This is a genomic window from Rhodococcus sp. 4CII (assembly GCF_014256275.1).
Lineage (GTDB): Bacteria > Actinomycetota > Actinomycetes > Mycobacteriales > Mycobacteriaceae > Rhodococcus_F > Rhodococcus_F wratislaviensis_A.
In genome coordinates this window covers 5,032,464-5,260,211 of sequence record NZ_JACCFE010000002.1, presented here as the reverse complement: position 1 = coordinate 5,260,211, position 227,748 = coordinate 5,032,464, and the positions used below count along the sequence as shown (strand labels likewise).

209 protein-coding genes, 4 tRNA genes, 2 pseudogenes and 2 riboswitches (2 of these 217 running past the window's edge) are annotated in these 227,748 nt (G+C 68.1%); of the genes and pseudogenes, 89 read left to right on the top strand and 126 right to left on the bottom strand.

Translation table 11 applies throughout. The features are described 5' to 3' along the window. Nucleotides 1–1,547, top strand: the 3' portion of a protein-coding gene (locus H0B43_RS25060) for a multicopper oxidase family protein (protein WP_185725477.1). 1,627 nt of this gene lie to the left of the window's left edge; 1,547 of the gene's 3,174 nt are visible here — the last part of the coding sequence; its start codon lies off the left edge, out of view; it ends in the stop codon at nt 1,545–1,547. Nucleotides 1,548–1,727: 180 nt separating this feature from the next. On the opposite strand, the gene H0B43_RS25050 is transcribed toward H0B43_RS25060, so the two are convergent. The 3 genes from H0B43_RS25050 to H0B43_RS25040 are packed head-to-tail and all read right to left on the bottom strand — an operon-like array spanning nt 1,728 to nt 6,270. Further along, nucleotides 1,728–2,711, bottom strand: coding sequence for an antibiotic biosynthesis monooxygenase (locus H0B43_RS25050; protein ID WP_185725478.1), 984 nt, complete (start codon nt 2,709–2,711; stop codon nt 1,728–1,730). A 17-nt stretch (nt 2,712–2,728) separates the two neighbouring features. Then, complete coding sequence (locus H0B43_RS25045) at nt 2,729–5,446, bottom strand: molybdopterin-dependent oxidoreductase (RefSeq protein WP_185725479.1); 2,718 nt, start codon at nt 5,444–5,446, stop codon at nt 2,729–2,731. After that, nucleotides 5,443–6,270 (bottom strand): FAD binding domain-containing protein, encoded by an 828-nt coding sequence (locus H0B43_RS25040; RefSeq protein ID WP_185725480.1) that lies wholly within the window; start codon nt 6,268–6,270, stop codon nt 5,443–5,445. Before H0B43_RS25040 ends, H0B43_RS25045 begins: the two co-directional genes overlap by 4 nt. Before the next feature lie 247 nt (nt 6,271–6,517). On the opposite strand from H0B43_RS25040, the gene H0B43_RS25035 reads away from it, so the two are divergent. Continuing rightward, nucleotides 6,518–8,011, top strand: coding sequence for a carboxyl transferase domain-containing protein (locus H0B43_RS25035; protein WP_185725481.1), 1,494 nt, complete (start codon nt 6,518–6,520; stop codon nt 8,009–8,011). A 118-nt stretch (nt 8,012–8,129) separates the two neighbouring features. Here H0B43_RS25035 and H0B43_RS43240 read toward each other — a convergent pair. From H0B43_RS43240 to H0B43_RS25020, 3 genes and pseudogenes are all read right to left on the bottom strand, one after another. After that, nucleotides 8,130–8,659 (bottom strand): annotated as a pseudogene (locus H0B43_RS43240) (asparagine synthase-related protein); the annotation flags it as partial. Nucleotides 8,660–8,742: 83 nt separating this feature from the next. Further along, nucleotides 8,743–9,735 (bottom strand): HNH endonuclease signature motif containing protein, encoded by a 993-nt coding sequence (locus H0B43_RS25025; RefSeq protein ID WP_185725482.1) that lies wholly within the window; start codon nt 9,733–9,735, stop codon nt 8,743–8,745. 67 nt (nt 9,736–9,802) lie between these two features. Then, entirely contained in the window at nt 9,803–10,477 is a 675-nt protein-coding gene (locus H0B43_RS25020) for a GPP34 family phosphoprotein (RefSeq protein WP_185725483.1), read from the bottom strand. 145 nt (nt 10,478–10,622) lie between these two features. Here H0B43_RS25020 and H0B43_RS25015 point away from each other — a divergent pair, with 145 nt between their 5' ends. Both H0B43_RS25015 and H0B43_RS25010 read left to right on the top strand, forming a co-directional pair. Continuing rightward, nucleotides 10,623–11,714 carry an alpha/beta hydrolase family protein gene (locus H0B43_RS25015; protein WP_185725484.1) on the top strand — a complete coding sequence of 364 codons (1,092 nt, stop codon included), beginning with the start codon at nt 10,623–10,625 and terminating at the stop codon, nt 11,712–11,714. Between the two features lie 140 nt (nt 11,715–11,854). Further along, nucleotides 11,855–13,774, top strand: a complete 1,920-nt coding sequence (locus H0B43_RS25010) for a propionyl-CoA synthetase (RefSeq protein WP_185725485.1) — start codon at nt 11,855–11,857, stop codon at nt 13,772–13,774. 4 nt (nt 13,775–13,778) lie between these two features. On the opposite strand, the gene H0B43_RS25005 is transcribed toward H0B43_RS25010, so the two are convergent. Beyond that, a complete protein-coding gene (locus H0B43_RS25005) occupies nt 13,779–14,345 on the bottom strand; it encodes a TetR/AcrR family transcriptional regulator (RefSeq protein ID WP_185725486.1) in 567 nt (188 codons plus the stop codon). A 98-nt stretch (nt 14,346–14,443) separates the two neighbouring features. On the opposite strand from H0B43_RS25005, the gene H0B43_RS25000 reads away from it, so the two are divergent. After that, nucleotides 14,444–15,652: an MFS transporter gene (locus H0B43_RS25000; RefSeq protein WP_185725487.1), complete on the top strand. Its 1,209-nt coding sequence runs from the start codon at nt 14,444–14,446 to the stop codon at nt 15,650–15,652. 21 nt (nt 15,653–15,673) lie between these two features. Here H0B43_RS25000 and H0B43_RS24995 read toward each other — a convergent pair whose 3' ends face one another. Together H0B43_RS24995 and H0B43_RS24990 are read right to left on the bottom strand one after the other, a co-directional pair. Then, nucleotides 15,674–17,014 carry a deoxyribodipyrimidine photo-lyase gene (locus tag H0B43_RS24995; protein ID WP_185725488.1) on the bottom strand — a complete coding sequence of 447 codons (1,341 nt, stop codon included), beginning with the start codon at nt 17,012–17,014 and terminating at the stop codon, nt 15,674–15,676. Between the two features lie 29 nt (nt 17,015–17,043). Next, nucleotides 17,044–17,961 (bottom strand): mechanosensitive ion channel family protein, encoded by a 918-nt coding sequence (locus H0B43_RS24990; protein WP_185725489.1) that lies wholly within the window; start codon nt 17,959–17,961, stop codon nt 17,044–17,046. Between the two features lie 82 nt (nt 17,962–18,043). Here H0B43_RS24990 and H0B43_RS24985 point away from each other — a divergent pair, with 82 nt between their 5' ends. Beyond that, a complete protein-coding gene (locus H0B43_RS24985; RefSeq protein ID WP_185725490.1) occupies nt 18,044–18,760 on the top strand; it encodes a response regulator transcription factor in 717 nt (238 codons plus the stop codon). Then, nucleotides 18,757–20,106 carry a HAMP domain-containing sensor histidine kinase gene (locus tag H0B43_RS24980; RefSeq protein WP_185725491.1) on the top strand — a complete coding sequence of 450 codons (1,350 nt, stop codon included), beginning with the start codon at nt 18,757–18,759 and terminating at the stop codon, nt 20,104–20,106. Before H0B43_RS24985 ends, H0B43_RS24980 begins: the two co-directional genes overlap by 4 nt. 30 nt (nt 20,107–20,136) lie before the next feature. On the opposite strand, the gene H0B43_RS24975 is transcribed toward H0B43_RS24980, so the two are convergent. The 5 genes from H0B43_RS24975 to pdxH all read right to left on the bottom strand — a co-directional run bounded on the left by H0B43_RS24975 (nt 20,137) and on the right by pdxH (nt 25,291). Continuing rightward, nucleotides 20,137–20,499: an FKBP-type peptidyl-prolyl cis-trans isomerase gene (locus H0B43_RS24975; protein WP_185725492.1), complete on the bottom strand. Its 363-nt coding sequence runs from the start codon at nt 20,497–20,499 to the stop codon at nt 20,137–20,139. 48 nt (nt 20,500–20,547) lie between these two features. Continuing rightward, nucleotides 20,548–21,843 (bottom strand): citrate synthase, encoded by a 1,296-nt coding sequence (locus tag H0B43_RS24970; RefSeq protein ID WP_185725493.1) that lies wholly within the window; start codon nt 21,841–21,843, stop codon nt 20,548–20,550. 429 nt (nt 21,844–22,272) lie between these two features. Beyond that, entirely contained in the window at nt 22,273–23,235 is a 963-nt protein-coding gene (locus H0B43_RS24965; RefSeq protein WP_185725494.1) for an aldose 1-epimerase family protein, read from the bottom strand. A gap of 52 nt (nt 23,236–23,287) precedes the next feature. Continuing rightward, nucleotides 23,288–24,577, bottom strand: a complete 1,290-nt coding sequence (locus tag H0B43_RS24960; protein WP_185725495.1) for an MFS transporter — start codon at nt 24,575–24,577, stop codon at nt 23,288–23,290. Between the two features lie 42 nt (nt 24,578–24,619). After that, nucleotides 24,620–25,291: a pyridoxamine 5'-phosphate oxidase gene (gene pdxH / locus H0B43_RS24955; protein WP_312034002.1), complete on the bottom strand. Its 672-nt coding sequence runs from the start codon at nt 25,289–25,291 to the stop codon at nt 24,620–24,622. A gap of 270 nt (nt 25,292–25,561) precedes the next feature. On the opposite strand from pdxH, the gene H0B43_RS24950 reads away from it, so the two are divergent. Next, nucleotides 25,562–26,692, top strand: coding sequence for a citrate synthase 2 (locus H0B43_RS24950; RefSeq protein ID WP_185725496.1), 1,131 nt, complete (start codon nt 25,562–25,564; stop codon nt 26,690–26,692). Nucleotides 26,693–26,733: 41 nt separating this feature from the next. Continuing rightward, complete coding sequence (gene serC / locus H0B43_RS24945; protein WP_185725497.1) at nt 26,734–27,855, top strand: phosphoserine transaminase; 1,122 nt, start codon at nt 26,734–26,736, stop codon at nt 27,853–27,855. Between the two features lie 64 nt (nt 27,856–27,919). Here serC and H0B43_RS24940 read toward each other — a convergent pair whose 3' ends face one another. After that, nucleotides 27,920–28,405 carry a nucleoside deaminase gene (locus H0B43_RS24940; RefSeq protein WP_185725498.1) on the bottom strand — a complete coding sequence of 162 codons (486 nt, stop codon included), beginning with the start codon at nt 28,403–28,405 and terminating at the stop codon, nt 27,920–27,922. Nucleotides 28,406–28,628: 223 nt separating this feature from the next. On the opposite strand from H0B43_RS24940, the gene sepH reads away from it, so the two are divergent. Continuing rightward, complete coding sequence (sepH, locus tag H0B43_RS24935) at nt 28,629–29,486, top strand: septation protein SepH (RefSeq protein ID WP_185725499.1); 858 nt, start codon at nt 28,629–28,631, stop codon at nt 29,484–29,486. A 72-nt stretch (nt 29,487–29,558) separates the two neighbouring features. Further along, nucleotides 29,559–30,329: a DUF6928 family protein gene (locus H0B43_RS24930; protein ID WP_185725500.1), complete on the top strand. Its 771-nt coding sequence runs from the start codon at nt 29,559–29,561 to the stop codon at nt 30,327–30,329. A gap of 13 nt (nt 30,330–30,342) precedes the next feature. Here H0B43_RS24930 and H0B43_RS24925 read toward each other — a convergent pair whose 3' ends face one another. Both H0B43_RS24925 and H0B43_RS24920 read right to left on the bottom strand, forming a co-directional pair. After that, nucleotides 30,343–30,639: a DUF2537 domain-containing protein gene (locus H0B43_RS24925; protein ID WP_185725501.1), complete on the bottom strand. Its 297-nt coding sequence runs from the start codon at nt 30,637–30,639 to the stop codon at nt 30,343–30,345. Beyond that, nucleotides 30,636–31,442, bottom strand: coding sequence for an RNA methyltransferase (locus tag H0B43_RS24920; protein ID WP_185725502.1), 807 nt, complete (start codon nt 31,440–31,442; stop codon nt 30,636–30,638). Before H0B43_RS24920 ends, H0B43_RS24925 begins: the two co-directional genes overlap by 4 nt. A 96-nt stretch (nt 31,443–31,538) precedes the next feature. Between H0B43_RS24920 and H0B43_RS24915 the strand changes: the two genes are divergently transcribed. The 6 genes from H0B43_RS24915 (at nt 31,539) to H0B43_RS24890 (ending at nt 38,287) form a co-directional block, all read left to right on the top strand. Further along, nucleotides 31,539–32,378 carry an SDR family oxidoreductase gene (locus H0B43_RS24915; RefSeq protein WP_185725503.1) on the top strand — a complete coding sequence of 280 codons (840 nt, stop codon included), beginning with the start codon at nt 31,539–31,541 and terminating at the stop codon, nt 32,376–32,378. A 45-nt stretch (nt 32,379–32,423) separates the two neighbouring features. Further along, nucleotides 32,424–33,317: a MoxR family ATPase gene (locus H0B43_RS24910; RefSeq protein ID WP_185725504.1), complete on the top strand. Its 894-nt coding sequence runs from the start codon at nt 32,424–32,426 to the stop codon at nt 33,315–33,317. A gap of 6 nt (nt 33,318–33,323) precedes the next feature. Beyond that, entirely contained in the window at nt 33,324–34,439 is a 1,116-nt protein-coding gene (locus H0B43_RS24905) for a VWA domain-containing protein (RefSeq protein ID WP_185725505.1), read from the top strand. Between the two features lie 94 nt (nt 34,440–34,533). Beyond that, nucleotides 34,534–35,064 (top strand): (2Fe-2S)-binding protein, encoded by a 531-nt coding sequence (locus H0B43_RS24900; RefSeq protein WP_185725506.1) that lies wholly within the window; start codon nt 34,534–34,536, stop codon nt 35,062–35,064. After that, complete coding sequence (locus H0B43_RS24895) at nt 35,061–37,436, top strand: xanthine dehydrogenase family protein molybdopterin-binding subunit (RefSeq protein ID WP_185725507.1); 2,376 nt, start codon at nt 35,061–35,063, stop codon at nt 37,434–37,436. Before H0B43_RS24900 ends, H0B43_RS24895 begins: the two co-directional genes overlap by 4 nt. After that, a complete protein-coding gene (locus H0B43_RS24890; protein WP_185725508.1) occupies nt 37,433–38,287 on the top strand; it encodes a xanthine dehydrogenase family protein subunit M in 855 nt (284 codons plus the stop codon). The genes H0B43_RS24895 and H0B43_RS24890 overlap by 4 nt, the downstream gene beginning before the upstream one ends. 15 nt (nt 38,288–38,302) lie before the next feature. Here the strand turns inward: H0B43_RS24890 and H0B43_RS24885 are convergent, their stop codons facing one another. The 3 genes from H0B43_RS24885 to H0B43_RS24875 all read right to left on the bottom strand — a co-directional run bounded on the left by H0B43_RS24885 (nt 38,303) and on the right by H0B43_RS24875 (nt 41,783). Beyond that, nucleotides 38,303–39,631 carry an MFS transporter gene (locus tag H0B43_RS24885; protein WP_185729805.1) on the bottom strand — a complete coding sequence of 443 codons (1,329 nt, stop codon included), beginning with the start codon at nt 39,629–39,631 and terminating at the stop codon, nt 38,303–38,305. 235 nt (nt 39,632–39,866) lie between these two features. Continuing rightward, on the bottom strand, nt 39,867–40,298 hold the full coding sequence (locus H0B43_RS24880) for a MarR family winged helix-turn-helix transcriptional regulator (RefSeq protein WP_185725509.1): 432 nt from the start codon (nt 40,296–40,298) through the stop codon (nt 39,867–39,869). 33 nt (nt 40,299–40,331) lie between these two features. Then, on the bottom strand, nt 40,332–41,783 hold the full coding sequence (locus H0B43_RS24875) for an NCS2 family permease (RefSeq protein WP_185725510.1): 1,452 nt from the start codon (nt 41,781–41,783) through the stop codon (nt 40,332–40,334). Between the two features lie 78 nt (nt 41,784–41,861). Here H0B43_RS24875 and H0B43_RS24870 point away from each other — a divergent pair, with 78 nt between their 5' ends. Then, nucleotides 41,862–42,110: a DUF2530 domain-containing protein gene (locus tag H0B43_RS24870; protein ID WP_185725511.1), complete on the top strand. Its 249-nt coding sequence runs from the start codon at nt 41,862–41,864 to the stop codon at nt 42,108–42,110. Between the two features lie 19 nt (nt 42,111–42,129). Here the strand turns inward: H0B43_RS24870 and H0B43_RS24865 are convergent, their stop codons facing one another. After that, the gene (locus H0B43_RS24865; protein ID WP_185725512.1) at nt 42,130–42,678 is read right to left on the bottom strand and encodes a phosphatase PAP2 family protein; all 549 of its coding nucleotides are present in this window, start codon (nt 42,676–42,678) and stop codon (nt 42,130–42,132) included. Beyond that, nucleotides 42,668–45,229, bottom strand: coding sequence for an ATP-binding protein (locus H0B43_RS24860; protein WP_185725513.1), 2,562 nt, complete (start codon nt 45,227–45,229; stop codon nt 42,668–42,670). Before H0B43_RS24860 ends, H0B43_RS24865 begins: the two co-directional genes overlap by 11 nt. Here H0B43_RS24860 and H0B43_RS24855 point away from each other — a divergent pair. Beyond that, nucleotides 45,206–45,409 (top strand): hypothetical protein, encoded by a 204-nt coding sequence (locus tag H0B43_RS24855; RefSeq protein WP_185725514.1) that lies wholly within the window; start codon nt 45,206–45,208, stop codon nt 45,407–45,409. The genes H0B43_RS24860 and H0B43_RS24855 overlap by 24 nt on opposite strands. On the opposite strand, the gene H0B43_RS24850 is transcribed toward H0B43_RS24855, so the two are convergent. Further along, complete coding sequence (locus H0B43_RS24850; protein WP_185725515.1) at nt 45,406–46,263, bottom strand: DUF3027 domain-containing protein; 858 nt, start codon at nt 46,261–46,263, stop codon at nt 45,406–45,408. The genes H0B43_RS24855 and H0B43_RS24850 overlap by 4 nt on opposite strands. A 38-nt stretch (nt 46,264–46,301) precedes the next feature. On the opposite strand from H0B43_RS24850, the gene H0B43_RS24845 reads away from it, so the two are divergent. The 3 genes from H0B43_RS24845 (at nt 46,302) to H0B43_RS24835 (ending at nt 49,321) form a co-directional block, all read left to right on the top strand. Next, on the top strand, nt 46,302–47,087 hold the full coding sequence (locus H0B43_RS24845; RefSeq protein ID WP_185725516.1) for a glutaminyl-peptide cyclotransferase: 786 nt from the start codon (nt 46,302–46,304) through the stop codon (nt 47,085–47,087). Nucleotides 47,088–47,158: 71 nt separating this feature from the next. Next, nucleotides 47,159–48,829: an MFS transporter gene (locus tag H0B43_RS24840; protein ID WP_185725517.1), complete on the top strand. Its 1,671-nt coding sequence runs from the start codon at nt 47,159–47,161 to the stop codon at nt 48,827–48,829. Between the two features lie 6 nt (nt 48,830–48,835). Next, nucleotides 48,836–49,321: a DUF2771 domain-containing protein gene (locus H0B43_RS24835; RefSeq protein ID WP_185729806.1), complete on the top strand. Its 486-nt coding sequence runs from the start codon at nt 48,836–48,838 to the stop codon at nt 49,319–49,321. Nucleotides 49,322–49,395: 74 nt separating this feature from the next. On the opposite strand, the gene H0B43_RS24830 is transcribed toward H0B43_RS24835, so the two are convergent. After that, a complete protein-coding gene (locus H0B43_RS24830; protein WP_185729807.1) occupies nt 49,396–49,806 on the bottom strand; it encodes a cold-shock protein in 411 nt (136 codons plus the stop codon). 153 nt (nt 49,807–49,959) lie between these two features. Here H0B43_RS24830 and H0B43_RS24825 point away from each other — a divergent pair, with 153 nt between their 5' ends. The 3 genes from H0B43_RS24825 to H0B43_RS24815 all read left to right on the top strand — a co-directional run bounded on the left by H0B43_RS24825 (nt 49,960) and on the right by H0B43_RS24815 (nt 51,646). Beyond that, complete coding sequence (locus H0B43_RS24825) at nt 49,960–50,199, top strand: hypothetical protein (RefSeq protein WP_185725518.1); 240 nt, start codon at nt 49,960–49,962, stop codon at nt 50,197–50,199. Between the two features lie 30 nt (nt 50,200–50,229). After that, nucleotides 50,230–50,604, top strand: a complete 375-nt coding sequence (locus H0B43_RS24820; protein ID WP_185725519.1) for a YccF domain-containing protein — start codon at nt 50,230–50,232, stop codon at nt 50,602–50,604. 237 nt (nt 50,605–50,841) lie between these two features. Further along, nucleotides 50,842–51,056: riboswitch (cyclic di-AMP (ydaO/yuaA leader) on the top strand. A gap of 8 nt (nt 51,057–51,064) precedes the next feature. Beyond that, nucleotides 51,065–51,646 (top strand): transglycosylase family protein, encoded by a 582-nt coding sequence (locus H0B43_RS24815; protein WP_185725520.1) that lies wholly within the window; start codon nt 51,065–51,067, stop codon nt 51,644–51,646. Between the two features lie 66 nt (nt 51,647–51,712). Here the strand turns inward: H0B43_RS24815 and H0B43_RS24810 are convergent, their stop codons facing one another. Continuing rightward, nucleotides 51,713–51,901 (bottom strand): hypothetical protein, encoded by a 189-nt coding sequence (locus H0B43_RS24810; protein WP_015888783.1) that lies wholly within the window; start codon nt 51,899–51,901, stop codon nt 51,713–51,715. Nucleotides 51,902–51,961: 60 nt separating this feature from the next. On the opposite strand from H0B43_RS24810, the gene H0B43_RS24805 reads away from it, so the two are divergent. Together H0B43_RS24805 and H0B43_RS24800 are read left to right on the top strand one after the other, a co-directional pair. Then, complete coding sequence (locus tag H0B43_RS24805) at nt 51,962–54,277, top strand: helicase-associated domain-containing protein (RefSeq protein ID WP_185725521.1); 2,316 nt, start codon at nt 51,962–51,964, stop codon at nt 54,275–54,277. 147 nt (nt 54,278–54,424) lie between these two features. Next, a complete protein-coding gene (locus H0B43_RS24800) occupies nt 54,425–55,408 on the top strand; it encodes an alpha/beta hydrolase family protein (RefSeq protein WP_185725522.1) in 984 nt (327 codons plus the stop codon). Between the two features lie 41 nt (nt 55,409–55,449). Here the strand turns inward: H0B43_RS24800 and H0B43_RS24795 are convergent, their stop codons facing one another. The 7 genes from H0B43_RS24795 to H0B43_RS24765 form a co-directional block, all read right to left on the bottom strand. Next, a complete protein-coding gene (locus H0B43_RS24795; RefSeq protein WP_185725523.1) occupies nt 55,450–59,208 on the bottom strand; it encodes an ABC transporter ATP-binding protein in 3,759 nt (1,252 codons plus the stop codon). After that, the gene (locus tag H0B43_RS24790; protein WP_185725524.1) at nt 59,205–60,566 is read right to left on the bottom strand and encodes an LLM class flavin-dependent oxidoreductase; all 1,362 of its coding nucleotides are present in this window, start codon (nt 60,564–60,566) and stop codon (nt 59,205–59,207) included. Before H0B43_RS24790 ends, H0B43_RS24795 begins: the two co-directional genes overlap by 4 nt. A 12-nt stretch (nt 60,567–60,578) precedes the next feature. After that, a complete protein-coding gene (locus H0B43_RS24785; RefSeq protein ID WP_185725525.1) occupies nt 60,579–61,313 on the bottom strand; it encodes an ABC transporter ATP-binding protein in 735 nt (244 codons plus the stop codon). Then, nucleotides 61,289–62,146, bottom strand: a complete 858-nt coding sequence (locus tag H0B43_RS24780) for an ABC transporter permease (RefSeq protein WP_185725526.1) — start codon at nt 62,144–62,146, stop codon at nt 61,289–61,291. The genes H0B43_RS24785 and H0B43_RS24780 overlap by 25 nt, the downstream gene beginning before the upstream one ends. Continuing rightward, nucleotides 62,143–63,210 (bottom strand): PhnD/SsuA/transferrin family substrate-binding protein, encoded by a 1,068-nt coding sequence (locus H0B43_RS24775; protein ID WP_185725527.1) that lies wholly within the window; start codon nt 63,208–63,210, stop codon nt 62,143–62,145. Before H0B43_RS24775 ends, H0B43_RS24780 begins: the two co-directional genes overlap by 4 nt. A gap of 294 nt (nt 63,211–63,504) precedes the next feature. Next, entirely contained in the window at nt 63,505–64,713 is a 1,209-nt protein-coding gene (locus H0B43_RS24770; RefSeq protein WP_185725528.1) for an ROK family transcriptional regulator, read from the bottom strand. A 107-nt stretch (nt 64,714–64,820) separates the two neighbouring features. After that, on the bottom strand, nt 64,821–65,561 hold the full coding sequence (locus tag H0B43_RS24765) for a hypothetical protein (RefSeq protein WP_185725529.1): 741 nt from the start codon (nt 65,559–65,561) through the stop codon (nt 64,821–64,823). Between the two features lie 176 nt (nt 65,562–65,737). Here H0B43_RS24765 and H0B43_RS24760 point away from each other — a divergent pair, with 176 nt between their 5' ends. Together H0B43_RS24760 and H0B43_RS24755 are read left to right on the top strand one after the other, a co-directional pair. Then, a complete protein-coding gene (locus H0B43_RS24760; RefSeq protein WP_185725530.1) occupies nt 65,738–67,417 on the top strand; it encodes a DNA repair helicase XPB in 1,680 nt (559 codons plus the stop codon). A 38-nt stretch (nt 67,418–67,455) separates the two neighbouring features. Then, on the top strand, nt 67,456–68,124 hold the full coding sequence (locus tag H0B43_RS24755; protein WP_185725531.1) for a DUF3239 domain-containing protein: 669 nt from the start codon (nt 67,456–67,458) through the stop codon (nt 68,122–68,124). A 7-nt stretch (nt 68,125–68,131) separates the two neighbouring features. Here H0B43_RS24755 and H0B43_RS24750 read toward each other — a convergent pair whose 3' ends face one another. The 7 genes from H0B43_RS24750 to H0B43_RS24720 all read right to left on the bottom strand — a co-directional run bounded on the left by H0B43_RS24750 (nt 68,132) and on the right by H0B43_RS24720 (nt 75,194). Then, nucleotides 68,132–68,695 (bottom strand): GNAT family N-acetyltransferase, encoded by a 564-nt coding sequence (locus H0B43_RS24750; RefSeq protein WP_185725532.1) that lies wholly within the window; start codon nt 68,693–68,695, stop codon nt 68,132–68,134. Nucleotides 68,696–68,784: 89 nt separating this feature from the next. Continuing rightward, on the bottom strand, nt 68,785–69,774 hold the full coding sequence (locus H0B43_RS24745) for an LLM class F420-dependent oxidoreductase (protein ID WP_185725533.1): 990 nt from the start codon (nt 69,772–69,774) through the stop codon (nt 68,785–68,787). A gap of 13 nt (nt 69,775–69,787) precedes the next feature. Then, a complete protein-coding gene (locus H0B43_RS24740) occupies nt 69,788–71,011 on the bottom strand; it encodes an MFS transporter (protein ID WP_185725534.1) in 1,224 nt (407 codons plus the stop codon). Then, nucleotides 71,008–72,351, bottom strand: a complete 1,344-nt coding sequence (locus H0B43_RS24735; protein ID WP_185725535.1) for an LLM class flavin-dependent oxidoreductase — start codon at nt 72,349–72,351, stop codon at nt 71,008–71,010. The genes H0B43_RS24740 and H0B43_RS24735 overlap by 4 nt, the downstream gene beginning before the upstream one ends. Nucleotides 72,352–72,378: 27 nt before the next feature. Beyond that, nucleotides 72,379–73,248, bottom strand: coding sequence for an ABC transporter permease (locus tag H0B43_RS24730; RefSeq protein WP_185725536.1), 870 nt, complete (start codon nt 73,246–73,248; stop codon nt 72,379–72,381). Next, nucleotides 73,241–74,077 carry an ABC transporter ATP-binding protein gene (locus H0B43_RS24725; protein WP_185725537.1) on the bottom strand — a complete coding sequence of 279 codons (837 nt, stop codon included), beginning with the start codon at nt 74,075–74,077 and terminating at the stop codon, nt 73,241–73,243. The genes H0B43_RS24730 and H0B43_RS24725 overlap by 8 nt, the downstream gene beginning before the upstream one ends. Nucleotides 74,078–74,123: 46 nt before the next feature. After that, the gene (locus H0B43_RS24720; RefSeq protein ID WP_185725538.1) at nt 74,124–75,194 is read right to left on the bottom strand and encodes an ABC transporter substrate-binding protein; all 1,071 of its coding nucleotides are present in this window, start codon (nt 75,192–75,194) and stop codon (nt 74,124–74,126) included. A 277-nt stretch (nt 75,195–75,471) separates the two neighbouring features. Here H0B43_RS24720 and H0B43_RS24715 point away from each other — a divergent pair, with 277 nt between their 5' ends. Next, complete coding sequence (locus tag H0B43_RS24715) at nt 75,472–76,392, top strand: sigma-70 family RNA polymerase sigma factor (RefSeq protein WP_185725539.1); 921 nt, start codon at nt 75,472–75,474, stop codon at nt 76,390–76,392. Here H0B43_RS24715 and H0B43_RS24710 read toward each other — a convergent pair. Continuing rightward, a complete protein-coding gene (locus H0B43_RS24710; RefSeq protein WP_185725540.1) occupies nt 76,367–76,966 on the bottom strand; it encodes a carboxymuconolactone decarboxylase family protein in 600 nt (199 codons plus the stop codon). The genes H0B43_RS24715 and H0B43_RS24710 overlap by 26 nt on opposite strands. 120 nt (nt 76,967–77,086) lie before the next feature. Between H0B43_RS24710 and H0B43_RS24705 the strand changes: the two genes are divergently transcribed. After that, nucleotides 77,087–78,274, top strand: coding sequence for a pyridoxal phosphate-dependent aminotransferase (locus H0B43_RS24705; RefSeq protein ID WP_185725541.1), 1,188 nt, complete (start codon nt 77,087–77,089; stop codon nt 78,272–78,274). After that, nucleotides 78,271–79,302, top strand: a complete 1,032-nt coding sequence (locus tag H0B43_RS24700) for an AraC family transcriptional regulator (RefSeq protein WP_185725542.1) — start codon at nt 78,271–78,273, stop codon at nt 79,300–79,302. Before H0B43_RS24705 ends, H0B43_RS24700 begins: the two co-directional genes overlap by 4 nt. A 25-nt stretch (nt 79,303–79,327) precedes the next feature. On the opposite strand, the gene H0B43_RS24695 is transcribed toward H0B43_RS24700, so the two are convergent. The 3 genes from H0B43_RS24695 to H0B43_RS24685 form a co-directional block, all read right to left on the bottom strand. Continuing rightward, nucleotides 79,328–79,753, bottom strand: a complete 426-nt coding sequence (locus tag H0B43_RS24695) for a VOC family protein (RefSeq protein WP_185725543.1) — start codon at nt 79,751–79,753, stop codon at nt 79,328–79,330. Nucleotides 79,754–79,820: 67 nt separating this feature from the next. Next, a complete protein-coding gene (locus H0B43_RS24690; RefSeq protein ID WP_185725544.1) occupies nt 79,821–80,864 on the bottom strand; it encodes a zinc-binding dehydrogenase in 1,044 nt (347 codons plus the stop codon). 80 nt (nt 80,865–80,944) lie between these two features. Continuing rightward, nucleotides 80,945–81,592, bottom strand: coding sequence for a LysE family translocator (locus tag H0B43_RS24685; protein WP_185725545.1), 648 nt, complete (start codon nt 81,590–81,592; stop codon nt 80,945–80,947). A 144-nt stretch (nt 81,593–81,736) separates the two neighbouring features. Between H0B43_RS24685 and thpD the strand changes: the two genes are divergently transcribed. From thpD to H0B43_RS24670, 3 genes are all read left to right on the top strand, one after another. After that, nucleotides 81,737–82,648 carry an ectoine hydroxylase gene (thpD, locus tag H0B43_RS24680; protein ID WP_185725546.1) on the top strand — a complete coding sequence of 304 codons (912 nt, stop codon included), beginning with the start codon at nt 81,737–81,739 and terminating at the stop codon, nt 82,646–82,648. A gap of 171 nt (nt 82,649–82,819) precedes the next feature. Continuing rightward, nucleotides 82,820–84,970: an MMPL family transporter gene (locus H0B43_RS24675; RefSeq protein WP_185729808.1), complete on the top strand. Its 2,151-nt coding sequence runs from the start codon at nt 82,820–82,822 to the stop codon at nt 84,968–84,970. 150 nt (nt 84,971–85,120) lie between these two features. Next, on the top strand, nt 85,121–85,768 hold the full coding sequence (locus H0B43_RS24670) for an alpha-ketoglutarate-dependent dioxygenase AlkB (protein WP_185725547.1): 648 nt from the start codon (nt 85,121–85,123) through the stop codon (nt 85,766–85,768). On the opposite strand, the gene H0B43_RS24665 is transcribed toward H0B43_RS24670, so the two are convergent. Continuing rightward, the gene (locus H0B43_RS24665) at nt 85,769–86,854 is read right to left on the bottom strand and encodes a 3-deoxy-7-phosphoheptulonate synthase (RefSeq protein ID WP_185725548.1); all 1,086 of its coding nucleotides are present in this window, start codon (nt 86,852–86,854) and stop codon (nt 85,769–85,771) included. 312 nt (nt 86,855–87,166) lie between these two features. Here H0B43_RS24665 and H0B43_RS41770 point away from each other — a divergent pair. From H0B43_RS41770 to H0B43_RS24640, 5 genes and pseudogenes are all read left to right on the top strand, one after another. Beyond that, nucleotides 87,167–87,277: pseudogene (locus H0B43_RS41770) on the top strand (DNA-binding response regulator); the annotation flags it as partial. A gap of 159 nt (nt 87,278–87,436) precedes the next feature. Continuing rightward, the gene (locus tag H0B43_RS24655; RefSeq protein WP_185725549.1) at nt 87,437–88,867 is read left to right on the top strand and encodes a GntP family permease; all 1,431 of its coding nucleotides are present in this window, start codon (nt 87,437–87,439) and stop codon (nt 88,865–88,867) included. A gap of 25 nt (nt 88,868–88,892) precedes the next feature. Further along, entirely contained in the window at nt 88,893–90,146 is a 1,254-nt protein-coding gene (locus H0B43_RS24650; RefSeq protein WP_185725550.1) for a CaiB/BaiF CoA-transferase family protein, read from the top strand. After that, entirely contained in the window at nt 90,143–91,081 is a 939-nt protein-coding gene (locus H0B43_RS24645) for a hydroxymethylglutaryl-CoA lyase (RefSeq protein WP_185725551.1), read from the top strand. Before H0B43_RS24650 ends, H0B43_RS24645 begins: the two co-directional genes overlap by 4 nt. Next, nucleotides 91,078–92,073, top strand: a complete 996-nt coding sequence (locus H0B43_RS24640) for a D-glycerate dehydrogenase (protein WP_185725552.1) — start codon at nt 91,078–91,080, stop codon at nt 92,071–92,073. The genes H0B43_RS24645 and H0B43_RS24640 overlap by 4 nt, the downstream gene beginning before the upstream one ends. Here H0B43_RS24640 and H0B43_RS24635 read toward each other — a convergent pair. Further along, entirely contained in the window at nt 92,068–92,853 is a 786-nt protein-coding gene (locus tag H0B43_RS24635; protein ID WP_185725553.1) for an IclR family transcriptional regulator, read from the bottom strand. The genes H0B43_RS24640 and H0B43_RS24635 overlap by 6 nt on opposite strands. A gap of 306 nt (nt 92,854–93,159) precedes the next feature. On the opposite strand from H0B43_RS24635, the gene H0B43_RS24630 reads away from it, so the two are divergent. Next, on the top strand, nt 93,160–93,627 hold the full coding sequence (locus tag H0B43_RS24630; RefSeq protein ID WP_185725554.1) for a DIP1984 family protein: 468 nt from the start codon (nt 93,160–93,162) through the stop codon (nt 93,625–93,627). Nucleotides 93,628–93,892: 265 nt separating this feature from the next. On the opposite strand, the gene H0B43_RS24625 is transcribed toward H0B43_RS24630, so the two are convergent. Continuing rightward, complete coding sequence (locus H0B43_RS24625; RefSeq protein WP_185725555.1) at nt 93,893–96,313, bottom strand: ATP-dependent Clp protease ATP-binding subunit; 2,421 nt, start codon at nt 96,311–96,313, stop codon at nt 93,893–93,895. 164 nt (nt 96,314–96,477) lie between these two features. Then, the gene (locus H0B43_RS24620) at nt 96,478–97,482 is read right to left on the bottom strand and encodes an Lrp/AsnC family transcriptional regulator (RefSeq protein WP_185725556.1); all 1,005 of its coding nucleotides are present in this window, start codon (nt 97,480–97,482) and stop codon (nt 96,478–96,480) included. A 141-nt stretch (nt 97,483–97,623) separates the two neighbouring features. Between H0B43_RS24620 and H0B43_RS24615 the strand changes: the two genes are divergently transcribed. Continuing rightward, a complete protein-coding gene (locus H0B43_RS24615) occupies nt 97,624–99,096 on the top strand; it encodes an MFS transporter (protein ID WP_185725557.1) in 1,473 nt (490 codons plus the stop codon). A 29-nt stretch (nt 99,097–99,125) separates the two neighbouring features. After that, on the top strand, nt 99,126–100,391 hold the full coding sequence (locus tag H0B43_RS24610) for an amidohydrolase (RefSeq protein WP_185725558.1): 1,266 nt from the start codon (nt 99,126–99,128) through the stop codon (nt 100,389–100,391). Nucleotides 100,392–100,444: 53 nt separating this feature from the next. Here the strand turns inward: H0B43_RS24610 and H0B43_RS24605 are convergent, their stop codons facing one another. After that, a complete protein-coding gene (locus H0B43_RS24605; protein ID WP_252189713.1) occupies nt 100,445–101,110 on the bottom strand; it encodes an anti-sigma factor in 666 nt (221 codons plus the stop codon). Continuing rightward, a complete protein-coding gene (locus H0B43_RS24600) occupies nt 101,100–101,645 on the bottom strand; it encodes a sigma-70 family RNA polymerase sigma factor (RefSeq protein WP_185725559.1) in 546 nt (181 codons plus the stop codon). Before H0B43_RS24600 ends, H0B43_RS24605 begins: the two co-directional genes overlap by 11 nt. Nucleotides 101,646–101,879: 234 nt before the next feature. Here H0B43_RS24600 and H0B43_RS24595 point away from each other — a divergent pair, with 234 nt between their 5' ends. The 4 genes from H0B43_RS24595 (at nt 101,880) to H0B43_RS24580 (ending at nt 106,426) form a co-directional block, all read left to right on the top strand. Continuing rightward, entirely contained in the window at nt 101,880–102,368 is a 489-nt protein-coding gene (locus tag H0B43_RS24595; RefSeq protein ID WP_185725560.1) for a hypothetical protein, read from the top strand. Beyond that, nucleotides 102,361–103,443, top strand: coding sequence for a catalase family peroxidase (locus H0B43_RS24590; RefSeq protein ID WP_185725561.1), 1,083 nt, complete (start codon nt 102,361–102,363; stop codon nt 103,441–103,443). The genes H0B43_RS24595 and H0B43_RS24590 overlap by 8 nt, the downstream gene beginning before the upstream one ends. Next, the gene (locus tag H0B43_RS24585) at nt 103,433–104,011 is read left to right on the top strand and encodes a cytochrome b (protein ID WP_185725562.1); all 579 of its coding nucleotides are present in this window, start codon (nt 103,433–103,435) and stop codon (nt 104,009–104,011) included. Before H0B43_RS24590 ends, H0B43_RS24585 begins: the two co-directional genes overlap by 11 nt. 390 nt (nt 104,012–104,401) lie before the next feature. Further along, nucleotides 104,402–106,426 carry an APC family permease gene (locus H0B43_RS24580; protein ID WP_185725563.1) on the top strand — a complete coding sequence of 675 codons (2,025 nt, stop codon included), beginning with the start codon at nt 104,402–104,404 and terminating at the stop codon, nt 106,424–106,426. Here H0B43_RS24580 and H0B43_RS24575 read toward each other — a convergent pair. The 11 genes from H0B43_RS24575 to H0B43_RS24525 form a co-directional block, all read right to left on the bottom strand. Beyond that, complete coding sequence (locus H0B43_RS24575) at nt 106,395–108,011, bottom strand: FAD-dependent monooxygenase (RefSeq protein WP_185725564.1); 1,617 nt, start codon at nt 108,009–108,011, stop codon at nt 106,395–106,397. The genes H0B43_RS24580 and H0B43_RS24575 overlap by 32 nt on opposite strands. Before the next feature lie 114 nt (nt 108,012–108,125). Beyond that, nucleotides 108,126–108,890 (bottom strand): ABC transporter permease, encoded by a 765-nt coding sequence (locus H0B43_RS24570; protein ID WP_185725565.1) that lies wholly within the window; start codon nt 108,888–108,890, stop codon nt 108,126–108,128. Nucleotides 108,891–108,968: 78 nt separating this feature from the next. After that, entirely contained in the window at nt 108,969–109,808 is an 840-nt protein-coding gene (locus H0B43_RS24565; RefSeq protein WP_185725566.1) for a metallophosphoesterase, read from the bottom strand. Nucleotides 109,809–109,840: 32 nt separating this feature from the next. Then, entirely contained in the window at nt 109,841–110,731 is an 891-nt protein-coding gene (locus tag H0B43_RS24560) for a carbohydrate ABC transporter permease (protein ID WP_185725567.1), read from the bottom strand. 8 nt (nt 110,732–110,739) lie between these two features. Beyond that, on the bottom strand, nt 110,740–111,693 hold the full coding sequence (locus H0B43_RS24555; protein ID WP_185725568.1) for a carbohydrate ABC transporter permease: 954 nt from the start codon (nt 111,691–111,693) through the stop codon (nt 110,740–110,742). Then, nucleotides 111,693–112,556: a phosphodiesterase gene (locus H0B43_RS24550; protein ID WP_185725569.1), complete on the bottom strand. Its 864-nt coding sequence runs from the start codon at nt 112,554–112,556 to the stop codon at nt 111,693–111,695. The genes H0B43_RS24555 and H0B43_RS24550 overlap by 1 nt, the downstream gene beginning before the upstream one ends. 26 nt (nt 112,557–112,582) lie before the next feature. Next, the gene (locus H0B43_RS24545) at nt 112,583–113,332 is read right to left on the bottom strand and encodes a tyrosine-protein phosphatase (protein WP_185725570.1); all 750 of its coding nucleotides are present in this window, start codon (nt 113,330–113,332) and stop codon (nt 112,583–112,585) included. Nucleotides 113,333–113,363: 31 nt separating this feature from the next. Next, nucleotides 113,364–114,725 carry an ABC transporter substrate-binding protein gene (locus H0B43_RS24540; protein WP_185725571.1) on the bottom strand — a complete coding sequence of 454 codons (1,362 nt, stop codon included), beginning with the start codon at nt 114,723–114,725 and terminating at the stop codon, nt 113,364–113,366. Beyond that, nucleotides 114,725–115,894, bottom strand: a complete 1,170-nt coding sequence (locus tag H0B43_RS24535; RefSeq protein ID WP_185725572.1) for an ABC transporter ATP-binding protein — start codon at nt 115,892–115,894, stop codon at nt 114,725–114,727. Before H0B43_RS24535 ends, H0B43_RS24540 begins: the two co-directional genes overlap by 1 nt. Nucleotides 115,895–116,058: 164 nt before the next feature. Next, nucleotides 116,059–116,928, bottom strand: a complete 870-nt coding sequence (locus H0B43_RS24530; RefSeq protein ID WP_185725573.1) for a MurR/RpiR family transcriptional regulator — start codon at nt 116,926–116,928, stop codon at nt 116,059–116,061. Between the two features lie 54 nt (nt 116,929–116,982). Beyond that, nucleotides 116,983–117,204, bottom strand: a complete 222-nt coding sequence (locus H0B43_RS24525; protein WP_185725574.1) for a hypothetical protein — start codon at nt 117,202–117,204, stop codon at nt 116,983–116,985. Nucleotides 117,205–117,485: 281 nt separating this feature from the next. On the opposite strand from H0B43_RS24525, the gene H0B43_RS24520 reads away from it, so the two are divergent. After that, on the top strand, nt 117,486–117,890 hold the full coding sequence (locus tag H0B43_RS24520) for a C40 family peptidase (RefSeq protein ID WP_185725575.1): 405 nt from the start codon (nt 117,486–117,488) through the stop codon (nt 117,888–117,890). 58 nt (nt 117,891–117,948) lie between these two features. Here the strand turns inward: H0B43_RS24520 and H0B43_RS24515 are convergent, their stop codons facing one another. Then, nucleotides 117,949–118,290, bottom strand: coding sequence for an Lsr2 family protein (locus H0B43_RS24515; RefSeq protein ID WP_185725576.1), 342 nt, complete (start codon nt 118,288–118,290; stop codon nt 117,949–117,951). A gap of 117 nt (nt 118,291–118,407) precedes the next feature. Here H0B43_RS24515 and H0B43_RS24510 point away from each other — a divergent pair, with 117 nt between their 5' ends. Beyond that, nucleotides 118,408–118,593 carry a hypothetical protein gene (locus H0B43_RS24510; RefSeq protein ID WP_185725577.1) on the top strand — a complete coding sequence of 62 codons (186 nt, stop codon included), beginning with the start codon at nt 118,408–118,410 and terminating at the stop codon, nt 118,591–118,593. A gap of 1 nt (nt 118,594) precedes the next feature. Here the strand turns inward: H0B43_RS24510 and H0B43_RS24505 are convergent, their stop codons facing one another. From H0B43_RS24505 to H0B43_RS24495, 3 genes are all read right to left on the bottom strand, one after another. Then, a complete protein-coding gene (locus H0B43_RS24505) occupies nt 118,595–120,022 on the bottom strand; it encodes a CitMHS family transporter (protein ID WP_397517508.1) in 1,428 nt (475 codons plus the stop codon). Between the two features lie 84 nt (nt 120,023–120,106). Further along, complete coding sequence (locus H0B43_RS24500) at nt 120,107–121,402, bottom strand: LLM class flavin-dependent oxidoreductase (RefSeq protein WP_185725579.1); 1,296 nt, start codon at nt 121,400–121,402, stop codon at nt 120,107–120,109. 1 nt (nt 121,403) lies between these two features. Beyond that, nucleotides 121,404–122,168, bottom strand: a complete 765-nt coding sequence (locus tag H0B43_RS24495; RefSeq protein WP_185725580.1) for a 3-oxoacyl-ACP reductase — start codon at nt 122,166–122,168, stop codon at nt 121,404–121,406. Between the two features lie 49 nt (nt 122,169–122,217). Further along, nucleotides 122,218–122,321: riboswitch (TPP riboswitch) on the bottom strand. 73 nt (nt 122,322–122,394) lie between these two features. Here H0B43_RS24495 and H0B43_RS24490 point away from each other — a divergent pair. Continuing rightward, entirely contained in the window at nt 122,395–122,847 is a 453-nt protein-coding gene (locus tag H0B43_RS24490; RefSeq protein WP_185950080.1) for a MarR family winged helix-turn-helix transcriptional regulator, read from the top strand. A gap of 2 nt (nt 122,848–122,849) precedes the next feature. Next, nucleotides 122,850–123,272: an organic hydroperoxide resistance protein gene (locus H0B43_RS24485; RefSeq protein ID WP_185725581.1), complete on the top strand. Its 423-nt coding sequence runs from the start codon at nt 122,850–122,852 to the stop codon at nt 123,270–123,272. A 19-nt stretch (nt 123,273–123,291) separates the two neighbouring features. Here H0B43_RS24485 and H0B43_RS24480 read toward each other — a convergent pair whose 3' ends face one another. Continuing rightward, nucleotides 123,292–124,170 carry an oxidoreductase gene (locus H0B43_RS24480; protein WP_185725582.1) on the bottom strand — a complete coding sequence of 293 codons (879 nt, stop codon included), beginning with the start codon at nt 124,168–124,170 and terminating at the stop codon, nt 123,292–123,294. Nucleotides 124,171–124,210: 40 nt separating this feature from the next. Further along, nucleotides 124,211–126,199: a CocE/NonD family hydrolase gene (locus tag H0B43_RS24475; protein WP_185729810.1), complete on the bottom strand. Its 1,989-nt coding sequence runs from the start codon at nt 126,197–126,199 to the stop codon at nt 124,211–124,213. Nucleotides 126,200–126,395: 196 nt separating this feature from the next. Between H0B43_RS24475 and H0B43_RS24470 the strand changes: the two genes are divergently transcribed. From H0B43_RS24470 to H0B43_RS24460, 3 genes are read left to right on the top strand one after another with little or no spacing between them, the layout of a single operon-like run. Beyond that, nucleotides 126,396–127,295, top strand: coding sequence for a pseudouridine synthase (locus tag H0B43_RS24470; RefSeq protein ID WP_185725583.1), 900 nt, complete (start codon nt 126,396–126,398; stop codon nt 127,293–127,295). Nucleotides 127,296–127,340: 45 nt separating this feature from the next. Continuing rightward, nucleotides 127,341–128,876, top strand: coding sequence for a CYTH and CHAD domain-containing protein (locus tag H0B43_RS24465; protein WP_185725584.1), 1,536 nt, complete (start codon nt 127,341–127,343; stop codon nt 128,874–128,876). Nucleotides 128,877–128,921: 45 nt separating this feature from the next. Beyond that, complete coding sequence (locus H0B43_RS24460; protein WP_185725585.1) at nt 128,922–129,806, top strand: universal stress protein; 885 nt, start codon at nt 128,922–128,924, stop codon at nt 129,804–129,806. A gap of 13 nt (nt 129,807–129,819) precedes the next feature. Here H0B43_RS24460 and H0B43_RS24455 read toward each other — a convergent pair whose 3' ends face one another. Beyond that, nucleotides 129,820–130,557, bottom strand: coding sequence for a VIT family protein (locus H0B43_RS24455; RefSeq protein WP_185725586.1), 738 nt, complete (start codon nt 130,555–130,557; stop codon nt 129,820–129,822). A 136-nt stretch (nt 130,558–130,693) separates the two neighbouring features. Between H0B43_RS24455 and H0B43_RS24450 the strand changes: the two genes are divergently transcribed. The 7 genes from H0B43_RS24450 (at nt 130,694) to H0B43_RS24420 (ending at nt 138,217) form a co-directional block, all read left to right on the top strand. Further along, the gene (locus H0B43_RS24450) at nt 130,694–131,476 is read left to right on the top strand and encodes an SDR family NAD(P)-dependent oxidoreductase (protein ID WP_185725587.1); all 783 of its coding nucleotides are present in this window, start codon (nt 130,694–130,696) and stop codon (nt 131,474–131,476) included. Between the two features lie 26 nt (nt 131,477–131,502). Continuing rightward, on the top strand, nt 131,503–132,561 hold the full coding sequence (locus H0B43_RS24445) for a YbhN family protein (RefSeq protein WP_185725588.1): 1,059 nt from the start codon (nt 131,503–131,505) through the stop codon (nt 132,559–132,561). 62 nt (nt 132,562–132,623) lie between these two features. Continuing rightward, a complete protein-coding gene (locus H0B43_RS24440) occupies nt 132,624–133,451 on the top strand; it encodes an SDR family NAD(P)-dependent oxidoreductase (protein ID WP_185725589.1) in 828 nt (275 codons plus the stop codon). 115 nt (nt 133,452–133,566) lie between these two features. Then, nucleotides 133,567–134,781, top strand: coding sequence for an ABC transporter substrate-binding protein (locus tag H0B43_RS24435; protein ID WP_185725590.1), 1,215 nt, complete (start codon nt 133,567–133,569; stop codon nt 134,779–134,781). 23 nt (nt 134,782–134,804) lie between these two features. Beyond that, nucleotides 134,805–135,662, top strand: a complete 858-nt coding sequence (locus H0B43_RS24430) for a branched-chain amino acid ABC transporter permease (protein ID WP_185725591.1) — start codon at nt 134,805–134,807, stop codon at nt 135,660–135,662. A 3-nt stretch (nt 135,663–135,665) separates the two neighbouring features. After that, nucleotides 135,666–137,477, top strand: coding sequence for an ABC transporter permease subunit (locus tag H0B43_RS24425; protein ID WP_185725592.1), 1,812 nt, complete (start codon nt 135,666–135,668; stop codon nt 137,475–137,477). After that, the gene (locus H0B43_RS24420) at nt 137,477–138,217 is read left to right on the top strand and encodes an ABC transporter ATP-binding protein (protein WP_185725593.1); all 741 of its coding nucleotides are present in this window, start codon (nt 137,477–137,479) and stop codon (nt 138,215–138,217) included. Before H0B43_RS24425 ends, H0B43_RS24420 begins: the two co-directional genes overlap by 1 nt. A 4-nt stretch (nt 138,218–138,221) precedes the next feature. Here H0B43_RS24420 and H0B43_RS24415 read toward each other — a convergent pair whose 3' ends face one another. The 5 genes from H0B43_RS24415 to H0B43_RS24395 all read right to left on the bottom strand — a co-directional run bounded on the left by H0B43_RS24415 (nt 138,222) and on the right by H0B43_RS24395 (nt 140,178). Further along, the gene (locus tag H0B43_RS24415; protein ID WP_128970053.1) at nt 138,222–138,875 is read right to left on the bottom strand and encodes a TetR family transcriptional regulator; all 654 of its coding nucleotides are present in this window, start codon (nt 138,873–138,875) and stop codon (nt 138,222–138,224) included. Between the two features lie 161 nt (nt 138,876–139,036). Continuing rightward, nucleotides 139,037–139,113: transfer RNA gene (locus H0B43_RS24410), tRNA-Phe, on the bottom strand. Nucleotides 139,114–139,179: 66 nt separating this feature from the next. Continuing rightward, nucleotides 139,180–139,253 (bottom strand) — tRNA-Asp (locus tag H0B43_RS24405). Between the two features lie 96 nt (nt 139,254–139,349). Further along, a tRNA-Glu gene (locus H0B43_RS24400) sits at nt 139,350–139,422 on the bottom strand. 99 nt (nt 139,423–139,521) lie between these two features. Continuing rightward, nucleotides 139,522–140,178: a TetR/AcrR family transcriptional regulator gene (locus H0B43_RS24395; RefSeq protein WP_185725594.1), complete on the bottom strand. Its 657-nt coding sequence runs from the start codon at nt 140,176–140,178 to the stop codon at nt 139,522–139,524. Nucleotides 140,179–140,506: 328 nt separating this feature from the next. Between H0B43_RS24395 and H0B43_RS24390 the strand changes: the two genes are divergently transcribed. After that, a tRNA-Lys gene (locus H0B43_RS24390) sits at nt 140,507–140,579 on the top strand. Nucleotides 140,580–140,627: 48 nt separating this feature from the next. Here the strand turns inward: H0B43_RS24390 and H0B43_RS24385 are convergent. Next, on the bottom strand, nt 140,628–141,218 hold the full coding sequence (locus H0B43_RS24385; RefSeq protein WP_185725595.1) for a TetR/AcrR family transcriptional regulator: 591 nt from the start codon (nt 141,216–141,218) through the stop codon (nt 140,628–140,630). A 126-nt stretch (nt 141,219–141,344) separates the two neighbouring features. On the opposite strand from H0B43_RS24385, the gene H0B43_RS24380 reads away from it, so the two are divergent. Beyond that, nucleotides 141,345–141,818 (top strand): DUF4334 domain-containing protein, encoded by a 474-nt coding sequence (locus H0B43_RS24380; protein WP_185725596.1) that lies wholly within the window; start codon nt 141,345–141,347, stop codon nt 141,816–141,818. A gap of 49 nt (nt 141,819–141,867) precedes the next feature. Then, on the top strand, nt 141,868–142,956 hold the full coding sequence (locus H0B43_RS24375) for an NAD(P)-dependent alcohol dehydrogenase (RefSeq protein WP_185725597.1): 1,089 nt from the start codon (nt 141,868–141,870) through the stop codon (nt 142,954–142,956). 6 nt (nt 142,957–142,962) lie between these two features. Here the strand turns inward: H0B43_RS24375 and H0B43_RS24370 are convergent, their stop codons facing one another. The 3 genes from H0B43_RS24370 to H0B43_RS24360 are packed head-to-tail and all read right to left on the bottom strand — an operon-like array spanning nt 142,963 to nt 145,297. After that, nucleotides 142,963–143,568 (bottom strand): hypothetical protein, encoded by a 606-nt coding sequence (locus H0B43_RS24370; RefSeq protein WP_185725598.1) that lies wholly within the window; start codon nt 143,566–143,568, stop codon nt 142,963–142,965. Continuing rightward, complete coding sequence (locus H0B43_RS24365) at nt 143,565–144,005, bottom strand: MmcQ/YjbR family DNA-binding protein (protein WP_185725599.1); 441 nt, start codon at nt 144,003–144,005, stop codon at nt 143,565–143,567. The genes H0B43_RS24370 and H0B43_RS24365 overlap by 4 nt, the downstream gene beginning before the upstream one ends. A gap of 50 nt (nt 144,006–144,055) precedes the next feature. Next, entirely contained in the window at nt 144,056–145,297 is a 1,242-nt protein-coding gene (locus tag H0B43_RS24360; protein WP_185725600.1) for an MFS transporter, read from the bottom strand. A 427-nt stretch (nt 145,298–145,724) separates the two neighbouring features. On the opposite strand from H0B43_RS24360, the gene H0B43_RS24355 reads away from it, so the two are divergent. From H0B43_RS24355 to phoU, 4 genes are all read left to right on the top strand, one after another. Next, nucleotides 145,725–146,681 carry an acyl-ACP desaturase gene (locus tag H0B43_RS24355; RefSeq protein WP_185725601.1) on the top strand — a complete coding sequence of 319 codons (957 nt, stop codon included), beginning with the start codon at nt 145,725–145,727 and terminating at the stop codon, nt 146,679–146,681. Nucleotides 146,682–146,762: 81 nt separating this feature from the next. Continuing rightward, a complete protein-coding gene (dusB, locus tag H0B43_RS24350) occupies nt 146,763–147,905 on the top strand; it encodes a tRNA dihydrouridine synthase DusB (RefSeq protein WP_185725602.1) in 1,143 nt (380 codons plus the stop codon). A gap of 119 nt (nt 147,906–148,024) precedes the next feature. Next, complete coding sequence (locus H0B43_RS24345) at nt 148,025–150,070, top strand: LCP family protein (RefSeq protein WP_185725603.1); 2,046 nt, start codon at nt 148,025–148,027, stop codon at nt 150,068–150,070. An 82-nt stretch (nt 150,071–150,152) separates the two neighbouring features. Beyond that, nucleotides 150,153–150,851 carry a phosphate signaling complex protein PhoU gene (gene phoU, locus H0B43_RS24340; RefSeq protein ID WP_185725604.1) on the top strand — a complete coding sequence of 233 codons (699 nt, stop codon included), beginning with the start codon at nt 150,153–150,155 and terminating at the stop codon, nt 150,849–150,851. Between the two features lie 142 nt (nt 150,852–150,993). On the opposite strand, the gene pstB is transcribed toward phoU, so the two are convergent. The 6 genes from pstB to H0B43_RS24310 all read right to left on the bottom strand — a co-directional run bounded on the left by pstB (nt 150,994) and on the right by H0B43_RS24310 (nt 156,874). Then, nucleotides 150,994–151,770 (bottom strand): phosphate ABC transporter ATP-binding protein PstB, encoded by a 777-nt coding sequence (gene pstB, locus H0B43_RS24335; RefSeq protein WP_015888703.1) that lies wholly within the window; start codon nt 151,768–151,770, stop codon nt 150,994–150,996. Nucleotides 151,771–151,813: 43 nt separating this feature from the next. Further along, entirely contained in the window at nt 151,814–152,722 is a 909-nt protein-coding gene (pstA, locus tag H0B43_RS24330) for a phosphate ABC transporter permease PstA (protein WP_185725605.1), read from the bottom strand. A gap of 3 nt (nt 152,723–152,725) precedes the next feature. Continuing rightward, the gene (gene pstC / locus H0B43_RS24325; RefSeq protein ID WP_185725606.1) at nt 152,726–153,799 is read right to left on the bottom strand and encodes a phosphate ABC transporter permease subunit PstC; all 1,074 of its coding nucleotides are present in this window, start codon (nt 153,797–153,799) and stop codon (nt 152,726–152,728) included. A 68-nt stretch (nt 153,800–153,867) separates the two neighbouring features. Further along, on the bottom strand, nt 153,868–154,986 hold the full coding sequence (pstS, locus tag H0B43_RS24320) for a phosphate ABC transporter substrate-binding protein PstS (protein ID WP_185725607.1): 1,119 nt from the start codon (nt 154,984–154,986) through the stop codon (nt 153,868–153,870). Between the two features lie 215 nt (nt 154,987–155,201). Further along, nucleotides 155,202–156,119 carry a mycothiol synthase gene (gene mshD, locus H0B43_RS24315; protein ID WP_185725608.1) on the bottom strand — a complete coding sequence of 306 codons (918 nt, stop codon included), beginning with the start codon at nt 156,117–156,119 and terminating at the stop codon, nt 155,202–155,204. Beyond that, a complete protein-coding gene (locus tag H0B43_RS24310) occupies nt 156,116–156,874 on the bottom strand; it encodes a response regulator transcription factor (RefSeq protein WP_185725609.1) in 759 nt (252 codons plus the stop codon). The genes mshD and H0B43_RS24310 overlap by 4 nt, the downstream gene beginning before the upstream one ends. A 206-nt stretch (nt 156,875–157,080) precedes the next feature. Between H0B43_RS24310 and H0B43_RS24305 the strand changes: the two genes are divergently transcribed. From H0B43_RS24305 to H0B43_RS24285, 5 genes are all read left to right on the top strand, one after another. Next, nucleotides 157,081–157,860, top strand: coding sequence for an LmeA family phospholipid-binding protein (locus H0B43_RS24305; protein ID WP_185725610.1), 780 nt, complete (start codon nt 157,081–157,083; stop codon nt 157,858–157,860). Continuing rightward, nucleotides 157,857–158,333 (top strand): co-chaperone YbbN, encoded by a 477-nt coding sequence (locus H0B43_RS24300; RefSeq protein ID WP_185725611.1) that lies wholly within the window; start codon nt 157,857–157,859, stop codon nt 158,331–158,333. Before H0B43_RS24305 ends, H0B43_RS24300 begins: the two co-directional genes overlap by 4 nt. A 236-nt stretch (nt 158,334–158,569) precedes the next feature. Next, the gene (locus H0B43_RS24295) at nt 158,570–159,019 is read left to right on the top strand and encodes a DUF4395 domain-containing protein (protein WP_185725612.1); all 450 of its coding nucleotides are present in this window, start codon (nt 158,570–158,572) and stop codon (nt 159,017–159,019) included. Between the two features lie 59 nt (nt 159,020–159,078). Beyond that, a complete protein-coding gene (locus H0B43_RS24290) occupies nt 159,079–159,915 on the top strand; it encodes a sulfurtransferase (RefSeq protein ID WP_185725613.1) in 837 nt (278 codons plus the stop codon). Nucleotides 159,916–159,918: 3 nt separating this feature from the next. Then, the gene (locus H0B43_RS24285) at nt 159,919–160,224 is read left to right on the top strand and encodes a DUF1416 domain-containing protein (RefSeq protein WP_072943045.1); all 306 of its coding nucleotides are present in this window, start codon (nt 159,919–159,921) and stop codon (nt 160,222–160,224) included. Nucleotides 160,225–160,292: 68 nt separating this feature from the next. Here the strand turns inward: H0B43_RS24285 and H0B43_RS24280 are convergent, their stop codons facing one another. Continuing rightward, nucleotides 160,293–161,564 (bottom strand): cutinase family protein, encoded by a 1,272-nt coding sequence (locus H0B43_RS24280; RefSeq protein ID WP_185725614.1) that lies wholly within the window; start codon nt 161,562–161,564, stop codon nt 160,293–160,295. A 242-nt stretch (nt 161,565–161,806) separates the two neighbouring features. Here H0B43_RS24280 and H0B43_RS24275 point away from each other — a divergent pair, with 242 nt between their 5' ends. Beyond that, a complete protein-coding gene (locus tag H0B43_RS24275) occupies nt 161,807–162,529 on the top strand; it encodes an FABP family protein (RefSeq protein ID WP_397517449.1) in 723 nt (240 codons plus the stop codon). A gap of 107 nt (nt 162,530–162,636) precedes the next feature. Next, nucleotides 162,637–163,200, top strand: coding sequence for a type IV toxin-antitoxin system AbiEi family antitoxin domain-containing protein (locus H0B43_RS41765; RefSeq protein ID WP_252189715.1), 564 nt, complete (start codon nt 162,637–162,639; stop codon nt 163,198–163,200). An 88-nt stretch (nt 163,201–163,288) separates the two neighbouring features. Here the strand turns inward: H0B43_RS41765 and cydC are convergent, their stop codons facing one another. The 5 genes from cydC to H0B43_RS24245 form a co-directional block, all read right to left on the bottom strand. Beyond that, a complete protein-coding gene (gene cydC, locus H0B43_RS24265) occupies nt 163,289–164,968 on the bottom strand; it encodes a thiol reductant ABC exporter subunit CydC (protein WP_185725615.1) in 1,680 nt (559 codons plus the stop codon). Continuing rightward, nucleotides 164,958–166,646 (bottom strand): thiol reductant ABC exporter subunit CydD, encoded by a 1,689-nt coding sequence (cydD, locus tag H0B43_RS24260; RefSeq protein ID WP_185725616.1) that lies wholly within the window; start codon nt 166,644–166,646, stop codon nt 164,958–164,960. Before cydD ends, cydC begins: the two co-directional genes overlap by 11 nt. Next, nucleotides 166,643–167,680 (bottom strand): cytochrome d ubiquinol oxidase subunit II, encoded by a 1,038-nt coding sequence (gene cydB, locus H0B43_RS24255; RefSeq protein WP_185725617.1) that lies wholly within the window; start codon nt 167,678–167,680, stop codon nt 166,643–166,645. The genes cydD and cydB overlap by 4 nt, the downstream gene beginning before the upstream one ends. 11 nt (nt 167,681–167,691) lie before the next feature. Then, nucleotides 167,692–169,188 carry a cytochrome ubiquinol oxidase subunit I gene (locus H0B43_RS24250; protein ID WP_185725618.1) on the bottom strand — a complete coding sequence of 499 codons (1,497 nt, stop codon included), beginning with the start codon at nt 169,186–169,188 and terminating at the stop codon, nt 167,692–167,694. Between the two features lie 133 nt (nt 169,189–169,321). After that, entirely contained in the window at nt 169,322–170,194 is an 873-nt protein-coding gene (locus H0B43_RS24245) for an aminodeoxychorismate lyase (RefSeq protein WP_185725619.1), read from the bottom strand. A 62-nt stretch (nt 170,195–170,256) separates the two neighbouring features. On the opposite strand from H0B43_RS24245, the gene H0B43_RS24240 reads away from it, so the two are divergent. From H0B43_RS24240 to H0B43_RS24225, 4 genes are all read left to right on the top strand, one after another. Then, on the top strand, nt 170,257–171,378 hold the full coding sequence (locus tag H0B43_RS24240; protein WP_185725620.1) for a folate-binding protein YgfZ: 1,122 nt from the start codon (nt 170,257–170,259) through the stop codon (nt 171,376–171,378). Then, nucleotides 171,375–172,043, top strand: coding sequence for an MOSC domain-containing protein (locus H0B43_RS24235; protein ID WP_185725621.1), 669 nt, complete (start codon nt 171,375–171,377; stop codon nt 172,041–172,043). The genes H0B43_RS24240 and H0B43_RS24235 overlap by 4 nt, the downstream gene beginning before the upstream one ends. Next, nucleotides 172,040–172,993, top strand: a complete 954-nt coding sequence (locus H0B43_RS24230) for an asparaginase (protein ID WP_185725622.1) — start codon at nt 172,040–172,042, stop codon at nt 172,991–172,993. Before H0B43_RS24235 ends, H0B43_RS24230 begins: the two co-directional genes overlap by 4 nt. A 180-nt stretch (nt 172,994–173,173) precedes the next feature. Continuing rightward, a complete protein-coding gene (locus H0B43_RS24225) occupies nt 173,174–173,374 on the top strand; it encodes a DUF3073 domain-containing protein (RefSeq protein WP_185725623.1) in 201 nt (66 codons plus the stop codon). A gap of 111 nt (nt 173,375–173,485) precedes the next feature. Here H0B43_RS24225 and purM read toward each other — a convergent pair whose 3' ends face one another. After that, entirely contained in the window at nt 173,486–174,565 is a 1,080-nt protein-coding gene (gene purM / locus H0B43_RS24220) for a phosphoribosylformylglycinamidine cyclo-ligase (RefSeq protein WP_073367164.1), read from the bottom strand. Between the two features lie 120 nt (nt 174,566–174,685). After that, nucleotides 174,686–176,269: an amidophosphoribosyltransferase gene (purF, locus tag H0B43_RS24215; protein WP_185725624.1), complete on the bottom strand. Its 1,584-nt coding sequence runs from the start codon at nt 176,267–176,269 to the stop codon at nt 174,686–174,688. A gap of 173 nt (nt 176,270–176,442) precedes the next feature. Here purF and H0B43_RS24210 point away from each other — a divergent pair, with 173 nt between their 5' ends. Further along, nucleotides 176,443–177,762 (top strand): cyclopropane-fatty-acyl-phospholipid synthase family protein, encoded by a 1,320-nt coding sequence (locus H0B43_RS24210; RefSeq protein ID WP_185725625.1) that lies wholly within the window; start codon nt 176,443–176,445, stop codon nt 177,760–177,762. A 13-nt stretch (nt 177,763–177,775) separates the two neighbouring features. On the opposite strand, the gene H0B43_RS24205 is transcribed toward H0B43_RS24210, so the two are convergent. From H0B43_RS24205 to malQ, 8 genes are all read right to left on the bottom strand, one after another. After that, on the bottom strand, nt 177,776–178,162 hold the full coding sequence (locus H0B43_RS24205; RefSeq protein ID WP_185725626.1) for a sterol carrier family protein: 387 nt from the start codon (nt 178,160–178,162) through the stop codon (nt 177,776–177,778). Nucleotides 178,163–178,166: 4 nt separating this feature from the next. Then, nucleotides 178,167–178,811: a CPBP family intramembrane glutamic endopeptidase gene (locus H0B43_RS24200; protein ID WP_185725627.1), complete on the bottom strand. Its 645-nt coding sequence runs from the start codon at nt 178,809–178,811 to the stop codon at nt 178,167–178,169. Further along, a complete protein-coding gene (locus H0B43_RS24195; RefSeq protein ID WP_185725628.1) occupies nt 178,808–180,577 on the bottom strand; it encodes an alpha/beta-hydrolase family protein in 1,770 nt (589 codons plus the stop codon). Before H0B43_RS24195 ends, H0B43_RS24200 begins: the two co-directional genes overlap by 4 nt. 3 nt (nt 180,578–180,580) lie before the next feature. Continuing rightward, nucleotides 180,581–182,866: a phosphoribosylformylglycinamidine synthase subunit PurL gene (gene purL, locus H0B43_RS24190; protein WP_185725629.1), complete on the bottom strand. Its 2,286-nt coding sequence runs from the start codon at nt 182,864–182,866 to the stop codon at nt 180,581–180,583. Nucleotides 182,867–183,007: 141 nt separating this feature from the next. Continuing rightward, the gene (locus tag H0B43_RS24185; protein WP_185725630.1) at nt 183,008–184,291 is read right to left on the bottom strand and encodes a M18 family aminopeptidase; all 1,284 of its coding nucleotides are present in this window, start codon (nt 184,289–184,291) and stop codon (nt 183,008–183,010) included. 25 nt (nt 184,292–184,316) lie between these two features. After that, nucleotides 184,317–184,670, bottom strand: coding sequence for a VOC family protein (locus H0B43_RS24180; protein WP_185725631.1), 354 nt, complete (start codon nt 184,668–184,670; stop codon nt 184,317–184,319). A 40-nt stretch (nt 184,671–184,710) separates the two neighbouring features. Continuing rightward, the gene (locus tag H0B43_RS24175; protein ID WP_252189716.1) at nt 184,711–184,866 is read right to left on the bottom strand and encodes a hypothetical protein; all 156 of its coding nucleotides are present in this window, start codon (nt 184,864–184,866) and stop codon (nt 184,711–184,713) included. Nucleotides 184,867–184,931: 65 nt separating this feature from the next. Next, nucleotides 184,932–187,037: a 4-alpha-glucanotransferase gene (gene malQ, locus H0B43_RS24170; protein WP_185729812.1), complete on the bottom strand. Its 2,106-nt coding sequence runs from the start codon at nt 187,035–187,037 to the stop codon at nt 184,932–184,934. Nucleotides 187,038–187,233: 196 nt separating this feature from the next. Here malQ and H0B43_RS24165 point away from each other — a divergent pair, with 196 nt between their 5' ends. Next, nucleotides 187,234–187,881 (top strand): HemK2/MTQ2 family protein methyltransferase, encoded by a 648-nt coding sequence (locus H0B43_RS24165; protein ID WP_185725632.1) that lies wholly within the window; start codon nt 187,234–187,236, stop codon nt 187,879–187,881. A 52-nt stretch (nt 187,882–187,933) separates the two neighbouring features. Here H0B43_RS24165 and purQ read toward each other — a convergent pair whose 3' ends face one another. Beyond that, entirely contained in the window at nt 187,934–188,611 is a 678-nt protein-coding gene (gene purQ, locus H0B43_RS24160; protein WP_185725633.1) for a phosphoribosylformylglycinamidine synthase subunit PurQ, read from the bottom strand. Further along, entirely contained in the window at nt 188,608–188,847 is a 240-nt protein-coding gene (purS, locus tag H0B43_RS24155; RefSeq protein WP_005244409.1) for a phosphoribosylformylglycinamidine synthase subunit PurS, read from the bottom strand. Before purS ends, purQ begins: the two co-directional genes overlap by 4 nt. A gap of 131 nt (nt 188,848–188,978) precedes the next feature. Here purS and H0B43_RS24150 point away from each other — a divergent pair, with 131 nt between their 5' ends. Further along, nucleotides 188,979–189,626: an MBL fold metallo-hydrolase gene (locus H0B43_RS24150; RefSeq protein WP_185725634.1), complete on the top strand. Its 648-nt coding sequence runs from the start codon at nt 188,979–188,981 to the stop codon at nt 189,624–189,626. 50 nt (nt 189,627–189,676) lie between these two features. Here the strand turns inward: H0B43_RS24150 and H0B43_RS24145 are convergent, their stop codons facing one another. The 3 genes from H0B43_RS24145 to H0B43_RS24135 all read right to left on the bottom strand — a co-directional run bounded on the left by H0B43_RS24145 (nt 189,677) and on the right by H0B43_RS24135 (nt 192,568). Further along, nucleotides 189,677–190,381, bottom strand: coding sequence for a DUF2334 domain-containing protein (locus tag H0B43_RS24145; RefSeq protein ID WP_185725635.1), 705 nt, complete (start codon nt 190,379–190,381; stop codon nt 189,677–189,679). 236 nt (nt 190,382–190,617) lie between these two features. Beyond that, nucleotides 190,618–191,112, bottom strand: a complete 495-nt coding sequence (locus H0B43_RS24140; RefSeq protein WP_185725636.1) for a glutathione peroxidase — start codon at nt 191,110–191,112, stop codon at nt 190,618–190,620. Nucleotides 191,113–191,194: 82 nt separating this feature from the next. After that, nucleotides 191,195–192,568: a cation:dicarboxylate symporter family transporter gene (locus tag H0B43_RS24135; RefSeq protein ID WP_185950079.1), complete on the bottom strand. Its 1,374-nt coding sequence runs from the start codon at nt 192,566–192,568 to the stop codon at nt 191,195–191,197. A 160-nt stretch (nt 192,569–192,728) separates the two neighbouring features. On the opposite strand from H0B43_RS24135, the gene H0B43_RS24130 reads away from it, so the two are divergent. From H0B43_RS24130 to H0B43_RS24120, 3 genes are all read left to right on the top strand, one after another. After that, a complete protein-coding gene (locus H0B43_RS24130) occupies nt 192,729–194,294 on the top strand; it encodes a sensor histidine kinase (protein WP_185725637.1) in 1,566 nt (521 codons plus the stop codon). Next, the gene (locus H0B43_RS24125) at nt 194,291–194,980 is read left to right on the top strand and encodes a response regulator (RefSeq protein ID WP_185725638.1); all 690 of its coding nucleotides are present in this window, start codon (nt 194,291–194,293) and stop codon (nt 194,978–194,980) included. The genes H0B43_RS24130 and H0B43_RS24125 overlap by 4 nt, the downstream gene beginning before the upstream one ends. A gap of 112 nt (nt 194,981–195,092) precedes the next feature. Then, a complete protein-coding gene (locus tag H0B43_RS24120; protein WP_185725639.1) occupies nt 195,093–195,272 on the top strand; it encodes a hypothetical protein in 180 nt (59 codons plus the stop codon). A 102-nt stretch (nt 195,273–195,374) separates the two neighbouring features. On the opposite strand, the gene H0B43_RS24115 is transcribed toward H0B43_RS24120, so the two are convergent. Both H0B43_RS24115 and H0B43_RS24110 read right to left on the bottom strand, forming a co-directional pair. Further along, entirely contained in the window at nt 195,375–197,504 is a 2,130-nt protein-coding gene (locus H0B43_RS24115) for a S9 family peptidase (protein ID WP_185725640.1), read from the bottom strand. A 3-nt stretch (nt 197,505–197,507) separates the two neighbouring features. Continuing rightward, nucleotides 197,508–198,392, bottom strand: coding sequence for a phosphoribosylaminoimidazolesuccinocarboxamide synthase (locus H0B43_RS24110; protein WP_185725641.1), 885 nt, complete (start codon nt 198,390–198,392; stop codon nt 197,508–197,510). Between the two features lie 133 nt (nt 198,393–198,525). Between H0B43_RS24110 and H0B43_RS24105 the strand changes: the two genes are divergently transcribed. Next, a complete protein-coding gene (locus H0B43_RS24105) occupies nt 198,526–199,971 on the top strand; it encodes an MDR family MFS transporter (RefSeq protein WP_185725642.1) in 1,446 nt (481 codons plus the stop codon). A 131-nt stretch (nt 199,972–200,102) separates the two neighbouring features. Here H0B43_RS24105 and katG read toward each other — a convergent pair whose 3' ends face one another. The 20 genes from katG to H0B43_RS24005 form a co-directional block, all read right to left on the bottom strand. After that, nucleotides 200,103–202,358 carry a catalase/peroxidase HPI gene (gene katG, locus H0B43_RS24100; RefSeq protein WP_185729813.1) on the bottom strand — a complete coding sequence of 752 codons (2,256 nt, stop codon included), beginning with the start codon at nt 202,356–202,358 and terminating at the stop codon, nt 200,103–200,105. Nucleotides 202,359–202,942: 584 nt separating this feature from the next. Next, nucleotides 202,943–203,188 carry a hypothetical protein gene (locus tag H0B43_RS24095; protein WP_185725643.1) on the bottom strand — a complete coding sequence of 82 codons (246 nt, stop codon included), beginning with the start codon at nt 203,186–203,188 and terminating at the stop codon, nt 202,943–202,945. Between the two features lie 253 nt (nt 203,189–203,441). Then, on the bottom strand, nt 203,442–205,190 hold the full coding sequence (locus H0B43_RS24090) for a sigma-54-dependent Fis family transcriptional regulator (RefSeq protein WP_185725644.1): 1,749 nt from the start codon (nt 205,188–205,190) through the stop codon (nt 203,442–203,444). A 110-nt stretch (nt 205,191–205,300) separates the two neighbouring features. After that, nucleotides 205,301–205,831 (bottom strand): hypothetical protein, encoded by a 531-nt coding sequence (locus H0B43_RS24085; RefSeq protein WP_185725645.1) that lies wholly within the window; start codon nt 205,829–205,831, stop codon nt 205,301–205,303. Further along, nucleotides 205,828–207,198, bottom strand: coding sequence for an FAD-binding oxidoreductase (locus H0B43_RS24080; RefSeq protein ID WP_185725646.1), 1,371 nt, complete (start codon nt 207,196–207,198; stop codon nt 205,828–205,830). Before H0B43_RS24080 ends, H0B43_RS24085 begins: the two co-directional genes overlap by 4 nt. Further along, nucleotides 207,195–207,530 (bottom strand): putative quinol monooxygenase, encoded by a 336-nt coding sequence (locus tag H0B43_RS24075; RefSeq protein WP_185725647.1) that lies wholly within the window; start codon nt 207,528–207,530, stop codon nt 207,195–207,197. The genes H0B43_RS24080 and H0B43_RS24075 overlap by 4 nt, the downstream gene beginning before the upstream one ends. Nucleotides 207,531–207,600: 70 nt before the next feature. Then, nucleotides 207,601–209,250: a chaperonin GroEL gene (groL, locus tag H0B43_RS24070; RefSeq protein ID WP_185725648.1), complete on the bottom strand. Its 1,650-nt coding sequence runs from the start codon at nt 209,248–209,250 to the stop codon at nt 207,601–207,603. A 46-nt stretch (nt 209,251–209,296) separates the two neighbouring features. Continuing rightward, a complete protein-coding gene (locus H0B43_RS24065) occupies nt 209,297–210,322 on the bottom strand; it encodes an NAD(P)-dependent alcohol dehydrogenase (RefSeq protein WP_185725649.1) in 1,026 nt (341 codons plus the stop codon). Then, nucleotides 210,319–211,065, bottom strand: a complete 747-nt coding sequence (locus H0B43_RS24060) for an iron-sulfur cluster assembly protein (protein ID WP_185725650.1) — start codon at nt 211,063–211,065, stop codon at nt 210,319–210,321. Before H0B43_RS24060 ends, H0B43_RS24065 begins: the two co-directional genes overlap by 4 nt. Next, entirely contained in the window at nt 211,062–212,114 is a 1,053-nt protein-coding gene (locus H0B43_RS24055) for an amidohydrolase family protein (RefSeq protein WP_185725651.1), read from the bottom strand. The genes H0B43_RS24060 and H0B43_RS24055 overlap by 4 nt, the downstream gene beginning before the upstream one ends. A gap of 66 nt (nt 212,115–212,180) precedes the next feature. Continuing rightward, a complete protein-coding gene (locus tag H0B43_RS24050; protein ID WP_185725652.1) occupies nt 212,181–213,227 on the bottom strand; it encodes a zinc-binding dehydrogenase in 1,047 nt (348 codons plus the stop codon). 120 nt (nt 213,228–213,347) lie between these two features. Then, the gene (mimD, locus tag H0B43_RS24045) at nt 213,348–213,689 is read right to left on the bottom strand and encodes a propane 2-monooxygenase effector subunit MimD (protein ID WP_185725653.1); all 342 of its coding nucleotides are present in this window, start codon (nt 213,687–213,689) and stop codon (nt 213,348–213,350) included. Continuing rightward, nucleotides 213,686–214,801, bottom strand: a complete 1,116-nt coding sequence (locus H0B43_RS24040; protein WP_185725654.1) for an aromatic/alkene monooxygenase hydroxylase subunit beta — start codon at nt 214,799–214,801, stop codon at nt 213,686–213,688. Before H0B43_RS24040 ends, mimD begins: the two co-directional genes overlap by 4 nt. Nucleotides 214,802–214,853: 52 nt before the next feature. Beyond that, complete coding sequence (locus tag H0B43_RS24035; RefSeq protein WP_185725655.1) at nt 214,854–215,897, bottom strand: FAD-binding oxidoreductase; 1,044 nt, start codon at nt 215,895–215,897, stop codon at nt 214,854–214,856. 85 nt (nt 215,898–215,982) lie between these two features. Continuing rightward, entirely contained in the window at nt 215,983–217,614 is a 1,632-nt protein-coding gene (locus tag H0B43_RS24030) for a methane monooxygenase (protein ID WP_185725656.1), read from the bottom strand. Nucleotides 217,615–218,005: 391 nt separating this feature from the next. Beyond that, nucleotides 218,006–219,358: a diacylglycerol kinase family protein gene (locus H0B43_RS24025; protein WP_185729814.1), complete on the bottom strand. Its 1,353-nt coding sequence runs from the start codon at nt 219,356–219,358 to the stop codon at nt 218,006–218,008. Nucleotides 219,359–219,492: 134 nt separating this feature from the next. Continuing rightward, nucleotides 219,493–220,920, bottom strand: coding sequence for an amidase family protein (locus tag H0B43_RS24020; protein ID WP_185725657.1), 1,428 nt, complete (start codon nt 220,918–220,920; stop codon nt 219,493–219,495). Then, entirely contained in the window at nt 220,917–222,389 is a 1,473-nt protein-coding gene (locus H0B43_RS24015) for a sodium:solute symporter (protein ID WP_185725658.1), read from the bottom strand. The genes H0B43_RS24020 and H0B43_RS24015 overlap by 4 nt, the downstream gene beginning before the upstream one ends. Continuing rightward, nucleotides 222,386–222,676 carry a hypothetical protein gene (locus H0B43_RS24010; RefSeq protein WP_185725659.1) on the bottom strand — a complete coding sequence of 97 codons (291 nt, stop codon included), beginning with the start codon at nt 222,674–222,676 and terminating at the stop codon, nt 222,386–222,388. The genes H0B43_RS24015 and H0B43_RS24010 overlap by 4 nt, the downstream gene beginning before the upstream one ends. A gap of 151 nt (nt 222,677–222,827) precedes the next feature. Further along, nucleotides 222,828–223,778 (bottom strand): Lrp/AsnC family transcriptional regulator, encoded by a 951-nt coding sequence (locus H0B43_RS24005; protein WP_185725660.1) that lies wholly within the window; start codon nt 223,776–223,778, stop codon nt 222,828–222,830. A 160-nt stretch (nt 223,779–223,938) separates the two neighbouring features. On the opposite strand from H0B43_RS24005, the gene H0B43_RS24000 reads away from it, so the two are divergent. From H0B43_RS24000 to H0B43_RS23990, 3 genes are read left to right on the top strand one after another with little or no spacing between them, the layout of a single operon-like run. Beyond that, entirely contained in the window at nt 223,939–225,081 is a 1,143-nt protein-coding gene (locus tag H0B43_RS24000; RefSeq protein ID WP_185725661.1) for an isochorismate synthase MenF, read from the top strand. Next, a complete protein-coding gene (locus H0B43_RS23995; protein WP_185725662.1) occupies nt 225,078–225,848 on the top strand; it encodes an SDR family oxidoreductase in 771 nt (256 codons plus the stop codon). The genes H0B43_RS24000 and H0B43_RS23995 overlap by 4 nt, the downstream gene beginning before the upstream one ends. A gap of 21 nt (nt 225,849–225,869) precedes the next feature. Next, entirely contained in the window at nt 225,870–227,522 is a 1,653-nt protein-coding gene (locus H0B43_RS23990) for a (2,3-dihydroxybenzoyl)adenylate synthase (RefSeq protein WP_185725663.1), read from the top strand. 7 nt (nt 227,523–227,529) lie between these two features. On the opposite strand, the gene H0B43_RS23985 is transcribed toward H0B43_RS23990, so the two are convergent. After that, nucleotides 227,530–227,748 carry the 3' portion of an ABC transporter permease gene (locus H0B43_RS23985; protein WP_185725664.1) on the bottom strand. 600 nt of this gene lie beyond the right edge of the window, so only the last 219 of its 819 coding nucleotides appear in the window; its start codon lies beyond the right edge, outside the window — the gene reads right to left on this strand; its stop codon occupies nt 227,530–227,532.

The window sequence follows — 227,748 nt, the reverse complement described above, 5'->3', positions numbered from 1 at the left end:
CGGTCACCGGGGGTTTCGGCAACGAGAAGGCGAGCAACAGCGACCCGAAGGCCTTCACCTACGAATTCGACGACAACACGTTCCCGAACATCCCGTTGATCCAGCCCCGCCTCAATTCGGTCGAGGAATGGACGATCACGAACCTCAACAACGACGAGCATCCGATGCACATCCACGTCAACGACTTCCAGGTGATGGAAATAGTCGATCCGATCGCGGGTACCCGGACCGGGGTGCAACCGTGGGGCGAGGACAACGTCAACGTGCCCGCACCCGTGACGGATGCGAACGAGAACGCGCTGGAGCCGGCATCGGCGAAGTTGCGCACGAAGTTCACCGAGTACACCGGCACCTTCGTGATCCACTGCCACCGCCTCAACCACGAGGACAACGGGCTGATGGCCACCGTCAACGTGATTCCCGAGGTGTCGACGTACGCGGTGGCGGTGCCGGGAACCCCGGGCACCCCCGCCACCGTGCAGGTCCACGACGGCAACGGCGACAAGGTGATCGCCGCCGTGACGCCGTTCCCGGCCTTCGAGGGCGCACCGACGGTGGCGATGGCGGATGTGAACGGCGACATGATTCTCGACCTCGTCGCCGGGACCGGCGCGGGTGCGGCACCGGAGGTCGTCGCCTACGACGGCAACGACGTCGGCTCCGGCCCGTTCACCTCGGAGCTGACCCGGTTCGCGCCGTTCGACGCCGGCTTCCGCGGCGGCGTGACCGTGGCGGGCGCGGACATCGACGGAAACGCGCTGGCCGACAACATCATCGTCGGCACGGGCCCCGGCACCGAATCGCAGGTGAAGGTGTTCTCGTCGACCCTGCCCACCGAGAAGGGCTCGGCACCAGAACTGTTCTCGAGCTTCACGCCCTACCCCGGGTCGCAGTCCGGGGTCACGGTCGCGACCGGGATGGTCGACGCGGCCTCGGGCCGGGCGAGCATCGTCACCGCACCGGGTCCGGGGGAATCGGCCCGGGTGAAGACGTTCCGCTACGACCTGTTCGAGCCCACCGCCGCGGCCGAGTCGAACGGCACCGCGGACGAGCACGCCGATCACACCGGCGGGCCGCGGTTGACCTCCGAATTCCTGGCGTACGACGAGGGCTACCACGATGGTGTGTCCCTGTCGACGGGATGGGTGGCCGGCGCCGAAGGCGGCGCGAAGAGCATCGTCACCGGCATGCTCGGCGGCGACGGCACGGTGCGGGCGTGGTCGAGCGGGTCACGCCTCGACGGTGAACCGGGCATGTATCTCGAGGGCCCGAATCATCACTCCGACGGCAACGTCGCCTTCACCCAGATCGCGTCGTTCGCGCCGTTCGCGGGCGGCCCTCCCGGCATCGGCGTGCAGGTCGCCACGACCAGCACCACCACCGGTGCGGACATCCTGGTCAGCGGCGCGGGTTCCGGCGGCACCGAGGTCCGCAAGTTCGGGCTCGGCCGCCCGGACCCGCAGTCCACGACCGTCGCGCCGCTGCCACTGGGCACCCTCCCCCCACTCCCCGCAAGCACGGGGCCCGTGCCCCTCGGCGGCCGGTAGGTCGCGAAAAAACACCCATGCCGGTTGCTTCCGCCGAGCAGTGGAACGTCAGGGTGGTGCTTGCGCCGACTCCGCGTTGTCCAGATCGGTGAGGACGTCCCAGACCACGCTCGCGGGCCCGTCGACCGTCCGCCTCACTCGGATTTCCGAGGCTGACATGGGCACCCGCTTCTCTCGGCGTCAAGGCAGGGTCCAGAACTGAGTGGTCACCAGATAGAAGACGACGACCCAGAACACCATAGCCCCGGCGACGACGGCGATCCCGCGACGGTTCGTCGTCGACTCCGGAACGTCGTCCGGCGGCCGCAGCCAGCGCCCCAGCAACCGGTTCACGTAGTACGGCATCGTCACGAAGCTCATGATGAAGCTGGACAGCAGGTTTCCGACGAGCAGACCGAGCCACAGCGGCATCTTCAGCGGCGACAGCGCGAGGGTGAGGATCACGACCGTCGGATAGAGGCCCACCCACACCGCGATCGACGTCTTGGTCTCGGACGGCGGCGGCGCCTCGTTGCCGTTCTGGTCGAACGCGAACCAGCTTCCGAAGGAATTGTCGATGGTGCGCAATTCGAAGTCGTGGAACTTCTCCCCCTCGGCGAGAAGGTCCCGGCGCTTGTCCGACGTGAGCCATGCGTCGAGGTCCGCCGCGTTGTCGTACCGGTACAGCGCGGTCCACTCGTCCTGGACTCCCTCGATCGGGCGGAACAGTTCGCTGCCCCGGAAACCGTCGAACGTGCTCTCCTCCAGTCGCAGTCGGTCCTGCCAGGCGAGGAAGTCGTCGACGTGCTCCGGATCGACGCGATGCGTCACGACGACCGTCACGAGCGGATCCGACTCACGTGCGCCCCCGCTGACGACCTGCTGCGTGGCCGGACCGTCGAAGTACTCCCGACCGGCGTCCAGCCGGTCCTGCCGGGTGGCGCTGTTGAGCCACGCCTGGACATGGGCGACGGAGTCGAAACGGTAGACCACCACCCAATCGGGTTGCACGGCGGTGGGTGCGGCGATCTCGGCGCCGAGGAAACCCGGGTAGTGGGACGCGGCCGTATTCATGTCCCGCTGCCAGGCCTCGTAGGCCTCCTCGTGACCCGCGCGCACCTTCTGCCCGATGATGACCGTCGCGGCATTGCCGGTGGACTTCTCGATGGGTTGCTCGGTATCCATCGCCCTCTCCTCCCAGCTCAGGTCGTCGGAACCGTTCGGTTCTCGCCGATGCGGCTGTAGATGCGCTCGGGGGTGAGCGGCAACGCGCGGAAACGCACGCCCGTCGCGTTCTCCAGCGCGTTGGCCAGCGCAGGCGCCACCGGATTGATGCAACACTCCGCCATACCCTTCGCGCGCATCGGCCCGACGGAGTCCGACGAATCGACCAGCAGCACTTCGGTTCGGGGAATGTCGGCGAAGGTGGGGATGCGGTAGTTGCGTAGGTTGGGGTTGGTCATCACACCGTTGTCGTCGACGTGGAAGTTCTCGGTCAACACGAATCCGATGCCCTGGGCGACGCCGCCCTCGATCTGGCCGCGAACCTGCACCGGGTTGATGATCACCCCGGCGTCCGTGGCCTGGACGCTGTAGAGGATGCGGATCTCGCCCGTCACCCGGTGGACGGCGATGCGGAAACCGTGGGCGTTGGAGACGACGCTGCGCGGCGACCCGTACGCCTTGCGCGCCTCGGTGAATCGGATGCCACGGGGGCGGGCGGCGTCGAGGAGTTCGGTCAACGGCACGCGTGTGCCGTCGCAGAGCACCCCGTCGTCGTCCATCGAGCAGGACGCGACGTCGACCCCGGTGTGTGCGGCGGCGAACGCCAGGATGCGGGTGCGCAGCGCTTCCGAGGCCTGCGACACGGCGTTGCCCGCGACGAAGAGGCCGGCACTGGCGAACGCCCCCGTGTCGAAACCCGTGCGGTCGGTATCGGACTGCACGAGACGCACCCGCGACGGCGTGGTGCCGAGCTGGGTTGCCGCGATCTGCACGTGCGCCGTCGACGTCCCCTCTCCGAATTCGACGGTACCGACGGCGAGTTCGTACACGCCGTCGTCGCCGAGCGTCGCCCACGCCTCCGAGATGTGTTCGGTCGGCGGCGCGGTCTCGTGAAGCCCACACGCGGTGCCCACCCCGACGAGCCAATCCTCGCCCAGCACCTGCCCGTTCCCGGTCCGTCCCAATGCGGCGTCCACGAGGTCGATGCACTGCCCGAGCCCGTCCTCGGTGAACACGACATCGTCGGGCCCGTCCTCGATCGCCACGAGTGAGTCGCCGGGGCGGACGATGTTGCGGCGCCGCAACTCGACGGGATCGATGCCGAGCGCGACCGCCAGTTCGTGGATGGCGGACTCCACCGCGAACGCGGGCTGCGTCATGCCGTACCCGCGCAGCGCCCCGCTGGGCACGGTGTTCGTGTAGACGGAGTACGCGTCGAACTTCTTGTTGAGGCACCGGTACGTCGAGATCGCGGCCCCCGCGGCGAACAACGTCTCGCCCCCGTGGTTGCCGTACGCGCCCGTGTTCGACACGTTGCGCACCTGGAACGCCGTGAGCGTGCCGTCGGCCCGGGCACCGAGTTTGACCGTCAGCTTCATCGGGTGCCGCGGCGACGCCGTCGTGAACTCTTCTTCCCGGGTGAACTCGAGGCAGACCGGACGTCCCGTGTCGAGGGTGGCGAGCGCGACCAGATCCTCCGAGATCACCTCCTGCTTGCCACCGAACGCGCCCCCGACGCGCTCGCAGAACACCCGCAGCTGGTCGGGACGCAGGTCGAACAGGTGAGCCAGCTTGACCTTCGCGATCGACGGCGACTGCGAACTCGTGCGCACGTGCAGGCGGCCGTCCTCCATCCAGGCGATCGACCCGTGCGTCTCGAGATGCGCATGCTGCACACGCGGCGTGAAGTACGTGCCCTCGTGGATCACGTCTGCCTCGGCGAACCCGGCTTCGACGTCCCCCACTTCGCCGTGGAGTTCGAGCAGGATGTTGTGCACGGGGTCGCGGACGAACGGGTCGTCCGAACCGTGCAGTTGCGGTGCGCCCTCGGCCATCGCCTCCTCCGGGTCGAACACCGCGGGCAGTACGTCGTACTCGACGACCACCTGGCGACACCCCTCCTCGGCGGCGCCGATCGTGTCGGCGAGCACCGCGACCACCCGCTGCCCGGCGAAACGAACCGTGTCGTCGAGGATGTACGTGTCGTCGGGGTCGACGAGGTGATCGGTGTGGATCGCGGTCGTGAACAGCTTCCGCGGCACGTCCTCCCACGTGTACACGCGATGCACACCGGGTACGGCGAGGGCCGCGGTCTTGTCGATCGAGACGATGCGGGCATGGGCGTGCGGCGAATGCAGCACCTTCATGTGCAGCAGGCCCTCGATCTCCGTGTCCATCGTGAATCGGGCGCGGCCCGTGACGACGTCGGTGGCCGCGGGCGCCCCGACGCTGGTGCCGACGGCCCCGCCCGGTTCGGCGACCTCGATCGCGGCGACACCGTTCACCGCGTCCTCGATCGCCCGATAGCCGGTGCACCGGCACAGATTGCCCTTCAACGCGCGGGGCAGGTCCTGCTTCTGCGCGTCGGTGAACGTCGCCGACGTCATGATCATCCCCGCGGTGCAGAAGCCGCACTGGAACCCCGGGGCGTCCCGGAACTGCCGCTGCAACGGATGCAGATCGTCCGGGGAACCGAGGCCCTCGATGGTGGTCACCTCACGTCCCTCGGCCCGGAACGCGGGCGTGATGCAACTGTGCACGGGGTCGCCGTCGAGCCACACCGTGCACGCTCCGCAATCTCCTGCGTCGCATCCCTTCTTGACACCGTGATGGCCCAGCGACCGCACGAACGTGCGCAGGCACTGACCGGGATTCGGCTCCTCGTCGAACGTCCTGCCGTTCACGGTGTACGTCATCGCCGGTCTCCCGCCGCGAGTTCGGACCGGATCTCCTCGGCGTAATGCTTCGCCAGGTGTCGCCGGTGGTCGGGTGCGCCGTTGGGGTCGTCGAACCATTGGTCCGCGGGTATCGCCTCGATACTGTGCTGCACTGTCTCCGCGTCGGCTGCGGCGTCGAACGCCAGACGGATCGGTCGTGTGGTGCCGGCCGTGATCGTGAGCAACATGTCGCCCGTGTCGGGCGTCTGGGTGCCGATCATGAACAGCGTCGAACGCCCCAGATGCGTCAGAGTGAAGCGGCGGTGCGAGTGACGCTTGCGCAGGGCGCCGACCGGGATGTCGATGCGCCGCAGGACCTCACCCGGTGCGAGCACGTTCTCGTGGTTGCCCGTGACGAAGTCGGCGGCGTCGACGGTGCGCTCCGACCCGTCCGCACCCCACAGCGTGTACGTCGCCTCGAGCGCGACCGTCATCGTGATCATCGGGCCGGCCGGCAGCGACATGCAGATGTTGCCGCCCACCGTCGCCGAATTCCAGACCTTGAACGAGGCCAGGAAGGCCTCACAGCTCGTGCCGAACAGGGCACCGGCGCGCCAGTCGTCCGGCGGCGCAAACGCATACAATTCACGGATCGTGCACGTCGCGCCGATCTGGAGGCCCGCGTCGCCCGGCACCAGCGATTCCCAGCCGAGTGTCGTGAGGTCGACGAGACGGCGAAGGTGGGGTTGCTGCCCGGAGAACAACCATGTTCCACCGGCCAGCCAGGCGTCGCCGTCCCGCCACACCGAACCCGGCCGGTCCGGTGGTCGCCGAAGGACATCGGTGATGGTGTTGAGGTCCATATGACTGCTCCACTCGGGGAATCTGTCGTTCTCGTACCCGGCCTGCGTCAACTCACCTGACTCTAGACACCGCGGTAGCCCTCACGGCGCTGTTTGCCGGGTTCCACCCGGCGCTATTTGCCGGTTCCACCCGGGGCCAATTGCCGGGTTCCACCCGGGGCTGTTTGCCGTGTTCCACCCCGACCGCGACCGTCACCCGTCGTAGCAGACATCTGCCAGCTCCGGCCCGACCGTTACTCTCTGGTCCATGGCCGCCAAGATCTCCGCCCACGACGTGCTCGAGTTGGTACTGGACGCAGGCAGCTTCGTCTCGTGGGACACCACACCCGTCGACGCGCGGCCGAACGAGAAGTACCGCGCAGACCTGCAGAAGGCCGCCGAGAAGTCGGGCGTCGACGAATCGGTGATCACCGGTGTCGGCACCGTCCGCGGTCGACCGGTCGCGGTGATCGCCTGCGAGTTCGCGTTCCTGGCGGGTTCGATCGGCGTGGCCGCGGCCGAACGGATCGTCTCCGCCATCGAACGCGCCACCCGTGAGGGTCTGCCCCTGCTCGCCTCGCCCACGTCCGGCGGCACCCGCATGCAGGAGGGCACCGTCGCATTCGTGCAGATGGTGAAGATCGCGGCGGCCGTCGCCACCCACAAAGCCGCCCATCTCCCCTACCTGGTGTATCTGCGCAACCCGACCACCGGCGGTGTGTTCGCGTCCTGGGGGTCGCTCGGGCACATCACGGTGGCGGAACCCGGCGCGCTCGTCGGGTTCCTCGGACCCCGCGTCTACGAGGCGCTGTACGGCGAGAAGTTCCCCGACGGCGTGCAGACGTCCGAGAACCTGTACCGCAACGGCGTCATCGACGGCGTCGTTCCCGTCACCCGCCTGCGCAGACTCGTCCATCGTGCGTTGCGGGTGCTGATCGACCCGCCGACGGCCGCCCCCGTGAGCGAGCCGGTTCCGGTCGCCGACATCCCCGACGTGCCCGCGTGGCAGTCGGTGATGCTGTCGCGGCGCGCCGACCGGCCCGGTATCCGTCACCTGCTGCGGCACGCCGCCACCGAGCAGGTTCCGCTCAGCGGCACCGGTCAAGGCGAGACCGAGGGGACGGTGCTGCTGTCGCTGGCCCGTTTCCGGGGCGCACCGTGCGTGCTGCTGGGGCAGGACCGCGCCGGCCAATCCGCGCTGAACACGATGGGTCCCGCCGCTCTTCGTGAGGCGCGCCGAGGCATGCGGTTGGCCGAGGAGTTGCAGATCCCCCTGGTCCTGGTGATCGACACCCTCGGTGCCGCGCTGTCGAAGGAAGCGGAGGAACGCGGTCTGGCCCCCGAGATCGCCCGCTGCATCTCCGACCTGGTGACGCTGAAGACGCCGACGGTGTCCGTCCTGCTCGGCCAGGGCACGGGCGGTGGGGCGCTCGCCTTCCTCCCCGCCGACCGCGTGCTCGCCGCACAGAACGGGTGGCTGGCCCCGCTTCCTCCCGAAGGCGCCAGCGCGATCGTCCACCGCGACACCACCCACGCACCGGAGATGGCGGCCGCCCAGGGCATCCGTTCGCTCGACCTGTTGCGGGACGGCGTCATCGACGCCATCATCCCCGAGCACCCGGACGCCGCCGACGAGGCCGTCGACTTCTCCAAGCGGGTCGGCGAGGCCATTTCCCGGGAACTGCGCGCCTTGACCGGGGTTCCGGAGAGCGAGCGCTTCGCGGCGCGACTCGCCCGTTACCGAAACCTCGGCTTGGGCTAGGACAACTTGATCGTCGGGTTGTACATGTCCAGCCACAACGCCAGGTCGAGTGCGCGCTCGAGTCCGCGGCGCGACACCTGAGTGATCTGTGGGGTGACGACGGACACCGCCCGCGACAGCCAGTCACCTCGTCAGCCGACTCCCCGGACAGCGCCACCGTCGAGTGCTTCCGGATCGCCTTGAACAGCAGGTACAGCGACGCGTCCATGTCGCCGAGGCCCATCGGAATGTCGCGCGCCCGGATGACCTTCGCCCGCACGGCGGGATCGGCGAGGTCGTCGGAGGCTCGGCGGCGATACCCGTCATCGCCGAGGAGTCGAGACCACCGGACAGCAGGGTGCAGCGCGGCACGTCGGCGACCAGTTGCCTGCGCACGATGTCGTCGAGGAGTTCGCGGATGTGCGCGACGGACGTGCCCCGGTCGTCGGTGTGCGGTCGGGTCTGCAGCGTCCAGTACCGGTGCGTCCGCAGTCCGGTGCGCGAGACAGTGACCACTGTGCCCGGTCCACCTCGCGCATGCCGTCCCACACCGCGTGTCCCGGTGTCTCCACGAACGCGAACAATTCCCGGATCCCGCATCGTGACCGTCGGCTCGGCGATCGGATTGGCAAGGACCAGTTGCGAGGCGGCGAACCGGAGTCCGAACCGCAGCAATCACATCGACAGTTCTTTACTCTTGCTCACGGTGACCATTTTCGACGCACAGGCGGTGAGCCCGGAATCGCCGTCGGTCAGAACGGCGCGGGGTCGTCGGGTGCGCGTGTCTCGGGTGGGCGTGCACCGCGCGACCCGTGCCGCACCGCATCCAGGTGCGCCTGCCGTCGGCGGCGCTCGGCCCGGATTCGCGCAGCCGTGTTCTGCTCGCGGGTTCGGCGGCCGACTCCCCGGTCGGCGAGGTGGCCACCTCCTGCAACACCATCTGGCCTCCCACCCAGAAGGCCCGACGACCGCGGGCGATATCGGTGCCCGGTGGGCGCTGTCAACTCGATTCCGCCCTCGGCGTCCATCTGCCAATGCCCGGAATGTTTGAGCCTGTGGTGGTTTCGGCAGTACGCGTTCAGGTTCCCGGCCACTGTCGGACCTCCGGCGGCAGGATCGGAATGGTCGAACGGCCGATGATGGTCGAGGTCCGTGTTCCAGGCCGCGACATCGCAGTGCAACCACTCGCACCCGCCGGCCAGCACCCGCAGCCAGGTGTCGAGAACGGCATCGGGACGGTACGTGGTCGCCGCAGTGACGCTCGGCAGCCGCACCGGTTCGACGTCGGCGGAGCGTTGCGGGGCCAGAACCTGTTCGAGGAGTTGATGTTCGACCTCGCCGATGCAGTCGTCGGTGACGTTTGCCGTCGCGTCCTCGATCAGGCGAACCCGGTACAGGTCGAGGTCGCAGCGTGCCATGGCCTCGCGGGTCGCGGGCAATCGGGTGCGCAGCGACATACCCAGGCCGATCAGCCGACCCGCCGCCGCTCGCCCCATGGTGAGTGCGGCACCGATCTCGGCCTCGACCACCTCGTGCGCGGTTGATGTCCATGCCCCGTCGGACTCGATCTCGGCAGTGCGGCGCACGAACAGCTCCGCGATCACCGCCAGCTTCCGTTCGGCCACCACCGATTCACTGCGATGGAGGTCGGTCATCAACTCGACCAGACCCACGTCGGTTTCCGTGTCGGTGAGACAGCAGGCCGTCTCGCGAACCCTCTGATCGAATACCCCCGTATCGAACATGTGTTCTGCACTAGCGAAATGCCCTGTGTTCCACAAGACCCCGCGACACCACGCACGAACGAGCGGCCTAGCCGCTCCCTGCCACGATGGCGGGGACGGTGGCGGCGACGATGATGGCGGCGTTGACCGCCTCCACCGATTTGCGCACGGCCTTACCCGCCCAGTCGTCTTCGGCGATTTCCTTCGCCCGTTTCTTCACGGCGCGTCGATCGGCGTCCGGGAACAGTTTCGGGGCCGCGTCGACCGCGGACAGGAGCGAGACGAGTGCGGCGGTGCGCGGAGTGGGACCGACCCCGTCGAGGAGTGCGGCGCTCAGTTCGGACCGCAGCGCGCGTTCGTGGCTGCCGTCGACCTCCGGCCACCGCGTCGTGGGGAAGATACCGAGCACCTTGCCCCTCTCCTCGCGGACCCAGCCCGCGTCGACGATGCGCTTCGAGACGTCGTCGCGCAGGTTCTTGGCGAGTTTCTCGATGGCTGTCTCCGGCTTCATCGGCTTGGCCGTTCCGATGAGGTCGACGGCCCGCGCGAGGAGCGAATCCTGTGGTCTCGCTCCGTCCCGGACGACGAGACGCCCCTTCTTCACATCCTCGCCGGGCTCGGCCGGGGTGACGACGTCACCGAGCGCCAGTTCCAGAAGGACGGCGCCGGCGAGGACGCGCGACATCCGGGTCCCGTCGACGACCGGTTTCCCCGAGGCGTCGTCGAGCAGCAGCAACAACAGGTCTTCGGCGAGCAACGTCATGATTCCACGATAGGTCCGGTGCCGCGGCGAAGTCCGGTGTCCGTTCAGCCGCACCGAGGAATGTTTGCCGGTTACCGTGAACGGGGAATGTTTCGAGTATCACCGGACGGTTGTCGGGCACCGCAGTCAAGCACGAGGAGCGGCTATGAGCGCGATCGGACGCCGTCGGGGACACCCGACAATCGGACGCCGCCGGGGACATCCGGCGCTCGGACTCTGTCGGGCATTGCTGGCGGTCGCCGTGGTTGCGGCGTCCGCCGTGTTCGGTCCGGTGGCGGCAGCATCGGCACACCCGTGGCGGGCCCTTCCGGCCGACAATCCGGCCTCGGCGGACGGATCCGCTCTGGACCACATCGAGAAGATTGACGACCGTCGGCTGAACATGTACGTCTACTCGGCGGCGATGGACAAGGTGATCCCCCTCGAGGTGATCACCCCGGCAGATCCCAGCGTGCCGCGGCCGACGCTGTACCTGCTCAACGGTGCCGGTGGCGGCGAGGACTCGGCAACCTGGCAGGCCCGAACCGACGTGGTCTCCTTCTTCGCCGACAAGAACGTCAACGTCGTCACTCCCGTCGGCGGCGCATACAGCTACTACACCGACTGGCAGAAGCCCGATCCCGTCCTCGGCGTGAACAAGTGGACCACGTTCCTCACCGAGGAACTTCCCCCGATCGTCGACGCCACACTCGGAACGAACGGCGCGAACGCCATCGCGGGCCTGTCGATGTCGGGCACGTCCGTGCTGAGTCTCGCCGAGTCCGCCCCCTCGCTGTACCGCGCGGTGGGCGCGTTCAGCGGGTGCGCCCAGACGAGCACCCAGCCGGGCCGGGACTACGTCACATTCGTCGTCAGCTTCCGCGGCGGAGATGTCGAGAACATGTGGGGACCGCCCGACGATCCGGATTGGGTGGCCAACGACCCCGTCGTCAACGCCGAGAAGCTGCGCGGAATCGACTTGTACATCAGCAATGCCACGGGGCTGCCCGGTATCCACGAGAACCTCAACGGCCCGGACATCAACGGCGACGTGGGGGTCCTGGCCAACCAGGTGATCATCGGCGGCATCATCGAGGCGGGCACCAATCAGTGCACACATGAACTCGCCGACAGGCTGAACGCCCTGGGCATCCCCGCCACCTACGACTTCCGGCCCGCCGGCACCCATTCGTGGGGTTACTGGCAGGACGACCTGCACAACTCCTGGCCCATGATCGCCGGCTCCCTCGGCGTCTGACAGGTTCACCGCACCTCCGCCGGGCGACGAAAACCCGCCGTCCGGCGCAGGCCTGCGCCCCGGCCCCCCGGACGGTGTCGCTGGACACCGCCGTCACATAGGGTGTTTCAGGTCACAGGACGACGAGAGGACGGACATCGATGAGCTCCGCGACAGAGCACGCCGGTCACAGATACGCGGAGGTCTACCGCGAGAGCGCCGAGCGTCCCGAGGAGTTCTGGCTCGCCGCCGCGGGGGCCGTGGACTGGGAGAAGCCGCCGACGCGGGCGCTCGACGATTCCGCCGCCCCAATGTATCGATGGTTTCCGGACGCGTCGCTGAACACGTGTTTCAACGCCCTGGACCGTCACGTGCGGGACGGCAACGGGAACCGGGCGGCGCTGATCTACGACTCCGCGATGGCTCCAGACGCGTCCCGCACCTACACGTACGCCGAACTACTCGACGAGGTCTCCCGGTTCGCCGGGGTCCTGAAGGATCAGGGCGTGGTGGCCGGGGACCGGGTGATCGTCTACATGCCGATGATCCCCGAAGCGGTGATCGCGATGCTCGCATGCGCCCGCATCGGCGCCGTGCACTCGGTGGTATTCGGCGGGTTCGCCGCGAAGGAACTCGCCACCCGCATCGACGACGCCGGACCGGTGGTGCTGGTGACGGCGTCGGGCGGCCTCGAGCCGGGGCGCACCGTCGACTACCTGCCGATGGTCGCGAAGGCGCTGGAGCTGTCGAGCAAACCTCCGCACACGGTGATCGTGAAGGACCGCGAGCAGGTGCCGGGTGCGGCCGCCGACTACCAGGGCGGCGCGACCGCGTGGTTCGACTGGGACGAGCTGATGGCGGATGCGGCACCCGCGGAGCCGGTTCCGGTGGCCGCGACGGATCCGCTGTACATCCTCTACACGTCCGGCACCACGGGGAAGCCGAAGGGCGTGATCCGCGACAACGGCGGGCACGCCGTCGCGCTCACCTGGTCGATGCGCAACATCTACGACATCGGTCCGGGCGACGTGTGGTGGACCGCGTCCGACGTGGGCTGGGTGGTCGGGCACTCGTACATCGTGTACGGGCCACTGCTGGCCGGTGCCACATCCGTGCTCTACGAGGGCAAACCGGTGGGGACGCCGGACGCGGGGGCTTTCTGGCGCGTCATCTCGGACCACGGGGTGTCGGCGCTGTTCACCGCACCGACCGCGATCCGCGCGGTGCGCAAGGCCGATCCCGACGCGAAGGAGATCGCCAAGTACGACATCTCCTCACTGAAGACACTGTTCGCCGCCGGCGAGCGCCTCGACCCCGACACTTATGCATGGGCCACCCGCGTCCTCGGCCGTCCCGTCGTCGATCACTGGTGGCAGACCGAGACCGGCTGGGCGATCTGTTCCAACCTGCGCGGGCTCGACCCCATGCCGCTGAAGGCCGGCTCCCCCACCGTCCCGGTGCCCGGGTACCGGGTCGAGGTCGTGGACGGTGCAGGGCACGCGGTGCCCGCCGGAGCCGAGGGCAACATCGTGATCGGGCTGCCGCTGCCCCCGGGAACCCTGGCCGGGCTGTGGCGCGACCCGGAGCGGTACGTGAGGTCGTACCTCGCCACGTTCGACGGCTATTACCTGACCGGCGACTCCGGCTACATCGACGAGGACGGGTACGTGTACGTCCTCGGCCGCAGCGACGACGTCATCAACGTTGCCGGACATCGGCTTTCGACGGGCAGCATGGAGGCCGTCATCGCCGGGCACCCCGCAGTGGCCGAATGCGCGGTGGTCGGGATCAAGGACGAACTCAAGGGTCAGCGGCCCAGCGGGTACGTGGTGCTCAAGGCCGGGTTCGACATCGATCCCGACACGCTCCGAAGCGAACTGGTCGCGATGGTGCGCGAGCAGATCGGCGCAGTCGCCACGTTCCGCGACGTGACGGTCGTGCAGGCGCTGCCGAAGACCCGCTCCGGCAAGATCCTGCGTAAGACGATGCGGCAGATCGCCGACCACGAGCAGTACACCGTCCCCTCCACCATCGAGGACGTCGCCGTCCTCGATGCACTGAAGAAGCAGCTGGGCGGCTGACCGCTCAGACCCGGACGGCCGCGTCGAGTGCCTGATCCACCAGCACCTCGACGCGGTCCGCTTCGAGTGGATCGAGGTCGAACAGGATGCGGTAGACGATCGGCGCCACTACGTGGTCGATCACGTGCTCGACCGCGCCCCGAACGTCCGAACCGACCGGTTCCCCGCGTCCGACGATCGTCTCGATCTGGGTGCGGCAGAACGTCGCGCACTTGAGTGGATTGGCGTCTCCGCTCATCACGACGTCGCGCAGTGACGCCCGCCCCACCGGCGAGGACATCTCCTCGAGGTACTCCTGCGCCCAGGCGACGAGATCGCCTCGCACACTGCCGGTTTCGCGCGGGGGTGCATCGGGACGCAGTCGCTCGATCGCCACGTCCGCGAACACCTCGGTGATGTCGCCCCAGCGCCGGTAGATGGTCGACGGGGTGACCCCGGCATCGGCCGCGATCATCGGGACGGTGATGTCCGCTCGGTCGCGCTCCTCGAGAAGTTTGCGCGTGGACGCGTGCACCGCCTGCTGAATGCGGGCGCTGCGCCCACCGGGGCGTGGGCCTGGAGCCGGACTCATGACCCCATGTTAACGCAAAGATATTGCATTAACATCGACTGCAGCGTAGCGTCCGTTAACGCAAACCTTTTGCTTTAACGTTCTCCGGGAGTACGCCCATGCCGACCCTTGCACCCGAAGCACCACCGACGTCCCGACCCGCGCTGCGCCGCGGTGCCGCCTTCACGCTCGTCGCGGTCGTGATCGCCACCCTGCTCGGCGCGTCCGCCGCCCCCACACCGCTATACGAGGTGTACCAGTCGAACTGGGGCTTCTCGTCGTTGCAGTCGACGCTGGTCTTCGGCATCTATGCCGTGAGCCTGCTGCTGGCGCTGCTCACCGTGGGGTCGCTGTCCGACTACGTCGGCCGACGTCCCGTGCTGATCACTGCGCTCGTGTTCGAGGCGGTCTCGATGATCATGTTCGCAACGGCCGAAGGCATCGGACTCCTACTGCTCGCCCGGGTGGTGCAGGGTTTCGCGACCGGCGCCGCGATCAGCGCGCTCGGATCCACACTTCTCGACCTCGAACGCACACCGGGACGCGGCGCCACCGTCAACAGCATCGCGCCCACCGCCGGTCTCGCACTGGGCGCCATCGGATCGAGCCTGATCAGCGAACATCTTCCCCGGCCCACGAGCACGGTGTTCCTGGCGCTCCTCGCGCTGTTCGTCGTCGAGATCATCGGCATCTGGGCCGCACCCGAGACGGCGGCCCGGCAGAAGGGCGCGCTGGCGTCGATGCGGCCGGCACTCGCGGTCCCGTCCGCCGCGCGGAGAATGCTCGTCCTCACGGGACCCTGCCTGATCGCCGTGTGGGCACTGGGCGGCTTCTACCTGTCCCTCGGACCGTCGCTCGCACGCAACGCGCTCGACGTACACACGTCGCTGATCGGCGCCATCATGGTCGCGACACTCACCGGGACGGGCGCAGTCGCGGTGTTCCTGCTCCGCAACGTCGCGGCGCAGCGCACTCTGCTCGTCGGAGCGTCCGCCCTCGTCGCCGGAGTCGCCGTCACACTGATCGGCGCCGAAACATCCTCGGCTGGGTTGATTCTCACGGGAACCGCGGTGGCAGGCATCGGATTCGGCTCCGGCTTCCAGGGCACCATCCGCACCGTCATGCCGCTCGCCGAACCGCACGAACGCGCGGGACTGCTGTCGAGCATCTACGTGATCGCCTACCTCGCCAACAGCGTCCCCGCACTCGCCGCTGGGTACCTCGTGGGGAAGGTCGGGCTCGTCGACACCACCCGAATCTACGGCGGACTCGTCATCGTCCTCGCCGCGGCCGCCCTCGTGCGCCGTGCGCCTGTGAGTACTTCTTGACCGCCCTCGGTTGACAAGTACTCACGGGGCCTTGATCTCGCCGTACCGGGCGAGGGCCTCCTGCCGTTCGTGGGCGTGATCGACGATCGGTGGCGGATAGTCTTCGGGGCGGCCGTCTTTCAGAGCATGCACGGCGTTCCCCGGGATGCCACGCAATTCGGGGACCCACCGGCGGACGTATTCACCGTCGGGGTCGAACTTCTCCCCCTGCGTCGTGGGGTTGAACACCCGGAAGTACGGCGACGCGTCCGTTCCCGATCCCGCGGTCCACTGCCATCCGTGCTGGTTGTTCGCCAGATCGCCGTCCACCAGCTGATTCATGAAATACCGGGCGCCCCGCCACCACGGCAGGTGCAGATCCTTGACGAAGAACGACGCGACGATCATCCGCACCCGATTGTGCATCCAGGCTTCGGCTTTCAGCTGCCGCATCCCGGCGTCGACGATCGGGAACCCGGTCCGGCCCTCGCACCACGCGGTGAACGCCTCCTCTGCGTCGGATCCACTGTCGTAGCGAATGTGGTCGAAACGCCGATCGTAGTTGCCGCGGGCACTGTCGGGCCGCTGGAAGAGGATGTCTGCGTAGAAGTCCCGCCACGCGAGCTGACGCCGGTACTGCTCGGCGCTCTTGCTGCGGCGGCGGGCGAGGTCGCGGAGCATCGTCCGCGGATGGATGTTGCCGTACTTGAGGTAGACCGACATCCGGCTGGTCGCGTCGAGACCGGGACGATCCCGCGCGTCCTCGTACCCGGCGAGGTCGTCCCCGCAGAACTTCGCCCACCGCTCGAGCGCCGCCGCCTCCCCCGCGGCGTACCCGTCGGACTCGGGCTCCGGGATCTTCACCCGCCGCGCCTTCACGTCGTCCGGATCCACCCACTCCACGGTGTCCGGGCCGGTGTCGATCGGTGCGCGCCACCCGTGTTCGAGCCACTGCCGGAAATACGGGGTGAACACGCGGTACGGCTCCCCGTCCGTCTTGGTCACCCGGCCGGGCGCCACGGCATACGGCGAACCGGTGGTCACGAGTTCGACCTGTTCGGCGACAGCGCCGTCCCGCTCGCGACCGTACGGTCCGAAGTCGGCACTCACGTGCACCTCGTCGGCCGACACCTTCTTCGCCACCCTCGGGACCACGTCGACGGGATCGCCCTTCACCACCAGCAACCGGCCGTCGAGTTGGTCGTCGAGTGCGGCGAGGCTGCGGAACAGGAAGTCCCGGCGGGCGCCGCCCGAGGTATTCAGCAACCGGTCGTCGAGGACGAACAGTCCCAGTGCACGCGCCCCCGACTCGGCGACCGTGTGGAGTGTCGGCAGGTCGCCGAGTCGGAGGTCGCGCCGAAACCAGACGAGTGCAGTGTCCATGTCTGCCACGGTATCGAAGCGCGGGCCGATCAGTTGCCGGAGCGAACAGACGACAGCACCGACAGGTACGGCGCGTCGATGTCGTAGTGCTCGAACGCCGACAGCGCCGCGCGGGCGAACGTCCGCTGCACCGCCCACTGCCGACCGGGCTTGGTCCGTGCGGTGATGCGCAGCGTGACCGATTCCGCGGTCACCGAATTGACGCCGAGGAGTTCCGGGGGTTCGAGCACGTCCGCGGCGATCCCATCGCCCTGGGCCGCCTCGGTGACGGCCTCGAGCGCCACCTCGCACGCCCGCTGCACGTTGGCGGCGTGCGCGATCGGCAGGTCGACCACCGCGACCGCGTACCCCTGGCTCATGTTGCCCACCCGGACGATCTCCCCGTTGCGGCAGTACCAGAGGGTGCCGTTGACGTCGCGGATCGTCGTGACCCGCAGACCCACCGTCTCGACCGTTCCCACGGCCTCGCCGAGGTCGACGACGTCGCCCACCCCGTACTGATCCTCGAGCAGCATGAAGATGCCCGACAGGAAGTCCCGGACGAGGTTCTGCGCACCGAACCCGAGTGCGACACCGATCACACCGGCAGACGCGATGAACGGGGCGACGTTGACGCCGAGGACGGCGAGAACCTGTAGCACCACCCAGATGAGCACCACGATCGACACGGTCGACTTGAGCACCGACCCGATCGTCCGGGCCCGTTGTGCGCGGCGCTCGCCCACCATCGCGTCCTTGACGCCGCGGGGAGCACGTTCCCGCAGCGGACGGAGCATCGCCGGTTTGTCCGACGGCTCCCTCGGCCGCGTCGCCCGGTCGATCATCCGGTGCAGCGCGAAACGCAGCACGAGCGCCAGAACGACGTAGATCGCGATCTCCACCGGCCGGTGAATCAGCCAGTCACGGTTGGTTTCGGTCAATTCGAATGCCTGCAGTGAAGAAAACATCGACCCCGAGTGTACGGACGAGACACGCTCCGACAACTGCTATCCGCACGCCCGAGGGTCGTGGCCACGGCACAATGCAGGGGTGACCGTCACCGACTCAGCCAGTGTCCTCGTGGTCGACGACGACGAGGACGTGCGGACCTCCCTCGAACGCGGCCTGCGCCTGTCCGGCTTCACCGTTCTCACGGCCGTCGACGGCGCCGACGCACTCCGAGTGGTCAGTGAGCAGCGGCCGGACGCCATGGTGCTCGACATGAACATGCCGGTCATCGACGGCACCGGCGTCGTGACCGCGCTCCGCGCGATGAGCAACGACATCCCGATCTGCGTGCTCAGCGCCCGCGACACCGTCGACGACCGCATCTCCGGCCTGGAGTCGGGCGCCGACGATTACCTGGTCAAGCCGTTCGTCCTCGCCGAGTTGATCGCCCGGATCCGGGCCATGCTGCGGCGGCACGGCACCACCACCGCCACGCAGGCGGACTCACCCGCGACCCCACCGATCCGCATCGGGGACCTCGAGATCCGCGTGGCGGCACGCCGCGTGTTCATGGCGGGCGAGGAGGTCACGCTGACCAAACGGGAATTCGAACTCCTCGAGGTCCTCGCCCGCAACGTCGGCATCGTCCTCAGCCGCGAGCGTCTCCTCGAACTGGTGTGGGGGTACGACTTCGTCGCCGACACCAACGTGGTGGACGTCTTCGTCGGCTACCTGCGACGCAAGTTCGAGGTCGAGGGCAGGCCCCGCATCCTGCACACGGTCCGCGGAGTCGGCTTCGTGCTCCGGGAACCGTCGTGAAGCGATCTTTCTCACTCCGGACCCGGGTGGCGGCCGCCACCGCGCTGGGGGCGACGATCATCGTCGTGGCCCTCGGCATCCTGGTGTCGCTGGCGATCACCCGCAACAATCTGTCGCAACTCGACCGGCGACTGGAGACGGCGTCGGACGTGCTCGTGCCCAACGCGGCCACCGCCGGGCTGTTCCTCGGGGCCCTCGGCGACAAGGGCGCATTCGCCATCACCATCCGGTCCGCCGACGGCAACACCGTCCTCGTCAGCACACCCACCCAGCTTCCGGAACTGGACCCGGGCACGCAGACCGTCGAGGTCGGAGACACGCGGTACCGGGCGTACACCGCGACCGTCCCTCTTCTCGGCACCCGGATCTCCCTGGCCGTGCCGTACGCCGAAGCGCAGGACGTGACGTCGGAGCAGCAACGGCAGGTGGCGCTCGTCGGCGTCCTCGCCGTCGCCGCGGCCAGCGGGCTCGGCTGGCTGTTCGGCGGCCGGGCCGTCCGTCCCCTCGTCGACCTCACGGGCCGCATCGTGCGCCGCGAGCCGAAGCTGACCCCCACCTCGTCCGGTGTCCGGGAGGCGGACGAACTGGCCTCCGCCGCGGAGTCGATGCTGCGCGACGTCGCCGAGGCGCAGGACGCGACCACCGCCGCACTCGCCACCGCACGCGACTTCGCCGCGGTGTCGGCGCACGAACTCCGCACGCCGCTCACCGCGATGCGCACCGACCTCGAGGTCCTCACCACACACGAATTGACGCAGCCGCAGCGGGACGAGATCCTGCGCGACGTGGTCCGCGCGCAGGGCCGCGTGGAATCGACGTTGTCCGACCTCGAGCGCCTTGCCCGCGGTGAGCTGTCCACGGACAAAGACTTCGTGGACTGCGATCTCGTCGACATCAGCGACCTCGCCGCGGAGGAGGCGATGCGTCACAATCCCGGCCTGCAGGTGACCGTCGACGCAACCCCGGTGACGGTGCGCGGCATGCCCGGTGGACTGCGCCTGACCCTGGACAACGCCATCAAGAACGCCGTCCGGCACGGCGGCGCCACCGCGGTGACGATCACGCTCCGAGCCGCCGACGGCATCACCACTGTCATCGTCGACGACAACGGCTCCGGCGTGCCCGAAGCCGAACGGTCCGCGGTGTTCGAGCGGTTCCACCGCGGCTCCAACGCGACGAAGAGCGGGTCCGGTCTCGGGCTCGCGCTGGTCGCCCAGCAGGCCGCGCTCCACAACGGCAGCGCACGCTTCGACGTCAGCCCGCTCGGCGGCGCACGGCTCGTCGTCGAACTGCACACCGACACCACGCACCGGCCGCAGACAGCAGAAAGCCCCGCGTCACGGTGAGGTGAGGCGGGGCTTCTCGTGCCGCGGAGGCTATTCCTTCACGTCGAGCAGGTCGATCATGAAGACCAGCGTCTTGCCGGACAGCTGATGTCCGGCGCCGGCCGGGCCGTAGGCCAGCTCCGGCGGGATGGTGAGCTGACGACGTCCGCCGACCTTCATGCCGGGGATGCCGTCCTGCCAGCCCTTGATGAGGCCGCGCAGCGGGAACTGGATGGACTCGCCGCGGTTCCAGGAGGAGTCGAACTCCTCGCCGGACTCGAACTCGACGCCGACGTAGTGCACCTCGACGGTGCCCCCGGGAACAGCCTCGGCGCCGTCTCCGACCACCACGTCCTTGATGACCAGGTCGGTCGGGGCGGGTCCGTCTTGGAACTCGATCTCGGGCTTGGTCATGTGTCCTCCTCGGTGAGGGCTTCTCTGGTTCGGCACAGGCATCCGCGATCAGCGGCCTGTGACGTCCTTGTAGTCACGCTCGGTGTAACCGGTGTAGATCTGACGCGGGCGGCCGATCTTCGTAGCGGGATCTTCGTGCATCTCGCGCCAGTGTGCAATCCACCCGGGCAAGCGGCCCATGGCGAACAGAACGGTGAACATGCGCGTGGGGAAGCCCATCGCGCGGTAGATCAGACCCGTGTAGAAGTCGACGTTCGGGTACAGCTTCCGCTCGACGAAGTAGTCGTCGGTGAGCGCCGCCTCTTCGAGGGCCATCGCGATGTCGAGCAGTTCGTCGTCGCCGCCGAGCTTCTCGAGGATGGTGTGCGCCGTCTTCTTCACGATCGCCGCGCGCGGGTCGTAGTTGCGGTAGACGCGGTGCCCGAAGCCCATGAGCTTCACGCCGTCTTCCTTGTTCTTGACCTTGCGGACGAACTCGTCCGCGTTGCTGCCGCTGGCCTTGATCTCGTCGAGCATCTCCAGCACGGCCTGGTTGGCGCCGCCGTGCAGCGGGCCCCAGAGTGCGTTGATGCCACCGGAAATGGACGTGAACAGGTTGGCGTCGGACGAGCCGACCAGCCGCACCGTCGACGTCGAGCAGTTCTGCTCGTGGTCGGCGTGCAGGATCAGGAGCATGTCGAGCGCCTTGGCGATCTCGGGATCGATCTCGTACGGCTCCGCGGGGAAGCCGAACGTCATCCGGAGGAAGTTCTCGACGAGGTTCAGGGAGTTGTCCGGGTACAGGAACGGCTGCCCCACGGACTTCTTGTACGCGTAGGCCGCGATGGTCGGCAGCTTCGCGAGAAGGCGGATGGTCGAGAGTTCGACCTGTTCCGGGTCGGCCGGGTCCAGGGAGTCCTGGTAGTAGGCGGACAGCGCGTTGACGGCGCTGGACAGGACCGGCATCGGGTGCGCGTTGCGCGGGAAGCCGTCGAAGAACCGCTTGAGGTCCTCGTGCAGCAACGTGTGGCGCCGGATACGGTCGGTGAACGACTCCAGCTGCGCCGTGGTGGGCAGCTCACCGTAGATCAGCAGGTAGCTGACCTCGATGAAAGTCGACTTCTCGGCCAGCTGTTCGATCGGGTACCCGCGGTAACGGAGAATCCCGTGCTCACCGTCGATGTAGGTGATCGCGGAGCTGGTGGAGGCGGTATTGACGAAACCCGGGTCCAGGGTGGTGTACCCGGTGCTGGCGAGCAGCTTGCCCAGTTCGATACCGTCATTGCCCTCGGTTGCCCTGGCAATGGACATCGTGTGCTCACCACCAGGGTAGGTAAGCGTGGGCTTTGTGTCATTGTCAGGCACGAAGCATCCCTCTCAAGCTCAAACCAATGAGTAACAACTTCATTCAGGGTAGAAGCTAGTCCCACTCCGGCCCGCGTGCCGAAGGCGGGTCCGCTGAGAGCCCGCGATCCGGCTCGTCCGACGCATCCGCGGAGACCACGCGGAAGGCTCGCCTGCAGGCGTCCGGGAGTGTCCGATTTGCCCGCACAGCGCGGGAGGAATCACGGTGAGGGCCGGTTGCCCGAGCTGGACTGGCCGCGTTACCTGCACCGATGCCGGCGAGGGCGTAGCACGCACCGCTGGTCGGCCCATGCGATGGGGGAAGTACAGAGCGTGGCGCAGAGCGCGTCGAGCGCGACAGAAGAACCCCCGCCGGATGTATCGGCCGGACCACGACCGGTGTTACACCGTCTCACCCTGTGGGCACCCCGCTGCTCGAGAATCGAACCGCTACGACCCCAGTGCGGACATGCCCCACACCCCGGTCCACTGCTGTCCCGGAGCGAGCACCAACTGATCGATTCCGGAGTTGAACGCGTCCGGCGGGCACGTCATCGGTTCGAGCGCCAGTGCCCGCCCGCGACCCGGGTACGACTTGCCGGCGTCGGGATCCGCGACGAACGCCTGCAGCCAGCCGAACTCACGGGCCGCCCACAGGACCGTCCCGGTGCCGTCCGGCGCACGCAATTCGTGCCGCGACCTGCCGTCCACGTCGACGTCCAGCGCACTGAACGGGGTGTCGAGCGCGACGCCTGCCAACACGCGCGGGCTGGTGAAGTCGTACTCGGTGCCCGCCACGGGCTGCGAAGCCCCGCGCGGCAGCATGCGCTCGTCGAGGGGCAGTCGAGTGCCCGCGGACAGCCGCAGCGTGCATTCGTCGAGGGGAACGTCACCGGCGCGGACGTACGAGTGGAACCCCATCCCGAACGGCGCCGGAATGGCTCCCGTGTTGGTGGCGGTGTGTGTCACGGTCAGGCCGTCGTCGCCGAGGACGTATTCGACGGTGAGCCGCAGCGGGTACGGCCAGCCCTTGTGGAGGCCGACGTCGATCGACAACTCGATGCGGTCGTCCGCGGAATTCACGACACGCCAGTCCCGGCGACGGACGAATCCGTGGCTCGCATTGCCGAACGACGGTTCCGTGATCTCGAGTTGATGGTCGATGCCGTCGAAGACGAACTGACCGTCGCGGATCCGGTTGGGCCACGGCGCGAGGATCAACCCGGCCGACAGCGGTGGCCGGGTGCCGATGTCCCACGTCTCGGTGAGCGCGATCGGCTCGTCCGGACCGTCCCGTTCGAGTAGCCGGAGACCGGCGCCGGTGGCGGCGATACCGGCACGGTAGCCGCCGCCCCGGATCTCGAATCCAGCCGTTGCAGGCCTGTCCGTCTTCGACGACTGCGATTCACCCATGCATTTCAGTGTGCCCGAGATCTGCGCGAAATATGTGATGGCGCACAGGAACCTAGCGTGCGACCTTGTACCGCACCAGGGCCGGGAACACCAGGGCGGCGATCACCACACCGACGACGACGAGGACGCCGCCGCCCGCCGCGGCAACGCTGGTCCCGACCGCGGCCGCGGCCGCGCCGTGGACGACGTCGCCGATCCGCGGACCCCCGGCCACGACGACGATGAACACGCCCTGGAGCCGGCCGCGCATCTCGTCCGTGGCGACCTGCTGGAGCATGGTGCTGCGGAACGCGGCGGACACCATGTCGACGGCACCACCGAACGCGAGGAACGCGAGAGCGATCCACAACAGGACCGGACTGTCGCCGGGTGACGCCATCCCGACCGCGACTCCGAATCCCACCATCGCGAGACCCCACAGCGCGATGCACACGATCACCGCGAGGCCCTGGCGCCGGACCCGCGGCAGCCAGCCGGAGAACACCCCGCCGGCGACCGCGCCGAAGGACATCGCCGCGAACAACAGGCCGAGCGCCACACCACCCGTCGCCGGGTCGCCGAACGTGTCGTGGGCGATCTGCGGGAACAACGCCCGCGGCATGCCGAACACCATGGCGATGATGTCGACGACGAACGACGCCAGCAGCACCTTCTGCGTCGCGAGGTAGGCGAACCCGTCGAACACCTCGCGCAGCCCGGCCCGGCGCGACTCCCCCGTCGGCGGAATGGCGGGCAGCCGGAGAACCGCCCACAGCGTGGCCAGCAGGGCGATCGAGTCGACGAGATACAGCGTCGACAACCCGACCGTCGGAATCATGACGCCCGCGAGCAGGGGTCCGGCGATGGCGCCGAACTGCATCACCGTCATGTTGAGCGAGTTCGCGGCGGCCAGCTGTTCCGCCGGGATGAGCCGCGGGATGATCGCACTGCGGGTGGGCTGGTTGACCGCGAAGAACGCCTGCTGCAGAGCCAGCAGTCCGAGGACCAGCCACACGTTGTCCACGCCGAGTGCCGCCTGCACCCAGAACAGCACCGAGGTCACCCCGAGCCCGACCGTCGTGATCGTCAGCAGCCTCCGCCGGTCCATGACGTCGGCGAGGGCGCCGCCCCACAACCCGAACACGATCAGCGGTACCAGCGCGAACACACCGGTCAGGCCCACGTACGCCGAGCTTCGGGTGATCTCGTACACCTGCTGGGGTACGGCGACGATACTGAGCTGACCGCCGATCACCGTCACGATCCCGGCCGCCCACAGGCGGCGGTAGTCCCGGTTCTGCAGCGGCGTGGTGTCGGCGAGCAGCCGCCGCGTCCTCTTCTTCTCGGTGACGGTGTCGGTCATTCTTCCCTTAGCTCGTTTCCCATACTCACTATTCCCGGGCCGTCACGGCTGCAGCCGCGCGACGGTCCAGGTGTCGCCGGACCGCGACGTCCGGATGCGGTTGTGCATCCGGTTGGCGCGGCCCTGCCAGAACTCCACGGACTCGGGCCGGATCAGGATTCCGCCCCAGTTCGGCCGGACCGGGATGTCGACGTCGACGGGGAAACGCTCCGCCGCGTGCAGCAGCGCGGCGTCCAGTTCGGCCCGCGACGCGATCGGGCGCGACTGTTCGGACGCCCACGCCCCCAGCCGGGATCCGCGGGGTCTGCTGTGCCAGTACTCGTCCGTGACGTCGGCGCTCACCCGTTCGACCGGACCGCGGACGGTGATCTGCCGGGCGACGGGCACCCAGGTGAACGTCACCGACGCGTAGGGCACCGCGTCGAGTTGGCGGCCCTTGTCCGAGTCGTAGCTCGTGAAGAACAGCACCCCGTCGGCACCGAGCCCCTTGCACAGGACGGTTCGGGTGCACGGATGGCCGTGCTCGTCGACGGTTGCGAGCGTCATCGCGTTCGGTTCGGGAACCCCGGCTTCGACGGCGTCCTCGAGCCAGCGGCGCATCAGCGGAAGCCAGCCGTCGCCCAGCTGGCCGGCATCCAGATCCGCGTCGTCGTAGCGTCCGGCGGCGCCCTGTTGTCCGTAACCGACCCGCATCGCCGCGAGGTCCTTGTTCACCGGTTTCGGCCGTTCTGCATCTGGAGACACAGGCGAGAACGCTACTCCCGGGTATGCACTGATCAACTCTTCGGTGACACCGGCTAAAGTTTTGGGGACCGAGCCCGTCCCCTCGGATTGCAGCCGCGTTCGTGCGATGCCCGGGGACGGGAAGTCGATTGCGCGGACGACGGTGCCTGCCCATCCCGCACGCATGCTCAGCGCAATTGTCGAACGCCGAGACAGTGCCGCTCTGACCGGGGGCACTCGAACGAGGAGAGTCCACGAGCTATGTCAGCTAGCGCTGCAATACCGGACGATTTCGTCAGCGGACTGGAAGGCGTGGTCGCGTTCACCAGCGACATCGCCGAACCCGACAAGGACGGCGGCGCCCTGCGCTACCGCGGCGTCGACATCGAAGAACTCGTCTCCAAGCACGTCACCTTCGGCAACGTCTGGGCCCTGCTCGTCGACGGCCGCTTCGGCCCCGGACTGCCCCCGGCCGAACCGTTCCCCCTCCCCGTGCACACCGGCGACGTCCGCGTCGACGTCCAGGCCGGACTCGCCATGCTCGCCCCCATCTGGGGATACCAGCCCCTCCTCGACATCGACGACGACACCGCCCGCGAACAACTCGCCCGCGCCTCCGTCATGGCCCTGTCCTACGTCGCCCAATCCGCCCGCGGCATCTACCAACCCGCCGTCCCGCAAAAACGCATCGACGAAGCCAAAACCGTCACCGAACGATTCATGGTCCGCTGGAAAGGCGACCCCGACCCCGCCCACGTCGAAGCCATCGACGCCTACTGGGTCTCCGCCGCCGAACACGGCATGAACGCCTCCACCTTCACCGCCCGCGTCATCGCCTCCACCGGCGCCGACGTCGCCGCCTCCCTCTCCGGCGCCATCGGCGCGATGTCCGGCCCCCTGCACGGCGGCGCCCCCGCCCGCGTCCTGCCGATGATCGAGGACACCGAGAAGTCCGGCGACGCCCGCGCCCTGGTCAAGGGCATCCTCGACCGCAAGGAAAAGCTGATGGGCTTCGGGCACCGCGTCTACCGCGCCGAAGACCCCCGCGCCCGCGTGCTCCGCGCCACCGCCAAGCGGCTGAACGCACCCCGCTTCGAGGCCGCCGCCGCCCTCGAACAGGCCGCGCTCGCGGAACTGCGGGAACGCCGCCCCGACCGGGCGATCGAGACGAACGTCGAATTCTGGGCCGCCGTCATCCTCGACTTCGCCGAGGTCCCCGCGCACATGATGCCCGCGATGTTCACCTGTGGGCGCACCGCCGGCTGGTGCGCCCACATCCTCGAGCAGAAACGCCTCGGCAAACTCGTCCGCCCCGCCGCCATCTACACCGGACCCGCGCCCCGCACCCCCGAGTCCGTCGAGGGCTGGGACCAGATCGCCCACACCAGCTGACCGTCTCCCCCGCCAGAATCAGTAAGGAACAGAAAGTAGCGATGACCTCCACACCGATCATCCCCGCAGACCTCCTGCCCGCCGACGGACGGTTCGGCTGCGGACCTTCCAAGGTGCGTCCCGAGCAGCTTCAGTCGCTGGTCGAGGTGGGCGCCTCGGTGTTCGGCACCAGCCACCGCCAGAAACCCGTCAAGGACGTCGTCGCCGGCGTGCGGTCCGGCCTCGCCGATCTGTTCTCCCTGCCCGAGGGCTACGAGGTGGTGCTCGGCAACGGTGGCACCACCGCGTTCTGGGACGCCGCCGCGTTCGGCCTGATCCGGGAGAAGTCGCTGCACCTCACAAACGGTGAGTTCAGCTCGAAGTTCGCGTCGGTCGCCAAGAACAACCCGTTCATCGGCGACCCGATCGTCGTCTCCGCCGACCCGGGCAGTGCTCCCGAGCCGGTCTCGGATCCGTCCGTCGACCTCATCGGCTGGGCGCACAACGAGACGTCCACCGGTGTCGCGATCCCCGTCTCGCGTCCCGCGGGCTCGGAGAACGCGCTCATCGCCATCGACGCCACTTCCGGCGCCGGCGGCCTGCCGGTGAACGTCGCCGACGCGGACGTGTACTACTTCGCCCCGCAGAAGTGCTTCGCCGCCGACGGTGGCCTCTGGATCGCACTGATGAGCCCCAAGGCCCTCGAGCGCGTCGCGGAGATCAAGGACTCGGGACGCTGGACCCCCGACTTCCTGTCGCTGCCCATCGCCGTCGACAACAGCTCCAAGGACCAGACGTACAACACCCCCGCGATCGCCACGCTGCTGCTGCTCGCCAACCAGATCGAATGGCTGAACGGCAAGGGCGGCCTGGACTGGGCCACGTCACGCACCGCCGATTCGTCGTCGCGCCTGTACCAGTGGGCCGAGGCGAGCGAGTACGCCACGCCGTTCGTCGCCGATCCCGCCCACCGCTCGCAGGTGGTCGGCACCATCGACTTCGACGACAAGGTCGACGCCGCCCAGGTGGCGAAGATCCTGCGTGCCAACGGTGTCGTCGACACGGAGCCGTACCGCAAGCTGGGCCGCAACCAGCTGCGCGTGGGCATGTTCCCGGCCATCGACCCCGAGGACGTCTCGCAGCTCACGAAGAGCATCGACTGGGTCGTCTCGCAGCTCGGCTGAGTCGCGGCCTCACACATGCGTCAGCCCCCGGCACTGCGGTGCCGGGGGCTGACGGCGTTCCGGGTCAGTCCGTGTCGAGGAATCGGTGGAACGGTGCGAGCGCCTCGTCGCCGAGATGCGGTCCGCTCACCTCGACGTCGACGCTCGCCGAGTCGAGCACGTCGCTGCAGCCGAGCGTGAACCGCGGCCCGTCGGCGAGTATCCGGGAGAAGTCCGCGGACGACGCCGCGTAGACCACCCGGGTGATCCCGGCCCACACCATCGCCGCGCTGCACATCGGGCACGGCTCGCCACTGGCGTACATGGTGGCGCCGACGAGATCGTCCGTTCGGCCTTCACCGCAGGCGGTGGTGATCGCGTCGAGTTCCGCGTGCTCCGTGACGTCGGCGGACGTCGCGACCGAGTTGGCGCCCTCGCTGATCACGTGGCCGTCGGCGCCGACCGCCACCGCACCGAACGGCCTGTTGCCCGCGTCGCCCGTCTCGTCGGCGAGTTCGATGGCTCGCCGCAGGTGGGCGAGGTCCACGTCGTCGATATCGCTCTGGCTCATCGACTTTGTCCACTTCTGTTCCGGCGCCCCGTTCCCGGGCTGTGTCGATCAGTATGCGCGCCGCTGTGTGGTCCGGGAGGCCGGTCGCGAAAGGTCGAAGCGTAACGCGGGCGCTCCGCCGGCACGGGATTTGCCCGCGCGTGTCCTGCCGCGCGGGCTGTCACGAATGAATTACAGTTGCCCAGGTGCAAAGTCGCGAGCCGGCGCGATAAGGAGGTCAAACGTGCGAGAGCTTCGAGTGATTGGTCTCGAGCCCGATGGATCGCACGTCGTGTGCGCTGATGCCAGTACCGGCGAAAAATTCCGGCTTCCCGCCGATGACAAACTCCGCGCCGCATCCCGCGGGGACATCGCTCGACTCGGCCAGATTGAGATCGAAATGGACAGTCAGCTCAGGCCCCGCGAAATCCAGGCCCGCATCCGTGCCGGTGCCTCCGTCGAACAGGTCGCCGACGAGGCCGGCATTCCCCTGGCGAAGGTGGAGCGATTCGCCTATCCGGTTCTGCTCGAGCGTTCCCGTGCGGCCGAGATGGCGCAGGGCGGACACCCCGTTCGCGACAACGGTCCCGCCGTCCCCACTCTCGCCGAGATCGTGACGCAGGCGTTCCGCGCCCGGGGACACAACATCGACGACGCCACGTGGGATGCGTGGCGCGACGAAGACAATCACTGGGTCGCCCAGCTGCAGTGGCAGGCTGGACGGACCACCAACGCGGCGCACTGGCGTTACCAGCCGGACGCGCACGGCGGCACCATCGTCGCGCTCGACGACACCGCCTTCGACCTGATCGATCCCGATTTCGGCCGCCCGCTTCGCGGATTGGCGCCGGTGGCGTCGGACGAGCCGGAACAACTCGAACTCGCCGAGTTCCCCGCCGAGGTGGAAGTGCCGTCGATCGAGCCGGAGGTCGTCATCGAGGCCGACGTCACCGTGGAGCCCGAGAACGAGCCCGCGCCGCCCGAGGAGCCCGCCGCCCCCAAGGTCGCACCGCATCAGACGAACAACAGGGACAAGCGCGGCAAACCCGCACTCCCCTCCTGGGACGACGTCCTGCTCGGGGTCCGCAGCAGCGGACGCTGATCATCGGCGCGGTCAGCACGCCGGGAACCCGGCCGGGGTCGTACTCTTTCAGGAAGACGCCGGAAGAGAGGGATGACCGTGGGGGCCAAGGTATCAACGATCTGGTATGTCGACGTCCCCGACCCCGCGGCTGTTCTGCGTGGGCATCCCGAGCCTGATCTCGACGCCGCGCAGGCACTCGCCTCCCGTCTCCATCCCGATCTGGTGGCCACCCCGACGGGCCCGGTTCCGCTGGCCGAGGCCGTCGCCATCGACGCGGCGGGGACCGTCCACATCGGGTCCTACCCCGGTGTCACCGTCGTGTGTGGCCCCGACCTGGCCGTTCCCCGGCCGTCGAGCCTGCCCGAAACACGCTTCCGGCCCACCGAATTCGCGAAGACGTACTACGTGGCGTCCAAACCCGACCTCGCGTGGGGTGCGTTCGCGCTGTGGGAGGACGGGCACCTGGCGCGGTCGTTCAGCGCGACGCCGGTCCACATCCACGAGGATCTCGGCATTCCTCTGGTGTGGGAGAGACCGTACTGGGCGGGCGACTTTCCGCTGCAGTACCCGGCGGGGATCCTGCCCGACCCGCAGTCACTGCCGTTCCACCCGCAGCAGTTCGCGGAGGGCGCCAACCGCGAGTGGCTCGGATTCCGCTATACCGGCGCGCCGGAGAGCGGCGAGGTCGATCCGAAGACGCTCACCGTCCTCGGATTCGCCGTCCACCCGCCCGGCGAGAGCCGGGAGGTCGAGGAGCCGCCCGAGCCGGAACAACCCGCCCCCGAGCCCGGTCTCACTCCCGCACCGCCGCCGGCCGCCGCACGGAAAGGCGGATTGCTCCGCCGTTATTTCGGATTCTGACGGTCCGTCCGGGTTACGCGGCGCCGGCGAGCAGCGCGATCCACCCGGTGAGCACCCCCGCCGCGGCGCCGTACACCAGCCACCGCCACACCGGCGTCCGGCGCAGTCGCCACGCCGACGGCGCCACCCCGGCCACCACCACGAGTTCGAGGAACACCGCGAGTACCGCGTTGATCCGGCCGAGCTGCGAACCGAAGGCCATCACCGCGACGGCCACCAGCACTGCGGCGAAACCCGCGACGAGAAGTCCGGTGAACCACGGCGTCGCCGCCGGCGGCGGATACGGGGAATGAGGGTGCAGCGTCCTCACCGGCCCGTTCGGACGCGCTCGTAGAACGCCATCGCCGCAGCCGTCGCGACGTTGAGCGAATCCGTTCCGGGTGCCATCGGGATGCGCGCACGAACGTCCGTGGCCCGCATGGCATGTTCGGTGAGGCCGGGGCCTTCGGCACCGAGCAGCAACGCCACCTTCTCTCCCGTCATCGCCTCGGCCAGGGTCATCGCCTCGGGATTCGGGGTCAACGAGATGAGCTGGAAACCTCGCTCCCGCAACGCATCCAGATCGTGGGGCCACTTCGTCACGTGCGCGAACGGCACCCGGAGGACGTGGCCCATCGACACCCGGACCGCCCGGCGGTACAGCGGGTCGGCGCACCCCTTGCCGAACACGACGGCGTCGACGCCGAGCCCCGCGGCGTTGCGGAACATCGAGCCCAGGTTCTCGTGATCGTTGACGCCCTCGAGCACCGCGACCGTCCGGGCCCGCTCCAGCACGTCGGACAGTTCGAGGGGCACGGGCCGCCGTGCCGCCGCGAGCACGCCCCGGTTGAGGTGGAACCCGACGACCTCGGCCATGACGTCGGCCGTGGTCCGGTAGAACGGCACGTCCACGCCCGCGAGATCGTCGGCGAGTTCCTCCAGCCGTCGGTCGACCCCGAGCAGCGCGATCGGGTCGAACCGGGACGCCAGCAGTCGCTGCGCCACCAGCACACCCTCCGCGATCACCAGTCCCTTGCCCTCGGGAAGGTCGGGGCGTCGATCCGAGGAATTGAGATCGCGGAAGTCGTCCAGCCTGCTGTCGGCCGGATCCGTTATGTCGATGACGTGAACCACCGGTCCATCGTGCCGTATGCGCGACGTCACAGCGGCAGAAGGTGGCAGGTGGGGTCGCTGTTGACTCCCCCGGACGGAGCGCGAAAGCTCGAAGTCGTGAAGCAGCTGCAGGGGCGCACGGCTCTGGTGACGGGTGCGTCGGGCGGACTCGGGCGTGTCCTCGCCCTCGCTCTCGCGCGCGAAGGTGTCGGCGTCGCGGCGTCCGGTCGGCGTGTAGACCGGCTCGCGGACGTCGTGGCGGAACTGCGCGCGCTCGGGGTGCGCGCCGAGGCCGTGCCCGGTGATCTGACCGACCCCGGTCAGGCCGAGTCGCTGATCGCGCGCGCCGAGGCGGCGGTCGGCCCCCTCGACCTGCTCGTGAACAATGCCGGGGTGGAGAACGTCTCGGCGTTCACCCGGCTCGACCCCGGCGAGCTCACCGCCATGGTCGACGTGAATCTCACCGCCCCACTGCTTCTCACCCGGCGAGTGTTGCCCGGGATGCTCGATCGCGGTCGTGGTCACGTGGTGTTCATCTCGTCGCTGGCAGGAAAGATCGGACCGGCGTACTGCGCGCCGTACGCCGCGACGAAGGCCGGCCTGGTCGGTCTCACCGAGTCGCTGCGCGCCGAATACGCGGGCTCGCCGGTCGGCTTCTCCGTCGTGTGCCCCGGATTCATCGCCGGCGACGGCATGTACCAGCGGATGACGGAGCAGGGAATCAGGTCCGGCCGGATCACCGGCGAGACCAGCCCGGAGAAGGTCGCCGCCGCCGTGATCCGGGCGATCCGGCGTGACCGGCCCGAGATCGTCGAGAGCGGAGTGCCGATCCGCCCGGTGCTCGCGCTGGCACAGATCGCGCCGGGACTCGTCGAACGGCTGGCGCTGCGGTTCGGCGCCACCGCGATGTTCCGGCGGTTGATCGAGGACCGCGGCAGGGTGGAGCCCGGCCGTTGACCCGAGTCGCATACCCCGGCGGCGACACTCACCTAGGCTCGCGGCGTGAGTGATTCCACGCCGACGGTCGGTTCGCCCGCGGAACTGGCGCAGGCACTCGACGCCACCGGCTACCTCGCCGACGACGGCGTCGCGATGGCCGCGTTCCTGGCCGTACGGATGGGACGTCCGCTGTTCTGCGAGGGCGAACCGGGCACCGGCAAGACGTCGCTGGCGACCGCGCTGGCGGAGGCGTTCGGGCTGCCGCTGATCCGCCTGCAATGCCATGAGGGAATCGACGCCGCGCAGGCACTCTACGACTGGGACTTCCCGCGGCAACTGCTGCATCTGCGGACACTGGAGGCCGCGAGCGACGGCGGGCTGGAGGCCGACACCGTCGAGCGCTCGCTGTACACCGAGCGGTTCCTGCTGGCACGGCCCCTGCTGCGCGCGCTGACCGAAGCGCCGTGTGTGCTGCTCGTCGACGAGATCGACCGGGCCGACGACGAATTCGAGGCCTTCCTGCTGCAGGTGCTCGACGAGAACGCGGTCACCATTCCCGAACTGGGCGAGGTGCGGGCCGCGACGCCACCGCTGGTGGTGCTCACCTCCAACCGCACCCGCGAGGTGCACGACGCCCTCAAACGCCGCTGCCTCTACCACTGGCTCGAGCACCCAGACCTGACGCGGGAGGTCGCGATCCTGCGCCGTCGCATTCCTGGCATCGGACCCGACCTCGCCGGTCAGGTCGCCCGCGCCGTCCACTCCCTGCGCGAGATGGAACTGCTCAAGCCGCCGGGTGTCGCCGAGGCGCTGGACTGGGCGCGGGCACTGCGCGAACTCGATCGGGACGTGCTCGACGCGGAGACCGCCGCGGCGACACTCGGCGCGGTCCTCAAGTACCGGGAGGACCTCGAGCGGGTGGCCCGCGCCGGACTGGACCGGCTCCTGGCGGGGTGACGCCCCGTGTCCACACCGCCGGATCCCGGCGACCCGCTGGTGGGGGTCGCCGGGTTCGCACACGCCCTCGCCGCGGCGGGACTGCCGGTCGCGTCGGACGCCGTCGCGGGGTACGCCCGGGCACTGCGGCAGGTCGATGTGGGCGATCCCGGGCAGGTGTACTGGGCGGGCCGCGCAACTCTCTGCCGCGGTCCCGACGACATCCCCAGGTACGACTCGGCGTTCGCGGGCTGGTTCGGCGGCGACGTCCCGGCGCGCATTCCGCGCTCGGGTGAACTCCCGCGCCGCGCCCGGATCGCCGCGCTGACCACGTCCGACGGCGGCGACGCCGAGGGTGGTGGGCCGCAGTTGCGGGTCGCGGCGGACGACACCGAGGTGCTGCGCCACCGCGACATCGCCGAACTGACCGCGGCCGAGCGCGCGCACCTCGCCGAGCTGATCGCGGCCCTGCGTCCCCGGCCCCCGTCCCGCCCGGCGATCCGGATGCGCCCGGCCCGCCGGGGCGCCGTCGACCCGCGGCGCACGGTGCGGAGCATGCTCGCCGCGGGCGGAGAGACGGTGCGGCCGAGCCGTCACCGCAAGGCGACCCGCCCCCGCCGGGTGGTGCTGCTGATCGACGTGTCCGGTTCGATGAGCCCCTACGCCGACGCGTTGCTGCGGTTCGCGCACGTCGTCGCCCGCGGCAATCCCACAGGCACGGAGGTGTTCACGCTGGGCACCCGGATGACCCGGGTCTCGCGGGCGCTGCGGGTCCGCGACCCCGAGGTGGCCCTGGCCGCTGCGGGACGGGCCGTGCCCGACTGGGCGGGCGGCACCCGACTCGGCGAGACCCTGCGCGCGTTCCTGAATCGCTGGGGGCGGCGCGGGGTGGCCCGCGGCGCCGTCGTGGTGATCTTCTCCGACGGCTGGGAGCGCGGCGACCCGACCCTGCTCGCGGAGCAGATGGCTCAGCTGCGGCGGCTCGCCCGCACGGTGCTGTGGGTGAATCCGCACGCCGGGGCGGACGGCTACGAACCGGTCCAGTCCGGTATCGCGGCCGCCCTGCCGCACACCGATCGCCTGCTCGCCGGTCACAGTCTCGCGACGCTGCAGGAACTGCTCGCACTCGTGCGCCGGGCGTGATCGAAAAGGAAACGGTTCCCCCATTTCGGGTACTGTCCGCCCTCCGTCGGCGCAGAGTAGGACGTATCACCCGAGGCCCGGTTTGGGAGGCGCGATGCGCATCACTGTCACCGTCGACGGAACGGCATACACGGACGACGTGGAGCCGCGACTGCTCCTCGTCCACTATCTTCGGGACCGGCTCGGCAAGGTCGGCACCGTCATCGGCTGCGACACCGGAAACTGCGGGGCGTGCACCGTCCATCTGAACGGTCACAGCGTGAAATCCTGCTCGGTGCTCGCCGTGCAGGCCGACGGCGGCGACGTTCTCACCGTCGAGGGCCTGTCCCGGAACGGGACGCTGCACCCCGTGCAGCAGGCCTTCCGCGACAATCACGCGCTGCAGTGCGGCTATTGCACGCCCGGCATGATCATGCAGACGCTGGATCTGCTGGCCGAGGAGCCCGACCCGGACGAGCGGGCGGTGCGGCTGGGGTTGGAAGGCAATCTGTGCCGCTGCACCGGGTACCAGAACATCGTCAGCGCGGTCCAGGACGCGGCGCAGCGGTTGCGCGGCGGAGGTTCCGCGGAATCCACGCCGACGGAGGCAGCGAAGTCCGACACCGCGCCGGGAGGTGTGCGATGACCGCCACCGCCGAACCGGAGATCGGTAAGGCCCGCACCCGCAAGGAAGACGAGCATCTGGTCACTGGTCGCACCCGCTGGACCGACAACCTGGTGCTGCCCGGAATGCAGCACCTGGCGATCCTGCGCAGCCCGTTCGCGCACGCCCGCATCACCGGTGTCGACACCGCCGCGGCGCGCGAGATGCCGGGGGTCGTCGCCGTCCTCACCGGTGCGGATCTCGCCGAAGAGCAGGGCAGCCTGCCGTGTGCGTGGCCGATCACACCCGACATGAAGTCGCCGCCGGCGCCGTCCCTCGCGGTCGACGGGGTGAACTTCGCCGGCGAGGCCGTCGCGGTCGTCGTGGCGCGCAGCGCGTACGAGGCGCACGACGCACTCGAGGCGATCGACGTCGACTACGACGAACTGCCGGTGGTCCTGGACCTCGCCGCCGCGGCTGCCGACGGCGCCGACCTCGTGCACCCGGATCTCGGGACGAACGTCAGCGCCACCTGGACGTTCGATTCCGCGGAGGCCGGGTCGGGGGGCGACGTCGAGCAGGCCATCCGCGACGCCGAGGTGCTCGTCGAGCGCACGTTCCGGCAGCAGCGGCTCATTCCGGCATTCATGGAGCCGCGCTCGGTGGTCGTCGACCCGACCGGCGCGCAGATCACCATGTGGTCGGCCACGCAGATCCCCCACATCCTGCGGCTGATGCTGGCGATGACGCTCGGCATCCCGGAACACAAACTGCGCGTCGTCGCTCCGGACGTCGGCGGCGGTTTCGGCGGCAAACTGCAGGTGACCCCGGAGGAAGTGATCGCGCTGCTCGTCGCGCGGCGCCTCGGCAAGCCCGTGAAATACACCGAGTCCCGCAGCGAGACGATGCTGGCGGCCCACCACGGGCGCGACCAGATCCAGAAGCTGACCCTGGCCGCCCGACGGGACGGCACCGTGACCGGGATGAAGGTGGAACTGCTCGCCGACATGGGTGCGTACCTCCGGCTGGTCACCCCGGGAGTCCCCATCCTGGGCGCGTTCATGTTCAACGGCATCTACAAGTTCCCGGCGTATCACTTCACGTGCACCAACGTGTTCACCACCAAGGTGCCCACCGACGCCTACCGCGGGGCGGGCAGGCCGGAGGCGACGTTCGCCATCGAGCGGATGATGGACGAACTCGCGACAGAGCTGTCGCTGGATCCGCTGGAACTGCGGGCGAGGAACTGGATCACCCACGAGGAGTTCCCGTTCGACACCGTCGCGGGCCTGACGTACGACTCCGGCAACTACGAGGCTGCCACCGCGCGGGCGCGGGAACTGTTCGACTACGACGGCCTCCGACGCGAACAGTCCGAGCGCCGCGAGCGGAACGACCCGGTGCAACTGGGCATCGGGGTGTCCACGTTCACCGAGATGTGCGGCCTCGCCCCGTCGCGGACCCTCGGCGCCCTGGCCTACGGGGCCGGCGGCTGGGAACACGCGGCGATCCGGATGCTGCCCACCGGCAAGGTCGAGGTGGTCACCGGTTCCTCCGCGCACGGTCAGGGGCACGAGACCGCGTGGAGTCAGGTGGTCGCCGACCAGCTGGGGGTTCCGTTCGAGGACGTCGAGGTGCTGCACGGCGACACCCAGACCTCGCCGCGCGGCATGGACACCTACGGTTCGCGGTCGCTGGCGGTCGGGGCGATCGCGGTGGTCAAGGCCGCCGAGAAGGTGATCGCGAAGGCCCGGCCGATCGCCGCACACCTGATGGAGTGTGCCGAGGACGACCTCGAGTTCACCGCCGGTCGGTTCCGGGTGAAGGGCACCGAGAAGGCGGTCGGCATCGGCGACGTCGCGCTCGCCGTGTTCGCCGCGCACGACCTGCCCGACGGTGTGGAGCCGAACCTGGACTCCGAGGCCACGTATGACCCGGAGAATTTCTCGTTCCCCCACGGCACCCATCTCTGCGCGGCGGAGGTCGACACCGAGACCGGCAAGGTCCGCATCCGCTCGTACGTGTGCGTCGACGACATCGGGCACGTGGTCAACCCACTGATCGTGGAGGGACAGGTGCACGGTGGACTCGCCCAGGGCATCGCGCAGGCCCTGTACGAGGAGGCGGTGTACGACGAGTCCGGCACCCTGCTGTCGGGTTCCTTCGCCGAATACCAGGTGCCGTCGGCAGCGGATCTGCCCACGTTCACCACCGGCCGCACGGAGACCCCCGCCACCGGTAATCCGCTCGGCGTCAAGGGCGTCGGTGAGGCGGGAACGATCGCGTCCACCCCGGCCGTGGTCAACGCCGTGCTCGATGCCGTTCGCCGGTTCGGGGTGCGGGACATCGAGATGCCGTGTACCCCGATGCGGGTCTGGAATGCCATCCACACCGCTCAGGGAGGTGCCCGATGATTCCGCCGACCTTCGACTACGTGTCGCCGAGAACCGTCGACGCGGCGGTGACCGCGCTCGCCGAGGCCGGGGAGGACGCCAAGATACTCGCGGGTGGCCAGAGTCTGCTGCCGGTGCTGCGGTTGCGGCTGTCGTCGCCGAGCACCCTCGTCGACCTGGGACGGATCGATGAGTTGCGCGGCGTGCGCGACGACGGCGACAGTATCGTGATCGGCGCGATGACCACGTACTACGACGTGATCCGCGACCCGCTCGTCCACGAGCACGCGTTGCTTCTCGTCGAAGCCACCCGCACCGTCGCGGATCCGCAGATCCGGCACCGCGGCACGCTGGGTGGTGCGCTGGCGCATGCCGATCCGGCGGGTGACCTGTGCGCCCCGGCGCTGGCACTCGACGCCACCCTCACCGCGGTGGGCACCGCGGGCAGACGGAGCATTCCGGTCGCCGAGTTCTTCGAGGGCTACTACACCACCGCGCTGCAACCGGACGAGATCCTCGTGGATGTGCGCATCCCGAAGCACACCGGCTGGGAGGCCAGATACGAGAAGTTCAACACGGTCGCGGAGGCGTGGTCGATCGTGGGGGTGGCCGCGACGATCCAGGTCGACGGCGGCACGATCCGGCAGGCCCGGGTGGCGCTGACCAACATGGGGTCGGTGCCGGTGCGCGCTCGCGGTGTCGAGGACGCGCTCGTCGGCAACGCCGCGGACCCGGAGCTGATCCGGGCAGCGGCCGAACATGCCGCCGAGGGCACCGACCCGGTCACCGACGGGCACGCCGACGCCGAGTACCGCAGCCACCTCGCGAGAGTGCTGACCCGCCGGGCCGTCGCGGAGGCGGTCGGCACCTGATCCGCCGGCACCCGGTCAGGACCGCGGGTCGCGGCTCGCCTCCACCGCCTGCTCGGTGGCGTCGCACACCACCACCGGACGCGGGTCGACGTTGTGCAGTTCGAACACCGGGAGGTAACGCCCCGAATCCGGGCGGCGCACCGTGAGCCGCACCCGTTGGTGCCGCATCAGGTACAGGGCGGCGCCGATACCGCTCACCAGGGAGATCACGCCCCCGATCACGAGCGGGGCACGCGGGTCGAGGACGTCGGCCAGCCATCCCAGGACCGGACTGCCGAGCGGGGTGCCGCCGAGGAAACAGAGCATGTAGATGCCCATCACCCGGCCGCGCATCTCGGACGGCACCGACATCTGCAGGATGTTCATGGCCGCGGTCGTGAACGTCAGGGTGAGCGCGCCGGTGGGGACGAGCATGATCGCCACGAGCGCGTAGGTCGGCATCAGACCGACGAGGATCTCGAAGGCGCCGAACCCGGCCGCCGCCCCGAGGAACGTGCGCAGACGCGGCGGTGTCCTGCGTTTCGCGGCGATCGTGGCGCCGGCGAGAGTGCCCACCGCCAGGGTCGTCGACAGCAGCCCGTACGCGTCCGCGCCGCGCTCGAACGTGTTGCGGGCGAGAACGGCGAGACTGATCGGGAAGTTCAGTCCGAACGTCGACACCATGAACACGGCGACCATCAGCACCCGGAGATCGGCGCGGCCCCACACGTACCGGAAACCCTCGCGCACCTGCCCTTTTCCGCGTTCCGCCTGGGGTGCCGTGAACAGTTCCCGGACATTCATCATGAGCAGGGCGATCAGCACCCCGGTGAACGTGCCCACGTTGAGCAGGAACACCCATCCCGTCCCGATGAGGGTGATGAGCACACCGGAGATCGCCGGGCCGATGATGCGCGCGGTGTTGAACGTCATGGAGTTCAACGCGATGGCATTGGGCAGAGACTCCTTGCCGACCATCTCGATCGTGAACGACTGACGGGCCGGCGCGTCGACCGCGGACGCGCACCCGAGCACGAATGCGATGAGGTAGACGTGCCACATGGCCACCAGTCCGCCGACGTCGAGCAGTCCCAGCACCAGCGCGCACAACGCCATCGACACCTGGGTCGCGATCAGGATCCGCCGCTTGTCGTACCGGTCGGCGAGCACGCCACCCCACACGGACAGGAACAGGGTCGGACCGAACTGCAGGGCCATCACGATGCCCACCGCGAGCGCGTTGCCGTTCGACAGGGTCAGGACGAGCCAGTCCTGCGCCACCCGCTGCATCCACGTTCCGACGAGGGAGACGATCTGCCCCGATGCCCACAACCGGTAGTTCCGGGTGCGGAGAGCGGCGAACATGCCGGTCTTCGGCTGGGCTGGGGCAGGGGTCTCGGATTCGGGCGGCACCCTTCCATCTTGCTCCCGGTCCCGGCACGGCACCGACCGGCCCTGCGCGTGCGTCGGCGGTACGATCGGTTCGGGCGCCGGTTACGTTCTCCGACAGAGAGTTTCCTTCGCTACCGCGCGAGCGCCGGTGACCGGGCAGCCGAATGCCGTTGCACTACTGGGGAGCTGCCGTTCGGCTGCGCCAGGACTACTCCGAGTCGGCGACGATGGAGGTGATGATCCCGACCGCGTCGCGGAGCGTCTCGAGTTGGGACTCGTCGAGCCCGGACAGCCGCTCGTTCATCCACGCCTCGCGGGCGTGCGTCTCGTCGGCGATCAGCGCGTGACCGGCATCGGAGAGTGTGACGATGATCTGCCGGCCGTCGGTGGGATGCGGCGCCCGCTCGACCAGCCCCAGTTCGACCAGCGAGGCGATGACCCGGGTCATCGACGGCGGCTGGACCTTCTCCCGAGCCGCGAGATTGCCCGGCGTCATGGCGCCGTCGCGGGCGAGGGTGGCCAGTGCCGACAGCTGGGTCAGCGATACCTGGGCGTCGACTCGGCGCCCACGCAGGTGACGCGTGAGGCGCACGACAGCCAGGGAGAGGTCGCTGGCGAGTGCTCGCGTATCCGTGGTCACGGGAATGACAATACGGGACCGATCGGCCGCCGTTTACGTTACTGCGTCGGTGATCGGTTCGACGGCGAAGTAGGCCACGAACAGGATCGCGACCACCCACATCAACGGGTGAATCTTCTTGATACCACCGCTCGCAGCATTGAGCACGACCCACGACACGAATCCGACGCCGATGCCGTTGGCGATCGAGTACGTGAACGGCATGACGGCGATCGTGAGGAACGCCGGCAGTGCGATCGAGAACCGGGTGAAGTCGATGTCGCGAACCTGGCCGATCATCATCGCGCCCACCACGACGAGGGCCGGCGCGGCCGCCTCGATGGGCACCACCGAGTACAGCGGAGTCAGGAACATCGCGGCCAGGAACAGCAGTCCCGTCACCACATTCGCGAGTCCGGTACGGGCCCCCTCGGCGATACCCGAAGCGGATTCCACGAAGACGGTGTTGGACGACGCCGACGCACCGCCACCGACGATGGCACCGGTGCCCTCGACGACGAGTGCGCGTCCGACGTTGGGCAGGTTGCCGTCCTCGTCGGTGAGTCCGGCCTCCTTGCCGAGCCCGGTCATGGTGCCCATGGCGTCGAAGAAATTGGCGAGCACGAGCGTGAACACCAGCAGGCTGGCCGCGAGTACGCCGATGCGGGTGAAGGCCCCGAAGATGCTGACGTCGCCGACGAGGCTGAGGTCCGGAAGTTCCACCAGCACATCGGGAGCTGTGGGAACGCTGAGGTTCCACCCGTGCGGGTTCACCCCCAGCGACGGTCCGACGCCGGCGACGGCCTCGATGATCGCAGCCAGCACGGTGGTGACGACGATGCCGATCAGCAGTCCGCCGCGCACCTTGCGCACCACCAGGACACCCATCAGCAGTACGCCGAACACGAACGTCACGGTCGGCCAGGAGGAGATCGATCCGTTGATACCCAGGCCCACGGGGACGGTGGTGCCCGCGGCGTCCGGGATGCGCCGCACGAACCCGGCATCGACGAGGCCGATGAACGCGATGAACATGCCGATACCGGCGGCGATGGCGGATTTGAGCTCGGCCGGAATGGCATTGAAGACAGCCGTCCGGAAACCGGTGAGCGCCAACACGACGATGATGATGCCGTCGATCACCACGAGACCCATCGCCTCGGGCCAGGTGACCTGAGGTGCGATCGTGACGGCGAGGAGGCTGTTGATTCCGAGGCCCGCCGCGATCGCGAAGGGATAGTTGGCGACGATGCCGAACACGATGCTCATCAGCCCGGCCACCAGGGCTGTGACGGCGGCCACCTCGTTGACGGGGAGGATGTTGCCGAGGACGTCGGTCTTCGCGACGGCGTCCTCGGCGGAGAAACTGCCGAGGATCAGCGGGTTGAGGACCACGATGTACGCCATCGCGACGAAGGTCACGACGCCGCCGCGGATTTCCGTGCCTACCGTCGAACCACGCTCGGTGATCTTGAAATAGTTGTCGAGCAGTTTCGGAGCACCCATAGTTCTCAATCCCCATCGCCATCGTTCGCGCGTCGCCCTTGGAGATTAGGGCACCGCGGCGAGGGTAGCGTTCGTTTGGTGAACCCTGCCGCAGACCGTCCCCCGCTCGCCCGGCGCCTGGCCGACCCACGACCTGCGCTGATACTGGGAACCCTGGCGTGGGCGGTCGCGATGGTCGTGGTGATCGTCACGGGCGACCGGTGGTCGGATGCGCTGCCGACGTGTATAGCGGGGGTCGTCGTCGGATTCCTCGGGTACGGATTGTTCGCAGCGCAGCGCCGGGCGGCGCGGCGCGGCAGTCGCGGGGCACAGCAGGGACTGCTCTAGTGGTGCAGCAGGGACTGCTCTAGCTCGAGGTTGCCGCGTGGCGGGGCAGGGTGCGGGTCAGCAGGATCCAGAAGGCCGCCCACAGGAAGCCGAATGCCCACCCGGCGAGGACGTCGGTCATCCAGTGCGCCGCGAGGTAGACGCGCGAGAGCCCGACCGCCAGTGTGTACAGGATCAGCAGGACGAGCATCGCGATTCGCGGCCGCCGCACCAGCACGATCCGGAGGGTCACGGCGACGAGCACGGTCGCGAGGATCGCCGTCATCATCGCGTGCCCCGACGGGAACGAGAACGACGAGATCTCGACGAGCCGATCCGGGAGCGGGGGCCGCTGCCTCTCGAACAGATTCTTGAGCGTCGTCATCGCGGCCAGTCCCGACAGCATCGCTCCGGCCACGAGCACGGCTTCGCGGCGGCGGCCCTGCAGCAGCAGGGTGATCGTCAGGACGATCGACACGATCCAGGCCGCGACCGTTCCCCCGCTGTTGGTGACGACGGTGACGACGTCGATCAACCACGGTGTGCGATCTTCGACCGCGCTGTCGAGGATGCTCTGGTCAATCGACACCGGCGGCGCCCCACGTGCCGTCGGCCCACGACTCGGAGCAGTGGGTGGCCCCGGTGTCGTCCACCCACCACGGGACCGCGATTTCCGTGTCCACGCCTCCGGTGAGTTTCACCGTGAGCCGGTGATGGACGACGACGGGTCCGTGCGGCAGTTCCCGGCCGAGGGTTGCGAAAGCGAGGACGGCGGCGGGCTCGCGATCCCACGAGGAATCGCGGCCGGAGCTGGTCACGGCGCCGCGGATGGCGGTGGAGGCGACGGCGACGTCCAGCAGATCGGCGAGCGCGGCGGCGGTGCCCAGGTGCCCGACCACCAGACGGTCGCGCGGCACGGCGGCGGCGAGCCACGGCGCGTCCAGCACCAGGGCGTCGCCGGGGTCGACGAGGGCGCCGGTGACGCCGCGCACGTAGTCGGGCAGGCGGAGCTCCTCGAGGTCGAGGAGGTGCGCGGCGGCGGCGAGCAGGCTGTGGGCCCGCGCGATCACCGCCGGTGTCGGGTGGCGCTCGGGGTCGGCCAGTCGGTCCAGCAGCAGCTGGGCGAGTTCGGGTGAGTCGACCGTCGCCGGCGCCAGTGCCGCCGCGAACGCGGAGGATTCCGGGTGGTCGACCGGGTCGAGCAGTCCGGCGAAGGTCTCGTCCTCGGGGTCGCGGAGCAGGCCCAGCACCTGACCGTCGATCTCGGCGTTGTGGCGCAGCCACCAAGCGGTGTACCCGGCGCGGTCGGCGAGCAGCGCACGAGTCGACGGGTCCAGCGCGAGCATGGTCAGCGCCTCCGGCCAGCGTTCCTCGTCGACGAGGTCCAGGTCACGCACGGCCCCGATCTCCTCGGGGTCGTCGTCGAGCGTGTCCCACCAGAGGTCTTCGTCGTCGAGGTCCTGATCGGGGCCGGTGGGAAGTTCCGCGCGCAGCACGGTGAAGCCCCAGCCCACGCCCACCGCCCGGAGGGCGTCCTCTCCCACCCGCTCGGCGAACGACGCGTCCACGCTCGCGAACGGCGAGTCGTCCACGAGGATGCCGGCGAGAGGCGCACCGGGCAACAGCAATTCGTCCGCGCCACGCAACTCCCCTTCGATGTCCGGGAGCGGCAGCTGCCCGAGCCAGGACGGCAGGGTGCCGGGGTCGGCACGCCCGGCGAGTGCGAGCACCGCGGTCGACAGTTCCTCGGCCGCCGCGACGTCGTCGGGGTCGAGGTCCTCGATCTCGGCGCGCAGCGCCGGATCGGACAGGAGGTCGACGGCCGTGGCGGTCTTCGCGCCGAGCCTCGACAACAGGGGATGCGTCGCGTCCGGGTGGACGAGCCTCGTCCAGTCGACCCCCAGGACACCGTCGATGTCGTGGCCCAGCAACACCGTTCGCGGACCGGTGACCGTGCGCCCGTCGGACAGCGGAACCGGGATCGACGCCAACTCCTCGGCGGCGAGGGCGTCCACGGCCAGGGGCTCGAGCGCTGCGTACAGGCGCCGCCACCAGGACGGGTCACGGTCGGTGCCGCTGAGAAGTTCGGTGAGGCGGGCGAGACCGAGGCGGTGTGCGTCGACCGCCGCCAGCGCAGGCGCCCAGCGCGGACCGGACAGATCGGGGACGACGAGGCCGTCGACGATGTCCGCGAGGAGTTCGGCGAGTTCGTCGGTCAGGCCGGGGACCACCGACGCCCGATTGGGCGCCCTGTCCTTGTCGTCGACGGTCGGCAGCCAGGGCTGCTCCCGGAGTTCGGCGACGAGATGGTCGCGCAACGCGGAGTCCACCTCGCTGCGGGCGAAGGCGGGGACGGGGACCAGCGACAGTCGCTGGTCGGGCGGCAGTGTGGCCACGAAGTCGGCGTAGCCGGACGCCGGCTCGGCGATCGACGCGCCGGGCAGGATGCGCCTGCGGTCGGGCTGCATCGCGACGTCCGCGACCAGGATCGCGGGGATCGACAGTTCCTCGTCCGACCGCGTCGGGGCCCGCAGCACGTCCTCGCTCACCGGGGCGACGACGCCGTCGCGGACCGGAACGAGCCAGCGGGCGCGGCCGGACTCGTACTGCCACCATCGGTCGTCGCCGATCGCGACCTCGGTCGCCCCCGAATCGAGCGGCCGCTCGCGACGGCGGAACTGCTTGTCGCCCACGGTGATCGAGACGAGCGCCGGCAGTTCGAGCAACAGGTCGGGGGCCTCGCGGCCCATGTAGGCCAGCAGCGATTCGGCGTCGATGTCCTCGCGCAGCGTCAGCACGACTTCCGACGCCGCACCGGCGGCCGGGCGGGTCTCGGTGGGCCACGCGAGCCGGAGGACCGGCACACCTCCGCCGGGGTCGGCGCCGTCGAGATCCTGCAGCGCAGCCCTGGTGCGCTCGGCGGAGAACAGCACCGAACCGGACGTCGACCGCAGCTCGATCTCGTCGGCCACCGACAGCACCGCCGTGAACCCGACGCCGTAGCGGCCGACGGTCGTGCCGGACTTGTTCGACGCCCGCAACGCGACCAGCGCCTGGACCCCCGGCTCGTCCAGCGGCGTACCCGTGTTGGCCACGCGCAGAACACGTCCGTCGAGATGCACGGACAGCTCGCCGGGCACCTCGGCGCGGGCGGCGGCGTCGGCGGCGTTCTGTGCCAGTTCGGTGAGGAGCCGGTCGCGGTAGCCGGCGCGGGCCAGGTCCGATTCGGCCGCGGCATCCTCGCGCAGGCGCGTCGGCGACGTACGCCACGCGAGGAGAGTCGATTCCCTCAGCGCGGCGGTGCCGAACGGATCGGCTAGCTGGTCGATGCGGATTCCTCGGCCGCAGCGGCCTCGACAGCAGCATCGGCCGGAGGCACTGCCGGGGTTTCACTCTCGCCCCGAGCCTTCTCGACCATCTCGACGGCACCGTCGTCGTACGCGTCGAACTGCGGCGAACCCGCACCCGACGGCAACAGCGTGTCGGAGTGGGCCCCGCACCCGTAGGTGGCGTCGACCACGTGCCCGTCGGCGGCCATCTCGTTGCCGCACACACCGAACGACGCGTGCAGCGAGCCGGCGAGCGGCAGGTAGAAGCCGCACAACCCGCACGTCGACGGCGCGGCCTTGGCCATCTCGGAGTCGGGGCCGTAATCGCCGTCGTGCCAGCGCTGGGCCGCATCCACGCGACCTTCGAGACTCATCACCTGCTTGCGCCCCAGCCCGAGTTCGAGGGCGACCTCGTCGATCTCGGGGTCACCGGTCGCCACGTAACCGGGGACGAGGCGGGGGTCACCGGCAGGCGGGGCCAGCAGGTCGCCCGCGGACAGGTCGCCGGGGCGAATGCGCTGATCCCACGGAATCCAGTCGGGGGCGACCAGCGCGTCGGGTCCCGGCAGGAGGGCGAGTTCGCTGACGGTGGCATGGTCCGATTCGGGATCGGCGGCCACCACCACCGCCCACTGCCAGCCGCGATAACCCGGAAGGTCCGCAACGAAACGGTGAGTCGCGGCGCACGCGTCCTCGGACGTGACGCCCAGATAGTCGCCGACTCCCCCTTCCTGCAGTTCGACCAGTGCAGTTCGGGCGAGCTCGACGGCGTCGGTCAGTACGGGACGCGCCACTGCGCGCTCGTCGGAAGAAGCAACACTCACACCACCAGTTTGCCGCACCACCGCAAGTGCTTGCCCACCTGGGCTGTCATGCTGGTCCGATGACCGGCCGGAGACGCCTTCTCCCAGCCCTGCTCGCGGTGTCCTGGATGGTCGCCGGCTGCTCCTCGCAGAGTCCGGCGGCGGCCGGCGCGGACCTTCACGTGGAGATACTCCGGACCCTCGACCACGACCCGAATGCGTTCACCCAGGGACTCGAAATCGACGGCACCGAGCTGCTCGAGAGCACCGGCAGGTCAGGCGAGTCCTGGGTGCAGGCCACCGACGTCACCGGCGGCGGCGTCCGCGCCCGGGCGGAACTGCCGCCGCCCCTGTTCGGGGAGGGCATCACGGTGAGCGGCGACACCGTCTGGCAGCTGACGTGGCGTGACGGCGTGGCCGTCGCCCGGGATCGCGCGACCCTCACCGAACAGCGGCGAGTTCCGTTCGACGGCGAGGGCTGGGGAATCTGCGCGTTGCCCGGCGCCCTCGTCACGAGCGACGGCTCCCCTACGCTCACGTTCCGCGACCCGGTGACGTTCGAACCCCGCCGCACCGTGCAGGCGGTCCGGGACGGAAACCCGGTGGCCCGCCTCAACGAACTCGAGTGCGCGGACGACGGCGCGATCTACGCGAACGTCTGGACCACCGACACCCTCGTCCGCATCGATCCCGCGGACGGCCGCGTCACCGCCGAGATCGACGCCTCGGCGCTTCGCGATGCGCTCTCGCCCGGCCCGCGGGCGGTCGACGTCCTCAACGGGATCGCCCAGATCCCGGGGACCGACCGCTTCCTCGTCACCGGAAAGTACTGGCCGCGCATGTTCGAAGTGCGGTTCGTTCGTTGACAGGCCGGTGTGACCAGCATTGGCCGGGGTTGCTGTGGTCGCATGTCTCCCGACTAGGACAGAATTAGGGAGTGACCGGACCGCGCGAACCCCACGAGCCTGACGGCGGTCGGGCTCCCGACGAGAATTCCGGGCCCCCCGTCCATCCGGGCTACGACAAATATCCGCCCGCGGCCCGCTCGGGGGGTAGGCGCACGCCGCTCCCTCCCCTCCACCCCGTCGGGGGCGGGCAGCGTCCCCGCTCCGACGAGGAGCGGCCGGACGCCCCCAAGGCGCCGCCGATGCCCCGCAAGCTCACCGTCACCCGGGTGGCGGCGATGCGCAGCCGGGAACTCACCAACAAGGGCATCGCGACGTTCCACCGCGCAGCCAAGGCGGACGGTGCCGACAAGTCGGGGCTCACCGCGCTCACCTACGCCGTGATGGCCAACAACGCGACCGACGCCGCCATCGCCGTCGCCCTGGCGAACACCCTGTTCTTCTCGGCGGCGACGGGCGAGGACAAGACGAAGGTCGCGCTGTACCTGCTGATCACCATCGCCCCGTTCGCCGTCATCGCACCGCTGATCGGTCCGATGCTCGACCGCCTCCAGCACGGCCGTCGCGTCGCGCTGGCCACGTCGTTCGGCCTCCGGACCATCCTGGCGATCGTCCTCGTCTTCAACTTCGACAGCTGGGTGCTGTATCCGGCCGCGCTCGGGATGATGGTGCTCAGCAAATCGTTCTCGGTGCTCAAGAGTGCGGTCACGCCACGGGTGCTGCCACCGGAGATCGACCTCGTGCGCGTCAACTCCCGCCTCACCGTGTTCGGACTGCTCGGCGGAACCATCGGTGCCGGCGCCCTCGCGGGCGGTCTCGCCATGGCCACCGGATCCGTCGGAGCGCTGTGGCTGGCGGCCGTCATCACCGCCCTCGGCGCCTACCTCAGCATGCGGATCCCGTCGTGGGTCGAGGTCACCGAGGGCGAGGTCCCCGCAACGCTCACCTACCACGGCGACGAGCACCCAACCGAGGTCATCGGCCGCACCCGGGTGCTGCAGCCCGAAGCGCCTGCCACCCCGAAGACCGGTAAACGACGGCAGCCGCTGGGTCGCGCGGTCATCACCGGATTGTGGGGCAACAGCACCATCCGCGTGCTCACCGGATTCCTCACGCTGTACATCGCGTTCGTCGCGAAGTCGAAGACCGACCACGAGCCGCTGGTGCAAGCCGCGATGCTCGGACTGGTCGGCGCCGCCGCCGGCATCGGCAACTTCGCAGGCAACGCCGCCGGAGCCCGGATCAAACTCGGCCGTCCCGCCCTCATCGTGCTGCGCTGCACGGGTGCCGTGTGGATCATCGCCGTCCTCGCCGCCATCACCGACAATCTCCTCACCGCCGCCCTGGCCACTCTCGTCGCGTCCGCCGCCAGCGCCCTGGCCAAGGTGTCGCTGGACGCGTCGCTGCAGCACGACCTCCCCGAGGAGTCCATCGCGTCCGGTTTCGGCAGATCCGAGACGGTTCTGCAGCTGAGCTGGGTCGTGGGCGGCGCGCTGGGCGTGCTGCTGCCCACCGAATACTGGATCGGGTTCTCCGTGGTCTCCGCCGTCATGACCATCGGGCTCGCCCAGACCGTGCTCACGTACCGCGGCAGCACCCTTCTGCCCGGACTCGGCGGAAAACGCCCCGACCTGGCCGAACAAGAAGTGACCGAGCACCACTCGACCCACCGGGTCGACCGATCGACAGGAAATGTGACGTAAGTGAGAATGCAGGCGCGAACCAAGAAGATCCTGGCAGTGATCGTGGTGGGCCTGATGGTGGTCCTGGTGGCCTTCGTCGGCGTCCTGTACGCGCTCGTCCGCAACTCCTCGCCCCGCCTGCCCGAGATCACCGCCTTCGCGCACAACCGGACCCAGCAGGTGCCCCCGCTGGCGTACTGCAACCTGTACCTCGAGGACTGCACCACCGGCGAGATCGCCGAACTCGACGTGCCCCCCGGCTCCCCCCTGCAGCTGTCGTTGCCGCAGGAGATCGTCGACGCACCGTGGCGCATGGTCGTCGTCTATCAGGACGCGTCGGGCCAGGTCGTCGTGCAGCAGCAGGCTCACCGCGCCGGTGAGACCCGCGCCGTGACGGTGCCGTCGTCGGAGGATCTGCAGCTGGCCGGCATCGAGATCCAGCTGCCGTCCGCGGTCGTCGACGAGCAAGGGCTCACGCAGGCGCGGGCCGCCTGGTCGATCAAGACCGCCTGAGCCGACAGCAGCCCACACGAAAGGGCCCCCGCAGCAGTTTCAGTGCGCGGGGGCCCTCGTCGTCGGAAGTCGGATCAGCTGTCGAGTTCGCGCGCGACCGCGCGGACCACCTCGGAGATGCGCTGAGCCGTCTTGCGGTCCGGGTACTTGCCCTTGCGCAGGTCGGGTTGGACCTTCGCCTCGAGCAGCGTGATCATGTCCTCGACCATGCCGTGGAGTTCGTCCGGCGTGTGCTTCTTGGCCGACGGCTCCTTGCGCCCACCGTTCTGGCGCAGCGACGGCGCCGGGTCGAGCACCTTCAGGCTCAGAGCCTGTGGTCCGCGTCGACCGGCGGCCATGCCGAACTCGACGCGCTGACCGGCCTTGAGGCCCTCGACGCCCTCAGGAAGAGCGGACGAACGCACATAGACGTCCTCCCCCTCCTCCTGCGACAGAAAGCCGAAGCCCTTTTCGACGTCGTACCATTTCACCTTGCCGGTCGGCACCGCGTTCACCCGCTCATCACTTGGAGTGCAGTTGGTTGCACTTGGTATGCAAAACAGCGCGCCCCACCTCTGGTGCGGGACGCGCAGTGCCTACAGTCTACCTTGCAGCGACCCCCTCCAGCATCCGGGTTTCCAGGCACTATCGTTGCTGGTGTGGCCCACGAATCGACTCCTTCGAGCACTCCTCACACACCCCGGGGGCGCGACGGACTCCTCCGCGTCGCACTCGCCCTCTTCGCGATCGGTTTCGTCGCGATCGTGGCGATCTTCCTGACCCCGGTGCTTTCCGATTCCCGACCCGGCCTCGTTCTCTATCTCATCGCCCTGGCGTGCCCGATCGGATTCCTCCTCGGAATCGGTGCGGCACTGCGGCAGGGCAGACGCTCCCGCTGACCCACCCGACCACCGACCGATGGGACGATCATGAGAATTCTGCTCAACATCATCTGGCTGATCTTCGGCGGTCTGTGGCTGGCGCTGGGGTACTTCGTCGCCGGAATCCTCTGCTGCATCCTGATCATCACGATCCCGTTCGGCATCGCGTCGTTCCGGGTGGGCGTGTACGCGCTGTGGCCGTTCGGGAAGACGGTGGTCGACAAGCCGACGGCCGGTGTCGCCTCGCTGATCGGCAACGTGATCTGGTTCATCATCGCAGGTCTGTGGCTCGCGATCGGCCACGTCGTGACCGCGATCGCCATGGCGATCACGATCATCGGGATCCCGCTCGCGGTCGCGAATCTCAAAATGATTCCCATCTCGCTCATGCCCCTCGGTAAGGACATCGTCGACGCTCCATAACGCTGTGAGCTTCCTCACATAACGGCCGGGTAACAGAAGGGCAACAGCTCGGGGATACGCGTGTCTGGCCCCCGCTAGCTGGGAAGAGTCCCTGCGCGTCGAATGCGGGCTCGCAACAGGCGAAGACACACCGCGTTATCAAATGGTGACACTGCGGCCTCAGACCGTTACCGTCGTCACCGGCCGAGGAAACATCGGTCACATCCGGCCCGCCGCGCCAAGCCTCGTCCCGCGGGTACCGGAGTCCCGACGAAGCATTCCAGGGACGAGGACGGGGGACCCAAAAGTCCTCCAGGGAACGCAAGTTCCCGGAAGGACACCGGTCCGAACGTGCCTCGCGCACTCGGATCTTGGGGTGAAGCCAGACCCTCTCCAGCCAGGAGAGGCGAGGCCGGGCGACCTCTCAGCCCGAACCCGACAGCTGACCTCGCAGGCGCGTGTGGAGAGGATCTCGACAACTATGAGCGGACGCCATCGCAAGCCCACCAACACCGGCCGCACCGTCGCCAAGGTCGCCGTCACCGGCGCCATCATGGGCGTCGCCGGAGCAGCCTTCTCGGGCACCGCGAACGCGGCACCCGACTCCGACTGGGACCGCCTCGCGCAGTGCGAGTCCGGCGGAAACTGGGGCATCAACACCGGAAACGGCTTCCAGGGTGGACTTCAGTTCTCCCCGAGCACCTGGAACGCACACGGTGGAACCCAGTACGCGGCCACCGCCAACCAGGCCACGCGTGAACAGCAGATCGTCGTCGCCGAGAAGGTCCTCGACTCCCAGGGCTGGGGCGCATGGCCCTCCTGCTCCTCGAGCCTCGGCCTGAGCAGCGCCCCCACCCAGCGCACCGCCCCCGCCGTCGTGCCCGAGACCCCCGCGGCACCGGCACTCCCCGACCTCACGGGCGGCGTCCCCAGCACCAACGGCACCCCGCAGTACGCCGGTGTCGTCGACAGCGCGATCGAGGCCGCCAAGGCCCAGGGCATCGCGATCGACCCCCAGATCCTGCAGCTCATCGACGCCAACAAGGGACTGCTCCCGCACTGATCCCCGCAGCTCACAGAAGAGGGGCCCTGCACCGATCCGGTGCAGGGCCCCTCTTCTGTCGCTGGTTCAGCGGTTGATCACCGTGTGCGGATGCGCGTACGGCAACGACTCCGCAGGCAGCGGAAACTCGGTGTCCTCGCCGAACGGGGAGAGACCGCCCGCGCGGGTCGACGACAGTTCGGTCACGGCGTGATCTCCATCGGCGGTTTCGGGCCACCCTGGATCCACGTACTGCTTCTTCGAATTGTTAGCCACGGTGCCATTTTGACAGGACCGTTCGGCGACGTACAGCCCAGGTCTCTAATCTGATAGTCGATGACCGACACCGACGACACCACCGCGAGCACCAACGGCACCGCAGCCTCCCCCCGTGGCGCCGCGACCCTCGCGGACTGGCTGGCCGCACGCAGCGACGCCGAACTGACGGATCTGCTGCGCAGGCGCCCCGATCTGGCGGTCCCGCCGCCGGCCACGATCGTCGTTCTCGCGGGCCGCGCCGAACAGCGGGCGTCGGTTGCCCGTGCAGCCGACAACCTCACGTCCCTGGACTTCGGCATCCTCGAACTCCTGGCCCTCGAACGCGCCGACGAGGTCGCGGTTTCCCGGGCCACCCTGCAGGACGCGGTGGGGTCGCGTGCGACGAAGAAGGCGGTCGACGCCACCCTCGACGGACTACGGTCCGTGGCGCTGGTCTGGGGCGGCAAGACGTCGCTGCGGATCGTCCCCGCCGTCACCGCCACCATTCCGTGGCGCGTCGGGCGTGGCGCCGAACCCGTCGAGACCCTCGACGAGTCCGCGATCGTCGCCGCACTGGCCGGGCTGCCGACCGTCGAGCGGGACATCCTCGAGACGCTGTCGAAGTCCAGTTCCATCGGCCGGACCCGGGATGCCGCGCCGGGAACGTCACCCGACCGTCCCGTCCAGCGACTCCTCGCCGCCGGCCTGCTGCGCTGGATCGACGACGAGACCGTCGAATTGCCGTACCAGGTGCGGCAGGCCCTGCGCGGAGAGGCCGTCTTCGACCCCACGTCGCTGTCCCCACCGGCCGTGACGGCACGCAAACACAAGCCCGCCGACATCAACGCCGCCGCGGCGGGCGAGGCGCTCGAATTGGTGCGCCACTGCGAGGACGTAGTCAAGGCCCTCGGCGAGGTCCCGGCCCCCGCGCTGCGGGCGGGCGGCCTCGGCGTCCGGGAACTGCGGCGGATAGCCAAGATGTCCGGCATCGACGAGAACCGGCTGAGCCTGCTCGTCGAATTGCTGTCGGCCGCGGGACTGATCGCGAGCGGCACCCCGGACCCTGTGCCGCCGACGGACAGTGGCGAGAACTACTGGGCGCCGACCACCGCGGTCGACAATTGGCTGACCGCCTCGGTCGCCCGGCGGTGGCACGTGCTGGCGACGGCGTGGCTGGAATTGCCGCGGATGGCGTGGTTCATCGGCATGCGTGATGCCAACGACAAGCCGGTTGCCGCTCTGTCCGAGGAGGTCCGTGCGCCGTCCGCGCCGCGTGACCGGCAGGCGATTCTCGGACTCCTGGCGGAACTGGGCACCGGACACTCGGCCGACCCCGCGGAGGTCAGCCGCCTCCTGGCCTGGCGACGCCCCCGCTGGGGCGCCCGGCTCCGGGTTCATGCGGTCGAGCGGACCCTCGACGAGGCGGCGACGCTCGGGCTCGTCGCCCGCGGCGCCCTCAGCTCCCCCGGCCGGGCTCTGCTCCACGGCGGTGACGCCGAGGCCGAGATGCACGCGTCGCTGCCCGAACCCGTCGACCACGTCCTAGTCCAGGCCGACCTCACCGTCGTCGCCCCCGGACCCCTCACCCCCGAACTGCTCGAGCAAATCGCTCTCGTCGCGGACATCGAATCCGCCGGCGCGGCATCGATGTACCGGATCAGCGAGGACAGCATCCGGCGCGCCCTCGACGTCGGCATGACGGCGGCCGAACTGCACAGCCTGTTCGCCACCCGGTCGCGCACACCCGTCCCGCAGTCGCTGTCTTATCTGATCGACGATGTCGCGCGACGGCACGGGCGGCTCCGCGCCGGGGTCGCCGCGTCGTTCGTCCGCTGCGAGGATCCGACGCTGCTGGCGGAGGTCCTGGCGTCGCCGGTGGCCGCCTCGCTGGCTTTGCGTGCCCTGGCGCCGACGGTCGCGGTGTCGCAGGCGCCGCTGCGGGAAGTGCTGAACGAATTGCGGACCGCCGGTTTCGCGCCCGCGGGTGAGGATTCGTCCGGCGCCCTCGTCGACCTGCGTCCCCGCGGCGCACGCGTCGTGACCCGGCGCAAGCCCCCGGCCCGTACCCCCGCCGTCGCCACGGACGCCCAACTCGACGCGGTCGTCCGGACCCTCCGGGCCGGCGATCTGGCGGCGTCGGCCCGCGGTTCCGGCAGCATCCGGTCCGACGGGTCGCGGGCCAGCAGCGCCGCGACCATCGCACTGCTCAACGCCGCGGCGCGGGAACGCACGAGTGTGACCATCGGCTACGTCGACGCGCAGGGTGTGGCGTCGCACCGCATCGTCGATCCCGTCAGCGTCGGCGGCGGCCAGCTCGATGCGTTCGACCCGGCGAGCGGTGCGGTCCGGCGGTTCACCCTCCACCGCATCACGTCCGTCGCCCGCGTCGACTGAGCATCTGAGTACTTGTCAACGGCGCGCGGTTAACAAGTACTCACGGCTCAGATAACGATTCCGCGCAAACGCCCAGGAATTTCGGGGCGAGCAATACCGTGTTGCTGGTATGTACCTGGCCGGGGACGACTTACCAGGAGGCAGAACATGGGTGTCAAAGCAACGAAGCGGTCACACGGCTGGTTGCGAGGCGTTGTCCGGCTGATGGTCGCCGTGGTGCTTCTGCCGCTGGCGTTCGTCCTCGTCGGCGGCGGAACGGCGTCCGCGGACCCCTACAGCCGCCTGCGCGAGCACTGGGTCGACGCACCCGGTGGGGTCGGGCAGATCAAGGTGCGGATGTGGCTCGCGAACAACGGCAGCAACAAGGCGCTCTATCTGCTCGACGGCCTCCGCGCGACCGACGACGTCAGCGGGTGGGAACACGAGACCAACGCCGCGTGGCTGTCCGATCACGGGATCACCGTCGTCGAGCCGGTCGGCGGGCAGTCCAGCTTCTACACGGACTGGTACGCGCCCAGCAACACCAACGGCCAGCCGTACACCTACAAGTGGGAGTCGTTCCTCACCCAGAACCTGCCGGACTTCCTGGCGAACAATTACGGCATCAGCCGCACCAGCAACGCCATCGCCGGACTGTCGATGGGCGGCAACGCGGCCCTGATCCTCGCCGCCTACCACCGCGACCAGTTCACGTTCGCCGGGTCGATGTCCGGGTACCTGAACCTGTCGGCTCCGGGCATGCGCGAGGCGATCCGGTTGGCGATGCTCGACGCCGGCGGCTACAACGCCGACTGCATGTGGGGACCGCCGTGGGATCCCGCCTGGCTGCGGAACGACCCGTTCGTCGCGGCCCCGCTCATGCGCGGACTGCCGATGTGGGTCTCCGCGGGCAGTGGCCTCCCCGGCCCGCACGATCAGCCGCAGAACGCCGTCGACGTGTTCAACACCGGCACCGGCATGGGGCTCGAAGCCATCGCGCTGGCCCAGAACCGCGCCTTTCAGGTGCGGCTCGACACCCTCGGAATCCCAGCGCACTACGACTTTCCGGCGACGGGAACCCACAGCTGGGGCTACTGGCAGGACCAGCTGTGGGCCATGCTCCCGATGATGAAGGCGTCGATCGGCGCCTGACATGGCCTCCGGCCCCGTGAGTACTTGTCAACGTCCCGCGGTTATCGAGTACTCACGGGCGCCGGAGGCGCATAGGCGTCCCAGAGTTCCCGATAGACGCCGCCTCGGTCGAGTAGTTCGTCGTGCGTTCCGATTTCCGCGACTCGACCTGCGTCGAGGACCACCACCCGGTCGGCCCGCGCCGCCGTGCTCAACCGGTGCGCCACGACGACGGTGGTGCGCCGCCGGGACAGGTTTTCCGTTGCGAGCCGGACGCGGTCTTCCGTCGCCAGGTCGAGTGAGGCGGTCGCCTCGTCGAGCAGCAGGATGTCGGGGTCCACCAGTTCGGCCCGGGCGAGGGCCAGGAGTTGGCGTTGTCCGGCGGACAGGTTGCGCCCGTGCTCCCCGATCGGCTGCAGGTACCCGAGGGCCAGTCCCGACACCATCTCGTGGGCCCCGACCGCTCGGCTGGCGGCCTCCACCTCGGCGTCGGTCGCGTGGAGACGCCCGTAGGCGACGGCGTCGCGGACGGTGGCACCGAACAGGTGCGGCTCCTGCGGAACCACGCCGAGTCGCTGCCGGAACGATGCGAGGTCGAGCGACCGCGTGTCGATGCCGTCCACCCGTACCGCCCCCTCGGTGGGGTCGTAGAAGCGGGCGAGCAGCTTGAGCACCGTCGACTTGCCCGCGCCGGTCTGCCCGACGAGGGCGACCGTCTCGCCCGGTTCGATGCGAAGCGTCACCCCTCGCAACGCCTCCCCCTTCCCCGACTCGTACCCGAAGTGGACGTCGTCGAATGCGATGCCGCCCTGGATGCGGTCGAGGACGACGGGTTCACCGGCCTGCGGTGTGGTGGTCGGCGTCCTCATCAGTCCACGCAGTCGCCCCAGTCCGATGACTGCCTGTTGATAGCCGTCGAAGACCTGCGAAAGCTGTTGCACGGGAGCGAAGAACAGTTCGACGTAGAGCACGAAGGCTATCAGCGTGCCGACAGTGAGGCTCCCGGCGTGGATCCGCGCCGTACCGACCGCGAGCACCAGTCCGGTCGCCACCACCGACAGGAACTCGACGAACGGAAAGTACAGCGCCATGTACCGCTGGGCCCGTAGCCGCGACTCCCGGAAATCCCAGGCCCGCCGGGAGAACTGGGCAGCGTTGTCATCCTCCCGCCGAAATGCCTGCGTGACGCGGATGTTCGTCACGTTCTCCTGCAGATAGGCGTTGACGATCCCGACGCGATCACGGGCTTCCGCGTAGGCGGGCACCGACTTTCGGCGGAACACGACGGTGGCCGCGACGAGGACGGGCACCACGAGACCCAGCACGAGCGCGAGTTCCGCATCGATCACCAGGAGTGCCACGAGAACCCCGCAGATCGTGAGCCCACTCACCACCGCGGTGGCCAGACCCGTCTGCAGGAAGTTGGACAGGCTGTCGACATCGGTGGTCATGCGGGTCATGATCCGGCCGGCCAGTTCTCGCTCGTAGTACTGCAGACCGAGCCGCTGCAGCTGCGCGAACGTCTTCACGCGCAACGTATACAGGAGTCGTTCGCCTGTCCGCCCGGTCACCCGGGCCTGCGCGACGTTGACCGCCCAGTCGAGCAGAACCACCAGAATGGTCGCGGCCGCCGCGAGCAGCAGCAGGTCCCGGGCGCCCTGCAGCACTCCCCGATCCACCCCGGTACGGACGAGGACCGGCACCGCGATCTGCGCGACGGCGTCCAGCCCGACGAGCGCCAATCCCGCGACCAGCGGCAGGAGGAGTGGCCGGAGCAGCGAGCCGAGCCCGAACGCCGGGTCCGCCGCCCGCGCCTCGTCCGCCGCGACGTCCGGGTCTCCGGTGAGCGGGGGCAGGTCGTCGAGCCGGGCCATTACCTCGGGGCTGGGCGGCGCCGAAGACAGGATTCCGCCGCCCGCGCCTCCACGGGACGGTCCACTGGCACCGGCCACCGCGGTCGCGAAGGCCGCAACGGCCCGGGCGTCGAGCACCCCGGACTCCTCGTCGCCACCCGTCCGACGCCACAGTTCGGCGGTGACGCCGTCGACGTCCGGCAGTTCCGGCGACGTGTCCGGACCGGCGGCGTCGTCGGCACTCGACAGCAGCGCACGAAACAGCGGGCACCGTTCGTCGAGTTCGGCGCTCGTCCCCACGTCGACGATGCGGCCGTGAGCCAGGACGGCGATCCGGTCGGCCAACGCCAGCGTCGACCGCCGATGCGCAATGATCAGGGTGGTGCGCTCGCCGGTCGCGGCGCGCAGTTCGTGGTGGACGGCGGCCTCGACCCGAGCGTCGACCGCCGAGGTCGCGTCGTCGAGTACCAGGATCCGCGGATCGGTCACCAACGCCCGGGCGAGGGCGATCCGCTGCCGCTGCCCACCGGACAACGTCACCCCCTGCTCCCCCACGACGGTGTCGAGCCCGTCCGGCAACGCGTCGACGAATTCCTCCGCCTGCACCACGCGGAGCGCCTCACGCACCAGCGTCTCGTCGACATCCGGCCGGCCGTACGAGACGTTCGCGCGGATGGTTTCGGACATCAGGTAGCTGTCTTCGAATACGACACCGAGCGCGGACCGCAGCGATTCGAGCGACAGCCGGCGGGTGTCGATCCCCCCGACGGTGACCGCACCCGCGTCGGCGTCGTACAACCGCGGAACGAGCATGGCCAGAGTCGATTTGCCCGACCCCGCGGCCCCGACCACCGCCACCGTCTCCCCCGGCGCGATGCGCAGCGACAGCCCGTCGAGCAGCCGGTTCGACGGCGCGTACCCGAAGGCGACGTCGTCGAACACCACCTCGAGGGGACCGCCCGGCAAGTCCACGGCGTCCGGCGGCGTCGTCACGGCAGGGGCGTTGTCGATCACCTCGCGGACGCGTTCCACGCTGGCCCGACCCTGCTGGCTCACGGTGAGCAGCGTCGCGAGCTGACGCACGGGCGAGGCGAAGGCGGCCAGGTACGTGGTGAACGCGACGAAAGTCCCGAGTGACAGGTCGCCGTGCAGCGCCAGCCATCCTCCGACAGCCAGAACCAGTGCCTGCCCGAGCATCGGGACCGCCTGCAGTGCGGGGTTGTACCGGCTGGTCAGTCGCGCGACGCGCAGCCGGGAACGGAAAAGCTCCCCGGCGCGCTTCTCGAGGTCTTCCAGTTCGCGGTCTTCCTGCCCGAATCCCTTGACGACGCGCACCCCGGTGACGGCAGCCTCCACACCGCCGGCCACGATGGCCGCCTGTTCCTGCGCATGCCAATTGGCGGGGAAGAGGTCGACGCGGCTGCGCATCGAGATGAACCACAGCGCAGGCAGAACGGCGAGGGCGACGAGCGTGAGGATCGGCGACAGCACGGCCATCACGGCCAGCGACATCGTGAACATGAGCAGGTTCCCCGCCATGTGCGGCAGGAGCTGCAGAAGCATCTGAATCAGCGTGATGTCCGAGATGGACCGGCTCACCACCTGACCCGTCTGAAGTCCGTCCTGCTTGACGCCATCCAGTCGCAGCAGCGAACGGAACGCGTCGCCCCGCAGGTCGTACTGCACCCCGAGGGACAGCTGCCCGGAGCGGTATCGCCGTGTGTACGCGGCGGCGAAACGGACCGTGGCGAGGGCGACGAGCACTGCGATCCACGGTGCCAGTGCATGATTCGTGTCGACCGCAGCATTGTCGATCACGTGCCGGACGGCCAGCGGAATGGTGGCGGTGGCCGCGGCAGCCACCGCCGCCGCCCCGTACGCGAGGACGAGATTGCGGCGCTGGCGCAGACAGTATCCGAACAGGTACCGCAGCCAGCCGGCGTTCTCCCCCGAGCCTCCCGTCGTCACTGCGCAGACACCAGCGTGGAATCCTCCTCGACCGCAAACTGATTGGCGGGACGCGGCAAACCGTAGTGCCCGCGCAGTGTGGTCTCGGTGTAGTCGGCGCGGAAGAGTCCGCGCTCCTGCAGAATCGGGACGACGGAGTCGACGAACTTCTCCAACCCGGACGGAAGGACCGCGGGCATGATGTTGAAACCGTCTGCGGCGCCGTTCCGGAACCAGTACTCGATCGTGTCCGCCACCTGGACCGGAGTGCCCGCGAACGTGCGGTGACCGCGACCGCCGCCGAGTCGCCCGATCAGCTGCCGGACGGTCAGCTTCTCGCGGCGGGCGAGGTCCACGATCAGCGTGTACCGGCTCTTCGCACCCTCGATGTCGTCCTCGGACGGCAAGTCCTCGGGGAGTTCCTCGTCGAGTGGGAGCTGCTCCGGTTCGAGATTGAACCGCTGCGCCAACTGCTTGCGGGCATATTCCGGCGAGATCAAGCTCTCCAGCTCGGCCTCGAGCTCGCGGGCCTCCTCTTCGGTGTCCCCGATGACCGGCACGATGCCGGGCAGGATCAGCACCTGCTCGGGGTCCCGCCCCAGCGTCGCGACACGGTCCTTGACGTCCGCGTAGAACGCCTTCCCCTCGTCCAGGGTCGGCTGCGCGGTGAAGATCGCCTCCGAGTACCGGGCGGCGAAATCCTTTCCGTCCTCGGACGACCCGGCCTGCACCAGCAGGGGGTATCCCTGCGGCGACCGCGGCACATTGAGTGGTCCGCGCACCTTGAAGAACCGGCCCTCGTGTTCGATGACGTGCACCTTCGCGGAGTCGGCATGGATGGCGACATCCTTGTCCGCGACAATGGCGTCGTCCTCCCAGCTGTCCCACAACTTGGTGGAGACCTCGACGAACTCGGCAGCGCGCTCGTACCGGCTCTTGTGCGCGGGGGTGTCCTCGAGCCCGAAGTTCTGCGCCGCATCGGCGCCGGCGGTGGTGACGATGTTCCAGCCGGCCCGGCCGCCGCTGACGAAGTCGAGGGACGCGAACCGCCGCGCAAGGTTGTACGGCTCGTTGTAACTGGTCGACGCCGTCGCGATCAGGCCGATCTTCTCGGTGGCCGCGGAGATCGCCGTCAGGATGATGGTCGGCTCCAGCTTGCCGCTCGGCCTGCGTTCCGGATTGCTGAACAGCACCGGGCTGTCGGCGAGGAACACCGAGTCGAACTTTCCGCGTTCGGCGGTCTGCGCCAACGAGATGTAGTGCTTGATGTCGAGATTGGCGTTCGGATCGCTTTCGGGCAGGCGCCAGGCCGCCTCGTGGTGTCCGATCGCCATCAGGAATGCGTTGAGATGCAGCCGGCGCTGTGGTGACGAACTCATGGTGTAACTCCCTTACTGTGCCGCTACCTCGACGCGGAGGGCGCCGAGCAGCGTGTTGCGAAACTCGTGGAACTTGCTGTCGCCGAGCGCTCTCGGCTTCGGAATGTCGACGGTCTCGTCGACGACGATCTGCCCGTGGTCGAGGACGAGGACCCGGTCGGCGAGCGCGATCGCCTCGTCGACGTCATGGGTGACGAGCAGGACGGTCGGGCGGTGCCGACGGATCAGCTCCTCGAGAAGGGCATGCATCTTGATCCGGGTCAGCGCATCGAGTGCGCCGAACGGTTCGTCGGCCAGAAACAGTTCGGGCTCGCGTACCAGTGCGCGCGCCAGGGCAACCCGCTGTTGCTCACCGCCGGACAGTTCACTGGGCCACGCCTTCTCGCGACCGGCAAGTCCCACCTCCGCGAGAGCCGACACGCCCGTGCTGGTGCCGCTGCGACCCAGTCCGAGCGTCACGTTGTCCAGCGCCCGCAGCCACGGCAGCAGCCGTGAGTCCTGGAACGCCACCGACACCTCCGCGGGCACGGTGAGGGTGCCGCCGCGGCCCTCGACGTCGTAGTCGAGGCCTGCGAGCGCCCGGAGCAGCGTGCTCTTGCCGGACCCACTCCTGCCGAGCAGGGCGACGAACTGGCCTTCGGGAATGTCGAGGTCCAGGCGGTCGAGGACGATCTTGTCGCCGAATCCGCGGACGAGGGACCGCACCTGGACGGCGACGCGTGCTATCGGGCGAGGGTCCTGCGCCATGACAGCGACCGCCTTTCGACGTAGCGGAGCACGGAGTCGGACAGGAGACCGAAGATGCCGTACACCGCGAGTCCCACGAGAATCACGTCGGACTGTCCGTAGTTCTGCGCGTTGTACATCATCTTCCCCAAGCCGGTCACCGCGTTGATTCCCTCGACGACGATGAGGGTGAGCCAGGCACCGGTCACCGAGAGTCGCAGTCCCAGAAAGAATCCCGGCATCGCACCCGGCAGTACGACCTTGCGGATGAACGTGGCCCGGGACAGCCCGAGGACCTCGGCGAGTTCGACGTAGCGGTTGTCGATCGACGTCAACGAGTTGTGGGTCTGGATGTACATGTGGACGACGACACCCAGCGCGATGATCACGATCTTGAACGTCTCGCCGATGCCGAGCCAGAGGATCAGCAGCGGGATCAGGCCGAGCGTCGGGATGGCGCGTTTGAGCTGGATCGGTCCGTCGATCAGGGCGTCACCGGAACGGGTCAGACCGGCGACGACGGCCAGGGCCGTCCCGATCACCACGCCGAACGCGAAACCGATGGCGGCCCGGCTCAACGACGCGAGGACATGTTCCTGCAGGATGCCCGTGGAAATCAGGTCGATGGCCGTCGTGACCACGGTCCACGGCGCGGACAGTTTTCGTGCGTCGATGACTCCTGTCAGGCTGCCCACCGCCCACACCGCGAGGAGGAGCAGGACACCGGCCAGCCGGGAGAACGGGAAGGCCTTACGCAGCCCGAGTCGGCGGATCTGCCGATCGGCGGCGGCGAGCCTGTCGACATCGGGGGCGACAGTACGTGCCGGTGCCGGCGCGGAGAGAGTACTGGTCATCGCTGCACACCGCCTCGGTACTCCGCCGGAACCGCATCAGCGGCGACGGTTTCGAATCGGCGGTCGAACAACTCGTCCGCGTCGAATTCGCTGAAGTAGCCTGCATCCGAGAGCAGTTGGATCGTGTCCTGCGTCCACTCGATGGCCGCATCCCAGTTGGCCGGGTAGACCGGACGCTGCCCGACGGAGGCGACGATGCGCTTTCCGTCCTCGGCCGAAACCTGTTCGCTCTCCACGTAGTACTTCTGGATCCAGGCGTCCTGGTTCTCCCACGCCCAGACCTCTCCACGGGCCCAGAACGGAATGAACGACTTGATTGCCGCGGCCTTCGCTGGATCCTGGAGAACCTCGACGGGCGCCCAGAGCACGGTGAGCGCATCCACGGCGTCGGTAGGCAACGCTTTGGCCCCGTCCGGTCCGTACTGGGTGAGGTACTTCGTCGCCGTCGGCTCCGACAGCGGCGCGACGTCCACCTGGTTCGATTGCAGCGCGGTGAGGAACTGCGGGCTGGGGAGTTCGACGAGCTGGACGTCGTCCTTGGTCAGGCCCAGTGCCTTCAGGGTCCGCAGGATCACCACGCCCTGGGCCTGGCCGGGCGAGAACGCGATCTTCTTGCCACGCAGGTCCGGCAGTTCCGCGATGTCCGAGCCCGGGGCGGTGGCCAGCAGGTACTGCGGCAGTTCCTTCTCCCGGACCGCGACGATCTTGGCGTCGAGACCGGTGGCGTGCGCCTGGATCGGCGGGATCGCCGCGTTGGTGGCCAGATCGACCGCGTTGCCCCGGAAGGCCTGGATCACGTCGGGGCCGGCACTGACGTCCGGCCAGTCCGACACGGTGAACGGGAGATCGGCGAGCTGACCGGTCGCCTCCAGCTGCAGTCGGGTGGTCTTGATCGACACGCTGAGCGAAGTTCCGTCCGGAACCTGATCGGGCACAGCATCATCGAGCGCGAGCCCGCCGGAGGAACCGGACGAGCAGGATGCGAGCCCGAGCGCCAGGGCGCCGACGAGCGCGGCGCGCACGAGGCGCCCGTACCCGGCGGAGGACACGAGTGAACTGGACATGATTGATCCTTCGAAGGATGAGGTCTCCGGTCGGGCACACCGGACGCAGTCGGTCGAGTGCCACGCAGCGGAGTGAGACAGGTGGAACGCAAACATATTTCGAGCGCTGGACGATGCCGGTCCGGGAGCGTCAGATACGACCCGGGCGCGTGCGTCGACAACAGGACTCGGAGCGACACGAGTCTGTACGCACAATGTCCGCCGCGGTTGTGTTCACACCAATATCCTTGCGCTCCAGCACAATCACCGTCAACATTGCTTCGTACCGAATTAACTCCGGCGCTGTGATCCGCGTCACGAAATGCCGGCCAACGGCCGCACGAAGCTGGCCAGAGGGGTCCGGTAGAGCTCCGCGAGGATCACGGCACCCGCAGACACCGGAAGGGCCCGTCCGGGAAAACTGGTGGACAGCACCGAATTCGACGGATCGTCGCACGTAGCCGACGCGTCCGCGACGGCTCGCCGCACCGCGTCGAGGGACCCCGGAATGTGGCTCACACCCTGGTCACAGACGATGAGGACCTCCGGATTGAACAGATCGAGCAAGCGCGCCGCGACGACCCCCACCCCGTGTGCCCGCTCCGCGAACAGTGCCAGAGCGGCCGGTTGCCGGCGCCGCCCGGCGTCCAAGAGGTCCCGGAAGATCGGCCGCTCGATGATGCCCAACTGCATCGCCCTGCGCACCAGCACCCGATCCGACAGGGTGGCCTGCACGCACCCGGTACGCCCGCAGGCGCATTTCTCGACACTGTGCTCGACGGGCACGTGCGCCACAGCGCCTGCCGCCGCGCGGGGGCCGTGGTGAACCACTCCTCCGGTCGCGAACGCGGCATCCACCACGTTCCCGACGAAGAGCTGCACGACGCTCTCCCTCACCCGCGGCTCCCCGAACAGCACCTCCGCGTCGATGAGCGCGCGGGCGTGCGAATCCATCCGGACGTCCAGACCGGTGCGATGCTCGAGATCCGCGCGGACCGGGTACCCGTTCCACCCCGGTATCGGATGGTCACGCACCACCCCCGATTCGGAGTCGATCCAGCCGCCGGCCGCGAAACCGACGCCGATCGGGACCGACATGTCACCGTGTTCGGCGGCCAACCCCTCCAGGGTCGTCACCGCGTCCCGCAGGATCTCGGCCGGTCCCAGCCCGAAGTGCGGATCGCGGGACCGCGCCAGCACCCGCCCCCGCAGATCGAGCAGTGCAGTGGTCACGTGGGTCATCGCGAGATGTATTCCGTAGACGACGTAGCGGCTCTCGTCGAGGTCCACCGGCACGTGTGGCCGTCCCAATCCCGTGGGACCCGAGATCTCGGGCAGTTCCCGCAGGAGGCCGCGCTCGACGAGTTGCGCGCTGGCGGTCGTGACGGTCGCGGGCGACAGCCCGGTCACCCGTGCGATCGTGCTGCGCGCGATCGGCCCCCGCTCGAGAACGGTGCGCAGCACCGTGCCCGCACTGGCCCCGGAACGGCCGGCACGCCGCGGGGCGGGCTGGGTTCGCACCATCGGTTCCCCTTCGCCGCGCGCAGTGATTTCGCTTGATCTCGGACGCTAACGAAGGAGAACGTGCAGTTCAACGGACTCGATTCCCGTGAATTTAACTCCCTGTGGCGCTAGCCACCGAGGTTGACCTCGATGCAATAGGTGCGTTCGGGTTCGGAGAAGGCGATGGGGAATGCGGTGTCGAATTCGTTGCAGAGGGATTCGTCGTTCTTCCCGTCCGCGCGCTCGAGAACCTTGACGGTCTGAGCCTCGGCACAGTCCGAGGGCAGGATCCGGCCGTCGTCCTCGAGCAGGTAGCAGGAGTTCTCGATCATGTTCGGGATGAGGCAGAGCGTGGTCTGGACGTCCTGGTCGTCGCCGACGAGCGTGTAGGAGAAGTAGTCCTCCGCGCACTGGACGTCGCCGTCGTTCTTCTGCGCCACCTCGTACGTGGCTTCGGCGTCGGAGCAGTCGCGTTTCTCGTGGGAAGTGTCGGCGGCGGTCGTGGATGCGGACTCGAAGAAGAGGCAGTCGCCGACGTCGAGAGCGTTCTTGTCCGCGCTCTTCAGGGCGAACACCCCGAACGCGGCGACGGCGGCGATGATCACCAGGACTGCGATGCCCAACGCGATGAACAGGCCCTTTCGCGATTTCTTCGGCGACGGTGGGTTCTGGCCGGGCGGGTATTGCCCGTACTGGCCAGGCTGCCCGTACTGACCCGGCGGGTACTGTCCGGGTTGCTGAGCGTACTGCCCCTGCGAGTACGGCTGTTGCGGATACTGACCCTGCGGATACGGCTGCTGAGGGTTGTTCGGCGGCTCGCCGGGGACATTCGGATCGGGACGGCGTGGGTCTTCGGGGGGCTGGGTCATCGCGAGCCTCGTCTCTGCATCGATCCATCCGGGCTGACCCTCAATTTAGGCCCTCGACCGCCCCGGATGTGCCGGTATCGGGCCTGCTCGGAGACGGCGACGTGGCGCGGTGCCGCCCGGATCAGGACAATGGACAGGCTGGCTACATCCGGCACCGCATTTTCGAGGAGGCTTCCGTGACCGACGGACCGTTGATCGTCCAATCCGACAAGACCCTGCTGTTGGAGGTCGATCACGAGCGCGCGAACGACGCCCGCCAGGCGATCGCGCCGTTCGCGGAACTGGAACGTGCGCCCGAACACGTCCACACGTACCGGATCACCCCGCTGGCCCTGTGGAATGCGCGCGCCGCCGGACACGACGCCGAGCAGGTGGTCGATGCGCTGGTCAACTTCTCCCGGTACGCGGTGCCGCAGCCGTTGCTGGTCGACATCGTCGACACGATGGCCCGGTACGGGCGACTGCAGCTGGTGAAGAATCCCGCCCACGGTCTGACTCTGGTCAGCCTCGACCGCGCGGTACTGACCGAGGTGACCCGGCACAAGAAGATCGCGCCGATGCTCGGGGCCCGCGTCGACGACGACACGGTGGTCGTCCACCCGAGTGAGCGAGGCAGGCTCAAGCAATTGCTGCTCAAGGTCGGCTGGCCGGCGGAGGATCTCGCCGGGTACGTCGACGGCGAGGCCCACCCCATCGATCTGGATTTCGACGGCATCTCCCCGGGGTCCGCGGACGGCCACTGGCACCTGCGCGACTACCAGGAGATGGCGGCCGACTCGTTCTGGGCCGGTGGGTCGGGTGTCGTCGTCCTGCCCTGCGGCGCGGGCAAGACGATGGTCGGTGCGGCGGCGATGGCCAAGGCGAAGGCCACCACGCTGATCCTGGTGACGAACACGGTGGCAGGCCGGCAGTGGAAGCGTGAGCTGATCGCGCGCACGTCGCTCACCGAGGAGGAGATCGGCGAGTACTCCGGCGAACGCAAGGAGATCCGTCCCGTCACGATCGCCACGTATCAGGTGATCACCCGGCGGACCAAGGGTGAGTACAAGCATCTCGAGCTGTTCGATTCCCGCGACTGGGGTCTGGTGATCTACGACGAAGTGCACCTGTTGCCTGCGCCGGTGTTCCGGATGACCGCCGACCTGCAGTCCCGTCGGCGCCTCGGCCTCACCGCCACCCTGGTCCGCGAGGACGGCCGCGAGGGCGACGTGTTCTCGCTGATCGGACCCAAGCGGTACGACGCTCCGTGGAAGGACATCGAGGCGCAGGGGTGGATCGCCCCCGCCGACTGTGTCGAGGTGCGGGTGACGCTGACCGACGCCGAACGCATGGCCTACGCCGTCGCCGAACCCGACGAACGCTACAAGTTGTGTTCCACCGCCCACACCAAAATCGCGGTGGTGAAGTCGATTCTGGAGCGGCACACCGACGCACCGACGCTGATCATCGGCGCGTACCTCGATCAGCTCGACGAACTCGGTGAGGCGTTGAACGCCCCGGTCATCAAGGGGTCGACCAAGAACACGGAGCGGGAGGATCTGTTCGACCGTTTCCGGGCGGGCGAAATCCAGACCCTGGTGGTCAGCAAGGTCGCGAACTTTTCGATTGATCTGCCGGAAGCATCTGTCGCCGTTCAGGTTTCGGGCACGTTCGGTTCCCGACAGGAGGAGGCTCAACGGCTGGGCCGCCTGCTGCGACCCAAGCACGACGGCGGCCAGGCCCACTTCTACTCGGTGGTGGCGCGCGACACCCTCGACGCCGAGTACGCCGCCCACCGGCAGCGCTTCCTTGCCGAGCAGGGTTACGCCTACCGGATCACCGACGCCGACGACCTGCTGGGCCCGCCCATCGGGTGACTGCCCGGACACCCGGACCGACGCTCTAAGCTGGGCCCGTGCGACATTTCGAGTTCACCGTCGACCGGCCCTACGCGAAGTCCGTCAACCAGACGTTCGCCGACATGCGACGCCTGCAGGTGTCGGCGATCGTGGTGGCCCTGCTGTTCGCGGCGGCCGCGGTCGGTCTGATCCTGCTCGCCCACCCCTGGTCGCTCATCCTCGGCGTCGTCGTGGCGATCGCCGCGCTCACGTCGGTGTGGGTGGCATTCTGGGTGCCGAAGAAGGTCGGCAGCATCGAGGACCTGTACGCGAAGAGCCCCCTGGTGCCGGCCGTCGTCTCGGAGGTCCACCCCCGTGCGATCACACTGCTGTCGCTGATCGACGTCGCGAAGCCGGGCGCAGGCAGGGCGTCGTATGCGCTCGTCACCCGCAACATCCCGATCCGCACCGGTCAGAAGCAGAACGTCGGCGACCGGGTGCCGTCCGTCGCTCTACTCAACGACCGCAGCACCCACAGTCTCGCCGCCACGTGGGAGATGGTCAGTCCGATGCCGATCGCGTGGGGCACCCGCGACGCGACCGTCCGCTCCCGTGCGGAGGACGCCATCGATCAGGTCGAGTGGGATTTCCTGCAGAGCCGGATCGCCGACTCCGAGCACATCCGCACCAGCCCCGACCAGCGAGTCGCCGTGTCCGAGCACGACCTTCCCGAGAGCCTGCGCTGATCGTCCGCTAGCCGGGCCAGCCGTCGGCCGGTTGCCGTAAGTCGCCGGCGAGGAGGGCGGCCGTCCACGAATCGCGTCGGACACCGCGCTGCACGAGCCCGGAGCGCTGGACTCCTTCGAAGCGGAAGCCGACCCTGCGGGCGACTGCCGCGGAGTCGTCGTTGCCGACGAAGGCGCGCCATTCGATGCGTTCGAGTCCCATGCCGTCCGGCCGGAATGCGAAATCGCACACCAGGTTCACCGCCGTTGTCATGAGTCCCCGCGAGCGGGCGGCGGGTGCGAGCCAGTACCCGATCTCGGCCGCCGTCATGTCGCGTGACATCAGTCCGATCATCCCGAGCACGGGTCCGTTCTCGCGTTCGCGCAGCGCCCAGGTGGGACTGCGGTCGGCCCAACCGGACGGCACCGTGTGCCGGACGAACTGCTCGGCGTCCGAGCGGGCATAGGGGGCGGGCATCGTCGTCCACTCGGCGATCGACGGGTCGCTGCACGCCGCGCAGATCGCATCGACGTCGGTGACCACCGGCGGACTTAGCCACAGGGTGTCGGCGGTGAGGGTGACGACGAACATGCCCGCCACTCTATGCCCGGAACCAGTCGACCTTTACCGCGTCCGGCCGACGGGCCGGCCGTTACCGCGTCCGGCCGACGGGCCGGCCATTACCGCAGCGCGGGCAGGACTTCCTTCTCGAAGAGTTCGAGGCCCGATGTGTCGTAGGCGGCCTCGGGGAAGTAGAAGATGCCGTAGGACATGCCCTGGTCCTTCAGCGCCGACAGTTTCTCGACGATCTGTTCCGGCGTTCCGACTCCGGGCATTCCGCGGAATGCGCCGAGTGCACCCTCGGCGGCGTCGGCGCCGACGTGCGGGGTGAGCCGCTCCTTCAGGGTGAGCAGCCGCTGCTCGACCTCGGCCTCGGTGGTGCCGATCGCGACGTTGTAGTTGGCCGAGCGGACGATGGCGTCGAAGTCGGTGCCGACGGTGTCGCAATGTTTCCGCAGAATCTCGGACTTCAGCGCGAATCCCTCGGGGGTGCCGTCGAAGTTGGTGTACTGCGCGTACTTTGCCGCGATCTTCAGCGTCACCTTCTCGCCGCCGCCGGCGATCCACAACGGAATCCCGCCGTCCTGCAGCGGAAGCGGCCGGACGATGGCGCCGTCGACCTGGTAGTGCTTGCCTTCGAGGGTGGCGGTGCCGTTGGTCCAGGCCTGGCGCATGATCTGCACGCCCTCGTCGAGGCGCCCGAGACGCGTACCGGCGGAGGGGAATCCGTAACCGTACGCCCGCCACTCGTGCTCGTACCAGCCGCCGCCGATACCCATGTCGACGCGGCCGCCGGAGATGAGATCGGTGGTGGCGGCGACCTTCGCGAGGTAGGCGGGGTTGCGGTAGCTCATCGCCGTACACATCTGACCGAGACGCACCCGCGAGGTGACTGCCGCGAACGCGGACATGAGGGTCCACGCCTCGTGCGTGGCCTCCTCCGTCGGTACGGGGACGGTGTGGAAGTGGTCGTAGACCCACAGCGAATCCCACGCGGAACCCTGGTCGGCGCGCAACGCGAAGTCGCGCATCACCGACCATTGATCCGCGGGATCGATTCCGACGAGATCCAGACGCCAGCCTTGAGGAACGAACAATCCGAAGCGCATGAAACGAATGTACCTATGCTTCCTGTTTTTCGAGCGGTGGGGAATCCGGCGACGCCGTGGCCGCCGGTGGCCACGGCGAATAGATCGGGATGAACCGGAACAGGATCGTGGCGCCGAGCAGCGCCGCTCCCCCGACGGCGGCGACGGCCGCCCCCAGCGGGACGACCGCGGCGAGCGCGCCGACCCCGAACGGCCCCGCGAACATACCGGTGTCGTGGGTGAGCCGCCACGCGGCGAGGAATTCGGCGCGGGTCGCGGGTGGGGCGATGTCGGCGCCGAGCGTCATGATGACGCCGTTGCCGAGCCCGTTGCCGATGCCCATCACCACCGCGACCACACCGATCGACAGCAGGTCGTGTGAGAAGGGCAGCGCCAGATACGACACGCCGATCACCAGCAGCGACGGCACCGCGATGAACCGGCGACCGTATCGGTCCATGAACTGCCCGGCGGGATACGAGCACAGCAGATCGACGGCGGCACCGGCGCCGAAGACGAGGCTGACCTGCGCGGCGTCCAGCCCGAGGTAGGCCGCCCACAGCGGCAGGACCGCCTCCCGGGACGCGCGGGCCGCACCCATGAGCAGCGATCCGGCACCGAGCGTGGCCAGCAACTTCCGGTGTCGGCGCAGGATCGACGGCAACGTGGCGTGTCTGCTCGCGGCGGCGCGGCGGCGCGGCGGGTCCGGGACCCTCGACATCAGCCATCCGGACAGCACGACGCCGACGAACTGCACCAGGAACCCGCCGCGGGCACCGACCACGAGGATCACGGCGGCGCCGAGCAGCGGTCCCACGAAGAACCCGAGCCGCCACATCGCCGCGAACGACGACATCGCCCGGGCCCGCAGACCGATCGGAACGGCGTCGGCCAGGTAGCTCTGGCGGGCCAGCCCCCACACGGCGTTGGCGAGTCCCGTCAGCAGTGCGCCGACACCCAGCATCCAGGGTGTCTGCGCGAGCAGGCAGACCAGCACCCCGACCGCGCCGACTGCACTGCCCCCGATGATGGACCGGCGCTCCCCGAACCTGGCGACGATCCGGCCCGCGGGCAGGTCACCGAGGACGGCGCCCAGCCCGACGACCGCGACGATCAACCCGGACACGGCCACGGACGCGCCGAGTTCGCGGGCCGTCAGCGCCATGACCGGGGCTGCGGCGCCCTGGCCGATGCCGAAGATCGCGGCAGGAACGAAGACGGTGGTGACGAGCGGTTTCAGGCCGGTCTCGCCGCTCATGCGCTCGCTTCGTCGGCCGCGTCCACGAACCGGTTGCCGACGTCCTCGAGGCCGTAGTGGCCGCGCAGCGTCGTCGCGGTGTACTCGGTGCGGAACAGTCCGCGCTGCTGCAGGATCGGGACGACCCGGTCGACGAAATCGTCCAGGCCACCCGGCAGGTACGGCGGCATGATGTTGAAACCGTCCGCCGCGCCCTGCTCGAACCACGTCTGCAATTCGTCCGCCACCTGCTCCGGTGTTCCGGCGAACGTGCGGTGTCCGCGCCCGCCGCCGAGCAATCCGATCAGTTGCCGCACGGTGAGTGAACCGTCCGCCGCGAGATCCTTCACCAGCTGGTACCGGCTCTTGTTGCCCTGGATCTCGTCGAGCGGCGGGAGCGGGGGCAGGGGCGCGTCGAGGGAGTGCCGGGTCAGGTCGACGCCGAGCATCGTGGACAGCTGGCGCAGCGAGTACTCGGGCGAGATCAGGTCGGTGAACGACTGCTCGAGTGCCTCCGCCTCCTCCTTCGTGTCCGCGATGAACGGCACGATGCCGGGCAGAACCTTCAGTTCACTCGTCTTGCGGCCGTACTTGACGACGCGCGCCTTGAGGTCGCGGTAGAACTCCTGCCCCTGCTGCAGCGTGCGCTGCGCGGTGAAGACCGCCTCGGCGTATCGCGCGGCGAACTCCTTGCCGCTCTCGGACGACCCGGCCTGCACCAGCAGCGGCCGCCCCTGAGCGGACCGCGGCGAATTGAGCGGTCCCCTGACCCGGAACCGCGGTCCGTCGTGGTCGATCGTGTGGACCTTCGCGGGGTCGGCGAATGTGCCGGTCTCCGCGTCGAGCACCACCGCCCCGTCCTCCCAGCTGTCCCACAGCGCGAGGGTGACGTCCACGAATTCCTCTGCGCGCTCGTACCGTCCGCTGTGCGCGGGGATGCCGTCGACGCCGAAGTTGGCCGCCTCGTCCGCGCCGGCCGACGTCACGATGTTCCACCCCGCGCGGCCTCCACTGATGTGGTCGAGCGAGGTGAACTTGCGCGCCAGGGTGTACGGGTCGGAGTAGCTCGTCGACGCCGTGGCGATCAGCCCCACCCGTTCGGTGGCGACGGCGATCGCCGACAGCAGCGTGACGGGTTCGAATATCGCCTGGGTGTTGTGCGCGATCCGCGGTCCGACGGCGAGGCCGTCGGCGAAGAACACCGAATCGAGCTTGCCCCGTTCGGCGATCCGGCCGAGTTCCTGGAAGTGCGCGACGTCCAATACGCGGTGGGCTTCGGTGCGGGGGTGCCGCCACGCCGCCTCGTGATGTCCCACACCCATGAGGAAGGCGTTGAGGTGGAACTGGGAATCCTGTGACATGTGGAGTTTTTCTTTCCCGGTAAGTGACTAGACGCGCCAGCGGGACAGCCGGCGTTCGATCAGGACGAGGACGGCGTTCAGCGATAGCCCGAGAACCGAGATCGCGACGATGCCCGCATACATGTTGGGGATCTGGAAGTTGAACTGGGACGCGGTGATCAGGTAGCCGAGCCCGGCCTTCGCCCCGACCATCTCGGCGGCGATCAGCACGAGGATGGACGACGCCGCGGCCATGCGGATACCGGTGAAGATGGTGGGGACCGCAGCGGGCAGCACCACCTTCTGGAACAGCCGCACCGGCGACAGTCCGAGCGAGGAGGCCGACTTGATCAACAACGGGTCGACGGTGCGGACACCGGAGATCGTGTTCAGCAGGATCGGGAAGGTGCACGCGTAGATGACGAGGGCGATCTTGGATTCCTCGCCGATGCCGAGAATCAGGATGAAGACGGGAAGCAATGCCAGCGCCGCCGTGTTGCGGAACAGTTCGAGGATCGGGTTCAGGAAATCCGAGACGGGCCGGTACCAGGCGATCGCGATGCCCAGCGGAATCGCGATCACGACCGCCACGAAGAATCCGATCAGGGCGCGGGAGAGGCTCGCGGACACGTGCTCCCACAGTTCCCCGCTGCCGGCCAGATCGGCGAACGCTCCGACGACCGTGCTGAACGGGGGCAGGAACACCTCGTCGACGAGGCCGACGCGGGGTGCGATCTCCCACAGCGCGAGGAAGGCGACGATCGCGATCGACGGCTTGAGAATGCGCCAGGCGACGGGCCCCAGGGCCGCACCGACACGCCGGCCGACACCCGGCTCCGGTGGGGCCGGAGCGGGCGTCCGGGGCACCGCCGGATCGGTTGTGACGGGAGCTTCCGGTGCCGCGAGTGCGCTAGACATGTGCTTCCTCCTTCTCGATCACCTGTGCACGCTCCACTTCGCCGTGCAGCAGCGTCCAGATGCGGTGCCGGTAGTGCCGGAACTGCTCGTTGGACCGGACGTCCTCACCCGAGCGGTCGATGTCGATGTCCACGAACGTCTTCACCCGGCCGGGCCGTGACGTCAGGACGGCGACCCGTTGCCCGAGGTAGATGGCTTCGTCGATGCCGTGGGTGATGAACAGGATGGTCTTGCCGGTGGCCTTCCAGATGCGCAGCAGTTCGTCCTGCAGCGACTCCCGGGTCTGGGCGTCGAGCGCGGCGAACGGCTCGTCCATCAGCAGCACCTCGGGGTCGAACGCCAGGCTGCGGGCGATCGCGACGCGCTGCTTCATGCCGCCCGACAGCTCGTGCGGGTACCGGTCGCCGAACCCCTTCAGGCCGACGAGTTCGAGGTAGTGCTCGGCGAGTTCGCGCCGTTCCTTCCTCGGCAGCCCCTTGGCCTCGAGCCCGAACTCGATGTTGTGCCGGGCCGTGCGCCACGGCAGGAGGGCGTACTGCTGGAAGACGATTCCGCGGTCCAAACCCGGCCCGGTGACCGGCTTTCCGTCGAGCAGAATCCGGCCGGACGTAGGCGTGCTGAGCCCACCGAGGAGGTCGAGCAGAGTCGACTTTCCGCACCCGCTCGGCCCGACGAGGACGAGGAACTCACCGTCCGCGAGATCGATGTCGATGTCTTCGATCGCGGTGAACTTGTCCTTCGACCCGCGCACGTCGAACTGCTTGGTGACGTGTTCGAGACGGAGCTTGGGCGTCTGAACCCGGTCGAGGTTCGGAGCGATGGTGCTCATTTCTGTCCTTCCCATTCCATTCGGTCGACGCCGCTCGGCACGCGAGTCACTTCGCGGCCAGCGCCTGGCCGTCGGGACCGCTGTCGGCGGGGTAGGTGCCGTTGGCGTACGGGTTGAATTCGTTGGTGTAGACGTCGGCGGGTGTGAGCTTGCCGTCCTCGAGTTCGCCGTTGCGGACGAGCCAGTCGATCCAGATCTGGATCTCCTGGTCGGTGATCACGCCACCGGGCCCGGCGACGCCCGGTGTCTTCCAGTAGTCGACGAGGTCCGTGGTCTCGTTGCGGCCGCGGCGGGTGATGATGTCCTTGAACTTCGCGATCACCTCGGCCCGCGGCGTCGTCTGGGTCCAGCGGATGGCCCGCGCGGTGCCCTGCACGAAGTCGGCGACGGCGTCCTTGTTCTTCGCGATGAAGTCGTTGCGGAACAGCAGCGAACCGTAGGTGAAGGAACCGAAGATGGATTCGTCGGTGAACAGTGGGCGGATTCCGCCGCGTTCGACGGCCTTGTCCCGGAACACACTTCCCAGGGTTCCGACGTCGATCTGCCCCTGCCGCAGCGCCTGCTCGGTGTTGACCGGCGGCACGACGGTGAGCTCCACCTGCTTGATCTCGTCCGGAGTCAGCCCCTCCCGTGCCAGCCACTCCCGCACGAGGAATTCGTGGTGCGCACCGAGCGTGTTCATCCCGACCTTCTTGCCGATCAGGTCGCGGGCGGACGTGATCGGGCTTCCGTCGAGGACGTAGTACCCGTTGAACGTCTCCTTGTCGGAGCCGTAGTACCCGATGACCGAGGTGATCGGCGAGTCGGCCGCGGCCAGCTTCAGCACCGCACCGTTGAAGGCGCCACCGAAGTCCGTCTGACCGGTGGCGGCGTTCTGAATGCTCTGCGGCCCACTGGTGGTGTCGCCGATCCAGTTCAACTCGACCTTCTGGTAGTAGCCCAGGTCGGCCGCGAGTTCGGGGAAGGAGACCTGGCCGGTGCTGCCCTCGTAGCGGAGCACCGTCCTGCCGTCGGCGGTCGTGGTGGCCTCGGAACCGGAGCAGGCGACGGCGAGACTGGTGAACGTGAGCAGGGCGACAGCGGCTGCCAGAGTCCGCGCGAGACGTGGACGAATCATCGAGATCTTCCTAGTGTGTGATGCCCGCAGACGACGGTGCGGCGGGTCGAACGACGCGCACTTCCGCACCCGCTCGGCGGTCGCCGGGCGAGGTGGACGGAACGTGCGGAAAAAGGGGTGCGAAAAAGCCAGGTCAGCTACGACAGCTGGAACACTGGAACATGGCAGACTCCCTGGAGGTGGTGTGGTCGCCACACCATACGTCCCGACCCGCCACCAGGGTCAACGGTTACGCGCACCGCGGATTTTATGTCTGGACCGCACGTAGGATATCGGCATGCCCACTGCGACGCTGGTCGACGAATTCGAGTCCCACCGGCGGCATCTGCTCTCCGTGGCCTACCGCCTGACGGGAAGTGTCAGCGACGCGGAGGACGCCGTCCAGGAGTCGTGGCTGCGACTCGACGCCGCCGGTGCCGCCGACATCCGCGACCTGGGACCGTGGCTCACGACGGTGGTCGGACGGATCTGCCTCGACCGGTTGCGTTCGGCCGCGGTACGGCGGGAACAGTATGTCGGCCAATGGCTTCCGGAACCGATCGTCACCGGCGTGTCGCCGTCGGCCGAACCGGATCCACTGGAAGCGGTTGTCCGGGAAGAGGACAACCGTCTTGCGGCGCTGATCGTGCTCGACACACTCACCCCGCAGCAGCGGGTCGCGTTCGTGCTGCACGACGGTTTCGGGGTGCCGTTCGACGAGGTCGCGGACATTCTCGGGATCGCGACGCCGGCGGCGCGTCAGCTCGCGTCCAGAGCCCGCAAGGCCGCCGCCGCAACCACACCCGCCGTGCCGGACGAGGAGCACGCCCTCGCCGTGCAACGACTGCTCGAGGCACTGGCCACGGGCGATCTCGGCGCGGTCGTCGCGGCGCTGCATCCGGAGGCCGTGGTCATCGGCGACGCGAACGGCACCACGAGCACCGCCGTCAACGTCGTCCGGGGCGCAGACAAGTTCGCGCGATTCTTCCTCGGCCTCCTGCAGCGGTACGGACCGGGCATCTTCACCACGATGCAGCCGGTACTGGTCAACGGCCAGCTCGGCGTCTTCACCGCGGGATATACCGGCGACGATGCCCACCGCAGCTCGCCGCCGCGAGTGGGTGGGTTCACCGTCCGGGACGGGCTCGTCTACGCGGCGTACGACATCGCCAATCCGGAGAAGTTCAACGGGATCAGGCTCCCGGACGGTCCTCCGTGACCGCGGTGTCGTCGGCCCACGGCACCCGGCACGAATCGGTGCCGAATCCCTGCTCCGTGATGCCCAGCGCCGAGTACATCCGGGCCCGCATGTTCTCGATGCCGATCTGATAGGACAGTTCGACCACCCCGGCCCGGCCGAACCGGCGCTCCAGATCCGCCACCTGTTCGTCGGTGACCGTGGTGGGTGTCGCCGTCATCGCGTCGGCGTACGCGATGGCCGCGCGCTCGTCGTCGCTGTAGGCGGGCGACTCGGCGTAGTCGGCGATGTGCCGGAGCCGCTCCACGTCGAGACCGTCGAGGCGTTGGAGCATCGTCCCGAAGTCCACGCACCACGAGCAGCCGATCGTCCATGCCACGCGGTAGACCGCAATCTCGCGGACGTTGGCGGGAAGTACGGTCGACGCCTTCTGCACCGCCAGCTCGTGGCGAGCGGACGCGACGAACAGCTTGCGGTGATGGGCGAGCACGGCGAACGGCTCGGGCACCTCGTCGAACTTGTGGGCAGCGAACTTGTACGCGACCTTGACCAGCGGGCTCGCGTCGGCCGGGGCCACTGCGGGAATGCGGGGCATTGCGTCCTCCATCGTCACCGGGCGCCCTGTGCGCGCCGTCTACAGAGAAGACGAGACAGCCCCGCCGAACGTGACACGGCCCTGCGCAACCCTCGGTGTCACACCGACTACGCTGCAGTAATGCCCGCAACGCCGCGCAACCGCACCGTCGAGCGCTTGCAGCCGTTCGCCTCCACCATCTTCGCCGAGATGACCGCACTCGCCGTGCGCAACGACGCCATCAATCTCGGTCAGGGGTTCCCCGACACCGACGGTCCGGCATCGATGCTCGACACCGCGCGGCAGGCGATCGCGGACGGGCTCAACCAGTACCCGCCCGGCCCCGGCATGCCCGTGCTCCGCCACGCGGTCGCGGCCGACCGGCGGGCCCGGTACGGGCTCGACCACGACCCCGATTCGGAGGTGCTGGTCACGGTCGGCGCCACCGAGGCCATCAGCGCGGCGATTCTGGGTCTCGTCGAGCCGGGTGAGGAAGTGGTGCTGATCGAGCCGTACTACGACTCGTACGCGGCGTCCGTCGCGCTGGCAGGCGCGGTGCGGCGCAGCGTGCCACTCGCCCGGTCCGGGGCGGCGTTCGTCGTCGACCTCGACGCTCTGCGGGCCGCGATCACGCCGAAGACCCGGATGCTGGTGATCAACACCCCGCACAATCCGACGGGCACCGTGTTCACCCCCGACGAGATCGCCGCCGTCGCGGAACTGGCCTGCGAGCACGATCTGCTGGTGCTCAGCGACGAGGTGTACGAGCACCTGGTCTTCGACGGCCGGACGCACACCGCACTGGCCACCCTGCCGGGAATGTACGAGCGGACCGTCTCGGTGTCGAGCGCCGCCAAGACGTTCAACGTCACCGGGTGGAAGATCGGCTGGGCGTGCGGTCCGGCCGAATTGATCGACGCGGTGCGAACCGCGAAGCAATACATGTCCTTCGTCGGCGGCGGCCCGTTCCAGCCGGCGGTGGCGCACGCATTGATCCACGAGCAGCGGTGGGTGACGCAGTTGCGGGACAGTCTCCAGACGAAGCGGGACGTGCTGTACGACGCGCTCGTCGCGTCCGGCCTGGACGTCCATTCGGGCGGCGGCACGTACTACCTGTGCGCCGACATCACCGCGATCGGCGAGCGGGACGGCATCGAGTTCTGCCGCAACCTCCCCGCGCGCATCGGTGTCGCCGCGGTGCCGGTCAGTGTGTTCACCGACCATCCGGAGCCCTGGAACCCGCTGGTGCGCTTCGCGTTCTGCAAACAGGATGCCGTGCTCGAGGAGGCCGCGCGGCGACTCCGGACACTCGGGAAGCCCGGCTCGTGACTGCCCGCACCATCCCTGCCGACTTCGTGCGGCGGTCGCTCGAACTGTCGGCGCGCAGCGGGGCCGACCTCTCCCCCGCCCTGTCCGCCGCGGGAATCACGACGGCGTCGCTCGAAGACCCGCTGGCCCGGCTGACGCCGACGCAGGTCACCGCGTTCACCCAGGCGGTCTGGCAGATCACGGGCGACGAATTGTTCGGACTCGGACCGGCCCCCGTCCCGCGTGGCACTTTTCGGCTCGTATGTCTCGCGCTGATCCACACCGCGGATCTGTCCGCAGCCCTCGAGCGGATGGCCGACATCCTCCGCGCACTGCCGTCCCTGCCGCCACTGCACATCGGTCCCGGCGCCAACGGCGGAACCCGGATGACAATCGACATCCGCCCGGGCTCGGCGGCGCCGGCGACCGAGGACGGGCCGGCGTCGGTCGAGTCGGTGCGCGTCATCACCGACTTCCTGCTGATACTGCTCCACCGGTTCGCGGCGTGGCTCGTGGGCAAGAGGGTCCGGTTGCTGGCGGTGGAACTGCCGTATCCGGCGCCGCTGCCGCAGCTTGCCGAGAATTACGATCACATCTTCGGTGTCCCCGTGACATTCGATTCCGACATTCCCGCAATCGAATTCGACAACGCGGTGATGCGGGCCCCCATCATCCAGACCGAGGAGACGCTCGAGGACTACCTCCGGGAGTCCCCGACGCTGCTGATGTCGGAACGCGATTACGACAGCACGGCGTCGGCGCAGGTACGCCGAGTTCTCGAACACGGCAAGAAGGGCCGCACCTCGACCGCCGAGGACATCGCGGAGATGCTGTCGATCAGCGTCCCCCACCTACGCCGCCTGCTTCGGCAGGACGGGACGTCGCTCAACCAGTTGCGGGAGGAAGTGCTCCGTGACGCCGCCGTCGCCGGGCTCCGGCGCGGCGAATCCGTGGAGGATCTGTCGGCGCGGCTCGGATTCTCCGAGCCCAGCGCCTTCCGTCGCGCCTTCAAACGCTGGACCGGAAGCACACCCAGCGCGTATCGGTGAAGTGCCGCGTCAGGAGTGTTCCGCGTCAGCTGACGCAGAACTCGTTACCCTCCGGATCGGCCATCGTGATCCACTCACTCGGACCCTGGCGACCCCGGTGAAGCACGGTGGCACCGGACTGCTCCAGCTTCTCGGCGACCTCGTCGCGCCCGTCTCCCACCCGGAGGTCGAGATGAAGTCGATTCTTCACCGTCTTCGATTCGGGAACCCGCTGAAACAGCACGCGGGGACGCTCCGAGTGTTCCGGATCCCGGATGGCCGCCCCCTCCCGCCAGACCAGGACACCCTCGAACTCCATGGTGTCCGATTCCTGCGCGTGGCCGGCCCGGACCAGCCCCCGGATGAACTCCTCGTCGCTGGGTTCCACCTCCCAGCCGAGTGTCTGCGCCCACCATTTGGCCAGGGTATGCGGGTTCTCCGAGTCCACCGTGACGTGAAATTCATATCCCATGGGCCGACGGTACAGCGGGGTACCGACAGGTCCGGAGCGGTCGAATCCGTGAGCTCTGCCGCCCGGTTCAGGGCTTGACCAGGATCCGGATGGGATTCCCCTCGTGGTTCGCGAGCTTCTCGATGCCCGTCGCGACGTCTTCGAGCGACACGATCTCGCTGATCGAACGGGACAGGTCGAGGCGCCCACGGGACACCAGTTCGGCGAGGGTCTCGATGTCGACATTCTTGTACCCCAGATGGCCGAGAACCTGCTTCTGCGACAGCCCGAACTGCGCCGTGGTGCCCACCGACGCCTCCTGCGCGCTCAACCCGACCGCGACGAGACGGCCACCCACGGTCAGGAAGTCGAGCGCCTGCTCGAACGTCACCTTCAGTCCGGCGGCGTCGAACGCGACGTCCAGCATCCGGCCGCCGGTCGCCTCCGCGACCTTCTCCTCGAGGTTCTCCTCTCGGGAGTCGAAGGCATAGTCGGCGCCGAGTTCCAGGGCGCGTTCGCGCACAGCGGGGTTGACGTCGAATGCGATCACCGGAACGGCCCCCACCAGACGCGCCAGCTGCACGATGTGGGTGCCGACTCCGCCCACGCCCCACACTCCGACGGTCTCCCCGACCACGACCTTGCCGGTGCGCACCACTGCGCCGAACGGCGTCGACACCGCGTCGGCGAGAATGGCCGCCTGCTCGAACGGCACGTTGTCGGGGATGCGGGTCAGTCCCCCGGCCTGCGCCACCGTGTACTCCGCCCACGCGCCGTCGTAGGCGAACGCCATGAGCTGGATGTGCAGGCAGTTGGTGAGGTCGCCGCGGCGGCAGTTGCGGCACGCGAGACAGGGCCTGCCCGCGGACGGCACCACCCGGTCGCCCTCGGACCAACCGGCTACTCCGGCACCGAGTTTCGCGATGGTCCCCGAGGCCTCGTGCCCCTGCGTCACCTCGGGCAGCAGCGCGGGAAACGTGCCGTCGATCAGACTGAGATCGGAATGGCAGATGCCGCAGAACTCCACCTTGACGAGCACTTCACCCGGACCCGGCTCCGGAATTGGAACATCCTCGACAGCAATGGTTTTCGTGTCTGCATGGAATCGTTCCGCCCGCATGGTCCCGGCCATCGCCCGTCCCTTCGTCGTCGTTGCCTCCGACCGTACCCGCGAACCGTGTCCAGGTGTGCATGATTCGGACCGCCTCCGCGTCAGACCACCGCCGGGCGCGTCCGGTCGAGTGCCAGGTGGACGGCGAGCCCGCCGAGGACACTTCCCATCACGACCTTCTGGGCGCGGATCCACACCGGGCGGCCCGACAGGACGGTCGCCACAGTTCCTGCGACACAAACGATCAGCGCGTTCACCGTGAGCGCGACGGCGATCTGGATGCCGCCCAGCAGCAGGCTCTGCACCCAGACGGGCGCGGCGCCGGGGTGGACGAATTGCGGGATCAGGGCCAGATACATCACCGCGATCTTCGGGTTGAGCAGGTTCGTCGTGAAACCCATCAGGAACAGCCGGGCGGACGGATCCCGGGGCAGGGTGCGGGACGGCGCGAACGGCGTGGTCCCACCGGGGCGCAGCGCCTGCCATGCCAGCCAGCCCAGATAGCACGCGCCGGCCACCTTCAGCGCGGTGTACGCCTGCGGGACGGCGGTGAACACCGCCGAAATGCCCAGTGCCGCAGCCGCGAGATAGCACAGGAACCCGGCGGCGACCCCACCCAGCGAGACCAGACCGGCAGTCCTGCCCTGAGTGATGCTGCGCGAGACCAGATACACCATGTTGGGCCCCGGAGTGAGAACCATTCCGAGCGCGATTGCCGCCACCCCGAGTGCCGCCGTCGATTCGATCATGTCCGTGACGATCCCACCGCGGCGACTCGCCGTCACGGTCCAGTCCGGCCTCGGTGGACCTGTGTCCGGGTTGCATTCGTCGACGACCAGTGGGAACGTCGGAAGTGTAAAGCGTTGTCCAACCGAAAGGGTGAAACACGAGTTATGCGTTTGGCCGTAGCCGACAACTACCCCACGCGGGACCGCAACGAGTGCACGATGACCGCCCGACAGGACCCGGTCACCTGGTTCGACCCGAAACGGGGTGATACCCGGTCCGGTCCGCTCACCGCGAATCAGATTGCCGACTACGACGCACGCGGGTACCACTCCGCCGACGCGATCATCCCACCACGCGACGTGTTCAACCTGGTCGACGAGATGACTCGCCTCGCCGAGACCGACACGTTGCGCGGCGACGACCGCGTGGTGCGGGAGAACGGCGACGGCGCCGTCCGTTCCGTGTTCGACGTCCACCGACTCAGCGACGTCGTCGACGAGATCATCCGCCGTCCCGGGGTGGTGGGCATCGCCCGGCAGATCCTCGGGTCGGACGTCTACGTCCACCAGTCGAGGCTCAACTTCAAGCCCGGTTTCACCGGCGGCCCGTTCTACTGGCACTCCGACTTCGAGACGTGGCACGCCGAGGACGGCATGCCCGCGCCCCGCGCGGCGAGCATCTCGATCGCGCTCACCGAGAACTACGGGCACAACGGCGGGTTGATGATCATGCCCGGATCCCACCGGGCGTTCGTCTCGTGCGCTGGCGAGACGCCGGCCGACTACTACAAGGAGTCACTGGTCAGCTACGTGCCGCCGACGGGTTCGCCCGATCAGTCGACGCTCACCCGGATGGCCAACGAGTACGGCATCGACACGATGACGGGACCGGCCGGTTCCGCCACCGTGTTCGACTCCAACTGCATGCACGGTTCGAACGGCAACATCACTCCGTTCGCGCGGTCCAATCTCTTCATCGTGTTCAACAGCGTCGAGAACACGCTGAACGAGCCGTTCTCGGCGCCCGCGCCGCGTCCCGACTACCTCGGGAGCCGGGATTTCACCCCGTTGTCGTAGCGAGCACCACGACATACTGCGGCCCCGCTCCCTGATCCGGGACGGGGCCGCGGTCTGCCGATGCCGCGAAACCCGTAGCCTTCGTGGAACGCTGCATGCGACGATGACTGGGCATGGTTCGACCGCCCGGCCCCGGGCGCCGCCCGAACCCCTCATCTCCCGGAACGGGGACTGATGTTTGCCTACCTCGCTCGCACGGTCGTCGCGCACCCCTGGCAGGTCATCGCGGCCTGGGTGGTCGCAGCCACAGCCGTCATTCTGTTCTCCCCCAGCCTCGACGACTACACCACCGGAAACCAGCAGACGTTCCTGCCCAGTACATTCGAGTCCGCCGAGGCGCAGGCGGTCGGCAACCAGTACTTCCCCAGTCTCTCCGGTGCCACCGGCAGTCTGGTGGTGGTACGCGCCGACGGCGCCGCGCTGTCGCCCACCGATCAGCAGACGGCGTTGAATCTCGCAACCTCACTGCAGAATTCGGCGATACCCGGAGTGGTGAGTGTGCAGGGCTCGCCGACGTCGCTGTCCACCGACGGGAAGGCAGCGGCACTGCAGGTCGTGTTCGGCGGACAACCCGGCGACGACCAGGTCAACGACGCCGTCCCGGTCGTCCGTGACCAGGCCAGGCAACAACTGAACGGCACCGGCCTCGTCAGCGGGCTGACGGGCAACGCCGCCATTCAGGTCGACACCACCGCCGCATACGACAACGCGGACAAGGTCATCACGATCGCCACGGTCATCGTGATCCTGACCCTCCTCGGTCTGATCTTCCGCAGTCCCGTCATCGCGGTCCTGCCGGTCGTCGTCATCGGCGTGGTGCTGTCGGTGGTCACCGGGCTGACCGCCGTGCTCGCCGATCTGTTCGATTTCGAGGTCAGCACGTCGCTGCAGTCGATCCTCGTGGTCGTCCTCTTCGGTGTCGGCACCGACTACATCGTCTTCCTGCTGTTCCGCTACCGCGAGCGTCTCCGGCAGCAGGCCGCGGCGGGCTCCACCGCCGACACGCATCGGGACGCACTCGTCTTCTCCACCGACGTCGTCGGGCGGGTCGTCGCGTCGTCGGCGCTCACGGTCATCGTCGCGTTCGCCGCGCTGCTCCTGGCGAAACTCGGTTCGCTCACCACCCTCGCCCCCGGTCTCATCGTCGCCGTCGCCGTCATGCTCGTGACGGCGTTGACGCTGATCCCCGCCGTGTTCACTGTCCTGGGCAGGCACCTGTTCTGGCCGCTCGGTCCGGGGCACGACAGCCCGCACACCCCGTTCGCGTCGATCGGCACCGCGATCGGGCGCCGCCCCGCGGTCTTCGCGCTCGCGATCGGCGTCGTCCTGATCGCTCTGGCCTCCTTCGCGTCCGGGTACAAATCGACGTACAACACCCTGGGCGAACTACCCTCCGACACCCCGTCGCAGCAGGCGTTCGACACCCTCGGGCAGTCCTTCCCCGCGGGTGCGCTCAGCCCGACCCAGGTGTACGTCGTGGCCCCCGGACCGCTCGATCCCGCAACGCTCACCCCGCTCGTCACCGCCCTGTCGCAGGTGCAGGGGGTGTCCTCGGTGGCCCCGCCGCGCCCCAGCCAGGACGGCACGGCCGCGCTCGTCAGCGTGATCCTTGCCGACGACCCCTACGACAACTCGGCCCTCGACCTGGTGGAGGGACCGGTCCGCGACGCCGCCCACGGCGCGGTCCCGGGCGCGGAAGTCGTTGTGGGAGGGCAGACGTCCACCTTCGTCGACGTCCGCGCGCAACTCGCGAAGGATACGCGTCTCGTGTTCCCCGTCGCGGCGGTCGCGATCGCGCTGATTCTCGCACTGCTGCTGCTTGCGGTGCTGGCTCCGGTCAATCTGCTGATCTGCGTCGCGCTGACGTTCGTCGCCACGCTCGGGGCCGTGGTGCTGCTGTTCCTGCACGGCCTCGGATACCCGGGAATCGACTTCTCGATTCCCATCGTGCTCTACCTCTTCGTCGTCGCGATCGGCACCGACTACAACATCCTGCTCGCCTCCCGCCTACGGGAAGAATTCCAGAACGGGTACTCCTCGCGCGACGCGGCACGGATCGCCGTATCCAACGACGCCCCCACCGTCGCGGCCGCCGGGCTGATCCTGGCCCTGACCTTCGCATCCCTGACCCTCACCGGTCTCGCGAACCTCGCCGAACTCGGGTTCGGAGTCGCGATCGGAGTCGCGATCGCCGCCTTCGCGATGGCACCCATGCTGGTGCCGAGCCTGTCGGCGCTCGAAGGTCGCGCCTTCTGGTGGCCCGGCCGGCAGAAGACCGCCATCGACACCGGCGACGAGCGCGAACCCGCCGTACGGCGATAGCTGGCGCTGCGTTCTCGGCAGACGCACCACTTCTCGGTCGGCGCCCTACTTCTGGCGCCCGAAAAATAGCGCGTGACCCGAGGAGAGGTGCGTCAGACCGTGGCCAGAATCAGTGGGAACACACGTTCGATAATCGGGTAGCATGGCGACATGACTTCCGCGGATGCGCGGTACGCGCTCCAGGCCTCGCTGTTCGACGACGCGTCGGGCGGCGTCGAGTTGGGCGAGCTCGGACGGACGGTGCAGCGTCGCACGCTCACGGTGGGAGCGTGGGTGGATGTGCGTCCGGGTTGGTTGACCGGGTCGGACGAGCTGTTCACGACTCTGGCGGAGTCGGTTCCGTGGCAGGCGGAGCGGCGCCAGATGTACGACCGGGTGGTGGACGTACCGCGGCTCGTCCGGTTCTACCGCGAGGGCGAACCGCTCCCGGACCCGCTCCTCGCCTCTGCCCGCGCCGCCCTGAGCAGGCATTACCGACCGGAGTTGGGCGAAGACTTCGCGACGTCGGGATTGTGCTTCTACCGCGACGGTTCCGACAGCGTCGCCTGGCACGGCGACGACACGGGCCGGAGCCGCACCGAAGACACGATGGTCGCCATCCTCTCGCTCGGCACTGCGCGCCCGCTGCTGCTGCGTCCGCGCGGCGGCGGGCACTCGATCCGGTACTCGCTCGGCCACGGCGACCTGCTGGTGATGGGTGGTTCCTGCCAGCGCACCTGGGAGCATTGCGTACCGAAGAGCACCCGCCCGCTCGGACCGCGGATCAGTGTCCAGTTCCGGACGAGAGGTGTGCGGTGATCACCCGCGCCGGGTCGCCACCGCCTGGGCCAGGCGGTCCAGTTGCGCCGCCGTCGTGTTCCAGTCGATGCACGCGTCGGTGATGGACTGACCGTACGTGAGGTCCTCGGCCTTCCCCAGCGTGAGGTCCTGGCGGCCGGCCTCGATGAAGCTCTCCACCATCACCCCGACGATCCCCTTCTCGCCGGCCTCCAGCCGGGTCGCGATGTCCTCGAGGACGTCGACCTGCTTCTCGTGGTTCTTGCTGCTGTTGCCGTGGCTCGCGTCGATGACGACCCGCTCCGGCAGGCCGGCCTTGCGCAGCCGGGCAATGGTGTCGGCCACCGTCTCGGCGTCGTAGTTGGGTCCGTCGCTGCCGCCGCGGAGGATGACGTGGCAGTCGGGGTTGCCGAGGGTGCGGATCAGGGCCGCCTGACCGTCGAGATCGGTGCCGGGGAAGACGTGGCTCGCCGCCGCGGCGCGGGTGCCGTCGACCGCGACCTGCACATCACCCTCGGTCGAGTTCTTGATTCCGACGGGCATCGACAGCGCGCTGCACAGCTGCCGGTGCACCTGACTGGCGGCGGTGCGCGCACCGATCGCGCCGTAGGTGACCAGGTCCGCGATGTACTGCGGCATGATCGGGTCGAGGAACTCGCACCCGACCGGCAGTCCGAGCGACGACACGTCCAGCAGCAGCTTGCGACCCATGCGGATCCCGGTGTCGATGTCGAACGTGCCGTCCAGGTGGGGGTCGTTGAGCAGGCCCTTCCAGCCGAGCGTGGTGCGCGGCTTCTCGAAGTAGACCCGCATGACGATGTGCAGGTCGTCGCGCAGTTCCTCGGCCTTCGCGGCGAGGCGGCGGGCGTAGTCCATGGCGGCGGCCGGATCGTGCACCGAGCAGGGACCGACGACGACGAGCAGGCGGTCGTCGTCGCCGTTCAGCACGTTCACCGTGTCGGCGCGGCCCGACCGCACGGTCGCGGACGCGACGTCGTCGGGGGCGTGCTCGGCACGGACCGTGGACGGGGCGACCAGTGGGCTGATGCTCACGGTGCGCTGGTCGTCCAGCCGATCAGTGCTGGTGGTGTCGAGAGTGACAGTCATGGGTTCGGGTTCCTGTTCTCAGGCCGGCCCTCGAAGACTGTGATGATTCCCGCGAGCCGGTCTGTAATCCGGCTCTGGGGTGGAAGAAGTCAGCGCGTGGTTACGCCGACCGGCCCACCCGGGGCCGGCCTGCTAAACCAGAAATATGCGCGCTGCATGGCGCCCACAGTAACGGCTGCCCCCGATCGGCGCCACACCTACCCCCGCCCCTGACATTTGTCACGGTGAGGTCGTGACGGACGTGTGGGCGTCGGTGGCCGTCCGAATCGCAGGCTGAATGCATGACATCGGCAGAACTCCGCACCTCCGCGAAGGCTGTTCCTGTCCGTGGGCACGGTGCGCAACCACCTCTCCTCGGCGATCGGCAAGACCGGCGCCAGCACCCCCGCCGAGGCCGTTCGCCTCGCGGAGTCGAACGGCTGACTGTAGGCGCTTCGCGCCCGTGCGCCTTTTTGGTTGTTGGAGCTACCAAAAGGGCGCACAGGGCCGTAGGCCCCGTTGCTTATATCGTGAGTGTGTGCTCATAATATGGGTGTACTTGTGACACCAGTCACTGCCCCGCCTCCTCGTAAGGACGCGCATATGTCAGATGTAGAAATCCTGATCAACACCGCGATCGCCGTAGCGGCGGTGGTTCTGTTGATCGTGCGTTTCAAGTTCAACCCGGTGGTGTCGCTGGTCGTCGGCTCCGCCTATCTCGGACTCACGACAGGTCTCGGCACGGCAGAGACGGTGAAGGTCATCAGCACCGGTTTCGGCGACATCATGGCCGAGGTGGGATTGCTGATCGCTTTCGGCGTCCTGATGGGCGCCATGCTGAAGGAAATGGGCGCCATCCAGCGCCTGGTCGGGACGCTGCTGCGCGTATTCGGGCCGAAACGGATGCCCTATGCGCTGTCGCTGACGATCGCGACGCTGCTGCAATCCATCTTCCTCGACGTCCTGCTGGTGATCTCGGCGCCGCTCGCCCGCAACCTCGCACCGAAGGTCGGCCGGGTCGGCACCGCACGCATGGCCACCGCCCTGGCCATCGGCCTCGAGTGCGGCATCGTGCTCATGGTTCCCGGTGTCGGGGCGCTCGCCCTCGCCGGACTTCTCGGTGTGCCCCTCGGCAAGATGCTGATCTGCGGATTAATCCTGGTGATCCCGACCGTCGCGATCTCGGTGGCGATCATGTCGTTCCTGTTCACCCGCGGTTGGTGGAACCCGGAGAAGGACGAGGAGCACTTTCACCAGACGGTCGTCGACGACGAGGAAGAGACCTGGACCGACGGCGGAAGCGGCGGCACCGCCCCGCGACCCGACGTCGGCGGGGGCGTCGCCCAGGCGCAGCGCACCGAGGCCGTCACCGCCGAGCGGACACAGCACGACCGCCCCCTGATCCTGCTCCTCGCTCCGCTGCTCGTCTCGCTCCTGCTCATCGCGACCGGCGCGATCCTGGACATCGCCGACATCAGCAACCCGGTCGTCTCGTTCGTGTCGGAACCGCTGATCGCGCTGTTGATCGGTCTGATCGGCACCAGTTTCGTCGGACGGATCACCGTCGGGCAGCATCGCGTTCAGAAGGCGATCGCCAGCGGGTTCAGCGAGAGCGGCCAGATCCTCATCCTGACCGGTGTGGGCGGGTCGCTCGCCGCGACCATCGCCGCCGCCGGACTCGGCGACATCCTCGGCCAGTACTTCACCGCCAATCACGCGGCTCCGCTGCTGATGGTCTGGGTGATCGCCGCCGTCCTCCACGTCGCCGTCGGTTCCGTGACCATCTCCGCCATCACCGCGGCAGGCGTCCTCGCACCCATCGCGCCGACCCTCGGCCTCGACCCCGTCCTCATCGCCCTCGCGGCCGGCGCCGGTTCCCTGTTCGCGGTGCACGTCACCAGCAACACGTTCTGGCTGCTGCAATCCTTGATGGGTCAGACCACACGCGGCACGCTGAAGACGTGTTCGGTGGGAGTATCAGTGGCATCGGTCGTCGCCATACTGCTCGTCCTGCCCATGAGCCTCGTTCTCTGAGCGTCACTATCAGTTAAGGATCACCATGTTCTCCGACAACACGATTCGGCCACTCGACGGAGTGCGGGTTCTCGAACTCGGCAATTACATCGCCGCCCCGACGGCGGGCCGGCTGCTCGCCGACTTCGGCGCCGAGGTCATCAAGGTGGAACGTCCGAAGACCGGCGACGAACTGCGCAACTGGCGGCTCTACTCCGGCGACACGTCGATGCTGTACCGCACGATCAACCGGAACAAGAAGTCGATCGTGCTGGACCTGCGCACGGAGGAGGGCCGGCAGCTGGTCCTGGACCTCGCCGCCGAATGCGACATCCTGCTGGAGAACTTCCGGCCCGGCACCCTGGAGAAGTGGGGCATCGGACCGGACGCGCTGAACGCGGCCAATCCGGACCTCGTGATCACCCGCATCTCGGCGTTCGGGCAGACCGGGCCGATGTCGCAGCGACCGGGGTTCGCCGCGGTCGCCGAGGCCGCCGGCGGTTTCCGTGAACTCGTCGGCGACCCGGACCGGCCCCCGGTGCGGGTGGGGGTGTCGATCGGAGATTCGATCGCCGGCCTCTACGCGGCGTTCGGGGCGGTGATGGCCCTGTTCCAGCGGGAGGCCGCGAAGGTGGCCGGAGCGCAGGGTCCGTCGCTGCCGCATCGGATCATCGACGTCGCGCTCAACGAATCGATCCTGTCGATGATGGAGTCGCTGATCCCCGATTACCTCGCGTACGGCGTCAAACGCGAACGCGTCGGCGGCCGGATGGAGGGCATCGCCCCGTCGAACGCGTACATCTGCAGCGACGGCAACAGCATCATCATCGCCGGCAACGGTGACGCCATCTTCCAGCGCTACATGGAGACCATCGGACGCCCCGACCTCGGCGCCGACCCGGACCTGTCCACCAATGCGGGACGGTGGGCGCGCCGCGACGAACTCGACGCGGCGATCGGCGAGTGGACGATTCAGTATTCGCGCGACGAGGCGCTGAAAATCCTCGACACCGCCGGAGTGCCGTCCGGTCCGATCAACACGGCCGCCGACATCTGCAGCGACGAACAGTACGCGGCCCGCAACATGATTCAGCAGTTCACCGTCGACACGGGTGAGGCCGAGCCGAAGCAGGTCGGCTTCCCCGGCATCGTCCCGGTGATCGGCGGACAGTCGCTGCCCATCCGCAACGTCGGACCGGATCTCGGTGAGCACACCCGGGAGGTCCTCGAGACACTGCTCGGCAAGACCCCGGAACAGATCGACTCCATCGTCGACAACACAGTAGGTGGCACCTCATGACGCAGACCTTCGAATCACGCACCCTGCTCCGCGACGTCACGTTGCGTGACGGACTGCAGCTGACGGGCAAGATGCTGCCCACCGCCCGGAAGCTCGAGATCGCCCGGAGACTGCTCGAACTCGGCGTCCCTGCTCTCGAGATCGGGTCGATGGCCCGCCCCGACCTGGTCCCGCCGATGGCGAACACCGTCGAGGTGATCTCGGAGCTGACCCCGGAGGAACTCGATCGCTGCTGGGTGTGGGTGGCGACGCCCCGGCACGTGGAGAAGGCCGCCGCGGCCGGCGCCCGCCATTTCCAGTACTGCTTCTCCGCCTCCGATTCGCACAACCAGGCGAACATCGGCCGCTCCACCGAGGACAGTCTCGCCGCGATGCCGGCGGCGATCGAACTCGCGCGGGAGGTCGGCGGCAGCATCCAGCTGTGTATCGCGACGTCGTTCACCTGCCCGTTCGAGGGCCGGGTGCCGGAGCAGCGGGTGATCGACATCGCCAATGATCCACGCGCCCACGGCGCCGTCGACGTCGTCGTCTGCGACACCCTCGGCCAGGCCGTCCCCGCCGAGGTCTACTCGCTCGTCTCCCGGGTCCGGCTGGAAACCCCGCAGCGCGGCATCGTCTACCACGGGCACGACACGTGGGGCCTGGGAGTCGCGAACAGCCTCGCCGCGGTCGCGGCCGGGGCGATGACCGTCGACGGCGCCCTCGGCGGACTCGGCGGGTGCCCGTTCGCGCCCGGTGCCAGCGGCAACACCGCCAGCGAGGACCTCCTGTTCGCCACCCGCCCGGACTGGCTGACCCCCGGCCTGTTCGGGTCGCTCGTCGAACTGTCCGAGAAGACGCTCGCCGAACTCGGCGAGACCAACCGGTCCAAGGCCGCGCAGGGCGCACGCTCCAATGCCGCCGCGTTCGAGTGGGTCATCGGCGGTGGCCGATGAGCGACGCCCGGTTCTACGTCACCACCCCGATCCCGGAACCCGGTCTCACCTTGCTGCGGGCGGCGGGCAGCGTCCACGTCCCCGACGAGTTGCCCGACGCCGCGCAGCTGCGGGACGCGTGCGTGTCCGGGGACTACGACGTGGTCGTCTCCCAGCTGCGCGACACCTTCGACGCCGAACTCCTGGCCGCCGCGAAGATCCGCGGCATCTCCAACTACGCGGTCGGGTTCAACAACGTCGACGTCGACGCGGCCACCGCCCAGTCGATCCTGGTCGGCAACACTCCCGGCGTGCTCACCGACGCCACCGCCGACGTCGCGATGCTGCTGATCCTCGCCACCGGCCGCCGGGCGGTGGAGGCCGACGCGTTCGTCCGGTCCGGACAGTTCACCGGCTGGGAGCCGAAACTACTCCTCGGCCAGGACATCTCGGGACGCACCCTCGGGCTCGCGGGTTTCGGCCGGATCGCGCGGGCCACCGCGCGACGGGCGCTCGCCTTCGGCATGCAGGTGCTGTTCTGCCCCCGCCCTCCCGGCGACCGGCCGGTGCCGGACGACGAGCTCGGCGAGTTCGCCGGACGCGTCACCCACACCGACTGGGACACCCTCGTCGCCACCAGCGACTACCTCTCCCTGCACGTTCCGCTGAACGAGCAGACCCGGCACCTGGTGGACGCGGACGTGCTGCGGGCGATGAAGTCGACCGCGATCCTCGTCAACACGGCGCGCGGTCCCGTCGTCGACGAAGCCGCCCTCGTCGCCGCCCTGAAATCCGGGGAGATCGCCGGCGCCGGACTGGACGTCTACGAGGACGAGCCCGCGCTCGCACCCGGGCTCGCGGAACTGCCCAACACCGTCCTGCTCCCCCACGTCGGCAGCGCCACCGTCGCCGTGCGGTCCGAGATGTCGCGGCTGTGCGCCGAGAACGCTGTGGCCATGGGGCAGAACCGGATCCCACCGTATCCGGTCAACCCGGAGGCGTGGAGGTCATGACGGGTAGCGGCCGCCCAGCGTCCGGGTGACCTGTTCGGCGCTGCCGACGAGCAGATCCACCCATTTCTCGCACTGCTCGCGCGGCATGCGCAGGGTCGGGCCGCTGATCGCCAGCGCGCCGAGCACGTCGGCAGACGAATCGAACACCGGCGCCGCCAATCCCGACGCGCTGTCTTCGCGCTCCCCCGCGGTGATGGCGTACCCGTCGGCCTTGGCCTGGTGGATCAGCTCACGCAGCACGTCGGTGTCGGTGACGGTGCCCTCGGTCATCGGCTCGATCGGGCCGGCGAGCACCTGTTCGGTGAGGTCGGGGTTCCAGGCGAGCAGCACCCGGCCCGCCGAGCCCGCGGGGAGCGGGACGATCTTCCCGACGTACATGTTCCGTCGCAGGGCGTGCTCGGTCTCGGCGATCGCCACGCACACGCGATAACCCTGCTCGACCCGGAAGAAGCTGGCGGTCTCGCCGGTGGCGTCCCTGATCTCCTTCAGCACCGGGCTGACGACCGCCAGCACGTCGAGTCCCTTCGTCGCCGTCGCAGCCCAGAACGCCATCTTCACGCCGATCCGGATCTGGTCGCCGGAGCGGTCGAGAAACTCCTGCGCCACCAGGTTGCTGACCAGCCGCTGGACCGTCGACGTCGGCAGACCCGTGGCCTGGTGGATCTCACCGAGGGTCATCGACGGCCGTGCCAGGCTGAAGGCGTCGAGGATCTCCGTGATCTTGCTCAGCACCAGCAACGGTTGGTGCTTGGAAGTCAATTCGCCGTCGTCCGCTCGCATACCCCCGACGATAGTCGCCCCCACCAGCACGTGAGTGCCAACGGGCGGCGCAATACACGGAATACATCGGCACTCACCTGGGCGACATCGACTGTCGCCACACGAGCCGGATTGTGGTAGTTATTGAAGATGCTCGAATTCGACTCGACGAAAGGCGCATGAGCGCCCACCGAGATCGCTCTCCGACACGACGGTTCGGGGAATTCACCCGCGCGTTCTACGCGCTTCACACCGCACCCCGGCGGTGCCGCGGCCCATCTCCGCCATTTGCGACGCCCGACAACGACTTCGAGAAAGGAGATTCCCATGAAGTTGGCTGAGGCCCTGGCCGAGCGCGGCGATCTGACACGCCGGGTGGAGCACCTGAAGTCGCGCATCCTCACGAATGCGCGGCACCAGGAAGGCGAGTCGCCGGCGGAAGACGCGGCGTCGCTACTCCTCGAACTCGAGGAGGTCCTGGACCGCTTGGAGGTCCTCATCCGAAGGATCAATCGGACGAATACCTCTGCACCCCTGGGCGATGCGAGCATTACCGACGCGCTGGCCCGCCGGGACATGCTGCGGGTCCGGCACCGGGTCGTCTCCGCCGCGGCGGATGCCGCGGCGGGCCGCGAGCAGGACCGATACGGCCGGCAGCTCCGCTCCGAGCTCGTCTTCGTCGCGGCGTTGCCCGTCCGGGATCTGCGACGGCGGGCCGACGAGCTCGCCCGGCAGATCCGGGAGATCGATCTGCAAGTGCAGAAGGAGAATTGGGACGTCGAGTTGCTCGACTGACGTCCGCTGGGTAGTCGGTACCCGTTCCGGAGGCGAGCACGGACCGCGGTCGGCGGTAATCCGGCCACTTCTCCTGCGCGGAGGGCAGCGCACCCCGGGCACACACCCGTTCACAGTGCAGCCCCGCACACCGCACAGGTGACGGTGCACGGCGCACAGCTCATCACCGGGTGCTGATCCGGAACGGCGAGGGCGGGTAAGGGGCCTACCCGGACACGTGAGTGGCAAAGCGTGCGGGAGCACACTTTGCCACTCACCTGGGGTGTCAGCCGACTACGAGGTCCAACTCGTCGTCGGACACTCCGACCGCGACGCTGCCACCCTCGACGAGGACGTCGTCGAGCAGCAGATCGGCGATCCGATCGTCGACGGCCCGCTGGATCGACCGGCGCAGCGGGCGCGCCCCGAACTCGGGCTGGTGTCCGTGCTCGGCGATCCAGTCGACCGCGGCGTCGCTGAACGAGATCTCGATGCCCTTGGACTGCAGCCGCTTCCGGCTGTCGTCCAGCAACAGGTCGGTGATCCGGTGCAACTGATCGGCGTCGAGCTTGCGGAAGATCACGATCTCGTCGATGCGGTTCAGGAATTCCGGGCGCATCGACTCCCGCAGCCTGCCCATCACCCGGTCCCGCAGCGGCTTCTCCGAAGCCTCCGCGTCACCGGTGCTGAAGCCCAGCGCACCCGACTTGCTGGAGATGATGTCGGACCCCAGGTTGCTGGTCATGATCAGGACCGCGTTCTTGAAATCCACCGTCCGACCCTGACCGTCCGTGAGCCGGCCGTCGTCGAGCACCTGCAGCAGCGTGTTGAACACGTCGGGGTGCGCCTTCTCGATCTCGTCGAGGAGGATCACCGAATACGGGTTGCGGCGAACCTGCTCGGTGAGCTGTCCCGCCTCCCCGTATCCGACGTAACCGGGAGGGGCCCCGACGAGCCGACTGACGGTGTGACGCTCTCCGAACTCGCTCATGTCGAGCCGCAGCATCTTGTTCTCGTCACCGAACAGCGTGGCGGCCAGCGCCTTCGCCAACTCGGTCTTCCCGACGCCGGTCGGTCCGAGGAACAGGAAGCTGCCCACGGGACGGTCCGGATCGTTCATGCCTGTGCGGCTGCGACGCACCGCCCGGGCGATGGCCCGCACGGCGTCGTCCTGACCGACCACGCGACGATGCAGTTCGTCCTCGAGCCGGCGGAGTCGTTCCTTCTCCTCCTCGGTCATCTGGCTGGCCGGAATGCCGGTGGCCCGCGACACGACCTCGGCGATGTGCTCGGCGGTCACCTCGGGTGCGGAATCGGACGCGTCCGCTTTGCCGTCGATCCGGGCCTGGACGCCCACGATCTGGTCGCGCAGCGCCGACGCCTTCTCGTACTCCTCGTCCGCGACGGCCTGGTCCTTGGCCTTCTCGAGTTCCGCGAGTGTCGCCCGCAGTGCCTCGACGTCGACGCTCGGCATCCGCAGCCGCAACCGGGCGCCGGCCTGATCGATCAGGTCGATCGCCTTGTCCGGCAGAAAACGGTCGCCGATGTATCGGGCCGACAGTTCGACTGCAGCGGAGATCGCCTCGTCGGTGTAGCGGACACCGTGGTGCTCCTCGTACCGATCGCGCAGACCGGACAGGATCGCCACCGCATCCGGGACACTCGGTTCCGCGACGGTCACCGGCTGGAAGCGGCGTTCGAGCGCCGGATCCTTCTCGATGTGCTTGCGGTATTCGTCGAGCGTGGTGGCGCCCACGATATGAAGCTCACCGCGGGCGAGTTTCGGCTTGAGGATGTTGCCCGCGTCCATGGCGCCGTCCGCTCCCGCTCCGGCACCGGCGATGGAGTGGACCTCGTCGATGAAGACGATCAGCTCGTCCTTGTGAGCGGAGATCTCGTCGATCACCTTGTTGAGGCGTTCCTCGAAGTCACCGCGGTACCGCGTGCCCGACACCATGCTGGGCAGGTCGAGCTGGACGATGCGCTTGCCCATCAGGCGGTCGGGAACGTCGCCGTCGACGATGCGCTGGGCCAGGCCCTCGACGATCGCCGTCTTGCCGACGCCGGCCTCACCGACGAGAACGGGGTTGTTCTTGGTGCGGCGCGACAGGATCTCGATGGTCTGCTCGATCTCGTCGGCACGCCCGATCACCGGATCGACTCCACCGCCGCGTGCGCGTTCGGTGAGGTCGAAGCCGTATTTGTCGAGTGTGGGGGTCTCGGAGTCCGCGGACTCCTCCACCGACCCACCCTGCACCGCGGTCTGCAGGCGTTCCGGGGTGATGCCCTCGGACGCGAGCAGGCGTCCGGCGGCGTGGTCCTGATCCGCGGCGAGCGCCAGGAAGAGGTGCTCCGGATCGATGTACGTGGAACCGAGAGCGCGCGCAAGCTGGTGCGCCTCGAGCAGCGCCGTCTTCAGCGCGCCGCTCAGTGCGGGCGTTGCAAAGCCTGACGTGTCGCGGCTCTGGGGCAGACGCAGTTCGACGGCATCGGCGACGGCCGACGGGTCGGCGCCTGCGCGTTGCATCAGGGTTTTGACGGGGTCGTGTTCTGCCATGACGCGCAGAACATGGAGTGCATCGAGGTCCGAATCGCCGCGACCTGCGGCGAAACGTGCAGCAGCCGCCATGAGCTCCTGGGTGGAGCGACTCATGAGCCGACTGATGTCGATGCGACCTGGGCCCTCCGGCCCGAAGAATGCTGGCATTCCTCAGCCTCCTACTAGTTGAGCGTTATTGACTCAACTAACGTGCCATCCCTCCGATCAATTCCCGATGCCGCCAGATGTGAGCGCGGTCACAGAAGGCGCTTCGCGCTCGTGCGCCTTTCTGGTTGTCCCCGCTACCAGAAGGGCGCACGGGCGCGGAGCGCCTACCACGGCACGATCTGCATCGGCAGTTCGTCCTCGTCGAACACGCGGCCCATGCGTTTGCGGACGCCGAGGACCAGACACCGGTCGAGGATGCTGACCGCGGGCAGCTTCTGCTCCACGACGGCTTCGAGGCCTTCGACGTCGGACAGCTCGCGCAGCCACACGGACACGAGGAGGTTGGCGGGCCCGGCCACCGACAACACCGTCCGGACCGCGGGCAGCCCACTGAGGTTGGCGCCGACCCGAACCATCTGGGCGGCGGGGACGCGCAGGAAGTACCACGCGCAGACCGGATACCCCGAGGCCCAGCGCGGCATGTCCGTGCGGAGTTCCAGCGCTCCGGAAGCGAGTGTCGCACTGAGACGTTCGCGTCCACGCCGGGTGGACGTTCCCAGCGCCTCCGCGACCGTCCGCGTGGTCGCGCGACCGTCGCGGGACAGGATGGAGACGATGTCGCGCTCGGCGACGGGCGGACGAGTGAACATCGCGGAGAGCCGGGCGGCGTCGCGGTGCCGGGCGGCGTCGATCGCGTTCGCCTCCTCGGCGTCGAGGGCACGCAGGCGCCACTGTGAGGCCCCGGAGATCGCGGTGACGATCGGGTGCGTGCGGACGGTGCGGACGTCGGGGATGCCCGGAATCCGGGACACGACATACCGGTTGAACGCGGTCGGGTTCTGACAGCCGACGGTGAGGATCAGGTCGCGCCCGCCCGAGGCGACGTCGATCGACATGCACTCCCTGTCCTGGGACATCTCGGCGATCACGGCGTCGATCGACCCCGCGACGCACTCGACCTCGACGATCGCGCCGCGGGCCGTCTCGAACATCGGCGGCTGGGCCGTCACCCAGGCCATCCCCCGTTCGGTAAGTCCGGACCATCGCCGCGCGAGGGTGACCGGGTCGGCGTCGAGGATCGGGCCGAGTTGCGACCACGGCGCCCGCGGCCACACCTGCAGAGCGTGAATAAGCCGAAGTTCGTCGTCCGTGGGCGTCTTTTCCTGCATAACGGTGGCTCCTCACGTACAGAATCTGCGCATTTACACCGCAGAAACTCACTCACCCGACACTCGGACGCATCGATTCGGTCGTTTCGCTCATATTGTCATGTCGCCGTTTCCGGCGACCCGCCACCTTGGAGGTCATACATGGGAGCACTCCGATTTCCCATTCCCACCGGGTCCGGTCCCGACCGGCGCCTCGGCGCCGCGGCCGGTTTCGTCGGATTCCTTTTCGCGATGGAACTGTCCAGCGGATTCCTCCAGGCCTGGTTCAGCCCGGTTCTCTCGGCGATCGGCGAGAAGTACTCGGTCGGACCCGCCGACCTGAACTGGGTGCAGACGAGTTACCTGCTCGCGACCGCGGTTCTCGTGCCTGTGCTCGCCAAGATGGGCGACCGGTACGGGCACAAGAGGATGCTCGTCGTCGCGACCGCGATGGTCACGGCCGGCAGCGTCGTGTCGGCGCTCGCCCCGACGTTCGGCGTCTTCATTCTGGGCCGGGCGATCACCGGCGCACTGGCGGCGTTCCTCCCGCTCGAATTCGCGATCGTGCGTGAACGTGCCGGAGAGCAGTCGGGGAAGGCGATCGGATTACTCGTCGGCGGGCTCACCCTCGGCGCCAGCGTCGGCGTCGTCCTGTCCGGGATCCTCGCGTCGTTCCTGAATCTCACTGTGCTGCTTCTCGTTCCGGCGGCGCTCATGGCGCTCGCGCTCGTGGTGGTGATCTTCTTCGTGCCGGAGACGACGGCCCGGACCACCGGCCGTCTCGACTGGGCCGGCGCGATCCTCCTCGGTGCGGGGCTGGCGTCCGCGTTGTTCGCGATCAGCACGGGCAACAGGTTCGGGTGGTCGTCGGGGCCGGTGCTGGGCGGGCTCCTGCTCGGCGGTGCGCTGCTCGCCCTCTGGGTGGTTGTCGAGCGGCGGGTGGCCTCGCCGCTGGTCGATTTCGCGATGCTCTCCGGCCGCGCGGGCGTCGGCCTCCCGATCCTGCTCGCGGCCCTGTTCGGTGCCCAGCTGTTCGGTAGCCAGACTCCGATCGCTCTCTTCGTCGGCACCGACCCGGCCACCGCCGGATTCGGGCTCGGCCTGACGTCTTCGATGATCGGGCTGGTCCTCGTGTTCGCGTCGATCGCGGCCTTCGGCGGCACATTCGTCGGGCCGCGGCTCGGCGCACGGGTCGGCGACGTCACGGCTGTCATCGTCGGCGCACTCACCGCAGCACTGGGTTACGCCCTGCTCACCGTGCTCCACTCGGACACCGTCAGCGTGCTCGCGTGGCTCGTGGTGTCCGGTCTCGGCAACGGCATCATCATCGCCGCGCTCCCCAACGTGGTCGTGGCGCGGGCGCCGCGGGACTCGGTCGGCATCGCGTCGGGCCTCTACAACAGTGCCCGCACGGTGGCCGGCGCCATCGCCGGTGCCAGCTTCACCGCGGTGATGTCCGGCTTCACGGCGACGCTCGACGGCGGGTCGGTGATCACGAGTGAGGCGGGATACCAAGCGGTGTGGGTGATCTGCGGGATCCTCTCGCTCGCCGTCGCCGGCCTCGCGGTGGTGACGCGCGGCCGGGCCGCCGACCGCGCAGCGCCCACCGTCCCTGCCGTGGCCGCCGAAGCGTAGTTCACAACCCCTGGAGAAAAGGAAAGTTCATGACCGACATTGCATCGACCGGCGACATCGACGTCCCCGGCGGCCCGCTCGGGGCAGCGGAGGAGTTGAAGCGACGCGTCGAGGACACCGTCCTCGAGTGGCGGAACCGACTCGTCGCCGCGAGCCACGATCTGCACGCCCACCCGGAACTCGCGTTCGAGGAACACCGCTCGGCGGCGCTCGTCGCGGACCTGCTCCGCGACGCCGGGTTCGCGGTGACGGTGGGTGTCTGGGGCCAGGACACCGCCCTGGAGGCCGTGTACGGCAGCGGTGAGCTGACGGTCGTGGTGTGCGCCGAATACGACGCCCTCCCCGGCATCGGACACGCGTGCGGTCACAACATCATCGCGACCGCCGGCGCCGGGGCGGCGATCGCGCTGTCCCGGGTGGCGGACGACCTCGGCATCCGGGTCAAGCTGCTCGGAACCCCCGCCGAGGAGAAGGGTGCGGGCAAGGCCCACATGCTCGAGGCGGGCGCCTGGGAGGACGCGACGGTGTCGTTGATGGTCCACCCCGGCCCCGGCGTGGTCGTGCCCACTGCGGGCAGCACGTCGCAGTCGCGCGACCGGTTCCGGGTCGAGTTCACCGGCCGGGCATCGCACGCGGCGGCCGCACCGACCGTGGGCATCAATGCCGGCGACGCGGCGACGGTGATGCAGGTGTCGGTGGGACTGCTGCGGCAGCATCTACCCGACACCGTGCGCGTCAGCGCCGTCACCCTGTCCGGCGGCGACGTCTCGAACATCATCCCGGCGTCGGCGGTCGTGGAGGCGGAGGTGCGATCGTTCGACCTCGCGGAGACCGCCGACCTGAAGAAGAAGGTGCTGGCCTGCATCGACGGCGCCGCCACGGCCACCGGCTGCACGTACGCGGTCACCCCGGTGGACCCGATCTACGAACCCCTCGTCCAGCACCCGTTCCTCGCCGACCGCTTCGACGCCGCACTCGAGCATCGGGGCCGGGTGATGCCACCCCGAGGCGGCACCGCACTCGGCGGCGGATCGACCGACATGGGAAACGTCTCCCAGGCGGTCCCGTCGATCCACCCGATGATCGGGGTGATGGGGTCGACGGCCGCGCCGCACACGGCGGCCTTCGCGGCGGACGCCGCCTCGCCGGCCGCCGACGACGCCCTCGTCGACGGGGCCTATGCCCTGGCCGCGGCGATCGTCGACCTCGCCACCGACGACGCGGCGCGAGCCGCCGTCCTCGAACAGCAGCGCACACGAGCGCCCGGTGCCACACGCCGGCCGGCGTACGCGTAGGCCGATCCCGCATTTACTCGACCGTGAGGGTCCGGGACTCGAGTCCCGGACCCTCACGTCGGCAGGTTCGCCGCAAGCAGCGGGCGGTCGTCGCCGGGAGCGCTGACACCGAGCATCGTCGCGTCCGACATCGGGAGCCCCACCGCGAGTTGCATCGACATCTTCCGGTCTCCGCCTGCGATGAAACTTCCCGCGTTCATGCGACTGCCGTCGGGCCGCTGCAACCAGACGTTGTACCGCTCCCCCTGCGGGAGCCCGGTGACGTCGAGGCTGATTCCCGTTCCCCAGGCACGGTTCTCGACCTCGGCGGAGGCCACCACCCCGGCGGAATTGACGGTGAACGACACCTGCTGCCCGGGATTGCCGGCCGGGACGAGGCCGCGGAGGAAGAACCCTCCGGTGAGCAGCCCGAGGGCGACCACGGCGGCCCCGGCCAGTGCCGCGGCCCGGCGGTATCGCCGCCGGCCGCGCTCGCGGTCGATGCCCGCGAAGATCGTGTCGGGCAACGTCGGCGGCGGTGTGGGCGCCGGTTCGCCGAGACGATCCGGGTCGGCCTGGCCCAGCGCCGCGGCCACCGGGGTCAGCTCGCTCAGCTCGGCACGGCAGACGCGGCACCCGTCCAGGTGGGCGAGCAGCGCGGCGGTCTCCGTGTCGCCGAGACGCCCGAGCACGTACATCCCCAGCAAGGTGCGCATCTGCTGGCAGCGATCACTGGTCATGGTGCCACCCCATTTCTTCCAGTACGAGACCGAGTGCCTTGAGCCCGTAGTACACGCGGCTGCGCACCGTGCCCACCGGGATTCCGAGTTGCGCCGCCACCTCGGCGGTGGACCGGTCGCGCAGATGAACCTCGACGAGTACGACGCGGTGCTGCTCCGACAGCCGCTGGAGCGCCTCCTCCACCTGCAGCCCCACCAGTAGTTGTTCGAGGGGCCGCTCGTCGACGGGTAGGTCCGGTAAATCGGAGCCGACCACCTGCGGCCGGGACGCCCGGGCCCGGGACGCGTCGATCACCACATTGCGGCAGATCGCGTACAACCAGGTGCGCAGCGTGGATCGCTCTGGGTCGTACCGGTCGGCGCCTCGCCAGGCACGGAGAAACGTCTCCTGCACCGCTTCTTCGGCGCGGCCCCGGTCGCCGAGTGAGCGGTAGGCGAGGGCGAACAGTTCCCCGCCGTGGTCGTCGTACGCGGCCCGCAGCACCGTGTCGTCGTCCAAGTCGCCCGCGGACCTGTCCGCACCTCTGCGCGCCATGCGTAGCCGCACGACCTCACCTCCTCACACGCCGGTCACAGCGTCGGCCGCCCGACGCTACCGGGGAATACGGACGGGAGCGCCGCCGCGTTCACCGCCGATTCTGTCACCGGCCACGATGCGGGAACCGCTGCCGCGAGTGAACGCGAGGCACCGATGCGTCGTACTCCCCTCTGCCGACCGTTCACGGTCGGCACGCACAGAATTGGCAACAACGGACGGAGATCTCCGAAGATGACGAAGAAAGCGATCCTCGCGGTGGCAGGCGCCGGTACCGCGATCATGCTGATGACCGGGTGCGGAACCCACTCGGAAGCACCGACGGCGGCACCCCCGTCCCCGAACCCGCTGTCCCCACCCCAGCCCACCGGGAACGGGTCCGCGGCCGACTACGAGCTGGCCGTTCGCGAGACCCCGATCGGAACGGTGCTCACCAATGGAGACGGTTTCACGCTGTACCTCTTCGACGAAGACACCTCCACCACCATCGGATGCACCGGGCCGTGCGCCGACATCTGGCCTCCGGCGCTGGGGACACCCTCCGCAGGCGCCCCGCTCCCCGGCAGTGTGGGCACCACGACGCGGCCGGACGGCGCCGAGCAGGCGACCTATGACGGTCACCCCCTGTACCGGTTCGCGAAGGACACTGCGCCCGGTCAGACCAGCGGCGACGGAGTCAAGGGCACCTGGCACGTGGTGAAGGTCGACACCGCCCATGGGTGACGACGCAGAACGATCGGCGCTCGGTCGCCGCAGCGTCCTGATCGGTCTCGCCGCGGTCGGCGCGATCGCCGCAGTGGATGTTGCCGGGTTCCTCGGCGCCGGCCGCGCGCTGACCTCCGACGCCCTCACACCCTCCCGCTTCACGGACGGTTTCGAGGACGTCTACGGCCGTCACGACGGGTTCCGGCGCAACCACGCGAAAGGAATCGCCGCCACCGGATACTTCACGGCGACCGGGGCAGGGTCGGCGATTTCCACGGCGAGCGTCTTCCGGCCCGGCCGGGTTCCCGTCACCGGCCGGTTCTCCCTGTCGGGCGGACTGCCACACTGCGCCGACACGAGCGACACCGTCCGCGGCCTCGGATTGCGCTTCGACCTGCCGAAGGGTGAACAGTGGCGCACCGCCATGGTCGACATCCCGGTGTTCCCCGACCGAACACCCGACGGCTTCTACGAACGACTGCTCGCCTCCAAGAAGGATCCGGCCACCGGCAAACCCGACCCGGACAAGATGAGCGCGTTCCTCGCCCACCACCCGGAGACCGCCGCGGCGATGGACGTCATTCGCCGACGCCCCCACGCCGCGGGGTTCGAGGACAGTACCTTCCACGGCCTCAACGCTTTCCACTGCACCGACGGCACCGGTGCAGTGGTCGCGGTGCGGTGGACGCTGATGCCCCTGCAGACCATCCGGCGCTCCGAACCCGCGCAGGCTCCGAACTATCTGTTCGACGCGCTCGCCGACACGATCGGGTCGGGCCCGCTGCACTGGCGGATGCTGCTCACGATCGGGCAGCCGGAAGACCCCACCGACGACGCCACCACGCCGTGGCCGGAGAGCCGGGACACCCTCGACGTCGGCACCCTGACCCTCGATGCACTCCAGACGGAAGGCCCGCGCACCGCCCGGGACATCACGTTCGACCCACTCGTCCTCCCCGAAGGCATTGCGCCATCCGATGATCCACTACTCAGCGCGCGGTCCGCGGTATACACCGAATCCTTCACCCGCCGATCCGGCGAAGCGAAACAGCCCGGTGCCATCGACGCGGCGGAGGTGCCCGATGAACGCTGACCCGACCACCCCTCCGCGGTTCGCGCTCACCTCACGGTTGCTGCACTGGGGCATGGCGGTAATGGTCGTCGCCCAACTGTTCCTCGGCGTCGCCATGGTGGCCTCACTCGACGCCTACCATCTGTTGCGGACCGTGCACATGCCGCTCGGCTTCGCGATCCTCGTTCTCGTCGTCGTCCGGATCGGGAACCGACTCCGCCACCCGCCGCCGCCGTTCCCCACCACCATGCGACCGCTCGAACGTCGCGTGGCGACGGCATCGGAATACCTGCTCTACGCGCTGCTGGTGATCCAGCCGCTCACCGGATGGGCCATGCTGTCCGCAGGCGGATATCCGATCGCCCCCTACGGGCCGCTCCACCTCCCCGGGATCGCCCCCCACGATCCCGGCCTGTACGCCCTGCTCCGACAGTCCCACACCGCTCTCGCCTACCTGTTGTTCGCAGCCTTCACCGCCCACATGTGTGCGGTCGTCTTCCACACCCTGGCCCTGCGCGACCGAACACTCGACCGGATGGCGTTGTGGCGCGGGCGACGCGAACGTGACGACAGGATCAGAGTGGAGTGAGGTCGCGGAAGACGTGCAATGTCGGTCGGTGCGCGGGCCTGCGTACACCTCCGGACCAGCTTGACCATGCGGTGGCCGTCAAAGTTCTCATCGGCGATATCGACGAGGAGAACCGGGTGGTGTCGGCAAGACCCGGCTGGCGCACCGGGCGGCGACCAACACCCAGCGCGTCTTCGCCGACGGAGTTCGGCTGGTGCAATTGGGCGAACTGCATGACGGATCGTTGCTGGGAAGTCGTGGCGGCCGGGTTGGGATTGCGGCGGGGTTGCACGGAAGTCCGACGACGAGGACCACTCACAACCCTGACATCGCCGATTCGGGGCGGATAACGAAATGCGGCCGGGCGTCGAAAGCCACGCCGCCGCTCCGCTGCGGTTCTACGCTGGATGTGTGGTGGCTCTCGTGCGGGTGGTCCGGCGGCTGGCTCTGGGACGCCCGCTGCGCAGCGACGACCTCGGTGAGCAGTTGCTGACCAAGCGCCTGGCGCTGCCGATCTTCGCGTCCGACCCGCTGTCGTCCGTGGCGTATGCGACGCAGGAGATCCTGCTGATCCTGTCCCTGGGCGGGTTCGCCTACCTCTACCTCACGCCGTATCTGGCGGTCGGGGTGGTCGTGCTTCTCGCCGTGGTCGCCCTCTCGTACCGGCAGGTGGTGTACGCCTATCCCAGCGGGGGCGGCTCGTACGAGGTGGCGTCCAAGAATCTCGGTCCGTCCGCCGGCCTGACGGTGGCGTCGGCGCTGCTCATCGATTACGTGATGACGGTGGCCGTGTCGGTGTCGGCCGGCGTCGACAATCTCATCTCCGCGGTGCCCGCACTGAACACGCACCGGGTGGCGCTGGCCGTGGCGTTTGTCGTGTTGCTGACGGTCATGAACCTGCGCGGGATCCGTGAATCGGGGACGGCGTTCGCGTTCCCGACGTACGGGTTCATCGCCGGTGTGATGATCCTGATCGTGACGGGGTTCGTGCGCGTCGCAGCCGGATCGACGCCCGTCGCCGAAAGTGCCGGGTACACCATCGAACCGGAACTGTCCGGGCTGACCGGTCTGGCTCTCGTGTTCTTCGCACTGCGCGCGTTCTCGTCCGGATGCACGGCGCTGACGGGAGTCGAGGCGATCTCCAACGGGGTGCCGGCGTTCCGTAAACCCAAGAGCGCCAACGCCGCGCGGACGCTCATGGCGATGGCGGTGACGGCGATCGTGATGTTCTCGGGCATCACGGCCCTCGCGATCGTCACCAAGGTGCACGTCGCGGTGCAGACGTGCGATCTGATCGGATTCGCCGGGAACTGCGAGACCGACCCGCAGCGCACCGTGATCGCCCAGATCGCGGCAGCGGTGTTCGGCGGCACCACCAACATCGGCTTCTTCTACGTCCAGGCCGCGACCGTGCTGATCCTCGTGCTCGCCGCGAACACCGCCTACAACGGTTTCCCGCTGCTCGCCTCGGTGCTCGGCCGCGACCGTTACCTTCCCGTGCAGCTCAACACGCGCGGCGACAGGCTGGCGTTCAGCAACGGCATCGTGCTCCTCGCCGTGACGGCGGGCGGGTTGATCGTGCTGTTCCACGCGTCCGTCACCCATCTGATCCAGCTGTACATCCTCGGGGTGTTCACGTCGTTCACCCTCAGCCAGGCGGGCATGGTCCGGCACTGGAACCGGGTGCTGGCAACCGAATCCGACAGCCGGGAACGCCGCAAGATCCGGGCACGGCGGGCTTTGAACGGCACCGGCGCCGCCCTCACCGGCACCGTCCTGATCATCGTCACGATCACGAAGTTCACCGAGGGCGCCTACCTGGTGGTCATCGCGATGCCGATCCTGTTCTTCCTGATGCGCGGGGTACGGCGGCACTACGACGGGATCGCGGCGCTCCTCGTCGTCGACGAGGACAGCTTCACCCTCCCCTCGCAGGTACACACCATCGTGCTGGTGTCGGTGCTCAACAAGCCCACCGCCCGGGCCCTGGCCTACGCCCGCGCCACCAATCCGACCACGCTCGAGGCCGTCACCGTGCTGGGCGCCGATACCGCACAGCTGCAACGGGAGTGGGAGAAGTACGAGGTTCCGGTGCCGCTGAAGGTTCTCGAATCGCCGTACCGCGAAGTCACCCGGCCCATCCTCGGGTACGTGAAGTCGGTCCGGAAGCGGAGCCCGGACGGCGTCGTCACCATCTTCATTCCCGAGTACGTGGTGGGCCGCTGGTGGGAACACCTACTGCACAACCAGAATGCGCTGCGCCTCAAAGGACGGTTGCTGTTCACCTCCGGTGTGATGGTCACGAGCGTGCCCTGGCTGCTGGATTCCGCCACCCGTGCCGGGGCACCGATCGGCAAGCCGGCACCGGGCGACATCCGGCGCGGGCTCCCACCGGCCGCCGAGATCAGCGGAAGGTCGACTTCAGGTACTCCGTGAGCCCGTCCATGGCGACCGGGTTCTGACGGAACCCCAGATAGCCGTCGGGGCGGACGACGAATGCGGCGGTGCCCTCGGCGCCGTATGCGCGTGCGAACTCGCCGTCGCGGTCCCGGACGAGGGGAAGCACCGTTTCCCCGACCTCGGCGGCGGGGGAAGCAACGAGATACGTGTCGACGCGTCCGCCGGTGGCCACGTCCACCGACGTCGCCGCGGCCTCGAGCAGTTCCAGCCCGCGCGCATCGACGGAGTTGTCGGCATACAGCAGCAGCGTGTGGTTCCGTCCCCCGAGGAGCGTGAACAGCCGGATCGGGAACGCCACCGCCGCCCGGGTCAGCCCGCGGGCGTCCGGTGCCCGGCCGCCGGGCGCGAGTGTCGCAGTCGGCTCCCAATCGGCGACGATCGGACTGTCCGCGTAGCTGATGAGGAGTTGAGCCTCGCGTCGGATCACGTGATCGGGGTCCGAAGATCCCGCGCCGATCCCCTCCCGGGCGCTCCGCACGGTGCGTCCCACCACCTCCTCCCCGACGGGCCGCCGTTCGGCGTCGTAGCTGTCCAGCAGATCTGGGGCCGCGGCGCCGGAGACTGCGAGCGCGACCTTCCACGCCAGGTTGTGGGCGTCCTGGATGCCGGTGTTCATTCCCTGCGCGCCGGTCGGCGGATGGATGTGCGCGGCGTCGCCCGCGACGAAGACCCGACCGCGCCCGTACGAATCGACGATGCGGTGGCTGATCCGGAAGACGGACGACCAGCGAAGATTCGACGCCCGCGTCGGCTGGGGCGACAGGCGGTCGATCACGGCCTGGATGTGGCGGAGCTCGGGTTTCGGTCCCGCCTCGAACCCGTGCGCGATCTTGTCGCCCGCCGGGGTGCCGGTCCCGGCGAGGTCGTCGGGAACCAGCATCGACATCCGGTACCGGCGGTGCCCGGGCAGCGGAATGCAGACGAGCAGATCGTCGGTCTCGCCGTCCGTCTGATGCATCGACCGGATTCCCCAGCCGCGGGGCACCGACCAGTCGACCTCGACGTCGCCGAGCATGTACTGCTCGGTGAACGCACCACCCTCGAACGTCAGGCCGAGGCCCTTCCGGACCACGCTGTGGGCGCCGTCGCAGCCGAGAAGATACTGGGTTCGGACGGTTTCGTCGCCGTCGGCACCGGTGACCGTGGCGACGACGCCGTCGTCGTCCTGTTCGAACTCAGTCAGCCTCGTTCCGCGTTCGATCGTGGTGCCGAACGTGGCCAGGTACTCGGTGAGGATGCGTTCGGTCTCGTACTGGGGCAGCCCCAGGAACTCGAACGGGACGTCGGCCGGGAGCGACAATTCCAGACGGGCCACCTCGTCACCATTGACGTACACGATCTGACCGAGCATCTCGATCGACGCGTCCAGAATGTTCCGCAGCACGCCCATGCTCTCGAACACCTCGAGGGTGCGGGGCTGGATCCCCACCGCCTTCGCGTACTGCGGCGGCTCGAGCAGTGGATCGATGATTCGGCACGCGACACCCCGCCTGCGTAGTTCGATCGCCGCCGTCAGACCGACGGGGCCCGCTCCGACCACTAATACCTCGGGATGCACCACACGACACCGCCTCGTCAGGGGACCGACCACCGCCCAGTATGCGCGATGGACCACGGGGGTGACCGGCGTTCGGACCAGACCGGGCACTCGGCGGATCGGGTGGGACCCGGTTCGTCACGTGCGCGCGGCGTGATGCCGCGGCCGGTGGACGGCTTCCCGGGCCACCAGTTCGATGGTCACCGCCACCGCGCTCGTCTGCGCCAGCAGCAGCCCGACGAGAACGAGGATCTGGACGGCGCCGGCCTGAACCGCGGACCCGCTCGCGAGCAGCACCCCGACGAACGCACCGGGCAAGGTGACCAGCCCGACGGTCCGGGTCTGATCCAGCCCGGGCAGCAACGCATCCGAGGAAGCGGACCGCACCACCTCCATGCGGGCGTCGCGCACGGAGAGTCCGAGGCTCAGCCCCGCTTCCACCTCACCCCACCGCAGCTCGACCGCATCGAGACCGCGTCTCGCCGCGAGCGACGTCGCGGTCATCGCGCCACCGAGCACGATGCCGCCGATCGGAACGAGGGCAACCCCTTGGAGCGGAACCACTCCGCTGAGCAGCATCATCGGTAGCACGATGCCCACTCCCGCCGCGAGCGACAGGGCCAGCCACCCGGCGGACCACCCGGCCCGCGCACGCCGGGACGACGTCGCCACGGCCGCCGCGAACATGACCACCAGCACGAGGATCGACGACCACAGGTGTGCGAGAGCGGCGGCCAGGATCAACGACACCGCCGCGAGCTGGACGGCGCCCCGAATCGCAGCACTCGGCACCACCAGCGGGCTGCCGAGATGGGTGACGCCGTAGATCACCGCCGCGCACACGACCATGACCGTGCACAGCACAGCCAGCCCGACACCGGGATTCGCCAACGAGGTACTCACCCGGCTCAGTGTTCCATTACCCGCCCCGCCACTCCCCGCCGTTCCATTTACCTGCTGTTCGCGCGACGTGGTGCGGCGTCAGCTCACCGCGCCGGCGTCGAGGGCAGCGATCGCCTCGGTCACCTCGGGCACGGACGTGGCGGTGACGTCGTCGAGCCCCGGCACGGACCGGTAGTACGCCCGGACACGCTCGTCCTCGCAGTGGTACTCGACGATTCCGAGTTGTGGCAGCGTCCCCGGCACGGTGTCGTCGACGTCCCCGACGAACCCGGTGGCCGGCGCCCAGACCTCGACGGCCTCGCCTCGCAGTGTCTGGCGGTAGCAGTGCAGGTGCCCGCTACCCACGGCCGCGAGGGACACCTGATCGAGTAGAGCGAGCAGTCGCGTCCGGGACTCGCCGATGTCGACGGCATGACCGACCGGCTCGTCCAGCGCGCTCCAGATCGGCTTGTGGAGGAACACGATCACCGGCCGGCCGCTTACGTCGGCGACGGACCGTTCGATCCACCGCCACTGCGCGGCCTCCCGGTCGAGTCCGGACCCGAACAGTTCGCTGTTCAGGCCGAGCACGGTCCACCCGTCGACGTCGCGCCGCCAGTGATCGGGACCCCACACCGCCTCGAATTCCGCGACGCGCTCCTCGCTGACACCGATTCCCTTCCACGGCGCCGCCCCCGGTTCCCCGACATCGTGGTTGCCGGGCACGACGAGCACGGGGGCGTCGAATCGCCGCATCAGTTCGCGGGCGTGTGCACGGTCGTCGGCATCGTCGGGATGGATGATGACGATGTCGCCGGAATGCACGATCAGATCGGGACGGACGTGATCGTTCACGTACTCGACGATGCGATCGAAATTCTCCTGGGTGCGCCCCCCGCGTGCCGAGAGGTGCGTGTCGCTGATCTGGACGATCTTCATCGGAACTCCTTCGAATATGGTGTGGCCGGAACCTATTTGAGACCCGACCGGACGAATGCGTCGCGCACGTAGCGCTGGAGGAACAGGTAGATCAGGAAGATGGGCAGGCAGGCGAGGCCGGACGCCGCCATCACGGCGCCCCAGTTGTTGCCCTCCGCACCGAGGAATCCGCGGATTCCGATCTGGACGACCGCGTTCGACTGCCGCATGATCAGCGACGGCCACAGGTATTCGTTCCACGCCGAGATGAACAGCATGATTCCCAGGGCCGCGAGGGCAGGCCGCATGTTGGGCAGGACCACCTTCCACAACGTCGACCACGAGTTCTGGCCGTCGATCTGCGACGCGTCCAGCAACTCCCGCGGGAACGCCTCCATGTGCTGGCGCATGAGCAGGACGCCGAACGCCGAACACAGGTTCGGGATCACGATCCCGGCAACGGTGTTCAGCAGACCCATCTGTGAGATGAGGAGATAATTCGGAATCATCGTGACCTGGAACGGCACCAGCCACGAGCCGACGAACAGCAGGAATAGCAGCTGCTTCCCGAAGAAGGTCCACCGGGCGAACGCGTAGGCGGCGAGGATCGCGACGAGAAGCTGGCTGACCGACATCGCCGCCGCCATGACGAACGTGTTCACCAGCATCGACGCCATCGGGATGGTCTCCCACACGTAACGGAAGTTGTCGAGGCTGAACGGGGACGGCACGGGGCTGACGGACAGCGAGTCCTCGGGACGGCGGAACGCGGTCGCGAACATCCAGTACACCGGGAAGATGCTGAACACGGTGACCGCGGCGAGTACCACGTGTCCGGTCGCCACCCGGCCGACGGACCGGGTGGCGACCGGGGCGTCTCCGGGATCGCGGTCCGGGACTGCGGCGGCCGTGCGGGCCGGCGCCTCGACGAGTGCAAATGCCATGGGGTGTCCTAGTTGTCGTAGAAGCTCAGTCGGTCCGACACGCGGACGAACACGACGGCGATCAGCCCGAAACCCAGGAAGAACAGGGTCCCGGCCGATGCCGACAGTCCGGCATCGAAATTCTGGAATCCGAACTCGTACAGCAGGTAGTAGATGTTGGTGGAGGCGCCGCTCGGGCCGCCCTGGGTGACGATGTCGATGATCGGGTACGCCCACTGCGCGCCCAGCAGGATCGTCATGAGCCCGAGGAACGCCAGCGTCGGTGACAGCAGCGGCAGCGTGATCCTGCGGGTGATGGTCGACTGCGAAGCGCCGTCGAGCGCCGCAGCCGACGCGTAATCGGGGTTGATCCCTGCCAGTCCGGCGGAAACGACGAGCACGCCGAACCCGAGCATCTGCCATCCGACGATCAGCACCACCCCGAGCATCGCCAGGCCGGGTTCCCGGAACACGTTGCCCAGTTCGAACCCGAGGGTCGCGGCCACCCGAGGAATCGTGCCGCCCTCGGGGTTGAACAACCAGCGCCAGATCGCGCTGCCCGCCACCGGAGTGATGAGAAACGGAACGAAGATCAACGCCTGGTACAGCGTCTTCCAGCGCCCGGCGACCCGATTCGACAGCAACGCGACGACCATCGGCAGCAGCAGCGAGAACACCATGAACGCGAGGACGTACACGATCGTGTTCCGCAGCGCCTGGTGGAGTTCGGGCAACGCCAGCACCCGAACGTAGTTGTCCATTCCCACCGGCACTTTCGGGCTGGTGGGCACCATGTTCCACCGGTAGAACGACAGCGCGACGGTCTCCCCCAGCGGTTTGTAGATCCACACGACGAGCAGCACCGCGGCGGGCAGGAGATACAGGTACGGCGCCAGGCTGCGCTTGATCTGCACGACCCGCGCCGGACGCTTCGCCGTGCCGGCACTCCCGGTGGACGTCGTGGGCGGAACTTCGACGAACATCAGACGCCGGGCGCCGCGAGTTGTGCGATCGACTGCCGGATCTCGTCCGCCGTCATCTCGTACACCACCGGGGACACGTCGAGCGGGACCACCGTGTGCAGCACACGGTCGCGGTAGACGTGCACCATGTTGAAACCCTGGGCGCCGTTCTGGCCACGGATGCTGCCCGCGTCGACGAGCAGATCCTGCGTGTAGCAGGTGGCCGACGCGACCGACACCGGGATGCCAGCGAACGTGCACGTCGTGGAGAAGTGCAGGTGGCCCGCGAGGATTCCGCGGACGTCGGTGCCCGCGAGCACCTCCTCGAGCCGGTGCTGTTCCTTCAGTTCCACCGAAGACATGGCGTCGAGCAGACCGGGCACGGGCGGGTGGTGCAGGGCGAGCAGCGTGCCGTGCGGTGCGGGTTCGGCCAGGACGCCGGTCAGCCAGTCGAGTTGCTCGTCGCTGACCAGCCCGTGATGGAATCCCGGAACCGTACTGTCCAGCACGATGATCCGCAGTCCGTTGACGTCGACGACCGCGTCGACCGCGTCCTCGGTGGGCTCGTCGTCGAGCAGACCGCTCCGGAAGGCCGGCCGGGCGTCGTGGTTACCCATTACCCAGATCACCTTCGCGCCGAGGCGCTCGGCGGCCGGTTCGACGATCCGGCGCAGACGAACGTAGGCCTCGGGCTCGCCCTTGTCGGCGAGGTCACCGGTGAACACGATGGCCTCGGGCCGCCGACCCGCCTTCTCGAGCCGGTCGAACAGGCGCGTGAGGTTGGCGTCGCTGTCGACCGCGTCGTACAGCAGGTCACCGTCGGTGACGAAGTGGGTGTCACTGACGTGCAGAATGTAGTGATCCGGTTCGCCGTATCGGGACATGTCGGTTTCTCCTCTGGAAGTGGATGTCACGCGACGAGTGCGCTACGCAGGTCGTCGAATTCGCCGTCGGTCATGCCGTGGGCGTGCAGGTAGCCGCGCACGCTGTGATGCGCGGTGGTGATCGAGTCCAGAGTCGCGCGCATCAGGACGGCCGGGCTGGCGCCGACCAGACGGTCGACGTCCACGCCGTCGGGAAGGCCACGGGCGCGCATCTTCTCGGCCATGGCGCGCGCCCAGTCACCCGCGAGCAGAACCTCGGACATCGCGTAGTCGGCGACGATGTCGCGCTGATCGACGCCGACGGCCGCGAGCGTCAGCGCGACGACCAGGCCGGTGCGATCCTTGCCTGCGGTGCAGTGCACCACGGTGGGGTCGTCGCCCGAGCGGGCGATGGCACGGACGGCGCGGGTCAGGCGATGCCCGTACCTCTGGACCATCTCGCCGTAGACGACCGCGAGGTCGAAGTTGGCACCGTCGAGGTCGATCTCCCCCTCGTACACCGGCAGGTGCTCCACCCGATGGCCGACGCCGTCGAGGGCGGTCGGGTTGTCGTCGAGTTCCTGCTGTTCGCGGAGGTCGATGACGAGGGCGAGTTTCCGCTCGCGCAGGAGGTCCCGGGCCGGCTGGTCGAGCCGGTGCAGGGCGTCCGACCGGAACAGCTTGTTCCACTTGGTGGTCCCCGCGTCCGTGGCGAACCCACCGAGATCGCGGAAGTTGTAGGTACCGGTGAGATTCAGGCGTCGATGATGTGTCGGCGCCGGCAGAGTGCTGGTCATGTGTCGGTGTCTCGTTCTGTTCGAAGAATGGTTACTGGATGAGTTCCTGCACGCGCTGCTGCGCCGCCTGCATCGTTGCCGCCGGCTCCCTGCCGTAGTAGACCGAGTCCTCCACGGCCTGCTCGAGGATGTCGTCTGCCTGCACGTAACTGTTGCCGGGGTACGACTTCCACGGCTCGAGCTTGTCGAGCTGACCGAGGTTGGGCGCCAGGAGCGGGTTGTGGTCGGCCCAGTCCTTCAGCGACGCCGGGTCCTGGGTGAGCGACGGACGCAGCGGCAGGTAGCCGATCTTGCTGGAGATCTCGGTATACGCGTGATCACTCGTCATGAACTTGATGAACTCCCACGACGCGCGCTGCTTCGCCGGATCCTGCGAGAACGTGAACAGTGCCGAACCGGAGTTGGTGGGCACGGCGTCGTGACCCTCGAAGGCGGGCATCGGTGCGGCACGCAGGTCCCAGCCGCCGGTCGCGGCCGACTTCATGAACATTCCCTGCAGAGCCGAGGTCTGCAATTGGATCGCCACGTCGCCCTTCGCGAAACTCTCGTACTGGGTGGTCGAGTCGAGATTGGCGAGCACGCCGTCGTCGTACATCTGCCGCAACGTGGTCACGGCCGACACCGCTTCGGGCTCACCGAACTCGATGGTCTTGCGGTCCTGCGACAGCACGTCGCCCCCGGCCGACCGGAACAGCGCCTGCATGCACCAGTTGCCGCCCTTCACCGAGCACGACACCGACAGCGCCGGCTTGCCCGTCGCCGCGGTCACCGCCTTGGCGGCGGCCGCCACCTTCGGCCAGGTCGACAGGTCCGCGTCGGCCGGCAGCCCGGCCTTCGCGAGTGCGGTCGCGTTATAGAACAGGGTGGGGGTGGAGAACACGTAGGGGATGCCGTACGTTTCGCCGTTCCAGTCGCCGAGCGTGGCGGCCCGCGGATGGAACGGGTGCGCGCCGCCGAATGTCTCGTCCACGGTCTCGGCGCCGACCAACTTGTCGAGCGACTGGGCGCCGAGTTCGTTGACAGCGAAATCGAGTGTGTCGAACGTCAATTGGGCCACATCGGGGGGCGAGCCGGCGAGCATCTGAGTCTGCACGCTGCTCGCGGTTCCGGATCCGGCGGTCCCGCTGCCCTGCGGCGGCTGCGCCTTCACGTGGATGTTCGGGTGTTCGGCCTCGAAATCGGCGACGAGTCCGTTGATCGTGTCCGACCACAGTCCCGCCTGCTGGAGGTTGTACGACTCGAAGACGATGTCGACCTTCTGGTTCGGGTCGAGTTCGGGCACCGGTTGGCCGCTGCCCGCGGCCCCGGGGTCGGCGCCGCCCGTGGCACAGCCGGCCAGGGTCGCGGCGGCGACGGCCGCGCCCAGCACCGCACGGATTGTGGTTCTATGCATCACGCTGCTCCTGTTGCGGAAAGTGTTTCGGAGTGAATCGAGGGGTCGAGGTCGGCGCGTGCGGGAACGTCCACCCATTCCAGGCGGCGTCCGGTCGCGCGGTCGAAGAGGTGAAGATGGGCGGGTTCCGCGGTCAGCACCGCGGATCGGTGGGCGTGCAACGCGATCGGACGAGGCGCTCGGACGCACAGCGTGGCGCCGGCGACATCGCAGTAGGCGACCTGCTCGCTGCCGAGGTTCTCGACGGACGTCACGTCCACCGACAGCCGCACCCCCGCAGACGGCCGCACCCCCGCAGACTCCGTGGGATCGACGACCCGGAGATGTTCCGGCCTTATCCCCAGAACGATGTCGCGACCATCGGTCTGTCCCGGCCACAGCGGCGCGATCACTCCCTCCGCCGTCGCGACGACCGTGCCCTTCACGGTGCGGACCCGCGCGTCGAGCAGATTCATGGCCGGACTGCCGAGGAAACCGGCGACGAACACCGACGCAGGCCGGTCGTAGACGTCCTCGGGCGTTCCGACCTGTTCGAGCGCGCCGTTGTTCAGCAGCGCGATCCGGGTCGCCATCGTCATCGCCTCGACCTGGTCGTGGGTGACGTACACGAACGTGGCGCCGAGTCTGCGATGGAGTTCGGTGAGTTCACGGCGCGTCGCGGTCCGGAGCTTGGCGTCGAGGTTGGAGAGCGGCTCGTCCATCAGGAAGGCCTTCGGATTGCGCACGATCGCGCGTCCGACCGCGACCCGCTGCCGCTGGCCACCCGACAACTCCTTCGGCTTCCGGCCCAGCAGGTGGGCGATGTCGAGTTGCTGCGCAACGGCCTCGACGCGTTCGGCCGCCTCCGATTTGCGCATCTTTTTCACGCGCAACGGAAACGCGAGGTTCTTCGCCACGCTGAGGTGCGGGTAGAGGGCGTAGCTCTGGAACACCATCGCGACGTCCCGGCGCCGGGCCGGCGCGGCGGTGATGTCGTCGTCGTCGAGCAGGATCCGGCCGCCGGTCGGCTCGAGGAGGCCGGCGAGCATCCTCAACAGCGTGGTCTTGCCGCACCCGCTGGGGCCGAGGAGGACCAGGAAGTCGCCGTCCCGGATGTCGAGGTCGATGCTGTCGACCGCGGTGAAGTGTGCGAACTTTCGACTCAGATTCTCGATCCGAATCCTGCCCATGTGCCTCTCCCGATGAAATGACGTTACCCAATCTCGGCGAGACGGGAATTTCGTTACATCGGTAGTTAGCCAGCCTCAAGTTAATGGCGAGCGAATGGCCGTCCAATCACCGGTGATGCTTCGCGCAACTACCGGAACACAGACGCGGTCCCGGATGGATCGCGTCACGGATGAATCAGGGGCACAATCTGTTTGAACGTCTCCGCGGCGGCCTCGGCAGACCCACCCCGCACCCGGCAGACGGCGATCTGCAGGCTGATGAGGAACGCGATCTGCACCACGGTGGCCGAGGCACCCAGCCCACCCCACGGCCCGGCGCCGCCACCGACGACCAACCCGATATCGGATTTCTCCACCAGCGTCGAACGGGCGTAACCGGTGACGCCGATGACCGTGGCACCCGCGGCCCGGGCGGCCTCGACCGGCCGCAGGGTAACCGAGTTCAGCCCACTGTCGCTCACCGCAAGGCACACGTCGCGGGAGGTGAGGCGCGCCGCGGTCAATTGCTGGATCACGGCATCGGTCGGCGCCTCCGCGTGGCGGCCGTTGAGAATGAACCGCACGGCCACCGCGGCCGCCGACGGTCCCGATGCCCCGTTGCCGATCACGAGTACCCGCTCCGCGGCGGCGAGCGCCGACACCGCCCGTTCGAACGCCTCGCCGTCGAGAGGCGCGAGGGCACCGGCGAGTTCCGTGGCCAGCTCGGCGAACACGGCCCGCACGAGCCCCGAACCGCTCTCCTCGGCCGGCAGTTCTCCCGCGGTACCGGGGTCGGCGGCGCCGAGATCCCGTAGCAGCAGCATCCGCAGGTGCTGGAATCCCTTGAACCCGAGATTCTGGCAGGCCCGGATCACGGTGGCCGTCGACGTCCCGGCGTGCTCGGCCACATCGGCGGCGGACCACCACGCGACATCGCCGGGACGCGCGACGCACACCTCGGCGACGCGGCGTTCACTCGGTGCGAGTGACGGCGAAAGGGCACGGATCGCGGACAGGGTCGCCCCCACGGGCGGGTCGCTCGGTGACGCACTCATCCGACCTGGATAACACACCGCGGTGAACGATCGACGTCACCGCGGCTGCGGCGACTACGTCAATTCGACGACTGTCCCCAGGTCGTGCACATGCTCCCCGTCCGACGTTCCGGGGGCGGGGGTGATGTCGCCACGTGCCGTGTGGGCCATCGATCGCGCCTCGCCCGCGGCGAAGGCGATCGGTACCGCCACGACAACGGACAGGAGGGCCGCTCCCGCGTCGAACGCCAGACGTGCGACTCCGAAAGCGCAGTTGACCGTTTGTCGGATCCTCATCGTCCGCCTTCCTTCACCCCAGCCCACAGGACGTAGCGGACCACTCCCCTTTGCACAATGATTACCTGTGCGACGTTACGAGGAGCCCGCAGTACTCGCGAGTACCAAACCGACCAGATCGAATGGTTTTCTTCTCGGCCGTCCAATCCGTGCCAGGTGTACGGAACACAGGCACGTATCCAGGCCATTCGGCCGGTGTGCCCGGGCCGCGCGCGGACCACGCTGTAACCAGGCCGCGCCGACGACGCGACACCCACCGAGCGCACTGGAGTACCGACGGCATGAACCCCCACCCCGGAAGCCACAGATACCAGCTGGTCCAGACGTTCCGCGCCGATCCGGTACGGCCGGGACGCGATGCGCTCCACGCCGCCGTCACCAGAATCGGCATCCCCTGCGCACTCGGAGCGGGCGACCACCGCGCCTTCGACAGTTCCGGCCTCGTCCAGTGGGCGTACCGGCAGGCGGGAGTATCCGTTCCGCGTACCACCTACGAGCAACTCGAACACGGAACGGCCGTGGACGTGGGCAATCTGCAACCCGGTGACGTCGTCCTGTTCTACGGGGGCGGCCACGCGGGAATCTATGCGGGCGACGACACCGTCGTCCACGCGCCCGCCCCGGGCCGGCCGGTCGCACGAGTACCCATGAATTCCATGTCGTTTCACGCCGCGCGACGATACTGACGGGAACAACCGCGTCCCGGCCACCCGCGGGGGGGCCGGGACGCGGTTGTCCGGGGATTCAGTGCGCTGCGTTGTACGCTTCCTCGATCTGGGCCGGGATACGACCCCGCGCGGACAACTCGTAGCCCTCCGACGTGGCCCATTCCCGAATGTCCTTGGCCTTCTGACGTCCCTGCGGCGGAACCACCGCGGGGGCCGATCGGCGCTTCCGTCCCCCGACTCGCGTTGCGTGCTCGATGTAGTAGTCGAGAGTCTTGTGGAATTCTCTGGCGTTCTTGAGCTTCAGATCGATCTCGTAGTCGACGCCGTCGACCGAGAACGGAATGGTCTCCCCTTTACCGTTCTTGATCGGAGTTCCGTCGATGTCGTCGATGCGTTCGACAACAACTTTGCGCGCCACAGTTCCACTCCTTCATCGTCGATAACCCGGGGAACACTACGTCGAAGTATCGTTCACCTGCCAATCCCTGACCGGGTTTCGGATTGGAACGCCCCATATTCCGGGTACTCGCGGGAGATGACACCGAAGGACGCTTCCGGACCGAAGACCACGAGCACCGACAGCGGGGCCTCGGGCGCCGACAAGGACGTGATGTCCGATCCCTCCGAGGACGACAAGGGTTCGGGCGCCGACTGGAGCAGCGAAGGTGGCGCGACCCCTGAGGGGCCCGCCACCGACACCGACACGAACACGGACGACTAGGTCACCAGGGGATCTGCCCCAGGACCACACCGATCACCAGCATCGACAGCGACACCAGCGCCGCGCGCCACAGCACCTTCTTGTGATGGTCCGCCAGCGGAACACCCGCGAGGGTCACGAGCAGGAGGATGGCCGGGACGAGGGGGCTCTGCATGTGGAACGTCTGGCCGGTGATGGAGGCGCGGGCCATCTCGACCGGCTCGATGCCGTACGTGGATGCCGTCTCGGCGAGCACGGGCATCACGCCGAAGTAGAAGGCGTCGTTGCTCATGAAGAACGTGAACGGCAGGCTCAGGATGCCGGTGATGACGGCCAGGTGCGGTCCGAGTGCGGACGGAATGATCTCCAGCAGCCACTGCGCCATGGCCTCGACCATCCCGGTGCCCTGGAACACGCCGGTGAGAACGGCTGCGGCGAACACCATCGCGACCACCGAGACGATGCTCGACGAGTGCCGGGTGATCGCTTCCTGCTGTTCCTTGACGCGAGGGAAGTTCACCGTCAGCGCGATGGCGGCGGCCACCATGAACAGCACCGGAATCGGCAGGACGTCCATCACGAGCACGACGAGCAGCGCCACCGTCACGAGCGCGTTGAACCACAACAGCTTCGGTCGCAGCGTGGCCCGCTCGGGGTCGAGACCGTCGACGAATCCTTCGCCGTCGTCGCCGGAACCGCCGCCGGTGCGGGGTGCGTCGCCGTTACCGCCGAAGCCGGTCGCGGCCCGCCGAAGGCTGGAGCCGGCGGAGACGAGGAGGCGCTCGTCGGTGAGTTCGAGCGTGCCGATGCGACGGCGTTCGCTGTAGCCGAGCTGAACGGCGAACAGCAGTACGACGACCAGTCCGACCACCAGTGAGGGGATCATCGGGACGAACACGTCGGACGGCGAGATGCCCAGCGCCGAGGCGGCCCGGACCGTCGGTCCGCCCCAGGGAACGATGTTCATCGCACCGTTGGCCAGGCCGGCGACCACCGTGAGCACCACGGGGCTGACCTTCAGCTTCATGTACAGCGGCAGCAGCGCGGACGTCACGATGATGAACGTCGTCGACCCGTCACCGTCCAGCGACACCACCATCGCGAGCACCGCGGTGCCGACGACGAGCCGCATGGGGTCGTTGCGGACGAGCCGGAGGATCAGTTTCACCAGCGGATCGAACAGGCCGACGTTGATCATGATCCCGAAGAAGATGATCGCGAAGAACAGCAGCGCGGCGGTCGGCGCCAGCGACTTGATCCCGTCGGTGATCATGTCGCCGATGCCGAGACCCGCCCCGGCCGCGATGCCGAATGCGACCGGGACGGCGATCAACCCGACCACGGGAGTGGCCCGTTTGGACATGATCAAGAACATGAACACGGCCACCATCAGAAAGCCGAGTGCTACCAGCATTGCCACTCCTCGTCCGAGCTCGAGTCGCGATGTGATCGCGATTACAGCAAGTGTCGGGGAGAAGGGCGCTCACAGTCACGGTTGCGTTCGTAGAGAAGGTTGTGTTCTTTGTGGTGGCAACTAGCGGTGACCCCGGAGATGGTCACGCAGGGTCGCTGTCTCATACTGCGCGCGGAACAGCCCCCGCTTCTGCAGGACGGGGATCACCTCGTCGACGAACTCGTCGAGGCCGCTGGGGTAGAGCGGCGGCATCAGATTGAACCCGTCGGCCCCGCCGCGGCGGAACCACATCTCGATCTCGTCGGCGATCGACTCCGGGGTGCCGATCATGGTGCAGTGCCCGCCCCCGGCAGCCAGCGTGCCGAGCAGCGACCGCACGGTGGGACGGTCCTTGTCGACGATCCGCAGGATCGTGTCGTATCGGCCCTGCGGTCCGCTGAATTCCGACAGCGGCGGCAGCGCGGGAACGGGTGCGTCCAATTCCCAGGCGCTGCAGTCCTGCTGGACGAACAGCGACAGCTGCGCCAGCGACTGCTCGACCGGGAGGAGCGCGTCGAGTTCCGCCTTCTTGCGGTGCGCCTCCTCGGTGGTCGAGCCGACGTAGGTCACGAGGCCGGGCATCACCGTCACCGCATCGGCGTCGCGGCCCGCCGCGCGGATGCGGCGCTTCACGTCGGCGTAGTAGTTCTGGGCGGCCGGGAGGTCGTAGGCGACGGCGTAGATGCCCTCGGCGCACCGGGCGGCCAGGTCGCGACCCTGATCGGACGCGCCCGCCTGGAACAGCACCGGACGCCCCTGCGGCGAGTGCGGCACGGTGAGCGGGCCGTCCACCAGGAAATGCTTGCCCCGGTGCTCGACCGGACGCACCTTCGCCGGATCCGCAAAGGCACCGTCCCGGTCGAGCACCAGCGCGTCGGGCTCCCACGAATCCCACAGTGCGAGTGCCACGTCGACGAATTCCGCAGCGCGCGAATAACGCTCGTCGTGCGGCGGCATCTCCTCGAGTGCGTGATTGCGCGCCTCGGCGTCGAACATCGACGTCACCACGTTCCAGCCGGCGCGGCCGCCACTGATGTGGTCGAGCGACGCCAGCATCCGGGCGGCGTGGAACGGGGTGTAGAACGTGGTGGACACCGTCGTCACCAGCCCAACCCGCTCGGTGGCCCGCGCCATCGCGGACAGCGCGGTGAGCGGTTCGAGGAACCACATGCCCCCGGTCGCGGGGTCGCGCACCGAATGTCCGTCGGCGAAGAACACCGCGTCGAGGCAGCCCCGCTCCGCGGTCTGCGCCAGTTCCTCGTAATAGGTGATGTCGCAGAGTCGCTCCACCTGCGAGGCGGGGTGCCGCCACGCCGCGCCGTGGTGGCCGCAACTGTAGAGGAAGGCGTTGAAGTGCAGTTGCCTCGTGTCGCTCATGTCAGTCCTTGACCAGTCCACCGTCGACGACGAGGTTCTGGCCGGTCACCGCACGCGACCACGGGGACGCGAAGAACAGCACCGCGTCGGCGAACTCGTCCGGGGTGGTGACCCGCTGCAGCGGCGTGCTCGCCGCGATGAGGTCGAACACCTCGTCGGGAGTAGCGGCACTCGCGTCGGTGGTGCGGAGCAGCCCGCCCGAGACCATGTTGACGGTGATGCCGTCCGGTCCGAGGTCGGCGGCGAGGGTGCGGGTCAGTGACAGCGCCGCGGCCTTGGCGGCCGTGTAGTCGTGGTACGGGACGACGGGGTTCTGGAACAGGTTGGTCCCGATGTTCACGATCCGGCCGAACCCGAGCGAACGCATGCCCGGCAGCGCGGCCTGCGTGGTGTGCAGGGTCGCCTTCACACTGCCACGCAACTGCGCGTCGAACGCATCCCACGTGATGACGTCCGCCTTGTCGCGTGCGTCGCCGTTGAAGGAGAAGTCGGCGAGCGCGTTGTTGATCACCGTGGTCACCGGTGAGCCGAAGTGCGCCTCGGCTGCGGCGAACAGCGCGGCGACCTGTCCGGCATCCGTGACGTCGGCCCGGAGCGCGACCGCACGGTCTGCGCCCAGGGAAGCCGCGAGATCCTCGGCCGCCTCCCGGCTGTTCCGGTAGTTCACGATCACCCGCGCGTTCTGCGCCGCGAACGACCGCACGACGGCGGCGCCGAGGCCCCGTCCACCACCGGTCACCAGGACGATCTGCTTGTCGAGCTGCATGCTGCCACCTTCCGTTCGGTCGGCGACGAGATATTCGAAGCGGCGAATACGGCCGTCTCCGCGACATCCCTTCGCCGGCATTACCCAGTTCAGGTTCGACGGGTGTGTTCTCAGCCGCCCGGCTCTCGCCGAGCAGCACCCCGTGTCACTGGCGAACAGTGTAAGCCCAGTCACCGTTCCGGCCATTATGGTTGTGCACAACCTAGTTGTGTGCAACCATTAGGTGGTGACCGACAACCTCGCCCTCGACCGCCAGGTGTGCTTCGCGTTGTACTCGGCATCGCGGGCCATGACGGCGAGATACCGGTCGATGCTCGACTCGCTGGGAGTGACCTACCCGCAGTACCTCGTGCTGCTGGTGCTCTGGGAACAGGACGGCCGCGGAGTGCGCGAGATCTGCGACGCCCTGGACCTCGACACCGGCACTCTGTCGCCACTCCTCAAGCGGCTCGACGCCCTGGGCCTGGTCGAACGCCGGCGCTCGTCGGCCGACGAGCGCCGCGTCGGGATCTACCTCACCGAGAAGGGTGCGGGTCTCCGCGCCGCCGCGGAGAGCATCCCCGCACAGCTCGCTCACTCGACGGGAATGGACGTCGACGAACTCGTCGCCCTCCGCGACACCCTGTCGAGGCTCACCGAATCGCTCCACAGTTTCCCCACCCCTACAGGAGAGAAGTAACCATGAAGATCGTGTACACCGCCGAAGCCCTTGCCACCGGAGAAGGCCGCAACGGCCGCGCGCGCACGTCGGACGGCCGGCTCGACCTGAACCTGGCCATCCCCACCGAGATGGGTGGGTCCGGCGACGGCACCAACCCCGAGCAGCTGTTCGCCGCCGGATACGCGGCGTGCTTCCACTCCGCACTCCAGTTGGTTGCCCGTCAGGAGAAGGCGAACGTCGTCGACTCGGCCGTCGGCGCCCGTGTCGGCATCGGCTCCACGGACGGCGGCGGATTCGGGCTCGCCGTCACCCTCGAGGTCTCGCTTCCCCACGTGCCGCGGGCACAAGCGCTCGAGCTGACCGAGAAGGCGCACCAGGTGTGCCCGTATTCCAACGCCACCCGCGGCAACATCGACGTCACCCTCGAGGTCACCGAAGACTGACACCTGCGCGGGCGTCGGGTCACCCGAACTTGTACTCGACGCCCGTCAGGTTCTCCGACAGGGACCACAGCGCCCCGGCGGTCTGCTCGTCCCGCGACTTCTTGTTGGAGCCCACCACTTTCGGGTGGCCGCGCTGCTCGAACAGTCCGTCCGGCCCGATGTAACTTCCGCCGATCACGTCGGGAGCGGTCGCGGCGTACAGCATCGGCAGCGCCCCCATCTCCGCGGACTGCGCGAAGATCCGGTTACCGACCGCCATCAGTTTGTCCTGCACGGACTCGGTGTGCGCCTGCAGATTTGTCGAGGCGTACCCGGGATGCGCGGCGACCGCCTTGACTCGTGATTTCGCGGCGGCGAGCCTGCGCTGCAATTCGTACGTGAACAGCAGATTCGCGAGCTTCGACTGTCCGTACGCGCTCCAGCGGTTGTACTTGCGGTGTTCCCAGTTGAGGTCGTCGAGGTGGATCGTTCCCGCCTGATGCGCCGCACTCGACATCGTGGCGACCCGATCGGTGATCTTGCCGAGCAGCAGCCCGGTCAACGCGAAGTGCCCGAGATGGTTCGTGCCGATCTGCATTTCGAATCCGTCGGCGGTCCTGCGCTGCGGCACCGCCATCACGCCGGCGTTGTTCACCAGCACGTCGACGGCATCGATGCCCGCCGCGAACTCCCGCACGGAAGCGAGATCGGCGAGATCGAGACGGCGCACCTCGGCGTTGTCACCGATCGACCGCGCGACCACCTCTCCCTTGCGGGTATTGCGACAGGCCAGGACGACGTGCGCCCCCGCCTGGCCGAGTGCCCGCGCCGCCACCTCCCCCAGACCGCTGTTGGCGCCCGTGACGACGAAGGTGCGGCCACTCTGATCGACGATGTCCGAAGCTGTCCACTTGGTCATGATTTCAACCCTACGGATGCCGGGGCGCGGCGTGAACCCGTCACCACGCCTGCTTTCCGACCAGTGGCAGATTGAGGAAACTCGGCCGGTCCGGCGACAACGCGACGTGCTGCGGTCTCAGCCCGCTGTCGGCCAGCATCGGTCCGAGCGGCAGATACCGGGGAATGCTCCCCGCGTACACGTCCACGCGCAGTCGGTGACCCGGTTGGAGCATCGCGTCGGTGGGCACGAAGTTGATGTCCACCGGCGTCACCTCGCCCGGCACCAACGGCTGCCGCGACTCCACCGTCAGGTAGTGGTGGGGTTCGGTGTAGTCGCCGTTCGCCGACTTCGTGCTCTTCGAATCGTCCACGGCCCGCATGGAAGCGGTGAGGGCGCCGTTGGTGAGCGGCGTCGACGTGCCGTCGGGCGCGACGTCGTTCAGCGTCACCGCCCAGAACCCGTCCAGGGCGTCGAGCACGGTTTCGAGATGCAGGTTGACCGGACCCGACAACTCCGTCGGCTGCGCGACTGGTGCGCTGGTGAACGTGAGTCCCTCGGCCTCGTTGAACCGGGAATCCTTGCTGCACACCGATCCGAGGACGACGGCCGCGCCCGCGGTGCCCTGCGCACCGTCGCGGGAGCAGAGTCCGCGAAGCCCGGGTGCGACCGTGAGTTGCGTTGCGTCACCGGGTTTTGCCGCCACCAGGCTGCCGTCGTGCACGGCGTGCCCCGCGGTGCCGCTCGGAGCGCCCGACAGGTACATCCGCTGGTAGTCGACCCCGGCGCGCGGGAACTGATCGGTGGTGGTCCAGCCGTTGCCCTGCTGATACAGCGTCACCGGGCCGTACTCGTCGATGCCGTTGTCGATTCCCTTCAGCCACTTGTCGAACCACGCGCGTTCGAGGACGTCGAGTCGCGGCGGCGCGCCCCGCTCACCGAAACCGCCCCCGAACGAGATGTGGTAGGCGTCGCTCATGATCAGTTGCTTCTCGCCCGCCGGCAGCGGGATGTCGTTGTAGACGCGTGGCTCACTGTTCGCGAAGATGTCGTGCCAGGCGCCGTAGAGCATGGTCGGCACCCGGATGTTCCCCGCCTGAGCCTTGCGCTCCTCGTAGAACTGGCCATCCTGCGCCACCCGCAGCGTGCCGGGGTCGAGATCGTCGATCTTCGTCGCCGTCATGGCCTCGATCAGTGCGGGGAACAGCGTCAACGGATCCTGCAACCGATCCTGCAGCCACTGCTGATCGAAGCGGCCCTGCGCGAGGGCCTGGACGTCGGGGACGAACTTGAGGCCGTTGACCAGTGACAACCACAGCGGCATGAAACCGACCCCGAGGCCGCCGCCGGTTCCGACGATGTCGCGGAGCAGGTCGTTGCCCGGCTCGGTCGGAAAGATCGCCTTCAGCGCAGGCGGCTGATGTCCCGCGGCCTGCAGCGAGTTGATGCCCGAATACGACACCCCGGCCATCCCGACCTTGCCGTCGGACCATCCCTGCTTGCTCATCCAGTCGATGATCTCGACGGAGTCCTGCTGCTCGAGCGGACCGAGCGCCTGCCAGTCCCCCTGCGAGAAGCCGGTGCCGCGCGCATCGACCACCACCTGGGTGTATCCGTTCCGGACGAGGTCGCGGTTGACGCCGAAGACGCGCATGCCGCCACCGGTGAGTACCTTCGCCGCCTCGCCGACACCGTCGAACGGTGTTCCGGCGAGATCGAAGGAGTTCACGAGGTCGACGACCGTGTGCTCGAGTCCCGGTACCGCGAGCACGGAATCGACGAGGTTGCCGACCAATTTCGTGTACGGCGTGATGTTGAGGACGGACGGCATCCTGGTGTCGATCGGCGTGCCGGAGGCGTCCGCGGGGCGATAGACGTTGGCTTTCAACACCGTTCCGTCGCGCATCGTGATGGGAACGTCCCAGTCGATCGCGATCACCGGGTACTCGGGCGGTGCATCGACCGCGGCGTTCCACTGCGCGCCCGCCGCTCCCCCCGTCGGATCAGCCGACGCCGTCAGCGCCGGAGCGACAGCGAGACCCACCGCCATCGCAAGAACAACTGCCACCGCACCCGGACGAAACGCCCATCGACGCACGATCACCACGAACCCCCGTGAAAATCCTCCGGTGACGCGCCTCAGCGGCCATCAGGGTGGCCCGCGTCACAAACTTACCGGATAGTAACCATGAGTCCTCCCGCGGTCAACGACGGGTTTCGGCACCCTCTCGACTACCGTGACGAAGGTGCCCGACGCCCCACTTCCCGTCCGCGACGGCCTCAACCCGACGCGCCTGAGGATGCCGGACGTCGGCTCGTGGTCCACCGTGCTCGAGTACCTGGTCGCCCGATTTCCGCACGACGAGATCCGCCTCCGCGAGAAGGTCGGCGCGTCGGAGGTGGTCGACGAGCGCGGGCTGCCGATCACCGCGGGCACACCGTTCGCGCCCCGCAGGTTCGTGTATCTGTACCGGGATCCGCCGGTCGAGAAGCGGGTGCCGTTCGAGATCGAGATCCTCCACCGCGACGAGAACCTCCTCGTGGTCGACAAACCTCATTTCCTGGCCAGCACTCCGCGCGGCGCCTACGTGGCCGAGTCGGCGCTGGTCCGGTTGCGCAGAGACCTCGACCTGCCGGAACTGACGCCCGCGCACCGACTCGACCGGTTGACCGCCGGGGTGCTGATCTTCACCGTGCGACGTGAGGTCCGGCGCGACTACCAGTCGCTGTTCGATCAGCGACGGGTGGTCAAGGAGTACGAGGCCGTCGCCCGTCACGACCCCGATCTCGTGCTGCCCGCCACCGTCCGCAGTCGAATCGTCAAGGAGCGGGGGGTATTGAAGGCGTACGAGGTGGACGGTCCGGCCAACAGCGAGAGCCGGATCGAACTCCTCGAGGTGTGCGGCGACGCGGCCCGGTACCGGTTGCTGCCGCACACCGGCAAGACGCACCAGTTGCGGGTGCACATGAGTGCGCTCGGCATCCCGATCCACGGCGACAACTTCTACCCCGACTTCTACGACGTTGCCGCCGACGACTACTCGACGCCACTGTGCCTGCTGGCCCGATCCGTCGAGTTCGTCGACCCGATCTCGGGGGACGGTCGCCGCTTCGCGAGCCGGCGCACCCTCGACTGGCCGACCTGACCTCGCGTTCTTTCCCACACCCCGGTCAGGCGGAAAGATGGTGACATGAGTACCGCGACGTCCCTGTCCGAAGTGGAACGCAAGTACGAAGCCACATCCGAGCAGCAACTCCCGACCTTCTCGGGGCTGCCGGGTGTCGACGGCGAACCTCGACGCGACATCGTTCAGCTGTCCGCCCTGTACTACGACACGGGCGAACTCCTGCTGCTCCGTGCCGGAATCACCCTCCGCCGGCGGGAAGGCGGCGACGACGCCGGCTGGCACCTGAAGATCCCGGCCGGCGCGGACGAGCGGACCGAGTTGCAGCTGGCACCCGACACCGAGCTCCCCGAGACGGAGGTGCCCGGAGAATTCGCGGAGCTGCTCACGGCCGTCACGCGCGGCGCCGCACTGAACCCGGTCGCGCTCATCAGCACCGACCGCGATCGGCAGCGGCTCGTGGACGCGGCGGGAACGACGCTCGCCGAGGTCGTCTCGGACGTCGTGATCGCCGCCGTCCCCGATGCGGGAACCGGATCCGACGAGAGGGTGTGGCGCGAGATCGAGGTCGAACTCGCGGCCGGCGACCGAAAGCTGTTCGACGCCATCGATTCCCGGCTGACCGATGCCGGCATCGCGCGGTCGGACGCGCCGTCGAAGCTGCGGCGGGCGCTCGGCGACGCGGCGGGTGGAACCTCGCGGCCCGCGCGCGCGAAGAAGGGGTCCGCTCCGCGGAAGCTGCTGCTCGACTACCTGGCGGCGCAGAAGGATTCTCTCGTGACGGCCGACCTCGGCGTGCGGCGCGACCTCGAGGAGTCCGTGCACGACCTCCGGGTCGCGGCCCGGCGCATCCGGAGCATCCTGCAGGTGTACGGGCCAAGCCTGCGCGACCAGGAGACCGTCGACGAGTTGATCGTCGAACTCCGCTGGGTCGGCCAGGCCCTCGGCGCGGCCCGGGACACCGAGGTGCAGTGGAGCCGGCTCGTGGATCGGCTGGGCCACGCCGAGGAGATACCCGGCCGTGAGGTCGTGCGGGCGCGTCTCGACGAATACTTTTCGGGGCTCGCCGCGACCGCCCGCCCCGCGGCCCTGGCGGCGCTGAACTCGCAACGTTACCTCGACCTGCTCGCCGGACTCGACACGTTCCTCGCCGCTGTCGAGTCGTCCGAGGGCTCGGGTCCGCCGAAGAAGGCCGTCCGGAAATCCCTGCGCTCCTTGTCGAAGTCCGTTCGCAAGCGCGTCCGGAAGGCCGCGGCCGCGACCACCCGGGACGAGCGCGACGAGCTGACGCACCGAGCGCGCAAGCGCGCCAAGCGAATGCGCTATGCACTCGAGTCGACGCGATCGCTGGCACCGAAGGCCTCCGACCGCGCACACAAGAAGTTCAAGGGCTTCCAGGATGTCCTCGGCGAGTACCAGGACGCCGTCGTCGCCCGGGAGCACATCCTCGCGATGGTCGCGGAGGATCAGCACTCGGCCGAGTCGAGTCTGGGCCTCGGCATGCTGCTCCAGCGCGAACTCGATCGCGGCGATACCCTGGCGCCGCAACTGAAGCCCGAGTGGAAGTCCGCGAAGAAGGTGGCCCGAAAAGTCTGGAAGTAGGGCACAGTCGGGAGTACGCACCCGCGTGACCGAAGGGAGCCAGACGTGAGCACACCCGCCAGTCATTCCGTCGTCGTCGGCCTGGACGGATCCGACGCCTCCACCGCCGCCGCACTGTGGGGCGCCGCAGTCGCGTCGAAGTGGGGCGCCACGCTGTCTCTCGTCCACGCGTTGCCGCAGGACGGCCCGCTGTACAGCCCCGCCGCGATCATGCTGGAATCACAATTCCTGAGCCAGCTCCGGGAGGACGGCGAGGCCATCATCGAGACGGCGAAGCGACTGCTGGGACCGAAGTTCCCCGGCCTGGACATCGAGACGACCATCAGTCCCGGGCCGGCCGGCACCGCGCTGCTCGAATCGGCCGACTGGGCCCGGCTGATCGTGCTCGGATCGACGGGAACGGGAGCATTCCGTTCGGTCCTGCTCGGCTCGACGGCGCTGCACGTGGCCAACCGCGCGGGGTGCCCGGTGACGGTTCTGCGGGGCGACGTCTCCATCCCGGACCAGCGGCCGGTGGTGGTCGGTGTCGACGGCAGCGACCTCAGCCGCGACGCGGTGGCGCACGCATTCGAGGTCGCGTCGTTCTTCGAGGCCCCGCTGGTCGCCGTCCACACGTGGCAGGGCTCCCCGACCCTCGGCGCGGGCGGCACCGGCATGCTCGTCGACTGGGACGCGGTGAAGCAGGAGGAGGAGGCGCTGCTCTCCGAGAGCCTTGCCGGTGAATCGGAACGGTATCCGGACGTGTCCGTGACGAAGGTGGCCGAGCAGGGCGCCGCGGCCGACGTCCTCCTCCGGCACGCGAGCGATGCCCAGCTGATCGTCGTCGGCAGCCACGGCCGAGGACCACTGCTCGGCGCGCTGATGGGCTCGACCAGTCAGAATCTGCTCCACCACGCCACCTGCCCGGTCATGATCTGCCGGAACGAGTGACGGCAGGGCGGCGTCAGGAGATGCCCGTCCCCACCAGCTGCCCGACTCCGTACGTGACGATCATCGCGAGCGCCCCACCCAGCACGACCCGGAGCACGGCCCGGGTGCGCTTGGCACCGCCGAGAGCGGCGCTGACGGTGCCCGTCAGCGCCAACGCCACCAGCACCGCGACGAACGCCACCGGAATACGCAGGTGCACAGGCGGTAAGAGGATGGCGAGCAGCGGAATCAGGGCGCCGAGTGTGAACGACAGCGCCGACGACGCCGCGGCCTGCCACGGGTTGGTCAGATCGTCCGGGTCGATGCCCAATTCGATGTCCACGTGGGCGGCGAACGCGTCGTGATCGGTGAGTTCCCGGGCCACCATCCGGGCGGTCTCGTCCCGCAGACCCTTCGCCTCGTACATTCCGACGAGTTCCTCGAACTCGGCGTCGGGGGTCTCGGCGAGTTCGCGACGTTCCTTCGACAGCAGGGCGCGTTCGGTGTCGCGCTGGGTGCTCACCGACACGTATTCACCCAGGGCCATCGACACCGCCCCGGCCGCGAGGCCCGCGAACCCGGCGGTGAAAATCGCCGATCGCGCGGTCGTGGCCGCGGCCACCCCGACGACCAGACCGGCGGTCGAGACGATTCCGTCGTTGGCCCCGAGGACACCGGCCCGCAGCCAGTTGAGGCGGCTCGCCAGGCTGGGTGTGTGCGGTTCGCCGGGATGCCGTGCGGGTTCGGCACGTTCGGCGTTCTCAGCTGACATGTGTTCAGGCTAAGACGAAAAGGCCTGGTCGGATAGCCAGGCAAGCCTGCGCTCGGCCGTTGGGGACCGTTCGCCGCACACCGAAACCAAGCAGTTGCTAGGTTAGGGCGCCGTCCCCACACGCTTGGAGTCCCTCATGGCGACACACCCCACCAGCACCCCCCGACGTCGCTGCGCCGCACTGGTCACGGGCGGCACCGGCGGCATCGGATCCGCCGTCGCCCGGCAACTCGCAGCGCTCGGCCACGACGTCACCATCACCTACCGGTCCCACGCCGACGTCGCCGCGGACCTCGTCGGCGAACTGGAAGGCCGGGGCGTCGCCGCGCAGGCCTTCTCCGCCGACCTCACCGACGAGCCCCGCGTCGCGAGCGTCGTGAAGCAGACCGTCGAGCACTTCGGCGGCCTCGGGATCCTCGTGCACGCCGCCGGTCCGCACATTCCGATGATCCACCTGTCCGACATCGCTCCCCGCGATTACGCCGAGCACCTCGAACAGGAGGCGGTCGCATTCTTCACCGTCGTCAAGGCCGCGCTGCCCGCGCTGCGCGAGTCGTCCGGTTCCGTCGTCGCCGTCACGACGGCGGCCACCAGCCGCTTCCCGGTGCGCGACGGACTCTCCCCCGGCACCAAGGGGGCGATCGAACAACTCGTCAAAGGCTTCGCCGCCGAAGAGGGCCGCTACGGCGTCCGCTTCAACTCGGTGGGGCCCGGCATGCTCACCGACGGCATGGCCGAGCGGCTGATCAGCTCCGAGGAACTCGACCAGCGCGCGCTGGACGCCGCCATGAGCCGGATACCGCTGCGACGGTTCGGCACCGCAGCCGACGTCGCGGAGGCGGTCTGCTTCCTCGCGGGCGACCGGGCCGGTTTCGTCACCGGACAGAAGCTCGACGTCGACGGCGGATACACGGTCTGATCACCGGCCATGTGTAATGGACGCGTATGACTGACGCCGAAGACACTCGCCCGACGCCCCGCAGGCGTCGCGTCGCATGGGTGATCGGCGGCCTGCTCGTCGCGGTGCTCACGGTGGAAATCGTTCTCATCTGGCCCGACCTGTCCGAGAGCGTCCGCAACCTCGGCGACCTCCAGTGGGGATGGGTGGCCGCGGCGGTCGTGGCGTCGCTGGCGTCGATGTCGAGCTTCGCCCGGGTCCAGCGGTGCCTGCTGGGCGTCGCGGACGTGCACATCCGGCAGCGGCAGTCCCTCGCCGTGACGTTCGCGTCCAACTCGATGAGCGTGACGCTGCCGGGCGGGCCGGTTCTCGCGACCACGTTCACGTACCGGCAGACGCGAGTGTGGGGCGCGTCGCCCGTCGTCGCGACCTGGCAGCTGGTGATGGCCGGGGCGCTCCAGGCGATCGGCCTGGCGCTCGTCGGCCTGACGGGCGCGCTGCTCGTCGGGGCCAAGACGAACCCGTTCTCCCTGATCTTCACGTTCGGCGGACTGTGCGCGTTCCTCGTCGTCGCCCAGTACGCGGCGTCGCGCCCGGACGCGCTCGAAGGGGTCGGCATCACAGCGCTGCGCGGGGTCAATTCCCTTCGAAAGAAGCCCGCGCTGACCGGCGTTCGGCAGTGGAAGCACATAGTGAACCAGATGAGCGCCGTGCGGATGGATCGCCGCGACACGGCCCGTGCGTTCGGCTGGTCGCTGTTCAACTGGGTCGCCGACGCGTCGTGTCTCGCGTTCGCGTGCTACGCCGTCGGCGCTCATCCCGGATTTGCCGGGCTCGCCGTCGCATACGCGGCCGGCAACGCCGCCCGTTCGGCGATACCGCTCCTGCCCGCAGGGCTCGGTGTCATGGACGCCGTGCTCGTCCCCGCGCTGACGGCCAGCGGCATGGCCGGTTCCGAGGCGGTGTCCGCGATCGTCGTCTATCGGCTGGTCAGCTTCCTGCTCATGGCCGCCATCGGCTGGATCGTCTTCGCAGTGCGTTTCCGGGGTGTGCAGCAGGACGAGGAGGGCCCGGACCTCGAACCGCTGTGGCATCGCGGCAAGTGATTCCCTCCCGCTGAGAGAGAGCAGGCGTCCGGACCGCCCGGCGACGGTCCTACGGTCGAACCGTGACGGAACCGGATACACAGGAGAATCGGGTTGTCGTCGTCACCGGCGCAGCCTCGGGAATCGGGGCGGGAATCGCCCGGCACGCACACGCTCGCGGTATGCGACTGGTGCTGTCCGACATCGACGGGGACGCACTGGACCGTCTGGCCGCCGACCTCGGCGGGACCGCGCGCACCCGCATCACCGACGTCGCGGACGCCGGATCCGTCGACGCGCTGGCGGATCTCGCGTTCGACTCGTTCGGGCGGGTGGACCTGCTCTTCAACAACGCGGGCATCATGCGGGCCGGATTCCTGTGGCAACTCGGCGAATCCGACTGGGACGCAGCTCTCGGCGTCAACGTGACGGGTGTCGTCAACGGGATCCGCGCGTTCGTTCCCCGGATGATCGAGCAGGGCGGCACCGGTCGCGTCGTCAACACGTCTTCCGTCGGCGGATTCGCCCCCGGTCCGATGATGTCGCCGTACAGCGCTTCGAAATTCGCGGTCGTCGCGATCACCGAGTGCCTGCAGATGGAACTGAGCATGGTCGGCGCCCCGGTGTCCGCGAGCGTGCTCGCACCGGGCCCCGTCGTCACGTCCGTCTTCGACAATCCGTTCGGCGGTGTCTCCCATCCGGCCGTCGACCAGATGGTCGCGCAGATGCGCGCACTACTGACCACCGACGGACTCGACGCGGACACCTTCGCCGAGATGGTCTTCGCGGGCATCGACCGCGGCGACTTCTGGCTCGCACCGCAGGGTGACCACCTCGACAGCATGGTCCGGCAACACACCGCCACCATCCTCGAACGACGACAACCGGTGATCCGGCCGTCGTTCCGCTGACCCGGCCACCGAGTTCGCCCACCCAGCGGGACATTCGACGGACACCAACCGTTAGTTCTGCTACCTTTTGCCGCACCAAGCAATTGCTTGCTTTTCTCACGTCAAAGGGGCGGTCATGCGAATTCGATCCTCGGCTCTCACTGCGGCGCTCGCCGTGACGGCACTTGCGGTTACCGGATGCGCCGGGTCGGGCGCATCCGAAGCCGACGCCGCCGGGGGTCCGTACCGGGTGTTCGTGACCGGAGGCATCAGCGCGCAGGGCTCGCTCGCCGCGAATGCCCAGACATCCGTGCTCGCAGCGAAGGCGAGCGCGGAGGCGGTCAACCGTGCCGGCGGCGTCGGCGGGCGGCAGGTGGAGATCACCGTGGTCGACGACGCGGGCGATGCCACCAACGCCGTGTCGAAACTGCGGGAGGCGATCGCGTCGGGCAAGAAGCCCGACCTCTTCCTCAACTCCGGCCCGTCGACCATCACCACCGCGACGCTGCCCATACTCGCGCAGAACAAGATCCTGTCCTTCAACATCGGGCCGACCGAGGACTCGGCGAACCCGGAGAAATACCCGCTGAACTTCGACCTGGCGTCGGGACCGGCCGAAAACGCCGAGACCATCGCGCGATACATCAAGGGCAAGGGATACCAGTCCGTCGGTGTCGTCCACAGCAGCAGTGCCTACGGTGAGGTCTTCGGGCAGGCGATGGAGGACGCGTTGAGCGGTGCAGGCGTCACCGGCACCGGTTCCGAGGAATACGACTCCGCGGCGCTCGACATGACGGCGCAACTGCAGTCGCTGAAGAACCGCGGCACCCAGGCGCTGGTCGTCGATGCCTACGGCGCACCCCTCGGATACCTGCTCACCAGCCTTCAGCGACTCGATTGGAACATCCCGCTCATCGGAAACACGTCGGTCGCGGGAACGTCACTCGTCTCCAAGCCGGCACCGGACGGTGTGCTCGGCACCCCTGCCACGGCGAATCTCGTCATGCACGTCATGTCGAGCACGGTCTACGACGCCCGGGACACCGCGGTCAACACGATGGTCGACAACATGAAGGCGATGGGCGACATCCCGTCGACGTTGATCCTCGCCGACAACTACGACGCGCTGCCCCTCGTCGCCGCCGCAGCGAACAAGTCCGACTCGTCCGATCCCGAAGCCCTCGCCGAAGCCCTCGAGAACCAGGACGTTCTCGACAGCGCAGAGACCGCGTTCTCCCCGTCCTATCACTTCACGGCAGAATCGCACGCGTCGAAGCCGGGCGACGAAGCGTACAAGTTCGTGCCGCCGAGCCCACTCCTCAACGGCCAGTACGGAAATCCGAGCGCCTGACACTTCGACCACAGGAGATTCCGGTGACCATAGTCTGGTCGGGTCTCGCCCTGGGCGCGGTTTACACGCTCGTGGCGATCGGCTACAACATCGTCTTCATCTCGTCCCACACCTTCAATTTCGCCCAGGCCCAGCTGATGATGGTGGGAACCTTCGTCGCCTACACCGGACTGGTCACCCTCGAGTTGCCGGTGCTCGTCGTCGCGGTAATCGCGACCGTCACGGTCACGATCCTGGCCGGATTCGAAGAGATCATCGCGGTCCGACCGGTACGCGATCACCAGAATCAGCTCGTCACCACGCTCGGGGCGGCGACGTTGATCAACGGTGCGACACAGCTCATCTGGGGCAGCGAGCCACTCACCGTTCCGTTCTTCGGGTCGAACGATCCGATCACGATTCTCGGCGGACGCGCCTACCCGGTCGAGGTGGCGCTGCTGATCCTGGCCGTCGTCGCGGTGATCGTCCTCGGCTACGTCGGTAAACGGACCATGACCGGTCTCGCGCTCCTGGGAATCTCCGAGGACCGCGAAGCCGCCATGCTCCGCGGCGTGAACGTGCGGGCGCTCGCGCTCGGCGCGTTCGCCTTCTCGGGTGCGCTCGCCGGGTTCCTCGGGCTCTTCGTCGGTCCCAAGACCTTCGCGGTGGCCACGCTGGGTTCGGCGCTGGCCATCAAGGGCTTCGTGGCCCTGGCGATCGGCGGATTCGGGTCGCTGCCCGGCGCGCTGGTCGGCGGTGTCACCGTCGGGCTCGTCGAATCGTTCGCCGCGCTCGAAGTGGGAAGCCAATACAGCAACATCGCGGTCTTCGTGGTGCTGATCGCGATACTCATGGTGCGACCGGCCGGCTTGTTCGGCAGGGTCCGGGAAAGGGTTGTGTGAACAATGCTGGTGTGGCGTCTGATTCGCTCGATTCCGGGTTGGCTCTTCCCGCTCACCATCGGGCTCGTCGTCCTGTTCCTGCCGGAGTTCGGTCTCGACTTCGCGCTGTCCCGCCAGGTGCAACTCGCCTGCATCCTGGCGCTGGTGGTCAGCGGTCTCAACCTCAGCCTGGGGTATGCGGGTGAACTCGCACTCGGCCAGGCCGCGATGTATGCGGCCGGCGCGTACACCGCCGGGTTGTTGTCGATCGCGGGGTACACCGACATCGTGGTGCAGTTGATTGCCTCGGGCCTCGTGGCACTGGCGGTCGGCATCGTCACCGGCATCCCGGGGCTGCGGCTGGGCAGTTGGTCGCTGGCGATGACGTCGTTCTTCCTCGTCCTCCTCGTCCCGGACATCATCGCCGTCTCCGGGAATGTCACCGGCGGCCGGAACGGTCTCAGCGGGATCCAACCGGCGACGCTGTTCGGTGGCGTGATCGACGCGGACCGCTTCTACGTGGTCGTCGTCCTCGTCGCCATCGTCTGGTTCGCGGCCGTGCGCAACCTCGTCGTCTCCCGCCACGGCATCGCGTTCCGCACACTGAAGCAGAGCCCGGTTCTGGCCTCCTCGGTGGGCATCTCGGTGTTCCGGATGAAGCTTCTCGGCTACGCGATCGGTGCGTTCCCCGCCGGGCTCGCCGGTGCCCTGTTCGCCAACATCGACATGTACGTCTCACCGGAGGCGTTCGGATTCACCTTCGCCACAGCCGTTTTGGCGGCGTGCATCCTCGGCGGCGCGACGAGCGTCTACGGTGCGGTGGTCGGCGCGGCGATCATGCAACTCGGCCCCAACCAGTCCTCCGAATTCCAGCAGTACGCCCTCGTCTTCTACGGCGGATTCCTCATCGTCGGGGGCGTCCTCCTCAGCGGCGGCCTGGCGAAGGCGGCGAAGCAGGTCACGGCACGGCTCGACCGGAAGGCCGGCCTGACCGCCCGTGGAGCCCCCGGACACACTGATCGGTCGGCGATGGAACCGATGTGGGGGCAGGCACTCGTCGTCGACGGCATCTCGAAGGCGTTCGGCGGCAACCAGGCGCTCGACGACACCTCCCTCCGGGCGGAACCCGGGAGCGTCACCGCGCTGATCGGGCCCAACGGCTCCGGCAAGACCACCATGCTGAACATGATCTGCGGCTTCTACCGTCCCGACAGCGGACGAATCCTGGTCGGTGACAGAGAAGTCCAGGGCATGACCCCGGAACGGGTCGCCGGAGTGGGTGTGGCACGAACGTTCCAGACGCCCGACATCCCGGACGGCGTCACGGTGCTCGAGGCCGTCGCCTCGGGCCGGTACCGCACCGACCGGGTGTCGATGCTGTCGACGGTTCTGCGCCTCCCCCGCTACCGCAAGGTCCGTGCCGCCGACCTCGCCGAGGCGGAACGGGCGCTCGACACGGTCGGGCTCGCGCATCTGCGCGACGAGACGGCTGCCTCTCTGCCGCTGGGGATGAGGAGGCTGCTCGAGGTCGCACGGTCGGTGGTCGCCCGGCCCCGGCTGCTCCTGCTCGACGAAGTGGCGTCCGGTCTCGACGAGGACGAGGTGGAGCGCCTCGCCGACCTGATCCGGCGACTCGGCCGCGCCGGCTGCACGATCGTGCTGGTCGAGCACAACTTCCGGCTGGTGCTCGCACTGGCCGACACCATCGTCGTGCTGGCCCAGGGCCGCGTGATTGCCGCCGGGCCGCCGTCCGAGATCGAACACGACCCGCGCGTACTCAGCGAATACCTCGGCGTAGTCGCCGAAGACACCGAACTGGCCGGAGAGGCGACCTGATGAGCGAGCAGACTTCGACGCCCCTCCTGAGCCTGCGGCATCTGCAGTCGGGCTACGGCGACCTCCGGGTGGTGTGGGACGTGTCCCTCGACGTGTGGCCCGGGAAGGTCACCGCACTGCTCGGGCGGAACGGTGCCGGGAAGACCAGCACGTTGAGAGCCATTTCGGGACTGAACAAGATCACCGCCGGCACCCTGCAGTTCGACGGCCGCGACATCTCGAAGGTCGCGCCGCACCGGCGCGTTCGACAGGGAATGGCCTACGTGCAGGAGGGAAAGCGCGTGTTCCACCGGCTGACCGTGGAACAGAACCTGATCCTCGGCGGGTATGTGCGCACGATGCGGCGGCCGGCCCTGCGCGAGGAGGTGGACAGAATCTACGAGCTGTTCCCCGTCCTCGGCCGGAAGCGTGGCCTCCTCGCGGGCGCCATGTCCGGCGGGCAGCAGCAGATGCTGGCGATCGGGCAGGCGTTGATGGCGAAACCCACCCTGCTGCTGCTCGACGAGCCGTCCGGCGGCCTCGCACCCGTGATCGTCAACGAGGTGATGGAACGCGTGACGGCACTCAAGGAGACCGGGTTGGCGGTGCTCCTCGTCGAGCAGGCAGTCGACGCGGCGATGAGCGTGGCCGATCACGTCACGGTTCTCGACGTCGGACGCGTCGTCATGGATGCGGATGCCGGCGAGATCGACGACCGGGCCGTGCTGCGCGACGCGTATTTCGGGCGCGTAGGCGGCTGACGAGCTACCCGCCGAGGCGCCGGAAGACGAGCCGGACCGCCAGCCCGAGGTGGGCCATCACCTCGTCGACCGAGATGCGGCCGGCCACCCAGGACACCAGGCTCGACATCCAGACGTCGCCGATTACGCGGATGGCGTTCAACTGGTCGTCGGAGATCTGCTCCACGCCGATGGTCTTGGCGAACATCTCGGTCATCAGGGCGCCGAACGCATCCAGTTCGGCCGATGCCGACGCGTCCGCGAACATGAACGCGCGGACCAGGGCCTCGTACCGCGGCCGGTCCTTCTCGAGGACTTCCGTGTTCTTCCGCAGGACGAAGAGGATCCGCTCGGACGGTGTGTCACCGGGGATCGCGACGTCCTCGAACCGGGACCGCATTCCCTCGAACACCATCAGCAGCCCCATCACCAGCATGTGGTTCTTCGACGGGAAATAGCGGTACACGGTGCCCAGCGCGACCCCCGCCCGGTCGGCGATGGCCCGCATCTGCACGGCGTCGTACCCGCCCTCGGAGGCAAGTTCCATCGCCGCGGCGACGATCCGCTGGTAACGCTCCCGCTGCGGGGCTTTCGCCCCACGGGAGGGCAGCTGCCCGTTGCGAAGCAACGACAACAGTCCGTCGCGGCCCGCGGTCAGCGGCTCTTCAGCACTGCTCATGGACGTCAGCCTAGCGACAGCCGCCACCGCGTCGTCGCGCGACGGCACCCCTGGCCGCACGTGAGTGCGAAAGTGTGTTCCGCCACACTTTCGCACTCATGTGGGCGAACGACGAAAAAACTCCGCTGTCGACGTTTTCGACAACGGAGTTTCCTGAATTATGGTGGCCAGGGCCGGGATCGAACCGGCGACCTTCCGCTTTTCAGGCGGACGCTCGTACCAACTGAGCTACCTGGCCGGACGGCACCCGAACCGAATGCCTATCGCACGGTGTTGCCAATACCTGGTATTGGCAACACACTTGCGACCCTGACGGGACTCGAACCCGCGACCTCCGCCGTGACAGGGCGGCGCGCTAACCAACTGCGCCACAGGGCCTTGCTTGTCCTGCTGTGCTTTACAAGTGTAAAGCGGTACTGCGTGTCACTTTTTACTGCCGTCGAACCATACCGCACGCTCGACACCGGTCAAACGTACCCCCTACGGGATTCGAACCCGCGCTACCGCCTTGAAAGGGCGGCGTCCTAGGCCGCTAGACGAAGGGGGCCCGCCGGATTTCTCCGAACCAGTACCTCCAACGGCGTTCCGTTGGGAGCTTGGATAGCTTAGGACACGGATCGAGAATTTCCCAAATCGCCAGGTCAGGCTACGAATCGGGCAGTTCTGAGCCGGAATCGGGCCACCCGTCCCTCGCAAAGTTCTCCAGCCACTCGGGCGAAGCCATGGCAGTGAGGACCACCTCGAGCGATTCCGTGAACCGCTCGCCGAGGTCTCCCTCCAGGGCAGTCATGTCGGACATGTACCGCTGGCCGGCGAGCGACGCCGCCAGGACCCGGGTGAACTTTTCGGGATCCGCGCCGGCGCGCAGCAGCCCCTCCTGTTGAGCGCGGACGGCGAACTCGTGCGCGGCCCTTCCCCAGACCTGTGAACCGCCGGACTGCACGTCCGGATAGAACTCGGGTTCGACGATCAGCCGGAACTCGGCACGAACGATGACGCTGGAATGGAACAGCTTCGCCAGGTCGAGCACGAAGCCGTGGAGGGCCTCGTAGGGCCCGATGTCCGTGCGACGCGTCCACCGGTCGGTCAGGGCAGTGAACTGCTCGACGCCGGACTCGAGGACGGCCCGGGCGAGCTCTTCCTTCGACTGGAAATGGAAGTACATCGCCCCTTTGGTGGCGTTCGAGCCTTCGAGGATCGTGTTGACCGACGCTGCTGCATAGCCGCGCTTGGCGAACTCGATCGCGGCCGACTCCACCAGCGCAGCGCGAGTGCGTCGCGCACGCTCCTGTTGACGTGGCATTGCAGTGGATCCCTCTCCGAGATGTAGTAACCCCACCCCCTCGCCCTGCAAGGACGAGCATGGAGCCATACATAACAGTATCCCCGTTTTGAAAAAACCAACACAGCAGTCTTGCAGTAATTAAAACTCACCTAAAACCACCTGAAGAATGTTACAGCGTCAAAGAAGTGGGCGCTACGAAAACACACCGAGTGGTATAATTCTGGTCGGCTCGGGTGCGCTGCAGGGGGTGCGCACCCGAGCCGACCCTTCTCACCTCCCACGCGCCACGCCGTGGCGGGGGTGCTGTTTTCCCGGGCACCGTCTGCGCATTAGACTCTGGCCCCGCGCCCCTATAGCTCAGTTGGTAGAGCTACGGACTTTTAATCCGCAGGTCGTAGGTTCGAGCCCTACTGGGGGCACTTCTCCCCTTACCCGGCACCACGCCGGGTAAGGGGCATGGTCGCCGATTACCGGCCCGGCGCATCCGCCTCTGCAGGCACCCGGACCAGACGCCGAACCGCCTCGACAGCCGTCTGCCGGCGCTGTTCCACCGACCTTCCGCCTTCCGACTTCCGGCCGCCACGGGCAGTGGCGAGCGTGCGGGCGATGTCGGTGATCACCAGAAGCAGTTCGCCGGGGTTCCACGACGGATCGATGAGGCCTTCCTGCTGCCCTCGTCGGATTTCGTCCGCCTTCGGCCGCAGTGTGCGAATCCGCGCGTCGCTGTCGGCGATCTGCTCGCGCATCTCGAGGTCGGCCCACTCCTGCAGCCTCGCGTTCTCCGGGTGCGCCACGTAGTCGTCGAACAGCCGGCCCGCGTAGCCCGGCAGGTCGTCGCCCCGCAACGCCGTCTGTTCCGTCGTCTCCGCGATCCATTGCTCGATGACGGCGGCGAACAGCGCCTCCTTGCTTTCGAAGTACGCGTACAGGCGGTCCTTGCTCGCGCGCGCGGCCTCGGCGATGCGGTTGATCCGGGCCCCCGCGACTCCGTAACGGGCGAATTCCTCCTTGGCCGCGGCGAGGATCCGGTCTCGCGTGGCTTCTCCCGCTGATCGCATGCCGTCATCCTAAATTGCCCGTTGCCGAACCAACTGGTTCGGCGTAGTCTCCGAAATTGCCGAACAGTTTGGTTCGGAAAGATCCGTGTGACCCTGCCCGTCAGCACCGACCCCCGAGGACCGCCCATGGACAACGATCAGGCCCGCAGCACGTTCCACGAACTTCGCCGGCGGGACAGCGGAGTCTCCCCCGACGACCTCGACGCCGTGTGGGCAGCACTCGACACCGTCCGAGCCGAGGACATCCTCGGTGCCTGGAAGGGCGACGACTTCGCCACCGGGCACCGCCTGCACGACAAGCTGGTCGCGAGCCGCTGGCACGGGAAGACGTTCACCTCGCTCGAAGACGCCAAGCCGCTGATCTGCCGCGACGCCGACGGCGCTCTCTTCTCCGATGTCGAGAGCGGCAACGGAGAGGCCAGCCTGTGGAACATCGAGTTCCGGGGCGAGGTCACGGCGACCATGGTCTACGACGGCGCACCCATCTTCGACCATTTCAAGCGGGTCGACGACTCCACCCTCATGGGCATCATGAACGGCAAGTCCGCACTGGTCCTCGACGCAGGCAGGCACTATTACTTCCTCCTCGAAAGGGGCTGAGATCCGTACCGTGCCGGCGGCCGGACGTCACGCCACCCGAGGTACAGCGATGCAGATCACGGCCGCGGTCTCGCGAGGCCCCGAGTCTCCGTTCACGCTGGAAACGGTCCGACTCGACGCACCGCGCGAGGACGAGGTGCTGGTGCGCATCGTCGCCACCGGCCTGTGCCACACCGATCTGTTCACCAAGGCGGCACTCCCCGAAGCCGTCGGCCCCGCCGTTCTCGGACACGAAGGGGCGGGAGTCGTGGTGGACGTCGGATCCCGCGTGACCGGGGTGGCACCCGGCGACCACGTGATCCTCAGCTACCGCCACTGCGGCGACTGCCGTCAGTGCCGCACCGGCGGTCCGGCGTATTGCGAGAACGCGCACCGGTTGAACAGTTCGGGCCGCCGCGCGGACGGGTCGGCCACCCTCACCCAGCACGGCGAACCCGTGCGCGCCGCGTTCTTCGGCCAGTCCAGCTTCGCCGAGCACGTCCTCGCGACGGCCGACAACCTCGTGGTCGTCGACCGGTCCGTCGATCTGGTCGCCGCGGCCCCGCTCGGGTGCGGGTTCCAGACCGGAGCAGGGGCGGTGTTGAACGTGCTTCGCCCGGAGAGCGATTCGGCCGTGGTGGTCTTCGGCGCCGGTAGCGTCGGGTTCGCCGCGCTGCTCGCGGCCCGGTCGATCGGTGTCGCAACGCTTCTCGCGGTCGATCCGGTTCCCGGACGCCGCGCACTCGCGGAAGAGTTCGGTGCGACAGCGATCGACCCGGGGACACAGGACCCGGTCGCCGAGATCCGTGCCGCGACAGGCGGCGGCGCCACCCACACCCTCGACACGACGGGAAACGCGGCCGTCATCGGGCAGGCACTGTCGTCGCTGCGCGCGCGGGGCAGCGCGGTGGTCGTCGGACTGGGCGAGCGCGAAGTGGCCGTCAACGTTCAGGACCTGATGCTGAGCGGCAAGACCCTGCGCGGCTGCGTCGAAGGCGATTCGACCGTGCAGCAATTCGTTCCGCAGTTGCTGGCACTGCACGCGGAAGGAAAGTTTCCGTTCGACCGTCTCGTCACCGAGTATCGATTCGACGACATCAACCGTGCCGTCGCCGATCAGAAAGCGGGCACCGTCATCAAACCGGTGCTGGTGTGGTGAGTTGTTTCAGGGCGCCGCCGGTGACGGTCCGGCGGGCGGCCCGTCGCTACCGGACTGCAGGTCTTTCGATTTCGCGTCTCTCCGCATCTCGGCGAGATCCTCACCGCGCTTGCGGTAGGTGAAGCTGACTCCGGCGATGCCGAGGAACAGCACCACCCCGATGATCGCTCCGGCGAGCGAGGCACCCCGGAACCCGGGGGCGTCCACGTCCATGACCCGCTCCCCCGCGTGCGCCGCGCTGTTGCCGCCGAGCACCACACTGAGTGTGAGCAGATTGGGCAGCACCACCAGTACCCCGACGATCAGCAACACGATCTGCATCGGCTTGAACCGGCGCCGGCGGAACAGATGCCACGCCCAGCGGAACAGCAGCAGGGGCAGGAGGGTGCAGACGGTCCCGAAGAGCAGTCCCCACAGGATTCCGCCGGCGAAGCTGCCGCCTGCCATCCCCCCGACGTTCTGAGCCCATGCCCGCGGAAGGTAGGCCGCGAGGATGAAGTAGGCGATGACGAGCACCACCAGGAGGACCGCGATGCCGATGGCCTTCTTCGCCCACGACGGCAGCCCCGACTTCGCGGGTGTCGTGGTGGATGCGCTGTTGTCGGTCGTCATGACTGGTCTCCCTGCGTCGGCAACGGTTCTTCGTCCAGCACCTGCTTCGCCAGTCGCTTCGGGGCGACGAGCGTGTACGACGTCGTGATCCACTCACGCAACTGCTCCCACCGAGGCCCGTCCGCGTCCGTGACGTCCAGTACGACCCAGCCGTGTCTACCGAGACCGTATCCCGCGGGCTCGACATCCGGTTCGGTGGCGACCACCGCTTCGGCCTCGTCGACGGTCAGCTTCACCGTCAGCCGGGTGGCCTCCACATCGCAGAACACGAAGTTCTTCCCCCGCACCCGGAACGTCGGGTGCCCGTCCCACTGGGCGATGTCCACCCGGACGGCCTCGGGCAACTCGGCGACGATCTCCTCCAGGCGGCTCATGTTGTTGCCCATGTGACGATTGTCGGCAGCACCCCGACAGACCGCAACCGGCATAACGGACATCGGGGGATTCACTGAGGTCGGAAGTCCGGGGCGGCGGCTCGGCTCTGCGCTCAGTCGCCGTTGCTGCGGAACATGACGACGGACAACACGATCGCGATCACCAGCAGCGCCCCGACGAAGCCCGCGGTCCCCACCCAGCCTGCTGCCGCGTAGGCCACCCCCGCCGCGGCCCCGGCGACACTGGAACCGAGGTAGTAGGCGAGCAGATACAGCGCGGATGCCTCCGCCCGATGCTCGGTGGCGAGCCTGCCGACCCATCCGCCCGCCACCGAGTGGGCACCGAAGAAACCACCCGTGAACAGCGCCATTCCGAGGAGCACGAGCGGGAGCGTGTCGGGCACGGTGAGCGCGAGCCCGACCACGGTCGTGCCCACCGCGCCGAGAAGCACCCGGCGGCGGCCGATCCGGTCGGACAACGCCCCCGCCGCGGCCGAGGTGTAGGTGCCGGCCAGATAGAGCAGGAATACGAGTCCGACAACGCTTTCGGGCAGACCGAACGGCGCGGCACTCAGCCGGAAGCCGAGGAAGTTGTAGACCGAGACGAAACCGCCCATCAGGATGAACCCGAGCGCGAACAACGTCCGCAGCGCCGGATCACGCAGGTGGGTAACCACATTCGCCAGCACTGTTCTCGGGTTCGCACGCTGGGGACGGAAGAACTGCGACGCGGGCAGCGTGCGGATCATCACGACGGCGAACACCAGTGCCAGGACCGCCGACACCTCCATCGCCCACCGCCACGAACCGATGTCGACGACGGCCGACGGCACCAGCCGCCCGACGAGCCCACCGATCGTCGTCCCCGCCACGTAGCGGCCCATCGCCGCGCCGAGGTCTTTCGGATGCACCTCCTCGGCGAGGTACGCCATCGCCACCGCGGGTATCCCCGCGAGCGCGACGCCCTGGATCGCGCGGCCCGCGAGCAGCAGACCGATGTTCGGGCTCAGCGGCAGCAACAGACCCACGGCGCACGCCACCAGCGCGGACAGCACCATCACCCGGGTCCGCCCGTACCGCTCGGACACCACGCTGGCCGGGACGATCGCGAGGGCCAGCAGTCCGGTGGTGACCGACACGGACAGGGCGGATACGGCCGGGGATACGTGGAAGCCGTCCGCGTACGCCGGCAGCAGGGCCTGCGCCGAGTACATGGAGACGAACGTCGTCAGTCCTGCCGCGAAGAGGGACAGCGTGAGGGTTCGGTAACCGCGGGACCCCCGTTCGTGCGGGATCGGGGCGCCCTCCCGGTCGGTGACCCGGGCGGAAGTGCCGCTGATCGAACCAGTGCCCATTCATTACCTCCGCTCATGAGCATGGCGTGCGCGGCGGCCGAGGGGAACCTGGGGTGGCGATGTTCACACCTTGGGTGAAACCATTTCCCAGGACATTGACAGCCTGACGGAATGGAGCCACGCAACCCCCGACACGACTCGAGATCGGCCGCAGAATATGTGGAACCCGACAAATCTGTGATCGTCCCCAAATGTCCGCGCGTCGTCGTGATGATCTCTCCCTGCGATGATTACGCTGGTCACCGCACACGCAACCACATCAGTACACTGTCATGTAACGGTTCGTCGCGTCGCGGCGACACATCCCGGACGATTCATTACGGATCGGTAACTTAGACGGTTTCCGGGCCGCCGACGGCGTTTACCAACCTACTTACGGTGCCGTAGGCTGACCAAAGTCAAAATGAGCTACATGGAGGCATTACACATGGCGAGGGACCTGACCCAACTCGAACTGCTGCAGGAGTTGTCGCCGGTTGCAGAAGAGAACGTCAACCGCCACCTCTCCATGGCCAAGGAATGGCACCCCCACGACTACGTTCCGTGGGACGAAGGACGCAACTTCGCCGCGATGGGCGGCACCGATTGGGATCCCGAGCAGTCACAGCTCGACGAGGTCGCCAAGGCCGCGATGATCACCAACCTCCTCACGGAGGACAACCTGCCGTCGTACCACCGCGAGATCGCCGAGAACTTCTCGCAGGACGGCGCCTGGGGCACCTGGGTCGGCCGCTGGACCGCCGAGGAGAACCGTCACGGCATCGTGATGCGCGATTACCTCGTCGTGACCCGCGCCGTCGACCCCGTCCAGCTCGAACGCTTCCGCATGGAACACATGACGAACGGCTTCGCCTCGCCTGCCGACGTCGACGCCGGCTTCCTCCACTCCGTCGCGTACGTCACGTTCCAGGAACTCGCCACCCGCGTCAGCCACCGCAACACCGGTAAGGCGTGCAAGGAACCGATCGCCGACAAGATGCTGCAGCGCATCGCCGCCGACGAGAACCTGCACATGATCTTCTACCGCAATATGTGCGGCGCGGCCCTCGACCTCGCGCCCGACCAGGCGCTCGAGGCCATCAACCTGATCGTCCAGAACTTCCAGATGCCGGGCGCCGGCATGCCGAACTTCCGGCGCAACGGCGTGCTCATGGCCAAGCACGGCATCTACGACCTCCGCCAGCACCTCGAAGAGGTCGTGATGCCCGTTCTGCGCAAGTGGAACATCTTCGAGCGAAACGACTTCACCGCCCGCGGCGAAGAACTCCGCGAGAGCCTCGGCAAGTTCCTCGAGAACCTCGAGGGCCAGGCCACCAAGTTCGAGGAGCAGCGCGACCGCATGCTGGCCCGTGAGGCCAAGAAGCGCGAGCAGAAAGCTTCGTAGCGCAAAACAGTTATCCTGTGCCCGGTACCGGATTCGGTACCGGGCACAGTTTTGAATCCAGCACTTTCCCAGAGGTCGTCAATGTCATCCCTTCGAATCGGATCGCTCGAACTGCGCAGTCCGGTGGTCCTGGCCCCCATGGCCGGCATCACCAACGTCGCGTTCCGCACGCTGTGCCGTGAGCTCGAGACGGAGCGCGCCGGCAGCACGTCCGGCCTGTACGTCTGCGAGATGGTGACGGCACGCGCCCTGGTGGAGCGGCAGCCCGCGACCCTGCACATGACGACGTTCGGCCCGACCGAGACACCGCGCTCGCTGCAGCTGTACACCGTCGATCCCGACACCACATACGCCGCGGCCAAGATGATCGTGGACGAGAACATGGCCGACCACATCGACATGAACTTCGGCTGCCCGGTTCCCAAGGTCACCCGCAAGGGTGGTGGTGCCGCCCTGCCGTACAAGCGCACCCTGTTCGGCCGGATCGTCGCGGCGGCGGTGAAGGCGACCGAGGGCACCGACGTCCCGGTGACCGTCAAGTTCCGTGTCGGCATCGACGCCGAGCACCACACGCATCTCGACGCCGGCCGGATCGCTGCCGGCGAGGGCGCCGCCGCGGTCGCACTGCACGCGCGTACCGCCTCGCAGCGGTACTCCGGCACCGCCGACTGGAACGAGATCGCCCGCCTCAAGGAACACGTGACGGACGTGCCCGTCCTCGGAAACGGCGACATCTTCGCCGCCGAGGACGCCGCCCGGATGATGGAGCAGACCGGATGCGACGGCGTCGTCGTCGGCCGTGGATGCCTGGGCAGGCCGTGGCTGTTCGCCGAGCTGAGCGCGGCGCTGAACGGGAACCCGCAGCCCACTCCGCCCACCCTCGGCGAGGTGGCCACCATCATTCGCCGCCACGCGGAACTCCTCGCCGATCATCACGGCGAGGACAAGGGTCTGCGCGAACTGCGCAAGCACGTTTCCTGGTACCTGCGGGGCTTCCCCGCCGGGTCGGAACTGCGGGTCGCGATGGCCCTCGTGAGCACCCTCACCGAACTGGACGATCTCCTCGTCCAGCTCGATCCCGCCATCCCGTTCCCGAAGGACGCCGAGGGACCGCGCGGACGGCAGGGATCACCCGGTACGGTCGCGCTCCCCGAGGGCTGGCTCGACGACCCCGAAGACTGCCTCGTGCCCGCCGGCGCCGACCTCATGCATTCCGGTGGTTAGCAGCACGAACGCGCGTCACCTCGCTACATATGCGGAGCCCCGGCGTTCGATAAGTACTATGGCTGGAATCCGTCGGGGCCGACGGAGGTCCGAGTCGGCGGAGAGGTCAGGTTGCATCGGTGGGTGATGATCACAGTGCGGACTCACCGACTCCCGAATCCCGGGCTCCCTGGGAGCGCCCCCTCGCCGACCGGAGCTACCGGGAGGCCCAGTCTGGACGGCCGCGGCGGCTCCCGCGGCACCAGTCCCCTCCCGAGCGGGATCCCTCGGTCGATCGCCGGCCTTCCGAACCGCCGGCGCCACCCGAGCGCCGCGCACAGGTAGAACGCACCGAATCGTCCCGCCACGACAGCGGCCGGATCGGTCGCCGCGCCGCGGGCGGTCCCACCGAAGCTCTTTCCGTGGCAGACCTCGTGAAGAAGGTCTCCGGAGACGAGCCGAACAGGCCGGACGATCCGGACAAGACGGAGACCATCCCCCCGATCGACGAGCGGCAGCCGCCGCCTCCCGGGGTTCCTCCGCGCAAGACCACCGCTACACCTCCCCCGCCGGAACCGCCGCCGAGTGCTCCCGAGCCCGAGTGGGTCGCGGATTCCGCCGAGACCACCGCCGCACCGCAGGTGGTCGGCAACCCGGCTGTCACCCGCCTGGCCCTGAGCAAGACCCGGAAACGGAAGCGACTCCGTGCGGCCGGACGTGCCGTCGTCGCCCTCGTGGCGGTCATCGCGCTCGCCGGCACCGGCATCGTGTGGGGGTATCTCCGCTCCACCGAAGGCAAGTTCGACCAGATCGCGGCCCTCGACACGGAGTCGACCGACATCGTCGACGCCGTCGGGCAGACCGGTGACGAGACCTATCTGATCGTCGGCACCGACACCCGCGCCGGAGCGAGCGGCGAGGTGGGCGCGGGCACCATCGACGATGCCGAGGGGTCTCGCGCCGACACCGTGATGCTCGTCAACATCCCCGCCGACCGGAGCCGGGTGGTCGCGGTGTCCTTCCCCCGCGACCTCGACGTCGAGCGGCCGGTCTGTCAGGGCTGGGACAACGACAGCGGCAGCTACACCGATGAGACGTATCCCGCCGCCGACGGCGACAAACTGAATGCCACCTACGCGCTCGGCGGACCGAAATGCCTGGTGAAGGTGATCCAGAAGATGTCGGGCCTGAAGATCGGCCACTTCGTCGGCATGGACTTCGCCGGTTTCGAGTCGATGGTCAACGAGATCGGCGGGGTCAAGGTCTGTACCACGCAGCCGCTCGAGGACGACGTGCTCGGCACCGTGCTACCGCGGCCGGGCACCCAGATGCTCGACGGGAAGACCGCACTGAATTTCGTCCGCGCCAGACACGTCGAGGCGGAGGGCAACGGCGACTACGGGCGCATCAACCGTCAGCAGCGATTCCTCTCCGCCCTGCTGCGGGGCGCCCTGTCCAGTCAGGTGCTGCTCAATCCCGGCAAGCTGAACGGCTTCATCAACGCCTTCACCCGCGACACGTTCGTCGAGAACATCGACACGAAGTCGCTGGTCACGCTCGGCCGTTCCCTCCAGAACGTCGACGCCGGCGCGGTCACGTTCCTCACCGTGCCCACCGCAGGCACTACCGAGTGGGGCAACGAGATCCCCCGCACCGACGACATCAAGGCCATCTTCCGCGCCATCATCGACGACGACGCGCTGCCCGGCGAGAAGCGTGCGGAACCGCTGCCGTCGTCGGCCCCCGAACCCCAGGCCGCGCCCACGCCGCCGACGGTCCAGGCCGTCGACCCGTCCAGCGTCACCGTCCAGGTGTCGAACGCCTCTGGTGAGTCGGGTCTGGCGGCGACCGCCGCCGACTCGTTGGCCGCCGAAGGCTTCCAGATCTACAACGTCGGCAACTACACGGGCACCAGCAGCGAGACCGTCATCCGGTTCTCCGCCGGCCACGAGGCCGAGGCCGCCACCCTCGCGTCGTCGTTCCCGGGCGCGGCGCTCGAGTCGACCACCGGACTCGGGACGGTCGTCGAGGTCGCCCTCGGTTCGAGCTTCTCCGGCACCGTGCACACGCCGAGCCCGATCGACACTCCGCTCGACATGTCGAACGTTCGGGTCGGCGAGCCGGAGAACGTGGAAATACCCGCCGACCTGGCCGTGGTCAATGCCGGCGACACCTCCTGCGACTGAGCGTCCGATCAGCACCGCCGTTCACCCCGCGTTCACCGTGTGATCGTGACTTGGTTTCCCGTGCACCGTAGGCTGTGACCTCATGCGCGTGGCTTACAACGAACAGATGACCGAGCTTGCCGACCTGCTCGGCGAGATGGCGGGGCTTGCGGGGGTCGCCATGGAGCGCGCCACACAGTCGCTGCTCCAGGCCGACCTCTCCCTCGCCGAGCAGGTGATCGGCGAGCACGACAAGATCACCGAGCTCAGCACCATCTGCGAGGAGCGGGCCTTCGCCCTCCTCGCCCTACAGGCACCGGTGGCCGGCGACCTCCGCTCCGTCGTCAGCGGCATCCAGATCGTCGCCGACATCGACCGCATGGGGGCGCTGGCCCTCCACGTCGCCAAGATCGCGCGCCGTCGACATCCCAACCACGTGCTCCCCGAAGAGGTCAACGGGTACTTCGCCGAGATGGGCCGCATCGCCGTATCCATCGGCGCCGCTGCCCGCGAGGTTCTCGAGAGCCGTGACCCCGAGCGGGCCGCCCGCCTCCGCGAGGAGGACGAGGCGATGGACGACCTCCACCGTCACCTGTTCACGGTCCTGATGGACCGTGAGTGGAAGCACGGCGTGGCAGCCGCCGTCGACGTCACCCTCCTCGGCCGCTTCTACGAGCGTTTCGCCGACCACGCCGTCGAGGTGGGCCGTCGCGTGATCTTCCTCGTCACAGGCAAGCTGCCCGACGACAACGAGATCACCGCGGCTGACGCCGACAATCTCACCTCGTACCCGGAGAAGTAGCTCCCCCAACCCTTTTCGCGCGAACGAGACGCTCGTACGGTCTGACCGTACGAGCGTCTCGTTCGTTCCACCGTCCTCACGCACAGTCACGAAAACGCCCCGACCGGCGAACCGGTCGGGGCGTGTAATGTCTGCGGTCGAGCTATCCGAAGCGGCCCGAGATGTAGTCCTCGGTGGCCTTCTGCGTCGGGTTGGAGAAGATCTTCTCGGTGTCGTCGATCTCGACGAGGCGTCCCGGCTTGCCGGTGGCCTCGAGGTTGAAGAACGCGGTCTGGTCACTCACACGCGCCGCCTGCTGCATGTTGTGGGTGACGATCACGATGGTGAAGTCCTTCTTCAACTCCGTGATGAGATCCTCGATCGCGAGGGTCGAGATGGGGTCCAGCGCCGAGCAGGGCTCGTCCATCAGCAGGACGTCGGGCGAGACGGCGATGGCCCGGGCGATGCAGAGACGCTGCTGCTGACCGCCGGACAGTCCGCCGCCCGGCTTGTCCAGACGGTCCTTGACCTCGTTCCACAGATTGGCGCCGCGCAACGACCGCTCCGCCACCTCGTCGAGACGCTTCTTGCTGCGCTCGCCCTGCAGCTTGAGTCCGGCCACCACGTTGTCCTTGATCGACATCGTCGGGAACGGGTTGGGCCGCTGGAACACCATGCCGATCGTCTTGCGGACGCCGACCGGGTCGATGCCGGAACCGTAGATGTCCTCACCGTCGAGCAGAATCGAACCCTCTACGCGCGCACCGGGAGTCACCTCGTGCATGCGGTTCAGCGAGCGCAGCACGGTCGACTTGCCGCAACCGGACGGACCGATGAAGGCGGTCACGTTCCGCGGGGGGACGGACAGCCCGACATCGGCGACGGCGTGGAATTTGCCGTAGTAGATGTTGACGTCCTTGAGATCCAGACGCTTGGCCATTACCGGCTCCCTACTGATTGGGTTTCGAAATCGAGTGGATGGATCACTTGCTGCGGACCTGTGAGAAGTGGCCGATGACCTTGGCCGCGACGTTGAGGACGGCGATGAGCAGGATCAGCGTCAGCGCTGCGCCCCAGATGCGGTTGGTGCCGGCCTCGGTCGGGTTGTTCATCTCGGCGACCATGACGCCGGGCAGCGTGCCCATCTCGCCACCGAACAGGTTGAAGTTGATGAAGGGTGCGTAGCCCACCAGGATCAGCAGCGGTGCCGTCTCGCCCATCACCCGGGCCAGCGCCAGCATGACGCCGGTGATGATGCCCGGAAGTGCGGTGGGCAGCACGATCTTGGCGATCGTCTTCCACTTCGGAACGCCCAGCGCGTACGACGCCTCGCGCAGATCCTGCGGAACGATGCGGAGCATCTCCTCCGTGCTGCGGACGACGACGGGCACCATCAGCAGGACGAGGGCGAGCGCAACCGCGAATCCGGACTTGGGGAAACCGAACGTCGCGATCCACAGGGCGTAGATGAACAGGGCCGCGACGATCGACGGGACACCGCTGAGGATGTCGACCATGAACGTGGTCAGCCGTGCCAGCCGCGACCTCCGGTCGGCGTACTCGACGAGGTAGATCGCGACGAACAGTCCGAGCGGGATGGACAGCACGGCGCAGACGAGACCCTGCAGGATCGTGCCGATCAGCGCGTGATAGATGCCGCCACCCTCCGCGGACGACGTCAGTCCGCTGAGCGAGTGGGTGAACCAGGTGGCCGACGTCAGGGCGGGAATTCCCTTGATGACGGCGGTGATCAGGACCCACACGAGGGGGATCAGCGCCACGAGCACCGCAAGCGTCACGAGCACGGTGGCGGCGAGATCGGTGAGACGCCGGCGAGCACCGACCCCTTGGAAGGTGGGGGCCTTGACCGGCTTGTCGAGGGTCGCGGTCATGGGTCAGTCCTTCTTTCCTGCGATCACGGCGCGGGCGGCGGCGTTCACGACGAAGGTGAGCACGAAGAGCACCAGGCCCGCGGCGATATAGGCGCCGGCCTGAATGTTGTTGTTGAACTCCGCGTAGCCGAGGGCGATCTTGGACGCGATGGTGGCGCCACCGTCGAACAGCGACCACCCGAAGGGCTGCGACGTGGTCCGCAGAATCAGGTACAGCGCCATCGTCTCACCGAGGGCGCGACCCAGGCCGAGCATCGATCCGCTGATGTAACCGGACTTTCCGAACGGAATGATCGTGGTTCGCACGACTTCCCAGCGCGTCGCGCCCAGCGCGAGGGCCGCCTCGATCTGGGTCGTGGGCGTCTGCACGAACACCTCGCGGGTGACGGCGGTGATCACGGGCAGGATCATCACACCGAGCACGATGCCCGCGGTGAAGATCGTGCCGCCGCCGGTGATCGACCCGCTGCCCGTCGCGAACAGCGGAAACCAGCCGAGATTCTCGTTGAGCCACACGGCGAGTGGCTTGATCGCCGGCGCAAACACCAGCAGACCCCAGAGGCCGTAGACGATCGACGGCACGGCGGCGAGCAGGTCGATGACGTACGCCAGCGGACGCTTGAGCCAGCCCGGCGAATATTCGGTGAGGAAGATCGCGATGCCCAGGGCCACCGGCATCGCGAGCACCAGCGCGAACAGCGACACCAGAACGGTGACCTGGAAGAGGTCGAGCACACCGAACGCCATCGCGTTGATGTTCTGCGTGACCCATTCGCGGCTCGTGAGGAAGTTGACCTGGTTCCTGCTCAGCGCGGGAACCGCACGCCAGACCAGAAAGATCCCGATCGCGGCGATCAGGATGGAGATGAAGATCGCCGACGTGGTCGCGAGGGACTTGAAGATCCGGTCTCCGGGCCTGGCGGCGGCCTTACCGCGGGGGGCTTCCGCCGGGGTCGGGGTGTCGGCCTTGGTCGTACTCAACTCGGCCTCCGGGGTGCCGTTCGAACCGCCCACCCCGGCCCCGCCGGAAGCGGAGCCGGAGGCGCGAGGTGCTGATTCGGTGTGCGCTTCACTCATCTGCGCTCGCAATCCTTCATCGTCAGAATATCGAGTCATGGGCGGGTCCGAACGACTTACCGCGCGAATCAGCCGATTGCGGCGACCGACGCGTTCAGCTTCTCCTTCATGGAGTCGGGCAGCGGCACGTAGCCCTGCGCGGCCAGGTTGGCCTGACCCTCGTTGGCGGCACTGGTCAGGAACGACTTGACCGCAGCGGAGGTGTCGGCGTCATAGCCCTTCGAGCACACGATCTCGTAGGTGGCGAGCACCAGCGGGTACGCGCCCGCTTCCTTGGTGCCGTAGATCGACGCGAGGTCGAGCGTCAGGTCGCCCGTGCCCGCACCCTTGAACTGCGCACCCTCGATGGCCTTCGCCGCCGACTCGTCGTTCAGGGCGACCGGACCCGCGCCGGTGTCGATCTGCGCCGCCGACAGCTTGTTCTGGTCGGCGTAGGACTTCTCGACATACGTGATCGAGCCGGGGGCGGAGGCCACTGCCTGAGCGACACCGGCCGAACCCTTGGCGCCTTCACCGATGCCGCCGGTGAAGTCGGAGCCGGCACCGGTGGTCCAGGCGCCGTTGGAGGCGGTCGTGAGGTACTGCTGGAAGTTGTCGGTGGTACCCGAGGAATCGGAGCGGATGATCGCGGTGATGTCCTGGTCGGGAAGGGTGGCGCCCGGGTTGAGGGCGGCGATCGCCGGGTCGTTCCACTTCTTGATGGTGCCGTTGAAGATCTTGGCGGTCACTTCGCCGTTCAGCACCAGGTCCTTGACGCCGTCGAGGTTGTAGGCGACAGCGACGGGTCCGAAGACGAGGGGAAGGTTCCACGCCTCGCCGCCGACGCAGCGGGCCTTGGCCTGCTCCGCCTGCTCGGCCTTGATCGCCGAGTCGGAACCGGCGAAGTCGATCTGGCCGGCGATGAACTGGGTGCGTCCGTCGCCGGAACCGCTGGGGTTGTACGCCAGGTTGACCGTCTTGCCCTTTTCCTGGCACACGGAGATGTAGGTGGAGACGAACTGGTCCATGGCGTTCTTCTGGGCCGAGGAACCGGCCGCGGAGAGGTTGGCCTTGCCCTCGCACGTCGCGGTCGATGCGGACGCGTCGACGTCGCTCGACGCCGCATTGTTGTCGCTGCCACACGCGGCCAAGGTCATGGCACCCAGGGCCACTGCACCGAGCAGGGCGCCACTGCGCTTGAGATTCACCTAGTCCTCCGGAAATACCGTCTCGCCCGCGATCGGGCGGCGACATGAGGCGCGGATCTCGAGAATCCTGCACCAGGCAACACGGCGCTGCCCACGGAGAAACCTAGGGGTAGCTAATGTCCAGTTGGGCCACGATCGGTGAACGGAAAGTGAACAGACCGGACAATTGCCCATATTTCCGTGACGAACGGCCGGTGCCGAAGTAGAGGGGAACCTCAGCCGCGCGCGTACGCGATGTCGGTGTGGAACCGCTCGAACCCGAGCCGGTCGTAGGTGTGCAACGCCGACGCGTTGTCGCCCTCGACGTAGAGCAGCACGGCACCGAGTCCGCGGTCCCGCAGGTAGTGCAGTCCGGCGAGTGTGAGCAACCGGCCGAGACCGCGGCCCTGGGCGTCGGGTCCGATAGCCACCACGTAGACCTCACCGATGGCCGGCTCGTCGCCCTGCTGGGGATGCACCTTGGTCCAGTGGAATCCGAGCAACCGCGTCTCGTCCGACGCGGCGAACGCCATGAACAGACCTGCCGGGTCGAACCAGTCCTCCGCGCGACGTTCGGCGATGTCGCGGTCGGTCCACGATCCCTGCTCGGGATGCCAGGCGAAGGCGGCCGCGTTGACCCGCAGCACCTCGGGGTCATCCTCGACGCCACGGTACTCACGGATCGAAATATCGTCCGGTACAACAAGTTCCGGAAGTTCCGCGCCCTCCAGCGGGCGCCGGAGCTGCAGCAGTTCGCGCGCACCGCTCAGACCGAGCCGCTGCGCGACCGCCTGCGCCGCGGGCAGGTTGCCGTGTGCCCACACCCGCGCGTCCGGACCACCCTCGGACAGGACCTCGGTGACCAGCCGGCCGCCGATTCCCCGGCCACGCGACTCGGGGTCGACCGCGAGTTCGGCCATTGCGGGGTGCTCGCCGTGCCCGGGCTGCAGCTGCGCGTATCCGACGATGCGATCGCCGTCGGTCTCCACCAGGTGCCGCACGTCGCCGCCACCGGCACCGGACACGGCAAGCACCCCCTGCTCCGACACGGGCGCGGTTCCGTCCGCCACCGTCGCGCGCTCCAGCAGGGCGGCCACAGCCGCGGCCTGTCTGCCGTCGAGTCGATCGATCCAGGACTGCACCGGAACACTCACTGGAATGCCTGCCCCTCGGCGGACTCGAAGTCCACGTCGTCTGCGTCCAGGTCGTCGACCGGCGGAACCGGCGCCCCCGACTTGCTGCGGGTGGGACGGACGGCCTTGTAGCCGACGTTGCGGACTGTACCGATCAAGGATTCGTACTCACTGCCCAGCTTCGCCCGCAGACGACGCACGTGGACGTCCACCGTGCGGGTGCCGCCGAAGAAGTCGTATCCCCACACCTCCTGCAGCAACTGCGCGCGGGTGAACACGCGACCCGCGTGCTGCGCCAGGTACTTGAGGAGTTCGAACTCCTTGTAGGTGAGGTCGAGGGGGCGTCCGCGCAGGCGAGCCGTGTACGTGCCCTCGTCGATGACCAGCTCGCCCAGCGTGATCTTGCCCGACGCCTCCGGGCTCGCGACGCCGCCGGCACGCCCGACCAGCAGCCGGAGGCGGGCGTCCACCTCGGCCGGTCCGGTGCCGGGGAGCAGGATGTCGTCGAGACCCCAGTCGGAATTGACGGCCACCAGGCCGCCCTCGGTGAGCACCGCCACGACGGGAACCGCGGAACCCGTGCTACCCAGCAACCTGCAGAGTCCGCGCGCCGCCGCGAGGTCGGTGCGCGCATCCACCAGCGCGATGTCGGCGGAGCTCGCTTCCAGGAGAGAGGACACCTCCGTCGGGGCGGGCCGCACCGAATGCGCCAGCAGGGCGAGGGCAGGCAGCACTGCCTCGGGGTTCGGGTCGGAGGTAAGAAGCAGCAGCTCCACACAGCCTCCCATCTCGTCGCCGTCGTACCCGGCAGGCCGATGGATCGTTCATCCGCCGGTCCAGGTAGATCGACACTGAAGGTATCGACACTTTTGTCGGTGACAGAGTAGCGCGCCACCGTCGGCGTTCGTCGCACCGAACCCCCGGCGACCGGCGAGGAGGTTGCACCGATACTCCCCGCGACGGTGTCCGTCACAATGGGGCCGTGCGGAAACTCATCATCGGAATCGTGTTCCTCGTCGCTCTCGGTCTCGTCGTCGACTTCGGTTCGGCGGCCTACGCGGAGTACCGGGTGTCGAGGGAACTGCGGGCCGGCGCGTCGCTCACCGCGGATCCCGAAGTCACGGTGCACGGCTTCCCGTTCCTCACCCAGGCGTGGAACGGGAAGTACGACGACATCGCGATCCGCGCCCAGGGAGTACAGAGTGACGTGGTCGGCGAAGTGACGATCGAGTCCAGCCTCCAGGGCGTCACCGCGCCGCTGTCCGACCTCGTCGACGGCTCCGTCCAGACCCTCCCGGTCGACCATCTCTCCGGCCGCATGCTCATCGACGCCACCGACCTCGGACGGTTCCTCGACATCCCCGACCTGCAGGTATCGGCCCCGCCGGCCAGCAAGTCCGACGGCACCGGCGGATCCGGCGGATCCGGGATGCCGACCGCGGGCGGCGTCGTCCTCACCGGCACGGTCCCCGTCGGGCCCATCGACACGACCGTCAGCGTGCAGGCCGATCTCGTCCTCGACGGCGGACAGGTGAAGATCGTCGCCAGCGACTTCTATTTCGGGCCCGAGGGCCACGCCGACTTCACCATCCCCGAACCCCTCGCCCCCGCGATCCTCGGCCTCTTCACCCGGACCATCGACCCCCGGGAACTGCCGTTCGGCGTCCAGCCGACCGAGGTCTATGCGGAGGGGTCGCAGATCGTCATCGAGGGCGTCGGCGACAACCTCACGATCGATCTCGACGAACTGCAGAGCCGATGACCGGAATCACACTGTTGGTGATCGCACTCGTCGCAGCTGCCGCGCTCGGCCTCGTGTGGCAGCGGCGCCAGGGGAAGGTCCGTGGCAGCGGCGAGACGACCGCGGACGTGACGGACGAACGACGCCGGCTTCTCGAGGAGGCGGGCGTCGGGGTGGGATCGGCGGAGCACCCCCGGACAGCCACCGTTCTCCACTTTTCCGCCGACTGGTGCGGGCCGTGCGCAGCGGTGCGCAGAGTGGTGGGGCAGGTCGTCGCGGACCTCGACGGCGAACCGGAACCGCCCATGGAGGTGGAAGTCGACATCGACGAGTATCCCACTCTCGCCAAGGAACTCGGCGTTCTGTCGCTGCCGACCACATTCATTCTGGACGCCGACCTGCAGCAACGCTTTCGGGTGTCCGGGGTGCCCTCCGCGGCCGACCTGCGGGCCGCGCTCGGACCCCTCACCCGGCCCCCGGCTTCAAATTCCTGAGGAACCGGGTAAACTCGTCGTCGTGCAATCCAGCCACGAGCTCATGCTCACCCGACGCCGCACGGTAGACCTGTGCCGCCTCGGGGCTTGTTGCTGTACCTGTTGCTGATCACCAGGGCTGTCGCTTTCTGCTGACACCGCGCACTCCGCGCCCGTGATCTAACCCCGATGACGACGTCATTCGTCGCCCTTCGGCGCCAGGCAAGCATTCAGGACTCACCGCAGGAGCACTTCACATGTCCACCACACTCGAGCCCGCACAGGTCGACGTTCGTGGCCCCCGGTTCGCCGCCTGGGTCACCACCGCAGTCCTCGTCGCAGTGCTCGTCGTGTCGACGTTCTCGCTGGTCGCAGCAGGGATTCTGCTGGCGTTGCAGGCGATCGTCTTCGCGGCGGGCGCCGCCACCGGGCCGCGGCGCAGCCCGTACGGCCAGATCTTCGGCACCCTCGTGGCGCCCCGGCTCGCCCCGGTGAGCGAACGCGAACCGACCGCGCCGCTCCGCTTCGCGCAGCTCGTCGGTTTCGTCTTCGCTGCCATCGGCACCGTCGGCTTCCTCACCGGCTCCGGCCTGGTCGGCGCCGTTGCCACCGCGTTCGCCCTGTTCGCGGCGTTCCTCAACGCCGCGTTCGGCTTCTGCCTCGGCTGCCAGATCTATCCGCTCGTGGCCCGGCTACGCCCCGCCTGAACGCTTCGACCACCGCACGATCCACCCGACAGAAGTAAGAACACATCGAAAGGAACACCATGGCTCGCTCCGATGTCCTAGTCTCCGCCGACTGGGCTGAGCAGAACCTCAACGCCCCCAAGACCGTTTTCGTCGAGGTGGATGAGGACACCAGCGCATACGACGGCGGCCACATCGAAGGCGCCATCCGCCTCGACTGGCGGAAGGACCTGCAGGACGGCGTCCGTCGGGACTTCCTGAACCAGCAGCAGTTCTCCGACCTCCTGTCCGCCAAGGGCGTCGCCAACGACGACACCATCGTCCTCTACGGCGGCAACAACAACTGGTTCGCGGCCTACGCGTACTGGTACTTCAAGCTGTACGGCCACCAGGACGTCAAGCTGATCGACGGCGGCCGCAAGAAGTGGGAACTCGACGGGCGCCCCCTCTCCAAGGAGACCGTCACCCGCGCCGCCACTCAGTACAAGGCCGACGCACCCGACCTGACGATCCGCGCGTTCCGCGACGAGGTCATCGACGCCATCGGCAACAAGAACCTCGTCGACGTGCGTTCGCCCGACGAGTTCTCCGGCAAGATCCTCGCTCCCGCGCACCTGCCGCAGGAGCAGGCGCAGCAGCGTGGACACATCCCCACGGCCATCAACATCCCGTGGAGCACCACCGCAAACGAGGACGGCACGTTCAAGTCGGACGACGACCTGGAGAACCTGTACTCGGAGAAGGGCTACGACGAGTCCAAGCCCACCATCGCGTACTGCCGGATCGGCGAGCGCTCCAGCCACACCTGGTTCGTGCTCAAGGAAATCCTCGGCAAGTCCGACGTCAAGAATTACGACGGCAGCTGGGTCGAATACGGCTCACTCGTCGGCGCACCCATCGAGTTGGAGGTTCACTGAGCCATGTGTGGAGCACCAGTACAGACCCAGACCCTGCCCGCGGGCGTCGACGTCGAGAAGGAAACGGTCATCACCGGCCGCGTTCTCGCCGCTGACGGCCAGCCGATCGGTGGAGCGTTCGTGCGCCTCCTCGACGGCGGCGGAGAGTTCACCGCCGAGGTCGTCGCCTCCGGCACCGGTGACTTCCGCTTCTTCGCCGCCCCCGGCGACTGGACCGTGCGCGCACTGTCCAGCTCCGGCAACGGCACCGCCACGGTGAGCCCGACCAGCGCCGGCGTGCACAACGTCGACGTCACCGTCGGCGAGTAGGACATCCCTACGGAAAGGCCCCGCTCCGAGCGTTCGGAGCGGGGCCTTTCCGTAGGCGGCGACGCCGCCTACTGCTCCCGCGCCAGCGCGGTGATCCAGTCGACCACCCGCTCGCTCTCCCAGTACCACGGGTCGTTCGGGTTGTTGTTCCAGTAGAAGAGGTGCTGGATGAATCCGAGGAAGATGTACGGCTTGATCACGAGATCGAAGACGTCCCGGTCGTCCTCCACGAACCCGGGACCCTCCGCCGCCAGCTTCGCCTTCACCACGTCCGAACCGGGGCCCATCGCCCAGTTCAGCGCTGCGACCATCTGCTCCTGGGACACCTGCATGTTGCGGTCCGGTCCGTCCGGGTCGTAGGTCTGGTCGGCGACCTTGCGGAGAACGTCGAGGAACGATTCGTCCGACGCGAACCAGTCGTCGTGCGTGACGATGTGGACGATCGTCCGCGCCGCCATGCTCGTGACCGCGTTCGCGAAGTCGGAGACGGTCTGGCCCGGATTCAGCAGGGTGAAGTGCACTTGGCCGAGCACCCCCAGCGCCAGTTCGAGGACGGCGATCTGCTGCGGCGCGTCGCACGCGATGTCGTACGGTCGGCACGCGTAGGTGATCTTGCCGTCGAGAGCGCCGTAGTCGGCAGGCTCGGACGACATGAAACCTCCTCCGGGCGGTCCGGGCTCACCCATCGACGGCGTCCCCGCGGGACGGTACGGGTCGCCGATCAACGCGACGCCGGCGATGTCGTCGGCGGTAACCAGAGCGTTGCTGTCGCGGTGGCCGAGTTCGCGCGCCACCCGCTCGACCACCTCGCCGCCGACGCTGTAGCCGAGGAGGACGTACTTGGTGTCGTCGCCGCACTTCGCCTTGTTCTCGTCGAGGATCCTGTTCGTCGAGGCGACACCAGCCGCCATCGAATCCTGGTATGTCGGAACAGGTTGCACGAGGCCGAGTCCGTACGTCGACGGGTACGGGACGTACATCCACCCGACCCTCCCCGGGTCGTCCTTGTTGGCCTCGCCGGTCGGCACGGTCACGTTGCCGACCCAATTCGACCAGAGCTGACGATTCTCGTCTGCCAGAGGGTTGCGGTCCTCCGTCGAGTCGGTGGCGCCGGAGACGGCGACGATCATCAAGTCGGGGCAGTCCGCGGCGTAATTGTTCGGGTCGACGCGGTCCGTGTCGGCGCTCCCCGAACCCGAGCTTCCCGAACCGGCACTGCCGGTGTCCGGGGCGGCGACGGCCAGACCCGGCGCACACAACGCGGAGACGGCGAGCAGCAGCGCAGTCGCCGTGATCGCGGCGCGCACCGGACCGGTGACGGCCTTACTCGATCGAAGCATGGGACCTCCGGGAGGGACGGGAGACGAGACGACCGCATGAGGATCTTCGGAACCGACCGGATGGTCGCCTTCGAGGAACCGTAGCCGCAGTCACGGTAAGTCGCCTCCCGTTTCGACCGTTCGACGGGTTCGGTTTAGGATGTCCCCGTGGTTATCTTCTTCGAGGTACTTCTTGTCCTTGCCGCCGTGTTGATCACGTGGTTCTCGCTCTACACGATTTACCGTCTGGTCACCGACGAGTCGTGAGTCAGAACCCGGACGCAGGCGCAGATCCGCCTTCCGAGCACCCGACTACGAGCGCGCCCGCTGGGGACACCCCCACCGTGCGTCGTGGTAGCGGTGACGCAGCCGTCGCGGACGCCATCGAGCGTTCCAAGACGACGGCGTCGCGGAACATCCCGCAGCTTCCGGACCTTCCGTTGCCCGAGGACACCGCAAATCTGCGCCTCGGCCCGGATCTGAACAACGAACTCCTCGCCGTTCTACCCCTGGTGGGTGTGTGGCGCGGCGAAGGGGAAGGCCACGACCCCGACACCGGCGACTACCCGTTCGGGCAGCAGATCATCGTCTCCCACAACGGGGGCAACTACCTCAAGTGGGAATCCCAGAGCTGGGTTCTCGACGCCGACGGTGAGTACGTGCGCCCCGACCTCCACGAGACCGGCTTCTGGCGGATCAGCGGAGACGGCATTCCCGGCAGCACCAACGAGGAAGTCGTCGAACTCCTCCTCGCCCACAGCTCCGGCATCGTCGAACTGTTCTACGGCCGAGCCCTCACGCAGTCGTCGTGGGAACTCGCGACCGACGTCGTGATCCGCAGCACCTCCGGTGTTCTCGTCGGCGGCGCCAAGCGCCTGTACGGCATCGTCGAGGGCGGCGACCTCGCCTACGTCGAGGAACGCATCATCGCCGACGGTGAACTGCGCCCCCATCTGTCGGCGCGTCTGTCCCGCTACGTCGGCTAACGCCCTCACGGCTCGGTTATCCACAACCTGCGGTTCATCCACAGGCCAGTTGTAATCGGCCTTTTTTCGGGCCGTTCCTGTCGGCTCGCGTGCGCACCGTCGCGTCCATGACGGCAGCGACGATCGACTTCAAACCCGAGTCCCAACGCGTCCTCGACCGCCAGCACGGCCTCGTCACGTCCCGGCAACTGCGCGGACTGGGTGTCTCGACCCGGCAGATTCAGCACATGGTGGAGTCCGGCCAGTGGTCGACGGTGCTGCACGGCGTCTACGCCGTCACCGACGGCCCTCTCGACCGGCCGATGACCTTGTGGGCGGCGTTGCTGTCCGGCGGTCCCCGGGCGATACTCAGCCACCGGACGGCGGCCGAGGAGTGGGTGCTGACGCCCGTCGATCCCGGGCCGATCCACGTCACCGCGCCCCCGCGAACGTCCTGGCCGATACCATCGTCGATCTGGCCGTCGAGGAACCGTCGGCGCCGGAAGATCCTCGAGCATCGGTACGCCGTCCCGGTTGACAAGTACTCACGGGCGCGGAGCGCACAACGGCCCCCGAGCCTTCCGGTGCTGGTGCACCGGGCCCGATCTGGACCAGACCGGGGGCTCGGGGGCCGGGTAGCTGCCTGGGATTCGCTCGCCGCTCGCGCGGTCAGTGAATTCCGTCAGCGGTAGCGGCTAGCTGGCAGCCACCTCACGTGTCCGTCTGTCATTCAATTTCAGACCACCTCCTTCCTCGTGTACTCAAGAACGTACGCCGCACTCACGAAGTCGGCAACGCATTTTCGCTCTCCGCTTTCTCCACGGGTATCACCAGGTCAGCGCTGGTATCCTGCGGAAGCTGGTGGGTGACCACCACGACCGTGCGCTGCCCAGACACCAGTCCGCCGTCCCGCGCGAGCAATCGCCGGAGCAGGTCGGCACCCGCGTCGGCGTCGAGATGCTCGGTCGGTTCGTCGAGTAAGAGCAGCCGCGCGGGCGACAGCAGGGCGCGGGCGAGGAGCAGTCGGCGACGCTGCCCGCCGGACACCGCCCGGGCACCGCCGGCGAGAGTCGTGTGCACCCCCTCCGGCAGCCCGGACACCCATTCTCCGAGCCCGACGGACTCGAGGACGGCGAGAGCCTCCGCGTCGTCGATGTCGCCCCGCGCCACCCGCAGATTCTCGAGAACGGATGTGTCGAAGAGGTGCGCGTCCTCGGCGAAGAATCCGATGTTCCGGCGCACGGCGGCGGATCTGACATGGTGCAGATCGATTCCGTCGACCCGGACCGTCCCCGACACCGGCGGGAGAAGCCCGCCCAGCGTCATCAGGGTGGTCGTCTTCCCGGACCCGCTGCCCCCGACGATCGCGACGCGGGCGCCGGGCGGCAGGTCGAGATCGAGTGGCGCGGTGACGTTTCCGCCGGGCCATCCGCAGCGCAGCGCCTTCGACGCGACGTGGACGGGTCCGTCGAGGGGCCGGTCCCCGGGGTGCGGATCGGCGACGGCGGCGTCGAGCACGGCGAGTATGCGGCGCGACGCGATCCGGGCCTGGGTCAGCGCGACTGCCGCGGCGGGCAGCGCTGCCGTGGCCTCGAACGCGGACAGCGGCAGGAGCACGAGGACGCCCATCGCCATCGGACTCATGGTCCCCGACGCGTACAGGTCCATGCCGATGAGCAGCGACGCGATCACGCTCACGCCCACGGCCAGCGGAGTGGCGGCGTCGGCGAAGGCGGCGGGTGCCGCGGCGCGGTCGGTGGCTGCGACCACGGCGCGCTCGGCGTCGGCGGCCTGCGACACGGTCCGGTCGAGGCGGCCCGCCACGCGGAGTTCAGCGGCGTGATCGAGAGCGGTGACGGCGTCCTCGCTGAACCGGGCGCGCGCGTGGGCGCCGGACGTCTCGGCGGTGCGGGCGGCCCGTGCCGACAGCCAGGGTGCCGCGACCCCCGACACCGCGAGCGCCACTGCGAGCACGAGTGCCGATGCCGGCGAGATCACCGCGAGGATGCCGACGGCGGCCACGGCCAGGACGACGGACACGAAGATGGGGACGAGCGCGCGGACCACGACGTCGCCGAGCGTGTCGACGTCGGCCCCGGTGCGAGCGAGCAGTTCGCCGCGGCGCAGCCCGGCCGCGGCGGCGGGGTCGCCGTCGGCCAGGCGCTGGTAGAGCTGGGTGCGGGCGGAGGTGGTGCCGCGGAGGGCGGTGTCGTGGGTGGCCAGCCGCTCGAGGTAGCGGAACACGCCCCGGGAGATGCCGAGGGCTCGCACCGCCACCACGGCCACGCTGAGATCGAGGACGGGCGGCATCTGCCATGCCCTGGTGATCAACCACGCCGACAGCGCCGCCAGTGCGAGCGCACTACCCAGCGTGGCGACGCCCGCAGCGACGGCACGCAGCACCCGTCCCGGCTGCAGGTCGAGCAGCGGCAGCGCGCGGAGCAACGGGTCACGCGACATCGGCGCTCACCTCGATCACCCGGTCGGCGGCCGCGAGCACGGCCGGACGGTGCCCGACGACCACGACCGTCCGGCCGGTGGCGGCGAGGCGTCGCAGGGATTCCAGCACGGTGCGCTCCGACGCGTCGTCGAGGTGCGCGGTCGGTTCGTCGAGCACCAGCACGGGACGCCGGGTGGCGAGCACACGGGTCAGGGCGAGCCGCTGCCGCTGTCCGAGCGACAGTCCCGTTCCACCGGACCCGACCCGCGTGTTCCAGCCGTCGCGGAGTTCGGCGAGCACCTCGTCGAAACCCGTGTCGGCGCAAGCATGTTCGAGGTCGACGACGTCCCCGGTCAGCCGGAGGTTCTCGTCCAGCGTGCCGGGCACGAGAACGGGATGCTGGGGCAGCCATGCCACCTGCGCCCACCACGCGGACCGGTCGAGCGTGCCGACGGGGGCGCCGGCCACGCGCACGTCGCCGCGCGCCGGTTCGACGAGACCGAGAAGTGCGTGCACCGCAGTCGTTTTCCCGGACCCGTTCGGTCCGGTCAGCACCGTCACGGTGCCGGGTTCGACGACCCCCGTCAGTCCGTGCGGCGCCAGTCCCCGCCGGGACCGGACGTCCAGGCCGTCGAATTCCAGACGCGCCCCGTCCGCGTCCACCACGACCGCGCCGTCGACGTCGTCCGGGCGATCGGTATCGATGACGGCGAACGCCCGGCTCGCGGCGGCCATTCCGTCCTCGGCGGCGTGGAACTGGGTTCCGACCCTCCGCAGTGGGAGGTACACCTCGGGCGCGAGGATCAGTGCCACGATTCCGGCTTCGAGTCCCATCCCCCCGTACACCAGCCGTAGTCCGATGCTCACGGCGACGAGCGCGACGCACAAAGTGGCCAGCAGTTCGAGCACCATCGACGACAGGAACGCCACCCGCAGCGCCGACATAGTGGTGCGGCGATGGGCGTCGCCGAGTTCACGCACCCGTGTTGCCGGGCCCTGCTCGCGGCCGAGCGCGCGCAGTGTGGGCAGTCCGGCCAGAAGGTCGAGCAGTTGCGAGGACAAGGTGGTCATCGCGGTGAGGGTCTCGGCCGCCTTGCCCTTGGTGAGCAGTCCGATGAGGATCATGAAGACCGGGATCAGCGGCAGCGTGACGAAGATGATGGCCGCGGACGTCAGATCCTGGAATGCGATGACCGCCAACGTCGCCGGAGTGAGCGTCACCGCGAGAACCAGGGCCGGAAGGTACCCGGTGAGATACGGCACGAGTCCGTCGATGCCGCGGGTGAGCACGGTCGCGATCTCGTCGCGGCGCGGATCGAGTTCGCGTGGCCGCATCCGCGTGGCGACACCGAGCACCTCCCCCTTCAGTTCCGCCACGACACGTGTCGCGGAACGGTGCGCGAAGCGGGACTGCAGCCAGGCGCCGAGAAACCGGACACCCACCGTGACCGCGAGCACCACCAGTTCGGTGGACCACCGGCCGAGGTCGGTGGCGTCGTCGACGATCACCCCACCGAGCACGCGGCCGATCATGAGCGCCGACACGACGACCATCGCGACGTCGACCATCGACAGCCCGACCGTGAGGACGAGATATCCGCGGGCCGCCGCCGAGTACCGCCACAGCCGGGGATCGACGGGTCGCCGGGACGCACCGTCCCGTGCCGGGCGGGGTGCGTCGCCTACCGCTGTGCTCATCTGCGCTCGAGTGGGAGACCGATCGACGGCGGGATGTGCTTGGTCGAGATCCGTTGCCGGAACACCCAGTACGTCCAGCCCTGGTAGATCAGCACCACCGGGGTGAGGAAGGCCGCGGCCCACGTCATCACCTTCAGGGTGTACGGACTCGACGACGCGTTCTCGATGGTCAGGCTGTAGGCGGCGTCCAGGGTGGACGGCATGACGTCGGGGAACAGCGAACCGAACAGCAGTGCCACCGTGGCGATGACGGCGATCGACGTGAGCAGGAACGCCCAGCCTTCCCGCTCGGCGCGGGTGAACGCGACCACCCCGAGGAGTGCACCTGCGGCGATCGCGACGAGAATCCACGTCCAGCCCGTGCCGTGCGCCAACTGCGTCCACAGCACGAACGCGCCCGCCACCGGAACGGCCGGGAGGGCCAGCCGGGACGCGAGTTCGACGGCGTCCGTGCGTACTTCGTCGGCCGTCTTCAGCGCGAGGAACACCGCACCGTGCAGGGCGAACACGAGCGCGGTCGTCAGACCACCCAGCAGGGCGTAGGGATTGAGCAGATCGAGCAGGTTCGACGTGACCTGCTTGTCGGCGTCGATGTCGACGCCCCGCACGATGTTCGCGAACGCGACGCCCCACAGCACGGCGGGCACCCACGACCCGAAGACGATGCCCCAGTCACACCGCCGGCGCCAGGTGTCGTCGTCGATCTTGCCGCGGTACTCGATCGCGCAGATCCGGACGATGAGCGCGACGAGGATGATCAGCAGCGGCAGATAGAAGCCGGAGAACAGGGTGGCGTACCACTCCGGGAAGGCCGCGAACAACGCGCCGCCACCGGTGATGAGCCACACTTCGTTGCCGTCCCACACGGGACCGATCGTGTTGAGCACCACCCGTCGTCGGGTGTCGCCTTCGGGGTCCTTGCGCCTGCCGAGCACCGGCATCAGCATGCCGACGCCGAAATCGAATCCCTCGAGGACGAAGTACCCGATGAAGAGCACCGCGATCAGGATGAACCACACCTCTTGAAGTCCCATGACCGTCTCCCCTAGTACGCGAACGAGAGTTGTTCGGGCTTGCCCGGTTCTTCGGGCTCGTCGTGGTCGTCACCCGGTGGATGCGCGTCGTGTTCGAGTGGCCCCTCGACCGTGTAGCGCCGGATCAGCGTGAACCACACGCCGGCCAGCGCCCCGTAGACGACGGTGAACGTGACGAGCGAGACCCAGACGGTCCACGGGGAGTGATGCGAGACGCCTTGGTCGACGGTCAGTCTGATCATGTCGACACCGGTCGGGTTGGGTGCCACGACCCACGGCTGGCGGCCCATCTCGGTGAACACCCAGCCCGCGCTGTTCCCGAGGAACGGCGTCGGGATGACGAGGATGGACAGCCAGCCGAACCACTTCTTGTCCGGGACGCGTCCGCCGCGGGTCATCCACAGGCCGACCACGGCGAGCAGCGCCGAACCGGCAGCCCAGCCGATCATCGCGCGGAACGTCCAGTAGGTGACGAACAGGTTGGGCTTGTAGTTGCCGGGCCCGTACATCTGCTCGTAGCGGGCCTGGATCTCGGTGACGCCCTCGACGGTGGAGTCGAAGTTGCCGTCCGCCAGGAAAGAGGTGAGGCCGGGGATCTTGATGAGCTGGGTGATGCTCTCGCAGTTGTTCTGGGTGCCGACGGTCAGGATGGAGAAGTCGGCACCGGTTTCGGTGTGGCACAACGATTCGGCGGACGCCATCTTCATGGGCTGCTGTTCGAACATCAGCTTGCCCTGGATGTCGCCGGTGATCGCGAGTCCGACACCTGCTGCGACCATGACCCACAGCGCGAGGATCGTGACCGGCCGGAACATCGTCCGGGCGGTGTCCTCGTGCTTCTTCGCCACGTCCGGTTCGGTGGCTTCCTTCGCCTTGCGCATGCTGCGCACCATCCACCAGCCACCGACACCGGCCACGAACGTTCCAGCGGTGAGGAACGCGCCGGCGACGACGTGGGGGAATGCCGCGAGGGCGGTGTTGTTGGTGAGCAGCGTCCAGATGCTGGTGAGTTCCGCGCGCCCGGTCTCGGGGTTGTACACGGCCCCGACCGGGTGCTGCATGAACGAGTTGGCGGTGATGATGAAGTACGCGGACGCGTTCACGCCGATCGCCACCAGCCAGATGGTGGCGAGGTGGACGAGCTTGGGCAGTCGTCCCCAGCCGAAGATCCAGAGCCCGAGGAACGTCGACTCGAGGAAGAACGCGACCAGTCCCTCGAGCGCGAGGGGTGCGCCGAACACGTCGCCGACGAATCGCGAGTACTCGCTCCAGTTCATCCCGAACTGGAATTCCTGCACGATGCCGGTGGCCACGCCGAGTGCGAAGTTGATCAGGAAGAGCTTCCCGAAGAACTTGGTGAGCCGATACCAGTGATCCTTTCCGGTGACCACCCACATCGTCTGCATGACGGCGATCAGCGGGGCGAGCCCGATCGTCAGCGGAACGAGGATGAAGTGATAGACGGTGGTTATGCCGAACTGCCACCGGGAGACGTCCAAGGCATCCATGGCTACTCCGAAACTGGGCCCGTAGGACAGGCGTCAGGGTCGGAGCGTGGGCATCCGCCCGACCCTTGAAAACAACGTACTGCGGGGTCGTTTCTGCCGCAGGACTTTGCTACTACGAAATGTAGTAGGCCTGTCAAGCCTCCGCGGACTCGGCGCCCGTCGTCTCGACCGCGAGCTCGACGAGCTCCATGATCTCGGCGGCGAGCGGCGCATCGGGCAGCACGAGACCGTCGATCTTGCGCACGCGCGCGGCCATGGTGATGCTCGAGATGAGCCAAACACCTTCCGCCGTAATGAGATCCGCCGGACGCAGGGCCGCGTACTCGCAGCGGAACCCCTTCCCGGACGCCACCTCGTAGAGCGCCTGCTGAGTGGTCCCGGGCAGAATTCCGTGTTCCGGCGGCGGCGTGAGGAGCGTCTTCTCCCGGGCGATGACCACCGTGGAACGTGGCCCTTCCAACACATTGCCCTCGCTGCTGACGAAGATCACATCGTCGGCCCCGAACGTCGCCGCGTACCGCAGTGCCGCCATGTTCGTCGCATACGACAAGGTCTTCGCCCCGAGCAGCTGCCACGGCGCGCTCGCCGACAGATCCACCGAATAGCCGCGGGCCAGTGTGAGAACCGACACGCCGTCGCGTCGCGCGTCGCGGATCCGGTCGGACACCGGCCCGACCGTGACGAAGGCAGTCGCGTCCCCACCGGACTCCCGGCCGCGGCTGAGCACGAGGCGCATCGCGCCCTCACGGTCGGACCCCCACTCCTCGACGGCCAGCTCGAGCGCCAGCCGCCAGTCGTCGAGATCCTGAGTGGGCAGACCCAGGGCGCGGGCCGACGCGACCAGACGAGTGAGGTGCGGCTCCACCTTGAGTGCGCGACCGCCGCGCACCAACAGCGTCTCGAAGACACCGTCGCCGCGGACCACCGCCAGATCGTCCGCGTGCAGCAGCGGAGCATCCGCGTCGCGCACCTCGTGGTCCAGTGTCACCAGCACTCGATCAGACATGGCACCCAGCCTATCGACCCTGCTGACCGTCACCCGTCGTCCATGGTCCCTAGACTGGGTTCGTGGTCGACAACCTGCCCGTCTCACCCAGTCCACTCGTCACGGCTTCGGGCGCGGTCCCTGCGCCCGAAGGTTCGCCCGACGCCGGCGTCGCCTGGCATCACGGCGATCCACTCGGCGAACAACGCAGCGCCGAGCGATCCGCGGTGGTCGTCGACCGTTCCCACCGGTTCGTCATCGCGATCGGCGGACCCGAACGACTCACCTGGCTGCACACCATCTCCAGTCAGCACGTCGCCGCGCTCCCCGACGGCACGAGCGCCGAGAACCTCAGCCTCGACGTCAACGGCCGCGTCGAACATCACTTCGTTCAGACCGACCTGGACGGTGTCACCTGGATCGACACCGAGGCCGACCGCGGTCCCGACCTTCTGTCGTTCCTCACCAAGATGGTGTTCTGGTCCAAGGCCGAGCCCCGCGACGGCAACGAGCTCGCAGTCCTCAGCGTGATCGGCCCCGCCGCCGCGGCTGTCCTCGACGCCGCCGGGGTCGCCGCACCCGCCGAGCCGTACGCGGCCGTCGCGGTGCCCGGGGGTGGCTTCGCGCGCCGCATGCCGTGGCCGACCGCCGACTCCTTCGATCTGCTGATCCCCCGGGAAGGACTCGCGACGTGGTGGGGCCGGCTCACCGCCGCCGGTGCGGCGCCCGCGGGAACGTGGGCGTTCGAGGCACTCCGGGTGGCCGCCGTGCGTCCCCGGATCGGACTCGACACCGACGACCGCACCATCCCGCACGAAGTCCGCTGGATCGGCGGACCCGCCGAGCACGGCGCCGTCCACCTCGAGAAGGGTTGCTACCGCGGCCAGGAGACGGTGGCCCGCGTCCACAACCTCGGCAAGCCGCCCCGCCACCTGGTCCTGCTGCATCTCGACGGCAGCGCCGAGGGCCGGCCGGAGCCGGGTGACCCGGTGACGGCGGGAGGGCGTGCGGTGGGCCGTGTCGGCACGGTCATCGACCATCACGAGCTCGGACCCATCGCGCTCGCCCTCGTGAAGCGCTCCATCCCCACCGACACCGAACTGGTGACCGGTCCCTGCGCCGCATCCATCGACCCCGACTCCGTCCCCGTGGACGACGCCGTCCAGGCGGGCCGCGCCGCCGTCGACCGGCTCCGGGGCCGGTGAGCGACGCGACCGCGGCGGCCGGCGAGGTGCTGGCTGTCTGCGTGCTGCACACCGAACGGGACAGCGGTACCCGGCGGGTGACCCGGACGGCCATCGACAAGCGCCCCGTCGACGGCCCCGTGCGGGTCACGACCGCCGGTCTGGCCGGCGACTACGTCTGCGACACCGAATTCCACGGCGGCACGTTCAAGGCGGTCTACGCCTACCAGGAGGACGAGGCGGCACGCTGGGCGGCGGAACTCGGCCGCGAACTGCCGCCGGGATGGTTCGGCGAGAACCTGCGCCTCGACGGCATCGCCGCGAGCGACGCCGTCATCGGTGAACGCTGGCGGATCGGCGGCACCGAATTGGAGGTGACGAGTCCGCGGACGCCGTGCGGCACGTTCGGGGTCTGGGCGAGCGAGCCGGGCTGGGTGAAGCGATTCTCCGAACGCGCCGACACGGGCGCGTACCTGCGGGTGGTCACCGAGGGGTCGATCACCGCCGGCGACGCCGTTCACCGCGTCCACGTGCCCGGCCACGGCGTCACCGTGCGCGACCTGTTCACCGGCCGCGACCCGGAACGGTTCGTGGCCCTGCTCGAACAGCAGGAGAACCTCTCTCCGACCGTCGCCGAGAAGGCGCGCCGACGGATCGCCGGACTGGAAGTGCAGGTCGCGTATTGAGCATCGAACTGGTCGAGGTCGTCCGTTCCGGATTCCGCGAGTGCGTCCACCGCGGTTCCGCGGTGATCCTCCGCGCGGACGGCGAGATCGCCCTCACCCTCGGTGAGGTGCACACGCCGATCTACCCGCGGTCGTCGAACAAGCCGTGGCAGGCCGTGACCATGCTGCGGAACGGCTTCGAGCCCTCCAGTTCCGAGGAGCTCGCGATCGCGACGGCGTCCCACGAGGGCGAGTCGGACCACATCGAACTGGTCGAGCAGCTGCTGGCCCGGTACGGCCTCGACGAGGACCTGCTCCGCTGTCCCGCCGATCTGCCCTCCAACGAACTCGCCCGGGCCGAGCTGCTCGCCGCCGGTGAGCTCCCCCGCCCGGTGTACATGAACTGTTCGGGCAAGCACGCGGCGATGCTCGCCACGTGCCTGGCCAACGACTGGCCGCTGGACAGCTACCTCGAGCCGACGCATCCGCTGCAACTCGCGGTGGTCGAGACGCTCGGGTCGATCAGCGGCGACCTCGACGCCGAACTCGGCATCGACGGATGCGGGCTGCCGATCGTCCCTCTGTCGCTGACGCACCTGGCGCGGGCGTTCGCCCGGCTCGTCACCGCCGAGCCCGACTCCCCCGAACTCGCCGTCGCCGACGCCGTCCGCGAGCACCCCTACCTCGTCTCCGGCACCGGCAAGGACGACGCGCGGCTGATGCCGGTCGTGCCCGGACTGATGACGAAGGCCGGCGCCGATGGCGTCTACGCCGGCGCCCTCCCGGACGGCTCGGCGTTCGCGCTGAAGATCGACGACGGCCACGAACGGGCCCGGTTGCCCCTCGCCGCAGCGCTTCTGCACCGGATGGGCGCCGACTGGACCGAGGATCTCGCGGCCCTCGCCTCGCAGCCCGTGCTCGGCGGCGGGGTCCGGGTGGGAACGGTCCGGGCAATTCCGGGAGTCTTCTGAGGGCGAAATGCCGGCATCGCGGCAGCTCGCGAGCCCGGTGAGACTAAACCGACACCGCTTCGGGGTGTGGATGGAAGCGCGAGCGTGTTTTCCACGCTAGAGTGTGGGCAGGAACTTACACACTCAAACGGGGCCGCCAAATTCCCCAGGCCGCCCCGCGAAAGCGCGAGGGGGTCAGCCATGGGCCGCGGCCGGGCTAAGGCAAAGCAGACCAAGGTTGCACGCGAGCTGAAGTACAGCGTACCGACCACGGATTTTGACAGCCTGCAAAGAGAGCTCTCAGGTGGGTCGTCCACCTCGCATCGGGACGAGGTCTTCGCAGACCAGCGTGCCGACAGGGAGGGTCACTCTCGGGAGGACGACGACGACTGGCGGCGCTGAGATCTGAAGACAACGAAATGAGGGGGAGCCGGTACCGGCTCCCCCTCATTTCCACATCTTCAGCCGGTCGGGGCCACTAGCTCGCCCCGTTTCCGACCGATTGCGTCCGACCTAGAACCTCGGATGATCGCCGGCGAGAACCGCGCGATCCGCCGACACGTCGTGCGACTTCTTGATGCTGCCGAGTGTCCAGCAGTCGATGTGCCGTGCCGTCAGGACGGCCAGCGCGCGATCGACGTCCTCGGGCGCCACGATCGCGACCATGCCGACGCCCATGTTGAAGGTCTGTTCCATCTCGGCGCGCTCCACGCGTCCGCGCTGCGCGATCATCGCGAAGATCGGAGCCGGGCTCCACGTGCCACGGTCGAGTTCGGCGACCAGGCCCTTCGGCATGACCCGCGCGAGGTTGTTGGCGAGTCCACCACCGGTGACGTGGCAGAACGTGCGCACGTCGGTCTCGGCGGCGAGCGCCAGGCAGTCCTTGGCGTAGATCTTGGTGGGCTCGAGCATCTCCTCACCCAGCGTCCGGCCGAACTCGTCGACGTGCGCCGTCAGGCTCATGTGGTCGATCTCGAGCAGGACCTTGCGGGCCAGCGAGTAACCGTTGGAGTGCAGTCCGGACGAACCCATGGCGATCACGACGTCGCCGGGCCGGACACGGTCGGGTCCGAGCACCTGATCGGCCTCGACCACACCGACACCGGTCGCGGACAGATCGTAGTCGCCGTCCGCCATCACACCGGGGTGCTCCGCGGTCTCGCCACCGAGCAGCGCGCAACCGGCCTGGATGCAGCCCTCCGCGATGCCGCTGACGAGTTCGGCGACCCGTTCCGGCACGACGCGCCCGACGGCGATGTAATCCTGCAGGAACAGCGGCTCGGCGCCGCAGACGACGAGGTCGTCGACGACCATCGCGACCAGGTCGAGGCCGACGGTGTCGTGCTTGTCGAGTGCCTGAGCGACGGCCAGCTTGGTGCCCACCCCGTCGGTGGAGGCCGCGAGGAGCGGCTCCTTGTAGTCACCCTTGAGCGAGAACAGTCCCGCGAATCCACCGAGACCACCGAGAACCTCGGGACGGCTGGCGCGCTTGGCCAAGGGAGCGAAGAGTTCCACCGCCCGATCGCCTGCGGCGATGTCCACTCCTGCGGCGGCGTACGACGCGCCAGGGCGACTTGTCGGATCCTCGGTCATGTGGTTGTTACTCCAGCCTTCTGTTGCTCGTCAAAATCGTGTCGGTCGGGCAATCGAGTGCTGTGATTGCGTCCTTACGGTACCGGAGTACGTTCTCCGGCCGGACCCCGATGTACTGGCCTACGGCCGACTGAGGGCGTTCGCGTTGTCGTTCTCCCGCGTCGCGGGACCGCCTGCCGCGCTCTCGAGCATTCCCTCGAGAACGTTCTTGCCGATCGACGTCTCCGTGGGGAGCGCGATGGGGTACGTGCCGTCGAAGCAGGCCGCGCACAACCGCGATGCCGGCTGCTCGGTGGCGGCGATCATGCCGTCGGTGGAGATGTAGCCGAGCGTGTCGGCGCCGATCGAGCGGCGCACTCCCTCGAGCATCTCGTCGAAGCTGCCGGGCTCACCGCTGCCGCCCGCACCGTTGGCGATCAGCTCGGCCGGGGAGGCGAAGTCGATGCCGTAGAAGCAGGGCCACTTGACCGGCGGCGACGCGATCCGGACGTGGATCTCCAGTGCGCCGGCCTCCCGGAGCATCCGGATCAGCGCGCGCTGCGTGTTGCCGCGGACGATCGAATCGTCCACCACCACGAGGCGCTTGCCGCGGATGACTTCCTTGAGCGGGTTGAGCTTGAGGCGGATACCGAGTTGGCGGATGGTCTGCGACGGCTGGATGAACGTGCGGCCCACGTAGGCGTTCTTCATCAGACCCTGGCCGTACGGAATGCCCGACCCCTGCGCGTAGCCCACCGCGGCCGGGGTTCCCGATTCGGGCACCGGGATGACGAGGTCGCCCTCGGCGGGATGCTCGGCGGCGAGGCGACGGCCGATCTCGACGCGGGTGGAGTGCACCGAACGTCCGGCGATGACGCTGTCCGGGCGAGCGAGGTACACGTACTCGAACACGCAGCCCTTGGGCTCGGGGTTCGCGAAGCGGGAGGAGCGGACGCCGTCGGCGTCGATGGCGAGCAGCTCGCCGGGCTCGATGTCGCGGACGAAGGACGCGCCGACGATGTCGAGTGCGGCCGTCTCGCTGGCTACTACCCAGCCGCGGTCCAGGCGCCCGAGGCACAGCGGGCGGATGCCGTGCGGGTCCCGCGCCGCATAGAGCGTGTGCTCGTCCATGAAGGTGAGGCAGAACGCGCCGCGCAGCGTGGGCAGCAGCGTCATGGCCGCCTGCTCGATGGTGCTGTCGGCGGCGGCGTGCGCCAGGAGGGCGCCGACGACGTCGGAGTCGGACGTGGCGCCGCCGGGACGCTTGTCGTTGACCAGTCCGGCCTCACGGGCGCGCTGCGCCAGCTCCGCGGTGTTGACGAGGTTGCCGTTGTGGCCGAGAGCGATGCCGCTGCCCGCGGCGGTGGTGCGGAAGATCGGCTGCGCGTTCTCCCACGTGGTCGAGCCCGTCGTGGAGTAGCGACAGTGCCCGACGGCGACGTGGCCCGGCATTGCGGCCAGGGTCTGCTCGTCGAACACCTGGCTGACCAGCCCGAGGTCCTTGAAGACCAGCACCTGCGAACCGTCTGCGACGGCGATGCCTGCCGCTTCCTGTCCGCGGTGCTGCAGTGCATACAGTCCGTAGTAGGTGAGTTTCGCCACATCCTCTCCCGGCGCCCAGACGCCGAAGACTCCGCATTCTTCGCGGGGCTCGTTCTCGTCCTCGTCGGACGGGTTCGAGGAGAGGAGATTAGGACTGTGGACCGACAGATCGGCTCTGGTCACCGGGGTGCTCCCTGGGGATGGGCGTGTGAGGGGCAAGGTCAGTCTACGTGCCCGCCGCCGCCGCTTCGCCCACGGTGCCGCTCGAACCGGACCGACTCCGGGACGGACGGTCCGAAATAGATTAGTTTCGGTACCGATCAGCATCCTCGAACCACAGAGCGGGGGCTTTTCCGATGAACATCCGCAGCACGGCTTCGACCCCAGCCGAACGCCTCCTCGACGCCTTCGAGGGAGTGATGGGCATCCCCATTCCCGTGCGCGTCCGATGTTGGGACGGCTCGGAGGCCGGACCCGAATCCGACGTCACCATCGTCTTCCGCAACCGCCGGGCCATCCGGAGGGTGTTGTGGTCGCCGAACGAACTCGGTCTCGTCCGCGCCTACGTGTCCGGGGACCTCGAGATCGAGGGCGACGTCTTCCGGCTGCTCGCCCTCCCCGGCCTCGTCGACCGGCTGGGAACTCTCGGCGTCCGCCGTTCCGACCGTCGCACCGTCCTGAAAGCGCTGTCGACGTTCGTCCTGCTCGGCGGCCTCGGGCTCCGGCCGAAGCCGCCGTCGGTAGAGGTGCCGCGGCGCCGCGGCACCAAACACAGTAAGGCGCGCGACGCGTCGTCGGTCTCACATCACTACGACGTGGGCAACGACTTCTACCGCCTGTTCCTGGGGCCGACGATGGTCTACTCCTGCGGGTACTGGGACCAGCAGCCGGGAAGCCGTGCGCCGGCCGGAACCCTCGAGGAAGCGCAGAACGACAAGCTGGACCTGATCTGCCGCAAACTCGGGCTCCGGTCGGGGATGCGACTGCTGGACGTGGGCTGCGGCTGGGGTTCGATGGCCATCCACGCCGCCGAGAAGTACGACGTATCCGTCGTCGGCGTCACCCTCAGCCACGAACAGGCCGAATGGGCGCGGGCCCGGGTGTCCGAGGCCGGGCTCTCGGATCGGATCGAGATCCGGGTTCAGGACTACCGCGACGTCGCCGACGGACCCTACGACGCGATCTCCAGCATCGGCATGTCCGAGCACGTCGGCGACACCGCCCTGCCGGTGTACGCGGAGCACCTGCTCGACCTTCTGCGCCCCGAGGGGCGCCTGCTCAACCACGCCATCGCCTCGGTCCGGTCACTGACCGATACGGAGAACTCGCCGGGGCTGATCGAGAACTACATCTTCCCGGACGGCGAGGTGCTTCCGCTGAGTCGCACGCTCGACGCATTCGAGCGCGCCGGGCTCGAGGTGCGCGACGTCGAGGCACTCCGGGAGCACTACGCACTCACGCTCCGGGCCTGGGTGAGCAAGCTGCGCGGCTCCTGGGACGACGCGATCCGGCTCGTCGGCGCGGAGCGCGCCCGCACCTGGTTGCTGTACCTCGCGGCCAGCGCACTGGGATTCGAGGAGAAGGGCAGGCTGACGATCCACCAGGTCCTCGCCGTCCGGCCGTCCGACGACGGGTCGAGCGGCCTCCCCCGGACCCGCGACCTGTGGCTCGGATAAGCGGCCCTGCCGACTACACGCGCAGCAGCGGCAGCCAGTGGGCGATCTCCCCGGCGCGGCTCCCCGACACCGAGACCCCGCCGTCGGCGGTCGCGCCGTCGAAGTTCAGCAGACCCGTCACCAACAGCAGCCACGTCCGCGGGTCGGTCTCCACGACGTTGGGTGGGGTGCCGCGGGTGTGCCGGGGACCCTCGATGCACTGGACCGCGACGAACGGCGGCACCCGCACTTCCACACTGGACCCCTGCGCCACCTGTTCGAGCGTCCGCGCGCTGAGCCGGACCGCCGCGGCCAACTGGGTGCGGGACGGCTTCTCCTCGGTGTCGCCACGCAGCCAGGGTCCGACCTCGAGTACGGCGGCTCTCAATTCGGCGGGATCGACGGCACGGCGCGAGGGCATGCGCTCAATCTACTGTGCGGGCCCGCGCCACCTCGGCGGCCACCGCCCCACCGACGTTCACCGAAAGGTGCAGTAGTGCAGGGGCTGCGACGCTGCCGCTGCGCCGGCGCAACCATTCGAACAACCACGCCGACGCGCCGGTGAACAACACGCTCGCGACCACCGAGTCCCCGGCGATCCGGGCGGCGCGCACGTGCCACAGCCCGAATGTCGTGGCGTGCAGGGCGTCCGCCGCCGCGGCCGGCCATGCCCGGCGGAACATCGCCGACAGGACGCTGCGGAACACCAGTTCCTCATGGGTCACCGTTCCGACCGGAATCCGGAACCCGACCCAGCCCACGACGCCGGTGGCGTCGTCGCCGGTCGGCATCCGCGCCCGTAGTGCGGGGATGCTCAGCGCGATCGCGTATCCCGCGATCGGCACGACGGACGCGGCGGCGCCGTACCGCAGCCCGGACCGCACCGCCGAGACGGACAGGCCGAGTTCGTCGACGCCGTACCCCGCGGCGCGCGCGGCTCCCACAGCCGACAGTCCGAGCGCACCTCCGGCGGCGGCCCGCCCGTACGGGCCGAGTCCCGACCGGGGCAGCACCACGTCGTTCCACACCAGCGCCGCCGCCGCAGCCGCAACGGAGGCCGGCCTGCTCATTTCTCCGGGCCCTCGGTCCCGGAGAGCGATTCGAGGGTGGAGCGGACGCGTTCGGTGTCGACGGCCGTCCACCCCTCGGGCTGCGCCACCGTGATCCAGCCGTCGAGAACGAGCGTCCCGTAGTTGTGGCCGTGCCCGTCGGGGACGCCGGCGGCGTTCGTCAGGTCGGCCGACACCTGCCAGAACGTCACGAACGGAAACCACTTCATGGACGGCGAACGATCGTCGCCCGGTGGCTCCGTCAACCAGTCGGGCCGGGTGAACGCGAGGTCGGGCGACCACCAGACGACGGGATCGGACGGGTGCTGGACGTACAGGATGCGCGGCGACAGCCATTCGCCGGTGTCCTCGACCATGTCGGCGGAGTCGTCGGCGAACCGCACCACCAGGCCCGCCGCGTACTCGGGGTCCACCTCGGGTGTGCCGAGGTCGCGGCGCTGGATCAGCTGCCCCCACAGGCGGTTCGAGTTGGGCGGCCCCACCCACAGCACACCGTCGACGGTCTGCCGGATATCGCTGAGCGTGTCGAAGGCACCCTCCCCGGCCCGGGTTCCGAGACTCTCCCCGTAGACCAGCAGTTTGGGCCGCGTCGCCTCGGGTTCCTGCAACCACCGCTCGTGCACCCGGTCGATCAGTTCCTTACCCGCCTCCGCGGCCTTCTCCCGGTCCGCGAGGAACGAGATCCAACTCGGCAGGAACGAGTACTGACTGGCCACCAGGGCCGTGTCACCGTTGTGGACCAACTCGATCGCCTGCGCCGCAGTCGGATTGACCCACCCGGTGCCGGTGGTGGGGATGACGACGAGCACCTTCCGCGAGAATGCCCCGGTCCGTTCGAGTTCACCGATGACCACATCCATGCGCGCGTCAGTGTCCTCGGCGGTCTCGAGGCCGGCGTAGACGCGGATGGGATCCTTCGCCGGTGTGCCGTTGGCGGCGGTGAGTTCGCCGGCGTCTAGACCCCGGGACACGAAGTTCCGCCCCTCGTAGCCGAGACTGTCCCAGGGCGCGAGAGAATCTGGGCTGCCGGACTTCTCGAGGTCGAGGGGCTGCTCGGCGCCGTCCCGGGTGGTCGAATTCTGCAGGCTGAAGGCCGCGTTCGTAGCGGCGTAGATGCCGCGCATCAGCACGCCGTCGACAAGTAGGAAGAACAGCACCGTCACGATGAGGATGCCGACGGTGGTGGCGGTCGGGATGGCGAGGTGCCACCGCCGGATGAGGCGTGCCGCGATCCACCGCACCAATTCCCGCAGCAGCCGGTACGCCGAGATGATTGCGGCCCCCACGAGCAGGCTCAGGCCGCCCGTGCGGATGTAGCCGGTGGTAGTGGTTCCCTCCGCCCCCATCAGCGCGGCGAGTTCACGCTGCCAGGCCGCGGAGTACGCGAGCATCACGAGACTGACGACCACGCTCGTCACCGTCACCAGCACCCGCAGCCCGGTGGACCACGGTTCCGGCAGCGGCCACCAGGACCGGTTCCGCAGGAAGTAGCGGCGCACCGCCCAGCCGATCGCCGTTCCCACCGTGTATCCGATGGCGGCGTTGATGCCGCCGATCAGTCCCTGGAACAACCAGTCGCGCGGCAGCAGCGACGGCGTCAGCGACCAGCAGAAGAACAGCGTCGCGAACGCGATGCCGGTGAAGTCGAGGCGAAGGAACTGCCAGGTCCGGTCGAGCCGGGGGCCGTGGAAGAGCGCAGGATCGACTAGCCGCGAGAATTCCCGCGGCCCCCTGTCAACCCTCTCCAGTGCCCCCGAATCGACCATTCATCACCCGAACAATGCCGGTAGTGTTCCCTCGAACGTCGTGCGCAGCTCGGCCAGCGAGACCGAGAACTGGCCCTGGACCTCGACGGAATCGGACCCCTCGTCCACCACACCGATGCGCACCCACGGGAGATTGCGGGCCGTGCACATACCAGTGAAGCGAGTTTCCTCGGTGCGCGGGACGGCGACGAGCACGCGACCCGACGACTCGGAGAACAGGGTGACGAACGGGTCGGCGTCGTCGGGAAGCAGGATGCGGCACCCGGTCTCGCCGGCGAGCGCGGCCTCGACGACGGCCTGCGCGAGACCGCCCTCGGACAGGTCGTGCGCGGCGGATACCAGTCCGTCGCGGGACGCCGCGAGGAGGATGTCGGCCAGCAACTGCTCCCGCTCCAGGTCGACCTTCGGCGGCACGCCACCGAGGTGGCCGTGCTCGACCTGCGACCAGATGGACCCGTCGAACTCGTCGCGGGTGTCACCGAGCAGGATCAGGGTCTCCCCCGGTTCCAGTCCGAGACCGGTGGGGATGCGACGGTGCACGTCGTCGATGACACCGAGCACGGCGACCACCGGGGTGGGCAGAATCGCCGTCGACCCGGTCTGATTGTAGAAGCTGACGTTGCCGCCGGTGACGGGGATGCCGAGCGTCGCGCAGCCGTCCGCCAGACCGCGCACGGCCTGCTGGAACTGCCACATCACCCCCGGGTCCTCGGGGGAACCGAAGTTGAGGCAGTTGCTGACGGCCTTGGGGGTGGCGCCGGTGACGGCGACGTTGCGGAAGGCCTCGGCGAGCGCCAGCTGCGCCCCGGCATACGGGTCGAGTGCGGTGTAACGGCCCGACGCGTCGGTGGCGAGCGCGATACCGCGGCCCGTCTTCTCGTCGACCCGGATCACGCCGGAGTCGGCGTTCTCCGCGAGAACGGTGTTGCCGCGCACGTAGCGGTCGTACTGCTCGGTGATCCACTTGCGGCTGCACAGCGCCGGCGACGCGAGCATCTTCAGGAGGGTCGCCTTCAGTTCGTCGGCCGACTCGGGGCGCTTCAGGCCCGCGGTGGTGTTCGCGACCAGGGCGTCCTGGCTCGCGGGACGCTGCACGGGGCGCTCGTACACCGGGCCCTCGTGGGCGACCGTGCGCGGCGGCACGTCGACGACGGTCTCGCCGTGCCAGGAGATGGTGAGCCGCTCGCCGTCGGTGACCTCACCGATGACGGTGGCGAGGACGTCCCACTTCTTGCAGACCTCCATGAACGCGTCGACGTTCTCCGGGGTGACGACCGCGCACATGCGTTCCTGCGACTCGCTGGACAGCACCTCCGCCGCGGTCATGCCAGTGGCCCGCATCGGGACCTGCTCGAGGTTGATGTGCATTCCGCCGTCGCCGGCCGCGGCCAGCTCCGACGTGGCGCAGGACAGGCCCGCGCCGCCGAGGTCCTGGATGCCGACCACGAGCTTCGCGGCGTACAGCTCGAGACAGCACTCGATGAGCACCTTCTCGGTGAACGGATCGCCCACCTGCACTGCCGGCAACTTCTTCCGGCCGGTACCTGACTCGTCGCCGTCGAACGTCTCCGATGCGAGGACGGACACGCCGCCGATGCCGTCGAGGCCCGTGCGCGCACCGAACAGGATGATCTTGTTGCCGGCGCCCGATGCGAACGCGAGGTGCAGGTCCTCGACGCGCATGGTCCCGGCGCACAGGGCGTTGACCAGCGGGTTGCCCGCGTAGGACTCGTCGAACACGGTCTCGCCGCCGATGTTGGGCAGGCCGAGCGAGTTGCCGTAGCCGCCGACACCGCGCACCACACCGTCGACGACGCGCCGGGTGTCGGGGGCGTCCGCCGCACCGAAGCGCAGCTGGTCCATGACGGCGATCGGGCGGGCGCCCATGGCCATGATGTCGCGGACGATGCCGCCGACGCCAGTGGCCGCGCCCTGGTACGGCTCCACGTAGGAGGGGTGGTTGTGGCTCTCGACCTTGAACGTGACGGCCCAGCCGTCACCGATGTCGACGACGCCGGCGTTCTCACCGATGCCCGCGAGCATCGAGGACCGCATCTCGTCGGTCGTGGTCTCACCGAAGTACCTCAGGTGCACCTTGGACGACTTGTAGGAGCAGTGTTCGCTCCACATCACCGAGTACATCGCGAGCTCGGCCTCGGTGGGGCGACGGCCCAGGATCTCCTTGATACGGGCGTACTCGTCGTCCTTGAGGCCCAGTTCCTTGAAAGGCTGTGCGACGTCGGGGGTCGCGGTGGCGGCGGTGACGGTGTCGACCGGGTGTGCTGACACTGGAGGTGGGGTCCCTTCCCTACGGGAGTCGAAAGGCAAGCCGCGAGTCACGGTCGGCGCAAGCCGAGTGGCGACGAGCCGTACGTCAGTCTATCCGGCGGCTCGTTCCGGCACCGACCTGGCGCTCCCTGCAGGTCTCCGTCACGCCGTCGGTGTGAGGAAGGCCGCAAGGGCGTCGGAATAGGCCCGCACGTCACGAGCACCCATCAGCTCCCGCGAGGAGTGCATTCCGAGCTGCGCGGCACCGACGTCGACGGTGCTCAGCCCCGTCCGGGACGCCGTGATCGGGCCGATGGTCGAACCGCACGGCAGGTCGGCCCGGTGCACGTACCGCTGCAGCGGCACGCCCGCCTGGTCGCAGGCGAGCGCGAACGCCCCGGCTCCGGCCGCGTCGGTGGCGTAGCGCAGGTTCTGGTTGACCTTGAGCACCGGTCCCCCGTTGACGGCGATGTGGTGGGCGGGCTCGTGCCGGTCCGGGTAGTTGGGATGCGTCGCGTGCGCCATGTCTCCGGACGCGCAGATCGATCCGGCCATGGTCTGCAGGAATTCCTCGCGCCCGCCGCCCCGACCGAGGACGATGCGTTCGAGCACGGTGCTCAGCAGATCGGAGAAGGCGCCCCGATCCGACATGCTGCCCACCTCCTCGTGGTCGAACAGTGCGAGCACGGGCACCCGGTCGCCGGGGTTCTCGGCCGCCGCCAGCAGCGCCTGGGTGCCGGCGTAGCAGGTGCCCTGGTTGTCGAGGCGCGGCGCGCTGACGAGGTCCTGTTCGGTTCCGACGAGCGTGCTGGGCGCGAGATCGTGGGTCATCAGTTCCCATCCGAGCACCGCGCCGGCCGCGACCTCCGCCCGGTCTGCCACGAAGTCGATGAACGACCGGCGTTCGGACCCCACGCCCCACACCCCGTTGAGGTGGCGCTGCGGATCGAGGTGCACACCCTTGCGGTCCTCCGACAGGTGGATGGCCAGTTGGGGCACGCGCAGGATCGGTTCGTCGATGCGGACGAATTTTTCCTCCACCGCGTTGCCTGCCCGCACACTCAGCCGCCCGGAGATGCCCAGGTCGCGGTCGAGCCACGAGTTGAGCCATGCTCCGCCGTACGGTTCGAGCCCGACCAGCTGCCACCCTGCCGACGACAGGTCTGGGTGCTGTTTGACGCGCAGGTTCGGGCTGTCGGTGTGCCCGCCGACGATGCGGAAGGGCGCCGTGCGGCCCACCCCTTCGGTGCTCCAGGCGATGAGCGATCCACCGCGCACCAAGAAGTACCGGCCGGGTTCGCCGGGCCACGAGTCGGTTTCGTGCAACTCGGTGAACCCGTTGCCGGTCAGCGACATCGACACGGTCGCGCACACATGGAACGGCGACGGTGACGCATCGACGAAGGTGCAGAGGCCCTGGGCGTCGGCCCGCGTAGTGGGAGGCATGGCGTCAATCATGCAGGACCCGCTGTCACGCGTGGGGACCCGAGACGCAGAACTGGTTTCCGTCGGGATCGGCGAGCGTGACCCAGCGGAAACCGCCCATCTCGTGCCGCGCGACCTCGGTGGCGCCGTCCGAGCTCAGCCTGCCCACCTCGCCGTCGAGGTCGTCGGACGAGAGGTCCAGATGGATACGGTTCTTCCCCGGGGTGGGATCGTCGACCTTCTGGAACGCCAGTTTCTGCGCGGAGCCCGGGAGGGCGACGACGTAGAACCAGCCGTCGTTCTCCTGCTCGATCGTGCCCGCCGTCTGCTTCGCCCACCACTTCGCGAGCGGACCGGGATCGAGGGTGTCGAACGTGATCATGCCGAGTGTGAGTGCCATGCCCGGACAGTAGTCCGGGCCACCGACACGGTTCAGGGTGTCACAGGAAATCCTCGATCACCCGGACGGCCGCGTCCACCGCACCCGCAGAACGTAACTCGGCGGCGAGTCCGGCGCTGCGCCTCCGCTCCGGCTCGGCGTCGACCCGTTCGAGCGCGTCCCGGAGTTCGTCCCGCGAGACGGTCGAACTGTCCACGCGCACCGCGACTCCCGCGGCGACGAGGGCGTCGGCGTTGTCGAGCTGGTCGGTGGCGCTGCCGATCAGCGGGAATCGTCGACGAACCCGAAATCACCGCGCACCAGATCTTCCACGTAGACGGCCCGGCCGGCCCCGTCGGCGAGTGGGATCTTCCAATTCGGATATTGGGTCTCGTCGGTGCCCGGCTGATTCTGGATCCGGTACTCGCCGACGAGGTCGGCGAGAGCGACACCCGACAGCAGGGACGGACTCCGGCTGATCAGGCGGTACAACGCCTTCACCGTGTCGGCTGCCGACGCGTCGGACGGCAGCAACCCGCGGTCGCGTGCCAACCGAAGCACTGCCTCACGTTGGTGTGCGTCGTGTTCCTTCTCCAGTTCGAGGTCGCGTTCGAGGAGACCGAGCCGCGAACGCAATTCGATGTGCTCACCCGCGAGATAACCTGCGGTCGGCGGAAGATCGTGCGTGGTGACGGATGTCAGACACAGGGTCCGATATTCTTCCGGCGGCGTCGGACGCTCGCCGTCGTGCTCGAACCACAGGATGGACGTGCCCAGGATCCCGCGTTCGGCGAGGTAGTCCTGCACGACGGGTTCGAACACCCCCAGGTCCTCGCCGATCACCACGGCACCGGCCCGCTCCGCCTCGAGCACGAGGATCCCGATCAGCGCCTCGTGGTCATAGGTCACGTACGTTCCCTCGGCCGGCGACTCCGCATCGGTCGGGATCCACCACAGCCGGAACAGGCCCAGGATGTGATCGACGCGGAGCCCACCCGCATGTTTCAGCACCGTCCGCAACATGTCGCGGTACGGGGCATAACCCAGCTCCGCCAGCCGATCCGGCCGCCACGGCGGCTGATTCCATTGCTGTCCCTGCTGATTGAAGTCGTCGGGCGGCGCCCCGACGGTGATTCCCTCTGCCAGAGCCGTCCCCAGCGACCACGCATCCGCACCGCCGCGCTGGACACCGACCGCCAGATCGTGCACGATCCCGATGTCCATGCCCGCTGCCCGGGCCGCGTCCTGTGCGTCGGAAAGCTGTTCGTCGCACACCCATTGGAGCCACGAGTAGAACTCGATTCGCGGCGCCAGCTTGCGCCGTTGCGCCTCGACCCACTCGGCGTCGGGAGCAGCGGCCTTCGTCCGCCATCGCGGGTCGCCGGGCCGCAACTTCTCGGTGAGCGCGCACCAGGTCGCGAAGTCACGCAGGCCATCGCCCTCGACCCGGCGGAACTCGTCGAACGCGTGCTGCCTGCTCGGGCTGCGCTCGATTCGGAACACCCGTTCGAGCACTCGGAGTTTGGCGCGGTACGACGCATTTCGGGCGATCCGGTCGGACCGCTCGTTCGCCCGCTCGAATCGCGCTGCGGCGTCGCGCATCCGAGCGTGGCGCCGTGTCGAGAGATACGCGGTCTCCGGGATGTTCTCGATCCGGATGTACATGGGGTTGACGTACCGGCGGGTGGTCGGCAGATACGGCGACGCCTCGATCGGCGGCCGGGGCTGCGCGGCGTGCAGCGGATTGACCAGAACGTAGTCGGCGCCGTGGACGGAACCGAAGATCGACGCGAGATCCGCGAGGTCGCCGAAGTCACCGACACCCCAGGAGCGATGGGACCGGACCGAATACAACTGCGTGAGCACACCCCAGCGCCTGCGGTCGCGCAAACTGTCGGACGTCGACAGCCGCGCCGGCGTGACCACGAGGGTGCAGGAGGAGGACGCGAGGGACGTCGACGCTCGCACCGTGTGCCATCCGCACGGAATCCCGAACGGAACGGCGAACGTGGCACGGCCGATCAGCTCTCCGTCGACCTCGCGCGGATCGACCCACACCTGCAGTTGACGCGCGGCCACCGTCTTGCCCGCCTCCGTGTCGATCCGGACGTCCACGGGTTCGCCGTGCGGTACGTGCACCACGAACCGGGTCTCGGATCCCTCCACCCCGACGACTACAGGCGGCAGCATCCGCCGCCACGGCGCCGCGTCGCAGTCGGACAGGGCGCGCCGCACCTCGTCGTCCGTGTCCGCGGTCACGTCGAGCGCTGCGAGAACACGACGCAGCGTGTCGTCACCCACGTCGTGACTCTGCTGATCCCAACCCCGGTACGACGTCGCCACCCCGTGCCGGGCCGCGAGGTCACGCAACTGCTCGGTGTACGCCACCCGTCGATCGTGCCAGTTCACACCGGGATCCGCGCGGCTTCCGATCCGGCGGCGAAACCGCTCGGTCCCGGCCGCGTGATTGACCCTGCGCCGAGCGGGGTAATTGAGTCGTAATCAGACGCACGGGTCCACGGCGAGCCCCGGAAAGGCAGGCCGTGGACGGGATCCGATGCGCCCGGCAACCGAGGAGTGTTCGATGCTGCTACGCCTTCCCGGAGTCTATCGCCCGCAACACGATACGCAGTTACTGGCAGACGTCCTGGCAGCGGAGCATCTCGGACTCCACACGCGGGTGCTCGACCTGTGCGCGGGAACGGGTGCACTCAGCGTGCACGCCGCCGCCGCGGGTGCCGGCCGGGTGACCGCGGTGGACGTGTCGAGGCGCGCGGCGATCAGCGTCAGGCTCAATTCGCTTCTCGGCGGGCATCGGATCCGCGTGATCCACGGCGACCTCCTCGAGGAGGTGCGCACCGAACGGTTCGACGTCGTGGTGTCCAATCCGCCGTATGTTCCCGCTCCCGTCGACACGGTGCCCGACCGCGGGCCGGCGCGCGCCTGGGACGCGGGTAAGAACGGGCGGGCACTGCTCGACCGAATCTGCTGCGAGGCCCCCGAGGTTCTCGTCCCCGGTGGCGTCCTGTTGCTCGCACAGTCCGTTCTCAGTGGGGTCGAGAAGACGCTGACGATGCTCGAGGAGCAGAACATGTTGGTCGACGTCGCCGCGTCGGCGGAGATTCCGTTCGGCCCCGTCCTCGACGCGCGCCGGGGAATGCTCGAACGGCGAGGACTGATCGATGCCGGTCAGACCAGGGAAGAGATCGTGGTCATCCGCGCCGTCAAATAGCCCTACGGCCAGGCATCGTGCGCAGCCCCGGCCGCGCACGATGCCGGTCGGATCAGGCGGAGATGACGCTGTCGAGGACGGAGTAGAACATGCCGAGTCCGTCGTCGCTGGGGCCGGTGAGAGCCTCGGTGGCGTGTTCCGGGTGCGGCATGAGACCGACGACGCGGCCGTTGGCCGACGAGATTCCGGCGATGCCGCGCTGCGAACCGTTCGGGTTGTCGCCGGCGTAGCGGAACACCACGCGACCTTCACCCTCGAGTTCGTCGAGAACGGTCTCCGACGCCTGGTAGCGGCCCTCGCCGGACTTGAGCGGGACGAGAATCTCGGCGCCCGCCTCGTAGCGGGACGTCCACGCCGTCGACGTGGCCTCGACCTTCAACCACTCGTCGCGGCAGATGAAGTGCAGGCCCTCGTTGCGGGTGAGCGCGCCGGGCAGGAGCCCCGCCTCGCACAGCACCTGGAATCCGTTGCAGATGCCGAGGACGGGCATACCACCCTGCGCCGCCTGGACAACCTTGCCCATGACCGGCGCGAACCGGGCGATGGCCCCGCAGCGCAGGTAGTCGCCGTAGGAGAAGCCACCGGGAACGATGACGGCGTCGACACCCTTGAGGTCGGCGTCGCCGTGCCACAGGCTCACGGCCTCGCCGCCGGCGAGGGTCACCGCGCGGGCGGCGTCGACATCGTCGAGGGTGCCGGGGAAAGTGATGACTCCGACGCGGGCGCTCATGCTTCGACGCGCCTCACGGTCCAGTCCTCGATCACCGTGTTGGCCAGCAGGGCCTCGGCGATCTTCTCGAGCTGAGCGTCGTCGACACTGCCGTCGACCTCGAGCTCGAACCGCTTGCCCTGACGGACATCGGACACTCCAGCGAAGCCGAGCCGCGGCAGCGCTCCGACAATGGCCTGCCCCTGGGGGTCGAGAATCTCGGCCTTGGGCATGACTTCGACGACGACACGGGCCACGTGCTGCTCCTTGTAGTAGTGCGCGAGCCCAGAGTGGAACACCGGGCACCCGGAAGTTTACCGGGCTACCTGCCTGCGGTTCGCATCGGACGAAGGGGACGGGCCACGTATGCAGGCGCATACTCGAATTCATGCGATTGACTCACTTCGGCCACAGCTGCGTCCTCGTCGAGTTGAACGGTTCCACCATCCTCTTCGATCCGGGCAACTTCTCCCACGGATTCGAGGGCATCACCGGACTCGACGCCATCCTGGTGACGCACCAGCACCCCGACCACGTCGACCAGCAACGCCTGCCCGCCCTCGTCGAGGCGAACCCCGGTGCGGCGCTGTACTCGGACCCGCAGACTGCGGCCCAGCTCGGCGGCGGCTGGACGGGGGTGCACGCCGGCGACGAGTTCGACATCGGCGACGTGCACGTCACCGGTGCCGGCGGGAAGCACGCGGTGATCCACCCGGACATCCCGGTGATCGACAACACGGCGTTCCTGCTCGGCGACGCCGCGAACCCGGCCCGGCTGATGCACCCCGGCGACTCCCTGTTCGTCCCGGAGCAGAAGGTCGACGTGCTCGCACTGCCCGCCGCCGCGCCGTGGATGAAGATCTCCGAGGCCGTCGACTACCTCCGGGCCGTCGCACCGCGGGTCGCGGTGCCGATCCACCAGGCGATCATCGCGAACGAGGCCACCGGCATCTTCTACGGCCGCTACACCGACATGGCGCCCGAGGGCACCGAGTTCCGCACGATGCCGAGCGAGTCGAGCGTCGAGGTGGCCTGACGGCCCCGCGAGTACTTGGCAACCGTCCGCGGTTGACAAGTACTCACCGGTCAGGCGGCACCGATCTGCGGAATCCGGGGTTGCCAGCGGTACACCTCCGGCTGGGCGCCGTGGTAGAGCGCGAGGTCGACGGCGTCGAGCAACGCCTGCCGCGGTCCCGACGTGCCCAATTGCTTCGCGGTGACGGCGAGGCGCACCAGTCCCCCGCGCCGGGCGGTCCGACCGGCGCCGAGGACGAGCGCCCGGCACCACCACGGTTCGGCGCGGAAGCCCTCCCCGATCCCCAGCACTCGCGACCGCACCGACGTCTCGCGTTCGAGGTCGTGGATGGCGGTCATCCCGGCCAGCAGTCGGAACCCGGCGGACGGCAGGGCTGCGACCGCGCCTTGGGACGCCAGCCAGCGCGGGGCGGCGAACAGTCGGGTGCGCAGGCCGGTCTGTTCCATCACCCGATCCGCCGCGAGCAGTCGCAGTCGCGCCTCGTGCTCGGGGAGCGCCGCGAATTCGGCGCGCCGGCGTTTGGTCGCGGCCTGGTCGTACCCGTGGAGGACGACGGCGTCGCCGCGGGACCGGCGCCCGCGGACCCAGTCCTGCGTCGCGGGGTCGTTGACCAGCCGGTACTTGTCTTTCAGCCGTGGAGCCACCAGCAGCGACAGCGGCACTCTGCGCCGATCCATCTCCTCGGCGAACGCGGCCGCGAAGTCGCGCGTCTCGTCCCTGATAGCTGACACCGACACGATCACCTGTCCGGTCATGGCCCCAGCGTGACAGGAGAACGTGAACACGAGGCAAAGCTCGTGCGCCTTTCTGGTTGTGGGAGCAACCAGAAGGGCGCACGGGCGCGGAGGAGGGGGCGAGTCCCGGAGCGTGAGTCGGGGGTGCGGTGGGCGGAGAGCGGACGCGACGACGTGCCGTCGGGGGGACGAGGCAAAGCTCGTGCGCCTTTCTGGTTGTGGGAGCAACCAGAAGGGCGCACGGGCGGCGGAGCCGCCTACTTCGGCAGGACGGCCTCGATGGCGTCGACGACCTCGGGGGCGTCCGGTTCGGTGCGGGGACGGAACCGCTTGACGACGGTGCCGTCGGGGGCGACGAGGAACTTCTCGAAGTTCCACTGGATGTCGCCCGCCGCGCCTTCGGCGTCGGTGGCCTTCGTCAGTTCCTCATAGAGCGGGTGCCGGTTCTCACCGTTCACCTCGATCTTCTCGAGCAACGGGAACGTGACGCCGTAAGTGGTGGAGCAGAAGGTCTCGATCTCTTCGGCGGTGCCCGGCTCTTGACCCATGAACTGGTTGCAGGGGACGCCGATCACGGTGAGTCCGCGGTCTGCATAGTCGGTGGCCAGCTTCTCGAGGCCCTTGTACTGCGGGGTGAGCCCGCACTTGGAGGCGACGTTCACCACGAGGACGGCGCGACCGTCGTACTCGCCGAGTGAGGTCGGCGTGCCGCCGAGGGTGTTGATGCTGATGTTCTGAACAGGAGTCGTCATGCGCACCAAAGTAGCCAACAAACGTCTGTGCGCCCAGGCTTCGAATCGCCTGGGCGCACAGAGGTTTACTTCGGAGGGCCGGTCAGCTCTTGACGAGCACCCGCGATTCGTTCTCGGTGGCCTCCTCGTCGACGACCTCGCCGTGGCCGTCGTCGACCATCGTCGACTCGTCGAACGGCAGCTTGCCGTCGAGGACGGTGCGGACGCGGTCGTGGTCGATCGTGTTGGTCCACGAGCCGATGAGCAGGGTGGCGACGGCGTTGCCGGAGAAGTTCGTCACGGCGCGGGCCTCGGACATGAACCGGTCGATGCCGACGATGAGGCCGACGCCGTCGAGCAGTTCCGGACGGTGGCTCTGCAGCCCGCCTGCGAGGGTGGCGAGCCCGGCGCCGCTGACTCCGGCAGCGCCCTTGGACGCGATGATCATGAACACCAGCAGCGACAGCTGCTCGGGGAACGACAGCGGCTGTCCCATCGCGTCGGCGATGAAGATCGAGGCCATGGTCAGGTAGATGGCCGTGCCGTCGAGGTTGAACGAGTAGCCGGTGGGAACGACGACACCGACGGTGGTGCGCTCGACGCCGACGTGCTCCATCTTCGCGATCAGTCGCGGCAGTGCGGACTCGGACGAGGACGTGGCGAAGATCAGCAGGTATTCGCGGGCCAGGTACTTCACCAGCTTGAAGATCGAGATGCCTGCGGCGACGCGGAGCACGGATCCGAGGACGCCGAAGACGAAGATCAGGCAGGTGAGGTAGAAGCCGAGCATCAGGGTGGCGAGCTGGACGACGGCACCGAGCCCGGTCTGACCGACAACGTTCGCGATGGCGCCGAAGGCACCGATCGGTGCGAGCCACAGGATCATCGACAGGATCTTGAAGACGAGCTTCTGGACGTGGCCGACACCGCGCAGGATGGGCTCGCCCTGCTTGCCCAGGGCCTGCAGTCCGAAGCCGACGAGCAACGCGACGAACAGGGTCTGCAGCACGCTTCCCTCGGTCAGCGCGGACATCAGCGACGTGGGGATGATCGACTGGAGGAAGTCCATGGTGCCGCCGGCGCCGTGGGCCTTCTCCGCGAGCGCGGCGCCGGTTCCGGCGGTGTCCGCGCTGATGTTGAGGCCGGTCCCCGGGTCCAGGAGATTGCCGACGACGAGGCCGATGCCGAGGGCGACGGTCGACATACCGATGAAGTAGGTGAGGGCGAGTCCGCCGACCTTGCCGACCTTCGCGGCCGCCTTCACGGATCCGATGCCGAGGACGATCGTGCAGAAGATGACCGGGCTGATCATCATCTTGATCAGGTCGACGAACATCGTGCCGAGCACACCGACCGACTTGCCGACCCCCGGAGCCAGCCACCCGACGAGGATGCCCGCGACGACGGCGACGATGACCCCCATGTACAACCAGTGGGTCCGGTCGCGTTTCTTGGTGTTCCCTGTCGCAGTACTCATGGGATTGTCCTCCAATTCGAGTGGCAAGCTGATCGGTGAGGCCGGCTAGTGACCGCGATCACGTCTTGGAAGAATCTTCTAAGCGATCGCTTGGCTGGAGAAGTTTGTGTTCATTACGTTCAGGAGAAGTGCATTGCCTCACCATCCGCCGAGACGGCACATGAGCGTCGCGAGGCAGCTCTTTCTCCTGCAGCTCGTCGTGTTGGTGCTGGTCATCGGCGCCGGGACTGCATTGGCCGTCGTCGATCAGCGTCGCGACAGCGACGAGACCACCCGGCGCGCGGTCACGGCCGTCGCCGCCACGCTGGCGATGTCGCAGGGCACCGTCGACGCGTTGCGCTCCCCTGATCCGACGGCGGTCCTCCAACCGCAGACCGAGCGGATCCGCGCCGCCACCGGCACCGATTTCATCGTCGTGATGACTCCGGCCGGTATCCGCTTCACGCACACGAACCCCGAACTGATCGGCGGCGTGTTCTCCGGGAACATCGACCGCGCAGTCCGCGGGGAGACGTTCACGGAGACGTACGCCGGGTCGCTCGGACCGTCGATCCGGGCCGTGGCCCCGGTCTACGACGGTGACCGGATCGCGGGTCTCGTGTCGGTGGGTGTCACGCGCGAGAAGATCGGCGACCAGTTCGCCGCGAGCCTGCCGACCATCTTCGCGGTCGCCGCGATCGGCCTCGCGGTGTCTGCAGCGGGGTCGTTCCTGCTGAGCCGGCGCCTGCGCCGTCAGACGCTGGGGATGGCGCCCGACGAATTGCGCCAGATGTACGAGCACCACGACGCCGTCCTGCATTCGATCGGCGAGGGTCTGGTAGTACTCGGTCGCGACGGCGACGACGCCGCGGAGGCCGACGTGGTCAACGATGAAGCACGCCGCCTCCTCGACCTTCCCGAGGGCCCGGTGCCCCTGTCCGCGCTTCCGGACTCACTGCGGCAGTCGCGGGAGGGCGATTCCCGGGACGAGGTGCACGTGACGCCCGACCGGGTGCTGCTCGTCAGCCGGGAGCCCGTCACGTGGGAGGGGCAGCGGCTGGGTACCGTGCTGACGTTGCGGGATCGCACCGAATTGCAAAGCGTCATGGGCGAACTCGATTCCGTTCGCGGATTCGCGGAGTCGCTGCGGTCGCAGGCGCACGAATCGGCGAACCGCCTGCACACCATCATCACGATGGTCGAACTGGGCCGCTACGACGACGCGATCGCCTTCGCCACCGAGGATCTGCGGTTGTCGCAGGAACTGATCGACCGCCTGATGACGGCGGTTCACGAGCCTGCCCTGGCCGCACTGCTGCTCGGCAAGGTGGGGGTGGCCGCCGAACGGGGAGTCGACCTGACCGTCACCGAGGACACCGCGCTCGGGCCCGTCGCGCCGCTCAGCGCGCGTGAACTCGTCACACTGGTGGGTAATCTCGTGGACAACGCGATCGACGCAGCCCGCGGTGCGACCGAGTCGCCCGGAGAGGATGCGTGGGTGGAAGTGACGGTCCGTCAGGAGGATTCGACGATGGTGGTGCGGGTGGCCGACAGCGGACCCGGCATTCCCGCCGACGAACTCGACAAGGCCGTCACGCGCGGCTATTCCACCAAGTCGGGCCAGCGTGGACTGGGTCTGGCACTGGTGACGCAGGTGGTCGCCCGGCACGGGGGAACGATCCGCACGGAGCCGTCGCTCGGATCGATGATCGTCGTCGAAATTCCGTTCGAGGGGGACGCCTCGTGATCCGGGTGATGATAGTCGACGACGAACCGCTCATCGCCGAGGCGCATCGGGCGTATGTGGAACGGATACCCGGGTTTTCGGTCCACACCGTCGTTCACGACGGCAACGGGGCCATGCGCGCGGTCGCCGCCGCGAACGCCGGCGACGACCCCATCGACCTCGTCCTGCTCGACATCGGTCTGCCCGACGCCAGCGGCCTCGACGTGGCGGCGGCACTGAGCGGCGTGCGGCCCAGCCCCGACGTGATCGCGGTGACGTCGGCCCGCGACCTCGAGATGGTCCGCACCGCCGTGGCGCGCGGAATCGCACTGTATCTCCTGAAGCCGTTCACGTTCGCGGCGTTCCGCGACAAGCTGGAGCGGTACCGGGAGTTTCGCGCCGCCCTGCCCGCCGGCAGCAACGCACTGAGCCAGCAGGACATCGACCGGGCGATGTCGGCCCTGCGCACCTCCGACGAACGCGCGACCTCACCGAAAGGCGTTGCACCACAGACCCTCGACCATGTATCAGCCTGCGTCCGGGAGGCGTCCGGACCGCTGACCGCGGCCGAGGTGGCCGCCAGCATCGGGGTCTCCCGGGTCACGGCGTGGCGTTACCTCGAACGCCTCGCCGACGACGGCGTCCTCACCCGACACACCGAGTACGGCCGGGCGGGGCGTCCACAGATTCGGTACGCGCAGCGCTGACTCCCCGGTGGCCCGAGAAAAGACAGGCCCGATGGTTGTGACCTGCGTCACATCGGTGGACGATGAGAAGGAGTCACCTCCGGCTCGTAGTCACTCAGTCAAGGACCTCACGATGTCTAGCAGAATTGCCACCACACTCGCCGCGATTGCATTGACCCTGTCACTCGGCACCCTGGCTGCCCCCGCAGCTCTCGCCGCACCGCTCGCCCCCGCACCGACCCCGGTGGTCGGCTCGATCTCGGTCTGCCTCAACCTGCCACTGGGATCGGCCAGCGTCAGCTTCTGCGTCTGATGCGTGCGTGGCGGAAAGTCGCCTGACACGGCGACTTCCGCCCCACCTCGACGTACCACTTCACACACCGACGGCGGAACCGTCGGCGATGGTGGCGCAGTACTACTTGCCGATCAGGTCGAGCACCCACGCGAATTCGAACGCTACTTCCTTCCACTTTTCGTAGCGTCCGCTGACACCGCCGTGCCCGGCGCTCATCTCGGTCTTGAGGAGTAGGGGCGCGTCGCCGGTCTTGGTGGCGCGGAGTTTCGCGACCCACTTGGCCGGTTCGACGTACAGCACCCGGGTGTCGTTGATGCTGGTGATCGCCAGGATTGCCGGGTAGTCCTTGGCCTCGACGTTCTCGTACGGACTGTACGAGCGCATGTATTCGTAGACCTCGGGGTTCTCCAGGGGATTGCCCCACTCGTCCCACTCGATGACGGTGAGCGGCAGTGACGGGTCGAGGATCGAGGTGAGCGGATCCACGAAGGGAACGTTGGCGAGGATGCCGGCGAACAGTTCCGGCGCCAGGTTGGCCACCGCACCCATCAGCAGGCCTCCGGCACTGCCGCCGTCGGCAACCAGTTGCCGCGGCGTGGTGCGCCCGGTGTCGATCAGATGCCGTGCACTCGAGACGAAGTCGGTGAAGGTGTTCTTCTTGGTGAGGGTCTTGCCCGTCTCGTACCAGTGCCTGCCCATCTCTCCGCCGCCGCGCACGTGCGCGACCACGAAGACGACACCGCGATCGAGGAGGGAGAGCCGCGCGACCGAGAACGCCGGGTCCATGCTGGCCTCGTAGGAGCCGTACCCGTAGAGCAGCGTGGGGGCGGGGCCGTCGGCGCCGGTAGTCTTCCGGCGGACGATCGACAGCGGGATGCGTGTCCCGTCCTCGGCGACGGCCCAGTCGCGTTGCTGCTCGTAGTTGCCGGCGTCGAAATCGCCGAGCACGGGTTGCGACTTGCGCAGGGCGAGTTCGCCCGTCGCGAGCACGTAGTCGTAGACCTGGCCGGGCGTGATGAACGACGTGAACGCCATCCGCAGCGTCGGTTGCTGCCATTCCGGATTGGCCCCGAGCCCGACGCTGAACAGTTCCTCGTCGAATTCGATCTCCGTGAACTCGCCGTAACCGTTCTCGCCGAGCGGCCAGACGGCCAGCCGGGTCAACGCTTCCCGGCGGTATCCGAGCACCAGGTGATCGGCGAACGCGTCGACCTCCTCCAACCGCACGTCGGATCGGTGCGGTATGAGGGTGGTCAGCGACGTCGGGTCGGAAACCGGTGCCTCGGCGAGGACGAAGTTCTCCGCCTTCACACCGTCGACGACGTCGTTGTGCATGATCAGGAAACGGTCTTCACCGGCGACGACCGCGTGCTCGACTCCGTATTCGACGCCCTCGCGCCGCGGCAGCACCACCCGGAACTCGCCCTCGGGATTCGCCGATTCGAGAACCCAGCCTTCGCTGGTGATCTTCGACCCCACCCAGATCATGAGGAACTTCTCGCTGCGGGTGGACCCGACCGACACCCAGAACCGCTCGTCGGGCTCGTGGAAGACCGACACGTCCTGCTCGCGGTCGGTGCCGAGCTTGTGCCGCCACACCGTGTCGGGCCGCCAGGACTCGTCGACGGTGAGATAGAAGACGTGGCTGTGGTCGATGGCCCAGGTGACGCCGGGCGCGGTGCCGGGGATCTCGTCGGGCAGCAGTTCGCCAGTCGTCAGGTTCTTGAACCGCAGCGTGTAGCGCTCGTCGCCGACGACGTCCACGGAGTACGCGAGCAACGTGCCGTCGTGGCTGAGGGAGAACGCGCCGAGGGAGAAGAAGTCGTGACCCTCGGCCTCGGCGTTGCCGTCGAGCAGGACCTGTTCGCCGGCCAGTTCCACACCCGGGGTCAGCTCGGGCGGCGTCCAGTCGTCGGGGCCGGCGATCGGGGCCCGGCACTGGACGCCGTACTGCTTGCCTTCGATGGTGCGGGCGTAGTACCACCAGTCGCCCATGCGGGTGGGAACCGACATGTCGGTTTCCTGCGTGCGGGATTTGATCTCCTGGAAGATCTGGTCGCGCAGCGGCGCGAGGTGCGCCGTCTCCTGCTCGGTGTACGCGTTCTCGGCCTCGAGGTACGCGACGACCTCGGCGTCCTCCTTGTCGCGCAGCCACTCGTACTCGTCGACGAATGTGTGACCGTGGTGGACGCGCTCGGTGGGCACGGTCTTCGCGACCGGCGGGGTGAGCGTCTGGTCTCCGGAGGTCATGTCTCAGCCCACCCAGTCCGCGAACGACAGACCCGAGATCCGCTCGTACGCCTCGATGTACCGCTCGCGGGTCGCCGTCACGATCTCCGCGGGCAGCGGCGGCGGCGCGGTGTCGGACGCGCGGTCCCAGCCGGATTCGGGGCCGGTGAGCCAGTTGCGGACGAACTGCTTGTCGAAGCTCGGCTGCACCTTCCCCGCCTCGTAGCCGTCGGCAGGCCAGTACCGGGACGAGTCGGGGGTGAGGACCTCGTCGGCGAGCACCACGTTGCCCTGCGCGTCCAGCCCGAACTCGAGCTTGGTGTCGGCGAGGATGATGCCGCGATCCGCGGCGAAGTTGGACGCCCGGCCGTAGATGTCGAGGGTGTCGTCACGCAGCTTCACGGCCAGATCCTGGCCGACCTTCTCGACCACGGCCTCGAAGCTGATGTTCTCGTCGTGCTCCCCCAGTTCCGCCTTGCTCGCGGGCGTGAAGATCGGGTCGGGAAGCTGGCTCGCCTCCACGAGTCCCTCGGGCAGTGCGACTCCGCACACCGCACCGGTTTCGTTGTAGTCGATCAGCCCCGAGCCCGTGAGGTAGCCGCGGGCCACACACTCGACGGGAACCATGTTCAGCTTGCGGACCACCAGCGCGCGGCCGAGGACCTCTTCGGGGATCCTGCTGTCGTCGGGCTCACCCGCCAGATGATTGTTGCCGCCGAGGACGCCGAAGAAGAAGACGCTCATCGCGGTGAGCACCCGGCCCTTGTCCGGGATCGGCGTGCTGAGGACGTGGTCGTAGGCGGAGATCCGGTCGCTCGCGACCAACAGGAGGTGCTCGTCGTCGATCGTGTAGAGGTCGCGGACCTTGCCACCGGCCAGATGGGCGTATGAATCGAGTGAGGGGCGCACGGTGATCCAGCCTATCGGTCGGGACGGACACGACGGGACGCGCACCGATCGGGGCCCGGAATAGCACCGGCACCCATGTCGTTAGCCTCGAAAGAGACTTCTGTGATGTGAACGACGACGCGACAGGTGGGTAATGGCGACGGACACGACCCCGGTCGACGTCGGGTTCCGTTCGGAACGCGGACCGATTCTCGTGTCGCTGATGCTCACGACGTCGCTGGTCGCCCTCGATGCGACGATCATCTCCACCGCCGTCTTCACCATCGTCGGGGATCTCGGCGGCTTCTCGCAGTTCCCGTGGCTGTTCTCGATCTATCTGCTCACCCAGGCCGTGTCGGTGCCGATATACGGCAAGCTCGCCGACATCTTCGGCCGCAAGCCGGTCATGCTCCTCGGGATCGCCCTGTTCGGCGTCGGCTCGGTGCTGTGCGGAATCGCGTGGAGCATGCCCGCGCTGATCGCGTTCCGGGCGGTGCAGGGTCTCGGTGCCGGGGCCGTGCAGCCGATGAGCATGACCATCGCCGGCGACATCTACACCCTCGCCGAACGCGCCAAGGCCCAGGGCTACCTGGCCAGCGTCTGGGGCATGTCCGCGGTGGTCGGCCCGACCCTCGGCGGGGTGTTCTCCGAATACCTGTCGTGGCGGTGGATCTTCTTCGTCAACATTCCGCTCTGCCTCCTCGCGGCCGTGATGCTGCTCCGCAACTTCGACGAGCAGCGGGTGCGGACCCAGCGGTCGATCGACTACGCCGGCGCCGGAGTCCTCGCCGTGGGGGCGACGCTGCTCATCCTCGGACTCCTCGAGGGCGGGCAGGCCTGGGCGTGGAGTTCACCGATCAGCATCGGGATCTTCGCGGCGGGTCTCGTGTTTCTGATCGTCTTCGTCCTCGTCGAACGCCGCGCCGCCGAACCGGTGCTGCCGCTGTGGGTGTTCACCCGGCGCGTTCTGGCGGCGAGCAGTCTCGTGTCCCTGCTGGTCGGGGCCATCGTCCTCGGCCTGACCACGTACGTTCCCACCTTCGCCCAGGGCGTGCTCGGGACGGGCGCACTGGTGGCCGGATTCGCGCTGGCCACGCTGACCATCGGCTGGCCGATCGCCGCGTCGCAGTCCGGCCGCGTGTACCTCCGCTTCGGCTTCCGAGTCACCGCCACCGCGGGCAGCCTCCTGGTGGTCGCCGGCACCGCCCTCACCCTGGGTCTGTCCCTGGAGTCGGCGGTGTGGCACGTGGCGATCTGCTGCTTCGTCATCGGCGGCGGCATGGGCCTCGTCGCGAGCCCGACCCTCATCGCGGCGCAGTCCAGTGTCGACTGGTCGGAGCGCGGCGTGGTCACGTCCACCAACATGTTCGCCCGGTCCATCGGCAGCGCCGTGGGGGTCGCCCTGTTCGGTGCCCTCGTCAATGCGCAACTGGGCGGCGACGACAATCCCGCTCCGGCCGATCTGGCCGGCGCCCTGCATCTGGTGTTCGTGGCCGCCCTCGGCGCGGCCGTGGTCCTCGTCCTCGCCGCGGCCGCGATGCCGAAATCCGCCTCCGACGCGGACATCGAAGCGGCCGCACCGACAGCTGTGACCGAGTGACCGACTGACCGTGCGTCGAGGTGCTCGTCGCACGGTCAGTCGTACGTCGAGCCGGATGCTGCACACAGCACCGCCGACGTGCCGTCGGAGAACGGAAAGATCGTCGACCTCTTCCTGGAGAATCTCGGCCGCTACCTGTCCGGTGACACCAGGTCGAACCGGTCGAGGGTCATCATTTTGTCCCATGCGGCGACGAAGTCGCGGACGAACTTCCGCTGCGCGTCGTCGGCCGCGTAGACCTCCGCGAGAGCACGGAGCTCGGAGTTCGATCCGAAGACCAGATCCACGCGGCTTCCGGTCCATTTCACCGCGCCGGTGGTGAGGTCGCGGCCCTCGTAGAGTTGCGCGTCCGCGTCCGTGGGCGCCCACTGCGTTTCCAGGTCGAGAAGGTTGACGAAGAAATCGTTCGTCAGCGATCCGGGGTTCGCGGTGAAGACACCCACAGGTGACTGCCGGTAGTTCGCGCCCAGCACGCGCAGTCCACCGACGAGCACCGTCAGTTCGGGTGCACTGAGCGTCAGCAGATCCGCCTTGTCGATCAACTGGTACTCGGCGGGAAGGCGATGGGGTCGGCCGAGGTAGTTACGGAAGCCGTCCTCGGTCGGCTCGAGCGCCGAGAACGACTCGACATCGGTCTGCTCCTGGGTGGCGTCGGTACGGCCCGGGGTGAAGGGCACCTCGATGTCGTGTCCGGCGTTCTTCGCGGCCAGCTCGACCGCCGCATTGCCACCCAGCACGACGAGATCGGCGAACGATACGCGCTTCGCCCCGGTCTGTGCCGAGTTGAACGAATCCTGCACCTCTTCGAGCACGCGGACGACCTCGGCGAGCGCGTCGGGGTTGTTGACCTCCCACCCATTCTGCGGCTGCAGGCGGATACGACCACCGTTGACGCCTCCGCGCATGTCGCTGCCGCGGAAGGTCGACGCGGCCGCCCATGCGGTGGACACCAACTGCGCGATCGTGAGACCCGACGCGAGGATCCGGGTCTTCAAGGAAGCGATGTCGGCGGCCTCGACGAGGTCGTGCGTGACGGCGGGAACGGGATCCTGCCACAGCAGCGTCTCCTCGGGGACGAGCGACCCGAGGTAGCGCACGGCGGGGCCCATGTCGCGGTGGGTCAGCTTGTACCAGGCTCTGGCGAACTCGTCGGCGAGCTCGTCCGGGTGCTCCAGCCAGCGCCGGGTGATCCGTTCGTAGGCAGGGTCGACCCGCATCGCCATGTCCGTCGTCAACATCACCGGGGCATGCGTTGTCGACGTGTCGTGGGCGTCGGGCACGGTGTCGGCTCCGGCGCCGTCCGTCGGGATCCACTGCCACGCACCGGCGGGACTCTTCGTCAGCTCCCACTCGTACCCGTAGAGAGTTTCGACGAAGCTGTTGTCCCACATCCGCGGCGTGGGTGTCCACGCTCCTTCGAGGCCGCTGGAGATGGTGTCGCCGCCCTTGCCGGTCCCGAAGGAGCTCGTCCACCCCAAGCCCTGCTGTTCGAGTGGGGCCGCTTCGGGTTCGGGTCCGACCAGGTCGGCCGGACCGGCCCCGTGATTCTTCCCGAACGTGTGGCCACCGACGATCAGTGCCGCCGTCTCGATGTCGTTCATCGCCATTCTGCGGAACGTCTCACGAATGTCGATCGCGGAGGCAAGTGGATCCGGGTTGCCGTGCGGGCCCTCCGGGTTCGCGTAGATCAGCCCCATCTGAACCGCCCCGAGCGGCTCCTCGAGATCGCGCTCCCCGCTGTAGCGGTCGTCGCCGAGCCACGTCGTCTCCGGACCCCAGTAGATCTCCTCGGGCTCCCACTGATCCACTCGGCCGCCGCCGAAGCCGAAGGTCGTGAAGCCCATCGATTCCAGCGCGCAGTTACCGGCGAAGACGATCAGATCGGCCCACGACACCGTCTTGCCGTACTTCTTCTTCACCGGCCACAGCAGCCGGCGCGCCTTGTCGAGGTTGACGTTGTCGGGCCAGCTGTTGAGCGGCGCGAACCGCTGCATCCCGGCGCCCGCGCCACCCCGGCCGTCGGTGATGCGGTAGGTGCCCGCCGCGTGCCACGCCATGCGGACGAAGAGAGGACCGTAGTGGCCGTAATCCGCCGGCCACCAGTCCTGCGAGGTGGTCATGACCTCCTCGATGTCCAGTTTCAGGGCGTCGAGATCGACGGCAGCGAATTCCGCGGCGTAGTCGAAATCCCCGTCCATGGGATTCCGCACCGCCGGGTTCCGGTGCAGCACGTTCAGGTCGAGCCGGTTCGGCCACCAGTCGCGGTTGCCTCCGCCCTCGGCGGGATGGGTGCGCCGACCGTGGGCAACTGGGCAACCTCCGCTCGGAGCGGGTTCTGTTTGCGCCTCGGCGATGGGCGGATGCTCGGCCGCGAGGGTCGCGGTGATGTTTTCGGACACGGATTTCCTTCCACAAGTATATATTCGGGGTCTCTACTTCAGATACACAGTGACGTGCCGATGCGCGTGGACAGATTCCACCACCACAACCCGCGGGGCCGGTGGCGCGCACATCGGAGAATCGCAGCAGTCCTGCGTCATCCCCTTGTCGAGGACACGGGCAAACTATCGCGCCATCTCTGGAACTCGTAAAGATGCTGAGTCAAATTGAGACGCTCGACCTTTCGACCGCGCAAGACTGGCGCGGCAAGCGGTGATCACACGGGTAGAGGCAGGACTACTGCCGTCGCCACAACGTGGGCACCGCATGGTGACTGTGACCGCGATTTCGTCGATGGCCACGGTCAGGGGTGACGCGCAGTGGCGGCACCACCGGTGACGTGTCACCGGGTTGACATGAGCAGGGGACGCGACGCACTGGTGAATCCATTTGCGATGAAGCGGGCACGTCATACGGTCGTCGGGAGCCAGCACCGACGCATCCTCCGCCGCATCCTCGACAGCGAGTCGTTCCGCGAGAGCGGTTGCTGCACAGATCGATTGTCGAGACCGATCGATGTCGATCACGGTAGTCACGGGTACACCTCGACGAGGTCGAATTGCGAATGCAGTTGGGCCCATGTGGCCTGATGCTTTCCGTCCGAGCTGCGGTAGGCCGCGCCGGTCACTGGCAGCCAGGTGCGCATCAAGTCGTCGCGGACGGCTGGACGGTCGGCGGGGGCAGCCGTTCTACACAGGGCGGCGACAAGCCAGACCCGACCAGTTCCTGAATCGAGGGGTTGATTGTGCGCCGAGATTCGGTGCGGATCGGTCGTCATGGGAATCATCCTCTGGAATTCCGCGGCAGGTGGGGGATGTCGGTCACCCGTGTCGGTTCGCGGCGACGACTGAGGTGGCTTCCTTATGATCTCGCCCCGCTACTGTGTCGGACGTCTCATTTCCGGACACGGACACCCGGTCATCCGAGCCTCGACCGGCCGTGATCACGAAGGATTCCATTCGGGCAGAGCGTATTCCGTCGTCGATCCGCACTCGTCGTGGACGCCCTGACGGCACCCCGAAGGCACGAATCTAGGCAACGATTCCGAACTCTTTGATCTTCCGGTAGATCGTGGCGCGGGAGATGCCGAGCGCAGTGGCCGCCGCCTTCTTGTTGCCGTGATTTTCTTCGAGACTTCGCACGATGGCGTCACGTTCCAGCGCTTCGATCTGCGTCAGGGCGTGCCGGCTCAGCGCCCGGCACATCGGTGGCAGCTGCTCGACCTCCACGATCCCGGTGCGCTGCAGCTTCACCACCTCGTGGAGAACCTTCCGAAGTTCGGCGACATTTCCGGGCCAGCTGTACTTACACAGTTGGCGCATCGCCGCAGGCGAGAGGGACAGCTCCGCGCCCCGGCTGAGTTGACGGAGCAGATGGGGCACCAGGTCGTGAAGGTCCTCGATACGGTGACGCAGCGCCGGCACGGGCACGGTGTGACTGAAGTGTGGCAATACCAGGGTGCCGACGTCGGCATTCTGCCCGGCACTACTGATGGTCGCACCGATCCACCCCGCATGCTCACGCCCTTGAATCAGATCGGCGACAGTTTGCTGGTGCTGCTCGCCGAGAAGATCGATGTCGCGGAAGATCACACTGAATCGGTCTTGATCGAGTTCGTGCTCGAGCTCGGACATCGATGCGCTGTCGTTCGCGAGTTCCGCCGAGGTGAAGATGCGTGTTCGTATCGGGATATGTTGAACAGCTACGGATTTGAGAACGGCCCCGCGGCCACTCCCGGGTTCCCCGGACACTGTCACCCATTGCTGCTCACGAGCGCAGCGCGCGATCTGCTGGCAACTGCGTCGCCACGACGCACTGCCACCTGCGAGACCGGGCAGCATGGTGGCAGCCTCGATGGCCGGGATTGCCGCCGCGGTGACGTCGAGAAGATGGACATGGAAGAGTGCCGTCTGCCGGGGCACCCTCGGACCGAAGCCGTCCACCGCTGACATGCGCGCCGGCTGCCCACTGGGCAGGGCGACGATGTGATGGTGCATGGTTGGCGCAGAGATCAAATCGATGGCGTGCTCGACCAGCGCGGCCTGATCCTGGGCATCGAGGACTTGGCGCAACCGCCGGTTGAGAAGAACGACGTCGTCCCCGAGAGCGAGAACACCTGATTGTGGGGAGCGACGGCAGGTCTTCAGGTACGCATTGAGCAATGCGGTTTGGTCTTCACTGGCCTGGGCGAGGAGGCGGCCTTCGATCTGGGCGGTGGCCGACTTCGCCAGAGTGGCCAGCAACGGCCCACCATCCTCCACCCACCCGGTGAGATCGAGGGCGCCGACGAGCGCGCCGGAAATGGGGTGAGCGATAGGGACACCGGCACATGCCAATTGCCCGAGACAGTCGGCGTAGTGTTCGGCGCCGGAGATGAGAGCGGGCTGACGGGTCTCGAGAGCAGTTCCGATGCCGTTGGTGCCGGCGAACTCCTCCGAGTAGCTGTAGCCGGGCGCCAGGGAGACGTCGTCGAGCGCTTGGTTGAGTCGACGGCTGGAGCTGATCCGGGTGAGTACGACTCCGTCGGCGGACGTCAGGATCACGCTGACCGGCTCGTCGACCAGTCCGTCTGCGAGTTGCTTCAGCACGGGCGCCGCGGCGGCAACGAGGGGTGAGTCCATATTCGGTTCTCGGACGTAGGGAAGGTCGAGTCGATCAGGCTGTACGTTGAGAGTCTTCGAACGCTGCCACGAATAGGAGACGTCCTGTCGAACAGACCCGTCGAGGTCGTGTTCGACGAGGAAGCGCTCCCGAGCCTTCTGCAGATCCTTCGCGGCCATGATCGTTTGTGCCCCGATCTTCTTACGGTTACTAGTGAGCGTACGTCGTCGCATTGTGAGACGGGTCTCAGTTTGAGACACCCGCCGCACACGCGACTTGCCGACCGGGTTCAATCAGACCGGTCGGTTGGTTCACTCCGTGCAGGGGTGTCCCGGGCGATTGGCTGTGGCCGGGTACCGGTGAGTGCCTCGACGACGCGGATGAGGTCTATCTCGGTGAGATCACTCGCGACTTGGTGCCGCTGATCCAGCTTCCCCATCATTGTCGTGGCCTCTCGTCGGGTGTGGGCACCGGCTGAGTCGAGCTGTCGGAGACGGTCGGCGCACAGGTCGAGGAGTTGTCGGCGGATGGTGTTCTCGATCGGCGCGAAGCGACGTGCGGCCACACATTCGAGCCGCTCGAAGTACCGAGCTTCGGTCCATCCGAAGGCGACGAAGATGTCTTCGACGCCGGCGCCGCCGAAGTCGATCCACCGAATCCCGAAGTTCAACACGAACTCGTCTTCGTGATCGAAACCGACGACGGGGGTGAACGCCGCACGATGTTCGCCGGCACTACCGCCATAACGCATGAACAGCCCACGCCGGGCGGGGCGCACACTGAGAGAGCGCGTGTGCGCGGCATCGTGAGTGACGGTCATATCGCACGCCCGGGGTTCAGTATCCCGGCGGGGTCGAAAGCGGTCTTGATGCGATTCATCAGTGCTCGTTCGACCGAGCCGACCATGGTGTCGAGGTAGCGTCGTTTGAGCTCACCGACGCCGTGCTCTCCGGTGATCGATCCGCCGAGGCCCAGGCATCGAGTCACCATCTCGTCGAAGGCGCGGTGGGCCCGCTCGGTGGCGTCGGGGTCTGCTGCATCGAACACGATGGTGGGGTGGAGATTTCCGTCGGCGGCGTGCCCGAAGGTGCCGATGATCAGGCGATGGCGGTCGGCGATCCGGGCGATGGCATCGAGCATGTGCGGCAATCGTGGGACGGGCACGGCCAGGTCGTCGAGGAGGGTGTTGCCGCGGCGTTCGAGGGCGGTCAAGGCGACGCGGCGGGCCTGCAACAGACCGTCGCTCTCGACCGGATCCGTGGTCACATGGATTTCGGTGGCGGCAGCGCGGCGGCACTCGTGCGCGCAGCGATCGGCCTCCGCTACGGCTGTGTCGCCGTCGCACTGGATGAGCAGCAGCGCACCGGCCGTCTCGTCGAGGCCCATGCGGGTCATGTCGTTGACGGCGGTGATGGTGGTTCGGTCCATGAGTTCCACGAGACTCGGATCGGCGACCGCCTGGAGGGCGATCACCGCGTTGACCGCGTGAGCAGGGTCGCCGAAGGACGCGACGACGGTGGCGGTGTGGGGCGGCTTCCTTCGCAGCCGCAGCGTCGCCTCGACGATCACGGCGAGGGTGCCCTCGGACCCGACCAGGAGTTGGGTGAGGTTCAGTCCCGCGACGTTCTTGCGGGTGGCCGCCCCGGTGTGGATGACCCGGCCGTCGGCGAGCACGGCTTTGATGCGGGCGACGTGGTCGCCGGTGACGCCGTATTTCGCGCAGCAAGCTCCGCCGGCGTTGGTGGCGAGGTTTCCGCCGATCGTGGAGACGGCGCGACTGCCGGGGTCGGGTACGTACCAGAGTCCGCGCTGCGCGGCCGCGTCGGCGAGGTCGCCGTTGACGACCCCGCACTCGACGGTGGCGGTGCGTGTCTGCTCGTCGATCTCGAGGATCCGGTCGAGTTTCTCGGTGCTGAGTACGATGCAGCCGTCGATCGCGTTGGCGCCACCGGCAAGGCCGGTTCCCGCACCTCGGATTACGATCGGAATCGCGTGGCGGTGAGCGACTTTCATCGTTTCGACAACGTGGTCGGTGGTTCTGGCGCGCACCACGGCGAGCGGTTGTCCCGAAGGCGAGAGCAGCGACTGGTCGCGGGTATAAGCGATCATCGTGTCGCTGTCGGTGACAACGGCGTCACCCAACGACGCCGTCAGTTCTGCGATGGGACCGGCCGTCACGACGGTCATGCCTTGTCCTGCATGACTTCCAGTTCTCCCATGCGTGACCAGTCCTCTCCCGGTATTTCCGTGTGGACGATCCGGGGTGTTTCGCTCAGCGCCGGGCGCATCGCGTCCAGTCCCTTCCGGAAGTGGTCGGCGTTGACGTGGTCGGATCCGGCCTGTCCGTCGCGGAACGCCTCGATCAGCACGTACTCCGCCGGGTCGGCAGCGCTCCGGTGCCACTCGAACCAGAGATTTCCGGGTTCCGATCGGGTTGCGCCGGTAAATTCCTCGGTAATGAGCAGCCAGTTCTCCTGGTGCCGGTCGAGGACTTTGAACTTCACCACGATAAAGATCACGATGACTCCCTGTGTCGGTGTGGGTCACCGGTCTCGCCGGACCGGCGCGGCCGATGACCCACCGGCCTTGTCAGTAGATGTTCGACGGGCGGACCATGCCCTCGGCGAGATCGCCGAAGCCGGGCGCCATGATGGCGCCGGGGTTGCCGACAACCTCCTCCACCACTGCGGTTTCGGTGGTGATCAACAGTGCTGCAATCGACGCCGCACTTTCGAGCGCAGCACGGGTGACCTTGAACGGGTCGATCACGCCGTCGTCGAACATGTCACCGTATTCACCGGTGAGGGCGTTGAACCCGTGCCCGAGCGGCAGACCGGCGACCACCTCGACGACCTCGTCGCCGTCGAATCCGGCATTGATCGCGATCCAGCGCAGCGGTTCGGCGAGTGCCCGCCGCACGACGTCACACCCGATGGCCTCGTCCCCGGCCAGGTCGAGATCGGCCAGAGCCCGATGTGATTGCGCCAGCGCGGTGCCACCGCCGGAGACTATTCCCGCCTCCACCGCGGCGCGGGTGGCGGCCAGCGCGTCCTCGACGCGCAGCATCCGCTCCTTGAGCTCGACACTGGTGGCGCCGCCGACCCGGATCACGGCGACCCGTCCGGTGAGCCGGGCGATGCGCAGCTCGAGGCTTTCCTGGTCGGCTTCGATCCTGGCCCGCTCGAGCTGGGATTCGAGCTGCGCGATCCGGGCGTCGAGCAGCCGCTGTTCCCCGTGGCCGCCGACGATCGTGGTCTCGTTCTCGGTGACGGTGATGCGGTCACACGAACCGAGATGTTCGATCGTCACCTCCGACAACTCGATACCGGTGTCCTTGGCGATCACATGCCCACCCAGCGCCACGGCAAGGTCTTCGAGCTCGGCGACCCGTCGGTGCCCGAAACCGGGTGCCCGGACGACCACCGACTGCATCGTCTTGTGCATGTTGCCGCCGACGAGCAGCTGCAGCGCCGGTCCGTCGACCTCTTCGGCCAGCACGACCAGCGGCCGGTCGGCGCGTTTGGCCACCTCGATGCTCGGCATGACGTCCTGCACCTGGGTGATCTTCTTGTTGGTCAACAGGATCAGCGGGTTGGCGTGCACCGCTTCCATCCGCTCGGGGTCGGTGACCATGTACCCGGAGATGTAGCCGTGGTCGAATTCGATCCCGTCGACGATGTCGACTGACAACCCGAGGGTGTCGCTTTCCTCGGTGGTGACGACCCCGGATTTGCCGACGTAGTCGACGGCCTGGGAGATGGCGTGCCCGATCACCTCGTCGTCGCTGGCGGCGAGCGTCGCGATTCGTTGCAGGTCGCTCTGTCCCCCGATCCGGGAGGCCTGCTCGCGGAGGGAATCGACGACCACGGACACGGCGCGTTCGATGCCGCGGCGCACCCGCATGGGGTTGGCGCCGGCGTCGACGGAGCGCAGCCCCTCACGGACCATCGCCTGCGCGAGCACGGTCGCGGTGGTGGTGCCGTCGCCGACAACGCCGTTGGTCTTCATCGCCACCTCCTTGACCAACTGGGCGCCCATGTTGGCGAAGGGCTCGCGGAGCTGGATCTCGCGGGCAATGGTCACGCCGTCGTTGGTGATCGTCGGCGGTCCGGTCAGTTTCTCGAGTACGGCGTTGCGCCCCTTGGGGCCGAGAGTGACTTTGACCGCGTCGGCGAGGGCGTTGACGCCGTGCTCGAGGCGGGCTCGGGCGTCCGTGTTGTACCGCAGCTCCTTGGCCATGGCAGGTGTTCCTTTCGTACTTGTCTTGCGCGGAGTTTGCGGCGTGTTACGGGACGAGGATCGCCCGGCCGCGCACGCGTCCGGCGTCGAGATCGTCGAGGGCCTGCTGAAAGTCCTCGAGCCGGTACCGGGTCGTGTGCAAGGTGACCTTGCCCTGGGCGGCAAGGGTCATCAGCTCCTGGAGATCGTTGTAGGAGCCGACGAGGTTTCCGATGAAGTTGATCTCGGTGGAGATCACATCGATGGTCGGAACGTCGATGTTCTCGCCGTAGCCGACGACGTAGTAGTTCCCGGCGCGGCGCAGCATCGCGATGCCTTCCCGGGTGGCGCCGCCCTCACCGACGAAGTCGACGACGGCTTCGGCGCCGTGCCCACCGGTCAGGTCGAGCACCTGCTGGATGTGGGTGCCGTCGGCGACGATGCCGTGATCGGCGCCGATCTCGACCGCGAGCTCGACCGCGGCCGGATTCCGGTCGAGCACGACCACGGTGACACCGGAGACCGCCTTGAGGACCTGGATGCCGATGTGGCCGAGTCCGCCGGCACCGATCACCACGCAGACGTCGCCGGGCCGGGTCGTGTTCGCGGCCTTCGCGACGGCGTGGTACGCCGTCAGACCGGCGTCGGCGAGCGCCGCGACGTCGGAGGGTTCGAGTGAGTCGTCGATCTTCACGACGCTGCGGGCGGTGGTGCGCAGGTATTCGGCGTACCCGCCGTTGACGTCGATGCCGGGGAACTGGCTGTTCTGGCAGTGCACGTCGTCACCGGATCGGCACGCCCGGCAGAGTCCGCAGGTGATGAGCGGGTGCAGAATCACCTTGTCGCCGACCGCGACGTTGGTGACCGCGTCGCCGACGGCATGAACCCAGCCGGCGTTCTCGTGGCCGATCGTGTACGGCAGCGCGACGCCTGACTTCGCTTCCCACTGCCCTTCGAGGATGTGCAGATCGGTGCGGCACACCCCGGCCCCGCCGATGCGGACTATGACGTCGAGCGGACCCTCGATCGTGGGTTCGGGGATGTCGGTGAGCTGCAGTTTGGTGTGGTATCCGACAACCTGGACGGCTTTCATCGGGGGCTCCTGATTGTTCTTCGATCAGTGATTCGTGGTGTGGTGCCGACGGATTCGCTGTCGGCGTAGCGGGTGGCGAGCAGGCCCCGGCAGAAGTGGGCGTTGCCTTCCATCGAGATCCGCACCGATTTGGCGAAGCGCAGCCGCATGGGCACGGCTTCCGGCGGGATGCGTTTGCCGTCGTCGTCGACGAACACACGGCTGGCGGGGCAGATGCTCAGCCCGATGCCGATCCGGCGGCGCAGCAGCGCAGCTTTGTACTTTCCGGGGGCCAGGTCGCTGAGGGTGAGTCGGTAGATCTCGTTCACCCCCAGGTCGGTGGTCTTCAGGTGCGCCTCGACGCACCGTTCCATCGCGGCGGCATGCGCCTTGGACAGGAATGTTCGGCGCAGTTCGAGCAGGCTGTCTTCCGCTTCGGAGCCGAACGTTCCGACGTATCCGGCGTCGGCCGCGAGGCCGGCGTTGATCTTGTCGCTGTCGTGATGATCGTCGAGCAGCACCCGCACCTCACCGAGGTCCTCGATCAGGCGCAGTGCGTCGAGGGCGTCGGACGCCATGAGGTAGGCGAAGTTCGGCGAGCAGAATGCGGTGGGCAGCCGCAGGTGGACCGTGACGCCGTCGTCATCGAGGGTGACCGAGCGGACGAAGCCGAGATCGGTGATCGGCTCGTCCAACTCGGGGTCGGTGACCGTCGACAGAGCCATCAGAACGTCCTGCTCGGTGCAGACAGCGAGCGTGGTCATGACGACACGGTTTCCGGTTCCCGGGCCCCGGCAGCGACGTCGACTCCTCGCTGCCCGGCAGGCTCGGCCAGTCGCAGATCCGCGGGAACGTCGATGTCGTACAGCGCTGCCGCGTTGAGGCCGAGGATCTTCTGCTTCTGCTGGGCGGTGATCGGGGCGTACTCGGTCTGCATGTCCTCGGGGATCTGGAAGTCGACGAATTGCTCGATCAGCCACTTCGGGGTCCACAGCGCGTAGTCGCTGCCGAACAGGATCTTGTCCTCGCCGATCCAGTAGAGCAGTTCGCCGATGATCTGCGCGAAATACCTCGGCCGGGTGTGGATGAACGGCAGCGCCACGGCAAGTCCGCCGTACACGTTCGACTCTTGTGTGGCGATCCAGCAGAAGTCCTCGAGTCGCGGCAGGCCGACGTGTTCGACGACGAAGTTCAGGTCCAGGTAGTCGGTGGCGACCTTGTCGACGTCGGAGACATCGAAGGCGTCGCGGTCGAGGGGCCGGATCGTCGGGCCCTTGTGTACGTGAATGTTCTTGATCCCCAGGTCGATGCACTCTTCGAGGTAGCGCCGGGACCAGGGGTCGTCGAGTTTGTAGCCGCGGGAGTCGCCGTGCCATTCGGCCGTGTAGAGCTTGACACCCTGCAGGTTCATCTCGGCCGCGTCCGTGCGGAGCTGTTCGAGGCCGGCTTCTTCGTGGCGGGGGTCGTACGCGTGGTTGTAGGTGAGCTTGCCCGGGTTCTTCGCGACCAGAGCGAGTGCTTCGTCGGTCTGTCCGAACCCCTTGTGGTAGAAGTCGCTCAGCAGGGTGGCCTGGAAGATCGCGTGGTCGACGTATCCGTCCACGAAGAGGTCGCGTTCGAAGCGCTCGCTGCCGTAGTACGTGTAGGTGTCGTAGTCCCACACGACCTCTTCGGGGCTGAGATTCTTGTGGTAGTCGTAGAAGCAGTCGATGAACTGTTTGCCGTGGACGTTCTTCTGGTTCGACTCGCGGCCGTCCCAGATGTGCACGTGCCCATCGACGATGAAGTACTTGTCGCCGTTCTTTTCATACATGTTGGCTACTCCGATGTTCGGAATCGATTGGTGCAGAACTGGCCAGGACCATGAATTGCCCGGCGTTCACCGAGTGATGGTCACCTTCAGGGCGTCGTGGGTGTCGGCGTGCGCGAAGACGTCGTACGCCTCGATCATCTGGTCGAGTCCGAACGAGTGGGTGCCGAAGGCATCGGTCGCAATCTTCTCGTGCGCCACCAGATCCAGAAGCGTGGGGATGGTGGTGCCATTGACCAGTCCGGTCGCGATGGTGATGTTATTGATCCACAGGTCTTCGAGATGGAGATCGACGGGTTTGCCGTGGACACCGACGTTCGCGAGATGCCCTCCAGGGCGCACCAGCGTGGTGCACAGTTCGAACGTGGCGGGGATCCCGACTGCCTCGATGACCACCTGCGCACCCAGTCCGCCGGTCAACTCGAGGACGCGTGCGCGCACGTCCTCGGTGCCACTGTTGATCGTCTCGTCGGCCCCGAAGTTCAGTGAACGCTTCAACCGTGCCTCGGACAGGTCGACGGCGATGACGGTGGACGCACCATAGAGGCCCGCCGTGCGGATCGCAGCGAGTCCGACCGGGCCGACACCGACCACCACGACCGTGTCACCGGGCTGCACGTGACCGTTCTGGACTCCGATCTCGAAGCCGGTGGGCAAGATATCGGCCAGGAAGATGGCCTGCTCGTTGCTTACCGAGTCGGGCAGCACGTGCACGCTCGTCTCGGCATACGGGACGCGGACGTACTCGGCTTGGGTTCCATCGATCAGATGCCCGAAAATCCACCCGATACCGCCCACGGACGCACAGTGCGAGGGCATCCCGGTCTTGCATGGTGCGCATTTCCCGCAGGAAGTGATCGCCGGCACCAGCACTCGGTCGCCAAGGGCCAGCGAGGTGACTGCAGATCCCACTTCGGTGATGACCCCGACCGCCTCATGACCGAGGACCCGACCGGACGTCACCGCCGGCACATCACCCTTGAGAATGTGCAGGTCGGTCCCGCAAATGGTGGTGGTGTCCACCCGAACCACCACATCCGTCGGGTCGATCAGCTGCGGATCGGGGACCTCGGTCCACGAGATCGAGCCCTGTCCCTGGAACACAAGTGCCTTCACGGCGAAAACCCTTCCTCTTCAGAAAAATAGCGATGAACCAAGCCATCGTCTCGGCCGTCCGGCGCCGCCCACCGCAGGTGGGTCGGCGACGCCGGAACAGCGTTCAGGGCTGAGAAGTAATTACTGCGCGGTGAGGTCGAAGCCGATGTACTCGGCGGCGTCCTCGGGGCTGGCGAACAGCAGGGTCTTCTCGTCGAGGTGAACCATGCGTCCGTAGTGGGTGGAGCTGATCTCCTCGAAGATGGAGCCGTCGAATTCCTGTCCGAGCGCGTCGGTGAGTTCCTCGTAATCGAAATCGAGCAGCTTCTGGCCGTCGACGCGGATCATCGACGGGTACTCCGTCAGTTCCACGCCGTCCTTGGTGCCCATCACTTCCGCGACGACGCGGCCGATGGGCGTGTTCATCAGGGTGACGCCACACATGTTGGAGAACTCGGTGGACGATCCGAATTGCATGCTCACTTGTCCAACTCCTTGGGGATGTCGAGCCCGAGGTCCTCGAGCAGGGAACGGAACTTGTCCGTGGCGGCGTCGAGACTGTCGGCGAATGTGACCGCCTTGTCGGCCGGCTGCGACCAGATCGGCTGCAGCGCCCGTGCAGCATCGAGGCACCGCGGCACCCACGTCGCCAGCCAGGTGCCGAACAGCTCCTTGTTCGACTCCCCGACTTCGGGGTCGCGGGTGAGCAACCGGAACAGGTTGCGGGTGTAAGCGAGGTCGCGGTCGTAGTCGTGCTCACCGGTGCCCACGATGGTCGGGGTGATGTAGTCGCCGTTGCCGGCCGCGATCTGCATGACCAATTCGCTGCGGAACAGCGAACCCACCAACTGCTCGAACACGATGTTGGCGCCGAACAGCAGTTCACACCAGTCCGGCACCGCGGTCAGCCGCTCGACGACCTCCCGGGTGGGCTGCCACTCGGGCGCGGACTGCCACACCTCCTGGTGCGCGGCGCCGTCGAAGTCCTCGGTCGCCTCGGACAGGTCCAGATTGAACAGCGCCAGGTCCTGAGCGAAGCGCATCTTGTGGGCGGCGTTCACCGCGACGGCGGTGTTGATCATATTGGTCGGGCAGGACCGTTGGATCGACGTGAACACGTGCAGGGCCAGCCCGTTCTCGGCATGCATCCAGGCACCGAGGTTGCGAGAGATGAACGTCAACCAGGGGGTGTTCCAGGAGTCGTAGACGCGGGCACGCTTGGCGTTGGACAGGCACAACTCGACCTGGTGCACGACCTTCGAATTGTTGCGGTAGATCGTCTGGTCCCACTCCTCGTTGGGGTCGAGGAAGGCGTGCCAGTTCGACGACTTCGCGGCCGTCCACTCCTGCGGATAGCCGCCGGGGCCGTCACCGAAGCCGTAGATCCAGCCCTGGGACAGATGACGGTCGGGGTCGGGCTGGACGTCGACGGTCACGTCCTCGTACATCGTCGAGCGCTTCTTGGCCGGCGTGTAGTAGTTGAACGTACGGCTTCGGGAGCTGGGGAACTCCAGCGCGCCGGCTTCGGAGTCGGTGAACTCGATCTTCGGGAAGCTGCGTTGCTTGGTCCCGGTGTTCTCGGTGGTTGCGGTCATCTCGTTTCTCAGTTCCTGTCGGTGAAAGAGGGCTGTGAAATCCCTGCTGTAGCTACTCGAACGCGGGGCTGGTGAACTTGTCGTAGAAGATCTGGTCGTGCGGGGTGTCGGTGGCCTCGAGCAATGCGAGCGCCGCATCGACCATCGGCGGTGGGCCACACAGGTACACCTCGGTCTTGCCGAGATCCGGTTCACGCCGGCTCACGACGTCGGTGACATTGCCTTCCTCGACGGCGATTGCCCCCACGGGCTGCGGGTCCATCGATTCCGAGAGGCAGGCGACGAAGGTGAAGTCCGTCAGATTCGTTCCGAGCTCGAGGATCTCGTCGACGTAGAACAGGTCGGCGGGAGTGCGTGCGCCGTAATAGAAGTGAACCGGACGGGTGTTGTCGGTAGCGTTCATGTGCCGCAGGAGCGAGAGGATCGGGGCCATCCCCGCTCCGCCTCCGATGAACACGATCGGCAGGACGTGACCCTCTTTGAGAGTGAACGACCCGTACGGGCCGGTCAAATTGATCTCGTCGCCGACCGAGATGCCGTCGTCGAGCAGTCCCGCGAACTTTCCGCCGGGGTATTTCTTGATGAGGAATTCGACGTGCCCGGGGTTCGATTGTGTCGTGGCCATCGAGAACGAGCGATGCTCCTCGGTCCCGGGGATCTTCAGGTCGGCGTATTGGCCCGGCCTGAACTCGTATGCGGCGGGTTCGACGGGCTCCAGTCGCAGCGACACGATGTCCTTGGTCATCGGCTCGAGGGCGGCCACCCGTGTGCGGACATCCTGGATGGGGACACCGCCGAGGAGTTCGTCCTCGTCGAAGTTGAGCAGTTCGATCGTGCAGTCGCTGTAGGCCGTCGAGCGGCAGAGCAGCACCATCCCTTCGTCGACCTCGGCTTCGTTGCACGCGAACGTCGAATAGTTCTCCATCTGGATATCGCCGTCCAGGACGAACGATTTGCAGGCCGAGCACCGCCCCTCGCGGCAGCCGTGCATCAGATGAATGCCTTGCCGGAATGCGGCGTCGAGGATGTACTCGTCCTCGCCGACTTCCATCTCGATGTCGACGGGCTCGAAATTGATACGGTGCTTGTCGGCCACGGGCCATCTCCTGGACTCTGAAAAGGATTGTGCTGGTTACGGTGGGTGGCGCCGGCTGTGCACGGCGCCACCCACCGGGTCGGGGTCAGGCCGGAACTGCGCCTGCGCGGTAGGCCGCGATGTGGGCGTTGCGTTCGGCGTCGGACATCTGGTTCAAGAGCACGTTCGGGCTCTGGAAGGTGTTGCCCCGCACGTCGTCGAGGGTCCACAGCTTCTTCGGGTCGTCCAGATCCAGGTGCGGCTGCCCGACCAGGGTCTTGCCGTCGTCGCGGACGTAACCGAGATCGGACACGATGTCGGCGAGATCCTTGCCGTGATGCAGGGTTTCCCATTCACGGAACCCTGTGAGCCGGCCCATGTTCGGAGTTTCACGGCCCTGGTACTCGCTGCGGAACGCGACCGCGTCGGTCCAGTAGCATGTCTCCGAGCAGTAGGTCCGCCACTGGTCGTCGACCTTCTCCACGACCATGTCCTCACGGATGAGGGCGGGCACCATGCAGGTCCAGCACCGGTGCGGGTACTGGTACCCGACCTCCTCGAATGCGATCGGCTTGTTGCGTCCGGGGTAGGCGAGGCGGTTGTACTCTTCCCACCACTTGCCGTACTTCGAGTACCAGCCCGGGTACTTGTGCTCGAACCACTCGAAGTCCTTGTCGGTCATGGCATCGATCCGCCAGTAGTTGACCGGCCAGCCGGTGGCGAAGAACCGGGCCACCTCGTGGACGTATCCCTTTTCCGTGATCCGCTTCCATGCTTCCTCGACCAGGTCGTGCGGGATCGTCAGGCCGTACTTCTCGAGCGGGATGAGGTAGCTACGGTAGTAGTCGTCGTAGATCCACCGACGCCACATCTCTGCGTAGCTCTCCCGGTCCTTGCGACGGTCCTTCGTGCCGTATTCGATGAATGTGCCGATCGCGGCGTCGACGACGCAGTGGTTGTTCCACCACGCGTATCGCAGGTCGCGCTCGAGCAGCGGCCGGTTCCGCTCGTCGGCGAGGGCCATCAGCAGGATCGAGTAGCCGTTGGAGATGTGCCGCGACTCGTCGGACTGAACCGAGTGGAAGACGGTCGGCAACAGGTAGTCACCGTTGGCGGCGGCTTCGTCGGGCATGGCCACGAACAGGGTGTTGGTGAACGCGGTCTCCGCGACCACGGTCAGGTAGATGTTCGCCGAGGTGATCGCGTCACCGGTGATGAACCCTTCACCGAACTGCCGGCCGATTGTGCCCGCGTAGTTGTTCGCGAACGCCTTCTCGGTCATGTCGAACCCGGCGGGGTCGATGTAGTTGTTCATGTACAGCTTCTTGAGGTTCATCTGAATCGTCGAGTGACGCACCTCGTCGATCATCTGCACCGCGAGACCGTTGTGGATTTCCGGGTTGGGCACCGCGTCGATGGCCATCGGCATCGCTCGTGCCGCGGAGATCTCCGGGAACGGAATGATCGACAGAAACAGCTTCTGCCATTCGAGCCACCGCTGCTGCACCTGGCGGAACATGTTGCCGCGGATGGCACCGTCCATGGCGCCGTACACGCGGTTGTCCTTCTCTTCCTCCATCGGGAAGTACGACCGCATGATCTGCTTCAGAGGGTCCTTCTTCGGAGCCTTCTCGAAGGTGTAGTCGGTCCCGAATCGGGTGGCCGGGGTCGCGAACGTCGGATCCCACGACAGTTCGGTGATCTTCGCGTGAGCCTTGGTCAGGCTTTGCCTACTCAAAGTGCGCCTCCTGGATGATGAGCCGGCCGGGTGCCGGCTGCGGGGGACGTTGTGCGATGAATTCAACCCCGTGATCCAGGCCTCGACCGTCTCACTGTGAGACAGGCGTCACATTCGATGGATCGGCGGATTCACCCGCACGGATCTCACAATGAGACGGAACCGGTCACGACACCGAGGGATACTCTCGCCGAGCCGCATTCACCCGCCGCGTCACTTCGCGGTGCCGGCCGGGAGAAGAGGCGACCACGAGAGCTCAGTCGGCCCTCGCCACGATCCCGGTGGCGCGCGCTACGAATCCTGCACTGGGACAGGGGTTCAGCGCGTCACCCTGCGAGCGTGCCGTCCGCCACACCGCGGAGGTGGCGGACGGCACGCCGAACTTCGAACCTCAGGATTCGCCGACGCGCCGCCGTGTGCCGACGGCCAACCGGCGGAGGCGGACCCAATCCACCGGTCGGGCCGGCGGGCGGACACCGGGACGGTTGCGGGGCACGCGCACGCGCAATGCCCCGGGGGTGACGGTGCACCGCACAGGCGTGGGGATCACCAGGGCCTCGCCGTCGATGCCTGCGGGAATCTCGGGTGCGTCCGCGTCGATGACGACCTCACGCGCGGAATGCTGGATCAGCCCGTTCTGACGCGCACGATGGAGTAGACCGACGGCCTGTCGCGTACTGCTCACCGAAATCGTCACCACGCCGAGGGTGCCCCGATCGATACGCGGCCGGCGTCCGAGACCCGCCAGATCCTGCATCTCGTACGGGCCGTTGCTCACCAGAACGGCCTGCGGCCCGTCGATCGTCCTGTCGTCGAAACGGGCGAGGAGCCGTCCCCCTCGCTGCCCCGCGAGCAGGTCCGGAAGCATTCGCAGGATCGTGCCGGTCTTGTCGTCGCGATAGGCGGGGCTCTGCACCACCTCGGCGTAGGCGCCGAACGACGCGTTGTTGACGAACGTGCGCCCGCCGACCTTTCCGAGGTCGATCCGGAGTTCGATCCCGTCCGACAACGCATCGAGGCATCGGGCCGGGTCGTCGCGGTCCAATCCGAGATCCAACGCGAAATGGTTCCGCGTGCCCGCGCTGATCACCAGGAACGGAAGGTCGTGCTCGGCGGCGATGCCGGCCACCAGAGCCTGCGTGCCGTCGCCGCCGGCCACCCCGAGGAGGTCGGCCCCGCGTGCCACGGCGTCCCGGGCCAGCGCTTCGACGTCGACCGTCCCCGGCCCTTCGAGCAGAACCACCTCGGCCCCGAGTTCCTCGGCTCGTTTCTTCAGGTCGAACTTCCCGACCTTCCCGCCGCCGGAGTGGGGATTCATCACCAGAAAGGGACGTTCCGGTGGTGCGGACGGGTGCTCGGGCATCAGCCAGTCGGCGCGGTCGCGGCCGAGGGCGGCGCGGGCGCAGACGACGGCGAGCACGGCGAGCCCCGCGGCCAGCAGCACCACCCACAACAACTGGGCTCCGATGAGAAGTCCGAGCACGACGATCGGAGTCAGAACCAGCACGACCAGCGACAGCCACCGGAGCACACCGCGGCTCGTGAGGAACCAGAACAACGCCGCGACCGCCACCACCACAGCACCGACCGCCACGATCAGCAGCGTCAGGGTATGCAGTCCGGCGAACACCACCAATACGGCGACGGAGGCGAAGGCCGCCACGAACGCAGCCCGGGCCAGCCAGCGCCGACGCGCGCTCTCGGAGTCCGCAGATTCCGCGGAACCACCCTGATCGAGTGTCATCGCCACCACCTCGCCGTCTCGGGCGTCCCTCATCAGTATCCACCCGCCGGCCGCGGCCATGCCGTTTCACACGAATTCGTCAGATGCCGCCGCAATTGCGGCGGCATCTGACGATTCGGTGGGCAAACGTCGCGCTAGACGCGTGCTGCCCCGCCCAGGAGGTGCGGGCGGGTGGCCCCGACAGGGTTGAGCTCTTCGTAGGCCCGCGCCACGTCGAGGAGGAACAGGTCGTTGCCCGGGGCGGCGACGATCTGGACGCCGACGGGCAGACCGTCTGCGCTGAACCCGGCCGGAACCGAGATCGACGGGCACCCCAGCACCGTCACGGTCAACGCCGACGTCATCCAGTCGAGGTAGTCGTCGCAGCGGCGTCCGTCCACGGCGGCCGGGTATTCGAGGTCGGCGTCGAACGGGAGCACCTGGGAAACCGGCATCACCAGAACGTCGTGCCGGGTGAAGAATTCGACGGCACGGTACTGGATCTCCGCCTGCGCCACCATGGCTTTCGCGACGTCGTCGGCGGACAGCCGGTCCGCCTGCCGGATGTTGTCGAGGAGGGACGGCTTCAGCATGTCGGGGGTGGCGTCCGCCTGCGCGCCGAGATCGATCTTGAACCGCCACGCCCGCAGCGTGCGGAACACCCACTCGGCGTCGGGAATCGACGGCGCGTCCTCGGCGATCACCGCTCCGGCCGCGGCGAAGATCGACGGCTGACGGTCGTGAATCTCGCGGACCGGTGCATCCAACGGGAAGAGGCCGCCCAGATCCGCGGACACCGCGACGCGCAGACCCTGCATACCGGCGACACCGAGGCGGGGGGTGAGTGCGTCGGCGCTGAGCGAGCTGCGGATGCGTGCGTCGGGTCCGGCGATCACCGACAGCAGCAGTTCGAGGTCGTCGACGTTCCGGGCCATCGGCCCCTGCGTCACGAGCGAGTCCCACGGCGCGCTGTTCGGCCAGCACGGCACGCGTCCCGGGGTGGGGCGCAGCCCGACCACATTGCAGAACGACGCCGGGTTGCGCAGCGATCCGCCCATGTCGCTGCCGTCGGCTAGCGGGACCATGCCCGCACCGAGTGCGGACGCGGCGCCGCCACTCGACCCACCCGCGCTCTTCGTCGGGTCGTACGGGTTGGTGGTGGTTCCGAAGACCGTGTTGAACGTGTGCGAACCAGCCGCGAATTCGGGGACGTTGGACTTGCCGATCGTGACGGCCCCGGCCGCGGTGACGCGTTCGGCGATCAGCTCGCTCGTCTCGGGCACGTTGTCGACGAGCAGCGGCGAACCGGCGACCGTGGGGAATCCGGCGACGTCGTGAGTGTCCTTGAAGGCGAACGGCAGTCCGTGCAACGGCCCCACCGGTCCCCCGGCGGCGGTCCGGTCGTCCGCGGCGGCCGCGGTGGCGTGCGCGCGGTCCAGGTCGAGGCTGACGAGCGCGTTGACCGTCGGATTCACCTGCGCGATCCGGTCGGTGTGGAGGTCGAGCAACTCGCGGGCCGAGATGTCCTTGCTGCGGAGTGCGGCGAGCATCTCGCGGCCGGTCGAGTAGTAATCGATGGTCATGTCGAGGTCTCCAGGATCGGGGTGGTGGCGGGAAGGTCGCCCGACGGCGCGGGGGCCGGGGTGCGGGGACCGGTGGCGCGGACGACGGCCTCGACCACGGCGATCACCGCGAGGTTGAGGACCAGTCCGCAGATGCCGGCGTCGATGTTGGCGAGGTTCAGGTCGAAGACGGTCATCACGATGACGGTGAGCATGCCGACGAGAAGTCCGGCGAACACGGACTGCTTGGCGAGCACCGGCTTGTTCGGCAGGGCCATCGCCAGACCGGGGGCGAGCTGGCTGAGCCCGCCGAATGTGAGCAGCAGCAGGTTGGCCAGCAGATCGGGACGCGTCAGACCGAGCACCAGGGCGATGGTGGCAGCGGCGATCACGACGAGGTGGTTGAACCGGAGTTTGGTGCGCTCGCTCCGAATCGTCACCAGGTTGTGCGACGCCAGCGTGGAGATGCCGATGCAGATGGCGCCGGCGGGCAGCATCGCCGCGGACGCCGCAGCGATCGCGATCAGTCCGAGCGCCCAGTTCGGCAGGGCTCCCCCGGCCAGCGTGAGCAGGACGGCGTTGCTGCTGGTGCTCCGGTTCAGTGCCAGGATCCCGACGAAGCCCAGCATGATCGGGAGAATCATCACCACCTGGTACATCGGCAGAAAAGTGTTGTTGGAGCGGATGACTCGGCCGTTCTTCGCGGCGAGCAGCGGCGGCCAGAGGTGCGGGGTGGTGAGGAACCCGCAACCGATCGCGGAGATCAGCAGGCTGGTGGTCCACCAGACCCCGTCGTAGTTGCCGGGATTCACGGTCAGCATCTCGCTGTGTGTCTGCGCGATCTGGCCGAACACGTCGCCGATGCCACCCGCGAAGTGCAGCGGAATCACGACGGACAGCACCACGACGGCGAGCAGGATCAGGACGTCCTTGACGTAGGCGGTGCGCGCGAGGCCGTGGATACCCGCCCACAGCACGAAGCCGACGACCAGGACGGTCGCGACGATCATGCTCAGCGTGCCCGAACTCGCGCTGCCCGTGACGAGGCGGACGATGAGGCCGAGACCGGTGATCTGCAACTGCAGGTACGGGAGCAGGAAGATGATTCCGCACAGGGCGACGAGACGACCCAGCAGCGGGCTGCGGTAGCGGTCGGCGAAGAAATCGGCCTGGGTGATGTAGCCGCGGTCCTTGCTGAGCTTCCAGATCCGCGGACCAATGAAATACAGGGCCACATAGCCGAGCGGGATGTAGGGAATCGCGTAGGTGGCGCCGATGCCCGCGGTGAACGCGATACCGGCGACACCGAGGAATGTGAACGTGGTGAACGATTCACCCGCCTGCAGGAAGAAGCTGGTGACCACACCGAAGTTCCGCTTGCCGACCGTCCACTCGCTCAGGCTCTGAGCGCGTTTCCGGCGTCCGCCGACGGCGATCACGGCGAGACCGATCATGCCGGCCAGGGTGATCCACAGAGCTGAGTTCGTCATGGCGTCACCTCCGCGAGACGGAGGTCGTCGAGCCGATGGTCATCGCTCCGCTCCTCGTGCGGCCGGACGAGGCCGAATTCCACCGCCGCCAGTGCCGGCAACAGGAGCAGGACCCAGGCCGAGCACCACACGAGCAGGCGGGGCATCCCGAGCCACAGATCGGCCGTGTTCACAAACGGCAACCACACGGCGGTGACGAGTGCGAGAACCGGGACGAGCGGGACGAGCAGCAGCCAACGGCGCTGCGGCGAATCCTCGATCGCCCCGAGAATGGCTTCTCGTTGCATGCTGTTCCTTCTTCCATCCAGGGAGTAGAGGAAGCATGCGTGGTGTGGATCACAGCACTCAACCGCTGAGCGAGGTTCGGCGAAATCGGCCACCGGCCTGTCGGAGATCGCAATCAGGTGCGCCCGAGAGGCCGTTCGATGTCGAAATCCGTCACATTGCCCTGCCGCTGCGCTTGACCGCCTGCACCACCATGTTGGTTTCGAGGGCCATCGCGTCGGCCACCCACGGCGCGGTGGTGATGTAGTCGTAGAGCACCGACTCGTCGGGCGCGGCAATGTTGGCGACCACCTGATATTCGCCCGCCGTGCCGGCCGCGTACCGCACATACGGCATCTCGAGCATCCCCCGGACCAACGGTTCGATCCGATTGCGCTGGGTCTTGATGAACAGCATCGCCTCGGCACGCAGCCCGAACAGGGCCGGATCGACGACGACGCGGAGGCTGATCGCGCCCTCGGTGAGCAGCGCCTGGACGCGGCGTCGGGCCGTCGCCTCGGACACGCCCGCGGTCCGGGCGAGCGCCGTGGTGCCCACCCGGCCGTTCTGCATCAGTTCGCGGATGATCGTCCGGTCGACCGGATCCCGGGTGCCGCGCTCGAGGTCGGTGAGGAACGACGCCGGGGGCGCCACCCCGCCGATCGCTTGCTTCTCGGCCGGGGTCAGTACCCCGGCCTCCCATTCGCGGACCGTGCGGAAGTACCGCAGGACGGGGTCGGTCCAACTCCGGACCACGCCCATCGTCGCGGGCAGTTCGTCCATGACGAGCTTCGGGAGGCGCTCCCGGGACACGTGGATCTCGGCGACGCAGTCGGCGGTGCCGGTGAGGACGTACACGAAGATGCAGTCGCTGCGCTGGGCGAGGGCGCTCGCCGCAACCCGCACCGTGCCCGGCGAGCACTGGAGTCGGACGATCGCGGTGCCGCCGCTGTTCGCGACCGCGGTGACGGCCACCCGGCCGGACTCGAGGAGCGCGATGCCGTGCCGGGTGACGTTCCGTTCGGGTTCGCCCAGCGCCTGGGCGATGCGACTCCAGGAACACCGCCCGTCGACCTGGAGGGCAGCGACGATCCGCTGATCGAGCGAGAACCTGCGTTCGGTCATTGCAGACCCCTGCCCTCCGTGCCATGTGTGCATGCGATGGTATTCGAGTCGGGGACCGGGACGGTGAACCACCATAGGTTAGGCTAACCGTATATGGTCGAGCGGAACGCACCGCATCGCGACGCGGAGCGCAGTAGTCCGCTACGAAAGGTAATCGCAGATGCAGTCGACGGCCGCTGCCGAGTCCACAGAGAGGTCGGCGGACCTTCCGCCAGGCGCGCCGTTCGTTCTCTCCCGCCCGCACGGCACCGTGATCGCCGACGGCATCCGCACCGGTTTCGACTCCGCCCGCGACGCCGCCGCGGCCCTGCGGAGCGGCGCCGTTACCTCGGTGGCCGGAGCGCTCGCCTTCGACCGGTCACATCCCGCCGCACTGATCGCACCCCAGGCGTTGCGCCGTCACCCGGGAAGCTGGACACCTCGTCCGCGGGCCCTCCCGAATGTGCGCACCGGGGCGTCCATTCCCCCGGAGGACGAGCACGTCGCCCGGGTCGCCGCCGCGATTTCCGTGTTGCGGGAGCCCGAGGCCGCACTGCACAAGGTGGTGCTTGCCCGATCGGTGGTCCTGTACACCGACGAACCGCTGCATCCGCACGCCCTCCTCGCCCGGCTCGTGGACAACGATCTCGGCGGCAACGGCTTCAGCGTCGACCTGAGCGCCGCGGGCACCGGCTGGTCGGGACGGCACCTCGTCGGCTCGAGTCCCGAGGTACTCATCCGCCGCCACGGCGACCGGGTGACCTGCCATCCCCTGGCCGGCTCCGCTCCCCGGCACGCCGACCCCGAGAACGACCGGCTGACCGCGGACAACCTCGCCTCGTCGGAGAAGAATCTGCGCGAGCACGCGCTCGTCGTCGACGCGCTGCGGGCGGGTCTCGAACCGTTCTGCACCGAACTCGACATCCCGGACCGGCCCACCCTCACCAGCACTCCGCAGCTGTGGCACCTCGGCACGCCCGTGTCGGGACGGTTGCGGGACCGCTCGGTGACCGCACTGGACCTCGCCGTCGCCGTACACCCGACCCCCGCCGTCTGCGGCACCCCGACCGATGTCGCGCGGGCGCTGATCGGCGAACTCGAGGGCGACCGCGGCTTCTACGCCGGCGCCGTGGGCTGGACCGACGCCGACGGTGACGGCGAATGGATGGTCACCATCCGGTGCGCGCAGATCGACGCCGACGGCACCACCGTCACCGCCTACGCCGGTGGCGGCATCGTCGCCGCATCCGAACCGGACGACGAACTCGCCGAGACCACAACCAAACTGGGCACCGTCCTCACCGCGCTGGGACCGTCCCGATGAGCGGCACGACACTGGTCGTCGGAGCGGCCCAGGGCATCGGCCGGGCCACGGCAATCACCCTGTCGCGGTCCGGTCACCGCGTGGTGCTGCTCGACCGCGACGCCGACGGGCTCGCCGCCACCGCGGCCCTGCTCGGCACCCCGCCTCTCGGCACCACCGTCACCGACATCCGCGACACCCACGCCGTCACCGGCACCGTCCGCCGGATCGAGGACGAGCACGGTCCCGTCACCGCACTCGCGCACGTGGCAGGTGTCCTCGAGACCGGCTCGGTGCTCGACGCCGACCCCGCGAGCTGGCAGCGCGTGTTCGACGTCAACGTCACCGGACTCGTCAACGTGCTGCGCGCCGTCGGCACCGGAATGCGGGAGCGTGCAGCCGGTTCCATCGTCGTGGTCGGTTCCAACGCCGCGGGCGTCCCCCGCACCGGAATGGGCGCATACGGTGCGTCCAAGGCGGCCGTCTCGATGATCGTCCGGGTGCTCGGCCTCGAACTGGCCGAATACGGAATCCGCGCCAACATCGTCGCCCCCGGCTCGACGGACACCGCAATGCAGCGTTCGCTGTGGTCGGACCCGGAAGACAACGCCGGGGCGCGCGGAGCGATCGACGGAGACCTGGGCTCGTTCAAGGTCGGTATCCCGCTGGGCCGCATCGCCGACGCCGCCGACATCGCGGACTCCGTCGAGTTCCTCCTGTCGGATCGGGCGCGTCACATCACCATGCAGGCCCTATACGTCGACGGCGGCGCCACCCTCCGAGCCTGACGGCCCGTGAAAGGACTTTCGATGACCACGAGCGTTCGCGCTCCCCTGGAGACCACCACCGGCTACCCCGCCGACCTCGCCGCACGCTACCGCGACGCCGGGTACTGGACGGACGAGACGTTCCAGCAGTTCCTGCCCACCCGCGCCGAGAAATTCGGGGACGCGATCGCCGTGACCGGACCCGACGCCTCCGGGGCCGACCGCGCGCTCACCTACCGGGAACTGTGCGACCGCGCCGACCGGGTCGCCGCCGGGCTGCAGTCGTCGGGGGTGCGGCCCGGCGACCGGGTGGTGGTGCAACTGCCGAACGTCGTCGAGTACGTCGAGGTGATCTTCGCGGTCTTCCGGCTCGGGGCACTCCCGGTGTTCGCGCTGCCCGCGCACCGCACCCAGGAGATCTCCTACTTCTGCAGCTTCGCCGATGCCGCGGCGTACGTGATCACCGATACGCACGCCGGATTCGACTACCGCACGCTCGCCCGCGACGTGGTGTCGTCGGCCGAGAACCCGCCGCGGATCATCGTCGCCGGCGCCGCGCAGGAGTTCACGTCCCTCGACGAACTGCGCTCGGCGGAACCGCTGTCGGACGGGCCGACGGTCGGCGCGGAATCCGTGGCGTTCCTGCAGCTGTCGGGCGGGACCACCGGCGTGTCGAAGCTGATCCCGCGAACCCACACCGACTACCTGTACTCGGTGCGGGAGTCCGACCGCATCTGTGGCGTCGACGAGAACACCCGGATGCTCGTCGTTCTCCCTGCGGCGCACAACTTTCCGATGAGCTCCCCGGGCATCCTCGGCGTCCTGCACGCCGGCGGTCGCGTGGTGCTCGCGCCGGATCCGAGCCCCGACACCGCGTTCACGCTCATCGAGCGGGAGGGCGTCACGATCGCGTCGCTGGTACCGCCGCTCGCGTTGGCCTGGCTCGCCGCCGCAGGCCGCACGGAACGGGACATCTCCAGCCTGGAGGTGCTGCAGGTGGGCGGCGCCAAGTTCAGCGCCGAGGCCGCCAAGCGGGTGCGTCCCGAACTCGGGTGCACACTGCAGCAGGTGTTCGGGATGGCGGAGGGACTGGTCAACTACACCCGGCTCGACGACCCCGAAGACACCATCGTCACCACCCAGGGCCGTCCGATCAGCCCCGACGACGAGGTACGGGTCGTCGACGACCACGGCGAACCCGTCCCGGCCGGCACGTCAGGTCACCTGCTCACCCGCGGTCCGTACACCATCCGCGGGTATTACCGGGCCCCCGAACACAATTCGACGGCGTTCACCGAGGACGGCTTCTACCGCACCGGCGACGTCGTCCGGCTCACGGACGACGGATACCTGGTGGTCGAGGGCCGCGCCAAGGACCAGATCAACCGCGGCGGCGAGAAAGTGGCCGCCGAGGAGGTCGAGAACCATCTGCTCGCGCACCCCGCCGTCGCCGACGTCGCGGTGGTGTCGATGCCCGACCCGTATCTCGGCGAGCGAAGTTGCGCGTTCGTCGTAGTCGAGGGCGAGCAGCCGAAGGCCGTCGAACTCAAGAAGTTCGTCCGCGGCCGCGGACTCGCCGACTACAAGGTGCCCGACAAGGTCGTGTTCGTCGACGAGTTCCCGGTCACCGGTGTCGGCAAGATCAGCAAGTCCGAACTGCGCCGGGCACTGGAGAAGACGTTTGTGACGCCGTGACCCCCGGCTATCGGGACAGTCGCCCCAGCAGCGCGGACGCGACCGCGATCCCGAGCACCGCGGCCGCGACGAGCACCCCGAAGTCCAGCCAGTAGTTGGTGGGCTGACCGATCAGCAGCCCCCTGAGCGCGGACACCTCGTAGCTCAGGGGGTTCACCCGGCTGATCGCCTGGACCCACCCGGGCATGAGTTCCACCGGGTACAACGCGTTCGACGCGAAGAACAG

What these genes read in the sequence shown, in the direction of transcription:
- H0B43_RS25050 (WP_185725478.1), bottom strand. Translation starts at nt 2,711, where the DNA reads ATGGATACCGAGCAACCCATCGAGAAGTCCACCGGCAATGCCGCGACG.
- H0B43_RS25045 (WP_185725479.1), bottom strand. Translation starts at nt 5,446, where the DNA reads ATGACGTACACCGTGAACGGCAGGACGTTCGACGAGGAGCCGAATCCC.
- H0B43_RS25040 (WP_185725480.1), bottom strand. Translation starts at nt 6,270, where the DNA reads ATGGACCTCAACACCATCACCGATGTCCTTCGGCGACCACCGGACCGG.
- H0B43_RS25035 (WP_185725481.1), top strand. Translation starts at nt 6,518, where the DNA reads ATGGCCGCCAAGATCTCCGCCCACGACGTGCTCGAGTTGGTACTGGAC.
- H0B43_RS25025 (WP_185725482.1), bottom strand. Translation starts at nt 9,735, where the DNA reads ATGTTCGATACGGGGGTATTCGATCAGAGGGTTCGCGAGACGGCCTGC.
- H0B43_RS25020 (WP_185725483.1), bottom strand. Translation starts at nt 10,477, where the DNA reads ATGACGTTGCTCGCCGAAGACCTGTTGTTGCTGCTGCTCGACGACGCC.
- H0B43_RS25015 (WP_185725484.1), top strand. Translation starts at nt 10,623, where the DNA reads ATGAGCGCGATCGGACGCCGTCGGGGACACCCGACAATCGGACGCCGC.
- H0B43_RS25010 (WP_185725485.1), top strand. Translation starts at nt 11,855, where the DNA reads ATGAGCTCCGCGACAGAGCACGCCGGTCACAGATACGCGGAGGTCTAC.
- H0B43_RS25005 (WP_185725486.1), bottom strand. Translation starts at nt 14,345, where the DNA reads ATGAGTCCGGCTCCAGGCCCACGCCCCGGTGGGCGCAGCGCCCGCATT.
- H0B43_RS25000 (WP_185725487.1), top strand. Translation starts at nt 14,444, where the DNA reads ATGCCGACCCTTGCACCCGAAGCACCACCGACGTCCCGACCCGCGCTG.
- H0B43_RS24995 (WP_185725488.1), bottom strand. Translation starts at nt 17,014, where the DNA reads ATGGACACTGCACTCGTCTGGTTTCGGCGCGACCTCCGACTCGGCGAC.
- H0B43_RS24990 (WP_185725489.1), bottom strand. Translation starts at nt 17,961, where the DNA reads ATGTTTTCTTCACTGCAGGCATTCGAATTGACCGAAACCAACCGTGAC.
- H0B43_RS24975 (WP_185725492.1), bottom strand. Translation starts at nt 20,499, where the DNA reads ATGACCAAGCCCGAGATCGAGTTCCAAGACGGACCCGCCCCGACCGAC.
- H0B43_RS24965 (WP_185725494.1), bottom strand. Translation starts at nt 23,235, where the DNA reads ATGGGTGAATCGCAGTCGTCGAAGACGGACAGGCCTGCAACGGCTGGA.
- H0B43_RS24960 (WP_185725495.1), bottom strand. Translation starts at nt 24,577, where the DNA reads ATGACCGACACCGTCACCGAGAAGAAGAGGACGCGGCGGCTGCTCGCC.
- H0B43_RS24950 (WP_185725496.1), top strand. Translation starts at nt 25,562, where the DNA reads ATGTCAGCTAGCGCTGCAATACCGGACGATTTCGTCAGCGGACTGGAA.
- serC (WP_185725497.1), top strand. Translation starts at nt 26,734, where the DNA reads ATGACCTCCACACCGATCATCCCCGCAGACCTCCTGCCCGCCGACGGA.
- H0B43_RS24940 (WP_185725498.1), bottom strand. Translation starts at nt 28,405, where the DNA reads ATGAGCCAGAGCGATATCGACGACGTGGACCTCGCCCACCTGCGGCGA.
- H0B43_RS24930 (WP_185725500.1), top strand. Translation starts at nt 29,559, where the DNA reads ATGACCGTGGGGGCCAAGGTATCAACGATCTGGTATGTCGACGTCCCC.
- H0B43_RS24900 (WP_185725506.1), top strand. Translation starts at nt 34,534, where the DNA reads ATGCGCATCACTGTCACCGTCGACGGAACGGCATACACGGACGACGTG.
- H0B43_RS24895 (WP_185725507.1), top strand. Translation starts at nt 35,061, where the DNA reads ATGACCGCCACCGCCGAACCGGAGATCGGTAAGGCCCGCACCCGCAAG.
- H0B43_RS24890 (WP_185725508.1), top strand. Translation starts at nt 37,433, where the DNA reads ATGATTCCGCCGACCTTCGACTACGTGTCGCCGAGAACCGTCGACGCG.
- H0B43_RS24885 (WP_185729805.1), bottom strand. Translation starts at nt 39,631, where the DNA reads ATGTTCGCCGCTCTCCGCACCCGGAACTACCGGTTGTGGGCATCGGGG.
- H0B43_RS24875 (WP_185725510.1), bottom strand. Translation starts at nt 41,783, where the DNA reads ATGGGTGCTCCGAAACTGCTCGACAACTATTTCAAGATCACCGAGCGT.
- H0B43_RS24855 (WP_185725514.1), top strand. Translation starts at nt 45,206, where the DNA reads ATGCACGGACAGCTCGCCGGGCACCTCGGCGCGGGCGGCGGCGTCGGC.
- H0B43_RS24845 (WP_185725516.1), top strand. Translation starts at nt 46,302, where the DNA reads ATGACCGGCCGGAGACGCCTTCTCCCAGCCCTGCTCGCGGTGTCCTGG.
- H0B43_RS24835 (WP_185729806.1), top strand. Translation starts at nt 48,836, where the DNA reads ATGCAGGCGCGAACCAAGAAGATCCTGGCAGTGATCGTGGTGGGCCTG.
- H0B43_RS24820 (WP_185725519.1), top strand. Translation starts at nt 50,230, where the DNA reads ATGAGAATTCTGCTCAACATCATCTGGCTGATCTTCGGCGGTCTGTGG.
- H0B43_RS24815 (WP_185725520.1), top strand. Translation starts at nt 51,065, where the DNA reads ATGAGCGGACGCCATCGCAAGCCCACCAACACCGGCCGCACCGTCGCC.
- H0B43_RS24805 (WP_185725521.1), top strand. Translation starts at nt 51,962, where the DNA reads ATGACCGACACCGACGACACCACCGCGAGCACCAACGGCACCGCAGCC.
- H0B43_RS24800 (WP_185725522.1), top strand. Translation starts at nt 54,425, where the DNA reads ATGGGTGTCAAAGCAACGAAGCGGTCACACGGCTGGTTGCGAGGCGTT.
- H0B43_RS24790 (WP_185725524.1), bottom strand. Translation starts at nt 60,566, where the DNA reads ATGAGTTCGTCACCACAGCGCCGGCTGCATCTCAACGCATTCCTGATG.
- H0B43_RS24785 (WP_185725525.1), bottom strand. Translation starts at nt 61,313, where the DNA reads ATGGCGCAGGACCCTCGCCCGATAGCACGCGTCGCCGTCCAGGTGCGG.
- H0B43_RS24780 (WP_185725526.1), bottom strand. Translation starts at nt 62,146, where the DNA reads ATGACCAGTACTCTCTCCGCGCCGGCACCGGCACGTACTGTCGCCCCC.
- H0B43_RS24775 (WP_185725527.1), bottom strand. Translation starts at nt 63,210, where the DNA reads ATGTCCAGTTCACTCGTGTCCTCCGCCGGGTACGGGCGCCTCGTGCGC.
- H0B43_RS24770 (WP_185725528.1), bottom strand. Translation starts at nt 64,713, where the DNA reads ATGGTGCGAACCCAGCCCGCCCCGCGGCGTGCCGGCCGTTCCGGGGCC.
- H0B43_RS24765 (WP_185725529.1), bottom strand. Translation starts at nt 65,561, where the DNA reads ATGACCCAGCCCCCCGAAGACCCACGCCGTCCCGATCCGAATGTCCCC.
- H0B43_RS24750 (WP_185725532.1), bottom strand. Translation starts at nt 68,695, where the DNA reads ATGTTCGTCGTCACCCTCACCGCCGACACCCTGTGGCTAAGTCCGCCG.
- H0B43_RS24745 (WP_185725533.1), bottom strand. Translation starts at nt 69,774, where the DNA reads ATGCGCTTCGGATTGTTCGTTCCTCAAGGCTGGCGTCTGGATCTCGTC.
- H0B43_RS24740 (WP_185725534.1), bottom strand. Translation starts at nt 71,011, where the DNA reads ATGAGCGGCGAGACCGGCCTGAAACCGCTCGTCACCACCGTCTTCGTT.
- H0B43_RS24735 (WP_185725535.1), bottom strand. Translation starts at nt 72,351, where the DNA reads ATGTCACAGGATTCCCAGTTCCACCTCAACGCCTTCCTCATGGGTGTG.
- H0B43_RS24730 (WP_185725536.1), bottom strand. Translation starts at nt 73,248, where the DNA reads ATGTCTAGCGCACTCGCGGCACCGGAAGCTCCCGTCACAACCGATCCG.
- H0B43_RS24725 (WP_185725537.1), bottom strand. Translation starts at nt 74,077, where the DNA reads ATGAGCACCATCGCTCCGAACCTCGACCGGGTTCAGACGCCCAAGCTC.
- H0B43_RS24720 (WP_185725538.1), bottom strand. Translation starts at nt 75,194, where the DNA reads ATGATTCGTCCACGTCTCGCGCGGACTCTGGCAGCCGCTGTCGCCCTG.
- H0B43_RS24715 (WP_185725539.1), top strand. Translation starts at nt 75,472, where the DNA reads ATGCCCACTGCGACGCTGGTCGACGAATTCGAGTCCCACCGGCGGCAT.
- H0B43_RS24710 (WP_185725540.1), bottom strand. Translation starts at nt 76,966, where the DNA reads ATGCCCCGCATTCCCGCAGTGGCCCCGGCCGACGCGAGCCCGCTGGTC.
- H0B43_RS24705 (WP_185725541.1), top strand. Translation starts at nt 77,087, where the DNA reads ATGCCCGCAACGCCGCGCAACCGCACCGTCGAGCGCTTGCAGCCGTTC.
- H0B43_RS24695 (WP_185725543.1), bottom strand. Translation starts at nt 79,753, where the DNA reads ATGGGATATGAATTTCACGTCACGGTGGACTCGGAGAACCCGCATACC.
- H0B43_RS24690 (WP_185725544.1), bottom strand. Translation starts at nt 80,864, where the DNA reads ATGGCCGGGACCATGCGGGCGGAACGATTCCATGCAGACACGAAAACC.
- H0B43_RS24685 (WP_185725545.1), bottom strand. Translation starts at nt 81,592, where the DNA reads ATGATCGAATCGACGGCGGCACTCGGGGTGGCGGCAATCGCGCTCGGA.
- thpD (WP_185725546.1), top strand. Translation starts at nt 81,737, where the DNA reads ATGCGTTTGGCCGTAGCCGACAACTACCCCACGCGGGACCGCAACGAG.
- H0B43_RS24670 (WP_185725547.1), top strand. Translation starts at nt 85,121, where the DNA reads ATGACTTCCGCGGATGCGCGGTACGCGCTCCAGGCCTCGCTGTTCGAC.
- H0B43_RS24665 (WP_185725548.1), bottom strand. Translation starts at nt 86,854, where the DNA reads ATGACTGTCACTCTCGACACCACCAGCACTGATCGGCTGGACGACCAG.
- H0B43_RS24655 (WP_185725549.1), top strand. Translation starts at nt 87,437, where the DNA reads ATGTCAGATGTAGAAATCCTGATCAACACCGCGATCGCCGTAGCGGCG.
- H0B43_RS24650 (WP_185725550.1), top strand. Translation starts at nt 88,893, where the DNA reads ATGTTCTCCGACAACACGATTCGGCCACTCGACGGAGTGCGGGTTCTC.
- H0B43_RS24645 (WP_185725551.1), top strand. Translation starts at nt 90,143, where the DNA reads ATGACGCAGACCTTCGAATCACGCACCCTGCTCCGCGACGTCACGTTG.
- H0B43_RS24640 (WP_185725552.1), top strand. Translation starts at nt 91,078, where the DNA reads ATGAGCGACGCCCGGTTCTACGTCACCACCCCGATCCCGGAACCCGGT.
- H0B43_RS24635 (WP_185725553.1), bottom strand. Translation starts at nt 92,853, where the DNA reads ATGCGAGCGGACGACGGCGAATTGACTTCCAAGCACCAACCGTTGCTG.
- H0B43_RS24630 (WP_185725554.1), top strand. Translation starts at nt 93,160, where the DNA reads ATGAAGTTGGCTGAGGCCCTGGCCGAGCGCGGCGATCTGACACGCCGG.
- H0B43_RS24625 (WP_185725555.1), bottom strand. Translation starts at nt 96,313, where the DNA reads ATGCCAGCATTCTTCGGGCCGGAGGGCCCAGGTCGCATCGACATCAGT.
- H0B43_RS24620 (WP_185725556.1), bottom strand. Translation starts at nt 97,482, where the DNA reads ATGCAGGAAAAGACGCCCACGGACGACGAACTTCGGCTTATTCACGCT.
- H0B43_RS24615 (WP_185725557.1), top strand. Translation starts at nt 97,624, where the DNA reads ATGGGAGCACTCCGATTTCCCATTCCCACCGGGTCCGGTCCCGACCGG.
- H0B43_RS24610 (WP_185725558.1), top strand. Translation starts at nt 99,126, where the DNA reads ATGACCGACATTGCATCGACCGGCGACATCGACGTCCCCGGCGGCCCG.
- H0B43_RS24605 (WP_252189713.1), bottom strand. Translation starts at nt 101,110, where the DNA reads ATGACCAGTGATCGCTGCCAGCAGATGCGCACCTTGCTGGGGATGTAC.
- H0B43_RS24600 (WP_185725559.1), bottom strand. Translation starts at nt 101,645, where the DNA reads ATGGCGCGCAGAGGTGCGGACAGGTCCGCGGGCGACTTGGACGACGAC.
- H0B43_RS24595 (WP_185725560.1), top strand. Translation starts at nt 101,880, where the DNA reads ATGACGAAGAAAGCGATCCTCGCGGTGGCAGGCGCCGGTACCGCGATC.
- H0B43_RS24590 (WP_185725561.1), top strand. Translation starts at nt 102,361, where the DNA reads ATGGGTGACGACGCAGAACGATCGGCGCTCGGTCGCCGCAGCGTCCTG.
- H0B43_RS24585 (WP_185725562.1), top strand. Translation starts at nt 103,433, where the DNA reads ATGAACGCTGACCCGACCACCCCTCCGCGGTTCGCGCTCACCTCACGG.
- H0B43_RS24565 (WP_185725566.1), bottom strand. Translation starts at nt 109,808, where the DNA reads ATGAAGATCGTCCAGATCAGCGACACGCACCTCTCGGCACGCGGGGGG.
- H0B43_RS24560 (WP_185725567.1), bottom strand. Translation starts at nt 110,731, where the DNA reads ATGGCATTTGCACTCGTCGAGGCGCCGGCCCGCACGGCCGCCGCAGTC.
- H0B43_RS24555 (WP_185725568.1), bottom strand. Translation starts at nt 111,693, where the DNA reads ATGTTCGTCGAAGTTCCGCCCACGACGTCCACCGGGAGTGCCGGCACG.
- H0B43_RS24550 (WP_185725569.1), bottom strand. Translation starts at nt 112,556, where the DNA reads ATGTCCCGATACGGCGAACCGGATCACTACATTCTGCACGTCAGTGAC.
- H0B43_RS24545 (WP_185725570.1), bottom strand. Translation starts at nt 113,332, where the DNA reads ATGACCAGCACTCTGCCGGCGCCGACACATCATCGACGCCTGAATCTC.
- H0B43_RS24540 (WP_185725571.1), bottom strand. Translation starts at nt 114,725, where the DNA reads ATGCATAGAACCACAATCCGTGCGGTGCTGGGCGCGGCCGTCGCCGCC.
- H0B43_RS24535 (WP_185725572.1), bottom strand. Translation starts at nt 115,894, where the DNA reads ATGGGCAGGATTCGGATCGAGAATCTGAGTCGAAAGTTCGCACACTTC.
- H0B43_RS24530 (WP_185725573.1), bottom strand. Translation starts at nt 116,928, where the DNA reads ATGAGTGCGTCACCGAGCGACCCGCCCGTGGGGGCGACCCTGTCCGCG.
- H0B43_RS24525 (WP_185725574.1), bottom strand. Translation starts at nt 117,204, where the DNA reads ATGAGGATCCGACAAACGGTCAACTGCGCTTTCGGAGTCGCACGTCTG.
- H0B43_RS24520 (WP_185725575.1), top strand. Translation starts at nt 117,486, where the DNA reads ATGAACCCCCACCCCGGAAGCCACAGATACCAGCTGGTCCAGACGTTC.
- H0B43_RS24510 (WP_185725577.1), top strand. Translation starts at nt 118,408, where the DNA reads ATGACACCGAAGGACGCTTCCGGACCGAAGACCACGAGCACCGACAGC.
- H0B43_RS24500 (WP_185725579.1), bottom strand. Translation starts at nt 121,402, where the DNA reads ATGAGCGACACGAGGCAACTGCACTTCAACGCCTTCCTCTACAGTTGC.
- H0B43_RS24495 (WP_185725580.1), bottom strand. Translation starts at nt 122,168, where the DNA reads ATGCAGCTCGACAAGCAGATCGTCCTGGTGACCGGTGGTGGACGGGGC.
- H0B43_RS24485 (WP_185725581.1), top strand. Translation starts at nt 122,850, where the DNA reads ATGAAGATCGTGTACACCGCCGAAGCCCTTGCCACCGGAGAAGGCCGC.
- H0B43_RS24480 (WP_185725582.1), bottom strand. Translation starts at nt 124,170, where the DNA reads ATGACCAAGTGGACAGCTTCGGACATCGTCGATCAGAGTGGCCGCACC.
- H0B43_RS24475 (WP_185729810.1), bottom strand. Translation starts at nt 126,199, where the DNA reads ATGGCGGTGGGTCTCGCTGTCGCTCCGGCGCTGACGGCGTCGGCTGAT.
- H0B43_RS24465 (WP_185725584.1), top strand. Translation starts at nt 127,341, where the DNA reads ATGAGTACCGCGACGTCCCTGTCCGAAGTGGAACGCAAGTACGAAGCC.
- H0B43_RS24455 (WP_185725586.1), bottom strand. Translation starts at nt 130,557, where the DNA reads ATGTCAGCTGAGAACGCCGAACGTGCCGAACCCGCACGGCATCCCGGC.
- H0B43_RS24450 (WP_185725587.1), top strand. Translation starts at nt 130,694, where the DNA reads ATGGCGACACACCCCACCAGCACCCCCCGACGTCGCTGCGCCGCACTG.
- H0B43_RS24445 (WP_185725588.1), top strand. Translation starts at nt 131,503, where the DNA reads ATGACTGACGCCGAAGACACTCGCCCGACGCCCCGCAGGCGTCGCGTC.
- H0B43_RS24435 (WP_185725590.1), top strand. Translation starts at nt 133,567, where the DNA reads ATGCGAATTCGATCCTCGGCTCTCACTGCGGCGCTCGCCGTGACGGCA.
- H0B43_RS24425 (WP_185725592.1), top strand. Translation starts at nt 135,666, where the DNA reads ATGCTGGTGTGGCGTCTGATTCGCTCGATTCCGGGTTGGCTCTTCCCG.
- H0B43_RS24420 (WP_185725593.1), top strand. Translation starts at nt 137,477, where the DNA reads ATGAGCGAGCAGACTTCGACGCCCCTCCTGAGCCTGCGGCATCTGCAG.
- H0B43_RS24415 (WP_128970053.1), bottom strand. Translation starts at nt 138,875, where the DNA reads ATGAGCAGTGCTGAAGAGCCGCTGACCGCGGGCCGCGACGGACTGTTG.
- H0B43_RS24395 (WP_185725594.1), bottom strand. Translation starts at nt 140,178, where the DNA reads ATGCCACGTCAACAGGAGCGTGCGCGACGCACTCGCGCTGCGCTGGTG.
- H0B43_RS24385 (WP_185725595.1), bottom strand. Translation starts at nt 141,218, where the DNA reads ATGCGATCAGCGGGAGAAGCCACGCGAGACCGGATCCTCGCCGCGGCC.
- H0B43_RS24380 (WP_185725596.1), top strand. Translation starts at nt 141,345, where the DNA reads ATGGACAACGATCAGGCCCGCAGCACGTTCCACGAACTTCGCCGGCGG.
- H0B43_RS24375 (WP_185725597.1), top strand. Translation starts at nt 141,868, where the DNA reads ATGCAGATCACGGCCGCGGTCTCGCGAGGCCCCGAGTCTCCGTTCACG.
- H0B43_RS24370 (WP_185725598.1), bottom strand. Translation starts at nt 143,568, where the DNA reads ATGACGACCGACAACAGCGCATCCACCACGACACCCGCGAAGTCGGGG.
- H0B43_RS24365 (WP_185725599.1), bottom strand. Translation starts at nt 144,005, where the DNA reads ATGTCCGTTATGCCGGTTGCGGTCTGTCGGGGTGCTGCCGACAATCGT.
- H0B43_RS24360 (WP_185725600.1), bottom strand. Translation starts at nt 145,297, where the DNA reads ATGGGCACTGGTTCGATCAGCGGCACTTCCGCCCGGGTCACCGACCGG.
- H0B43_RS24355 (WP_185725601.1), top strand. Translation starts at nt 145,725, where the DNA reads ATGGCGAGGGACCTGACCCAACTCGAACTGCTGCAGGAGTTGTCGCCG.
- dusB (WP_185725602.1), top strand. Translation starts at nt 146,763, where the DNA reads ATGTCATCCCTTCGAATCGGATCGCTCGAACTGCGCAGTCCGGTGGTC.
- phoU (WP_185725604.1), top strand. Translation starts at nt 150,153, where the DNA reads ATGCGCGTGGCTTACAACGAACAGATGACCGAGCTTGCCGACCTGCTC.
- pstB (WP_015888703.1), bottom strand. Translation starts at nt 151,770, where the DNA reads ATGGCCAAGCGTCTGGATCTCAAGGACGTCAACATCTACTACGGCAAA.
- pstA (WP_185725605.1), bottom strand. Translation starts at nt 152,722, where the DNA reads ATGACCGCGACCCTCGACAAGCCGGTCAAGGCCCCCACCTTCCAAGGG.
- pstC (WP_185725606.1), bottom strand. Translation starts at nt 153,799, where the DNA reads ATGAGTGAAGCGCACACCGAATCAGCACCTCGCGCCTCCGGCTCCGCT.
- H0B43_RS24300 (WP_185725611.1), top strand. Translation starts at nt 157,857, where the DNA reads ATGACCGGAATCACACTGTTGGTGATCGCACTCGTCGCAGCTGCCGCG.
- H0B43_RS24295 (WP_185725612.1), top strand. Translation starts at nt 158,570, where the DNA reads ATGTCCACCACACTCGAGCCCGCACAGGTCGACGTTCGTGGCCCCCGG.
- H0B43_RS24290 (WP_185725613.1), top strand. Translation starts at nt 159,079, where the DNA reads ATGGCTCGCTCCGATGTCCTAGTCTCCGCCGACTGGGCTGAGCAGAAC.
- H0B43_RS24285 (WP_072943045.1), top strand. Translation starts at nt 159,919, where the DNA reads ATGTGTGGAGCACCAGTACAGACCCAGACCCTGCCCGCGGGCGTCGAC.
- H0B43_RS24280 (WP_185725614.1), bottom strand. Translation starts at nt 161,564, where the DNA reads ATGCTTCGATCGAGTAAGGCCGTCACCGGTCCGGTGCGCGCCGCGATC.
- H0B43_RS41765 (WP_252189715.1), top strand. Translation starts at nt 162,637, where the DNA reads ATGACGGCAGCGACGATCGACTTCAAACCCGAGTCCCAACGCGTCCTC.
- cydC (WP_185725615.1), bottom strand. Translation starts at nt 164,968, where the DNA reads ATGTCGCGTGACCCGTTGCTCCGCGCGCTGCCGCTGCTCGACCTGCAG.
- cydD (WP_185725616.1), bottom strand. Translation starts at nt 166,646, where the DNA reads ATGAGCACAGCGGTAGGCGACGCACCCCGCCCGGCACGGGACGGTGCG.
- cydB (WP_185725617.1), bottom strand. Translation starts at nt 167,680, where the DNA reads ATGGGACTTCAAGAGGTGTGGTTCATCCTGATCGCGGTGCTCTTCATC.
- H0B43_RS24250 (WP_185725618.1), bottom strand. Translation starts at nt 169,188, where the DNA reads ATGGATGCCTTGGACGTCTCCCGGTGGCAGTTCGGCATAACCACCGTC.
- H0B43_RS24245 (WP_185725619.1), bottom strand. Translation starts at nt 170,194, where the DNA reads ATGTCTGATCGAGTGCTGGTGACACTGGACCACGAGGTGCGCGACGCG.
- H0B43_RS24225 (WP_185725623.1), top strand. Translation starts at nt 173,174, where the DNA reads ATGGGCCGCGGCCGGGCTAAGGCAAAGCAGACCAAGGTTGCACGCGAG.
- purM (WP_073367164.1), bottom strand. Translation starts at nt 174,565, where the DNA reads ATGACCGAGGATCCGACAAGTCGCCCTGGCGCGTCGTACGCCGCCGCA.
- H0B43_RS24210 (WP_185725625.1), top strand. Translation starts at nt 176,443, where the DNA reads ATGAACATCCGCAGCACGGCTTCGACCCCAGCCGAACGCCTCCTCGAC.
- H0B43_RS24205 (WP_185725626.1), bottom strand. Translation starts at nt 178,162, where the DNA reads ATGCCCTCGCGCCGTGCCGTCGATCCCGCCGAATTGAGAGCCGCCGTA.
- H0B43_RS24200 (WP_185725627.1), bottom strand. Translation starts at nt 178,811, where the DNA reads ATGAGCAGGCCGGCCTCCGTTGCGGCTGCGGCGGCGGCGCTGGTGTGG.
- H0B43_RS24195 (WP_185725628.1), bottom strand. Translation starts at nt 180,577, where the DNA reads ATGGTCGATTCGGGGGCACTGGAGAGGGTTGACAGGGGGCCGCGGGAA.
- H0B43_RS24185 (WP_185725630.1), bottom strand. Translation starts at nt 184,291, where the DNA reads ATGCCTCCCACTACGCGGGCCGACGCCCAGGGCCTCTGCACCTTCGTC.
- H0B43_RS24180 (WP_185725631.1), bottom strand. Translation starts at nt 184,670, where the DNA reads ATGGCACTCACACTCGGCATGATCACGTTCGACACCCTCGATCCCGGT.
- H0B43_RS24165 (WP_185725632.1), top strand. Translation starts at nt 187,234, where the DNA reads ATGCTGCTACGCCTTCCCGGAGTCTATCGCCCGCAACACGATACGCAG.
- purQ (WP_185725633.1), bottom strand. Translation starts at nt 188,611, where the DNA reads ATGAGCGCCCGCGTCGGAGTCATCACTTTCCCCGGCACCCTCGACGAT.
- H0B43_RS24150 (WP_185725634.1), top strand. Translation starts at nt 188,979, where the DNA reads ATGCGATTGACTCACTTCGGCCACAGCTGCGTCCTCGTCGAGTTGAAC.
- H0B43_RS24145 (WP_185725635.1), bottom strand. Translation starts at nt 190,381, where the DNA reads ATGACCGGACAGGTGATCGTGTCGGTGTCAGCTATCAGGGACGAGACG.
- H0B43_RS24140 (WP_185725636.1), bottom strand. Translation starts at nt 191,112, where the DNA reads ATGACGACTCCTGTTCAGAACATCAGCATCAACACCCTCGGCGGCACG.
- H0B43_RS24135 (WP_185950079.1), bottom strand. Translation starts at nt 192,568, where the DNA reads ATGAGTACTGCGACAGGGAACACCAAGAAACGCGACCGGACCCACTGG.
- H0B43_RS24130 (WP_185725637.1), top strand. Translation starts at nt 192,729, where the DNA reads ATGAGCGTCGCGAGGCAGCTCTTTCTCCTGCAGCTCGTCGTGTTGGTG.
- H0B43_RS24120 (WP_185725639.1), top strand. Translation starts at nt 195,093, where the DNA reads ATGTCTAGCAGAATTGCCACCACACTCGCCGCGATTGCATTGACCCTG.
- H0B43_RS24115 (WP_185725640.1), bottom strand. Translation starts at nt 197,504, where the DNA reads ATGACCTCCGGAGACCAGACGCTCACCCCGCCGGTCGCGAAGACCGTG.
- H0B43_RS24105 (WP_185725642.1), top strand. Translation starts at nt 198,526, where the DNA reads ATGGCGACGGACACGACCCCGGTCGACGTCGGGTTCCGTTCGGAACGC.
- H0B43_RS24095 (WP_185725643.1), bottom strand. Translation starts at nt 203,188, where the DNA reads ATGACGACCGATCCGCACCGAATCTCGGCGCACAATCAACCCCTCGAT.
- H0B43_RS24090 (WP_185725644.1), bottom strand. Translation starts at nt 205,190, where the DNA reads ATGGCCGCGAAGGATCTGCAGAAGGCTCGGGAGCGCTTCCTCGTCGAA.
- H0B43_RS24085 (WP_185725645.1), bottom strand. Translation starts at nt 205,831, where the DNA reads ATGACCGTCACTCACGATGCCGCGCACACGCGCTCTCTCAGTGTGCGC.
- H0B43_RS24080 (WP_185725646.1), bottom strand. Translation starts at nt 207,198, where the DNA reads ATGACCGTCGTGACGGCCGGTCCCATCGCAGAACTGACGGCGTCGTTG.
- groL (WP_185725648.1), bottom strand. Translation starts at nt 209,250, where the DNA reads ATGGCCAAGGAGCTGCGGTACAACACGGACGCCCGAGCCCGCCTCGAG.
- H0B43_RS24065 (WP_185725649.1), bottom strand. Translation starts at nt 210,322, where the DNA reads ATGAAAGCCGTCCAGGTTGTCGGATACCACACCAAACTGCAGCTCACC.
- H0B43_RS24060 (WP_185725650.1), bottom strand. Translation starts at nt 211,065, where the DNA reads ATGACCACGCTCGCTGTCTGCACCGAGCAGGACGTTCTGATGGCTCTG.
- H0B43_RS24055 (WP_185725651.1), bottom strand. Translation starts at nt 212,114, where the DNA reads ATGTATGAAAAGAACGGCGACAAGTACTTCATCGTCGATGGGCACGTG.
- H0B43_RS24040 (WP_185725654.1), bottom strand. Translation starts at nt 214,801, where the DNA reads ATGACCGCAACCACCGAGAACACCGGGACCAAGCAACGCAGCTTCCCG.
- H0B43_RS24025 (WP_185729814.1), bottom strand. Translation starts at nt 219,358, where the DNA reads ATGACACTCGATCAGGGTGGTTCCGCGGAATCTGCGGACTCCGAGAGC.
- H0B43_RS24020 (WP_185725657.1), bottom strand. Translation starts at nt 220,920, where the DNA reads ATGACCATCGATTACTACTCGACCGGCCGCGAGATGCTCGCCGCACTC.
- H0B43_RS24015 (WP_185725658.1), bottom strand. Translation starts at nt 222,389, where the DNA reads ATGACGAACTCAGCTCTGTGGATCACCCTGGCCGGCATGATCGGTCTC.
- H0B43_RS24010 (WP_185725659.1), bottom strand. Translation starts at nt 222,676, where the DNA reads ATGCAACGAGAAGCCATTCTCGGGGCGATCGAGGATTCGCCGCAGCGC.
- H0B43_RS24005 (WP_185725660.1), bottom strand. Translation starts at nt 223,778, where the DNA reads ATGACCGAACGCAGGTTCTCGCTCGATCAGCGGATCGTCGCTGCCCTC.
- H0B43_RS24000 (WP_185725661.1), top strand. Translation starts at nt 223,939, where the DNA reads ATGCAGTCGACGGCCGCTGCCGAGTCCACAGAGAGGTCGGCGGACCTT.
- H0B43_RS23995 (WP_185725662.1), top strand. Translation starts at nt 225,078, where the DNA reads ATGAGCGGCACGACACTGGTCGTCGGAGCGGCCCAGGGCATCGGCCGG.
- H0B43_RS23990 (WP_185725663.1), top strand. Translation starts at nt 225,870, where the DNA reads ATGACCACGAGCGTTCGCGCTCCCCTGGAGACCACCACCGGCTACCCC.